Annotated in this window: 167 protein-coding genes and 2 tRNA genes (1 of these 169 running past the window's edge); 76 read left to right on the top strand and 93 right to left on the bottom strand. The window is 48.3% G+C overall.

Features of this window, described 5'->3' with window-relative positions; genetic code table 11:
• Positions 1–4,048 (bottom strand): choice-of-anchor L domain-containing protein (locus HC229_RS07790; protein WP_191019898.1); only part of this gene is annotated, 4,048 nt, incomplete at its 3' end.
• 146 nt (positions 4,049–4,194) lie between these two features.
• On the opposite strand from HC229_RS07790, the gene HC229_RS07785 reads away from it, so the two are divergent.
• Positions 4,195–5,088 (top strand): NifU family protein, encoded by an 894-nt coding sequence (locus HC229_RS07785; protein ID WP_191019897.1) that lies wholly within the window; start codon positions 4,195–4,197, stop codon positions 5,086–5,088.
• Between the two features lie 208 nt (positions 5,089–5,296).
• Here the strand turns inward: HC229_RS07785 and HC229_RS07780 are convergent, their stop codons facing one another.
• Positions 5,297–5,509 carry a hypothetical protein gene (locus tag HC229_RS07780; protein WP_191019896.1) on the bottom strand — a complete coding sequence of 71 codons (213 nt, stop codon included), beginning with the start codon at positions 5,507–5,509 and terminating at the stop codon, positions 5,297–5,299.
• Positions 5,506–5,706 (bottom strand): nuclear transport factor 2 family protein, encoded by a 201-nt coding sequence (locus HC229_RS07775; RefSeq protein WP_191019895.1) that lies wholly within the window; start codon positions 5,704–5,706, stop codon positions 5,506–5,508. Before HC229_RS07775 ends, HC229_RS07780 begins: the two co-directional genes overlap by 4 nt.
• Before the next feature lie 158 nt (positions 5,707–5,864).
• Between HC229_RS07775 and HC229_RS07770 the strand changes: the two genes are divergently transcribed.
• Genes HC229_RS07770 through HC229_RS07760 form a run of 3 tightly spaced genes read left to right on the top strand, consistent with a single transcriptional unit; the run spans position 5,865 to position 9,143 of the window.
• Positions 5,865–7,919, top strand: a complete 2,055-nt coding sequence (locus HC229_RS07770; RefSeq protein ID WP_223845553.1) for a thioredoxin domain-containing protein — start codon at positions 5,865–5,867, stop codon at positions 7,917–7,919.
• Between the two features lie 52 nt (positions 7,920–7,971).
• Positions 7,972–8,232: a hypothetical protein gene (locus HC229_RS07765; RefSeq protein WP_191019894.1), complete on the top strand. Its 261-nt coding sequence runs from the start codon at positions 7,972–7,974 to the stop codon at positions 8,230–8,232.
• A 56-nt stretch (positions 8,233–8,288) separates the two neighbouring features.
• Positions 8,289–9,143 carry a mechanosensitive ion channel family protein gene (locus HC229_RS07760; RefSeq protein WP_191019893.1) on the top strand — a complete coding sequence of 285 codons (855 nt, stop codon included), beginning with the start codon at positions 8,289–8,291 and terminating at the stop codon, positions 9,141–9,143.
• Here the strand turns inward: HC229_RS07760 and tsaB are convergent, their stop codons facing one another.
• The 7 genes from tsaB to HC229_RS07725 all read right to left on the bottom strand — a co-directional run bounded on the left by tsaB (position 9,144) and on the right by HC229_RS07725 (position 17,096).
• Positions 9,144–9,806 (bottom strand): tRNA (adenosine(37)-N6)-threonylcarbamoyltransferase complex dimerization subunit type 1 TsaB, encoded by a 663-nt coding sequence (gene tsaB, locus HC229_RS07755; protein WP_191019892.1) that lies wholly within the window; start codon positions 9,804–9,806, stop codon positions 9,144–9,146.
• Positions 9,806–11,107 (bottom strand): efflux RND transporter periplasmic adaptor subunit, encoded by a 1,302-nt coding sequence (locus tag HC229_RS07750; protein WP_191019891.1) that lies wholly within the window; start codon positions 11,105–11,107, stop codon positions 9,806–9,808. Before HC229_RS07750 ends, tsaB begins: the two co-directional genes overlap by 1 nt.
• Positions 11,108–11,109: 2 nt before the next feature.
• Entirely contained in the window at positions 11,110–12,549 is a 1,440-nt protein-coding gene (locus HC229_RS07745; RefSeq protein WP_191019890.1) for a TolC family protein, read from the bottom strand.
• A gap of 74 nt (positions 12,550–12,623) precedes the next feature.
• The gene (locus HC229_RS07740) at positions 12,624–13,739 is read right to left on the bottom strand and encodes an efflux RND transporter periplasmic adaptor subunit (protein WP_191019889.1); all 1,116 of its coding nucleotides are present in this window, start codon (positions 13,737–13,739) and stop codon (positions 12,624–12,626) included.
• Between the two features lie 151 nt (positions 13,740–13,890).
• The gene (locus HC229_RS07735; RefSeq protein ID WP_191019888.1) at positions 13,891–15,156 is read right to left on the bottom strand and encodes an ABC transporter permease; all 1,266 of its coding nucleotides are present in this window, start codon (positions 15,154–15,156) and stop codon (positions 13,891–13,893) included.
• Position 15,157: 1 nt separating this feature from the next.
• Entirely contained in the window at positions 15,158–16,402 is a 1,245-nt protein-coding gene (locus tag HC229_RS07730) for an ABC transporter permease (protein ID WP_191019887.1), read from the bottom strand.
• Entirely contained in the window at positions 16,395–17,096 is a 702-nt protein-coding gene (locus tag HC229_RS07725; RefSeq protein WP_191019886.1) for an ABC transporter ATP-binding protein, read from the bottom strand. Before HC229_RS07725 ends, HC229_RS07730 begins: the two co-directional genes overlap by 8 nt.
• A 158-nt stretch (positions 17,097–17,254) precedes the next feature.
• Between HC229_RS07725 and HC229_RS07720 the strand changes: the two genes are divergently transcribed.
• Positions 17,255–18,649 carry a DUF4403 family protein gene (locus HC229_RS07720; RefSeq protein ID WP_191019885.1) on the top strand — a complete coding sequence of 465 codons (1,395 nt, stop codon included), beginning with the start codon at positions 17,255–17,257 and terminating at the stop codon, positions 18,647–18,649.
• Positions 18,646–19,098, top strand: a complete 453-nt coding sequence (locus HC229_RS07715) for a hypothetical protein (RefSeq protein WP_191019884.1) — start codon at positions 18,646–18,648, stop codon at positions 19,096–19,098. The genes HC229_RS07720 and HC229_RS07715 overlap by 4 nt, the downstream gene beginning before the upstream one ends.
• On the opposite strand, the gene HC229_RS07710 is transcribed toward HC229_RS07715, so the two are convergent.
• From HC229_RS07710 to HC229_RS07620, 19 genes are all read right to left on the bottom strand, one after another.
• Positions 19,095–19,325 (bottom strand): hypothetical protein, encoded by a 231-nt coding sequence (locus tag HC229_RS07710; protein ID WP_191019883.1) that lies wholly within the window; start codon positions 19,323–19,325, stop codon positions 19,095–19,097. The genes HC229_RS07715 and HC229_RS07710 overlap by 4 nt on opposite strands.
• Positions 19,318–19,908: a DUF420 domain-containing protein gene (locus HC229_RS07705; protein WP_191019882.1), complete on the bottom strand. Its 591-nt coding sequence runs from the start codon at positions 19,906–19,908 to the stop codon at positions 19,318–19,320. Before HC229_RS07705 ends, HC229_RS07710 begins: the two co-directional genes overlap by 8 nt.
• On the bottom strand, positions 19,905–20,594 hold the full coding sequence (locus HC229_RS07700; protein WP_223845557.1) for an SCO family protein: 690 nt from the start codon (positions 20,592–20,594) through the stop codon (positions 19,905–19,907). The genes HC229_RS07705 and HC229_RS07700 overlap by 4 nt, the downstream gene beginning before the upstream one ends.
• The gene (locus tag HC229_RS07695) at positions 20,591–21,235 is read right to left on the bottom strand and encodes a hypothetical protein (protein WP_191019880.1); all 645 of its coding nucleotides are present in this window, start codon (positions 21,233–21,235) and stop codon (positions 20,591–20,593) included. The genes HC229_RS07700 and HC229_RS07695 overlap by 4 nt, the downstream gene beginning before the upstream one ends.
• Before the next feature lie 88 nt (positions 21,236–21,323).
• Positions 21,324–21,683 (bottom strand): cytochrome C oxidase subunit IV family protein, encoded by a 360-nt coding sequence (locus tag HC229_RS07690; protein WP_191019879.1) that lies wholly within the window; start codon positions 21,681–21,683, stop codon positions 21,324–21,326.
• 51 nt (positions 21,684–21,734) lie between these two features.
• Positions 21,735–22,757, bottom strand: coding sequence for a cytochrome c oxidase subunit 3 (locus HC229_RS07685; protein ID WP_191019878.1), 1,023 nt, complete (start codon positions 22,755–22,757; stop codon positions 21,735–21,737).
• Positions 22,758–22,801: 44 nt separating this feature from the next.
• A complete protein-coding gene (locus HC229_RS07680) occupies positions 22,802–23,392 on the bottom strand; it encodes a cytochrome c oxidase subunit 3 (RefSeq protein WP_191019917.1) in 591 nt (196 codons plus the stop codon).
• On the bottom strand, positions 23,392–24,294 hold the full coding sequence (cyoE, locus tag HC229_RS07675; RefSeq protein ID WP_191019916.1) for a heme o synthase: 903 nt from the start codon (positions 24,292–24,294) through the stop codon (positions 23,392–23,394). Before cyoE ends, HC229_RS07680 begins: the two co-directional genes overlap by 1 nt.
• 647 nt (positions 24,295–24,941) lie before the next feature.
• On the bottom strand, positions 24,942–27,059 hold the full coding sequence (locus tag HC229_RS07670) for a gliding motility protein RemB (RefSeq protein ID WP_191019877.1): 2,118 nt from the start codon (positions 27,057–27,059) through the stop codon (positions 24,942–24,944).
• A 10-nt stretch (positions 27,060–27,069) separates the two neighbouring features.
• Positions 27,070–27,813: a deoxyribose-phosphate aldolase gene (gene deoC, locus HC229_RS07665; protein ID WP_191019876.1), complete on the bottom strand. Its 744-nt coding sequence runs from the start codon at positions 27,811–27,813 to the stop codon at positions 27,070–27,072.
• A gap of 30 nt (positions 27,814–27,843) precedes the next feature.
• Positions 27,844–28,230, bottom strand: coding sequence for a VanZ family protein (locus HC229_RS07660; protein ID WP_191019875.1), 387 nt, complete (start codon positions 28,228–28,230; stop codon positions 27,844–27,846).
• Entirely contained in the window at positions 28,223–28,603 is a 381-nt protein-coding gene (gcvH, locus tag HC229_RS07655) for a glycine cleavage system protein GcvH (protein ID WP_191019874.1), read from the bottom strand. The genes HC229_RS07660 and gcvH overlap by 8 nt, the downstream gene beginning before the upstream one ends.
• A gap of 71 nt (positions 28,604–28,674) precedes the next feature.
• Entirely contained in the window at positions 28,675–36,006 is a 7,332-nt protein-coding gene (gene sov / locus HC229_RS07650; RefSeq protein WP_223845552.1) for a T9SS outer membrane translocon Sov/SprA, read from the bottom strand.
• Positions 36,007–36,010: 4 nt separating this feature from the next.
• A complete protein-coding gene (ruvA, locus tag HC229_RS07645) occupies positions 36,011–36,592 on the bottom strand; it encodes a Holliday junction branch migration protein RuvA (RefSeq protein ID WP_191019873.1) in 582 nt (193 codons plus the stop codon).
• A 65-nt stretch (positions 36,593–36,657) separates the two neighbouring features.
• On the bottom strand, positions 36,658–38,955 hold the full coding sequence (locus HC229_RS07640) for an NADP-dependent malic enzyme (RefSeq protein WP_191019872.1): 2,298 nt from the start codon (positions 38,953–38,955) through the stop codon (positions 36,658–36,660).
• A 163-nt stretch (positions 38,956–39,118) separates the two neighbouring features.
• A complete protein-coding gene (locus HC229_RS07635; protein WP_191019871.1) occupies positions 39,119–40,633 on the bottom strand; it encodes a T9SS type A sorting domain-containing protein in 1,515 nt (504 codons plus the stop codon).
• A complete protein-coding gene (locus tag HC229_RS07630; protein WP_191019870.1) occupies positions 40,630–40,806 on the bottom strand; it encodes a hypothetical protein in 177 nt (58 codons plus the stop codon). Before HC229_RS07630 ends, HC229_RS07635 begins: the two co-directional genes overlap by 4 nt.
• Positions 40,807–40,900: 94 nt before the next feature.
• Positions 40,901–41,584 (bottom strand): response regulator transcription factor, encoded by a 684-nt coding sequence (locus tag HC229_RS07625; RefSeq protein WP_191019869.1) that lies wholly within the window; start codon positions 41,582–41,584, stop codon positions 40,901–40,903.
• On the bottom strand, positions 41,581–43,023 hold the full coding sequence (locus HC229_RS07620; protein ID WP_191019868.1) for a sensor histidine kinase: 1,443 nt from the start codon (positions 43,021–43,023) through the stop codon (positions 41,581–41,583). Before HC229_RS07620 ends, HC229_RS07625 begins: the two co-directional genes overlap by 4 nt.
• A gap of 122 nt (positions 43,024–43,145) precedes the next feature.
• On the opposite strand from HC229_RS07620, the gene HC229_RS07615 reads away from it, so the two are divergent.
• Positions 43,146–43,748: a hypothetical protein gene (locus HC229_RS07615; protein WP_191019867.1), complete on the top strand. Its 603-nt coding sequence runs from the start codon at positions 43,146–43,148 to the stop codon at positions 43,746–43,748.
• A gap of 1 nt (position 43,749) precedes the next feature.
• Here the strand turns inward: HC229_RS07615 and queG are convergent, their stop codons facing one another.
• From queG to HC229_RS07555, 12 genes are all read right to left on the bottom strand, one after another.
• The gene (gene queG, locus HC229_RS07610) at positions 43,750–44,670 is read right to left on the bottom strand and encodes a tRNA epoxyqueuosine(34) reductase QueG (RefSeq protein WP_191019866.1); all 921 of its coding nucleotides are present in this window, start codon (positions 44,668–44,670) and stop codon (positions 43,750–43,752) included.
• Between the two features lie 151 nt (positions 44,671–44,821).
• Positions 44,822–45,844 (bottom strand): Holliday junction branch migration DNA helicase RuvB, encoded by a 1,023-nt coding sequence (gene ruvB, locus HC229_RS07605; protein ID WP_191019865.1) that lies wholly within the window; start codon positions 45,842–45,844, stop codon positions 44,822–44,824.
• Between the two features lie 30 nt (positions 45,845–45,874).
• Complete coding sequence (locus HC229_RS07600; RefSeq protein ID WP_191019864.1) at positions 45,875–46,162, bottom strand: GNAT family N-acetyltransferase; 288 nt, start codon at positions 46,160–46,162, stop codon at positions 45,875–45,877.
• On the bottom strand, positions 46,162–46,461 hold the full coding sequence (locus tag HC229_RS07595) for a GNAT family N-acetyltransferase (protein WP_191019863.1): 300 nt from the start codon (positions 46,459–46,461) through the stop codon (positions 46,162–46,164). Before HC229_RS07595 ends, HC229_RS07600 begins: the two co-directional genes overlap by 1 nt.
• An 88-nt stretch (positions 46,462–46,549) precedes the next feature.
• The gene (locus HC229_RS07590; RefSeq protein ID WP_191019862.1) at positions 46,550–48,361 is read right to left on the bottom strand and encodes a cytochrome c oxidase subunit I; all 1,812 of its coding nucleotides are present in this window, start codon (positions 48,359–48,361) and stop codon (positions 46,550–46,552) included.
• A 26-nt stretch (positions 48,362–48,387) separates the two neighbouring features.
• A complete protein-coding gene (locus tag HC229_RS07585; protein ID WP_191019861.1) occupies positions 48,388–49,605 on the bottom strand; it encodes a cytochrome c oxidase subunit II in 1,218 nt (405 codons plus the stop codon).
• 18 nt (positions 49,606–49,623) lie between these two features.
• On the bottom strand, positions 49,624–51,216 hold the full coding sequence (locus HC229_RS07580; protein WP_191019860.1) for a quinol:cytochrome C oxidoreductase: 1,593 nt from the start codon (positions 51,214–51,216) through the stop codon (positions 49,624–49,626).
• A gap of 23 nt (positions 51,217–51,239) precedes the next feature.
• Entirely contained in the window at positions 51,240–51,791 is a 552-nt protein-coding gene (locus tag HC229_RS07575; protein WP_191019859.1) for a c-type cytochrome, read from the bottom strand.
• A gap of 8 nt (positions 51,792–51,799) precedes the next feature.
• The gene (locus tag HC229_RS07570) at positions 51,800–52,330 is read right to left on the bottom strand and encodes a DUF3341 domain-containing protein (protein ID WP_191019858.1); all 531 of its coding nucleotides are present in this window, start codon (positions 52,328–52,330) and stop codon (positions 51,800–51,802) included.
• Positions 52,317–53,723, bottom strand: a complete 1,407-nt coding sequence (gene nrfD, locus HC229_RS07565; RefSeq protein ID WP_191019857.1) for an NrfD/PsrC family molybdoenzyme membrane anchor subunit — start codon at positions 53,721–53,723, stop codon at positions 52,317–52,319. Before nrfD ends, HC229_RS07570 begins: the two co-directional genes overlap by 14 nt.
• Positions 53,724–53,756: 33 nt before the next feature.
• Positions 53,757–56,807: a TAT-variant-translocated molybdopterin oxidoreductase gene (locus HC229_RS07560; RefSeq protein ID WP_191019856.1), complete on the bottom strand. Its 3,051-nt coding sequence runs from the start codon at positions 56,805–56,807 to the stop codon at positions 53,757–53,759.
• A 30-nt stretch (positions 56,808–56,837) separates the two neighbouring features.
• The gene (locus HC229_RS07555; protein WP_191019855.1) at positions 56,838–58,175 is read right to left on the bottom strand and encodes a c-type cytochrome; all 1,338 of its coding nucleotides are present in this window, start codon (positions 58,173–58,175) and stop codon (positions 56,838–56,840) included.
• Between the two features lie 218 nt (positions 58,176–58,393).
• Here HC229_RS07555 and HC229_RS07550 point away from each other — a divergent pair, with 218 nt between their 5' ends.
• Complete coding sequence (locus HC229_RS07550) at positions 58,394–58,783, top strand: SPOR domain-containing protein (RefSeq protein ID WP_191019854.1); 390 nt, start codon at positions 58,394–58,396, stop codon at positions 58,781–58,783.
• A 331-nt stretch (positions 58,784–59,114) separates the two neighbouring features.
• On the opposite strand, the gene infB is transcribed toward HC229_RS07550, so the two are convergent.
• Genes infB through rimP form a run of 3 tightly spaced genes read right to left on the bottom strand, consistent with a single transcriptional unit; the run spans position 59,115 to position 63,687 of the window.
• Positions 59,115–61,916, bottom strand: a complete 2,802-nt coding sequence (infB, locus tag HC229_RS07545; RefSeq protein WP_191019853.1) for a translation initiation factor IF-2 — start codon at positions 61,914–61,916, stop codon at positions 59,115–59,117.
• A gap of 50 nt (positions 61,917–61,966) precedes the next feature.
• Complete coding sequence (nusA, locus tag HC229_RS07540; protein WP_191019852.1) at positions 61,967–63,211, bottom strand: transcription termination factor NusA; 1,245 nt, start codon at positions 63,209–63,211, stop codon at positions 61,967–61,969.
• An 11-nt stretch (positions 63,212–63,222) separates the two neighbouring features.
• Positions 63,223–63,687 (bottom strand): ribosome assembly cofactor RimP, encoded by a 465-nt coding sequence (gene rimP / locus HC229_RS07535; RefSeq protein ID WP_191019851.1) that lies wholly within the window; start codon positions 63,685–63,687, stop codon positions 63,223–63,225.
• A gap of 169 nt (positions 63,688–63,856) precedes the next feature.
• Here rimP and HC229_RS07530 point away from each other — a divergent pair, with 169 nt between their 5' ends.
• A complete protein-coding gene (locus HC229_RS07530; protein WP_191019850.1) occupies positions 63,857–64,681 on the top strand; it encodes a universal stress protein in 825 nt (274 codons plus the stop codon).
• 262 nt (positions 64,682–64,943) lie between these two features.
• Here the strand turns inward: HC229_RS07530 and HC229_RS07525 are convergent.
• Positions 64,944–65,014, bottom strand: a tRNA-Gln gene (locus HC229_RS07525).
• A gap of 214 nt (positions 65,015–65,228) precedes the next feature.
• Here HC229_RS07525 and HC229_RS07520 point away from each other — a divergent pair.
• Positions 65,229–68,450 carry a protein O-mannosyl-transferase family gene (locus HC229_RS07520; RefSeq protein WP_191019849.1) on the top strand — a complete coding sequence of 1,074 codons (3,222 nt, stop codon included), beginning with the start codon at positions 65,229–65,231 and terminating at the stop codon, positions 68,448–68,450.
• A gap of 42 nt (positions 68,451–68,492) precedes the next feature.
• Positions 68,493–69,131 carry a polysaccharide deacetylase family protein gene (locus tag HC229_RS07515; RefSeq protein ID WP_191019848.1) on the top strand — a complete coding sequence of 213 codons (639 nt, stop codon included), beginning with the start codon at positions 68,493–68,495 and terminating at the stop codon, positions 69,129–69,131.
• Here HC229_RS07515 and HC229_RS07510 read toward each other — a convergent pair.
• Both HC229_RS07510 and HC229_RS07505 read right to left on the bottom strand, forming a co-directional pair.
• Positions 69,128–69,424 (bottom strand): thioredoxin family protein, encoded by a 297-nt coding sequence (locus tag HC229_RS07510; protein WP_191019847.1) that lies wholly within the window; start codon positions 69,422–69,424, stop codon positions 69,128–69,130. The genes HC229_RS07515 and HC229_RS07510 overlap by 4 nt on opposite strands.
• 49 nt (positions 69,425–69,473) lie before the next feature.
• Complete coding sequence (locus HC229_RS07505) at positions 69,474–70,703, bottom strand: metallophosphoesterase (RefSeq protein WP_191019846.1); 1,230 nt, start codon at positions 70,701–70,703, stop codon at positions 69,474–69,476.
• Positions 70,704–70,937: 234 nt separating this feature from the next.
• Between HC229_RS07505 and polA the strand changes: the two genes are divergently transcribed.
• A complete protein-coding gene (gene polA / locus HC229_RS07500) occupies positions 70,938–73,769 on the top strand; it encodes a DNA polymerase I (protein ID WP_191019845.1) in 2,832 nt (943 codons plus the stop codon).
• A 68-nt stretch (positions 73,770–73,837) separates the two neighbouring features.
• The gene (locus HC229_RS07495; protein ID WP_191019844.1) at positions 73,838–74,485 is read left to right on the top strand and encodes a DUF1579 domain-containing protein; all 648 of its coding nucleotides are present in this window, start codon (positions 73,838–73,840) and stop codon (positions 74,483–74,485) included.
• A 50-nt stretch (positions 74,486–74,535) separates the two neighbouring features.
• Here the strand turns inward: HC229_RS07495 and HC229_RS07490 are convergent, their stop codons facing one another.
• Entirely contained in the window at positions 74,536–75,303 is a 768-nt protein-coding gene (locus HC229_RS07490; RefSeq protein WP_191019843.1) for a DOMON domain-containing protein, read from the bottom strand.
• The gene (locus HC229_RS07485; protein WP_191019842.1) at positions 75,300–75,830 is read right to left on the bottom strand and encodes an ankyrin repeat domain-containing protein; all 531 of its coding nucleotides are present in this window, start codon (positions 75,828–75,830) and stop codon (positions 75,300–75,302) included. The genes HC229_RS07490 and HC229_RS07485 overlap by 4 nt, the downstream gene beginning before the upstream one ends.
• Before the next feature lie 171 nt (positions 75,831–76,001).
• Between HC229_RS07485 and HC229_RS07480 the strand changes: the two genes are divergently transcribed.
• The gene (locus HC229_RS07480; RefSeq protein ID WP_191019841.1) at positions 76,002–77,312 is read left to right on the top strand and encodes a serine hydrolase domain-containing protein; all 1,311 of its coding nucleotides are present in this window, start codon (positions 76,002–76,004) and stop codon (positions 77,310–77,312) included.
• Between the two features lie 40 nt (positions 77,313–77,352).
• Here HC229_RS07480 and HC229_RS07475 read toward each other — a convergent pair whose 3' ends face one another.
• On the bottom strand, positions 77,353–78,378 hold the full coding sequence (locus HC229_RS07475) for a LacI family DNA-binding transcriptional regulator (RefSeq protein ID WP_191019840.1): 1,026 nt from the start codon (positions 78,376–78,378) through the stop codon (positions 77,353–77,355).
• Between the two features lie 210 nt (positions 78,379–78,588).
• Between HC229_RS07475 and HC229_RS07470 the strand changes: the two genes are divergently transcribed.
• The 8 genes from HC229_RS07470 to HC229_RS07435 all read left to right on the top strand — a co-directional run bounded on the left by HC229_RS07470 (position 78,589) and on the right by HC229_RS07435 (position 88,175).
• Positions 78,589–79,326 (top strand): ferritin-like domain-containing protein, encoded by a 738-nt coding sequence (locus tag HC229_RS07470; protein ID WP_191019839.1) that lies wholly within the window; start codon positions 78,589–78,591, stop codon positions 79,324–79,326.
• A 17-nt stretch (positions 79,327–79,343) separates the two neighbouring features.
• Entirely contained in the window at positions 79,344–80,123 is a 780-nt protein-coding gene (locus tag HC229_RS07465; protein ID WP_191019838.1) for a ferritin-like domain-containing protein, read from the top strand.
• A gap of 290 nt (positions 80,124–80,413) precedes the next feature.
• Positions 80,414–80,869, top strand: coding sequence for a 50S ribosomal protein L13 (gene rplM / locus HC229_RS07460; protein WP_191019837.1), 456 nt, complete (start codon positions 80,414–80,416; stop codon positions 80,867–80,869).
• Positions 80,869–81,255 carry a 30S ribosomal protein S9 gene (rpsI, locus tag HC229_RS07455; protein ID WP_191019836.1) on the top strand — a complete coding sequence of 129 codons (387 nt, stop codon included), beginning with the start codon at positions 80,869–80,871 and terminating at the stop codon, positions 81,253–81,255. Before rplM ends, rpsI begins: the two co-directional genes overlap by 1 nt.
• Positions 81,256–81,422: 167 nt before the next feature.
• Positions 81,423–82,274 (top strand): 30S ribosomal protein S2, encoded by an 852-nt coding sequence (gene rpsB, locus HC229_RS07450; protein ID WP_191019835.1) that lies wholly within the window; start codon positions 81,423–81,425, stop codon positions 82,272–82,274.
• A 122-nt stretch (positions 82,275–82,396) separates the two neighbouring features.
• On the top strand, positions 82,397–83,221 hold the full coding sequence (gene tsf / locus HC229_RS07445; protein ID WP_191019834.1) for a translation elongation factor Ts: 825 nt from the start codon (positions 82,397–82,399) through the stop codon (positions 83,219–83,221).
• A gap of 478 nt (positions 83,222–83,699) precedes the next feature.
• Positions 83,700–87,380 (top strand): TraB/GumN family protein, encoded by a 3,681-nt coding sequence (locus HC229_RS07440; protein ID WP_191019833.1) that lies wholly within the window; start codon positions 83,700–83,702, stop codon positions 87,378–87,380.
• Between the two features lie 141 nt (positions 87,381–87,521).
• Positions 87,522–88,175, top strand: coding sequence for a queuosine precursor transporter (locus HC229_RS07435; protein WP_191019832.1), 654 nt, complete (start codon positions 87,522–87,524; stop codon positions 88,173–88,175).
• Between the two features lie 194 nt (positions 88,176–88,369).
• Here HC229_RS07435 and aat read toward each other — a convergent pair whose 3' ends face one another.
• From aat to HC229_RS07415, 4 genes are all read right to left on the bottom strand, one after another.
• On the bottom strand, positions 88,370–89,005 hold the full coding sequence (gene aat, locus HC229_RS07430; RefSeq protein WP_191019831.1) for a leucyl/phenylalanyl-tRNA--protein transferase: 636 nt from the start codon (positions 89,003–89,005) through the stop codon (positions 88,370–88,372).
• A gap of 221 nt (positions 89,006–89,226) precedes the next feature.
• Positions 89,227–89,646, bottom strand: coding sequence for a DUF3127 domain-containing protein (locus HC229_RS07425; RefSeq protein WP_191019830.1), 420 nt, complete (start codon positions 89,644–89,646; stop codon positions 89,227–89,229).
• A gap of 19 nt (positions 89,647–89,665) precedes the next feature.
• Positions 89,666–90,544, bottom strand: coding sequence for a flavin reductase family protein (locus HC229_RS07420; protein WP_191019829.1), 879 nt, complete (start codon positions 90,542–90,544; stop codon positions 89,666–89,668).
• 229 nt (positions 90,545–90,773) lie between these two features.
• Entirely contained in the window at positions 90,774–91,211 is a 438-nt protein-coding gene (locus tag HC229_RS07415; RefSeq protein ID WP_191019828.1) for an SRPBCC domain-containing protein, read from the bottom strand.
• Between the two features lie 382 nt (positions 91,212–91,593).
• Between HC229_RS07415 and HC229_RS07410 the strand changes: the two genes are divergently transcribed.
• The 6 genes from HC229_RS07410 (at position 91,594) to HC229_RS07385 (ending at position 100,241) form a co-directional block, all read left to right on the top strand.
• Positions 91,594–92,571, top strand: a complete 978-nt coding sequence (locus HC229_RS07410) for a ribonucleotide-diphosphate reductase subunit beta (RefSeq protein WP_191019827.1) — start codon at positions 91,594–91,596, stop codon at positions 92,569–92,571.
• A 155-nt stretch (positions 92,572–92,726) separates the two neighbouring features.
• Positions 92,727–95,135 (top strand): ribonucleoside-diphosphate reductase subunit alpha, encoded by a 2,409-nt coding sequence (locus HC229_RS07405; protein WP_191019826.1) that lies wholly within the window; start codon positions 92,727–92,729, stop codon positions 95,133–95,135.
• A gap of 72 nt (positions 95,136–95,207) precedes the next feature.
• Positions 95,208–95,705, top strand: a complete 498-nt coding sequence (locus HC229_RS07400; RefSeq protein ID WP_191019825.1) for an RDD family protein — start codon at positions 95,208–95,210, stop codon at positions 95,703–95,705.
• Positions 95,706–95,707: 2 nt separating this feature from the next.
• Positions 95,708–95,932, top strand: coding sequence for a hypothetical protein (locus tag HC229_RS07395; RefSeq protein ID WP_191019824.1), 225 nt, complete (start codon positions 95,708–95,710; stop codon positions 95,930–95,932).
• Positions 95,933–96,180: 248 nt separating this feature from the next.
• Entirely contained in the window at positions 96,181–97,515 is a 1,335-nt protein-coding gene (gene dgt, locus HC229_RS07390; protein ID WP_191019914.1) for a dGTP triphosphohydrolase, read from the top strand.
• An 86-nt stretch (positions 97,516–97,601) separates the two neighbouring features.
• Positions 97,602–100,241, top strand: coding sequence for a T9SS-dependent M36 family metallopeptidase (locus tag HC229_RS07385; RefSeq protein WP_191019823.1), 2,640 nt, complete (start codon positions 97,602–97,604; stop codon positions 100,239–100,241).
• Between the two features lie 48 nt (positions 100,242–100,289).
• Here HC229_RS07385 and HC229_RS07380 read toward each other — a convergent pair whose 3' ends face one another.
• Entirely contained in the window at positions 100,290–101,237 is a 948-nt protein-coding gene (locus HC229_RS07380; protein WP_191019822.1) for a DUF3078 domain-containing protein, read from the bottom strand.
• A gap of 39 nt (positions 101,238–101,276) precedes the next feature.
• Positions 101,277–103,043 (bottom strand): 1-deoxy-D-xylulose-5-phosphate synthase, encoded by a 1,767-nt coding sequence (locus HC229_RS07375; protein ID WP_191019821.1) that lies wholly within the window; start codon positions 103,041–103,043, stop codon positions 101,277–101,279.
• Between the two features lie 236 nt (positions 103,044–103,279).
• Between HC229_RS07375 and HC229_RS07370 the strand changes: the two genes are divergently transcribed.
• Positions 103,280–103,723, top strand: coding sequence for a nucleoside deaminase (locus HC229_RS07370; RefSeq protein WP_191019820.1), 444 nt, complete (start codon positions 103,280–103,282; stop codon positions 103,721–103,723).
• 131 nt (positions 103,724–103,854) lie between these two features.
• Positions 103,855–109,407, top strand: a complete 5,553-nt coding sequence (locus HC229_RS07365; RefSeq protein ID WP_191019819.1) for an alpha-2-macroglobulin family protein — start codon at positions 103,855–103,857, stop codon at positions 109,405–109,407.
• Here HC229_RS07365 and HC229_RS07360 read toward each other — a convergent pair.
• Entirely contained in the window at positions 109,404–109,712 is a 309-nt protein-coding gene (locus HC229_RS07360) for a hypothetical protein (protein ID WP_191019818.1), read from the bottom strand. The two genes, HC229_RS07365 and HC229_RS07360, sit on opposite strands and share 4 nt — an antisense overlap.
• A 260-nt stretch (positions 109,713–109,972) precedes the next feature.
• Here HC229_RS07360 and pbpC point away from each other — a divergent pair, with 260 nt between their 5' ends.
• Complete coding sequence (pbpC, locus tag HC229_RS07355; RefSeq protein ID WP_191019817.1) at positions 109,973–112,357, top strand: penicillin-binding protein 1C; 2,385 nt, start codon at positions 109,973–109,975, stop codon at positions 112,355–112,357.
• Positions 112,358–112,388: 31 nt separating this feature from the next.
• Positions 112,389–114,968, top strand: coding sequence for a T9SS type A sorting domain-containing protein (locus HC229_RS07350; protein WP_191019816.1), 2,580 nt, complete (start codon positions 112,389–112,391; stop codon positions 114,966–114,968).
• A gap of 484 nt (positions 114,969–115,452) precedes the next feature.
• Here HC229_RS07350 and HC229_RS07345 read toward each other — a convergent pair whose 3' ends face one another.
• A complete protein-coding gene (locus tag HC229_RS07345; RefSeq protein ID WP_191019815.1) occupies positions 115,453–116,994 on the bottom strand; it encodes an Rne/Rng family ribonuclease in 1,542 nt (513 codons plus the stop codon).
• 415 nt (positions 116,995–117,409) lie between these two features.
• Positions 117,410–117,700 carry an HU family DNA-binding protein gene (locus HC229_RS07340; RefSeq protein WP_091143810.1) on the bottom strand — a complete coding sequence of 97 codons (291 nt, stop codon included), beginning with the start codon at positions 117,698–117,700 and terminating at the stop codon, positions 117,410–117,412.
• 132 nt (positions 117,701–117,832) lie between these two features.
• Between HC229_RS07340 and mutY the strand changes: the two genes are divergently transcribed.
• The 5 genes from mutY to HC229_RS07315 all read left to right on the top strand — a co-directional run bounded on the left by mutY (position 117,833) and on the right by HC229_RS07315 (position 122,004).
• Entirely contained in the window at positions 117,833–118,888 is a 1,056-nt protein-coding gene (gene mutY, locus HC229_RS07335; RefSeq protein WP_191019814.1) for an A/G-specific adenine glycosylase, read from the top strand.
• Positions 118,889–119,202: 314 nt separating this feature from the next.
• On the top strand, positions 119,203–119,634 hold the full coding sequence (locus HC229_RS07330) for a single-stranded DNA-binding protein (protein ID WP_191019813.1): 432 nt from the start codon (positions 119,203–119,205) through the stop codon (positions 119,632–119,634).
• A gap of 21 nt (positions 119,635–119,655) precedes the next feature.
• Positions 119,656–120,951, top strand: a complete 1,296-nt coding sequence (locus tag HC229_RS07325) for a gliding motility-associated protein GldE (protein ID WP_191019812.1) — start codon at positions 119,656–119,658, stop codon at positions 120,949–120,951.
• Complete coding sequence (gene gldD / locus HC229_RS07320; RefSeq protein WP_191019811.1) at positions 120,944–121,510, top strand: gliding motility lipoprotein GldD; 567 nt, start codon at positions 120,944–120,946, stop codon at positions 121,508–121,510. The genes HC229_RS07325 and gldD overlap by 8 nt, the downstream gene beginning before the upstream one ends.
• 20 nt (positions 121,511–121,530) lie before the next feature.
• A complete protein-coding gene (locus HC229_RS07315; protein WP_191019810.1) occupies positions 121,531–122,004 on the top strand; it encodes a hypothetical protein in 474 nt (157 codons plus the stop codon).
• Positions 122,005–122,061: 57 nt separating this feature from the next.
• Here the strand turns inward: HC229_RS07315 and HC229_RS07310 are convergent, their stop codons facing one another.
• Entirely contained in the window at positions 122,062–122,592 is a 531-nt protein-coding gene (locus tag HC229_RS07310; RefSeq protein ID WP_191019809.1) for a heavy-metal-associated domain-containing protein, read from the bottom strand.
• Positions 122,593–122,709: 117 nt separating this feature from the next.
• Here HC229_RS07310 and HC229_RS07305 point away from each other — a divergent pair, with 117 nt between their 5' ends.
• Positions 122,710–123,600, top strand: coding sequence for a DMT family transporter (locus tag HC229_RS07305; RefSeq protein WP_191019808.1), 891 nt, complete (start codon positions 122,710–122,712; stop codon positions 123,598–123,600).
• Positions 123,601–123,667: 67 nt separating this feature from the next.
• On the opposite strand, the gene HC229_RS07300 is transcribed toward HC229_RS07305, so the two are convergent.
• Positions 123,668–125,665 carry an insulinase family protein gene (locus tag HC229_RS07300; RefSeq protein ID WP_191019807.1) on the bottom strand — a complete coding sequence of 666 codons (1,998 nt, stop codon included), beginning with the start codon at positions 125,663–125,665 and terminating at the stop codon, positions 123,668–123,670.
• 62 nt (positions 125,666–125,727) lie between these two features.
• Positions 125,728–127,050 carry a M16 family metallopeptidase gene (locus HC229_RS07295; protein WP_191019806.1) on the bottom strand — a complete coding sequence of 441 codons (1,323 nt, stop codon included), beginning with the start codon at positions 127,048–127,050 and terminating at the stop codon, positions 125,728–125,730.
• 780 nt (positions 127,051–127,830) lie between these two features.
• On the opposite strand from HC229_RS07295, the gene rplU reads away from it, so the two are divergent.
• Both rplU and rpmA read left to right on the top strand, forming a co-directional pair.
• Entirely contained in the window at positions 127,831–128,205 is a 375-nt protein-coding gene (gene rplU / locus HC229_RS07290; protein ID WP_191019805.1) for a 50S ribosomal protein L21, read from the top strand.
• A 22-nt stretch (positions 128,206–128,227) separates the two neighbouring features.
• Positions 128,228–128,488 (top strand): 50S ribosomal protein L27, encoded by a 261-nt coding sequence (rpmA, locus tag HC229_RS07285; protein WP_191019804.1) that lies wholly within the window; start codon positions 128,228–128,230, stop codon positions 128,486–128,488.
• Between the two features lie 315 nt (positions 128,489–128,803).
• Here rpmA and HC229_RS07280 read toward each other — a convergent pair whose 3' ends face one another.
• The 4 genes from HC229_RS07280 to ahcY form a co-directional block, all read right to left on the bottom strand.
• Positions 128,804–129,412, bottom strand: coding sequence for a hypothetical protein (locus HC229_RS07280; RefSeq protein ID WP_191019803.1), 609 nt, complete (start codon positions 129,410–129,412; stop codon positions 128,804–128,806).
• 56 nt (positions 129,413–129,468) lie between these two features.
• Entirely contained in the window at positions 129,469–130,563 is a 1,095-nt protein-coding gene (locus HC229_RS07275; protein ID WP_191019802.1) for a hypothetical protein, read from the bottom strand.
• Between the two features lie 72 nt (positions 130,564–130,635).
• A complete protein-coding gene (locus HC229_RS07270) occupies positions 130,636–131,169 on the bottom strand; it encodes a hypothetical protein (protein WP_191019801.1) in 534 nt (177 codons plus the stop codon).
• A gap of 173 nt (positions 131,170–131,342) precedes the next feature.
• Positions 131,343–132,659 carry an adenosylhomocysteinase gene (ahcY, locus tag HC229_RS07265; RefSeq protein WP_191019800.1) on the bottom strand — a complete coding sequence of 439 codons (1,317 nt, stop codon included), beginning with the start codon at positions 132,657–132,659 and terminating at the stop codon, positions 131,343–131,345.
• Positions 132,660–133,178: 519 nt separating this feature from the next.
• Here ahcY and HC229_RS07260 point away from each other — a divergent pair.
• From HC229_RS07260 to HC229_RS07225, 8 genes are all read left to right on the top strand, one after another.
• Positions 133,179–133,829 (top strand): 4'-phosphopantetheinyl transferase family protein, encoded by a 651-nt coding sequence (locus tag HC229_RS07260; protein ID WP_191019799.1) that lies wholly within the window; start codon positions 133,179–133,181, stop codon positions 133,827–133,829.
• The gene (locus HC229_RS07255) at positions 133,813–134,526 is read left to right on the top strand and encodes a phosphoglycerol geranylgeranyltransferase (RefSeq protein ID WP_191019798.1); all 714 of its coding nucleotides are present in this window, start codon (positions 133,813–133,815) and stop codon (positions 134,524–134,526) included. The genes HC229_RS07260 and HC229_RS07255 overlap by 17 nt, the downstream gene beginning before the upstream one ends.
• Positions 134,519–135,154, top strand: a complete 636-nt coding sequence (pnuC, locus tag HC229_RS07250) for a nicotinamide riboside transporter PnuC (protein ID WP_191019797.1) — start codon at positions 134,519–134,521, stop codon at positions 135,152–135,154. The genes HC229_RS07255 and pnuC overlap by 8 nt, the downstream gene beginning before the upstream one ends.
• Complete coding sequence (locus tag HC229_RS07245; RefSeq protein WP_191019796.1) at positions 135,112–136,743, top strand: DUF4301 family protein; 1,632 nt, start codon at positions 135,112–135,114, stop codon at positions 136,741–136,743. The genes pnuC and HC229_RS07245 overlap by 43 nt, the downstream gene beginning before the upstream one ends.
• Positions 136,730–137,128, top strand: coding sequence for an alternative ribosome rescue aminoacyl-tRNA hydrolase ArfB (arfB, locus tag HC229_RS07240; RefSeq protein ID WP_191019795.1), 399 nt, complete (start codon positions 136,730–136,732; stop codon positions 137,126–137,128). The genes HC229_RS07245 and arfB overlap by 14 nt, the downstream gene beginning before the upstream one ends.
• Positions 137,129–137,501: 373 nt before the next feature.
• Entirely contained in the window at positions 137,502–139,844 is a 2,343-nt protein-coding gene (locus HC229_RS07235; protein ID WP_191019794.1) for a TonB-dependent receptor, read from the top strand.
• Between the two features lie 279 nt (positions 139,845–140,123).
• Positions 140,124–142,406, top strand: coding sequence for a GH92 family glycosyl hydrolase (locus tag HC229_RS07230; protein WP_191019793.1), 2,283 nt, complete (start codon positions 140,124–140,126; stop codon positions 142,404–142,406).
• Positions 142,403–144,679 (top strand): GH92 family glycosyl hydrolase, encoded by a 2,277-nt coding sequence (locus HC229_RS07225; RefSeq protein ID WP_191019792.1) that lies wholly within the window; start codon positions 142,403–142,405, stop codon positions 144,677–144,679. The genes HC229_RS07230 and HC229_RS07225 overlap by 4 nt, the downstream gene beginning before the upstream one ends.
• Here HC229_RS07225 and HC229_RS07220 read toward each other — a convergent pair.
• A complete protein-coding gene (locus HC229_RS07220) occupies positions 144,676–145,092 on the bottom strand; it encodes a Rieske (2Fe-2S) protein (RefSeq protein WP_191019791.1) in 417 nt (138 codons plus the stop codon). The genes HC229_RS07225 and HC229_RS07220 overlap by 4 nt on opposite strands.
• Positions 145,093–145,306: 214 nt before the next feature.
• On the opposite strand from HC229_RS07220, the gene greA reads away from it, so the two are divergent.
• The 3 genes from greA to HC229_RS07205 all read left to right on the top strand — a co-directional run bounded on the left by greA (position 145,307) and on the right by HC229_RS07205 (position 148,057).
• Positions 145,307–145,783 (top strand): transcription elongation factor GreA, encoded by a 477-nt coding sequence (gene greA, locus HC229_RS07215; protein WP_191019790.1) that lies wholly within the window; start codon positions 145,307–145,309, stop codon positions 145,781–145,783.
• A 150-nt stretch (positions 145,784–145,933) separates the two neighbouring features.
• On the top strand, positions 145,934–146,329 hold the full coding sequence (locus HC229_RS07210; protein ID WP_191019789.1) for an HIT family protein: 396 nt from the start codon (positions 145,934–145,936) through the stop codon (positions 146,327–146,329).
• Positions 146,330–146,497: 168 nt separating this feature from the next.
• Entirely contained in the window at positions 146,498–148,057 is a 1,560-nt protein-coding gene (locus HC229_RS07205; RefSeq protein WP_191019788.1) for a T9SS-dependent choice-of-anchor J family protein, read from the top strand.
• Between the two features lie 62 nt (positions 148,058–148,119).
• Here HC229_RS07205 and HC229_RS07200 read toward each other — a convergent pair whose 3' ends face one another.
• Both HC229_RS07200 and HC229_RS07195 read right to left on the bottom strand, forming a co-directional pair.
• Positions 148,120–149,271, bottom strand: coding sequence for a sensor histidine kinase (locus HC229_RS07200; protein ID WP_191019787.1), 1,152 nt, complete (start codon positions 149,269–149,271; stop codon positions 148,120–148,122).
• Positions 149,272–149,359: 88 nt separating this feature from the next.
• Positions 149,360–149,947, bottom strand: coding sequence for a DUF3109 family protein (locus HC229_RS07195; RefSeq protein WP_191019786.1), 588 nt, complete (start codon positions 149,945–149,947; stop codon positions 149,360–149,362).
• A 132-nt stretch (positions 149,948–150,079) separates the two neighbouring features.
• Here HC229_RS07195 and HC229_RS07190 point away from each other — a divergent pair, with 132 nt between their 5' ends.
• From HC229_RS07190 to HC229_RS07180, 3 genes are read left to right on the top strand one after another with little or no spacing between them, the layout of a single operon-like run.
• On the top strand, positions 150,080–150,655 hold the full coding sequence (locus HC229_RS07190; RefSeq protein ID WP_191019785.1) for a MarC family protein: 576 nt from the start codon (positions 150,080–150,082) through the stop codon (positions 150,653–150,655).
• A gap of 49 nt (positions 150,656–150,704) precedes the next feature.
• Positions 150,705–150,905, top strand: coding sequence for a hypothetical protein (locus HC229_RS07185; protein ID WP_191019784.1), 201 nt, complete (start codon positions 150,705–150,707; stop codon positions 150,903–150,905).
• Between the two features lies 1 nt (position 150,906).
• Positions 150,907–151,515: an FAD-dependent oxidoreductase gene (locus HC229_RS07180; protein WP_191019783.1), complete on the top strand. Its 609-nt coding sequence runs from the start codon at positions 150,907–150,909 to the stop codon at positions 151,513–151,515.
• 81 nt (positions 151,516–151,596) lie between these two features.
• On the opposite strand, the gene HC229_RS07175 is transcribed toward HC229_RS07180, so the two are convergent.
• The 3 genes from HC229_RS07175 to HC229_RS07165 are packed head-to-tail and all read right to left on the bottom strand — an operon-like array spanning position 151,597 to position 154,199.
• The gene (locus tag HC229_RS07175) at positions 151,597–153,177 is read right to left on the bottom strand and encodes a S41 family peptidase (protein WP_191019782.1); all 1,581 of its coding nucleotides are present in this window, start codon (positions 153,175–153,177) and stop codon (positions 151,597–151,599) included.
• A complete protein-coding gene (locus tag HC229_RS07170) occupies positions 153,174–153,605 on the bottom strand; it encodes a deoxycytidylate deaminase (RefSeq protein ID WP_191019781.1) in 432 nt (143 codons plus the stop codon). The genes HC229_RS07175 and HC229_RS07170 overlap by 4 nt, the downstream gene beginning before the upstream one ends.
• Before the next feature lie 3 nt (positions 153,606–153,608).
• Positions 153,609–154,199: a HupE/UreJ family protein gene (locus HC229_RS07165; protein ID WP_191019780.1), complete on the bottom strand. Its 591-nt coding sequence runs from the start codon at positions 154,197–154,199 to the stop codon at positions 153,609–153,611.
• Between the two features lie 208 nt (positions 154,200–154,407).
• Between HC229_RS07165 and HC229_RS07160 the strand changes: the two genes are divergently transcribed.
• A complete protein-coding gene (locus tag HC229_RS07160) occupies positions 154,408–154,839 on the top strand; it encodes a tellurite resistance TerB family protein (RefSeq protein ID WP_191019779.1) in 432 nt (143 codons plus the stop codon).
• Between the two features lie 96 nt (positions 154,840–154,935).
• On the opposite strand, the gene fbp is transcribed toward HC229_RS07160, so the two are convergent.
• The 5 genes from fbp to HC229_RS07135 all read right to left on the bottom strand — a co-directional run bounded on the left by fbp (position 154,936) and on the right by HC229_RS07135 (position 159,073).
• A complete protein-coding gene (gene fbp / locus HC229_RS07155; protein WP_191019913.1) occupies positions 154,936–155,952 on the bottom strand; it encodes a class 1 fructose-bisphosphatase in 1,017 nt (338 codons plus the stop codon).
• An 84-nt stretch (positions 155,953–156,036) separates the two neighbouring features.
• Entirely contained in the window at positions 156,037–156,453 is a 417-nt protein-coding gene (locus HC229_RS07150) for an arsenate reductase ArsC (protein WP_191019778.1), read from the bottom strand.
• Positions 156,454–156,573: 120 nt separating this feature from the next.
• The gene (locus HC229_RS07145) at positions 156,574–157,026 is read right to left on the bottom strand and encodes a DUF6428 family protein (RefSeq protein ID WP_191019777.1); all 453 of its coding nucleotides are present in this window, start codon (positions 157,024–157,026) and stop codon (positions 156,574–156,576) included.
• 10 nt (positions 157,027–157,036) lie between these two features.
• A complete protein-coding gene (locus HC229_RS07140) occupies positions 157,037–157,369 on the bottom strand; it encodes an ArsR/SmtB family transcription factor (RefSeq protein ID WP_191019776.1) in 333 nt (110 codons plus the stop codon).
• A 117-nt stretch (positions 157,370–157,486) separates the two neighbouring features.
• The gene (locus HC229_RS07135; protein ID WP_191019775.1) at positions 157,487–159,073 is read right to left on the bottom strand and encodes an ELWxxDGT repeat protein; all 1,587 of its coding nucleotides are present in this window, start codon (positions 159,071–159,073) and stop codon (positions 157,487–157,489) included.
• Between the two features lie 237 nt (positions 159,074–159,310).
• Between HC229_RS07135 and HC229_RS07130 the strand changes: the two genes are divergently transcribed.
• From HC229_RS07130 to HC229_RS07110, 5 genes are all read left to right on the top strand, one after another.
• The gene (locus tag HC229_RS07130; RefSeq protein WP_191019774.1) at positions 159,311–159,805 is read left to right on the top strand and encodes a GNAT family N-acetyltransferase; all 495 of its coding nucleotides are present in this window, start codon (positions 159,311–159,313) and stop codon (positions 159,803–159,805) included.
• A complete protein-coding gene (locus HC229_RS07125) occupies positions 159,802–161,085 on the top strand; it encodes an aspartate kinase (protein WP_191019773.1) in 1,284 nt (427 codons plus the stop codon). The genes HC229_RS07130 and HC229_RS07125 overlap by 4 nt, the downstream gene beginning before the upstream one ends.
• 51 nt (positions 161,086–161,136) lie before the next feature.
• Positions 161,137–161,319: an ORF6N domain-containing protein gene (locus HC229_RS07120; RefSeq protein ID WP_191019772.1), complete on the top strand. Its 183-nt coding sequence runs from the start codon at positions 161,137–161,139 to the stop codon at positions 161,317–161,319.
• Positions 161,320–161,411: 92 nt separating this feature from the next.
• Positions 161,412–164,834, top strand: a complete 3,423-nt coding sequence (locus tag HC229_RS07115) for a hypothetical protein (protein WP_191019771.1) — start codon at positions 161,412–161,414, stop codon at positions 164,832–164,834.
• A gap of 63 nt (positions 164,835–164,897) precedes the next feature.
• Positions 164,898–165,545, top strand: a complete 648-nt coding sequence (locus HC229_RS07110; RefSeq protein WP_191019770.1) for a hypothetical protein — start codon at positions 164,898–164,900, stop codon at positions 165,543–165,545.
• 327 nt (positions 165,546–165,872) lie between these two features.
• On the opposite strand, the gene HC229_RS07105 is transcribed toward HC229_RS07110, so the two are convergent.
• From HC229_RS07105 to HC229_RS07095, 3 genes are read right to left on the bottom strand one after another with little or no spacing between them, the layout of a single operon-like run.
• Positions 165,873–166,946 (bottom strand): efflux RND transporter periplasmic adaptor subunit, encoded by a 1,074-nt coding sequence (locus HC229_RS07105; protein ID WP_191019769.1) that lies wholly within the window; start codon positions 166,944–166,946, stop codon positions 165,873–165,875.
• The gene (locus tag HC229_RS07100) at positions 166,936–170,172 is read right to left on the bottom strand and encodes an efflux RND transporter permease subunit (protein ID WP_191019768.1); all 3,237 of its coding nucleotides are present in this window, start codon (positions 170,170–170,172) and stop codon (positions 166,936–166,938) included. Before HC229_RS07100 ends, HC229_RS07105 begins: the two co-directional genes overlap by 11 nt.
• A gap of 1 nt (position 170,173) precedes the next feature.
• Positions 170,174–171,562 (bottom strand): TolC family protein, encoded by a 1,389-nt coding sequence (locus HC229_RS07095; protein ID WP_191019767.1) that lies wholly within the window; start codon positions 171,560–171,562, stop codon positions 170,174–170,176.
• A gap of 148 nt (positions 171,563–171,710) precedes the next feature.
• Between HC229_RS07095 and HC229_RS07090 the strand changes: the two genes are divergently transcribed.
• Both HC229_RS07090 and HC229_RS07085 read left to right on the top strand, forming a co-directional pair.
• Positions 171,711–172,766, top strand: coding sequence for a sensor histidine kinase (locus HC229_RS07090; protein ID WP_191019766.1), 1,056 nt, complete (start codon positions 171,711–171,713; stop codon positions 172,764–172,766).
• Positions 172,742–173,434: a LytR/AlgR family response regulator transcription factor gene (locus HC229_RS07085; RefSeq protein ID WP_191019765.1), complete on the top strand. Its 693-nt coding sequence runs from the start codon at positions 172,742–172,744 to the stop codon at positions 173,432–173,434. The genes HC229_RS07090 and HC229_RS07085 overlap by 25 nt, the downstream gene beginning before the upstream one ends.
• Positions 173,435–173,716: 282 nt before the next feature.
• Here HC229_RS07085 and HC229_RS07080 read toward each other — a convergent pair whose 3' ends face one another.
• Positions 173,717–174,205 carry a PPC domain-containing DNA-binding protein gene (locus HC229_RS07080; RefSeq protein WP_191019764.1) on the bottom strand — a complete coding sequence of 163 codons (489 nt, stop codon included), beginning with the start codon at positions 174,203–174,205 and terminating at the stop codon, positions 173,717–173,719.
• 454 nt (positions 174,206–174,659) lie between these two features.
• Between HC229_RS07080 and HC229_RS07075 the strand changes: the two genes are divergently transcribed.
• Positions 174,660–175,157 (top strand): YybH family protein, encoded by a 498-nt coding sequence (locus HC229_RS07075; protein WP_191019763.1) that lies wholly within the window; start codon positions 174,660–174,662, stop codon positions 175,155–175,157.
• An 87-nt stretch (positions 175,158–175,244) separates the two neighbouring features.
• Positions 175,245–175,727 (top strand): YybH family protein, encoded by a 483-nt coding sequence (locus tag HC229_RS07070; RefSeq protein ID WP_191019762.1) that lies wholly within the window; start codon positions 175,245–175,247, stop codon positions 175,725–175,727.
• 195 nt (positions 175,728–175,922) lie between these two features.
• Here HC229_RS07070 and HC229_RS07065 read toward each other — a convergent pair whose 3' ends face one another.
• On the bottom strand, positions 175,923–176,720 hold the full coding sequence (locus tag HC229_RS07065) for a ThuA domain-containing protein (RefSeq protein ID WP_191019761.1): 798 nt from the start codon (positions 176,718–176,720) through the stop codon (positions 175,923–175,925).
• Between the two features lie 98 nt (positions 176,721–176,818).
• Between HC229_RS07065 and HC229_RS07060 the strand changes: the two genes are divergently transcribed.
• The 4 genes from HC229_RS07060 to HC229_RS07045 all read left to right on the top strand — a co-directional run bounded on the left by HC229_RS07060 (position 176,819) and on the right by HC229_RS07045 (position 182,343).
• Complete coding sequence (locus HC229_RS07060) at positions 176,819–177,172, top strand: hypothetical protein (protein ID WP_191019760.1); 354 nt, start codon at positions 176,819–176,821, stop codon at positions 177,170–177,172.
• 471 nt (positions 177,173–177,643) lie between these two features.
• Positions 177,644–179,131, top strand: coding sequence for a Na+/H+ antiporter (locus HC229_RS07055; protein WP_332871636.1), 1,488 nt, complete (start codon positions 177,644–177,646; stop codon positions 179,129–179,131).
• A 100-nt stretch (positions 179,132–179,231) separates the two neighbouring features.
• Positions 179,232–180,842: a helix-turn-helix domain-containing protein gene (locus HC229_RS07050; protein WP_191019759.1), complete on the top strand. Its 1,611-nt coding sequence runs from the start codon at positions 179,232–179,234 to the stop codon at positions 180,840–180,842.
• A 109-nt stretch (positions 180,843–180,951) separates the two neighbouring features.
• Positions 180,952–182,343, top strand: coding sequence for a T9SS type A sorting domain-containing protein (locus tag HC229_RS07045; protein ID WP_191019758.1), 1,392 nt, complete (start codon positions 180,952–180,954; stop codon positions 182,341–182,343).
• Positions 182,344–182,686: 343 nt separating this feature from the next.
• Here the strand turns inward: HC229_RS07045 and HC229_RS07040 are convergent, their stop codons facing one another.
• From HC229_RS07040 to HC229_RS07025, 4 genes are read right to left on the bottom strand one after another with little or no spacing between them, the layout of a single operon-like run.
• A complete protein-coding gene (locus HC229_RS07040) occupies positions 182,687–183,325 on the bottom strand; it encodes an alpha-ketoglutarate-dependent dioxygenase AlkB family protein (protein ID WP_332871635.1) in 639 nt (212 codons plus the stop codon).
• Between the two features lie 4 nt (positions 183,326–183,329).
• Positions 183,330–186,533 (bottom strand): error-prone DNA polymerase, encoded by a 3,204-nt coding sequence (locus tag HC229_RS07035; protein ID WP_191019757.1) that lies wholly within the window; start codon positions 186,531–186,533, stop codon positions 183,330–183,332.
• Positions 186,534–186,535: 2 nt separating this feature from the next.
• Positions 186,536–188,023 carry a Y-family DNA polymerase gene (locus HC229_RS07030; RefSeq protein WP_191019756.1) on the bottom strand — a complete coding sequence of 496 codons (1,488 nt, stop codon included), beginning with the start codon at positions 188,021–188,023 and terminating at the stop codon, positions 186,536–186,538.
• Entirely contained in the window at positions 188,024–188,758 is a 735-nt protein-coding gene (locus HC229_RS07025) for an ImuA family protein (protein WP_191019755.1), read from the bottom strand.
• A 67-nt stretch (positions 188,759–188,825) separates the two neighbouring features.
• Here HC229_RS07025 and HC229_RS07020 point away from each other — a divergent pair, with 67 nt between their 5' ends.
• The gene (locus HC229_RS07020; protein WP_191019754.1) at positions 188,826–189,620 is read left to right on the top strand and encodes an XRE family transcriptional regulator; all 795 of its coding nucleotides are present in this window, start codon (positions 188,826–188,828) and stop codon (positions 189,618–189,620) included.
• A gap of 207 nt (positions 189,621–189,827) precedes the next feature.
• Here HC229_RS07020 and HC229_RS07015 read toward each other — a convergent pair whose 3' ends face one another.
• Positions 189,828–192,482, bottom strand: a complete 2,655-nt coding sequence (locus HC229_RS07015) for a UvrD-helicase domain-containing protein (protein WP_191019753.1) — start codon at positions 192,480–192,482, stop codon at positions 189,828–189,830.
• A gap of 273 nt (positions 192,483–192,755) precedes the next feature.
• Positions 192,756–192,832: transfer RNA gene (locus tag HC229_RS07010), tRNA-Ala, on the bottom strand.
• Positions 192,833–192,915: 83 nt separating this feature from the next.
• Here HC229_RS07010 and HC229_RS07005 point away from each other — a divergent pair.
• From HC229_RS07005 to HC229_RS06990, 4 genes are all read left to right on the top strand, one after another.
• Entirely contained in the window at positions 192,916–193,677 is a 762-nt protein-coding gene (locus HC229_RS07005; RefSeq protein WP_191019752.1) for an enoyl-CoA hydratase/isomerase family protein, read from the top strand.
• 449 nt (positions 193,678–194,126) lie between these two features.
• Positions 194,127–194,579, top strand: a complete 453-nt coding sequence (locus tag HC229_RS07000) for a 6-pyruvoyl trahydropterin synthase family protein (RefSeq protein WP_191019911.1) — start codon at positions 194,127–194,129, stop codon at positions 194,577–194,579.
• 1 nt (position 194,580) lies between these two features.
• The gene (locus HC229_RS06995; RefSeq protein ID WP_191019751.1) at positions 194,581–195,339 is read left to right on the top strand and encodes a UDP-2,3-diacylglucosamine diphosphatase; all 759 of its coding nucleotides are present in this window, start codon (positions 194,581–194,583) and stop codon (positions 195,337–195,339) included.
• 15 nt (positions 195,340–195,354) lie between these two features.
• On the top strand, positions 195,355–195,831 hold the full coding sequence (locus HC229_RS06990) for a hypothetical protein (protein WP_191019750.1): 477 nt from the start codon (positions 195,355–195,357) through the stop codon (positions 195,829–195,831).
• Here the strand turns inward: HC229_RS06990 and HC229_RS06985 are convergent.
• The 3 genes from HC229_RS06985 to HC229_RS06975 form a co-directional block, all read right to left on the bottom strand.
• On the bottom strand, positions 195,828–196,181 hold the full coding sequence (locus HC229_RS06985; protein WP_191019749.1) for a hypothetical protein: 354 nt from the start codon (positions 196,179–196,181) through the stop codon (positions 195,828–195,830). The genes HC229_RS06990 and HC229_RS06985 overlap by 4 nt on opposite strands.
• A 117-nt stretch (positions 196,182–196,298) precedes the next feature.
• Positions 196,299–198,005, bottom strand: coding sequence for a single-stranded-DNA-specific exonuclease RecJ (gene recJ, locus HC229_RS06980; RefSeq protein ID WP_191019748.1), 1,707 nt, complete (start codon positions 198,003–198,005; stop codon positions 196,299–196,301).
• A gap of 406 nt (positions 198,006–198,411) precedes the next feature.
• Positions 198,412–198,915, bottom strand: a complete 504-nt coding sequence (locus HC229_RS06975) for an SRPBCC family protein (RefSeq protein WP_191019747.1) — start codon at positions 198,913–198,915, stop codon at positions 198,412–198,414.
• 159 nt (positions 198,916–199,074) lie between these two features.
• On the opposite strand from HC229_RS06975, the gene ade reads away from it, so the two are divergent.
• Positions 199,075–200,700 carry an adenine deaminase gene (gene ade / locus HC229_RS06970; protein ID WP_191019746.1) on the top strand — a complete coding sequence of 542 codons (1,626 nt, stop codon included), beginning with the start codon at positions 199,075–199,077 and terminating at the stop codon, positions 200,698–200,700.
• 17 nt (positions 200,701–200,717) lie between these two features.
• Here ade and rsmI read toward each other — a convergent pair whose 3' ends face one another.
• Positions 200,718–201,395 (bottom strand): 16S rRNA (cytidine(1402)-2'-O)-methyltransferase, encoded by a 678-nt coding sequence (gene rsmI / locus HC229_RS06965; RefSeq protein ID WP_191019745.1) that lies wholly within the window; start codon positions 201,393–201,395, stop codon positions 200,718–200,720.
• Positions 201,396–202,631: a hypothetical protein gene (locus HC229_RS06960; RefSeq protein ID WP_191019744.1), complete on the bottom strand. Its 1,236-nt coding sequence runs from the start codon at positions 202,629–202,631 to the stop codon at positions 201,396–201,398.
• A gap of 186 nt (positions 202,632–202,817) precedes the next feature.
• Here HC229_RS06960 and HC229_RS06955 point away from each other — a divergent pair, with 186 nt between their 5' ends.
• Both HC229_RS06955 and HC229_RS06950 read left to right on the top strand, forming a co-directional pair.
• Positions 202,818–203,453 (top strand): thymidine kinase, encoded by a 636-nt coding sequence (locus HC229_RS06955; protein ID WP_191019743.1) that lies wholly within the window; start codon positions 202,818–202,820, stop codon positions 203,451–203,453.
• On the top strand, positions 203,450–205,509 hold the 5' portion of the coding sequence (locus HC229_RS06950) for a bifunctional UDP-N-acetylmuramoyl-tripeptide:D-alanyl-D-alanine ligase/alanine racemase (RefSeq protein ID WP_191019742.1). 385 nt of this gene lie beyond the right edge of the window; the window shows 2,060 of its 2,445 coding nt (coding positions 1–2,060); the start codon lies at positions 203,450–203,452; its stop codon lies beyond the right edge, outside the window. The genes HC229_RS06955 and HC229_RS06950 overlap by 4 nt, the downstream gene beginning before the upstream one ends.

Genomic DNA, 205,509 nt, shown 5'->3' with positions numbered 1-205,509 from the left:
TCACCTGCGTGGCCGTGATGGCCGTGTTCGGTGCGATGGTCGCGCCCGAGCCGTCGGCGGCCGTATTGTAGTACTGGCCCGTTGGAAGCGCCGGAAGCGTGTAGCTATCGCAGGCCGTCACGTCGGCAACCGTTGGAGCGGCTGGCAGCGCTATCAAATGAAGCGTAAAAAACGTTGTCTCAAATATAGTAGGATCGGTAACGGTTTCCATGCGAACGAAAACCTGTTGCCCGTCTGTGCCTGACAGTAAAACGGAAGGGTCTATTGCGCCCGTATCACCATCGGCATCAGCCTGTGAAAGGTGAACGGTAATCGTGTAATCTGCGGCATCGTTAGCGCCCAAAGCAATTGTCGGAACATCGGAAATATCAAAATCTTCGACACCGTCACTATCGATATCGCACAAGTACATATCGTCCGGAGTGACAGGATCGCCGCATGGATAGGTTTGGATCACAAAAGACCTCACGCCGCGGCATCCGGTACCTTCGTTTTCTTCCACTCCAGCGAAAATCGTTTCGCCGTTCACCGCCGTATAGCTCGTCGGGTTATCGATAGGCTGCCAGTTGTCAAGCGCATCCTGCTGAGAGTGGAAATAATCCACAAAATGATCCATAGGGCTCAATCCGTTAAGGATTTCGGCGTTCATCAACGTCAAATTCGCAGGCTGACCTTCGCAAACCAAAAACTCGGTCGGGTTGCCCAAAGCCATGTCCGGTTTGAATTCGACGGTAATACTATCAGTTTGCTGGCAACTTCCGCCTACGGTAACGATTACGGAGTAGATTCCCGCTTCGGTAACATCCAATGCGTAATTGGTAGCAGTCGGAATCAACAAATCATTCAAATACCAAGCATAGGTAGCTCCCGCGATGGCAGAAGACCCAGCCTGCAAATGGAAAACATCTCCGGGACATCCTGCAGCATCTCCGACAAGATCAGGGAACGTGGAATTGTTAGGATCGAAAACATTGGTTTGCCCAACGTTGAAACTTCCGCCTTCGAGGAAAACCGCTGAATTCACTCCGTTATCCCTAAAATCACCTATGACCAATTTTATGCGATATGGCGTATTCGGAACGACTGTCGCCGAGGCGATCATCGGCTTTAACTGTCCTCTGACATTGATTGCGGAAAGAGCCGGATTGGCAGAATTGTGCATGCCATACCAGTTAGCGTTAACCGAAGGGCAATTGCTGTTATACGCGTTATCGCGAACCGTCGTAACCGAAACCGCAGTTGGTGGCGTGACATCCGGAACCAAAGCGATGTTCAACGGTGGCGGATATGGCGCCGGCCCACTGATGTCGGTAAGCAAGAACGCAAAGACATCACCATAATCGCATTGGAAAACTTCATATTCTTCCGATGCGAACAAAAATTTGAAGCTGAACGTATCGGTAAGTGGCGTAAAATCAAATTCTATAAATGCCGCATCAAATATCGGGTCGTTAGGGCCCGGATTCGCATCACTGATAACCTGGAGTTGGTTATCTGTCATGTTGCTTCCCGGCGTGTTGTTTCCGAAATTGTATTGGCCCTGGAATCCCAATGCCGATGCGGTTCCGATAATCACACCGTCCTTAATGGGGAAATTTGAATTGTTCTTATGGAAGTAAGCGATACTGGTTCCGGGACTTCCTTCAGAAAATCCTTGCATGTTGATGTTGCTTACCGTTGCGCAATCGGAATGTATCAAGACGTCATTGACGAGTTCTTCCTCGTCATACGTTGTATAATTGACAGTAACCCATCTGTTCCGTTTTTGGTTGGTATCGGTACAAGTAGGGCAAGCCGGTGTAGGATCAGGCGTTTCGCTGTTCATGAAGAACGTGTTGACAAGCGTCTGGTGCGTGAGATCGTAATTCAGCGGTACGAAAATCGTTACCTGATACGTTACCACTTGTCCTACGGCCAAATTTGGGATTACATTCTGAAGCGGACCCGTGCCCGAAGCGCCATTTCCAGTCCAACTCATTTGTGTGATCTGGTCTGGGAACGGATCGGAAACCTGAACGTTTACCGCGTCACTTGGCCCCAGATTCGTGATGGTAATACTATAAGTAAGTTCTTCGTTTGTCAGATAATCGGCCCGGCTGTCTGACTTGCTGCCGACCAAATCTGCAAATGGTGCGGGAGTGTCCGTATCGACACAGGCGGCGCAATCAGGATTCGGATCGGGCGTTGCGGACGTCACTTCAACTGTGTTGACGAGATTCGTCTCCTGGTCGAAGCCCGAAGGAATTCCGACATTGACTACATAAGTCAACGTCTGTCCGACCGCCAAAGTCGGGAAATTTTCGTTGATTGCTCCCGTTCCTGTTCCGTTAGGCCCCGTCCAGGTGACGTTCCCAGCCGGGATCCCCGCAGGGACCGCATCGGAAACGTTTACATTCGTCGCGGCATCCGGACCATTGTTGGTAATCATAATGGTGTAAGAGGTCGTCGTTCCCGGCGTGAACATCATGCTGGCATCCGAATTTGTTACGACAATGTCTGCACCGGCGGTTGCCTGGGTGTCGGTATCGCTACAGCCCGGACAACCGGGATTCGGGTCTGGCGTAGGTGTCGTGAAGTTCGCCACACTTGTAAGCGGTCCTGTAAAACCAGCCGGAATCGAAAGCGTGATCGTATACGTGACCGTCGTTCCTGCGGCTAGCGTCGCGATCGTGTTGTCCAACGCGACGTTGGTGCCGTTCGATCCGTTGGTTCCGGTCCACGAAAAGTTAGTGATGCCGGCAGGAATAGGGTTCGTTACGTGCACATTCGTCGCGTCAAGCGGACCATTATTGGTTACTGTTACGATATAAGTATTGGTAGAACCAGGAACATAGGTGACGTTATTGTCGGTATTGACCAATACAACGTCGGCACCGAACGTATTGGTGTCAGTATCGATACATTGCGTGCATGCAGGTGTCGGATCTACCGATGTGCTCGTCACGACCGTCTCACTCGTCAGCGGAGCGGTAAGCCCGGCAGGAATGTCAACTGTGATGGTATAAACGACACTCTGCCCAGGGTTTAATGTCGGAATCAGATCGCTTAGCGCAGCACCCGTACCACTTGAAGCATTCGAGCCTACCCAAGAAAAGTTAGCCGCCGGAATTCCCGCGGGAACCGCGTTGTTTACCTGAACGCCGGTTGCGACGCCAGGCCCGTTGTTCAAGACGGTCACGGTGTAAATATTGGTCGTGCCGGAAACATAAGTCGTCTGGCCGTCCGTGTTCGTAATCTCAAGATCGGCCCCGAACCCTTGGGTATCGGTATCCGAACATTGCGGACATCCCGGAACCGGATCAACGGTAGGAGACGTGGCGTTGGCGGTGCTCGTAAGATTCCCGGTGTAACCGGCAGGAACTTGAACGGTTATCGTATAGACTTCCGACTCTCCCGATTCCAGCGACGGAATCGTGTTGTTCAACGCAGCCCCGGTACCCGAAGCGCCGTTTCCGCTCCACGAAAAGTTGGCCGCGGGAATCCCGGCGGGAACCGGATTGGTAACCAATACACTGGCTGCCGTCAACGGGCCGTTGTTGCTTACGGTCAACGTGTACGTCACAGTCGTGCCGGGAACATATTGGGTTTGGTTGTTCGTATTGACCACTTGCACATCCGCGCCGGCAGCCCTGATGTTCGTGTCCGTACACTGTGCGCAGGCAGGATTCGGATCTGGCGTAGAAGAGGTTACCACCGTTTGGCTCACCAACTGCCCAATCAAGGACGCCGGTATTTCGACGAGGATGGTGAACGTTACGGTTTGTCCGACAGCAAGCGTAGGGATTGTACTGTTCAATGGGTCGTTGACACCTGAAGTGTTGTTACTTCCCCACCAGGAAAAGTATTCGATTCCTGTCGGGATGGCGTTCGTCACAACAACGTTCGTCGCCGGGTTCGGCCCCAAATTGGTCACTGTCACGGTATACGTGGTCGTGGTGCCCGGAATGTAGTAATTGGTAAAATCCGAGTTCGTGACAACGATGTCAGCCTGTGAAAAAGCGCTTACGGACAGAAAGAAAAAAAACAGCAGAAGTAATTTTTTTTTCATAGAAATACGGGAATGGAAATAGTTTTAAGAAGAAAAATTCAGAAAACTTTAAGTTGTGTTAATTTTTTTTTAATCTCCAAATATAGAAAAACGCCATTCATATGTTTGTTAAATTTGCAGTGAAATTTAGTAAACAAGCATTTTCAATGAGAATTAACATAAAGCCCACCCAGAATCCCGCGATCGTCAAATTTGAATTCCCTGAATTCATCAGTAGGAGCGGAAATTACGAGTTCAAGAACATCGACGAAACCAAGAACTCTCCCCTAGCCAAGCAGCTCTTTTTCCTTCCGTTCGTCAAGACGGTTTACATATCGGGAAACTTTATCGCCGTCGAGCGATACAGCATCGTAGAATGGTCAGACGTCCAGGAAGAGGTAGCTGAACAAATCCAAAATTATGTTAACAGTGGCCAGCCTGTTCTTTTGGAAGAAGAGCAGCCAAAAAAACAGCCGATCACGGTCTATGGGGAGATCACGCCCAATCCATCCGCGTTGAAGTTCGTCGTAAGCCGCATGCTCACCAAGACCGCCGCAGAGTTCAAGAACATCGACCAGGCGGGTCCATCCCCACTTGCCAAAGAACTGTTCACGTTCCCTTATGTAAAAGAAGTTTTTATCGACGAGAATTACGTTTCGGTGACCAAATACGAAAGCTATTCCTGGGAGGAGGTCACGCTCGAACTGCGCACGTTCATCAAACAATACATTGAAAATGGAGGCACTGCGATCGATGAGACACTTATCGCACAAAGTCCGGAACAGGAAAAACAAAAGATCTCGAATTTTGACAACCTCGATACCACGTCCCAACAAATCATCAACATTCTCGAAGAATATGTAAAGCCGGCAGTCCAGGCAGATGGCGGAAATATTCTCTTCGACTCATTCGATCCCGAAGAAAAACGCGTGAAGGTCGTGCTCCAGGGCGCGTGCAACGGCTGTCCATCGTCCACATTCACGCTCAAAAGCGGCATTGAGAACATGCTCAAGGACATGCTCAAAGACGAGAACATCAAGGTCGAGGCCATCAACGGTTAAAAGTAAAAGCGTCTGTTATAAGCGCTTTTTTTTGCAGCCAATCCAGCTGTCCGCTGCTAGTCCTCGCGCCAGGGCCGCATTTTTTAAGGTTGTCCGGCCGGCTTCCTCCGGTCGCCGCCGGTCGCCCAAAAAATGGGCCCTGCCACTGCGGGCTATCCGCTGCCATCTGGGCTGTGGTCGCCTCGAACCGACATCCGGTAAAAAAACACTACAAGAGCCCGTTTTGGCGCATCAACGCTTCCTGGTCGACCTCGCTTATGTACATCATTATTTTTGGGTTTTCCCCGGCCATATTTAGAACATAATGGATATCGAATGCTATTTCGGTATCAGCCTTTTTTGCGTAGCGGGCCGCCCAACTTACCGTAACCTGGACGAAGTTCGCGCCCACAGGATTTGTTTCGATGTGTTTGACTTTCATTTCGAGCAAACCGTTTTGTGGTTGAATTCGTGCACCTGCTTGAGCCAATCCAGGAACGCATCGTTATTTGCGAACGCTAAGGTTTCGTCTGTAGTGGCAGACACGAAATGTTGGGCATAGAAAGATGAAAGTCGCTTTGCATCGCCCTCTGTCGACGCGATCGAATATTGCTCAAAAAAAGACGCTACGTTCTTCATAATTATGCTATTTGCTGGACAACAAGAAGATACGTCAATTTTTTTGATCCTTGAAAAAACAACGCGATAAAAACGCCTTAACAAAATTGGCAGAAAAACTGTAAGCTTATAGCGCCTCGGCTTCGTATTTTTGCACAGATATAACATATCTTGGAGATATGTTATATCTAGGCCTCAACCGCCAAAATCCCACACCCATGAACGAGCTTTCCCAAGAAACCAGCCCTTACCTCCTCCAACACGCCAACAATCCCGTTCACTGGAAAGCCTGGAACGACAACGCGCTTAGGTCCGCAACTACCCAAAACAAACTCCTCATTATTTCGGTGGGTTATTCCGCCTGTCACTGGTGCCACGTAATGGAGCACGAAACCTTCGAAAACGAGGAGGCGGCTGCGGTTATGAATACGCATTTCGTCAACATTAAAGTTGATCGTGAAGAGCGCCCGGACGTCGACGCAGTTTACATGAAGGCCGTCCAGTTGATGACCCAACGCGGCGGATGGCCCATGAACGTCGTGGCGTTACCGGATGGTCGTCCGGTTTGGGGCGGCACCTATTTTCGAAAAGACGATTGGATGCAGACGCTCGAACACCTGGCCGCGATGTGGCAAAAAGAGCCCGAACGCATGGTCGACTACGCCGAAAAACTACACGCGGGGCTGCAAGCACTCAACATCCTTCCGAACGAAAATCCGGAAAACGCCTTTCCTCCCCAATCCAAACTTGAGACACTGCTCGGCAACTGGTCCAAAAGCTTCGACTGGGAATTCGGAGGCTATCAGAAAGCACCAAAATTCATGCTGCCCAACAACTTCAGGTTTTTGATGCGCTACGGCTTCCAGACCGAAAACCCAGATTTGCTCGACTTCGTCAACCTGACGCTGACCAAAATGGCGATCGGTGGAATTTTCGATACCGTCGGCGGTGGATTTTCACGTTATTCGGTAGATTTCAAATGGCATGTCCCGCATTTCGAAAAGATGCTCTACGACAACGGACAGCTCGTTTCGCTTTACGCCGATGCTTACAAGCTGACAGGAAATCCGCTCTATTCGGAAACGATAGAAAAAACGTTGGCATTCGTCAACCGCGAACTTTCCGGAAGCGACGGCAACTTTTACTCCGCTCTCGACGCCGACAGTAAAAATGCCGACGGAAAATCCAAAGAAGGCGCGTTCTACGTCTGGACGAAATCCGAACTTGAACGCCTGATAGGTGAAGATTTCGCTCTCTTTTCCAAAGTGTTCAACATCGATGACTTTGGGCATTGGGAACACGGGAATTATGTCCTGATACAAAAAAACACCGTCGCGGAACTGTCTGAGATCCACAAAATCCCATTGTCCGAATTGGAATCCAAAAAGAAAAATTGGGAAAACATACTGTTCCTGGAACGCGAAAAAAGAAGCCGCCCGGGTCTCGACGACAAAACGCTGACGTCGTGGAATGCGATAATGCTCAAAGGTTTCGTCGACGCTTATAAAGCCATCGGAGAAAAATCTTATCTGGAAACTGCTCTCAAAACCGCAGAATTTATCCAAACCAAATGTTGGTCGACTCAAGGCAATTTGTGGCATAGTTACAAAGATGGCAAAAGTTCGATCAACGGCTACCTCGAAGATTACGCGTTTACGATCGATGCATTCATTGCGTTGTACGAAGTAACGCTTGAAACCAAATTCCTCTCCCAGGCCAAGCAGCTTTGCGATTACTGTTTTGACCATTTTTACGATGCAGAACAAGGATTTTTCCTGTTCACATCCAATCTTGATACGGCTTTGGTCGCGAGTCATTACGAAATGGAAGACAACGTGATTCCGGCATCGAATTCCGTTATGTGCGAAAACCTTTACCGCCTTTCGATCTACTTCGGCAACCAGCATTACGCGACAAAATGCGAAAATATGTTGGCCCACATCGTGCCCGTGATCGATTACCCGTCGGCATTTTCAAACTGGCTCAACGTGTTTTTGAACTTTTCGGATAAACAGCGCGAACTCGCCATCTGTTCGGAAAGCGCTTTGGCGGACGTCCCCGAAATCAATTCCCGTTACCTGCCGCACGTCACGATCGCCGGGACTTCGGTTCCGTCGAATCTGCCGTTTATGGAAAATCGGTTTTCACCCGGACGAAATTTGTACTACATCTGCCGCAACCAAAGTTGCCAATTGCCTGAAACCGACTTGGAATCCCTGCTAAAAAATTTGTAATCAAGGGCTTGTAATTTCGTAACTTCGTCTACAACCACTAAAATTAAAGACGATGGGACTAGGAAATTTTTTCAGGAAATTATTTGGCGGGAGCCCGGAAAACGAAAATGAACCGCCACCGATAGCATCCGCCCCGGACGCCGTCAAGGACGCTTCGGATTATTATGCACCACAACCGGAAATCCTGTCGGAAACCAGCGAGCCTATCGTCGAAAAGACAAGCGCTTTCGCCCATGATACCGATGACGGGATCGAAGACATCCGCAAAAGCGACCGGGAAAGCGACATTCGATTCGAAGAAGCGGCAGATTAACGTCAAACATGCCATAAATTGACCTCTCGATACGGGAGGTTTTTTATTTTTGTGGCATGGAAAACATCGTAACCGCCGAAGAAAAGGAAATCACCTCTGAACTTTACTCGTTGGGCGACTATGCCCACCAGCTCGTCACCTGGATCATCGAATACACGCCGCGGCTGATATCAGCCCTGATCATCCTGTTTATCGGGCTTTGGGTAGTCCGGCTGCTGAATCGCCTGATCAAACGCATCATGATCAAGCGCGAACTCGACCCAACGTTGTCGAAATTTCTCGCCGACATCTTGCTTTGGGCGATGCGCATTCTTTTGGGTGTGACCGTAATTTCGCGCCTTGGCATCGAGACCTCTTCTTTCGTGGCGATTTTGGGCGCAATGGGATTGGCCGTCGGACTTTCGCTCCAAGGCTCGCTTTCGAATTTTGCCGGCGGCATGCTCATCATCATGTTCAAGCCGTTCCGCGTCGGGGATTCGATCGAGGCGCAGGGCGTTTCCGGCACGGTTTCCGAAATCCAGATTTTCGTCACCAAACTTATTACCGGAAATAACCAAACGATTTTTGTTCCGAACGGCGCCTTGTCCAACGGCACGATCATCAATTACTCTATGGAAGGATTGAGGCGAGGCGACCTTACGTTCACGGTTTCCTACGACACGAACATCAAGCAGGTTCGTGAAATCCTGTTGGAAGTCCTCAGAAAAAACAAAAAAGTGTTGCAACAGCCGGAACCTGCCATTGTGGTTCGCGACCTCACGGATCACGCCATTAACATAGCGGTGCGTCCGTGGGCGATGAACGCCGACTTTGGCGACATGGTTGCTGAAGTGCTTGAAGAAGGCAAGGAAGCGTTTGAAATGGAGGGAATTTCGATACAGCCGTTCATGAAGGAACGATCGGTTCAATAATTACTTCCCGCCTACCATGAAGTCCTTTAGGTAAAATGGCTCAAAGTAGGCTACATCTTCAAACTCCGATTTTTCGAATTTTGAGTAGCTCAACGCCGACATTGCATTCGCGGACGGATACATAATGTCGTCCAAAAAAATGAAATTCCCTGAAGTGAGAAACGGCTTGCATTTTTCATTTGAATCGCCTACGAAATAGGCCTTTTCCGAAATATCCGAGAAGGAATTTTCGTCGATTATCTGGGCTTCCGTCTTTCTTATTTCGGACAGGTCGGAAGAAAAGACAGCGCTGTAAACTTCCATTCTTCTCGCATCGATCATCGGAATGATGACGCCGTCTGAAACCATCGCCTGAGCCGCGAGAACTTTAAGCGTGTCAACCGAAACCAACGGAATTCCCAACGCGAAACACAATCCTTTCGCCGCCGAAACACCGATGCGCAAACCTGTGTAAGAACCTGGGCCGCGGCTTACGGCAATCGCGTCGAGCTGCTTGTAAGAGTGTTGCGTTTCAGAAAGTATCCCGTCGATAAATACGTGCAGTTTCTCGGCATGGGCGTAACCTTCTCCCGCAATTTCCCTGCACAATAACGTTTTTCCGTTTTCCGATAAGGCCACCGAACAGTTCCTGGTCGCCGTTTCAATATTCAGAATCAACGCCATTAACTTTTCTTCTTTTTTGCGTCAGGATCGTTGGTTTTCACCTTGTCTCCGGTCACAAGATCTTTCGTTACGACATTATACGGGCCGGTGATGACGATGTCGCCTTTCTTAAGCCCTGACAACACTTCTATATTGGTGTCGTCCTGAATTCCGGTTTTGATCACGCGCAATTTCGCCTTGTCGCCGTCTTTGACGAACACGCATTCAAATTTCTTTTCCGTTTTGGCTTTTTTGAGAGCCTCATCGGTATTCTTTTCCTCGACCTTGAACGTTTTTTTGGCGGTAGTGTCGGTTTTCACGACGACGGAACTGATCGGAACGGCATTGACGCCCACGCGCTTTTTCGTAATGATGTCGACCGTCGCCGTCATTCCAGGTCGGAACGGTGAATAGTTCGATGGTTTTCCCTCTATCAAATCCTGATACGATTCTTTCACAATGCGGACTTTCACCTTGAAATTTGTTACCTGATCGGCGGTTGTCGTGGCGCTTGCGGAGTTCGAAATACTTGTCACGACGCCTTTGAATTGCTTTTTCAGATAAGCATCTACTTCCACGTTGGCCGAATCGCCTACGCTGATCTTGACGATGTCGTTCTCGTTCACATCGACTTCCACCTCCATATTGTTCAGGTTGGCTACGCGAAGCAATTCGGTTCCCGTCATTTGTTGGGTTCCGAGGACGCGCTCACCAAGCTCCACACCGAGAACCGAAATCGTCCCGTCGGCAGGCGAATAGATGTTCGTACGACCCAAATTGTCGCGTGCTTCGTTTACGGTAGCGGCCGCACTCTGCACATTAAAATATGCCGATTGCTTGTTGGCTTTGGCAACCGCGAACGCAGAAATCGCCTTATCCCAATCGGACTTTGAAATGATGCCTTTGTCGAAAAGCGTTTTGTTTCGGTCGTAATTGGCTTTGGCTTCGGCAAATTGAGCATCCGCCTGGCTCAGTCCGGCTTTGGTACCGGAAAGGTTCGAAACGGTCCTGTTCAATCCGGAAGTATACAAATCTGGATTGATCTTGACCAGAAGCTGGCCTTTCTTTACGATTTGGCCTTCTTTTATCGGAAGTTCGATAATCTCGCCCGAGACTTCGGACGAAATCTTGACCTCGACTTCCGGCTGGACTTTTCCGGTTGCCGAAACAGTCTCGACGATGGTCATTTCTTCGACTTTGGCGGTTTCTACTTCTGTCCCTTCATTTTTGTCGCCAATAGCGCCCGATTTGGAAAGGGCTATCAAGATAATGATCAGGATTACGACTCCACCGAGGAGAAAATACATCGTTTTTTTAGACATGGCTATTCAGTTATGTTGATTGGGATCCCGAAGTAGAATTCTACCACTTTGACCCTGAAAATGTAATCGAATTTTGCACGGACCGCATCAGACTGCGAATTCACGTATAATGTTTGCGCCTGGTTCAAATCGAAGGAATTCATCATGCCCACGTTGTAACGCTCCTGTGCATAATTGAACGCCAATTCGCGAGCCTCGACCGCCACCAAAGCGGCTTCATAAGCCTGAAGCGCATTTTTGGCATCGACGAAAGCCTGATAAACGTTTCGCTCGAGGTCAAGTTCCGCTTGGGAAAATGCAATTTTGGAACGCTCAAGCGCTACTTTGGAACGCTCTACGTTATTCCTCGCCGCAAATCCGTTTAGGATCGGGATACTGAGTTGCAGTCCGAAATTGTGCCCTTTGTTTTCGCTGAACTGGTCAAAGATCGGCTCATATTTCCCTAAAACAGGAATAAAATTTTGCTGGACGACGTTTTGCCCTGTTCCTTCCACCGTACCGATCACACTCGTCGGATTATCGGGATCTTGGATGCCACCGATCACGCGGTCGGTATAAGCAGCACGCGTACTGAAACTGTAATATCCTTGCAGGTTCGGTTGCAACGCACCTTGGGAAATTTTGACGTCACGCTCGGCGACGAGCAAATTCGTGCGCGCGATCTTGATCTCGTTGCGGGCTTCTTTGGCCTTATCGAAAATCGCTTCCGGCGTTTGCAGCATCACTGGGCTTTCCGACACTTCGTAGTCGTTGTCGGCAACGTCAAAATCCTTAAAATCGTCGAGTTGGAGCAATTGCGCAAGGCTCAACTTCGAAATCATCAAAAGGTTTTCCGCATCCACGACCGCTTTTTGGCTGGTAGCGACAGTGGCACGCATATCGGCCAGATCGCCTCTCGGCACAGATCCCGCGTTGACCATTTCCTGGGTGCGCGTCATCAAGCGTTCGTTATTGGCAAGTTGCTGCTTTTGTACTTTGAGGTTTTCCTTGTTGAATAGGATCTGGAGAAACGCATTGGCAACGTTAAGCGAAATATCGTCCCTCATTTTGTCAAGCCTGTATTGGGACGCGATGATCGACAATTTGGAACGCCTCAACTGGTTTTGGTTCTGCAACCCTTTGTAGATATCGATCCCGGCATTGATGCCCGCCGAGGTAAACTGAGTCGTTTGATTTTCGAGCAAACCCGTGGTGATGTTCTGGTTCAAACCGATGTTCCAGCTGTGGTTGGCGTTGGCGTTTAGCGAAGGAAGGAATGCACCTATCGCATCTTTTTTATCGATGGCGGAAAGTTGCAGGTCGAGTTCGCTCTGCTTGATCTGGATATTGTTCTTGAGCGCATATTCCACACACTCCTTCAACGTCCATTTCTTTCCCTGCTGTGCAAAGGAGACGCTTACCGAAACCAGCAAAAGCGCAACGATTAAATTTATTTTTCTCATGGCTAGGAAATGAAGCACAGCTTTGGGCTGCACAAATTTATGATTTTTTGATTAATGATTGACCCTAGATTTGATTACTGTTGGCCGGGAGCCTTTTCAAGGCCTTGATTCCACACCTTGATTTTGTCGTCTTTGGTGATCCCGCTTTTTACCTGGACATAAATTCCGTCGCTTACGCCGAGTTCTACATTGCGTTTTTCGAATTTCTGGGCGGAAGTTTCGACTTCGACAAACGATTTTTTCGTCTTTTCGTCAAATTGAACCAGCGACTCCTTGATGGCGAGCGAATTCTCCGCTTTGTCGAGGATGATCGACGCATTTGCCGAAAGCCCGGCGCGGATAAAGGTGGTATCGCGGTTCTTCAACGCTCCTTTGATCTCGAACTGGATCGCCCCGTTTTCGGTTTTTCCCTTAGGCGCGATATAGTTGAGCACGGCGTCGAATTTCTTGTTTTCGATGGCGCCAACCGTAATTTCTATCGGAAGGTTTTCTTTTACCTTTCCAACTTCGGATTCATCGAGTTTCCCTACGAAAATCATCCGATCGGTATCGGCCAAAGTCGCAATTGTCGTTCCTTCGTTGAAATTGTTCGCTTCGATGACCTGGTTCCCGACCTTTACCGGAACGTCGAGAATCTTTCCGTTCACCGTCGAGCGGATCATCGTGTTGGCATAACTTCCCAAACCGGAAGTAGTTCCCGTCTTCACGATATCAAGCCCTTGCTTCGCAGCTCCGTAAGTTTGCTTGGCCTGCATCCACGCGGTTTCGACAAGTTGGAATTCGTTTGCGGAAATGACGCCTTTGTCAAAGAGCACTTTTTGTCGTTTGTAAATCCTTTCCTGGTTGTCGAGCTCGATTTTAGCGGCCACGACCTGGTTCTGCGAACTGCTGAGGCTCGAAACATTAGCGACAACCCGGATCTGAGCGATAGGATCGCCGGCCTTGATATTGTCCCCGGCTTTGATGAATACTTTTTCGATGATGCCCGAAATGTTCGGCTTGATGAGGACTTCCTCGTCCGGCACGATATTTCCGGTCGCTATCGTCGTTTTAGTGATGGTCTTGATTTCCGGCTTTTCTGTCTGGAATACGACCGGAGATTCCTGGTTTTTGGCGTACAGATAATACAATGCCCCGACGAACACGATGGCGATGAACACTAAAATGGCAACGGTTACTCCTTTTCTCATTGTCTGTTTATGATTGGTGATTTGTTCCTTTTTTGATTTGTTTATTTGAATCTGATTTGACAACAGCTGATTTCCCAAACGACAAACCCTAATTATCTAATCATCTAATTTTCTAATTCGCTAATTCGCTAATTCGCTAATTCGCTAATTATCATTCCGTCCGTAACGCGTCAACCGGTTTTACGCTTATCGCGATCTGTGCCGGGATAAAGCCCGCGAGCAGCCCGGATCCTATCAGGACCATAAGCGCGAAAAACACCACGAGCAGATCGACGCTTGGATTGGCGAACATCATATCGTCAGATGGCATCGATTCCAGAATGGCGTTCAATCCCGCGAGAATACCCGTCGCTACCGCAATTCCCGCCATGCCGGCAATAATTGTAAGAAAAATGGATTCCGACAGGATTTGCCTGCGGATAGTTCCCGGCGTCGCGCCAAGTGCCCGCCTGATCCCGATCTCTTTCGTGCGTTCCTTGACGACGATCAGCATGATGTTCGAGATTCCGATGACGCCCGAAAGCAATACCAGCGTTCCGACGAAATAGGCGATAAACCTCAGGATCAGAAACAATCCGTTGACTTTGCTGTACTCCTCGAAAAGATCGAAATTCCCAATCGAGCGCTCATCGTCCGGATGTACCGAATGACGTGCCTTTAGGAAATTGATGATGTCTTTTTTCATTTCGGTTATCGACGCTCCGTCTTTTGCGGTGATCGCCATCCATCCGACGACATCGCCGTAATTGAACGCCTGCTGAAACGTCGTGAACGGAATGAAGATGTTTTTCTGCGCTTCTTCCACTCCACCTCCGTCGTTGCTTCGCGACTTATAAACGCCAACCACCATAAAACTGATGCCGTTGATCTTGAGATAGCTTCCAATGACTTCTTCTCCTGGCTTGTACATCAGGTTGATCACGCCTTGCCCTATCACCGCTACTTTTCGCTTGGCGTCGATGTCGCCGTGGTTGACGAAACGCCCTTTGATGATATCCATCGATTCCTGTTGGGTAAGCTCGGGATAATCGCCATAAACGCCGAAAGCTCCGGTTTTATCGCCTCGGATCACATTGTTGCCGCCTTGGTATCCGCCAAGCTGGTTTCTCGGCGAGACGTAAAGCAAGTCAGGAAAGTTGGCTTTGAGTGCCGGGACGTCGTCGTTCTTGAAGTTGAACTGGCGCCCGATTGGCAAGCCTTTATAGGGTTTGGACGTGACTTGCGTCCACATGAACATCGTATTGGTAGCGATTCCGGAAAAACCTTTCTTGACACCGTTTTCCAGACCTTTTCCGGCGGCAAGCAGGATTACGAGAATAAAAATTCCCCAAAATACGCCAAATGCGGTAAGCGCCGTGCGAACCGGATTTGCCGAAAGTGCCTGTAGGATTTCTCCCCATTTGTCTCTGTCAAACATATTATTCGTCTCGTAAAGCGATTATCGGTCGGATCTTGGCTGCTCGGTAAGCCGGAAAAAATCCCGCTGCGGCGCCGGCGATTATCAACAACACCAAAGTGGTCATGGCTACGTTGAAATCGACTTGCGGATTCTGGAAAAACTCACTCGTAATCATAGGTCCTGCGAACTCAAGCAGCGCAAGGCTCGCGAGCAACCCGACAAAACCCGCAATCGTGGTAATAAAAATCGACTCGTGCAAAATCATGACGACAATTGAAAACGGTGTGGCACCAAGTGCTTTCCTGATCCCGATCTCTTTAGTGCGCTCTCTTACGATAATGAGCATGATGTTGCTTACGCCGACGACTCCTGCGACGATCGTACAAATTCCGACCCACCAGAAAAACAGGCGGATATATAAATTCAAATCGTAGAATTGTTTCGCATTTTCAACCGAGCTGAATGCCTGTATCGCGCCGTCATCGTCCGGGGCGACGGTGTTTTTTGCCTTGAGCAGCGATTTGAGGTCATTGGTGAATTTGTTGGATTCGGCCAAAGCCTGTTCGTAAGTATCGGCCTTTTTGAGCGTGTAAAACAAATTGTTGACGTTTTGGCCAAGTCCGAACACATTTTGCGTTGTCGTAAACGGTAAAAAGGCGCGCGATTCCTCGCGTTCGCCTCCCGGATCGGTAAAAACGCCGACGACCTTGAACGGAATCGTATTGATCGTGATGATTTTTCCGACAGGATCTTCGTCCTTGAACAACATCAGCTTGAGCTTGTTCCCGATAACGGCTACTTTTTCGCGATTTGCCAAATCGTTGGCATTGACCCAGCGACCGTTGATCATCGTCGCGTTTTCGATCAATTGCATATCGGCATTCGCGCCGCGAACCTGATAACTCCCGGTTTCTTTTTTATACGCGAACTGTGTTTGCCAAACACTGACGCCGGCCGATTTCTTGTCTACTTTGTCGCCGAGTTTGTTGTTCACGATTTCATAGTCGGAGTTGCGCATCTGGACAAAACGCCCCGGATTCAGTCCCTTGTATTCTTTCGTGGTGATTCCGGACCAAACCTCGACAATTCCTTCGGCATCACGTTCGAATTGTTTCTCGATACCATTCTGCAAACCTTTTCCGGCTCCGAGCAAGATCACGAGGATAAAAATTCCCGACGCTACCGAAATTCCCGTGAGAAAGGTCCGTAACTTATTTTTTGAAATGGCCTGGAAGATTTCCTGCCAACGTTCGATATTAAACATATGCGTTCGCCCTTTGCTGTGTAACGGTGATATCGTCAATGATAAGCCCGTCTTTGAGGACTACGTTTCGCTTGCACATGGCGGCAATGTCGGGTTCATGCGTGACGATGAGGATGGTCTTGCCTTCGTCGTTTATTCCCTGGATGAGTTCCATAACCTCATAGGACGTTTTGGTGTCGAGCGCCCCGGTCGGTTCGTCGGCAAGCAACACTTTCGGATGAGAGGCAAGTGCACGCGCAATTGCGACCCGCTGTTTCTGGCCTCCCGACATTTCATTGGGCAAGTGATGGGCATGGGAAGCCAATCCGACCTTTTCGAGGTAACTCATCGCAATCTCGTTGCGTTCCTTGCGTTTTATACCCTGATAATACAAAGGCATCGCAACATTGTCAAGTGCCGATTTGTAATTGATCAGGTTGAACGACTGGAAAACGAAACCGAGGAATTGGTTGCGGTAGCGCGATGCGATGGTTTCGTTGAGTTTCTTGATTGGAACATTGTCTAGCGTGTAACTTCCGGAATCGGCTTCGTCGAGGATCCCGAGAATGTTGAGCAACGTGGATTTGCCCGAACCGGACGAACCCATTATGGCCACGAGTTCCCCTTCTTTGACGTTAAAATTGATTCCCTTCAAAACATGAAGGTTCGTATTCCCCGTCTTGTAAGATTTGTGGAGATCTTTAATTTCGATCATGGCAGTCTGTTTGGTGATGCAATTCTATCGAATTCGTTGATTGATGATGATGACGATAACAGAATTTTAAGAATCCCGTCACAAAATATAAGACTTCGCGACGCCTGAAATGTTACAGCCAAAAATGCTATTTGTTACATTTGTCAAAAAGATACGAAATGACTTCCAAAAACATTGTCCTGGCTTCCATCGGCGCGCTTTTGCTAAGCAGCTGTTCGTCAACACAAAAAATAGACGCGTTGCGACCCGATCCGGACAATGCGACGCCGCTTATGTACGAAACGGCGCCTTCATTTATCGATTTACCCGTAAAGATAAAACTAAAAGACATTGAAAATCAGACCAATAAATATTTAACAGGTCTGATTTACGAGGACAAGAATATCGAAGATGATGATTTGCAGATGCAGGTGTGGAAACAAGGCCCGATCGCACTCTCGAATGAAAACGGTCGCATCAAAACCGTACTTCCGCTGAAGGTCAATGTCAAATACCGCATCGGGACAAAATCGTTGGGCGTCGACCTGACATCCGTAAGGGAATTCAACCTGAACGGAAGAGTCACGCTGTTGAGCAATGTCGGGCTCACGAACTGGAAACTGGCCACGAAGACCGAACTCAAAAGCATCGACTGGAGCGAAAGCCCGACCACGACGGTCATGGGAAAACAGGTTCCGATTACCTACGTCGTAAATCCTGCGATAAAACTCTACGGATACAAGATGGAAAAGGCAATCGACGACGCCATCGAAAAATCAATGGATTTCAAGCCGCAGGTTTTAGATGCGTTGGAAAAACTCTCAGCACCGATACAGATGAGTGAAGCCTACGAAAGCTGGTTGCGAACGGTTCCGACCGAAATTTACTCAACCGAGGCCAAACTCCAAAAAGATGTCATCGAATTGGAAATGGGGCTCAAATGCACAATGGAAACCTTCGTCGGGAAAAAGCCGGAAGCAAAGTTCGACCGCAACAAGATCGTGCTCAAACCGGTTTCCAAAATGCCCGATCACTTCACGGCCAACATCGCCGCCGTTTCGACATATGCCGATGCCTCGCGTATCATGTCGCAAAACTTCGCAGGCCAGGAATACGGAGACGGGAGCAAGAAGGTCAAGGTCAATAAGGTCAACATCTGGCACAAGTCCGGGAAGATGATCATCGCCCTCGACATGACCGGAAGCCTCAACGGAACGATTTACCTCGCCGGTTTTCCCCAATACAATTCCAAAACACAGGAAATTTATTTTGACCAACTCGATTACGTTCTCGACACAAAAAGCAAATTGATGCGCACCGCCAATTGGCTTATGAACGGATACATCCTCAAAAAAATGCAGGAAAGCTGTCGTTATTCTATCAAACCGAATCTCGAGGAAGGCCGCAAAAACATGATGCCTTACCTGAGTAATTATTCCCCTATGCCAGGCGTTTTCGTAAACGGATCGGTGGGTGACATCAACTTTGGGAAGATACAGCTAACGAATCAGGCCATCATCGCCTTCGTTACGGTAAACGGAAAATTAGACGTAAAAATCGACGGGCTTAAATGAAGTTGCAGCACAAGATAAAAACCTATTTCAAAACGCGTGACTTCCATTTGTGGAAAGACTTGCGGTTCGACCAAGGGTTGAGTTTCGTGCATCCGACAGAAGAAATCCTGATTGAAATCGCATCGTATCTTGTCGATATGGAACCATGTGACCCATTGGAAGACAAACGCTTCCGAATGAAAGAAACAACTGCCGTGGCATTCGACAACGTAGACGAAATGATGCCGTGGCTATCCCGCATCGTCAGATCGGACTTCGAGGAAACATCGCAGGAAAGCAAAATTTTCGATTGGAAATTCCGCTACCAACTCAAGCCGTATACAACGAGTGTCGGCTCCCATTGCCTTTCGAATGCGCTGACATCGCTCAAAAAGGAAAACTCCCACTGCATTTACGCATTGGTTTCCATCCGAAAATTTTCAGGAAAATACTACTGCTGGACGTTTTAAGCCGTGCGTTTGCGGTACAGTCGGTAAACGAAAAAACCGAGCACGCCAACGAGCACGTACGGGATGGCCATTAGATATATGATGCCATTGTTGACCGCTTCTGCCTGTTCGGATTCATCGGAATTCTGTAGCACGGCGCGGCACATCGCACATTGGGCTTCTGCCAAAGCCGGCATCAGCAATAAGGCGAAGACGAAAACCGAGGCGATAAAGGTGGACTTACGCATAATAAGGCGAAATCATTAAATATACTACAACTCCCGTAACGGCGACGTACAACCAGATCGGGTACGTGATCCTACCCAGTTTGCGATGCTTGTCAAACCTTTCGGAAAGCGCTCTCACATACGTAAAAAGCACCATCGGAATGATCGCGATCGACAGCAAAATATGCGTTACGAGGATAAAAAAGTACACGAGCCGCATTTTCCCGACGGACGCGATTTCTTCAACACTGAGCTGTCCGTCGTGATCGACGTCGCCAAAACGCGTGCTTTCGGAGGTCATGTGGTAGGCGACGTACATCACCAGGAACGACAACGACAATCCGATCGCGAATTTCATCAGCCGTTCGTGCAGCTTGCGATTCCCGCGCCTGACGGCCATTACCGCGACGACGAGCACCACGGCGGTCAATCCGTTTATCGTGGCATAAATCGGCGGAAGAAAGGTGAGCGGCTTTACGTCAAACCCGAAATCCCTGAGTTTTACAAAAAAAAGTGCCGCGACGACAACCGGTATCACGATTGAGACGGCAATAATGAGTTTGCTCATACGCTTTTCCAGCGAAACTGAATTTTCTTCGATCATTTTTCTTTTAGTAAGATCTGGATGTCCTGCATAATGGCTTCAACGCCTTCTTTTTCGATGCCGTCGTAATAGGCTGTCGGGTTTCCGTAAGCGTCCATCCTGCACCGGATATTGCCTTTCTTGTCAATCAACGCGAACATTCCCGAGTGTTCAAAACCACCGTCAGCGTTCGCATTTTTACCCGCATACAAGTTATAACCTTTGTTGGCGATATCGAAAATATAATTACGGTCGCCCGTAAGCATGTGCCAATTCGACGACGTGACGCCCAAAGCATCGGCATGCTCCTTTAAGACCTTCGGCGTGTCGTGTTCCGGATTGATCGTTATCGAAGCGAGCCCGAAGTTCGGGTTACCGTAAAATTTCTTCTGGAGCTCGAGCATGTTCTGGTTCATCTTCGGGCAAATCGTTGGGCAGGTGGAAAAAAAGAATTCGAGCACGTACACTTTGCCGTCGTAATCTTTATTGCTGATTTTTTTTCCATCTTGGTTGGTCAGCTCGAATTGCGGCGCTTTGGCCAACGTATACAACTCCCCTTCTCCGGTCACGTTGTTGCTCACTTTGTCGAGATCGCGCCCGCGGACAACGTCGCCTCTTTTTACCCTTTCGACGATATTTGGAATAAAGATGATCCCAAAGACCAGGACCACGAGCGCGACCCAGATATACGTTTTGTTTTTCATCAGATTTGTCTTTTCGTGGCGTTGTTGTTGCGCTTGAACGCCGATTTGTATTCGTAAAGCAACACCTTGAAATCGTCGAGGAATTTATTGCTGATTTCAGACGGATGGAAGGTGTCGTAACCGTCGATGAATTCTTCCCCGTCGTTGCGTCCGCGCAGTTGGCGTTTTTTGTCGATCAGGTAAACGTCAGACGTGCCAAAGTCTTTGTTGAGTCCGGACTTTACTTTCAATCCCGAGTGAAATGCCATGATATCCTCCGGTTTGGCAAAAACGAACTTCCAGGTCGACATGTCGGTAATTTCGGCACATTTGTCATAGATCGCCTGGACTTCTTTTTCGGTTCCCATCGGACACACGTAAACGAATTGCAGATCTTCAAACCCGTGATAACGCTCGAAAACCTTCTGGTTGAGATTGAAAATATTGCCGCGGTTTTTTACGATGTCGAATCCGCCGAAGCCTAAAACTGTAATCCTGCCCTCGAGTTTTACTTCCTTTTTATCAAGCGACTCCCATGCCCCGAATTCGGGAACCTGAGGCGTAATTACAGGCAAACTCGTGAAACTGTGAACACCCGATGCGAAGAAGAGATAAGCGACAATGGGAACGACGAAAAGCAGTAGTAGGACAATCGTTTTTTTCATCGTATATCGCATGTATTAGCGGGTACAAAAATAAAAAAAGGCGGTCTAAAAACCGCCCTTTTCCATGAATTAATATTTTAGCCTTCTGTTAAAAATTCCACTTGATCGTAGAATTCGCGAAAACGCCATAAATATAATCGCCTTCTACAAGAAGAATGAAAACCAGGTACAAAACAAGGAATGCCACCGAAGAGACAACCGCCCAACGAAGGCTGGCTTTTTCGTGTTCCATGTGCATGAACGCCCAAACGATGTAGTACGCTTTGACGATCGTAAGGATAATGAAGATCCAGTTGAGGATGTTCATTCCCAAAATGGTATTCGAGTGGAGAACGTCCGGCTTAATGATACCCAAAGCCACCTCGACGATCGTGATGACGGACATGTAAGCGAATACAGACCAGATCCTTTTTATGTTTGCTGAATTATCGTGTGCGTCGTGTGCCATGATGCTTTTTTTAACTTTAAACCTTAAACTTTAAACCTTTCAACTTCAAGATCAAACAAGGTAGAAGAAGGTGAATACGAATACCCAAACCAAATCCACAAAGTGCCAGTACAAACCGACTTTCTCTACCATCTCATACGAACGTCTTCTTTCGTAAGTTCCCAAAAGGACGTTGAAGAAAATAATGATGTTGATGATGACTCCCGAGAATACGTGGAAACCGTGGAATCCCGTAATGAAGAAGAAGAAATCAGCGAATAACTTGCTACCGTACTCGTTTCTGTAAAGGTTGGCTCCCTCAACGACGATATGCGAATTGTCGATCATTTTTTGCGAAGCCTCGCGGTTGAGGACTTCTTTGTGTTTTTTCTTGTTCAGGCCTTGTTCGAGACGGGCATCTTTGCGATCGGCCTCGGTGTCCTGATAGATTCTCTCGGTGCGTACGCGAAGTTCCGGATGTGCCTTGAACGCTGCCTGGACTTCCGCAACGGAATACGTCGCCGGTGTTTGGGCCTCGCTCTGGAACCAAGTCGCGTTGCTGCGCTTGAGCACTTCTCTTTCCTCAGGAAGCTGAACAACGAAATCGTCGAGCTTGACGCGCTCTCCTTTGTCGTTCACGAACTGAAGCAAGCTACCGCCTTTGGTTTCGATCGCCCCGTATTCGCCTTTGATGAAGTTTTTCCACTCCCATGCCTGGGATCCGACGAAGATCAAACCTCCGATAATCGTCAGGAGCATGTAAAACGCTACTTTTCTTTGCTTCATCTGATGTCCCGCATCCACAGCCAATACCATGGTTACAGACGAAAAGATGAGGATAAAGGTCATCAACGCCACGTAATACATCGGAGCCGTGACACCGTGCATGAACGGAAAGTGCGTAAACACTTCATCCGGCAATGGCCAGGTCTCGATGAATTTGAATCGTGAAAAACCGTAAGCGGCAAGGAATCCCGAAAACGTCAAGGCATCGGACACGATGAAAAACCACATCATGAGCTTTCCGTAACTGGCGCCCATCGGCTCATTTCCGCCGCCCCAGACCTTAGTTTCAGTAGTAGCAGTTGCTCCCATATTAAATTTTATCCGTTAAAAAGTTCCCAAATTTAAGCATTTTTTTATTTGAAGAAAGTCAAAAATAAAAACAAATAAATCCACAGGAAATCGAGAAAATGCCAATATGTCGCACCTAGTTCAATTCCAAGGGTTTGAGAAGCGTTGTATTTTTGTTTAAAATGCTTATAAATAATGACCAAAAGCGAAATAATGCCTCCGGCGAGGTGCGCCATGTGCGTCATGGCTACGACATAGAGAAACGTCGTGGTCACGTTGCTCGCGCTTCCTGTAAAGAAATAGCCTTGGGAAACCACTTGCCCGAATCCTTCGAACTGCAGCCAAACGAACGCAATTCCCAACAGCAAAGTCGCCACTAAAAATCCCATTGTAGCCCCATGTTTATCTTGTTTAATTGACTTTTTGGCGAACCACATCATCAGGCTGCACATCAGGATAACCACGGTAGAAGCCAGAAACGCACTCGGCATTTCAAAATCCTGAAGCCAGTCTTTTCGGCTTTTGCTTACCACGAACGCGCTCGTCAGTCCGGCGAACATCATCGTCATGCTGATCATGGCGAACCAAAGGATCAATTTATACGAACGGTCGGTGCGGGCTTTATGCTCCTCGGCCGACATGATTTCTTTTGTCATCATCTCAAGAATTTATCTGCAATGTAAACGATCTGCAACAGGGAAATATAGGAAACGCTCGCAAGCATCAAGGCTTTCGCCGATTTTGCCGTGCGCAACCGGTAGAGCTTCGCGGCGTAAAACAGCATCCACAGTCCCAATAACAAAACTATTCCGGCCGATACAGGCGTAATGTAAAATTGCCCTGTGTATCCCAACGCCGGCAGGAGCGACGCCACGATAAGCCATATCGTGTACAATATCGTCTGGGTTGCGGTAGATTGGTCGCGTTTTCCGTTGGGAAGCATGTAAAATCCGCCTTTTTCATAATCTTCGAACAAAAACCATCCAATCGACCAAAAGTGAGGAAACTGCCAGAAAAACTGTATCAAAAACAACGTTCCGGCCTCTATCCCGAATTCTCCCGTAGCAGCGACCCATCCCAACATGAACGGAATCGCACCGGGAAAAGCCCCGACAAAAACCGACAAAGGCGTGACCGGCTTCAACGGCGTGTAGACACAAGTGTAAAGAAATATCGAAATCGCGCCGAACATAGCGGTTTTCGCATTGATCATGTACAGCAAAACTAATCCGATGGCGGTAAGCGTAAAAGCGATCGTCAAAGCCACTCCCACCGACATCCTGCCCGACGGAACCGGGCGATTCTTGGTGCGATCCATCAAAGCGTCGAGGTCTTTCTCGATCACCTGGTTGAACGCGTTCGACGCCCCGACCATGCAATATCCGCCTATCATCAGCATCGCCAAAACGCCCCAACTGAACGGATGCGTATCGCTAAAACCCAAAAGATAGCCAGCGATTGAAGAAAAAAGCACGCTGATCGCCAAACCGGCTTTCGTGATAGCCTTAAAGTCGACAAAAACAGATTTTAGCGAAAAAGTAGTCGAATGAGCGTCCAATGCGGTTTCGTTTGCAGAATCGCGGCAAAGGTACGCCACGCAAAACGAATGGACAAAAAAGCGATTATAAATTTGGACATATTTTAGGAGCATTTTCCCGCTGTTCGCTCCAAGCTTCGCCAAAACACAAAATTTTGCACCGTTTTGCGCGAGCTTCTTCGGTCGCTGCGCAAAACGGGCAAAATTAATTGTGTTTTTGGCAAAGGCTTTCCGCTTCCATCGGGGCTAGGGTTTTGTCGAAAATGGAAATTGCTTTTAAGATGTTGCAACTGGATGGTTTAACAATTTCTACAGATTTCCTGTAGCTGCGTAGTGCGAAGAAGTGATAAATTTACCACGGGTGGGCCGGGGAAAGGCCGTCGTTACTGAAACGGCGTTAAATGCCCCGCTCGCAGCCAAGAAACAGGTTTAACAATTTCTACAGATTTCCTGTAGCTGCGTAGTGCGAAGAAGTGATAAATTTACCACGGGTGGGGCCGGGGAAAGGCCGTCGTTACTGAAACGGCGTTGAATGCCCCGCTCGCAGCGAAGAGACAGGTTTAACAATTTCTACAGATTTCCTGTAGCTACCGAGTAAGAAGAAGTGATATATTTACCACGGGTGGGGCCGGGGAAAAGCCATCCGTCAAAAAACGCCTGGCTGATTATCAATAATCGAAATACCAGTTAAAGACATCGCTCCTCAACCCTACCGTAAACCACGTCGTCGAATCTTTTGAGAAATTGGCGGTGTTGGCCATAGGATCGAAATTGCGGTAGATGAAATTGGCGAACAACCGCAAATTTGTCGACGGATTGACGAGATATCCAGCCTGGATGTCAGCAATAAAGACGTTGGTTTTGTTTCCTTGGCCTATCTTTACACCTTCCTCTAGCGGACGGTTTTCGTCATAGCTAAGGTAGATGTTGCTTCCGTAATTCCCGATATTTTCCGAAGCGTTAAAATCAAGCCCGCGAACGCCAACCGTAACTTTGGCATCGGCATACAAACGCCCTTTGCTATAACGCCCGATCGCGAGGAACTCCTGAAAATTCCCGCCCCATTGGTGGCCCAAACTCTGGTTGTTATGGCCGTAATTCGTAATGGCTTCACTATGCGCGTAAACATAGGGACGAACATGGTTGTACTCGACCTGCAAGATCAGGTTGTCGATGTTCAACGCATTGAAATATTTCAACCCTAGTTGATAACCGAATTTGTTTTTCCAGCTTTGCTTGCCTTCTTTCATGTCCTCAAGCGAGAATTCGTCGAGCAGATATTGGGCGTAAAACGTAAACTGGTTGTTGAACTTATACTTGGTTGTCGCGGCGAGCATTGCATTTCCGCTTCTTGAAGACGAGGCGAACTCCACCGATCGGTAAAAGATGATCGGGTTTACGAAACTCATGTCGAAACCTCTGTTGTTCTGTTTCGACCAGATCACCGATTCGAAAAGCCCGAGATTCCATCGCTTGGTCAAGTTGATGCTCAAATAGTGGCTTGCGGCGAATTTCGTAGCGTAGGTGCCGTCTTCAACTACATCGGGGCGCACATCTTTGAGCCAGGTATACACGTTCGTGTACTTTATCTTCCAGAACGTTGTATTCATTTTGAAATACGGATACGGGCTCGCCCCATCGCCGAGTAACAGCGATCGGTAACCGTCTCCAATGAAGTTGCGGCCGTAACCCAAATTGAGGTTCAGGAATTTGGATGGCGTAAAGGCAAGATTGGCTTCGGCCATCGGGAAATCGTATGAATCGGTTTTGAAGGCCTTGGCGATCCCGATTCCCGGAATGATCGCAGGATTTCCACCGTCGGGACGCAAAGATTCGGCATATTGGTTGAAATAATCCGCGAAACGGCCCTGGCTTTCGTAAATCGTAGTCGTGAAATTGATGGTTTTGCCCAGACCGCCTTCGAGACGCAAACCGCGGGTGTTGATATATGTATAATCCACGTTATCGCCGCTGCTTTTCCCAAGTTGCAAATCGAATATCGGATTCAGTGTAAACCAATAATCCTGACCCTGGATCTGAACCGTATTCTCGTTCCACAATTTGCGTCCCCACCAACCGGATTTATTCTTTTTGATTTTGTCGTAAGCCTGTTGTAAATCGTGATAACGGTTCACATCCGCGTAAGCGTAAGGCTTGGAAGCCGTGTGATTGTTCGAGCCGACCTGGTTGAGTTCGGCGTCAAACTGGGAATAATAGCTGTGCGACAACGGAATGTTGAGATGGCTCCTGAACTGAGGATTGTCAAATGTCTTCGTGTAACCTTTAGCGACACTGTCGAACTCGGTAAGTTCCTTATTGCGATCCTGCTTGATCTTTTCCTTATCGGAATTGATCTTGACTTGCGCGTTTAACGTCGGCCGAACGGCCACCTCACCCGGCTTCAACAGTGGAATCGCAATGTCGATCGTATATTTGGCATAGGTCGGGTTCCCGTTGTGGGTTGCGGGCGAAATCTTTGGCATTGAGGCGAAAACACGTCTGGCTTCCTCGTTGAGTTGCCCTTTGTCGGCATCGACGAAAATCACCTTGAATTGCCCTTCGGGGCTAACTTCGAACAACACGAACACATTGCCGGAATAATCAGATGGCAAATCGGCAGGAACCTTAAAATTTGCGTAGACGAATTCCTGGACCTTGTTGTAAAAACAAGCTTCGAGTTCCGGTTCGCTTTTGCCTTCGCAACCCGCCATCACAGGGAAAACGTCAGATTGGGAAAATACCTTGGCGCCAATCAGCAACAATAGCAACGTCAAAATTCGTATCATGTATCGCATATCAATAGTCCGTATCTGAGGCTCCGCCTTCGGCTATGGCTTTGGCAGCCGAAGTCCCGATGCGTTTCACACCTAATTGTATCATTTGTTCGGCTTCTTCAAATGTCCGGACGCCACCGGCAGCCTTTACCGGAAGTGGGCAAGCGTTCTCAAGCATGATGACGACCACTTCTTTTGTGGCTCCGTTTGGAATTCCCTCGGGCGTTTCGTAGAATCCTGTAGACGATTTGACGAACACGCTCTGATAGTGTTCTTCCTTGAAATTCGAAAAGACAACGTTCTTTATCAACGCCGATAGTTGGGCAATCTGCAAATCATTCAACGCCGCGACCTCGATGATCCATTTTACGGTTTTGTGCGATTTGAGTCCCAACGCGGTCGCTTCGGCCACTTCGTGTTTTACCGAGGCCACATCGCCTTTTTTGAAAGCTTCGTAGTTGATGACGAAGTCGAGATCGTCGGCCCCGTCTGCAATCGCTTTGCGGGCTTCCGAGAGTTTGGCTTCGAGAGGAGCGCTTCCGAAAGGAAAATCGATCACCGTTCCAATCAATAAGGTCGAATTGGCCATTTCAACCATCTTTCTGGCCATGGCAACGTATTCCGGCCGGATCATCGCGAGCTTGAACTTCAGGTCGATTGCTTCCTGGACCGTTTGCGAAACGATAGCGGTGTTCCTGGCATCGGAAATGCCTGCCTGTTCGGCCGTTTTGAGATAAGTTGAATCGAGGTATTGCCTGACGTCCATGCGGTAAATGTATAAAAAACCTTTGGGTTCCTATCGCCTGCCCGTTTGGGCTGCCATTTTTTTGTAAATCATGACACAAACGGCCGCCAATAAAGCACCCGCTATGTTCGCCAACGCATCGTTGACATCCGCCTGACGGGTTGCCGTGAGCGCACCTTGGGCAAATTCGATCGCGATGCCGAACACTGCCGACGCCGCCACGACTTTAAACAATATTTGCGCAGTGCCGGCCATCGAGCCTTCAGTGCGCAAATAGAGATACCACAACAGGGTAAACAGGAAGTGGAAACTGCCGTGAACGTATTTGTCGACGTTGCCGACGCTCACTTTGGGCAAATCATTAAAACTTACCAGGCACATCAAGGCGATGAAAACCGTCCATCCACAAGCGCAGGCAAGCCAGAATTTTTTAAGCACCCACGAGATTTTTGTAATCTTCGGCAGACAAAAGCGAATCGAAATCGGCTACGTCAGATACCCTTATCTTGATCATCCAGCCTTGTCCGTAAGGGTCGCCATTGACGGCCTCGGGATTGCTCTCGAGTTCCTCGTTGAATTCCACGATTTCTCCCGCCAACGGGAGAAACAAATCCGAAACGGTCTTCACCGCTTCAACGGTCCCGAAAACTTCGTCTTTGTCGAGCGTTTGGTCAAGCGTATCGACTTCGACGTAAACGATATCTCCCAATTCTTTCTGGGCAAAATCGGTAATGCCGACAGTCGCGATTTCGCCTTCAAGACGGATCCACTCGTGCTCTTTGGTGTATTTCAAATCGGCTGGGATATTCATGGTGTTGTATTTTTTTGGTTTGTTACCGCAAATGTAAAATTTAGGCGCGGGATTTAAAATGATTCGTCTTGTTAATTACCGAAATTATATCGCAACGTGAATCCTCCGCGAATGTTCGTCATCGGATACGAAGTCGAAATCACCGCTTTGGAGAATTGATGATCGTAGTAGAAAATCAGCGTCAGGTTTTTACTGAACGAGTAATCGGCAGTCAGTTTCGCCGACCAAATGTTCTGGCCGCCTCCTAACTGGTTGTTGTCGTAGTCAAGGTTCCTGACGATCGTTTTGTTGTTTCGGTACGAACCGTCGACCTTGATGTTGATATCGCTTTTGATGACGCCTTGCGGATTGTCGGCCAGTCGCGTCGAGAAAATCACGTCCTTGAATCGATATCCGACGCCGACCACATATTCCTGGCCCAAAACCTCCGTCATGAGATTGTTGTCGAAACTCATCGAAAGCGCCCGGTCCTTTTTGACTTCCGCCAGGAACTTGAAGGCGTTCTTCATTTCGAAATCAACGCGCATCAGCGGATTGAACTGCTCGACGAGGTTCACGTTCGAAATGATCGTCTTGTTCTGGAAATTGCCCGCCAAATCGGTCGGATTGCCAACCGGGTCGTACTCAAAATTCGATCGGAACGAGTTGATCGTATACGACGCGCGGTAAGCGGACTGCAACGAGAAGCGCTTGAACCTGTCCTTGAAATATTTGTAGCGCATCAATCCGTTGTATTTGATCGTCCAGTTCGGGATCGGGATGTCGCGGAAGGCTCCGAGCGAAATGTCTTTTGCCGATTCCCCGTATCCGCTTTTCGTAATTCCGAAGCCGGTATAGGCCGCCAGGAAAGACGGAAGCAAAACGGCTTGGCTGTTCTTTCCGAATCCTACCGGATAACCGTCGGCTCCGACCGGAAAACTTGTCGTCCCATAGAACGAGGTCGCCAAACGGTTCGCGATGATGATGCGGTTGTCCCGGAAATCCTGGAAAGCCGATGAAAAATTCTCGTCGCTTTTCTTGAACGACGTCTTGAGCATCACCGTCGAAATCGAGAAGTTACCGAAATTGTAAGGCGAACGCGAGTTGTACTCATATTGACCGCCGGCTTCGGACACATCATATTGCTCGGAATAATTGTCGGCATACGTCCTGTTGGCTACCAGATCGATCTTGAGGTCTGGGAACAAATCGACGTTCGCCGTAAAATCGAGCGTTTTATTGGTCACTTCCGTATAATTCTGGTTGAATTCCGGGAATAACGTCAGCCAACCGCGTCTCGCCGCTTCGTAACGCACGTCTTCCTGCGCCCCGAACGTAAAGCCAAGTGTCGGTTTGGACGTTCCGAAAAAGCCCAGTCCGGGAAGATAACCCGGCAATACCGTGCCTCGATTGTCTACGTAATTGACCTGGATGTTCTTGACGCTCGTCGCAACGCCTATCAAACCATCGAGGAAAAGCCCGCGGCCTTCCTGGGCCGGAACCGCCGCATTCGTGATTTTTTCGCCTGGTTTCGGTGGTCCCGACGGACGTGCAGGCGCTTTTGGTGTCTTTTTGCCCAATCCGATGAATTTGTAGAACAAATCCATGTTGAGCGCCGTGTTAAGTTTGTGGGAAGCCGCGTTCTGTATCGTATTTCCGAGCGCGTAACCTTCCACTTCCTGCATCGCCAATGAGGCACGCTGCCAGCTGTAATCGCCCGTATAGGAATATGTCGACTTAATGAAAGCAAGGGCCGGAATCTTATTGATCGGCAAATCGTAGTTCACGACGAGCTGTTGGGAGTGTTGATTCGGCAAACCGACACTAAAGAAATCATCCCAAACCGTGATCGTATTGTCGACGTTCCCTTCCTGGTCCATGTAATTCCGGACGATATTGCTCGAAGTCGCATTGTAGTTGATCTTCAGCGACTTAGTAAGCGGGAAGTTGAAGCCGTACTGGTAATTGAACAAGTAATTGCGTTGGTAAAGCGCGTCGATCGGAATACCGGCAACGTCCACCTGGCGGAATTGCTGCTTGTTGTACTGTCGGATGATATTCGTGTTGAACGTCAGGTTCGCCGGCAAATAATTGAAATTGAAGTCGCTGAGCATTTTCCAGTAATCCGACTTTTTGAAGAACTTGTTCTTTTTGAACGGCTCTACTGGTTTTGGCTGAAAACTATAAGCGTAATCGGCAGTGGTGCTCACTTGCTGGTCGATGAAACTCTCGATTTCGTAGTTGTGGCGGTTGACCTCGTTATATGAATAGGAAAGCGTCAGGTTTTCTGGATCGTAAATCCTCGCTTTTTTCTCAGGCGCTCTTTCCTTTCGGACGCCGATAAAGTTGATGCTCGTACGCTTCGTATAATCGACGGCGCGACCCTCGACGTTTTCGCGTTCGGCTGCATCGGGCGTATTGTCGAGCAACTGGTCCAGTTTGATATCCTGGTAAAACGGATCGTACTGTGGCGTGATGATCTCCTCGCCTACCGCATAGTTGAACGGAAGGTTGACGCCCCATTTCTTCGGAAGCAATTTGCCCACGTTCACGTTCGTCACGACATTATATTGCGTCTGGTCTTCACGGCTGCGTTCGTTAGGACCTTGCTCGAGCGATCCGAAACCAATCGTACTCATGCGTCCGACGGCGGAAATCGTAGCGAAATCGGCGATGTTGGAATCGACGTTGATCACACCGGCCCAGCCGCCCTGGTTGTCCATATCGGCCATACGCAATTCGTTGAACCATACTTCGCCCCGCAGCGCCCGGTTTGTGTTCGGCGCCTCTGCAGCAGGGATCAGCGGGTTATTCGTATTGTTCTTGATACCGATCATGAGCGTGCGCACCAAACCAAAGTTCGGGTTACCCTTTATACCGATGCGGAGTTCGTTCTCGCGTCCGGCCAATGAAGCGTTCAGGTCGCCTTCGTTAATGTAGATCACGCCGTTTTCGTCAGGCGCAGGCGCGATCCCGTTGAGCACCATTACCTTGAGTTTTGTCAGCAATTCGAGCGAAAGATCCATTTCGTTGGCTTCCGGCCATACGATGTCTTCTGCGATCGGGTTGCACGTTCCGCCTCCTGGCGTATAGACGTAAGGCGTTACCTTCAACGGAATTTGGATCTCGTAATAGTTTTGCGTAAAGTCGTTACCGAATCGGATGAACGCAACCATTTCGTTGTCCCTCAATTTCTCGGATTCCGTATCGGATGCAAGCGATTCCGCGTGCAGGAACATCTTAAGTTTCTTGAACTGACGCATGTCGACGCTGACGTTCTTGAAAACCGCACGTGCATCACCCTGGGTCAATCCCGGCTCGAGTCCGCCTTGTCCGTCGACGCGCAAGGCAAGCGACTGCTCGTTCTGGTTGATCACGGTTTGATTCTGATACAATTGTTCGCGCGCCACTCCCGGAGGCGAAACGTAATTCACCGGGCAACGCGTCGTATTTTCCTGGATGTTGAGCGCCTGTACGTCGAAATTGGTGGCGTCGTCCTCGACGTTCGGATCGTTGAAATCAAGTGAACTTGTATACCTTCTCCATTCGCCTCTTACCAAATCAAGCGCACCAAAACGTAGTGTGACTTGCTCGTTGAAGTCCGTAAGGAACATACGCATGAACTGAATCGTCTTGAAATCGGCCAAGCCGCCAATGTTGTTTTCGAATTGGTCGACCGGAATCTTGAACAACAACCAACGGGCAGAAGTACTGTTGGCTCCCGCCGGCAGCTGTGTAGCGTCCGTAGTGCGGATATCGACAAGGAAAGGATCCTGCCCGATTTCCATGCCGGCGCGCAACGGAATGCGATATTCGTAGTACGCGTTGATCTCGTTCATCGTGTTGTCGCGATTGATATCGTCTATGTCCGGCAAAGTCGTGGAGCCGCGGTTCGTATCGGATACGTCGACCGGGGAGTTCCCCTGTGTGCCGTTGTAATCTCGGTAGCGCTCCAAAAGCGTGCCCTGAGTGTTCAGGTAATATTGGTAATTGTCGCCGGAAGGATCGGGAAAACCTGCAAACGCCGGAAACTTCGCGGCTTCTTCGGCATCGTTGAGACCGTCCAGACCGATATCCTGAGCGCCACGATTCGATCCGTCGGCATTATAGGCGTAGATAAGCGATTGGGATCCCGGCACGTTGCCGTAAGCGGTAGGAACCAAGACCTGGCCAGGCCCGAGACCGTTTTCGAACTGCTTGCGCCCGTCTTTGAGGATGTCTTCCGAAATCGAACCAAGGTTGATGTAAAGCGAGCCGTTGTTGGTATTTGAGGCGGCGGCGGCAGGGTTGCCCGGATCGAAATATGGATCGAGCATCCAAAATTGGATGTACTCTACGTTTCCTTGCTCGAAGTTCGTCGAGTTGAGGGCGCGCATGATGCCTCCGAAATTCTCCCTTGGATCCGGAAGAATACCTGCTGCCGCAGCGGCGGGATTGAAGTTGTAAGGACCGCGCTCCTGCGGATAATACGTCATGTCAAGCGTGTTCACCACAGTGCTCTGGCCCACGGCTATGTCCACGTTCGGATACAATTCTTCGCTGTAAATACGGCGCGTGGAGTTGTAACTCACATCCTGCACGCTGATGCCTCCCGGACGTTGGGCATAAAATATCGGATCGATCGAATACCACGAGAGTTTCGCTCTTCGGTAACCGGATTCCACACTGGTATTGGCCACCGCCTGGAAAAAGTCGTAATCGCTTTCGGCATTTCGGGCAGGCGTCGAGGAAAGGAACCACGAAAGTGCGCCCCTGAGATCGATAGTGGTTTGGGAACCTTCGAAATCGTCTACGTAAATCGTCGATTCACCTTGGAAACGGTCGGCTTTTGGGGTGTCCGGCTTGAGGAAGGCGACTTCACCGCGAACGGAGATATTCGACGGGACATCGGTATCGATATTCGGCAATTTGTTGACCCAACGCGTCAGGAATGGCAGCTCGGAAGCATATTGGCCGCCGACTCCAAAAATCGTGTTGTTAACCGACTCCTGTCCGTAATTCGACTTTTGCGTAAACGGCCTTTCGGTCATGCGCAACATCGTCGCGTTAAGCTGGATCTTATCCGAAAATTTATGCTCCACGTTGAAGCCCCAGAAACGTCGTGTTTGTTGTCCGAACACGGAATTGTTCTCTACGGAAACTTCAACCGGCGTATTTTGAAGTGACGGATCGAGGATTTGCACACGCCCCAACTGGTAATTCACGGAATAATCGACGCCTTCGACGAGCACGCGACCTCCGGCCGTGACCACGACCGAACCTTGTGGGACGTTGTAAGCGCCGATCGGAATACCGTCCGCACCCGTAGACTTGAAACGCCCTTTGAGCTGGAACTTGTTCTTGTCCGATTCCTGCAATGCCTGGGCCTGCGTATCCTTATAGAGTCGCTTGAAAACGTATTTGCGCTGGTTGTCGTTATAATCGGCGAGCGAGGTTTGATTTCCTTCGTAGTTCTGCGTCGCTTGCGTCCGAAGTTTTTCGAAAAGCAATTCCCCGAACGGCTCGACTGTCGTAAAAATGATGCGGCCATATTGAGGATCGACCGTCAATCCCGGATAGTAATCGAAGAATCCGTCACCGCCAACCTGAGGATCGTTGTTGTAGTTGAGGCGATCGAGGTTAAAGACTTTCAAAAGCGGCGTCTCGGCCACAGGCGGGTTCGTAGGGAAAGGCGTGCCCGCAACCGGCGTGATGTAATTGATCGGAGACGGATCGGTATACAAGATGTTGAATCGGAAATCTTCCTGCTCGAGCTGGAACGCGCCCGGAATCTGGTAAATGTTCTTCATCATCAAATCCCAAACCGGAAGGTTGACGTTCGTAAGGCTGCTTCGGAGCATTTTAAGCACCAAACTCTGGGTCGAGACCGAGGAAACGTCTCCCGTTACAGGATCGTTCGTGACGGTCGTGCCTTCGACGCCATCCGTACCGAATTCCCCTACCTGGTACACTTCGCTACCCATCGTATACTGATACGCCACGGCGAGCACTTCGTCGTTCGTAAGTTTTTGCTGAAGCGAGATATAACCGAGTTGCGGATGGAACGTAAATTCCGTAGAGGTCAATTTTCTGGCATTCTCCAATTTGGAATAATCGCGCCCTTCGCTAACCGGAGTAGGGTTGTTGAAACCGACCGAAGCCGTCACGATTTCGCGTATGTTCGGATTGAGCAAGCCACCGCTGGTCGTGATCAACGCCGGGTTGTAATCGTTGTTCTCGTTATCGGGAGGCAAATCCGTATCGGTTACCGGGTTTCCTGGCAATGTCGGATTGGGCAAAGTGTTGAAGAAACCGCCCGGAACAGGGTTGATCGCCACGACTTCGGCATCGGCTTCACCCGACAAACGGGATTCACCCAAATCCTGTAATGCGACAATGTTGCGCATGTTGTTATTGGCGTTGTTGAGACGGTTTTGCCTATTCGTTACCCAAACCTCGATGCGCGTGATCTGGACGCGGGAGTTGATGTTCGGATAGTTTGACAATGACTCGTCATAGCGGTCGCGGAAATATTGCGAAAGGAAATAGTGTCGGTCGTTGTCGTAATCGAGCGCGAACAATTCAAAATCCTGGATCGTGCCTCCGCCTTGGGCCGAAACTGTCCTTGTCTGGGATTTCTGCTCGGAAAACACGCCCGTGAACGTCGTCTTTCCAAACTGCAATTGCGTCTTAACGCCAAAAAGACTTTGCGCACCGCGAATCAACGTGCTGTTGAGCGGCATACTCACGTTACCGACTTCGATTTTTTGGATGATGTCGTCCTCGGTTGGCGTGTACTCGAGTTTTATGAGATTCTGGAATGCAAACGTCGATTCCGTGTCGTAATTAGCCGTTACGTTGAGACGCGTCCCGACCTTTCCCATCAAACTCATGCTGATGCGCTGGTCAAAGTCGAATGTAGTGCTGGCGCGGTTTCGGGGCGAAAGCGACGGATTGTCGGTTTTGGTATAGCGAACGCCGAGATCCATTTCTACGGAACCCGTCGGTTTTACGTCTATCGTATTACTTCCGAATATCGTTTCGAAAAAGCCGGAATTCACGTAATAACGCGGCAAAAGGTCCTTTTTCCCTTCTTCGTTTTTCCCGTCGATAGCGTCCGATTTTTCGTTGAAATACTTGCGGACGGCCTCGCGCTGCACCAATTCCTGGTATTCCTCCGGCGTTAAAATGATCGGATAATTGATGTTGAAATCGTCAACCTTGCTCGTGTAAACATAGCGATTGGTGACAGGATCATAAGTGTAGGCGTCCACTATACTCGTCGGGTTGGGCAATTGCATGCTTCCTTGGTTGTAACCGACGGTGTCTTTTGGTGTGTCATCTTCCTCATCAATCTGCGCCTGAGCGGAAAAACCGGCCAGCGACAGGCAGAAAAATAAGATTTGGGCAAACGATATCTTGGTTAGATTGTAATCTGTTTTCAAACTTCTATAAGTTTTTTAGCGCTGATTTGATGATGGCCTCCACCGAAGCTCCTGGGTTTTCCTTTGCGACTTTATCAACGGCTTTTTCAGCTAATTTTTTGTTAAAGCCAAGAACTTCCAATGCAGATAACGCCTCATCCCGATTTGTATTGTTTGCCGAAACTGAAACTTCATCCAAATCATAAACTTTTAACACTTTGTCCCTGAGGTCCAATATCGCGCGCTGTGCGGTCTTGCCACCGATTCCCTTGATGGATTGTATCGTACCGACGTCTCCGCTGGCCAACGCATGAATGATTTGTTTCGGTTCGAGAGAAGATAACATCGTACGCGCTATTCCCGCGCCAATGCCGGAAACCGAGAGTAATAGCTTGAAGATTTCGCGCTCGGATTTTTCCATGAACCCAAACAACGTATGGCCGTCTTCCTTGATCTGTAAATAGGTATACAGCCTGATGTTTTCGGATGCCGGAAGCAGCGAATACGTGTGTAGTGAAATGTTAATTTGGTAACCGACTCCGTTGCAGTCTATGACCACTTCGGTAGGCGTTTTTTCGACCAATCTGCCCTGGATGTGCGCAATCATGAAACGTTAAGTAATTGCCAAATATATGAAAAAACTTTGAACGCCCTGACGCCGCGGGATATCCACTAATTTTTAACGATTAGGTTCTTGAGGCGCTTTTGTTTCTCCTGGGCATCGACTACCGCCACCGCGGCCATATTGACCATTTCCTCTACACTTGCGCCCAGCTGGAAAATGTGTACGGGTTTGTCGAGTCCTAGCATGATCGGCCCGACGGAATCCGATTTCACAAGCTCCTTGAGCAGCTTATAGGTAATGTTCGCCGAGGCGAGATCAGGGAAAATCAGCGTATTGACTTTTTGACCGGCAAGTTTTGAAAACGGGAATTTCTTTTGAAGCATTTCCTGGTTGAGCGCAAAATCGGCTTGCACCTCCCCGTCCACGATAAGTTCCGGATAATATTGGTGCAGATACTTTACGGCCTCGCTCACTTTTTTGGCCGCCGGATCGGATGAGGACCCGAAATTCGAAAACGAAATCATCGCAATCACCGGTTCCATCCCGAACAAGCGCACGGTTTTGGCCGTCATCAACGCGATTTTCGCCAGTTCCTCCGCCGTCGGGTCAGGATTGATTGCCGTGTCGGACAAAAACATAGGCCCGCGACTGGTCATCATCATGTTCGTCGTTGCGACGATCGAGATGCCCGGAGCGCGGTCGATCAGTTGCAAAATCGGCTTGACCGTCGCCGGATAACTTCTTGAATAACCCGTCACCAAAGCATCCGCCTCGCCTTCGTTGACCATCATGGCGGCGAAATAATTGCGTTCGCGCATCCATTTTTGGGCATCGAGATGGTTGACGCCTTTGCGCTGGCGGGCTTTCCAGAATATCTCGGCATAACGCAGGCGGCGTTTGTCCTCTTCTTTTGTTTTCGGGTCGAAAATAGGAACGTCGGCATCAAAACCGATTTCTTCCTTAAGCTCGATGATGGTTTCCATGTTTCCGAGCAATATCGGGAAACCGATTCCCTCTTCGTGCACGATTTGGGCCGCCTTGAGCACGTCGAGCTGGTCGGCTTCGGCGAAAACTACGCGTTTAGGATCTGTCTTGGCGCGGTTGGTGAGCAGGCGCACCATTTTGTTGTCCGATCCCAAACGGTCGAGCAATTCTTCTTCGTATTTCTCCCAATCGTAAATTGGATGCGTCGCCACGCCCGAATCCATAGCGGCTTTTGCGACTGCCGGAGCGACATGCGTGATCAATCGAGGATCGAACGGTTTTGGGATGATATAATCGCGCCCGAAGTTCAGTTTGGTTTCTCCATAAGCTATGTTTACCTGCTCCGGAACCGATTCTTTGGCCAATGCCGCAAGTGATTGAACCGCGGCCATTTTCATTTCCTCGTTGATCACAGTGGCCCGGACGTCAAGCGCCCCTCGGAAAATGTACGGAAAGCCAAGCACATTGTTCACTTGGTTAGGATGATCCGAACGGCCGGTCGCCATAATGATATCTTCCCGCGTCCTGATTGCCAGGTCGTATTCAATTTCCGGCTCTGGGTTCGCCATTGCGAAAACGATCGGATTTGGCGCCATTTCCAGCAGCATTTCCGCCGAAAGGATATTCCCCGCGGAAAGGCCGAGAAAAACATCCGCACCTTTTAAAGCCTCGGCCAAACTGATATTTTGTATGTCCTTGGCGTAGATTTTTTGGAGGTCGGACATGTCGTCGCGACTTGTAGTGAGTACGCCGTTCACATCGAACATGACAATATTTTCGACTTTGACGCCAAGCAACAGATACAGATTCGCACAGGCCAAAGCCGCCGAACCCGCACCCGAAACGACGATTTTTACGTCTTCAATGCGTTTGTCGGCAAGTTCAAGAGCGTTCAGCAATGCCGCAGACGAAATGATCGCAGTGCCGTGCTGGTCGTCGTGCATGACCGGAATGTCAAGTTCTTCCTTGAGACGTCTTTCGATTTCAAAAGATTCAGGCGCTTTGATGTCCTCGAGGTTGATTCCGCCAAACGTCGGGGAAATACGCTTGACCGTCTCCACGAAAGCATCCACGTTTTTCTCATTGATTTCGATGTCGAAAACGTCAATGTCCGCAAAAATCTTGAACAGCAAACCTTTACCTTCCATGACCGGTTTTGAGGCTTCCGGGCCAATGTCGCCCAAGCCCAGGACCGCAGTCCCGTTTGTGATGACTGCCACGAGATTCCCTTTCGCCGTGTATTTGTAGACGTTCTTGACATCCTTGGCGATTTCGAGGCAAGGCTCGGCGACGCCTGGCGAATAAGCCAGCGAAAGATCGCGTTGCGTGGCGTATTTTTTGGTCGGTACAACTTTGATTTTGCCCGGTTGCGGCTTAGCGTGGTAAAGAAGTGCTTCTCGGCGTTTGCTGTATTTGTTCATAAGGCGTTGCTGTAGCCGGCAAAGGTAAAGCTATTGCGACAAAATCGGAAAGAATAACGCGCAACAAATGCACGAACTACCCACAAACCGTTGATTTACAAATATTTGTAAAAGATTTGGCTTTTGTACGGGCTTGAACGCGGACGGCTTCCAGACGAGACCGTCAGAATTTCGCGATCTTGAAGATTGAAAGCTTTCCGAACGAATCCTCCAACTTCAGATAGTACATGCCGTTGGGCCATCCGTAAAGCACGATTGAATTTGCCTTCGGATCGATAGTTCCGTCGCTGATGACACGGCCCGAAGCGTCGATGACTTTAAACGCCGTCACAGCGCGAAGCCCGTCAACGGTTACATTGTCGCGCGTCGGGTTCGGATAGACCTTGCAACCCGCAAACGCCTGCTCGTCTACCGACAACGGAACGTACAGCATCCGACCGAGAAAAAGATTGTAGTTCGTACCACTATCCTTGAGCAACGGTATCGAACCGAAGTTCAGTTGATTTTCCGTAAAGGTTCCGGCGAGATAAAATTCATTTTCGCTGACCATCGCGAACGCACTCGTGTTGTAGTTCTCGATTTTTCCCACTTTTTGTACCCAGACAGCCGTTCCGTCAGGATCGAACTTGACGATGTAGGCCGAGCCGCCTTGGGGCGTCGTCAAGGTAACGCCGTTGCCGAACATCTCCGTCGTCGATCCCGTATTGCCACTCAAATAGATGTTGGAACCGGCGTCGGTCTTTACATTGCGCATATGGTTGGCCTCTATCGTCCCGAAAACAGACCGCGCCCAAAGAATCACGCCGTTCGTATCGCATTTGAGGATGTAAGGTGTCGATCCGCTGCTGGCGCTAAGCGAAACTCCGTCCCAGGCGATGGTATTGGCAAAGGTTCCGGTAGCGATCACGTTTTGTTGGGCGTCGATCGCTACGTCGTAACCCATGGTCGTATTTTCGAAATTGGTACCGGCGTGTTTTCCCCAAACGACGTTTCCGTTGCTGTCATACTTGACGAGGTACATATTGTAATTCCACATCGAGGGAACCGCTTTGGTCATCGTCACTTGGCCGAAAGACAAAACAGGAACGCTGAACGATCCGGTTGCATAAACATTCCCTGCCGAATCCACGGCGACTCCGTTGGCAAACGTCGAGCCGGTGTTTGCGCTCGCCCTGCCAGCAGTTTTGGCCCAAACCGTCTCTCCAGCCGGATCCATCTTGACCAAAAACGGAACTGCCGCATTCATACCACCTGAAACAAAATTGGCGTACGATAGCTCTATATTCCCAAAACGCAACGTTTCCGAATTGTAAACGCCGGAAAAATAAACATTTTCATCCGAATCCACGGCAATTCCACCCGCATTCCAACCATGGCTTTGCCCGATATTGGACTTGGCCCAGATCACGTCTCCGTTCGCATCGAGTTTGGATACGAACGCGCTCGGAGACGATGTCGTCAGCGTCGTATCGCCAAGTGAGATGGAGACTTGATAGGTGCCCAGGAGATATAAGTTGCCCGAATCGTCGGTCGTGATCGAAATCAAGGAATCATTGTTTTCGCTCCCGTAGTTGCGCGCCCAAATCAAATTGCCTTCTGCGTCATATTTCGCCACATAAATATCCCAAAGGCCAAAATTCGTCTCATGGTTGTGAAGCGTCACGTTGCCGATCGTCATCGTGGTTTGCCGAAAGTTCCTGCGACATAGGCATTTCCGGATTCATCGGCCGCAACGTAGGTTTTCCCGGAATTGCTGTCGAGAATATGGGTTTTGGCCCACGTCCATTGAGGTGTTTGCGAAAAAGTCAGGAATGGGATCAGCGTGAGCAGCAAAAGTAGAGATCGCATCATAAAGAGGTTTTTACAAAATAAGGAAAAGTCGTTCAGAAAAAACAGCCCGTTGCTCATTCAGGCGCGTTCTCCGCTCATTCGAAGCAGCATGCGATCATCCGATAAGCTTATATCCGAATCCCCGAAGGTTTACGATTTCGACTGATGCATCGGCAGCGAGTTTCTTCCTGAGTTTGGTAATGTAGACGTCCATGCTTCTTGCGGTAAAAAAGTTGTCGTCTCCCCAAAGTTGCAGCAATGCTGACTTTCGATCGAGCATCCCGTCCCGGTTTTGAAGCAGCAACAACAGCAATTCGCACTCCCGATGCGACAGTTTGACGATGTTTCCGCTTGGTGCGACAAGCCGCAACTTCCTGTGGTCGAACAACAAATTCCCGACTTTGAATTCTCCGGGAAGCATTCCCAAATCCCGTCGTTTCAACAATTCGGACACTCTCAAAAACAACTCATCGAGGCTGAACGGCTTGCGCAGGTAATCGTTGCCGCCACTCGCGTAGCCATTTTTGAGATCCTCGATTCCGCCCCGCGCCGTGAGGAATAAGATCGGGACGGCAGCATCGTTCAACCTGATTCTGGACGCCAAGGCAAATCCGTCGAGTTGGGGAAGCATCACGTCGAGAATGCAAATGTCGAATTTTGACGGGGCAAAGTTTTGCAGCGCACTGTTTCCGTCCTGAAGCCACGTTACGGCAAAACCTTGCTTCTCGAGGCTTTCACTGATGACTTTACCCAGGAAAGGCTCGTCTTCTACAAATAAAACGGCAACTTTTTTTATCATAGCGCGATCGCGATCCTAAATGTCGTTCCCTTGTTTTCGTTATCGTGTACGGATATTTTTCCGTTGTGCTTTCGAACGACCTCTTTTACAAAATACAAACCGAGGCCATATCCTTTCACATCGTGTCGATTTCCGGTCCCGATTCGATAGAACGCGTCGAAAATTTGGGTTTTCTCAGCTTCAGGAATTCCGGGGCCGTTGTCTGACACTTCCAACAATAGTTTTTTCCCGGATACATCGGCTTTTACGAGCAATGGCGCGCCGGGACCAGGATTGTATTTCAGCCCGTTGTCGATCAGATTGGTCAGCATCCGAAAAAGCGAATTCGCATCACCCGAAATCTCGAGGTCACCGACGTTGTCCTCAACGGCGACAGCATCGCAAGGGAAAGCCGCCATTGCTTTTTTCAACAGATCCGAGACGACAATCGTTTGCTTTTCACGATTCCCGACCTTTCCCGCGCGCGCCGTTTCGAGAATCTCGGCAGTCAGCGCGCCCAAACGCTGGGCCTGCAACAGGATGATGTCGAGATACGTTTCGCGTGCGGTCGCGTCATGCTGGAACTTTCGCAGTGATTCGGCCGTGACGGTAAGCGACGCCAGAGGTGTGTGCAATTCGTGGGTCATATTGTGGATAAAATCGTCTTTGACAGCGGAGAGCTTTTGCTGGGAAAGCATCACTTTAAGCGTGTAGCCAAAACAGACGACCGCGACCGACATCAGCACGAAACTCCCGGCGAGAATCCACTTGATCCTTTCGAAAACCACTGCATCAGGATCTGGGAAAACGGCGTAGAGCAACTTGGGCGCTGCATTCGTCTTGAGCGACAAATCGATTGGTTTCGTCTTAAAGCCGTCATTAGGGGCGACCGCGGCAAACCGGAATCGCGTCGGCAAACCGGCCTTACCTAGCCCGTTTCGAAAGCGTTCGCCGATCATGGCGGTATCGATTGGCACTTCATATTTTGCTTTGGACAAGCTGTCGCCCAATTTTTGGGTATAATAGAACACATAACCGTTCTTGAGGTCGTTTCGCGCATTTTTCACGATATGGTCGATAAAGGCCTGGCGCGCTTTTGGCGTGATCGGCTCGACTTTTTCGGGAAAGGTTTCGATGCTCAGGCTGAGTTGCGTTTGGCCTTTGAACGGCGGCTGCAATTCTTTCATCGTAAAAACGGTAGTGCCGTAGACCGGATTGACGCGGGAGGTGATTTCGATAAAGGTCGGGTCTGACACCAATTGGCGCAGATCGTCGAGAATCGCTTCGTCCCGATCGTTCCTGACCGCTTCAAAAGCCGACGCAAATGCCTCATTAACCTGCTTTTCGAGCAAGTTTCGCTCTGCCTGGAAACTGCTGTAGGCGAAAGCGAGCTGCAATGACAATATGCCGCAGACGCAAACGGACATCAGCGCAACCGCCAACTGAATTTTTCGTGCCATTCGGCAAATGTAAAACACGCGCGTCCAAAAAATCGGAATCCGTTAACACTAATTAAGGAAGCTTGGCTTCGGTTAACCGAATTTGCGCTTTCCGAAATCTAGCTTTGTCGAAAATTCAACTCATGAAGACTTACTTTTTTACTTTAGCGACAATCGCCTTGTTTGGAATCCCGATGGCGTCGAACGCGCAAACCGCCATTACGATGACTACAAAAGGGTCGTTCGACAACAAGGAAATGCGTCATTTACTGCAATTCCACAACATGGATTTTTACGACGTCAAGATCGCGGGAATGTTAAATGGCAGCAACTTCACACTCGTTTCAAAAGAAATCTGGAACGGAAAAATCAGGAAAACCGATACCCTTTTTGATTCGCGCCAACACGAAATTTTCAGGATCAAATCCGACACGTTAAAATTTACGACAATCGCAGGAAAGACCGATGAACGAAATTTGCGTGTACTGTTCAGCTTTGACCGGTTTTCGATCGTACGGAACTACAAAAGCACGAAATCGAACGCGTACAGCTTGCGCGATTTCGGCACACGATTGCCAATCGCATTAGGAAAACCGTTTTATGCTTTTGCATACATCCTACCAACCGAACACGTCGATGGCAGCAGTTCTTGGTGCGAAGTGGAAGCCGCGGGAGACGACATTGAAAATTGGGGAAAGAAATTCGGTATCGAACACTATTTGTTGTTCGAGATGAAATTCGACTGAACTAGCCGAGAAAGTCGATGTTGCGCTTGAGGCCAGAAAATTTGGCTCGCTTCACGGCGGAATCCTTGAAGACTTTCCGGAAAGTGTCTTCGGTAATTTCCTGCCAGTCTTTCCTCGACATCGAAAGCAGCTCGGGATTCGGGTCGAACAGCGGTTCGTTATGCGGTTTGGAGAAACGGTTCCACGGGCAAACATCCTGGCAAATGTCGCATCCGAACATCCAATCGTCGAATTTGCCTTTCATTTCAGATGGCAGGTTTTCCTTGAGTTCGATCGTGAAATACGAAATGCATTTCGACCCGTCGACTACATAAGGCGATACTATGGCCTGGGTGGGACAAGCGTCGAGACAAGCCGTGCAGGAACCGCAGTGATCTGTGGTGGCGTGATCGTATTCGAGGTCGAGGTCAATGATGAGTTCGGCGATAAAAAAAAACGAACCGACCTGTTTGCTCAACAAATTGGAGTTCTTGCCGATCCAGCCCAGACCGCTTTTCGCCGCCCAGGCCTTGTCGAGAACGGGAGCGGAATCGACAAAGGCGCGGCCTTCTACCTGCCCGATTTCCGTTTGGATCGAAGCCAGGAGTTCGCGCAATTTTTCTTTGATCACGAAATGGTAATCCTGGCCGTAGGCGTATTTTGAAATCTTGAACGAATCAGGGTTTTGGGTTTGGGACGGAAAGTAGTTGAGCAACAATGAGATCACGCTTTTCGAGCCTTCGACGAGTTTGGTCGGGTCGAGGCGCTTGTCGAAGTGGTTTTCCATATAGGCCATTTCCCCGTTCCTGTTGGCGTTTAGCCAGGCTTCGAGACGGGGCGCTTCTTCCTCTAGAAATCCCGCTTTTGAAATGCCGCAAGAGAGGAACCCAAGGCGTTTTGCTTCGGATTTGATGAAGGTTGTATTTTTCGACTTCTGATTCATTTGGAACGTGGTCCCGCGTTAGGGATTGAAGTGGAAATCCTTTATGTTTTGCGGTTCCGCTTCGCGGAACCGCAAAACATAAAGATTGAAACGGAAAGCCCGACGGCCGCATGGCAAATGCGATCAGCTTTTGCCTTGCGGCCGGAACGCCCTAGAACAATCCGCCCTGGATATTGGTTCTAATGCGTCCCAAATGATGATATGCTTTTTCTGTGGCTTCCCGACCGCGAGGCGTGCGCACCAGGAAACCCTCTTTGATCAAGAACGGTTCGTACACTTCTTCAATCGTTTCGGAACTTTCGGAAACGCCTGTCGCTAACGTAGAAAGCCCGACTGGGCCGCCTTTGAACTTATCGATTATGGTCGTCAGTATCTTGTTGTCCATTTCGTCAAGACCGTGGGCGTCGACGTTGAGCGCCTTGAGCGCATATTTCGCGATTTCGATGTCGATCTTGCCGTTTCCTTTGATCTGGGCGAAATCACGCACACGTCTCAGCAACGCGTTCGCGATACGAGGTGTTCCCCGGCTGCGTCCGGCAATCTCGATGGCGGCTTCCATAGAGATTGGCATCTTGAGGATGGCCGAACTGCGTTGCACGATCGTCGTGAGCAATTCCGTGTTGTAATATTCGAGGCGGGACGAGATTCCGAAACGGGCGCGCATCGGAGCCGTCAAAAGCCCGGAACGCGTCGTCGCGCCGACCAAGGTAAACGGATTCAGGTTGATTTGGACGGTTCTCGCATTCGGACCCGACTCGATCATGATGTCGATCTTGAAATCTTCCATAGCCGAATACAGGTATTCTTCGACAACGGGACTCAAACGGTGGATTTCGTCAATAAAAAGTACGTCCCTTTCTTCAAGGTTCGTGAGCAATCCGGCCAAATCCCCGGGTTTGTCGAGAACGGGCCCTGAAGTGATCTTGATGCCGACACCGAGTTCATTGGCAAGAATGTTCGCCAGTGTCGTTTTTCCCAAACCTGGCGGCCCGTGAAACAGCGAGTGATCGAGCGCTTCGTTGCGCTGGTTGGCCGCTTCGACGAAAACTTTTAGGTTGTCCAGGACGTGATCCTGACCGGCGAAATCGTCAAAGCTCAGCGGCCTTAACTTTTTCTCGACGTCAAGTTCTTCCGGATTGTAATTCACGTTCGTAGGATCGAGGTGCTCGTTCATTCGGCAAAGATAGCGAAATGTTCGCGCTACTTACATTTGATAGCCTTCTGAAAGCAGCGGATGCCATTCGGAATGGTTGTCTACGTACTTGGACACGAAACTGCAAAGCGGAACCAACGTTTTACCTTGTTGTTTAATTTCAGATAGCGTGCGCTCGACGAGTTGTTGGGCAATTCCCTGGCCGCGGTGCGATTGCGGAACCTCGGTATGCGTGAGATAAATCTTGTCGTCCTTGTCGGCATATTCTACAAATGCGACAGCATCATCTTTGAGATGCAATTCAAACTGGCTTTGGGCTTCGTTCTTATAAAACTCCATTACCCGATGTGATAGCCGTTGGCCAGGATTTCTTTCCATTCGGTGTGACGCTTGAGGTACGCGGCTACGAACGGGCAAAGTGGCGCCAATTTGTAATCGTGGTCTTTGATATAATTCAACGCACCTTCGACGATCTTTTTTCCGACTCCTTTGCCTTCGAGGGCGACGGGCACTTCGGTATGCGTCAGGTACATTACGTTTTCATTCGTGAGGATACTTTCGATGATGGCGGTATGCCCTTCCACTTCAAGTTCAAATCGCTTTTTTTCAGGGTTGAACCTGATATCGGTGTCAGTCATAATTTTAGTCTTAATTGGAATTATTTTGAGTGGCTTAAAGATAAAAAGAAAAAGCCTCCGGATGTGGAGGCTTTCATTTTTCTTATGATTAGTGGTGCAATTGCTCTTCACCTGGTTTCATCGGGACGGTTTGCGGAACAAAATCCACATCGTGGCCCGGTTTGTTGTAATCGTATGGCCAACGGTGTACATGCGGAATCTCTCCAGGCCAGTTGCCGTGCATATGCTCGACCGGAGTCGTCCACTCGAGCGTAGTCGAATTCCATGGGTTCTGCGGAGCGCGTTTTCCGAAGAAGATGCTCGCGAAAAAGTTGTAAAGGAAGACCAACTGGAACGCGCCTCCAACAAGGGCGAACAAAGTGATCAATACGTTTACGTTCTGCAAATCGTCAAACAGCGGGAAGTTCGTGTTCGTGTAATAACGACGCGGCAATCCGGCAAGACCGATAAAGTGCATCGGGAAGAACACACCGTAAGCACAGATCGTCGTGATCCAGAAGTGTACGTAACCCATGTTCTTGTTGAGCATGCGTCCGAACATTTTCGGATACCAGTGGTAAATACCGGCAAACATTCCGTATAGCGCTGAGATACCCATTACCAAGTGGAAGTGGGCCACGACGAAATACGTATCGTGAACGTTGATGTCAAGTGTGGAGTCACCCAGGATAATTCCCGTAAGACCTCCTGTAATGAATGTCGATACGAATCCCATGGAGAACAACATCGCAGGGTTCATCTGCAGGTTTCCTTTCCAAAGCGTCGTGATCCAGTTAAAGGCTTTTACCGCCGACGGAATCGCGATCAACAACGTCGTAAAGGTAAACACCGAACCGAGGAACGGGTTCATACCGGACATAAACATATGGTGGCCCCAAACGATCGTCGAAAGGAATGCGATCGCAAGGATAGACATGATCATCGCACGGTAACCGAAGATCGGCTTGCGGGCGTTGGTAGCCATGATTTCCGATACCAATCCCATCGCAGGAAGGATAACGATGTATACTTCAGGGTGTCCGAGGAACCAGAACAAGTGCTCGAACAATACCGGTGAACCGCCTTGGTAGTGCAATACTTCTCCGGCGATATAGATGTCTGAAAGGAAGAACGAGGTTCCAAAGCTTCTGTCCATCAAAAGCAACAACGCCGCAGACAAAAGAACAGGGAACGAAATGATACCGATGATGGCCGTGATAAAGAAGGCCCAGATCGTAAGCGGAAGGCGCGTCATCGACATGCCTTTAGTACGGAGGTTGATAACGGTCACGACGTAGTTCAAAGATCCCATCAAAGACGAGGCGATGAAGACTGCCATTGACGTCAACCAAAGCGTCATACCTGCTCCTGAACCTCCGATAGCTTGCGGAAGTGCACTTAGCGGCGGATAGATCGTCCAACCTGCGGAAGCCGGTCCCGCTTCTACGAATAGAGAGGAAACCATGATGACAGACGAAAGGAAAAACAACCAATACGAAATCATGTTGAGGAAGCCTGACGCCATATCGCGGGCTCCGATTTGTAGCGGGATAAGCAGGTTACTGAAGGTTCCGCTCAAACCGGCCGTCAATACGAAGAAAACCATGATGGTTCCGTGAATCGTGACCAACGCGAGATACATGTCGTTTTTCATGACACCGTCCGGAGCGTGATCGCCGAGAAACCAGCTGAACACTTTAAAAGACTCTTCCGGCCAGGCAAGCTGCATGCGGAAAAGCAAGGACATTCCGATACCGATGATTCCCATTACGATACCGGTGATCAGGTATTGTTTGGCGATCATTTTGTGATCGATACTGAAGATGTATTTCGTGATAAAAGTATCCTTATGGTGGTGCTCGTGATCGTGAGCGTGATCATGATCGTGACTGTGGTCGTGTGCGTGAGCTACTGCTGACATATATGCTTACTTTTAATTTCTTAAAATTACTTTGCTGGTTTTGTTTGTGGCTTGGCCTTGGCTGTAGAGTCTGCGGCCGCACCTGAAGGGGCTGTTGAAACCAATGTCGTAGGTTTTACCGTATCGGCATCGACCGTTACCGATCCCTCGGCCTCGTTATCGGCAGGTTTTGCCTTTGACGCTTTCACAGCAGCCGACAACGTTTCTTTGCCTTCCAGCCATGCCTTGAAATCTTCCGGCTCGTCGACTACGACTTTCATTTGCATGTTGTAGTGGGACGCTCCGCAAATTTTGTTACAAAGCAAAAGGTAATCAAACGTGTAAGGATCGAGACCTGGTTGTCCTTTTGCGATCAGCTCTGCACTTTTCTTGGCGCGAAGCTCGTTGATGTTGTGGACTTTTTCCTTCATAAAATCCATGTCGCGCATTTCGGCTGTCGTGTAGATCGGCTCAAATGCGAACTGGGTAACCATTCCCGGCACGGCGTTCATCTGGGCGCGGAAATGCGGCAAATAAACCGAGTGCAAAACATCCTGGGAACGTATCTTGAACAATACTTTCTTTCCTTTCGGCAAGTGAAGTTCGTTTACCACTTTATCGTCTTGTGCATGCGGATCGGCCATATCGACACCCAAAGTGTTCACTCCTTCGATGTAGCGTACGTTTGCTTTTCCAAGAACGTTATCCTCTCCGGCGTAACGCGCTTCCCAGCTAAACTGCTTTCCGTAAATTTCAACTACAAGAACATCTTCGTCTTCGTCGACAAACATGATGTTCGTCCAAGCGTACAATCCGTAAAGGATAAGACCAGCCAAAACGATCGCCGGAATCACCGACCATACGAACTCCAATTTGTCGTTATCGGCAAAATAAAGTGCCTTTTGCCCTTCTCTACCGCGGTATTTAAACGCGAACCAATGTAGCAATCCCTGTGTGACGGTCTGCACGAAAAAGATCAGCACCCACGTGATGTTCATGAGGTTGTCGACCTGTCCTCCGTGAGCGGAAGCCGGCGTGTGCAGTACCAAGTGGCCCCATTTCCACAACCCGTAGATCGTAAAAAGGTAGATGAAGGCAAGAAATATGAACATCAAGTAACCCTGAAGGTTGTTGTCCTTATCGGTAGCTACCTGAGAAGTACCGTCGGAAACCCTTCCGGCTTGTGTTAAGTCGAATATTTTAGTCAATTGCCATAACGCAACGGATAAAAGGACTAAAATTACAATTACCAACAAAGTCGTCATCTGTGATGTCTTTAAATATTAATAATGAAAATGCTTGCTTTCTTCGATGAATGGGTTGCGCTTCGGCAATAGCGGCGCCTTGGTCAAAGCGGAGAACACCACGAGCAGGAACAATCCCAGGAAGAACAGTACCGATCCGATTTCCGGAATACCGATAAACCATTGCGTACCTACCGTAGCCGGCATAATCATGTTGAAGAAGTCAATGTAGTGTCCGGCAAGGATAACGATTCCTGCCATAACCAAAATCCAGGTAATGCGTTTGAAATCTGTGTTGACCAAGATGAGGATCGGGAAGACAAAGTTCATCACGACCGCGCCCCAGAATGGCAACGTGTAATCGTTGATACGCTGGATGAAATACGTTACCTCTTCAGGAATGTTCGCATACCAGATCAACATGAATTGAGAGAACCAAAGGTAGGTCCAGAACACCGAGATACCGAACATGAACTTGGCCAAATCGTGAATGTGGCTCGTGTTCACGTATTCCAAAAGTCCTTTTGATTTGAGGTAAAGCGTCACCAGGCAGATCGTCGTGATACCGCTTACGAAGAAGCTCGCGAAAACATACCATCCGAACAAAGTCGAGAACCAGTGTGGATCAAGCGACATGATCCAGTCCCATGACATGATCGATTCCGATACGATAAAGAATACCAGGAAACCGGCAGATGCCTTGAATACTTTTTTGTAGTTGCTGTCGTCGTTGGCTTCATCCTGGGCAGCAAACGTCTTACGGGCGTAGAAACGGTAGATGTTCCATCCGGTAAGGAAGATAGCGGCGCGGATTAACCAGAAAGGTACGTTCAAGTAACCTGATTTTCCTGCGATAAGCGCGTCGTAATGTTCGCTTTTCGGATCGGTTACGCCGTCTGCCATCCAAACGAACAAGTGGTTCCAATGGAAAGCACACGTGAGCAAGAAGATAAAGAACAGGATGGATCCTATCGGCAAATAAGCCGTAATTCCCTCCATCACCCGGAACAATACCGGCGACCAACCAGCCTGGGCAACCTGTTGGATGGCGTAGAAAGCCAAAACTCCCATCGATATCAGCAAGAAAAAGATACAAGCTACATAAAGCGCAGCCCAAGGCTTGTTTTGCAATTGGTGAAAAACGTGCTCCAGATGTTCCTGATGCTCCGCGTGCTCGTCTACGTGAGCTTCGTGTTTGTTAACCACAGGATTATTTCCCATCTCAACCTTGTCAACCGACTCAGGGTTCGTCTGTGTGGAGAACGCCTTATCTTTTGCAGAAGCGGAATCAACTGATGCAGTAGCAGTATCGTGTGAAGCGGCGGCATCGCCCGTAGCCGATTTTTCGTCGTGGCCCGCATCGGCAACACCTGCGTCGTGACCTGCCGAATCAGCTGTCGCGTGAGCCTCAGGAGCTGCATGCCCCTCAGTGTGCGTTTCGGTTGCGTGAGCGGGAGCCGCTTCGTGAGCTTCGCCATGTCCGCCTCCGTGACCATGACTTTCGGCAGCCAGGATCGCTTCCACTTCCTTGATGTCTTTTGGTGCAGTTAAAAACCCGTATCCGATCCCGAGAAGGCCAAGGACCATCAGGACTATCGAAAATGTTTTTAATTTACTTGAAATGGTATACATATCTATTACGATCAGTTATTCGATTATTTCAATTCGCTTTTGAGCTTCATTACGTAGGCGGCAACCATCCAACGCTCTTCTTGGCTAAGCTGGTTGGCATAAGAACCCATTGAGTTCAATCCGTAAGTTTGTACGTGGTATACGCTTCCGATGCTGAACTGTCTGTCCTTATAGCTCGGAACACCAAGGAACTTCTCTTGTTTGACCAATTTTCCTTTTCCGTCACCGGTCGTTCCGTGGCAAATCCCGCAGTAGATATCAAAGAGACCTTTTGCTTTGTCCATGTCTACGTCGGTAGAATCCAAAGGAGAGGTCATCACCAATTTCGAAGCGTTGTAACCCTCGGTAGTGTTCGGGATCTCGTACGGAGTAAAACCTCGCTTAATGGTTCCCGGAGCAGGCAATTGCGCCTCAACGCCACCTCTCTTGAAAGCCGGCGATTCCGAATAGGTTTCATAAGCTGTTGACTCATACATGTTTGGCATGTACTGGTAGTTCGGCTCTCTTTTGTTGGAACAAGAGAGAACAGAAATTGCCATTCCGGCCAATACCGTTATCTTGAATACTGTCTTCATAACTACAGTTAGTGCTTTTCGATTAACTTAACTTCGACCGCTCCCGTTCTCTGAAAGAAAGAAACCAGTTCGCTCTCGTCTCCTTTTACGGAAACTTCCATGAGAAAATGGTCATCCGTCGTGCGGACGTCCGGGTTTTCGGCTGCTTTGAACGGCCACAACCTACTTCTCATGTAAAAAGTGATCACCATAAGGTGGGCAGCGAAAAATACGGTCATCTCGAACATTACCGGAACGAAAGCCGGCATGTTCTGCAAATAGCTGAAACTTGGCTTACCGCCGATATCCTGCGGCCAATCCTGGATCATGATGTTGTTCATCATCCACGTAGCGACCGACAAACCGATACATCCGTAGATGAAGGCGCAGATCGCCAATCGCGTCGGGGCGATTCCCATAGCCTTGTCGAGTCCGTGGACAGGGAAAGGCGTAAATACATCCTCTATGTGATAATGGGCCGCACGCGTTTTCTTCACGGCATCCATCAGGACGTCGTCGTCGTTGTAAATGGCGTGTAGTACTTTATTAGTGGTGCTCATGATGTGAAGGATTTTCGTCTCTGCGTTTTTTGAAATATTCGCCTGATGTCTTCAGGATGGTCTTAACCTCGGCCTGTGCGATTACAGGGAAAGTTCGTGAGTAAAGTAGGAACAATACGAAGAAGAATCCGATGGTTCCGATAAAGATGCCGATGTCGATGAACGTCGGCGAGAACATCGTCCAGGAAGACGGAAGGTAATCGCGGTGCAACGACGTCACGATGATCACGAAACGCTCGAACCACATCCCGATGTTTACGACGATCGAAATGATGAATGAGAACATGATCGACGTACGCAATTTCTTGAACCACATGAACTGAGGCGAGAAAACGTTACACGTCATCATCGACCAGTATGCCCACCAGTAAGGTCCTGTCGCACGGTTAAGGAAAGCGTATTGTTCGTATTCTACTCCTGAATACCAGGCCACGAACAACTCGGTGATATAGGCCACACCGACGATTGAACCCGTGATCATGATAACGATGTTCATCAATTCGATGTGCTGCAACGTGATGTAAGCTTCCAGATGACACACTTTTCTCATGATGATCAAAAGCGTGTTTACCATCGCGAATCCTGAGAATACCGCACCCGCAACGAAGTAAGGCGGGAAAATGGTCGTGTGCCATCCCGGGATTACCGAGGTAGCAAAGTCAAAGGATACGATCGTGTGTACCGAAAGTACGAGTGGCGTCGCCAAACCGGCCAAAACGAGGGAAACTTCCTCAAAACGCTGCCAGTCTTTGACGCGTCCGCTCCATCCGAATGAAAGTATGCTGTAAATTCTTTTTGTGAAAGGTGTCACGGCTCTGTCGCGAAGCATCGCAAAGTCAGGAAGAAGTCCTGTCCACCAGAATACGAGTGAAACCGAAAGGTAAGTCGATATCGCAAATACGTCCCAAAGAAGTGGCGAGTTGAAGTTGACCCAAAGCGACCCGAATTGGTTCGGAATAGGCAAAACCCAATATCCTAACCAAGGGCGACCCATGTGGATTACCGGGAACAAACCGGCCTGGACTACAGAGAAGATGGTCATCGCTTCCGCAGAACGGTTGATCGCCATTCTCCAACGCTGGCGGAACAACAAGAGTACGGCCGAGATCAGCGTACCGGCGTGACCGATACCTACCCACCAAACGAAGTTGGTGATATCCCAGGCCCAACCTACTGTCTTGTTGAGGCCCCACGAACCGATACCGGTCGCGATCGTATATGTTATACAGCCTACTCCCCAAAGGAAAGCGATTAATGCGATTGAAAATACAGTCCACCATTGTTTGTTGGCGCGTCCTTCAACAGGGAAGGCAACATCAACAGTCACATCGTGATACGTCTTATCACCTAAAACTAAGGGTTTTCTGATGGGTGCTTCGTAGTGCGATGACATACTTTATCGTGTTTTCTTAATTAATTTATTTGATTAGGTATTTCTCACTTTTACATGATAAAATACGTTCGGCTTGGTTCCGACATGCTCCAAAAGGTGGTACATGCGATCATCCGCAGCCAATCTGGCGATGTCGTCTTCCGCGTGATTCACATCCCCGAAAACGATCGATCCTGAAGAACAAGCAGCCGAACAAGCCGTCTCGAATTCGTTCACATCCACCGGACGTCCCTCTCTCTTGGCGTTCAAGATCGTCGCCTGCGTCATTTGCACGCAGAACGAACATTTTTCCATTACACCTCGCGAACGAACGTTTACGTCAGGATTCAAGACCATACGGCCCAAATCGTCGTTCATATGGAATGGGAATTCCTCGTTGTTGTTGTACAGGAACCAGTTGAAACGACGCACTTTATACGGACAGTTGTTCGCGCAGTAACGTGTTCCGACGCAACGGTTGTACGCCATGTGGTTGTGTCCCTGGCGGGAGTGTGATGTAGCGGCAACCGGACAAACCGTTTCACACGGAGCGTGGTTACAATGCTGACACATTACCGGCTGGAACGCCACTTGTGGATTATCTGCCGGCTCTTCCATCTGGCCGAATCCGCCAAGGGATCCGTTGTCGCCAAACAGTCCGTCGAAATTCTCTTTTTTCTCGTCGTCTTTTGCGAAACTTTCTTCCGAAGAATAGTAACGGTCGATGCGCAACCAGTGCATATCGCGGCTTCTTCTCACTTCCGACTTACCGACTACCGGAACGTTGTTCTCGGCGTGGCAGGCAATGACGCAAGCTCCGCAACCCGTACAGGCGTTAAGGTCGATCGACATATTGAAATGGTGACCCGTGCTTCTGTCGAAAGACTCCCAAAGATCGACTTTGGTAACAGGCGTTTCTTTATGATCAAGGGAAACGACCGGCATCGGATTCCAGACCTTTGCTTCTTCTTTGTTGAAGATGTCAAGCGTGGTTTCCTTGATGATGTCGCCTCGGCCCATCAATGTTTTTTGAGATTGTACGCAAGCGAACTCATGCTCTCCGGATTCCGCAACGATATCGGCACCCTGGACGCTATTGAAAGCATTGTAGAATGAATAAGCGTTCAAACCGACTTGCATTTCTTTCTGCATGGCGGCTTTGCGACCGTATCCGACGGCCATTCCGATCGTACCGACGGCCTGACCCGGCTGAACGATTACCGGAACGTTTTCCATTTTCTTACCTCCGACAGTGATCGTAGCATAACTGCCATTCAAACCGCCATTGGCAACGATTTTATTTTCAAGCCCGAGCTTTTCGGCATCGGCTTTAGAAACGGTAACATAATTATCCCAGGAAACGCGGGTGATAGGATCAGGGAATTCCTGAAGCCATGGATTGTTAGCCTGTTGGCCGTCTCCCATTCCGGTTTTGGTGTAAAGCGTAAGTTCGAATTTACCGGCTGGCTTGGCGGCTGCCAATGCACTTGCAGATGAGCCGAAGCTTCCTGCTCCTCCGGAAACGCCCTGGATCGCATTTACGACAACTCCGTCGTGAACGGCTTTATTCCAGGAAGATCCGACGAGATAAGCAGCCGAATTGGCGCGCAGGTAATCGTAGTAAGATGACTGGCTTCCGTTCAGCGCAAGCAACGCCTCTTCGAACTGTCTTGTGTTGAACAAAGGACGAATCGTCGGCTGGGTAAGCGAATATGTACCTTTCGTGATTTCGACATCTCCCCATGATTCGAGGAAACTCGGTGCGGCAGCTGCAATTTTCGCAACTTGTGCCGTCTCGTCCTCGCGAACCGTAAACGAAACCGAAAGCGGTAATTTTTTCACCGCATCGGCGAAAGCTTTTCCGTCAGGCAACGTATAAACCGGATTTACTCCGCTCATGATAAGCGATGCGATTTTTCCGGAAGTAAGATCAGAAAGGAATGTCTGCATTTTCGCATCTGAACCTTTGCGGATCTGACGGATAGGCGCACCTACGAACGCTTGGGACGCCAAAGCCTGGTTGATTCCAAGAACCACCAATTGCGCGTCTTTGCTATCGATACCGGAAACCACGACGGCGCGCGATCCCGCTTGTTTGATTTGTTGGGCCACTTTCACGACTTCCGCTTTTAGCTTCGCATCGAGAGAAGTAGCATCTCCGGCTCCGGTCACGATATTGTGGATAAGAGCCAAGGCCTGTTTTTGCTGAGTCGGCGTCATCGGGATGCGACGGTCTGCATTCGACCCGGACAACGTCATATTGGCCTCGAACTGGATGTGACGCGACATTTTCCCTTTGCTCGGAATACGTCCTCCGACGTAACCTTGGTCATATCCGCCACCTTGCCAGTCGCCAAGGAAGTCGGCGCCAACAGAAACGATAAGGTCTGCTTTTCCGAAGTCGTAATCGACCAAACCTCTTTCCGCATAAACCTGCTCGAACGCGTCGAGTGCGCTGGAAGATGAAACAGCGTCGTATTGGATATGCTCGGCACCTGGATGCTGAGCCAAAAATTCATTGATTAGTTTTTGTGTAGTCGGGCTCGCGATCGTTCCGGTAAGGACAACCGTTTTACCGCCTTTGGCCAATCCAGCTTTGATTGCCGAATTGACTTCGTCCCAAGATGCGTCTTTACCACCGATTTTAGGCTGCTTCAAACGCATACTGTCGTACATCGACAAGATAGAAGCATGGACACGGGCGTTAGCCGGGAAACGGGCACCCGCAATTTTGTTGTTCTCGATTTTGATCGGACGGCCTTCGCGCGTTTTGATCAAAAGATTGGCGAAATCGAAGCCATCGAAATAAGTCGTGGCATACATGTCCCAAACTCCGGGAACGATTTGCTCAGGCTGGACAACGTAAGGTATGGATTTGTGCACCGGACCTTCGCAAGCCGCCAAAGAAGCCGCAGCCGTGCTGAATCCGACGTATTTCAAGAAGTCGCGTCGCGAAGTCGATGAAGAAGCCAACGCCTCTTTATCGCCCAGGAATTCCTCAACCGGAATTGACTCAACGAACTCGTTACTTTTAAGCGTCTCAACAATAGAACTGTTTTCGTTTAGTTCCTCAACACTTTTCCAGTATTTTTTGTTTGATGACATCGTATATAAAATTTGCTTCTTAGTAATTGATTAATAGTGGCACTTACCGCACTCCAGACCTCCCATTTGAGCGGCCGTCAGCTTGTCGACGCCATATTTCTTGGCCAGCTGCTCGTGGATTTTGGTGTAGTACTCGTTGCCTTCCATTTTCACATTGGTTTCCCGGTGACAGTTGACACACCATCCCATCGTAAGAGGCGAGAACTGCTTCATGAGCTCGAATGTTTGAACCGGACCGTGGCAGGTTTGACATTCAATACCGGCGACAGTAACGTGTTGGGAGTGATTGAAGTAAACGAAATCCGGAAGGTTGTGGATACGGACCCACTTCACAGGACGGGTCTTGCCTGTGTATTTCTGAGCTGTCTTATCCCATCCGACAGCGTCGTAAAGTTTTTGGATCTCTCCGTCGTAGAACGCTTTTGAATGCTCTGCAGTCGCCGTCTTATCGGAAACTTCAGCAATATTCTTGTGGCAATTCATACAGACATTCAGCGAAGGAATTCCGGCATTTTTACTCGTACGCGCCGCAGAGTGGCAATATTTACAATCAATGCCGTTGCTTCCGGCGTGGATCCTGTGCGAGTAGTGGATTGGCTGGATCGGCTCGTATTCCTGGTCGACACCTACCTGCATCGTCCATCCGTAAAAGAAATAACCGGCGGCAAGCAAAAGGAAAATCGAAGTGACAAGCACAAGGAACTGATTGCGCGCAAACGCTACCCAAATTGGCAATGTTTTTTCTCTGACCGCAGGCTCGATACCGTTCTTGGCGGCGATTTTAGTCAAAACGCGGTTCGCCATAACAAGGGCCGCGACCAAAATCAACAACACCACAACAAGAGCACCCAAAATTACGTTATTGGAAATACCGCTGTCAACTCCAGCTGTTCCCGGAGGACCTACGGTACCTGCAGCAGACGGAGTTTCGGCTTTTGGCTGAGAAGTATACGCGATGATGTCGTCGATGTCTTTGTTTGAAAGCTGCGGAAACGGCGTCATCACCTGTCTGTTGTTCTCCTCGAAAAGCTTCACAGCGACAGGATCGCCGGCCTTTATCATAGCAGAACTGTTGTGAATCCAGTCGTACAACCACGTCATGGAATGCTTGTCCCCTACACCGCGAAGCGCAGGACCGGTCGACTTGGCATCCATTTTATGACAAGCCGCACAGTTGGTATTGAACAACGCTTTTCCATTTACCGGATCCCCAGCCCCAGCAGGAGCGGCGGCAGCCTCAGCAGGAGCGGCAGTAGCAGCAGCCGGCGCGGCATCTTGCCCCAAAACAACCGAGGAAGATGTGAGAATCAGCGCTAAACTAAGGAACAAAGTTTTTAGAATCGAATTATGGTTACCCACTTTTTTCATATTGTTAATGATTATCGACTTGAAGTTTTGGCACGCTTTTTACAGCTCGAACCCGCTGTAAAATGGGCACTTCTTTAAAAATTTGAGCAAAAATACGACATATACGGTAGTCTGAAAACCTTAAAATAGTCTTAATAACCAATTTATAATTATTCTAAATAATTTTCCTGAGACCGCTTCAACATTAAGAATTACATTTGTATAAAAATCACGCATTTATGAAAATTGAACTCGCCAAACACCTATTTTTCTCAGTATTCGCCAGTTGTCTTTTGAGCATTTCCACCCAGGCTCAAAACGGTTCGGTAACGGTCTCCCAAGATCCGAAATTCGAACAATTGCTCAACGAAAAACGCCGCATAAATGCTTCGATCACCGTCAACGATAAGTACAAGGTACAGATTTACAACGGCGACAGTGAAAACTCGAAGAAAATACTAGCGGATTTCCGCAAAGATTTCAAGCAACTCGACGCCACCGTTGTATTCAGTACACCGGCTTACAAAGTCTGGGTAGGGAACTTCAAATCGCGAATCGAAGCGGAACGAAATCTTGTCGAGCTTCGAAAAAAATACCCGAATGCGATTATTGTTAAGCCGAATAAATAAGACAATGTCAAGTTGAGGAGCTCCGTAAACCGGGGCTTTTTTTTTGCGATGAAGTCGTGGTGATTAGTTTGGCAAATTATCCACTTAGCAGGTCTTATAGACCTAACAGGTTTAAGACCTAACAGGTTTAAGACCCAACAAATATAGACCTAACAGGCCTGAACCTAGCAGATCAAAAAAACGCTAAAAAGGTTCGCGGACTTCTTCCTCACTACACGTCTCATTAACAACTATGCGCGTGGCGGCTCTCGTGCCCTCCGATGAAACGATCAAAGTGTTACCAACAAAAAAAGCCCGTATGACCGGGCTTTTTTTTTAACTATAAAATTGATTATTTCAACTTCTTCTTAACGGCAACTTCCTGATACGCCTCGATCAAATCGTTGAGTTCAATATCATTGTAGCCTTTGATCTGGATACCGCAATCGTACCCTTTCGAAACTTCTTTGACGTCGTCTTTGAAACGCTTCAAGGCCGTCAGTTCCCCGTCGTGTACCACCACGCCTTCGCGGACGATACGCACTTTCGACGAGCGGAAGATCTTTCCGTCGGTGACCATACATCCGGCGATCGTTCCCACTTTCGAAATCTTGAACAATTCGCGTATTTCGGCGGTTCCTGTGACTTCTTCCTTGATTTCCGGAGAAAGCATCCCTTCCATCGCATCTTTCAAATCATCGATCGCATCATAGATGATCGAGTAGTTTCGGATGTCGATTTCTTCCTTGTCTGCCAATTGCTTGGCTGAAGCGGACGGACGAACGTTAAACCCGATGATGATCGCATCTGAAGCAGAAGCAAGGTTGACGTCAGTTTCCGTAATCGCGCCGACTCCTTTGTGGATGATATTCACCTGGATTTCTTCGGTAGACAATTTCGAGAACGAATCAGAAAGGGCCTCGACCGAACCATCCACGTCACCTTTGATGATGATATTGAGTTCCTTGAACTGACCGAGTGCGATACGACGACCGATCTCGGCAAGCGTAATGTGGCGTTGCGTACGTACTGACTGCTCGCGTTGCAATTGCGTGCGTTTTACGGCAATCTGCTTGGCTTCGCGCTCGTCTTCGAATACGGTGAACTTATCACCTGCTGTCGGCGCCCCGTCGAGTCCGAGAACCGATACCGGCGTCGACGGACCTGCCTCTTTCAGGTTGTGTCCGCGTTCGTCATGCATCGCACGGATTTTACCGTGGTTTTTACCGGCAAGCATGTAATCGCCAATTTTCAATGTTCCGTTTTGGACAAGAATCGTCGCAACGTATCCTTTTCCTTTGTCGAGCTGGGCTTCCACAACGGTTCCGGTAGCCGGGCGATCCGGATTCGCTTTCAGGTCAAGGATTTCAGCTTCGAGCAATACTTTCTCAAGCAATTCCTTGACGCCAAGACCCGTTTTCGCAGAAATATCGTGGGATTGGATTTTTCCTCCCCAATCTTCTACAAGTAAATTCATTCCCGCAAGGCGTTCCTTGATTTTGTCAGGGTTCGCAGTCGGCTTGTCGACCTTGTTGATCGCAAATATGATAGGAACTCCCGCGGCTTGTGCGTGAGAGATCGCTTCTTTTGTTTGTGGCATGATGTCGTCGTCGGCCGCGATCACGATGATGGCGATATCGGTAACCTGGGCACCACGCGCACGCATCGCGGTAAACGCTTCGTGACCTGGTGTATCGAGGAAAGCGATTTTTTGTCCGCCTTCAAGCGTAACGCCGTAAGCTCCGATATGCTGGGTGATTCCACCGGACTCTCCCGCAATCACATTTTCCTTACGGATATAATCGAGCAAAGACGTTTTACCGTGATCGACGTGTCCCATTACGGTCACGATAGGCGCACGGAATACGCGATCTTCTTCGCGATCTTCATCTATCTGGAGGTTTTCTTCGAGATCGGTCGTGATAAATTCCACCTCGTAACCGAATTCGTCGGCAACAATAGTAAGCGTTTCAGCATCAAGACGTTGGTTCATCGTCACCATGATACCGAGTGACATACAGGTTCCGATGACTTTCGTGATCGGTACGTCCATCATGGTTGCAACTTCCCCTACCGTAACGAATTCCGTCACTTTGAGTGTCTTGCTTCCTTCCTCGATCGCTCTTTGCTCGTCGTCTGACTTCTGACGGTGCGTATCTCGCTTGTCGCGACGGTATTTTGCCGCCTTGGACTTCCCGCCTTTACCCTGAAGTTTTTCGAGGGTTTCACGGATTTGGTTTTTAACTTCCTCTTCCGTCGGCTCGACTTTGTTTACGACAGCAGGACGCCCTTTTTGGAATCCGCCGCCAGGACGGTTTTGTCCAGGACCACCCGGACGATTCTGGCCGCCAGGACCGCCACCAGGAGGTCGCTGCCCGCCCGGACCGCCTTGCCCCGCAGGCTTGACGATGCGCTTGCGTTGGCCTTTTGCGTTATTGTTATTGTTCTGACCGGCAGGCGTTTCCTTCTTCTTGCGCTCAAACTGCGTCAAATCGATGGTTTGGCCCGAAAGAACAGGTCCGGAAAGCTTTTGGTATTGCGTCTTGAACGTATCATCTCCCGGCGCCGCTGCGGCAGGCTTCTCCGGAGTTGCCGGAGTTGCTGGAGCCGATGGCGTAGCTGGCGTTGCCGGAACAGCAGGCGCAGCTGCCTCGACCTCCGACTTTTCCGGAGCGACAGGAGCAACCGGAGCTTTTGGCTCGACTGCTGACGGCTCGGAAACAGACGGCTCCACGCTCGGCTTGGCTTCCGCGGCTTTTGGTTCTTCGGCGACGACTGGGGCAGGCTTCTTTTCGAGATCGATGTTACCGACAGTTTTTGGCCCTGTAACCGTTGCTTTCGCACGTATTACCTCCTGCTGTTTGGCGCGCTCTTCGTCAAATTTGCGCTTGTCCTCGATTTCCTTTTCCCTTTCGATGCGAAGCGCTTCTTTCTCCTTGCGTTTCTCCTCTCCTACTTCCTGTGAAGCCACCTTGTTCCCACGGTCACCCGCGAACTGGTTCATCAACAGGCTGTATTCATTCTCGGAAATCTTCGCGTTCGGATTCGAGTCAATGGCAATCCCCTTTTCCTTAAGGTGATCCACTGCGCGGTCCAGAGAAATGTTCAGCTCCCGTAAAACCTTGTTAATTCTTATTGTTCTTTCGTCAGACATAAAATCTTATTAGTTATTAACTGTAGTCGTGTTGTTGTAGTTGTTTGCAGTTAGCTTTCGAACTCGGACTTGAGGATGCGCATCACGTCGAGGATGGTTTCTTCTTCAAGGTCGGTTCTTCTCACCAAGTCCGCTACATCCTGCTTCAACACACTCTTAGCAGTGTCGAGTCCGATCTTAGCGAATTCGTCTATTACCCATGCTTCGATTTCATCTGAGAATTCCGTCAATTCGACATCGTCCTCTTCGTCGGCGACGTTTCCTTCGCGAATCACGTCAAGCTCATAGCCCGTCAGCAACCCGGCCAGCTTGATATTGTGGCCTCCGCGCCCGATGGCTTTGGAAACTTCGTCCAATTTCAGGTAAACCTCCGCTCTTTTTTGCTCTTCATTGATTTTAATCGACGATACTTTAGCCGGGCTCAACGCACGGGTGATGAACAGCTGGATATTGTTCGTATAATTGATTACATCTATGTTCTCGTTGCCCAATTCCCGGACGATTCCGTGGATACGCGACCCTTTCATACCGACGCATGCCCCAACCGGATCGATGCGGTCGTCGTAAGAATCTACGGCAACTTTCGCCTTTTCTCCCGGGATACGGACGACGTTCTTCACCATGATCAAACCGTCGAAAACCTCAGGAATTTCCTGCTCGAACAGCTTCTCAAGAAACTTCTCGCTCGTACGTGACATCACGATTTGCGGTTTGTTTCCTTTGAGTTCGACATTTTCGATGATGCCGCGAACGTTGTCGCCTTTGCGGAAAAAGTCAGATGGGATCTGTTTCTCCTTCGGAAGTACGATCTCATTGCCTTCGTCATCTACCAAAATTACGACTCTTGGACGGACGTGGTGTACTTCGGCAGTATAAATTTCCCCAATCAGGTCTTTAAACTGCTTGTAAAGGTTCGTATTGTCGTGTTCGTGAATCTTCGAGATCAGGTTCTGGCGCAAAGCCAAAATCGCGCGGCGCCCTAAATCGATGAGTTTCACTTCTTCTGAAACTTCCTCACCGATCTCAAAATCCGGCTCTATCTTGCGCGCTTCGGTAAGCGTGATTTCTTCATTTTCGAAATCCAGGTCTTCGTCGGCAACGATGACGCGACGTCTCCATATCTCCATATCGCCTTTGTCAGGGTTGATGATGATGTCAAAATTATCGTCAGATCCGAATTTCTTCTTCAAGGCATTTCTGAACACATCTTCAAGGATGGCCATGAGGGTAACACGGTCAATGAGTTTATCATCCTTAAACTCTGAAAACGAGTCGATTAATGCGAGATTTTCCATACTGTCGTATATTAAAATTTTATTGTAACGGTTGCTTCTTTGATTTCTGAATAATTGATTTCCTGTTTCTTTTGAACAGTCTCTTTTCCTTTTCCGACTTTTTTTGGCTCCCGGGCTTCCCATTCGAGCGTGATGAAATCTTCATTCGCGCCGGTAATTTCGGCTTCGATGGTTTCGGTTGCGGTCTTGACCTTGAGCGTGCGCCCGATGTTCTTTTTGAACTGTCGCACAAGCTTCAGCGGAGACGTAGCCCCGGCCGACGCCACTTCAAGGGCGAAATCCTGCTCTTCCCTGTCGAGGTTGTGTTCAATCGCACGGCTCACGTCAATGCAATCCTGGAGCGTAACGCCATTGTCCCCGTCAAGAGTCACGATAATTTTACCGCTGTCCTGAACGTTTAGATCGATAAGAAAAATCGAAGGTCTTTCTTGAAGTGCCGCATCCAAAAGCTCGGCTACTTTTTCTTTAAATGCCATATAGTTATGAAAAGAGGGGACTCTCGTCCCCTCATTATTTAGTTTTCAATAAATAACGGTGCAAATATAGTTATTTTTTTGTAAATCAAAAATCTGCCTTAACAGTTAAATATTTGTAATTTTATTCTCAGAACAAACAATCATTCCACAATTTTCACACTTTTTCCACATGAAAAAAATTCTCGTGCCTACCGATTTTTCCGATCAGGCGGAATATGCCCTCAAGGTGGCCGCTCAAATCGCCAAAAAACAAAATAGCGAAATCCTGTTGTTGCACATGCTCGAACTGCCGCACGAAGGGAGCGATGCCGCTGTTTCGGGAGCCGACATTCCCGAGATCATTTTCTTTAAGAACCAGGCTATGAGCAAATTCGAGGACTTGCTCGACGCCCCATACCTTGCCGGATTGACGGTCACCGAAACGACACGGTTCGGCAAAGTCTTCGAAGGAATCAATAGCGTAGCTAAAAAAGAAAACGCCGATTTTATCGTCATGGGTTCACACGGCGCCAGCGGTTTCCACGAAATGTTCATCGGCTCGAATGCCGAGAAAGTCGTGAGAAGTTCGGACGTTCCGGTTCTCGTGATCAAAAATGAAATGCCGGAATTCAAGGCCGATAATTTTGTTTTCGCGTCCGACTTTTCCGACGAGATCAAAAAGCCGTTCAAACAGCTGCTCGAACTTGCCGAGCATTTCGGGTCCCACCTGAGCCTGGTTATGATCAACACGCCTAACAGTTTCAAACCGACTCAGGTTGCAGAGAACATCATGAACGACTTCTTGCGCGATGTCCAATACACTAACTATTCGCTTCACATTTACAACGACGTAAACGTTGAGAAAGGGATTTTGAATTTCGCCAATTCCGTCAAGGCGGATTTAATCGGGATGAGTACGCACGGTCGCACCGGTTTTGCGCATTTCTTTAACGGAAGTATCAGCGAAGACTTGGTAAATCACGCGATCCGCCCGGTGGTCACGTTTAAGATCTGATCCGAAATTTTTAAGATTATAAGAAAGCCTTTTGGGAAACCGGGGGCTTTTGCTTTTTAATTCAAAATTGGACAATAGCGAAACCTACAAAATGGCAGAATTAACAATTTCGGCAGTTTTTCTGTACGGGACTATTGAGGGAAAGCGGTAGGTTTACCACGGGTGGGGCCGGGGAAAGGACGTCGCGCCCAATGCAAAAATTACTGCCGAACCAAAATCCATAAAACAAAAAAACCTCCCGATTAAGGGAGGTTTCTTGAAGTTGGTCCACTAGGACTCGAACCTAGAAAGACGGCACCAAAAACCGTAGTGTTACCATTACACCATGGACCAGCTTTGCTATTGCGAGGGCAAATTTACAACAAAAATCAATTTGCGCAAATTTTTTTGATTTTTTTCTACTCAACTGTGACAAGGTTTCCAGAAGGGTGTCTTTTACAGCAAATTAGCGCTTGCGGGCCGTTCGCATTCCGCAGAATTTTTTGTTAAGTGCCCAATCTGTTGGCAAAAAAACAGTTTCTTTGTATCACATTCTAACTTCTGCAAAATGACAGATTTCAACTTCCGCAAGTGGAATACGATCTCCGGATGGATCGCGTTTTCAATTGCTCTATTAGTTTACGTTCTTACGGTTGAACCGACAATGAGCTTCTGGGATTGCGGCGAATACATTGCCACTTCTGCCAATCTCGAAGTTGGCCACCCGCCCGGAGCGCCACTTTTCCAGATGTTGGGCGCTTTTTTCGCGATGTTCGCTCCGGGAGATGAGTACGTAGCGCTGATGGTCAATATGATTTCTGTTTTTTCGAGCGCGTTTACGATCTTGCTTATGTTTTGGTCGTCCTCGATCATACTGCGCAAATTGATCAGCCAATTTTCAGAATGGAATAAAAACAACGCCATCATGGTGCTTTGCGCGTCAATGGTAGGCGCCCTCACTTTTACTTTTACCGACAGTTTCTGGTTTAATGCCGTCGAAGCGGAAGTTTATGCCGCCGCGACCTTCCTTATCGCCCTTTTGCTTTGGCTCGGACTGCGTTGGGAAGAGGACATGCACAATCCGCGTGGCAACAGATGGTTGCTTATCATCTCTCTTGTCGTCGGATTGTCGTTCGGCGTTCACTTCATGGCGATTCTGACGATCCCGTCGATCGGATACCTCTACTATTTCAAAAACTACAAAACGATTACAATCAAGAATTTTATCATCGCGAATATCGTCGTAATTGGTGTTTTGCTTTTCATTTTCCAGCTTTTGCTGCCTTGGTCGCTTGCCTTTTTCGGGAAAACCGAAATCTTTATGGTCAACAGTCTTGGACTGCCGTTCAACTCGGGAACTATTTTCGCCGCGTTGGTGATGATCGCCTTCTTTTACTTCGGACTCACGTACACACGCAAAAAAGGGCTGGCATTCTACAACACTATTGTTTTGTGCCTGCTTTTCATCTTCCTCGGATTTTCAACCTGGATGATGCTTCCGATACGCGCCAACGCCAACACCGTCATCAACGAAAACAAACCGTCCGATGCGGCCGAGCTCCTTGCCTATTTCAACCGCGAACAATATGGAGCGAATCCATTGTTCTACGGCCCGCAATACACGGATATGTTCGCACCGCTTGACGCAGATGAGCCGTATCTCGACAAAAAACCGAATTACGAGCGCGACTACAAATCGGGCAAATACGTAATCACCAACAATTATAAAAACGCCGAGCAGAACAGCGACGACAACCACAAAGCGATACTTCCGCGTCTCTGGAGCACGGATCACGTCGAGAATTACATCAACTTCACCAATCCGCCGGAATTCAAGATTCGTCCGGACATCGACCAATATATAGAAGAAGAGCAAAAACAGGAATTGGTGAGCATCGTGTCCGAATTTCGCCGCGCTCACGCCTCGGGCCAGATCGACGGAGAGGGTTACGTCAAATTCCTCAAGCATTACGGAGAATTCCTTGCGATAGAAAAACCATCGACGGTCGATAACATCGGATTCATGTTCGAATACCAATTCGGATATATGTATTGGAGATACCTGATGTGGAACTTTACCGGTCGCCAAAACGACATTCAAGGGAAATACGACATTCTCGATGGCAACTGGCTCAGCGGAATCTCGTTTGTCGACGAAATGCACATCGGCCCTCAAGACAACTTGACTGACGACGCCAAAAACAACAAAGGACGCAACGTCTATTTTTTCCTGCCGTTCATTTTAGGAATAATCGGGTTGGTTTACCACGCCAACAAGGATCTCAAAAGTTTCTACGTGATGCTGGCCCTGTTCCTGTTTACCGGTTTGGCACTCAAGATCTATCTCAACGAGCGTCCGTTTGAACCTCGCGAGCGTGATTATGCGCTTGTCGGATCGTTCTACGTCTTCGCGATTTGGGTCGGATTCGGCACATATGCGATTTACGAGTGGGCCACGAAAAAACTGGCCGCAAAAATCGCAGTTCCTTTGGTTACTGCGGTTTGCTTGCTGGCTTCGCCTGTTCTCATGGCTTCCCAAAACTGGGACGACCACGACCGATCGAACCGCTACACCGCGATCGCGATGGCCAAAAACTACCTGAATTCGTGTGATAAAAACGCGATTTTGTTCACGATTGGTGACAACGACACGTTTCCGCTTTGGTACGCCCAGGAAATCGAAGGCATCAGACGCGACATCAAGATCATCAACACCAGCCTTTTCATGACCGATTGGTACATCGACCAGTCGAAGATGAAGACGTGGGATTCCGAAGGCGCCCCGATATCGTTTACTCACGATCAATACGTAGGCGATAAATTGGACTATGCCGTTTTCCGTCAGACGACAAAAGAATCGATCGACCTCAAGAGCTTCCTTGACTTCCTCAAACTCGACGATCCGCGTGCGCTTTACGAATTTGAGAACGGTCAGAAATACCACTTCTATCCGACAAACAAAGTCCGTATTCCGGTCGACAAAAATGCCGTCATCGCAAACAATGTCGTGGCTGCGAAATACCACGATTCCATTGTTCCGTTCATCGATATCGAAATCAAAGGCCAGGCCATCTACAAGAATCGAATCATGATGCTCGACATCTTGCAGAACAACAACTGGAAACGTCCGATCTATTTCACGGGAGGCAGCTTTGGCGACGACGATTATCTCTGGATGAAAGATTACCTCCAACTCGACGGCGTCGTTTACAAACTGGTCCCGATGAAAACTTCTCTCGAAAAAGCGCCGAGCATGCTCGATATGGGAAGCATCGACAGCGAAAAAATGTTCAACATCGTGACCAAATGGGATTGGGGCAATGGCGAAAGCACGAGCATTTACCACGATCCTGAGACTCGTAAGAACAGCATTACGTATCGCACCAATATGGCGCGTCTGATGGAACAACTCATCAACGAAGGCAAGAATGCACAGGCCAAGACGATCATTGACCTTGCGCTTGCCAAGATGCCGATGGATTACTACGGCTATTACACCATGGTCGAACCGTTTGCGGGCGGCCTCTACGCGATTGGTGAAAAAGAAAGGGCACGCGAACTTTTGCAGCGCCTTATCGTCAAATACCAACAGGAGCTCACCTTCTACAAAGGTTTGAGAAACGCCGAACAAGGCTTGATTGCCGTCGATATCGTAAGTGCCATAGAACGCTATCGCAGCTTGCTCATCGTGATGAAAGATCGCGGCGACGTCGAGCTATACGAGAAGAACAAAGGCGTCTTTAACCAATACAACGAGAAGTTCAAGCTTTTCGGACGAGATCCTGAATAATAAAATGCGGCTTTCGGGCCGCTTTTTTTATATCTTATTCCCATGAAATTTTACTGGATAAAGACCAACCGTTTCATCAAAATGTTGTTTCCGAACTTCATCTGGAGCATCCCATCTGGAAGCAAAAAAGTCTATTTGACCTTTGACGACGGGCCCATCCCGGAAATCACGGATTTTGTGCTCGATCAATTATCTGGATTCAACGCGAAAGCGACATTTTTCTGCATTGGCGACAACATCCGCAAGAATCCGGATATCTTCAGGAAAATCCTGGATCAGGGCCATGCATTCGGCAACCACACGTTCCATCATCTGAACGGATGGAGAACACCGCTGCCGGAATACCTCGATAACATCCGGTTATGCCAGGACGAGATCGACGCTCTTGCAACCGATACTGCGCGACTCATGCGTCCGCCTTACGCAAAGGTTTCCGCTTCCCAATCGAGAAAAATCCGGGAAATGGGCTATAAAATTGTGATGTGGGATGTGCTGAGCGCCGATTTCGACTTACGCATAACACCCGAAAAGTGTCTTGAAAACGTGTTGAAAAACGTCAGGCCGGGAAGCATCGTGATTTTTCACGACAGCCAAAAAGCATTCGGAAACCTGAAATACGCGCTTCCGGAAACTTTGAAATATTTGAAGAAAAATGGGTACGAATGCGACGCGATACGTTAGATCTGGTCTTGCACCAATCCAATGATCGTGTTGGCATCGAGCTCTCCCGACTGCCTCCAGACCATTTGCCCGCTTTTGTAGATCATCAGCGTCGGCAAGCCTTTGATGCGCAATGCGTCGGCAAGCTCCTGGTTTTTGTCGACATCGATCTTGATGACTTTTGCCTTGTCGCCCAAAGCAGCGGCGACATCCCGTATGACAGGGTGCATCGAAACGGACTGCTCGTTCCATTCTGTATAGAAGTCGATCAGGACCGGAACAGGCGCGTTAATCAGTTCGCCAAATTTTGACATAGTCTTAGAATTTTAACCATTCCTCTACAAATATAGGACTTTTAACAAATTACGCTAATTTTGGCCCCTTTTTTAGTTCAATGACCGTAATTTCTGGCCAAATGCCTACCCGGCCGGGATAAGCGTGGAACCCGAAGCCGCGGTTGACGTAAATATAGCGCTCGAGATGCTCATACAAGCCCGCCCATTGCTTGTACACATATTCCACAGGGCTCCACTTTATGAAACCCGGAATTTCGATACCGAACTGCAGGCCATGCGTATGACCAGAAAGCGTAAGGTGGAAATTTTTAGGATGATTCTTGACTTCCAGATCCCAGTGCGACGGATCGTGCGACATCAGGATTTTGAAATCGTCTTTCGTCAACCCTTGCGATGCCTTGTTGAGATCGCCCGCCTGCTTGAAGCCGCGTCCCCAATTCTCCACACCTACGAGCGCGAGCCGCTGTCCGTCTTTTTCGATGAATTTATGTTCGTTGAGCATCAGGTCGAAATCGATTTGTCCGTAAAGGTTTTTAATCGCTTCGAAATTATCGGATTTTGCCTTTTCACTGTCCCAATCGATGTATTCGCCATAATCGTGATTGCCCAAAACCGAATATTTCCCGTAGCGGTACGGTTTGATTCTCCTGAACGTGTCGATCCACGGAAACATTTCCTTGGCGTGAGTGTTGACGATGTCGCCTGTGAACAAGCACATATCGGATTCCTGTTCGTTGATCAGGTCGATGGCGTAGCTGATTTTCTCAGGATCGTCGAAGCTCCCGCTGTGCACGTCCGATATCTGCGTAATCTTAAAACCGTCGAAGGCATCGGGCAAATCCGGGAAGAAAATGCGTTGGCGAATCACCTTAAAGTTGTATTTGCCCCAAGTCATGCCGTACGCGAGCGACAAAAACGGGATGGCGGCGATCCCGAGCGCGATCGTACTGACGAACTTTCTCCTGTCTGGTAAAAAATCTCCTTCACGGCTTTTGGTAGCCATGTTGAGCAGTCCGGCCGAAAGCCTGTAAACATCCTCGCCGAACATAAAAACCGTCAGTAATATCTTGGGAATGTAGACAATCAGCAGCAATCCGAAAGTAAACAGCGTGAGACGCGTTTGCCCGACGGCCCTGTCGAATTGTGTGAACTGATACACGATGTAAATGATCGCGAACAGTGAAATCAACTGATAGCCGACTAAAATCCACCTGACTTTTGTAACCGTCTTAAGGGCTTGATAAGCGTAGGTTTCGACAATAATCACAAAAATGGCGAAGAAAATCCAGCGAAGCATTGAAAAAATTTTCCGCAAATTACTACAGTGCGGGTTCCGATATGGCAATCGTTTAAGAAAAATTAACGTATGACCTTAAATTCCCGGTTTCGCGCTTCCTGGCTTCTCTGGCGTAACTCCTGTCTACAGATTCCTACCTGAGCGGCTAAGACGTGATTACACATCAATCCCTAACTTCTTTTCCGTCGATATTAACCGCGATTTCGTACTTTTGAAATCCTTCAAAACAACAATATGTCAGCACAAAAACGCCTTTTCCTCCTCGACGCTTACGCCTTGATTTTCCGTGGATATTACGCCCTTATCAAGAATCCCCGCGTCAATTCGAAGGGAATGGACACCTCGGCCATACTAGGATTCATGAATTCACTTCTCGATGTGATCAAGCGCGAAAAACCGGACCATCTCGCCGTCGCTTTCGACAAGGAGGGAAGCACCGTCCGAACCGAGATGTTCGCCAATTACAAAGCACACCGGGACGAAACGCCGGAAGCGATCAAGATTGCCGTGCCGTGGATCCAGAAAATCCTCAAGGCAATGCACATTCCCAGCATAGAATTGGCAGGTTGCGAAGCCGACGACCTCATCGGGACACTGGCGAAACAGGCCGAGAAGCAAGGCTATCAGGTATTCATGGTCACGCCCGATAAAGATTATGCACAATTGGTGTCCGAAAACGTGTTCATGTACCGACCGGCCCGCCTCGGCAACGGCATCGAAATTTGGGGCGTACCTGAAGTGCTCGAGCGATTCGGCATCGAAAGGACGGAGCAGGTTATCGATTTTCTTGGCATGATGGGCGACGCCGTAGACAATATCCCGGGATTGCCCGGAGTTGGGGAAGTTACGGCCAAAAAACTGCTCGCGGAATTCGGCACTATGGAAAACCTGTTGGCCAACACCGACAAGCTGAAAGGCAAAATGAAGGAAAAGATCGAGGAAAACAAAGAACTCGGCATGCTTTCCAAACAGTTGGCAACGATCATTTGCGATTGCGACGTGCAGTTCAACGAAGAAGATTTCGAACTCACGAAACCTGACAGCGACAAAGTGCAGGAATTGTTTCAGGAGCTCGAGTTCAGGCGAATGGCCGAACAGTTCAACGCATTGTTTTTTAACAAGAACGAATCGTATTCAAGCGTCGAGTCTCAAGGTATCGCACCGACCAAAACGATTGTCAGAAACGAAACCCAGTTTGATTTGTTTGCCGAAATTCACGGAGAAAGCGAGGGCATTTCGACAAATCCTTACAGCACGCTCGACAATACCGAACATTTCTACCAATCGGTGGAAGGTGATTTCGCCATAAAACTGCTCGTCAACAATTTGCTAAAGCAGGCTTCTGTAAGTTTTGACACCGAAACGACGAGTATCGATCCGATTACGGCAGAGCTCGTCGGACTTTCCTTTTCATGGGAAAAAGGAAAGGGTTTTTACGTTCCCGTGCCCGAAGATCAAACCGCAACGCAAGCGATCGTGGACAAGTTCAAGCCGTTTTTCGAGAACGAAGCCATCGAAAAGATCGGACAGAATGTCAAGTACGATTTAAAAGTGCTATCGAATTACGGCGTTGTGATAAAAGGCCAAATTTTCGACACGATGCTCGCCCATTATCTAATTAATCCCGACATGCGCCACAATATGGATGTATTGTCTGAAACTTATCTGAAATATTCACCCAAGTCAATTGAAGAACTCATCGGGAAGAAAGGCAAAGGGCAAAAGACGATGCGCGACGTTCCTCTCGACGACGTAAAGGAATATGCCGCCGAAGATGCAGATGTGACGCTTCAGCTGAAGCAACATTTCGCCCCGATTCTCGAGCAAACGGCTACAAGAAAATTGTTTGACGAAATCGAGGTGCCGCTTGTGCAGGTTTTGGCCGATATGGAAATGGAAGGCGTGCGTCTCGATACGGGTTTTCTCGCAAAATTGTCTGCAGAACTTGCAGAGGATATTACCAAACTCGAACGACAGATTTACGAAGCAGCAGGCGAAAGTTTCAACCTTGGATCGCCAAAACAGTTAGGGGAAGTGTTGTTCGACAAGATGAAGATCGGAGGCGGGAAAATAAAGAAAACCAAGACCGGACAATATGCAACCGGAGAAGAAATCCTTTCCAACCTTGCTCTTTCAAGTCCGTTCGTCCAGGATATTTTAGATTGGAGACAACTCGTGAAGCTGCAAAGCACATATGTGACGGCGCTCCCGACCCAGGTTTGCGGGAAAACGGGCCGCGTCCATACCGATTATATGCAGGCTGTCGCGGCTACCGGACGCTTGAGCTCCAACAATCCTAACCTGCAAAACATTCCGATTCGAACCGAACGCGGACGTCAGATTCGCAAAGCGTTTATCCCGAGAGATGAAAATTACACGTTGCTTTCCGCGGATTATTCCCAAATCGAACTTCGCATCATAGCGGCGCTCAGCGGGGAAGAGAACATGATCAATTCGTTCCGGAACGGAGAGGACATTCACAAATCGACGGCCGCAAAGGTGTTTAACGTCGCGCTTGAGGAAGTGACGCGCGAACAGCGAAGCCACGCCAAAACGGTCAATTTTGGTATCATCTATGGAGTTTCTGCATTCGGGTTGAGCAACCAAACTTCACTTACCCGAAGCGAAAGTGCCGCTTTGATCGATGCGTACTACAAATCTTACCCAAGGTTGCGCAACTACATCAGCGAGCAGATCGAAATTGCGCGCGAGCAAGGATTCGTTTCGACGATTTCAGGCCGCCGCCGCTATTTGAAGGATATCAATTCGGCGAATCAGGTAGTCCGTGGCGCCGCCGAACGAAACGCGGTCAACGCCCCTATACAGGGAAGCGCCGCCGACATCATCAAGATTGCGATGATCAACATCCACCAAAAACTGACCTCGGAAAACTGGAAAAGCAAAATGCTGCTTCAGGTTCATGATGAATTGGTGTTTGACGTCTACAAAGAGGAACTCGAAAGAATCAAGCCGATGATCAAGCACGAAATGGAAAACGCTTTTGAATTGGCGGTTCCGTTGGAAGTCGATATGGGCGTGGGCAACGACTGGCTCGAAGCGCATTGACGAACAAGGCGGTAATCCATCTGCTGATTTTCCTTACCTTTAGTCAACCAATTCAAAAACAACATATTATGAAGAAACTAATTTTTAGCGCAGCTGTGCTTTCCCTATGTCTGACAAGTTGTAAAAAGGCAGAAGACAAAGCAGTCGACGCCGGACCCGCGGCAGACACTACGGCAGCTCCTGCTCCCGAAACCGCCGACGCCGAGGCCCCGGTCGATTCCGCGGCTATGGAAAAAGCTTGGATGGAATATGCGACGCCCGGTGAAATGCACAAATTGCTTGCTTCCGACGTTGGCTCGTGGAACGCGAAAATGACGTTCTACATGGGCGGAAAACCATCAACGGAAAATGCCACGGCAGAAGTCAAACCTATTTTGAGAGGCCGTTACTTCGAACAGAAATACAAGGGCAAGATGATGGGACAGGATTTCGAAGGAGTCGGAACTATGGGCTACAACAACGCTTCCGGCAAGATGTTTTCAACGTGGTTCGACAATATGGGAACCGGCATCATGTATATTTCTGGCGATTACGACAGCGCGAGCAAATCGGCGACCATGACAGGAACAATGATCGATCCCATGACGAAGAAAGACGCAAAATTCAGGGAAGTTTACACCTGGGTCGATGCCGATACCCGAAAGATGGAGATGTTTGACACCAAATCATCGGGAGAAGAGGTGAAATCGATGGAAATCATCCTTACCAGAAAATAGAAAAAGGCCGGACATCATAGCCGGCCTTTCCGATTAAAGTCGCTTGTTGATTATTCGATTACCAGTGTTTTCGTAACGTTTCCGTAATCGGTACGGATCACGGCCATATAAGCGCCTATCGGCAAGCCTGACGTCGTGACTTTCGGTCGTGCCGAAGTGATCTTGTCGGCCTTTGCCAGTCGGCCTTGAGCGTCGTATAATTTGATCTCGCCGGTATTTACAAACTCAGGCAACTCGAAATTGACCTCGACGCGGGCCGGATTCGGATACATCTTTACCTGTTTTTCAGAAAATTCCTCGTTAGACAATGCCAACGCTGCAACTCTCGAACCGCAACTGTTGGAACCGTGATACCCTATCGTCTGGCTTCCGGAACGCCGGGCATAAACCAAAGTCAACGCTCCTGCCCCGGCGGTAAAAACGTAGTCGTTCGCATCTCCCGTATTGAGCGCCCGTGTGGCGACAAGGGTCCTAATGCCCGCGTTTACGGCATTGGAGACAATGTTCCAGTCCTGGCTGGCATCGGCGGGAGGTGTCACGCCTACTCCGTTAAAACTCCTGTCGGTAAGGTTAGCGCCGTCGAAAATGACGACGTCCGCACCCACATCACCCATTCCGGTTGCACCGAATCCAATTCCGAGCCAATCGGCAGAAGCGCCGGTAAGCGTCAACGTAACCTGGGTGTCGACGTCGATTTTCGCGGTCATGCCGAGCGAAGTATCCCCAAATGAACTCAGCGCGAGTTGACCTGTACTGAACTGAGCAAATCCGGTTGCAGCAGCCATGATGGCTATGGCCGATAATGTAATTTTTTTCATAGCTTTTTGCTTTTTAAGATTTCAATGAACTTGTCATCGTTGGCGACAACGGCGTAATCAATGGCCGACTGGCCGTGGTTGTCCTTGTGCCCGGTATTGGCTCCGGCGTTTACCAAAAGTGACGCGATCTCGTGCTTTTTGAACATAACCGCGTAAAGCAAAGCCGTGGTTCCGTTTTGGTCGGCCAGGTTCGGGTTGGCCTTTTTCTCCAAAAGGTAGCGCACCATTTCCTGGTTTCCCTTCACGACAGCGGCCATAAGCGCAGTTCCCATTCCGCTCAACGCGTCAATGTCGGCGCCTTTTTCGAGGAGGTATTTCGCGACCTCGTTGTTTGAGCGATAGCACGCCAGGATCAAAGGGGAATAACCCTCGGCATTTACAGCGTTTACGAGTTTCGGATCGGACGCGACCATCTTTCGGGCGTCCTCTACCGAACCCGTTCGCGCGACGTCAAAAACACTTTCGGACTGAGCGCGAACGAATCCTCCTACGCAAATGAACGCAACAAGCAATATACATTTTTTCATAGCTGAATTTTCACATAAAGTAATGAAAACCCGAATGATACATTTTGTCGTAACCACTATTCGATAGGTTTCATCGAGCATAGAAATCACGTATATGAGAATTCGCCGGTCCGAATCCCGAATTAGCACAGAAGAAAAATCTCTCCTATATTTACGACAAACCAAAAACGCATGAAAAAATCTTACATTATCCCGTTATTGTTTCTTGCCGCAACCGCGTTTGCCCAAGCGGACGCAAAATTCGCCAGGATCGACAGCCTCTTGACCTCGTTTAACAAACACAACAAATTCATGGGCTCGATTGCGTTGAGAGAAGGCGATAAGATTGTTTTTGCCAAAGCGTACGGATTTTCAGACATAGCCTCAAGAAAATTAGCTGATACGAATACCAAATACAAAGTCGGGTCGATCACCAAACCTTTTACCGCAGTCCTAATATTGCAATTGGTCGACGAGAACAAGATCAAACTCGAGGATAAACTCTCGAAATTTTTCCCGAAAATGCGCAACGCGGAAAAAATCACAGTTGAAATGTTATTGCGCCACCGCACCGGAATCCACGAGATACTGGCCGATCCCGTGACCACTCAAAATATCACGCGGTCCCATACTAGGCAGGAAATCGTAGACCGCATTTCCGGCTATGCGTCCGATTTCGAGCCTGGCGACAAATATCAGTATAGCAATTCCAACTACATATTGCTCGGTTATATTATCGAAGACGTCACCAAAAAATCGTACGCGGAAAACATACAGAAGCGCATCGCATCCAAACTCAAATTGACGAACACATCGATGCCCGACAAGATCGATTTCTCAGGGAATGATGCGATTTCCGCTACGTTCGACGCCAACTGGCACGTTACGCCGGAATGGTCGAACACACTAGCCTACTCGGCTGGGGCTTTGGTTTCGACGCCATCCGACCTGACCATTTTTATAAAAGCCCTGTTCGACGGAAAGCTCGTAAGCGCCGCATCGCTCGAAAAAATGAAGACGATTCAGGAAGGCTACGGGCTCGGCCTGATCACGCTACCATTCGATTCTAAAACGTTTTACGGACACACCGGAGGCATAGAGAATTTTCGTTCGGTTGTCGGATACGATCCCGTTTCCAAATTTGGCGCCTCGCTAAGTATGAACGGCGACAACTATGACCGCAACCTGATCATGCAGGGCGTGCTTGCGATTTATTACGGGAAGGAATACAAATTCCCGGACCTTACCGAATTTACCGTGAGCGAAGACATCCTCAAGAAATATGTCGGCACTTACGCTTCCGCAGATTTTCCGCTCAAAATAACCGTCACGACACAAGGTGGCAAACTCATCACGCAAGCGACAGGGCAATCGGCATTCGCGGTCGAAGCTAAAAGCGAAAACCGATTTGAATACCGTCCGGCGGGAATCGTGCTTGAGTTTTCTGACGGGAAAATGAATCTCAAGCAATCAGGACTCGATATCAATTTTATAAGAGAATAAAAAAAGCGGCTTTCGGGCCGCTTCTTCGTTTGTGTATTGATCAGGTTTTTTTTGTCGATTCGCGTTGGCGAAGTTCCGTTTCGATGACTTCGGTTCGGAACTTTTGCTCTTCTTCTGTATTGCTTTCCAGTCGTTCGATAAGCAATTTCGCGGCGGCTTCCCCAATTTCGGGCCCGTGCTGGCTAACGGTCGACATGCTCGGCGTAAGACGCTTCGACCAGACGCCATCGGCAAAACCGATGATCGAAAGCTCTTCCGGGATTTTGTACCCTTTTTTGATCGCCGCTTTCATGGCAGAGACCGAAGCGTGCTCGTCCAGTGCGAAGACGCCATCGATTTTGGTATCGGCAAACAATTTGGAAAGTTTTGTGTCAAAGTCTTCCGTCGAATCGGTAAGGATGACGAGGTTTTCATCGACTTTGGCGCCTCTCTTTTCCAATCCTGCATAAAATCCTTTGGCGCGCAGTTTCCCGACGCTGAGATTGTCGATCGAAGAAAGCAAGGCAATCCTTTTGCAACCGGTTTTGATCATGTGCTGTACGGCATTTACCGCCGATTCGTAATCGTCTACGATCACTTTGTCGCAATCGACGTCTTCAGAAATACGATCGAACATCACGATAGGCGTGCCTTCGTTTATGATTTGCTTGAAATGATTGAATTCGCCGAGTTTTTGGGCCTCTTCTGATATCGACAATATAAAGCCGTCTATCGTTCCGTTGCTGAGGATGTCCAGCGCATGCACCTCTTTTTCCAAAGATTCGTTGGAAATACAGGTAATGATATTGTATCCTTTTTCGTCGGCTACCTTTTCGATTCCCGTAAAAACCTTGGCAAAAAACGGATTCAGAATGTTCGGTATGATCACGCCAATGGTCTTCGTCTTGCGGTTCTTGAGGTTAAGCCCGATAATATTCGGCTTGTAATTCTTGAGTTTTGCGTACTCCTGTACCTTCGCTTTGGTTTGTTCGCTTATTTCCGGGCTATCATTGAGCGCCTTCGATACGGTCGAAACGGAAACGTGTAGGTCTTTTGCGATTTGCTTCAGCGTAGCTTTGGATTTCATAATCAGTTAATTTCTTCCTAATATATGGAAATTATATAATTTATAAACAGAATCTTGTAAACCTGGAAAAAAACTTACAAAAAAGTTAAATAATACGTCTAAAAACCCAAATTCTGCAAAACCGTATGTGAATTCTCAACGTAGGTTTATCTGATGTGCAAATATAACCATTAGCGCTCACAACCAATATTAATTCTTAAAATGTGAATTATGGAAAACACGCTTAACACCAAGGAAGAGAATCCAGCATACGCCAGCAGGAGAAACTTCCTAAAGATCAGCGGCCTCACTTTGGCCGGGACAGGCTTGCTGCTCGCAGGCTGTAACAATGATGACGACGGAGGCAGCGGACCTTCGAACAACCAACTTCCTGGCATTCGAAACGGCGTCTTCGATTTGGGAGGAGGCGATTTTGGCGTATTGACTTATGCCTATGCGCTCGAACAATTGGAGGCCGATTTTTACACGAGGGTCGTCACAAACGCCAGCTTTGCGTCGTTCAGCGAAGAAGCAAAGGATATCCTGTCGGATTTGCATAAGCACGAAGTCATCCACAGGGAATTCTTCAAAGCTGCTTTGACCGACGCGCTTCCAAACCCGACCGCCCAACTTTTGCCTCCACTCGCCTTTACCTACGGCAACCTCAATTTCGGAAACCAGGCCGCCGTGATCGATACCGCGATCGCGCTTGAAGACACAGGCGTCGCGGCTTACAATGGAGCCGGACGATTGATCACCAACCCGGACTATCTCGTGATCGCCGGGCAAATCGTATCGGTCGAAGCGCGACACGCGGCAGCCGTACGCGACCTGCGCAATCCGGGCTCAACGGACTTCGCCAACACTGCAGATGCAAACGGACTCGATCCGGCAAAAAAACCGTCCGAGATCGCGACCGTAGCACAGCAGTTCATTACGACACAATTCACCGCTACGTTTTTACCATAACCTAAATCTGAGACATCATGAATCTGATAAAATTTCTAGAATCCTTTACGGATGACAAATTGTACGCAGCGGGAGCCTCGAGAAGAGACAGTTTTTCGCAATTCGGCACGATCGGCAAAGGTTTGGCCCTGGCCTCTATCCCGTTCGGGCTTTCCGCGTTGGGAAATAAAACATATGCTGCCGACATCCAGCCGACTCCGGCAACGGCCGCGGGTGCTCTGCAACTTGCCTTGACGCTCGAATATCTCGAAAGCGCGTTTTATGCGATGGCTGTCGATACGGCTAACTTGATTCCGGCCGAAGACCAGGCTGCCATCACGTTGATCCGCGATCACGAAGCCGACCACGTATCCTTCCTTACCTCGGCGATGACAGCTGCGGGAATTGCAATTCCAGCCGTTCCGCAATTCGATTGGTCTGGAGGCATCGGGCTTTCGCCATTTACCAATTACGACCAATTCCTTGCCGTCGCCCAAGCGTTCGAAGACACTGGCGTTCGTGCATATAAAGGACAAGCCGGATTCCTGATGGGCACCGATTATTTGCAGCCTGCGTTACAGATCCACTCGGTCGAGGCGCGACATGCTTCGCAAATCCGTCGCATGCGCGGACAAAAAGGATGGATCACAGGCCAGGACAGCGGCGGTTTGCCACCGGAAGTCCAAGCAGTTTACGCCGGAGAACAGAGCACCGCTTTGGGTGCAGGGCAATTCGACGCGGCAGCCCAGTCTCAGGCGTATGACGAAGTAATCAATACGCAAACGGCGGTGAATATCGCCAACCTGTTTATCGCGTAATTAGTTATTGTTGGAGGTTTTTTATTGATGGAAGCCACTTTGCGGATGCAGGGTGGCTTTTTGTATTAGATAATGAGATAACTAAAAAATGAGATAATGGTTTAATAGAGGATCGATCGGCATGAAAGGGAGATATCCGGATTAGGGAATTCCCGTAAAATTTTAAAGACGCGACTGCTTGATTATCGGTCTTAAAAGAATCTTTTATAGCGGTTTGCATTTATAATAATTAATTGTACTTTTGCAGCCCCTTATACTGGGGACGGAATGTTTAATTAAAATAATTTATTGTGAACACATTAAGCTACAAGACGGTATCAGCCAACAAGGCCACTGTTACTAAAGAGTGGGTTGTTGTCGATGCTGAAGGTCACAACTTGGGACGTCTTGCGAGTAAGGTCGCTATGATCTTGCGCGGCAAGTACAAACCAAGCTACACACCGCACGTTGACTGTGGCGATAACGTGATCGTTATCAATGCAGAGAAGATCAACCTAACCGGTAACAAACTCGACGACAAGACTTACATTCGTCACACGGGTTACCCAGGTGGTCAAAGATCCCTTACTGCCAAAGTGCTACAGCAGAAAAACCCTGCTGCTTTGGTTGAGAAAGCCGTAAAAGGAATGTTGCCTAAGAACAAATTGGGTGCAGAACTTTTCCGCAACCTGAGTGTTAATGTAGGAACTGAGCACAAACATGCTGCACAGCAACCTAAAACCGTTAATCTAAACGACATTAAGTAATGGCTACAATTCACAAAATCGGCAGAAGAAAAACTGCTGTAGCCCGTGTTTACCTGACTGAAGGTTCTGGTAAAATCACGGTGAACAAAAAAGAATTCGCTACTTACTTCCCAACTGCGACGCTTCAGTACAAAGTTATGCAGCCACTTGCGATGACGCAAAATGCTGAGAACTTCGACGTGAAAGTCAACGTTTACGGAGGTGGTACAAACGGCCAGGCAGAAGCTGTTCGTATGGCTATCGCTCGCGCAATGTGCGAAGTGGAAGCTGAGAACCGTCTGATCCTGAAGCCAGAAGGATTGCTTACCCGCGACCCACGTATGGTTGAGCGTAAGAAATTCGGTCAGAAGAAAGCACGTAAGAGATTCCAGTTCTCCAAACGTTAATCTGAACCATCGATTAGTAAAAATTTTAAAACTAGTTATTGTTGTTATCAGACTGAGGTCTGACATTAGTTTAGCATCAAAATGAAGCCTTGCTAAAGTGCACATGGGTTAATACCTAAAGCCAAAGGGAACATTGCTAATTCAACAGAACGTAAACTATTTACAAAATGGCAAACAAAGTAGAAGTTAAAGACTTACTGGAAGCAGGTGTTCACTTCGGACACATGACCAGAAAATGGGACCCGAACATGGCCCCTTACATCTACATGGAGCGTAATGGAATCCACATTATCAACCTGTACAAAACCGCAGCCAAGATCGAAGAGGCCAATGAGGCCATGAAGAAGATCGCTGCATCAGGACGCAAGATCCTTTTCGTTGCGACCAAAAAACAAGCAAAAGACATCGTAGCCGAGAAAGCCGCAGCTGCCAACATGCCGTACATCACTGAAAGATGGCCTGGTGGAATGCTGACTAACTTCGTCACTATCCGTAAAGCGGTCAAGAAAATGACCTCTATCGATAAGATGAAGAAAGACGGAACTTTCGACACTCTTTCAAAAAAGGAGAAACTGCAAATCGACCGTCTTCGTGCAAAACTAGAGAAGAACCTTGGTTCTATCGCTGATATGTCCCGTTTGCCAGCTGCGCTTTTCGTAGTTGACATTAAAGCTGAACACATCGCAGTAAAAGAAGCTCGCAAATTAAACATTCCGGTTTTCGCTATGGTTGACACCAACTCCGATCCACGCGAAGTTGATTACGTTATCCCAGCAAATGACGATGCTTCTAAATCTATCGACAAAATCCTTTCTTTGGTATCCCAGGCAGTTATCGAAGGCTTGAGCAACAGAAATTCTGATGCCGCTTTCGACGAATCTGACGAAGAGAACACAACAGCAGAAGCAACTCCTAAGGCAGAAACGCCAAAAGCAGAAGCAGCTCCGGCAGTTGAGGCTCCGGCCGTTGAAGAAGCTCCAGCAGTTGAAGCTGAGACTGAAACAAAGACTGAAGAATAAATTCTTTAAAATTCCGGCGATCAAATTCCAGGCACCGATATAACGTAATGTTGACATTGGGCTTTGGAATTTGAAAGTCGGGATTTTTTACTTTTAATTATAAACTTACAACTTAAAGAGATATGTCAACTATCACTGCTGCAGACGTAAACAAACTACGCACCGCTACCGGAGCTGGTATGATGGACTGCAAAAAAGCCCTTGTTGAAGCCGAAGGAGATTTCGACAAAGCGATCGAGATCCTGCGCAAAAAAGGACAAAAAGTTGCCGCCAACCGTTCAGACCGCGAGTCTACCGAAGGTGCTGCAATCGCTGTCGTCAATGCCGACAAGACCGAAGGCGTTGTCATCACGTTGAACTGCGAGACTGACTTCGTAGGTAAAAACGAAGGATTCGTGAAATTGGCTACAGATTTGGCCAACCTTGCAATCAACTTCGATTCTAAAGATGCTTTCCTTGCCGCTGACTTCAACGGAATTACGGTTTCTGAGAAATTGATCGAGCAGACAGGTGTTATAGGCGAAAAGATCGAGATCGGTTCTTTTGAGAAACTTTCCGGAGCTTTCGTAGGATCTTACATCCACGCCGGTAACAAGATCGCCACTTTGGTTTCATTGTCCGCCAACGTAGAAGGAGCTGAAGAAGCTGCCCGTAACGTAGCGATGCAAGCTGCCGCCATGAACCCGATTTCGCTTGACGAATCTGGCGTTGATGCTGACACCGTAGCCAAAGAAATCGAAATCGCGAAAGACCAATTGCGCCAGGAAGGTAAGCCAGAGGCTATGCTCGACAACATCGCAAAAGGGAAATTGCAGCGTTTCTTCAAAGACAACACTTTGGTGAACCAGGATTATATCAAAGATTCTTCTTTGAACGTTTCCTCTTACGTAAAATCAGTAGATTCAAACCTTACTGTGACTGGCTTCAAAAGAGCCGCACTTGGTTAATTATATTCACCTATTGATAGAAAAACCTCGCTTTACGGCGAGGTTTTTTGTTTTTATGGCGCAACGGCGGCGTTTCAAAACAAAGTCGCATTCGCATACGCGTTACCATCTCATGCGAACTGACAGGAGCCGCCGTCGGGCGTCGCTGCGCGAGGTATCTTCGTCAAAAGCGTTGCTTTCTTCTCGATAATGCTGTATCTTTCGCCAAACCTCAAAGGTTTTTGAAACCGTTGAGGTTTCCAGCAAAAGGATGCCGCTTCCATCCCTTGCGCGACGCGTACAACACCAACCTACATTTAACAATTACTACAGAAAACACCCACCAAAACTTCGTTCGAAACGCTTATTTTTATAAGACCTAACAGATTTTAAAAATCTGTTAGGTCTAGACCTGCCAACCGCCCGCGACCACGCCAACCCGACTCCCAATCATCATCGTCTTTTCGCTATATTTACGGTACTAAATTGCGTTTGAAATTTGAAAAAGCTTTTATTCCTATTTTTCCTCGTCGCGCTATCGGCAAACGCCCAACCCAAAAAGTACCAAAGCCTTCTTTGGGAAATTTCCGGCAACGGACTGTCCAAAAAATCGTATCTCTACGGCTCGATGCATGTGAGCGACAAAATTTCGTATCATCTTTCGGACGCCTTCTTCAAGCATCTCCTGGCCTCCGATTACGTGGCCACTGAAAGCGATCCGTCAACGTGGATAAAACTCTACGACGTGCTGTCTTCGAACCAGTTCGCCAACGCAAACCAACCGTTCTATTCGCGTTTTTACCAAAAACCCGCACGACGCGAAGACCTTTATCCTTTGTTCGTGAACGACAACAACATCATCAACAACCTCTTGTCGCGCACTACGGAAAATCAGAAGGATTTCCAGGAAGACACCTACCTCGACATGTTCATTTACCAAACCGGGCGCAAGTACAAAAAGAAAGTGATTGGTCTTGAGAATGCCAAAACCTCGATGATATCGGTGCTCAATTCGGAAGCTGCCGCCGAGGAACCGCTCGATGAAAACAGCCAGGCCATCGTAAAAGTACTCAAGGAACGATCGTTCAATCAGGCCATGCTGGACTTTTACCGCGAGAAAAACCTCGACATGCTGGACTCGCTCTATGTATTGATGACACCTCCGTCTTATCACAAAGCGCTCATAACCGACCGAAACAACGTTATGCTGAAAAGCATCGACTCGATCGCGCGAAAAGGCAGTTTGTTCGCGGCAGTCGGAGCGGCACATCTTCCCGGCAAAAAAGGTCTCATCGAAATGCTGAGGGAAAAGGGCTACACCGTAAAACCTGTCGTCGACGCTTACACGAACAACGGGCAGAAAACCAAGAAAACCATCGACGCTTACTTTTCCAAACCGCAATTCCATCCGATGCGAACGCCAGACGGGATGATTTCGGCACCAATGCTGCAAGGTCCTATTTACAATCGCAACGACATCGGAACGCCGGACTTGTCCAACGGCGCGATGGTCAATCTCAAACGCGTTTCCCTGCGCAATTATCTGAAAAAGAACTCGGATTTCAATCCTGCAACGCTCGACAGTTTGTTTTACGAAAACATTCCGGGCAACATCCTGCAAAAGCGCACTTTCATCGACGATAACGCTACGGTCTTCGATATCACAAGCCGAACCAAGACGGGTAACGCACAACGCTACCGTTATTACGTGACGCCGCTCGAAATCATCTGTGTAAGCATGAACGGCAACGGTTCATATGTGAGAATGTACGAAAACGAGGTCTTTCCTAATATTAAGCTCAAGAAATACAATACCGCTTGGGAAACCGTAATGCCTGAAAAAGGTGGGTTTTCGGTGACGCTCCCATCCTATTACACCATGTACGGAAATCGGGCATCCGCGACTCCCGAAAACATAGAGCTGCAAGCGTTCGACGCTTCGGAAAATGCCTACTATTTCCTGTCGGAACGCAGCGTCAACGACAATCAGACGCTCGAAGAAACCGCATTCGAGCTCAAACGCATACAGGACGAATTCTATGCTCAACTGGATATTATCCCGACTTCCGGAAGCGATGTAGCGTTCGATACCAGCTACGAATCGAAGGGAACGGCTGCGGGCCGAAATTACACCCTTAAAACCATCGTTCGCGGCCAAAAATACTATTTGCTTGGCACGGTCGACGCATCCCAGGACAATATCAAGCGCTATTTTCAGTCTTTTGCTTTCTCCGATTTCCGAAAGGATCAGGTTGCAGAAAATTATGTAGATTCTGTCGGACATTTTTCGATTGCGCTTCCCAAGAACGAAAATGAACGGCTTTTCTGGAAAATAAAAGACCAGAATGCCCGCCTCGCACAGGGTCGCAAAAACGTTTTTAAGACCAACGACAAACAATATTCACTGTTTTCCGCTTCGGGCAAAATGGCCGATCTCTTTGCGTGGACATATCATCGGTATGATTTCGTGCACAACCTCGACACCCTGAAAGCCAGCATACGCCGCAACATCCTCGAAGATTACAACAAATTTACCACCGAAGACGACGCGGCCGCCTTGCAAGCTTTTCAAATCGAACAGTCGCACGAAGGTTACGAAACTTCGGGAAATTTGCCCTCTTCTTCGTGGAACCGCCATCTAAGCGCGAGCCAAAAAAAGCGACATTCACAACGGCTCGCGGTAATTTCCGACGTCAGCGAGCAGATCGACGACGACCGAAAACTGCTGCGCATGAACTTGACGGTTACGCGTCCGGAAAGTGCGCAAGCCATAAAATACATCGCGTATTTCCAGGATGGATACATATGGTATTTGCGATCGCTTGTAGACAAAAACCAAAAACAGGACGATTTCCTCGACGCGCTTGCTGATTCCTTTTCTCCGATCACGCAACCGCCGGCCTATTCCCTTTTCCGGAAAAAAACCGCTGTCTTCTTAGAGGATGCAAAAAGTGAGAACGACAGCATTCGCTATTCCGCATTCGAGTCGTCCGATATGCTCCAGATAGACAAAAGCGACCTTCCGCAATTGAAAGAATTTCTGACTTCGTTCGAATTTCGCCCCGAAGAAACCGCAGCTGTCGGCTCTATATTGGAAAGAATCGGCAAAATCGACGCGCCCGAAATGGTGCCCTTTCTCGAAAGTTGTTACAAAAAAGAAGGTGTGAATGCGATGTTGCAGCTGGCCATCATACGTGCCCTGACGAAGCAAAAATCAGAGTTTGCTTACAAGAAAATTGCCGACTTGCTTGAATACGATTTGCCGCTGTCCGACAACGAGTCGGAAATTTCGTCCCTTTTCCTATCGTTTGCCGAAGATACCGACCACAGTAAACTACTTTATCCGTCGATTTTCCAATATTACAGCGTTTCGGAGTATCACGATCCGATAGCGCGATTTGTGACGCAGCTCATACGAGAGAACAAGGCCAATCCAAAAAAGCTCAAGCCATACCGCAAAATGTTGCTTGCCGATGCCCGTCTGGAGGCCAAACGCGTTCAGGTCTGGAAAGCGAAAAAAGACGCGGACGAGGCAGATTTCGACTATCCGTCGCCTGTGGAAAACCTGAAAAATTATGCGAACATGCTTTACGGATTTAAAAACGATAAATCGATCGCATTATGGTTTGAGAAGTTGGGCAAACTAGATCTTCGCGAGGTAGATTTCGAGATCGTCTCACTCGACCTGGCCAACAAATCGAAACGGGACGATCGAAAGATTGCAGCGCTGATCGCAAATCCCGCGACGAGTTTTGCGACCTATCGCCTGTTGCATGATGAAAAACACGAAGTTCCCGAATGGTCCGATGAACAGATTGCAAAGGCTCTTGTGCTTTCATACACAAATACGGATGAAGGGTCCAAGACAGAGCTTCTGTCAAAGCGCCGTATTGCAATTGGCGATAAAGAAGCTGTCGTGTTTTTTTTCAAAAATACATCAAGCCTTAAGAACGCCGGGTTCAGTGCGACTACAAAGCTCGAAGCCGTTGCGTTTCTTAGCGATAAAGATGGGATTGATCCGAAATCATGGAAATTGCTTCCTTCGACGCCAGTTTTCGATGTATCCGATATCGAAGCCGCTTGCGAAATTGCCATCGACCGCCTACTCAATTCTGACCGGCCGCGCGTTACTTTCGGGAAACTGAAGGACAGTCAATACGATCCCGAATACGAATTTTGATTGGAAAATATTCGTCGCATTTCGTGCGGAATCCAAGCCGGTTTGAGCTGGATCACGGTATTGCGCGAACGAGAAAATTTCAGGAAGCAGGCCCGGAATGGCCGATCATTTCGATGCTTGCTTCAGAAAAAATAAAGCCTGATGTTCAAGACCAAAAACGATACGCTTTACGTCATACTCGCGGGAATTTTCATCACCAACGCCGTCGTGGCCGAACTCATCGGCGGCAAATTGATTTACGTGGGCGACACCGTGATGAGCATAGGGATTTTGCCGTGGCCGATCGTATTCCTGACTACCGATTTGATCAACGAATATTTCGGGCAAAAAGGTGTCAGGCGTTTGTCGTTTATTACCGCTGGACTCATCGCCTACTGCTTCCTCGTATTGTTGCTCGCGTTGCAAATTCCGTCGGCAGCGCTAGACGGGAACGTCACCGATTCCCAGTTCACGGCAGTTTTCGGGCAAAGCATGTGGATCATAGTTGGCTCTATCATCGCGTTTTTGGCAGGCCAGTTGATCGACGTCACGATTTTTCATTTCGTAAAAAAGCGCACCGGACAAAAAATGATTTGGCTTCGCACCACGGGTTCTACGGTAATCTCCCAATTTTTCGACAGTTTTATCGTACTCGGCATCGCATTTTACATGACCGGGAAAATCGATTTCGATACGTTCTTAAAGTCAGGCCTGACGGGTTACACCGTAAAACTGGTAATTGCCGTCCTGCTCACGCCATTGATCTATTTGGCACACTGGATCATCGACAAATACGTTCGGCCCGAAACGGAATAATGCGTTCCCGGACGGAATTAGCCCGGACGGAAGCGGCTAGCCCACAGGACGGACGCCTTGATTTTTGCAGATTCGCGCGGCGACCTCAGGAAGCCGGAGCCGAATATCGCAAAAAACAGGCTTGCGGCCGAGGACTAATAGCGGACGGCCGGATGAGCTTCTAATTATTCGTCCAAACATTCGATAGCCTGAACTTACAATTTCAATGCGGCAATGAACAGCGATCTCGGAATTTCGGAACAACCGAGGCTTTCCAGATGATCGTTGTGGACTTGGCAATCGATTAGCCGGTAATTTTCAGATTGGAGCCGCTTTGCCAATGTAATGAAGGCTGCTTTGGAAGCATTCGACATCTTTGAAAACATGCTTTCGCCGCAAAAGATGTGACCGAGGTCGATGCCGTACAGCCCTCCGACCAGCTCTCCGTTGTGCCACGTCTCAACCGACTTTGCGAGGCCGCGTCGGTGTAATTCGATGTAGGCGGCTTTCATTTCATCGGTAAGCCAGGTGCCGTTTTGGCCGTGGCGTTCGACCGATTGACAATTGGAAATGACGCCCTCGAAGTCTTTGTTGAACGTGATCTCGAAAATGTTTTTTCGCAAAATTTGTCTCATGCTTTTGGACACAACGAGGTTGTCGAACAACAGCACCATGCGCGGATCCGGCGACCACCACAATATCGGTTCATCCTGATTGAACCATGGGAAAATCCCGTTTTGATAAGCCAGCAGCAGACGTTCAGCGGACAAATCACCGCCCACCGCGAGCAGACCGTCATAGTCGGCTTCGTCCACATCTGGAAAAACGAGTTCTTTGGATAAAAAATACATATGGCAAACCGCAAACTACGACGCAACGTCGCTTACAATCTAGATTCAAACTTTAAACTTCAAACCCTAAACTTCAAACCTTAAACTTCAAACCTTAAACGTCAAACCTTAAACTTCAAACCTTAAACTTCAAACCTTAAACTTTAAACCTTAAACTTCAAACCTTAAACTAAAAAACCCGGCTGTCGCAAAACGCCGGGTTTTCATCAATCGTTATACTACTAGAACGGCAAATCGTCGTGTTCTTCCTCATTGAAGTTCGGTGCAGGGGCAAACGGCTGGCTCGGAGCCTGTGGTGCTTGCTGCTGGAACTGAGGCGGCTGTTGCGGATATTGCGGTTGTTGCTGATATTGCTGAGGCGCATCGGCTTGGACCCGTTCGATTCTCCAGCCCTGGATCGTGTTGAAATAACGGGTTTCGCCTTGAGGGCTTACCCATTCGCGACCGCGCAGGTTGATGGATACTTTCACGTCTTCGCCCGGACGGTATGAGTCGAGCATGTCCGTTTTGTCCTGGGTGAATTCTACCATGATGTGTTGCGGATATTGCTCGTCTGTAGTCACAACCAATTCTCTTTTCTTGAACGAGGCACTCACCTGTTGGGTCGGATTGATTACCCTGATTTTTCCTGTTACTTCCATTTTTTCTCTTTCTTTAATTTTAAACTTTTTTGGCTAATAAGACTTTCCAGGCGGAAAGCACCTCATTTTTATCGATGTATTCTTTGGCAAGTTGATGTTGCTTGAGCTCGTCATCTGAGCTTAGCACGCCTTTTACTTCAAAGTCCTCTTTTACAAAGATAGCGACTTCTTCTTCGGTCGGCAAGGCTTCGACATTTCCGAGTATACCGAAATCATTTCCGTTGAAAACCGGGCTTTTCAATACCTTTTCAGGAATCGCATCCACTCCAATTCCCAATGTGGTAAGCGGTTTAGGGACTTCAAACAACCCTTCGCTGGAACGCGAATACCAGTTGGCGCCAAGCCTGGACACCAAATCGATTTTGTGTTGGTCGATGTTTCCGTTTTCGTCGAGGATTGCTTCGGAAATATGCATTTTGAGCACTTCACAGATGATCAGGTTGCCTGCTCCTCCTTCTGTTCCAAGACTGATGATCTCGTTGACTTTACACTCGAACTGCACGGGCGATTCGGCCACGCGGAACGGTTTTACGATATCCGAAGCGATGGCAGTCAAACCCGCTTTGACGAATTCGTTGACGCCTTCCGGATATTCCGTGCTCGAAAGAGAAGCTTGCTGCACAATGCCGTAATTGACGACGTTGATGACGACTTCACGCGTCGCATCGGCGTTGATCAAGGTGTGTTTTATGGTATTGTCGCGCACGCGCCTCGAGGGCGAAAAAATCAGGATCGGCGGATTGGAGCTGAACAGGTTGAAAAAACTGAACGGCGACAAATTCGGGTTTCCGTCTTTGTCTACTGTACTTGCGAATGCGATGGGACGAGGCCCGACGGCAGCTTGCAGGTAACCGTGCAATTTCTGGGTGGTCATTTCGCCCGGAACGATACTGATCATGCTTCAATTAGTTTGTGGCAAAAGTAAGAATCGCGGGTAGAATGGCCTTTTGAAAAAGGTACGAGTTATTAACCAATTTGAATCGGGCAGCGCCAGGCCTCGTCCTGATTGCGATCATTCAAATCACGACGCGAACTCCGACCTAAATCGCATTGACGGCACTACGTGCCCACCCAACCGCAATTTACGACCCGAAACCCATCCGCAGCTACAGTTTTCCCGTACAAAATCACAAAAAATCGCTCATCGCTTCAAGCTCCTTTTCCAACCTGTCGAAATTTTCCTCATTCTTTTCAGGTGCGAACTTCAGGATCGTGTCATACAATTTTTTGTCGGTGAAACGCATCCGAAACGAGAAACCCGTCCTGTCGTGGTCCAGTTTTTCGAATTCCACGGCCATATAAAATTTAGGATTTGAAACCCTGTCCCATTCGATCCGCATTTCAGGCTCGACGATCCGGAACACCGCCTCGTTCTCATAATGCCCTTTCTCAGGCCCGTGCATCGTATAGCGCCATTTGCCGCCCGGACGCAAATCGAATTCGTGGAACGTGTTGGTAAATCCTTCCGGTCCCCACCAATTTTTCAGGAGAACCGGATTCGTCATCGCTTCGTATACTTTAGAGACGGGAAAATCGAGTTCGCGCCGGCTGTAAATTTCCATCATTCTGTACGTTTTGGTCGGATGCAAAATACGAAGATCGACTCGCATCTCCCAACTTCGGGTCCGTTCGATTTCAAACGTTCCCCTTTCGTCTTTTTGTGTAAACTCCTACCGTTTCAGAAGACGGATTTTTTCGCGAAACGAGTTTCGTAGGTTTTAAAGAACGTCTGATTTTACAGGCGCTTACAAAATTTAACGTTTTGCAAACCTTTGTTTTACAGGCATTTGCGTTTAATATTTTTATCCTGTTTTACTAGTCGGTTTGTTAAAAACTACGCCCGATTGTTTAAAAGTTTGACTTTTTTAAACCGTCCTTATTGGCAATCTTTGTAATCACGATAAAAACAAAATTTTTTGTTAAAATCCCCAAAGCAAAAGAGCACTAATGGCAGCGATAGAACCGATACTCCAAGAAAATAAAAACCGCTTCGTAATTTTCCCGATCAAGCACCACGATATCTGGGAATGGTACAAGAAAATGGAAGCTAGTTTCTGGACGGCCGAAGAAATCGATCTCCACCAGGATCTCAACGACTGGAACAACAAGCTCAACGCCGACGAAAAATATTTCATCAAGCACATCCTGGCATTTTTCGCCGCTTCGGACGGGATCGTAAACGAAAATCTCGCGGAAAACTTCGTCAACGAAGTGCAATATGCCGAAGCCAAGTTTTTTTATGGTTTCCAGATCATGATGGAAAACATTCACAGCGAGACCTATTCGCTGCTGATCGACACTTACGTGAAGGACGAAGTCGAAAAAAACCAGCTTTTTACCGCCTTGGACGTGTTTCCCGCGATCAAGAAAAAAGCCGATTGGGCCTTACGCTGGATCGAATCTGATTCGTTTGCCGAAAGGCTGATCGCGTTCGCCGCCGTAGAAGGCATTTTCTTCTCGGGCGCGTTCTGCTCGATCTTTTGGCTCAAAAAACGCGGATTGATGCCGGGACTTACGTTCTCCAACGAATTGATTTCGCGTGACGAAGGCGTCCATTGCGACTTTGCGGTCCATTTGCACAACCATCATTTGGTGAACAAGGTTCCGAAAAACCGCATCAAGGACATTATCGTCGACGCGTTGAACATCGAACGTGAATTTATCACGGAGTCGCTTCCGGTAAGCCTTATCGGAATGAACGCGAACCTGATGACGCAATATCTCGAATTCGTAACAGATCGCCTGCTCGTCGAATTGGGCTGCGACCGCGTATTCAACGTAACCAATCCGTTCGATTTCATGGATATGATCTCGCTTCAGGGCAAGACGAACTTCTTCGAGAAGCGCGTGTCCGAATACCAGAAAGCAGGCGTCATGAACAATGATACCGATTCCGGAAAAATCAGCTTCGACGCCGATTTCTAGCGGATTTTCGATCGCGGAAACCTTCGGCCGAAACCTTGGCCCGGAATGTTCCGTAAAAAACTGACCGATTGTCCGGATGCGCTCCGGAATAGTTACGATTTCCCGGATAATATCCGCAACAAAACCATTTTCATTAATCTCTAAAGAGTGACCTTATGTTTGTAGTAAAAAGAGACGGCAAGAAAGAGCCGGTAATGTTCGACAAGATCACCGACAGAATCAAGATTTTGTGCTACGGGCTTAACGACCTCGTAGACCCGGTAAAAGTGGCCATGCGCGTAATCGAAGGCCTTTACGACGGCGTGACCACATCCGAACTCGATAACCTTGCCGCCGAAACCGCGGCATCAATGACCGTCACTCATCCTGATTTTGCCCAACTCGCGGCCCGTATCGCGATTTCCAACCTACACAAGAACACCAAAAAGTCGTTTTCTGAGACGATGAGCGACATGTATCACTACGTGAATCCGCGCACGGGTCAGGAAGCGCCTCTTTTGAGTGACGAGGTTTACACGGCGATTATGGAAAACGCCGAAAAGTTGGACTCGGCTATCATTTACAACCGCGATTTCAATTACGATTACTTCGGATTCAAGACATTGGAGCGCTCGTATTTGTTGAAGATAAACGGGAAGATCGTCGAGCGTCCGCAGCATATGTTGATGCGCGTTTCGGTCGGGATCCACATGAACGATATCGATTCGGCCATCGAAACCTATGAGCTGATGTCGAAGAAATTCTTCACACACGCAACACCGACGCTTTTCAACGCCGGAACGCCGAAACCGCAAATGTCGTCTTGCTTCCTTTTGTCGATGAAGGACGATTCGATCGACGGCATTTACGACACCTTGAAAAACACGGCCAAGATTTCCCAGTCGGCTGGAGGAATCGGGCTTTCTATCCACAACGTTCGCGCTACGGGATCGTATATCCGCGGCACGAACGGTACTTCCAACGGAATCGTCCCGATGCTGCGCGTTTACAACGACACGGCGCGTTACGTAGATCAAGGCGGCGGCAAGCGAAAAGGTTCGTTCGCCGTTTACATCGAGCCTTGGCATGCTGATATTTTCGACTTCCTCGATTTGAGAAAAAACCACGGAAAAGAAGAGATGCGTACGCGCGATTTGTTCCTCGGCATGTGGATTCCGGACTTGTTCATGAAACGCGTACAGGACGATGCAACCTGGACTTTGATGTGCCCTAACGAATGCCCGGGATTGTACGACGTCCACAGCGAGGAGTTCGACGCTTTGTACCTCAAATACGAATCGGAAAACCGCGGACGCAAAACGATCAAGGCGCGTGATATCTGGGAGAAAATCCTCGAGTCGCAAATCGAGACCGGTTTGCCGTATATGTTGTACAAAGATGCCGCGAACCGCAAATCGAACCAGAAGAATTTGGGAACGATCCGTTCGTCTAACTTGTGTACCGAGATCATCGAATACACGTCTGCAGATGAGATCGCGGTGTGTAACCTTGCGTCGATTTCGCTTCCGATGTTCGTCGAAAACGGCAAATTCGACCACGACAAATTATACGATGTGACGATGCGCGTGACACGAAACCTCAACAAGGTGATCGACCGCAACTATTATCCTTTGATCGAAGCTGAGAACTCGAATATGCGTCACCGTCCTGTCGGATTGGGCGTACAAGGACTTGCCGACGCCTTCATCAAGATGCGCATGCCGTTTACCAGTGACGAAGCCAAACAAGCCAACCAGGAAATCTTCGAAACGCTTTATTTCGCTGCCGTTACGGCGTCAGTAGAGTTGGCAAAAGAAGAAGGCCCGTACTCGTCTTACGAAGGATCGCCTATCTCACAAGGCGAATTCCAATACAACCTTTGGGGCTTGAAAGACAGCGACCTTTCCGGACGTTGGGATTGGGCAGCATTAAGGGCAGAAGTTTTGAAGCACGGCGTTCGCAACTCGCTTTTGGTCGCACCTATGCCAACGGCTTCCACTTCGCAAATCCTCGGAAACAACGAGGCGTTCGAGCCGTATACTTCGAATATCTACACGAGAAGGACGCTTTCCGGCGAATTCATCGTCGTGAACAAGCACTTGCTCGAAGACTTGGTAGACCTTGGAATCTGGAACGAGACGTTGAAACAGGAAATCATGCGCCACAACGGATCGGTACAAAACATCAAAGGCATCCCGGACGAAATCAAGGAATTGTACAAAACGGTTTGGGAAATGTCGATGAAGGACATTCTCGACATGTCGCGCCAGCGTGGTTATTTCATCGACCAATCCCAATCGCTGAACCTGTTCATGGAAGGTGCCACTTATGCGAAATTGACCTCGATGCACTTCTATGCATGGCAGTCAGGTTTGAAGACGGGAATGTACTATTTGAGAACCAAGAGCGCGGTGGATGCGATCAAGTTCACGCTCAACAACGACAAAATAGCCGAGCCTATAGCCGAACCGGTCGCCGTCGAAGTACAGGCCGAAGGAGAAGCGCTTTCCGCTGAAGAATTCCGCGCGATGGTAGAGCGTTCGCGCAACGCCGAACCGGACGATTGCGAAATGTGCGGTTCCTGAATCAATAAATAATGTGTAAAAAGGAAGTTTCGGCTTCCTTTTTATATTTATATTCCAACCAAAATAGCACCCATGAAAACAAATTATTTTAGATTGACCAATGACATGCGAGCTTCGAAAGGACAGCGGTTCGCCAATTATATCATCGACCTGTTCGCCGTTTACGGCCTTTTTTTCCTGTTTGCGTTCGTTTGGGGATTCGTGCGTGTCGCAATGGGCGATTCTGCCGAAGCGTTTGGGACCGACGAGCAGTACAAATTCACGCTGCTGTTCATTTTGCTGTACTTTATTTACTACACCGCTTTTGAATCTTACGGAGGGCGTACGATAGGCAAAATGATAACCGGAACGATGGTCGTCACAAACGAGGGCGAAAAACCGGAAGCGGCAAACATCGCAGGACGGACGTTGTGCCGCCTGATTCCGTTCGACAACTTCAGTTTCCTTGGCGAACGCGGCTGGCACGACAGCATCTCGAAAACCGATGTCGTCAAAAAACACATTTATTTATCACGTCGCAACGAAGTCATAGAAATGGACGAGATTGGCGAAAAAAGCGAAATCATATAACCATGGCAAAAGACAAAGGCATATTCGTAGGCTTGATCGAAAAGGACGACAAAGGAAATTATTTTTCCGGACCGTATTTACTTGATTACCAATACACCGAAACGAACAAATTCAAGGTGGGCGACAAAATCAGCATCAAGAGCGCGGTTGCCAATCCGAGCAGCGCCAGCAACGAAAAGTATCCGAAAAAATCGCGAAATTTCTTTTTGTACTCCGACGCGAAATAGGGTGATTTAGATCCGGATTTGATGCGGAGACAACGCGTGAGGGATGGAAGCGGCATCCTTTTTTAGGTCGCGCAGCGCAGCGGAGCGACCTAAAAAAGATACAGCGGACAGCCCGACCCGCAGGGACACGCCCAAATATCCAGTCCGACACCCAGCAATTAACCTACTCCATCGCTTCGCCCGTTCGGCAAAAGCCCCGGGTCGCTAATTGACCAATTATCTAATTGACTAATCATCTAATTGAAATGATGCACTGGGAACAACTCCTTTCCCTAAAAAAGCAAGGAGACAAAAACAAGCGTTTGCGCAAAGAGGAAGCCGATACGCGTCTTGGCTTTGAAGTCGATTACGATCGTATCATATTCTCGTCGGCGTTCCGAAGCCTGCAGGACAAGACGCAGGTCATCCCGCTTTCGAAAACGGATTTCGTGCACACGCGCTTGACACATTCGCTTGAAGTTTCGGTCGTTGGACGCTCGCTCGGGCGTTTGGCGGGCAAACAAATCATCGAGAAATATCCGCATTTGTCAGATTCTTATGGCTTTCACATGAACGATTTCGGGGCAATCGTCGCGGCGGCTGCTTTGGCGCATGATATCGGGAATCCGCCGTTCGGGCATTCGGGCGAAAAAGCCATTGGCGAATATTTCAAAAGCGGGAAAGGCGCGCAATTCAAGGATCAGCTTTCTGACAAACAATGGCAGGACCTCATCGATTTTGAGGGAAATGCCAACGGGTTTTCGGTTCTTGCGGGTTCACGTCCCGGAAATGAAGGCGGCTTGCGCATTTCGTATGCGACACTTGGTGCGTTCATGAAATATCCGAAGGAAAGCCTTCCGAAAAAGCCGACATCGAATATTTCCGACAAAAAATACGGGTTTTTCCAGGCCGACAAAGATTTTTTCAAGGACGTGGCTTCGGAATTGGGTCTGATTCCGAACAAATCCGGAGACGACATAGGTTACGAACGCCATCCGCTTGCATTTTTGGTCGAGGCCGCCGACGATATCTGCTACACGATCATCGATTTCGAGGATGGCATCAACCTCGGATTGATCTCGGAAGATTACGCTTTGGAATATCTGATAAAACTCGTCAAAGACAGCATCAACCTCAATAAGTACAACGAGCAATCTACGAAGGAAGACCGCTTGAGTTATTTGCGCGCGCTGGCCATCGGCAGCCTGATCAGCGACGCGGTGCGTGTTTTCATGGAAAATGAGGACGCGATCCTCGAAGGCAAGTTCCATCACGCGCTTATGGACAAAAGCAAATACAAGGCACAGATGGACGATATCATCAAGCTTTCGGTAAAAAATATCTACCAAAGCCGCGAGGTCATCGAAAAGGAACTTACGGGTTATCAGATCATCAATAACCTGCTCGATCGCTTCATTACCGCTTACAACAACACTTACGACGGAAAAGCTACCAACTATGACAGCCTTTTGCTCAAAGTATTACCCGAAAGGCATTTGGTCGAAAAAGAGACGTTGTACGAACGATTGCTGCACATTTGTCATTTCGTATCGATGCTGACCGACGGCAAGGCACTTATCTACAACCGCATCGTGAGTTCCTGAGCGACAGCAGTTTCTTTTGCCAAACGGGTTAATAGTTTTCGGAAAAATAAAGTTATGTTTGCGTTAACTAATCCACCTTTTGACCCATGAAAAAAATTACTTCTGCGTTGTTTTTTCTTGTTCCGTTGTTGGGAATGTCCCAAAACGCCGAACAGAAAATCCAGGCATATCTAAACGCTAACCTCGCCAAGTCGGGACTTACGGCCCAGGACGTTTCCGATTGGGTTGTGGAAAGCAAACTCAACTCGAAGGCGACAGGCATCGACAACTATTTCGTCAAACAGCGGTTCAGCGGTACCGAAGTGTTCAGTTCCGTATCGAATTTCTGGTTAAAAAACGGCCAGGTGATTCACGTCGCCGGCGAAAATTTCGTTCAAAACGTTTCCCAAAAAATCAATACGACGACACCTTCGCTTAATGCGGTACAGGCGTTAAATTCCGCAATGCCGGGCTTAGGGCTTGCTGGCGGACGACATGAGATCGTCGAAACCATTTCCGCAAAAGAATTCAAGATAAGCAATGGCGATCTACATCCTATTTCGGCCGAACTTGTATTTCAGGATATACCTGACGGAAACCTGCGCCTTGCGTGGGATTTTACGATAGAGACAAAAGGTCACGAACACATGTGGAGTATCCGCGTCGATGCGGTTTCAGGCGAAACGCTCGCCAAAAACAACATGGTCATCTCGTGTAATTTCGATGCGCCTCTGCACAAACCGCTTTTGGACAACCAGGACGCCTATGCGTTCTCAAAGAATTTTTTCAAACCACAATCTGCCCTTGAAATACAATCAGGATCGTACCGTGTGTATCCGCTAGGTACTGAAAGCCCCGCTTTCGGACCGCGACAGCTCGTTTCAACTCCACACAATGCTACGGCTTCCCCTTTCGGATGGCATGATACCAATGGCGCTGCCGGAAATGAATTTACGACGACGCGAGGAAACAACGTCGCCGCTGCCGACGACAGGGATGGAGACAACAGTACCGCAGGCGTTTTCCCTAATGGAGGCGCGGGTTTGCTGTTCGATTTTCCTTACGGAGGAACGGGCGCGCAAAACGACACGTACACAGCGGCAGCCACGACGAATTTGTTCTATATGAACAATATCATGCACGATGTGTGGTACCAGTACGGTTTTAATGAAATCAATGGAAACTTTCAGAAGAACAACTACGGGAAAGGCGGCGCTTCTTCATTTTTGGGAGACGCCGTAAATGCGGATTCACAGGATTCCGCCGCTCAGACGCCATCGGCAACGAACCGCAACAATGCAAACTTCGCTACGCCAAACGACGGCATCGCTCCAAGGATGCAAATGTATGTATGGACGGTGGCACCTCGCTTTTTCTTCGTAACGTCCCCTTCTTCTCTAATCGGCGCTTACCAGGCCGCCCAGAACGCGTTTGATCCCGGTAATGTTGCGATTCCCGTCGAGCCGAATGCGCTACAGACCGATCTTGTACTTTACCAAGATGCCGGCGCGAGCACGAACGAAGCTTGCGGAGCCGCCTCGAATGCCGCGCAAATGGCCGGAAAAATCGTGCTGATCAGACGCGGCAATTGCGATTTCGTCGTGAAAGTCATGAATGCGCAGAATGCAGGCGCTGTTGCCGTAATCATTACGGACAATCTTCCGATGCAATTGGTGAACATGTCCGGGGCCGACGCCAATATCACCATTCCTGCCATCTTCATCACAAAAGAATTGGGCGACGCATTGATCGCTGCCATGCAGACATCCCCTGTCAACGTAAAACTTTCCTCTCCGCCAACGGATTTTGTCAGCGCAGACGGTGATTTCGACAACGGAATCATCGCCCACGAATACGGCCACGGTATCTCCACTCGCCTTACGGGCGGTCCTGCGAACTCAAACTGTCTGTTCAATGACGAAGCCATGGGCGAGGGCTGGTCGGACTGGTTTGCTCTAATGATGCAACTCAAGGCGGGTGACGTCGGTTCAACTCCAAAGGGAATCGCTGCTTTCGCGTCGAGCCAGCCTGCTGAAGGTGGAGGCGGCATCCGCACGCTTCCGTATTCTACCGACATGGCCATCAACGGTAAAACCTTTGGCGATTCCAACACGACTTCTCCAAACTACCGCTACGACGTAGGTGAAGTTTGGGCATCTATGCTTTGGGACCTTACTTGGGCCTACATCGAAAAATACGGTTTCGACCCTAACATTTACACCGGAACCGGCGGAAACAACAAAGTCATGCAACTGGTACTGGACGGTTTGAAATTACAACCGTGCAATCCCGGCTTCGTGTCGGCCAGAAACGCCATCATCGCCGCAGACCAGGCCACAACAGGCGGAGCGGACTTTTGCATGATCTGGGAAGTGTTTGCCAGACGCGGACTTGGCGTCAATGCGTCGTCAGGATCTACCGCGAATGCAAACGATCAGGTAGAGAACTTTTTGGAACCTGCTCCGGGGGCGAATTGTACGCTTGGCGTGGATTATTTCCACAACGAGGACGACATCCGAGTGTATCCGAACCCATCGAACGGAATGGTCAGCATCAGGGTAAACAATTATACGGGGAAGATCAACCTCCAGGTCGTCGATGTCAACGGGCGCGTGGTGTTCCGGAAGCGTTCCGCAGATTTCAACATAGAGGCTACATTGAATCTGTCACATCTGCAAAAAGGAATGTATATCGTGAAAGTCGATGCCGAAAACCTCAACTTTTCGAAAAAACTGATCCTCAATTAAAAAACAGCAAAATAAAAAAGCCCGTATCGATGATGCGGGCTTTTTTGTTTATTTAAAGTTGTAAACCACTCCGATTCCCAGAATTTGCTTGAGCTGTATTTTCGGCCCGACGGTAACCTGTTCTCCCGCCCGCTCCTCTTTGGCCTTGATGTCGTCGTCATAAACCAATTGGGTTCCTATGCTCGCCTTGACATACTCGTTGACGACGAAATCCATCTGCATTTGCCAGTCGATATCGATGTTGCCGAATTTGTTCAGGTAATCGGTATAAAGACTGATGCGGTCCTCAAGGGTTATGTTCTTCCAAAGCTCGTGTTTGTGATGACCGGTCACGAGGATACCTACTTCCGTGCGCGACTGTTTTCCTTTTTTGAGGATTTCGCCCGTGACATCGTCATAAACCGCTTTGGTCACACCAAAAGCGCCTTGGTTGGCCAGTCGCTGGTCGAGCACAAGCGTGTTCTTCATCGTAAGCGGCGACAGGTAAAAATTGACTTTCGCCGGCTTGTTCGAATATTCGGCACCGACACCCAGAAAAGTATATGCCGGAGCGAACAGCCTCGAAATCGGTTTCTGGGTATTCGGATAATTGTAACCGTTGCTGAATTGGGTGTTGAAGGTCAGCTTAGCCGAGTAGTACCAATGCGAAACCGTGTCATTGCGATATCCGAAAGTGGAATTGAACTGGAGCGCGTCATCGGTCTTGCGCCATTCAGTTCCATCTTGCTTGTTCATGCCGTAGCGCAGGATTAGCTCGTTGCTCCACTTGGTCTGGTCGTGTTCGTACTTGCGGAAGAAAACTCCCTTTGCCAAACCGGAAATCGAACTCGTTCCGCCGGGGCTCCAATTGACGAATGCGATCTCGCTAAGATCGAAACTCAAGGTGTTTTTCTTTTCCCAGTGAGAACTCGAGTCGATCTCAATGGGTTTGATGTCCTGCGAATAGCCCGCGACGCCCATCAAAAGCAACAGGCCGACCGTTCGGAATAATTTCATTTTGCCGTCGTTTTTTTGAAGTTGCAAAAATCCGCAATTTCAATAGTTTGCGAAAGTAAATTCCAAACTTTTAACGTCGAGGCCTGCGAATTGTTGCAGTTGTGCCACCGTTCCGTGCTCGACAAAGGCGTCGGGAAGGCCAAGCAGCCTAATATCCATCTTGTACGAATGCCGGGCAGCAAATTCCGCGACAGCGCTTCCAAACCCTCCGGAAACCACGCCTTCTTCAACGGTCGTCACACTTTCGTAACCCGCAAATATTGCGTGCAGCAAAGCCTCGTCAAGCGGTTTGACAAAGCTGAAATCATAATGTGAGAACATTTCCGGATTGCCGATATTCCGAAGCGCCTGGATCACGTTATTCCCGATAAACCCGTTGGAAAGAACGGCGTGCCTGGTCCCTTTTTTAATACATTCTGCTTTCCCTACCTCTATTTTCTCGAAAGGTTGTTGCCAGTCGACGATCACGCCTCTTCCTCTTGGGTAACGAATGGCGATCGGATGTTCCAATCCTGTTTGGGCGGTAAACATCATGTTGCGCAGCGCGATCTCGTTCAAAGGCGAAAAAAGGATCATGTTGGGCACACAACGCAAATACGCGATATCGAAAACGCCGTGATGCGTCGCACCATCTTCGCCGACGAGCCCTGCGCGATCGAGGCAAAAAATCACGGGAAGATTTTGTAAAGCTACGTCGTGAATGACCTGATCGTAAGCGCGCTGTAAAAATGTCGAATAGATGTTGCAAAAAACCGACATGCCTTGCGTTGCCATTCCGGCCGCGAGGGTAACGGCATGTTGTTCCGCAATTCCCACATCTATGGCGCGTTCCGGCATTTCGTCCATCATGAACTTCAACGAACTTCCGGACGGCATTGCAGGCGTGATCCCAATTATTTTCGGATTGCTTTTGGCCAGTTCAAGAATGGTAAGCCCGAACACATCCTGGAATTTGGGTGGCAAATGCGCCTCTGATTTCGGATGGATCAAACCCGTAGCTTTGTCGAATTTCCCCGGAGCGTGGTATTTTACCTGATGCTCTTCGGCCAACGCCATTCCTTTGCCTTTTGTCGTAATGACGTGAAGAAACTTCGGGCCTTTCGTGTGTTTGAGTCGCTTGAGTTCGGAGATAAGCGTACCCAGATCGTGTCCGTCTACCGGGCCCGAATAATCGAAATTCAGGGACTTGATCATATTGTTCTGACGCGGATTCCGTCCTTGCTTGACAGCCGTCAGATAATTTTTGAGCGCACCGACGCTGGGATCGATTCCGATAGCGTTGTCGTTGAGAATCACGAGCAGATTCGCATCCGAAACGCCCGCGTGGTTGAGACCTTCGAATGCCATACCCGATGCTATCGAAGCATCACCTATGACGGCAATGTGATTTTTTTCGTGATTGCCGTGGAGTTTGGAAGCCATCGCCATTCCAAGCGCCGCAGAAATTGACGTGGAGGAATGGCCGGTCCCGAACGTATCATAACTACTTTCGCTGCGTTTCGGAAATCCCGAGATCCCGTTCAATTGGCGATTCGTGTGGAACACAGCTTTGCGCCCGGTGAGGATTTTGTGGCCGTACGCCTGGTGGCCGACATCCCAAACGAGCAGGTCATCGGGCGTGTCAAAAACGTAATGCAACGCGATCGTCAATTCCACGACGCCGAGGCTCGCTCCCAAATGGCCTTCGTTTCTGGACACCACATCTACGATAAAATCGCGCAACTCTTCGGCGAGTTTAGGCAGCTCTCCGGGTAAAAGCTTCCGAAGGTCGGATGGAGAGTCGATATGTTCCAAAAGGTGATGCATGACGGGCAAAGTTACGATTTTGGGCGGAAGTCTCTCGACAAAACGCGGTTCGCGCGCGTATAGACATAACAGATTTTAAATAAATCTGTTATGTCTGAAAAAATAAGCGTCCAAGCCAAAACAGCGCTACAGTTTTTCTGCCTATTTTGTTAAAGTTTCATTTTCGGAAATTGCCTGGCCATTCGCCTCATGGATTTTCCATATGTCACTTACCTCACAAATCGTATTTTTGCCTAATGGAAAACATCTTCACCGACGATTATTTTATGAAAAAAGCCTATCAGGAGGCGCAGGTGGCGTTTGAAAAAGGCGAAATTCCCGTCGGTGCGGTAATCGTGGTGAACGACCGCGTGATCGCGCGCACGCACAACCTGACCGAAATGCTCGTCGATGTTACGGCTCATGCCGAAATGCAGGCAATTACGTCCGCGGCAAATTTTCTGGGAGGCAAATACCTGAAGGATTGCACGCTTTACGTGACGCTGGAGCCTTGCCAGATGTGCGCCGGAGCTTTGTATTGGAGCCAAATTACCAAGATAGTCTTCGGAGCGAGGGACGAACAGCGCGGATTTATCGCAATGGGCACGAAACTGCATCCAAAAACTCAAGTCGTGCAAGGCGTAATGGAAAACGAATGCGCCGATTTGATGTTGCGCTTTTTCCAGGAACGCCGTAAATAGGGCGTTGTAAAACTTTTCTTTCGGCGCGCGAAAAATATCCGTAATTTTTCATACTAAAATGGATCTGTTACGTGTTATGGCGTTAGTTGCCGACATCGTTCCTTTCCAATAACCTAACCACCTCGAACAACATGAAAACCGGAAAAGTCCTCGGTTTGCTGTGCGCCTTGCTCATCGCGTGCTCCTGCTCCAAAAATGACCAGAAAAATTTCAATTCGGATCCCGAACTTTTCAAGGAGTTCATCTCAGGATATACCTCGGGCATAATTTCAGTAGGTTCCGACTTTCGTCTACAGCTCGCCTTTTCCAAAACAGAATGGCATGCCGGTGACGAACTGGATTCCGGGCTTTTCGACATTTCACCATCCGTGAACGGAAAGGTAAAGGCGCTCTCCAACAACACGATTGCGTTCATCCCTGAAAAAAAACTGGATGCCAATACGGTCTACCAAATCCGGTTCAAGCTGGACGAAATCGTCAAAACGCCAAAAGATTTGACGGAATTCCGCTTTACTGTCAAAACGATAAAGCAAGATTTCGTAGTCAATACGGATGACCTTCAATCGTACGGAAAAGCGTTCCAATATCTGAATGCCACGCTCAAAACCGCCGACGGACTGTCGTTTGACGACGCAAAAAAACTTGTCGTGGCCCAACAGGACGGCAAACCGCTGAAAGTCAAGTTCGATAAAAATAAAAGCACTTCTACGGAATTCAAGTTCGTCATTGACAGCATCGCGAGGCCTGAAGACGATGGCGAAATCGAAATCGCATGGGACGGCGACCCTATCGACATTGAGCGAAAAGGCAAACTCAAATTTCCGATATCGGGCAAAAACAACTTCAAGGTCCTGCAAATCGAAATGGGTGACGAAAACAACCAGACTTTGCTCATCAATTTTTCCGATCCGTTGGAAAAAGACCAGGATTTCTCAGGGTTGGTCGCCATCGAAAACGCCGAAAATCTCAGGTTCGCGACACAAGGAAATGTGCTCAAGGTATTTTTCGACAACATCCAGGCAACGGCGACGGCATCGGCTTATGACGATTACGGCCGGCCCCTGGAGACCAGTTCCGAGAAACTTGTAGAGGTTTTCCAGGGCATCCGCAACAGCGACGGATTGAAAATGAAAAAGAGTTATGCTCAAAAAATGCCGTTTGAACAGATAAAGCCAGGCGTCCGACTCGTAAAAAGCGGGACGTTGTTGCCAAGCTCGAGCAATCTCAAACTCAATTTCGAAGCCGCGAGTCTCAAACAGGTTGATGTCAAGGTCTACAAAATCTACCAGAACAACATCATGCAATTCCTTCAGGACAACAAGCTCAACGGCAGCCGTAACCTGAAGCAAGTTGCCCAACCGATCGCCAAGAAGACAATTTCGCTCAAGCAAAACAACATCCTGAATTACTCAAAATGGAACACTTACGCGCTCGACCTGTCCAAAATCATCAAGGTCGAGCCGGGCGCGATCTACCGCGTCGAGTTTAGCATCAAACGCAAATATTCGCTTTTCAAATGTGCGGCTTCCGAATCGGAAAACGAGTATGAGGAAGACGAAGAAAACGAAGACGACGTGAATTACAGCGGAAATTCGTACGACGATTATTACTATTATGAAGACGAGGAATACGATTGGAGGGGCGATGCCGATCCTTGCAGCGATTATTACTTCAACAGGAGTCGCGTAGCCACGAACTTGCTGGCTTCGGATATCGGCGTCATTGCCAAACGCGGTACCGACAAATCCTATCTGATCGCGGTCAATGACATTTTGACGACGGAGCCCGTGCAGGGCGCAATGGTCGAGCTTTACAGTTTCCAGCAGCAAAAGATTGCCTCGGGAGCCACCGGAACCGACGGAACCGTGACGTTCAAGCCTAACAAATACGCCTATTTTGCCATCGTCACCAAGAATAAGCAAACGACTTATTTAAAACTTGACGACGAGTTGTCGCTTTCGATAGCCAATTTCGACGTGTCGGGCGAAACATTGCAAAAAGGGCTTAAAGGCTATATTTACGGCGAACGTGGCGTTTGGCGTCCCGGCGACGACATCTTCCTGTCGTTTGTCCTGAACGACAATGCGAACAAATTGCCCGAACGTCATCCGATCAAACTGCGTGTGACCGATGCGCGCGGAAAAGTCGCCCATCAATCGGTGCAAAGCGTCAATGCGATGAACCACTATAAATTTGTGGTGCCCACTTCGGCCGACGCTCCAACCGGAAGTTGGGAAGCCGTCGTAAATGTCGGCGGTGCGCGTTTTTACAAAAACATCAAGGTCGAAACGATAAAGCCGAACCGACTCAAGATCAAAAACAGTTTTAACGGGACATTTCTTTCTGCTTCGCGCGAAAATTCGAATACGATCCAGGTTACGTGGTTGCACGGCGCAGTCGCAAAAGACTTGAAAACCGAAGTCCAGATGAAGGTTTCCCAACAGCCGACATCGTTCAAATCATATAAGGATTTTGTTTTCGACGATCCGACGCGTCGCTTTTACGAAGAGGAAATCAACCTGTTTTCGGGCAAAGTCAACCAGAATGGCGCGGCTTCCTATTCGATAAACCCGACGGTTTCCGCCCAAGCGCCCGGAATGCTCAAGGCGGCGTTCATCACCAAAGTTTACGAAGCCGGAGGTGATGTGAGTACCGACGTGAGCGCCGTCGATTATTCGCCTTACCAGACTTACGTCGGTATCAAAAAACCGGAACCGAACCGCTACGGAATGCTGGAAACAGGCGCAAATAACCGATTCGAAATCGCATCGGTAAACGAAAAAGGAATTCCGGCGGCAAATACCACCGTCGACGTGAAGGTCTACCGCATGGAATCGCGTTGGTGGTGGGACGCTTCCGCGGACAATTTATCGCGATACAGCTCGGGAACTTCCATCACGCCTTACAAAGCGTTCAAGGCGGTGACCAATGCGTCCGGGAAAGCCAGCGTCTCGCTAAACGTTCCCGAAGATGACTGGGGACGTTACCTGATTCGCGTTTCGGATGTTTATGGCGGACACGCTGCGGCAGAAACCGTGTTCCTCGATTGGCCGTCTTGGTCAGGGAAAACGCGCAAAACCGATGGTGACGCCGCCACGATATTGATGTTTTCCACCGACAAGAAAAAGTATGAAGTGGGCGAAAAAGCCAAAATCTTCTTCCCATCGAGTGAAGGCGGACGCGCTTTGATATCGGTAGAAAACGGGACGAAAGTCCTCAAAACGCTTTGGGCGAAGACAAAGAAAGGCGAAACCGTCGTCGAATTGCCGATCGACGGCACGATGGCGCCGAACGTCTACATCAACATCACGCTGTTGCAGCCGCATGCCAATACAATTAACGATTCGCCTATTCGCTTGTACGGCGTGGTTCCGATAGAGGTCGTCGATAAAAACACCATCCTGGAACCGCAACTTTCGATGCCGTCGGAATTAAAACCGGCCCAAACCACGACATTGAAAGTCAGCGAGAAAAACGGGCGCGCGATGACTTACACGATCGCCATCGTCGACGAAGGTTTGCTAGACCTAACGCGTTTCAAGACACCAAATGCCTGGGATTCGTTTTACGTAAAAGAAGCGTTAGGCGTGCGCACTTGGGACGTTTATGACGACGTGATTGGCGCTTATGGCGGAAAAATCAACCAGGTTTTCGGGATTGGCGGAGACGCCGCCCTTGGAGGAGCCAAGGCCAAAAAAGCGAACCGGTTCAAGCCGGTCGTGATTTACCTCGGCCCGTTCAAACTCGAATCGGGCCAGACCAAATCGCACCAAGTGACGCTGCCGCGCTATATCGGATCGGTGCGGACGATGGTAGTCGCGGCCAACTCGAATTCGAGCGCTTACGGATCTGTAGAAAAAACCACGCCGGTACGCAGCCCGCTTATGGTTTTGGCTTCGCTACCGCGTAAGATCACGCCTTCTGAAAAAGTCACGCTTCCGGTAACGGTTTTTGCGATGAAGGAAAATATCAAGCATGTCGGGATCGAGATCAAGACATCGAACAACATCCGGGTAGTTGGCAGTGCCAATCAAGACATATATTTTAGTCGTCCGGATGAAAAAATGGCGTATTTCAATCTCGCGGTAAATTCGGCGACCGGGATTGGAAAAGTACAGGTAGTCGCCACTTCCGGCAAGGAAAAATCGACGTATGAAGTCGAAATTGATGTGATGAACCCGAATCCCGTAACGAATACGTATTCCGACATCATCCTCGAGCCGAACGCCACCAAAACGATCACTTGGGAAGGGTTCGGCGAACGCTCGAGCATAAAGGCGGCCTTGGAAGTTTCGTCCGTTCCTATAATCGATTTGAACCGACGCATGAAATACCTGATGGACTATCCGCATGGTTGTGTGGAGCAGACGACATCTGCTGTATTCCCTCAATTGTATCTCGCCGATATCATGGACATTACCGAGGCCCGCAAGCAAAGCATACAGCGCAACGTAGAGGCGGGAATAAGCCGACTTAACGCCTTCCAGCTCGCTAGCGGCGGAATCGTCTATTGGCCCGGCAATTCTTACGCGGATGATTGGGGAACTTCCTATGCGGGACATTTCATGCTCGAAGCCGAGAAAAAAGGCTATGCGCTTCCAATCGGATTCAAGCAAAAATGGCTGGCACATCAACAACGGACAGCGAAACAATGGCGTTATGAACCTCAATACGGCAACGATCTGGCCCAATCCTACCGCCTTTACACATTGGCTTTGGCCGGCTCGGCAGACCTTGCCTCGATGAACCGACTCCGCGAAACCGCCGGCATTTCCAACGAAAGCAAACTGCGACTTGCCGCGACTTATGCATTGGCTAAGCAAAATGCCGCGGGAATGTCTTTGATGGCGAAATCCAAAATCGACGAATATGACGGGCGATATTTCTATTACGGATCGGAAGATCGCAACCGTGCGATGGCGTTGGAAACCTTGATTTTGCTCGGTCAGAAAAAACAGGCGTTTGTGATGGCCGGCAAATTGGCAAAACAGATGTCTTCGAGTCAATGGATGAGCACGCAGACGACTGCTTACGCGCTTTACGCCATGACCCAGTTCGCCAGGATGAACGGTGGCAGCGGTTTGGACGTGAGTTTTTCAGATAATGGAAAAGCAGTTTCGATAAAAACAGCCAAAACGCTTGGCGGACGCGATTTGTCTGCGAAGGCGGGAAGAAATTCCGTTACGTTGAAGAACAACAAAGCCAACACGGTTTATGTCAGGGTGCTCAACAGCGGGATTTTGCCTGTCGGAAAAGAATTGGCGGAACAGCGAAACCTAAAAGTGGCAACCGTTTACAAGGATCGCAAAGGAAATGTGGTCGATGTTTCGAAAATCAAACAGGGAACGGAATTTATCGCCGAAATCTGGGTGACCAATCTCAGGAACGAATACGTGAGCAACGTGGCATTGACGCAAATCCTGCCGAGTGGTTTTGAGATTGTCAACACCCGCTATACCGATTACGGGAATGCAACCCAAAATACGGCGGATTACATCGACATTCGCGACGATCGCGCCAATTACTACTTTGGCCTCAAAGCCGGGGAAAGCAAGAAGTTCAGTATGCTGGTGAATGCCTCGTATTTGGGTATCTATTATCTGCCTGGGTTGCAATGCGAGGCGATGTACGACCATGATTTTCTCGCTCGCAACAAAGGGCAATGGATTGAGGTGGTACGTTAATTAACTTTTTTGGAAGAAAAACTGTAATTGGAAATAAAATTTTTGAAGTTGCTTTGTACAGACATAACAGATTTTAAAAAATCTGTTATGTCTACAATTTCCCAACCCACGTACACGCCAAACAAAAATTCACCGCCATGAAAAAAGAACCGTTTTTGCCCAATCACTTCTATCTCATCCAAAACTCCAGCAACAACTTCGAGACGCTTTTTCGCGAGGAACGAAACTATTCCTACTTTTTGAGGCTTTGCAAAAAACATATCGGGGCGATAGGATTTATTTGTTCGTTCCGATTTCTCCCGCATAGTTTTGAGCTACTTATCTATATTGCCGATTTCGACAAAATACCCGGAAAATATCAAAATCGCCTCCATCAACCGTTTGCGAACTTATTTCAAGCTTATTGCAAAGGGTTCAATAAGGCCTACGGGCGGTCGGGCAGCATTTTCCGCGAACATTTCAAAAGGTTGCCCATAGTCGATGAGCGAGTTCCTGAAATTATCACCTCGATGGAGCAAGCCCCGTTCACATCAAAAAATCTGACTTCATATCATTTGTTGAATCAATGGCGCTCCGAACAACCATAAAAGACACGCCGGGAAAAATCTGGAGGGTCGTGAAACGCAACCGGATCAAGTCGTGTCTCATCCTAGCCGTTTTAATCGCTTACTATTTTTCGCTTCCGCGGACATTGTTCTCCGAGCCGTTTTCTACCGTGATCGAAAGCCACGATGGACAACTTTTAGGCGCAAAAATTGCCGACGACGGCCAATGGCGTTTTCCGGCCTCCGATAGCGTGCCCGAAAAATTCCAGCAATGCATCGTATATTTCGAAGACGAGAATTTTTACCACCATCCGGGATTTAATCCGGTTTCGATGTGGAAAGCATTTTCGGAAAATCGCAAGGCGGGAAAGGTTCGTCGCGGCGGAAGCACGATCACCCAACAAGTCATCCGTCTTTCGCGCAGAAACAAAACCCGGACGTACACTGAAAAAATGTTCGAGCTCATTCTGGCCACGCGACTCGAATGTCGGCATCCGAAACAAAAAATTCTGGAACTATATGCCGCCCACGCACCTTTCGGCGGAAATGTAGTCGGTTTGGAAATGGCATCTTGGCGGTATTTCGGGATTCCCGCCAGCCGGCTATCATGGTCGGAAAGTGCTACGCTGGCCGTCCTTCCGAATGCGCCCGGTTTGATCTATCCGGGAAAAAACCAGGAAAAACTGAGACGAAAACGCGATGGACTGCTGCTAAAACTGCATAAAAATCACGTCATAGACAGAATGACCTACGAGTTGGCGCTTTCCGAACCGCTACCGCAAAAGCCCTACGATTTGCCTCAGACGGCACCTCATTTACTCGAGCGTATCGCCAAGAAAAACAAGGGAAAACGGTTAAAAACTACCATCGACGTATCGCTACAGGAGCGCGTCAACCATATCGCCAAAGCGTACTACGCGCAATATCGCCAAAATGAGATTCACAACATGGCGATCATGGTGGTCGACATAAAAACGCGAAACGTCATTTCGTATGTCGGAAATGCACCAACCGACGCCGACCACGACAGGGATGTAGACATCATCCCGGCGCCGCGGAGCACGGGAAGCATCCTGAAGCCATTGCTTTTTGCAAGCATGCTCGACGAAGGTGAAATCCTGCCCAACACTCTGGTCGCGGACGTTCCCGTCCAAATTTCCGGTTTTGCGCCCCAAAATTTCGACATGACCTACGATGGAGCCGTTCCCGCCCAAAAAGCGTTGGCGCGATCGCTCAATATTCCAGCGGTGCTGATGTTGCAGGAACACGGTGTTAACAAGTTTTACGAGACGCTACGGAATTATCGGCTGGACGATATTAGCCGACGTCCCGATCATTACGGCTTGTCGCTGATTCTTGGCGGTGCGGAATCCAACCTTTGGGATTTGTGCCGGACGTATGCGAATCTTTCTTCTACGTTGAACTATTTCAACTCCCATCAGGCGAGATACAGGACTAATGAATTTGCGGAGCTCAATCTGTACGACAATTCCGCTCCGGACTTTGGAAAAGACACGTTCGCCAAGACACAAATTGGTGCCGGAGCGATTTATCTGACTTATAATGCGATGAAAGAAGTCAACCGTCCGGAAGGAGACGAAGCCTGGAAATTTTACGACTCCTCTCTCGAAATCGCCTGGAAAACCGGGACGAGTTTTGGCAATCGCGATGCCTGGGCCATAGGTACGAATTCGGATTATGTCGTTGGGATTTGGGTAGGAAATGCCTCCGGCGAGGGGCGTCCGGAATTGACCGGAGTGAATTACGCAGCGCCGGTTTTGTTCGACGTTTTCAATCTTTTGCCGAAGAAAAAATGGTTCGCCAAACCGCTTAACGATCTTGAAGAAGCACAGATTTGCAGCAGAAGCGGTTATCTCGCACAAGACGACTGCCCAAAGACGACGCAACTTATTCCGATCAGGGGCAAAAACACCAAAACCTGTCCGTATCATAAGTTGGTGCATCTCGATAAATCCGAGAAATTTCGGATAAACAGCAGTTGTGAGGAAATATCGAATATCGTCACTAAAAATTGGTTCGTTTTGCCGCCGGTGATGGAGTGGTATTACAAAGGCCATCATATCGACTATGCCGCGCTCCCGCCATTTCGCGACGACTGCGCCGATCAGGAAAAAGGCGTCATGGATTTTATCTATCCGAAAAATTACAGCTCCAAAATCTATCTGACGAAAAACTTCAACGGCAATTTCCAACCGGTTATCCTTAAGATGGCACATTCTGATCCTAACGCGACACTATTTTGGTATGTCGATGACGTTTTTAAGGGAAAAACCCAGCATTTTCATGAAATTCAGCTCGACGCGTCGACCGGAAGCCATTTTGTTACCGTTACGGATTCTCACGGAAACGAAGCGAATCGTAAATTAGAGATCGTACGTGACTGACAATTGCATACATTTAGTTAAAACTCTGTGTATGAAATTAAAACTACTCTTGCTTTTTATCGGACTTATGGTTTCGACCGCTTCCTTTGCACAGGCGACGGCTTATCCTGTTCCTGATTTATCTCAGTGCGGAAATCAGATTTTTGATCTTACAGTCACCGAAACCGTTACTCTGGGCAACCAGTTTTCAGCAAATTTCATCGTAACGTGGCACAATTCGCTCACAGATGCCGTGAATGCGACAAATCCCATCAGTGAACCAAACGGTTATTTCGGAATGAACGGTGAATTTGTTTTTTTACGCGTGACAAATGTAACTGACGAAACTTACGATACGACGTCATTCGAGCTAATTATCTTGAATACCATTTTACCAAACTTCCCGGACGTCACCGCGTGTAACTCGTATACGTTGCCAGGCCTGGAAATTGGAAACTATTACACTGCGGCATACGGACAAGGAACATTGCTTCCTCCAGGCACCACGTTGACGACTTCAATGGAAGTTTATGTGTATTTCGATGGAGATCAGTGTAGCAATGAAACTTCATTTACGGTTATACTAAATGCAATCCCGCCGGATTTACAACTCGAAAATGTCGTTTCCTGCGCCAACTATGTGTTGCCAGCTCTGCCCGCAGGTTACGTTTACAATTCAGGAATAGCAGGAACGGGTACGGTTATCTATGCCGGACAGGTAATCACAGAGAGCATGACGATTTACGTAGTTGGCGGCTCGGGCTTCTGCTCTTCCGAATCCTCCTTTACTGTAACGATCCAAACACCGGACGAACTTGATTTAGAAGACGTCACCTCATGTACGCCTTACGCCTTGCCAAATCTGATTGACGGTCAAAGCTATCACTTCGTTCCCGGCGGACTGGAAATTGAAGCAGGGACGATGGTATATCACACGCAAACGGTATTCGTCACGACTGAAAATGGCAATTGTGGCGAAATGGGAAGTTTTTCCATAGCGATTGGAGACGTCGCTTACGTTGCTGAAATGATTTCCGTGTGCGGATTAACTGCGAACGGAACATTTGATTTCACTTCAATTTACGCCGATGTCGCAGCAATCAATCCTGACGCTGTTGCGACGCTCTATCACAACATGGCCGACGCAACCACCCAGTCTAATCAATTGCTTCCGACCTATACAAGTACCACAGCGACAGAGACGGTTTACCTCAGGATCGACAATCCGGAAACGGACTGTTTTTCGATACAACCGTTGGTTTTGCAAATACTTCCGTGCACGGATTCCTCTGTTTCAGGTCTCGTAAATGTCGATGACGACAACGATGGCTGCGATTCGGCAGATGGCGGGCTGGAAGGCGTACAGGTCGCGTGCGCCAACGGGAATCACGTTGTATACGCTTATACGAACGCTCAAGGCGAATTTACGTTCCAGGACGTCTGGACGGGTGAGAATGTGCTGTATGTCGTAGCATCGACGTTACCACAAGGAACGGTTATGGCAAACGATACGCCTCAAATTGTAAATATTACCGGCAACGGGCAATCGCTGAATGCCGAATTCTGCGTGACCGATGAGACGAATATCAAGGACGCGGGCATTTTGTTTTTCCCGCAAACCGGAGCCGTTCCCGGGTTCGTCTCCACCTATGTGATCCAAATTCGCAATCACGGTGGGTCCGCGATGTCGGGAAGTACGACGTTGACTTTTGATGAGACGCGACTCGATTTCGTTAGCAGTTCGACAGCACCAAGTTCAACTGGCAACGGAACCCTTACAATCGATTTTGCAGATGTTGAAGCCTTCGGAATGACGTATATCTGGGTCAATTTTACCGTGGCCATTCCTCCTACCGCTAACTCCGGTGACGTTTTGCCGTTTACCGCTGTGGTCGCCATCGCCGAAGATACCAACCCAGCCAACAATACGAGCACGTTTAATCAGACGGTTGTCAATTCGTATGACCCGAACGACATAACATGTCACGAAGGCGACTCCATAACGCCAGAGCAAGCGACCCAACCACTTCATTATACGATCAGGTTCCAGAACACGGGAACAGCTCCGGCGGTAAATGTGCGATTGGAAAACGAGCTTTCCGAGTTGCTCGACTGGGGCACGTTCCGACCGATTGGCGCCAGCCATAACTATTTGGCCAATCGCACAGGCAACCAGGTCACTTTTTCGTTTCCCGACATCGACCTTCCGGCCGAGCAGGATGACGAAGCCGGGAGCAACGGATTCGTGACTTACGAAATCAAACCGAGAACGACCGTTGTGCTAGGAGACGTGATTGACAACACCGCCGAAATTTATTTCGATTTCAATCAGGCGATAGTAACCAATACGGCAAGCACTACGATCGCCCAACTTTCGACACCGGAAAACGATAAAGGCAATTTTGTCTTATATCCGAACCCGGCAAACGGACAATTCGCGATACGTTCGTCTAATGTGGAACGGCTCTTCGTCGAAATAACCGACGTGAGGGGCGTAAAAGTCTTGTCGACAGCGCTTTCTATGAACCAAAATGACACATTTGTCGACGCTTCAGGTCTCATGGCTGGAATCTATTTTGTGAAGATCGGTTCAGGGAAATCCTCGGTCGTGAAGAAATTGGTGATTAAGTAGTTGTTTTGAAATATAACGAGGTTCCCGGCATTTGTCGGGAATTTTTTTTGTTGTCGATGGTTGCTGATTTGACGAAACGGGTTTATTGTACGATGCCTAGCCCCGATCGCAGCGGCTAGCCTTTCGCAACAAAATGCCGCAATTGCGCGGTTCGGGCAGCGACCGAAGGAAGCTCGCCCGAACCGCCTGCAAGTGCCGCATTTTGGAAGTAAGCTAAAAGCGGAGAGCGGGATGAGCTTCAAAAATTGGATGCGCATCGGAAGGAAAATTTTCGGAGGCTTTCCCAGATATAACATATTTTAAAAATATGTTATATCTAAGGGCGAAAACGCGCGAAAAAGTCAAGTACAGATTTTCTGTACTTTTTCACAATTAACACCAAACATCTCCAATTCCTAAAATAGATGCCATAAAAAAACCGCCACTCGAGGACGCTAGCGGCCGAACTGGCTGAAAGCAATCTTTAGAAAGGCGGTTTAATTTTTTACTCTACTTCCTTTCCTTCGATATCGAAGAAATGGTATTCGAGGAACGTGTAAGCGTCACGCGGTATGATCTTCACCCATTTTTTGTGCTCAAAGAACCACTTCGAGCGCACTGATGGAAAACCTTTACTGAGGTAAGCAGCCACAAACGGGTGCGTATTGAGCACGAGTTTTTTGTGGGTTTTGGTCAATCTTTCCAAATCGGAAGCGATCTTGTCGACAATGAGGATTGGTGCTCCAATTTCGCCATTGCTGTTGTTGGGATCTTCTTCGTTGGTTTTGATGTTTACCTCCGGCCTAACTCTTTGTCGGGTTATCTGAACGAGTCCGAACTTACTAGGCGGCAGGATTTTGTGTTTCGCTTTATCGTCTGACATTTCCTGACGGAGATGGTCGAACAGCACTTTGCGATTGTCTGGGTTGGTCATGTCGATAAAATCGATGACGATGATGCCACCCATGTCGCGCAACCTAAGTTGACGGGCGATTTCGGTAGCGGCTATCATATTGACTTCGAGTGCCGTGGCTTCCTGGTTGGTCGCCTTGTTCGAGCGGTTGCCGGAGTTCACGTCGATAACGTGAAGGGCTTCCGTGTGCTCGATGATAAGATACGCTCCTCTGCTCATCGAAACGGTTTTCCCGAAAGACGTTTTGATTTGTCTCTCGATGTGATACCGTTCGAAAATAGGCGTATCCCTTGACTGGTAAAGCTTTACGATATTTTGTTTCGTGGGAGCTATCTCACTCAGATACTCCTTGATGTTGTAAAACAACTCCTCTTCATCAACTACGATACCCGTAAACGTATCGTTGAACACGTCCCTCAATATCGAAGAGGCCCTGTTGAGCTCTCCCAATACTTTCGACGGATGATGGGCAGTTGGTATTTTTTTGCACATTGCAGCCCAACGCGTAAGCAGGTTCTGCAAGTCTTTGTCGATTTCGGCGACTTTTTGCCCTTCGGCAACCGTTCTGACGATAATGCCAAATCCTTTCGGTCGAATGCTTTGGACGAGGCGCTTTAGCCTGTCCTTCTCTTCTTTGGATTCTATCTTTTGCGAGATAGAAACACGGTCAGAGAACGGAACGAGCACAATGAATCGGCCGGCAAGCGATAGTTCTGAACTTATCCTTGGGCCTTTCGTACTGATGGGTTCCTTGACGACTTGAACTAACAGGGATTGGTTGGATCCCAAAACGTCTGTAATGACGCCGTTCTTATCTATCTCTTTTTCGAACTGAAAGTTTTTGAGTGAAGAATCTTTTAATTTACCTGCGCTTACAAGCTTTAGGAATTTCAACTGGGAAGAGAGGTTCGGCCCGAGGTCGTGATAGTGCAAAAACGCATCTTTTTCGAAACCTACGTTGACGAACGCGGCATTGAGTCCGGCGACGGGTTTGCGTATCTTCGCTATGAAAATATCGCCAACCTGGAAGTCGCTTTTCTCTTCTTCCCTGTGCAATTCAATTAGTTTTCCATCTTTGGTTAAGGCAAAATCTACGGCTTCAGAACTTGATCTGATGATTAATTCTTTATTCACCACTGTAAATTTATATCCGATACAGGAAGTTTTGAGTTTAAGGTTTAAAGTTTTGAAACCTTAAACCTCAAACCGCTAACCTTTCGGTAGGGGATGGATTAAACAATAAACAGGTATAAATTACCCGGTGGATTTACGCTGCCGAAGCAACTATGGTGCAAGTCCCGACGATTGAGACGGTGCCTGCGTTTTGTCTCTTGCTTCTTTGGCCCAAATCCAATTTCAATGAACGTTTTGGAACTTTCTTACCAAAAAATGGAAGTAGTTCTAAAAAGAAAAAGTAGTTAAAGAACTACTTTTTCTTCTTGTGACGGTTAGCTCTTGCACGTTTTTTTCTTTTGTGCGTCGCTACCTTATGTCTTTTTCTCTTTTTACCACTTGGCATAATGCGATTGTTTGTGAATTAATGATAGGTTTATTTTGCTTCGTTGTTGGTCTTTACACCTTCAACAAACACCTTTGCAGGTTTGAATGCCGGGATGTTGTGAGCAGGGATCTTGATCGTGGTGTTTTTAGAGATGTTCCTTCCGGTTTTTTCGGCTCTTGTCTTGATGATGAAGCTTCCGAAACCTCTCAAATAAACGTTGTCTCCTGTTTCGAGAGAAGTCTTGACCTCATCCATGAATGATTCTACAGTCGCCTGTACATCGCCTTTTTCAAGACCTAACTTCTCAGAAATTTTCGCTACGATATCTGCTTTCGTCATTTTCTTGCGTATTAATTATTGTGTGATATTTTTTGAGGTGCAAATATAAGAATTAAAAAACCAATAATTCAACCATAATTAATTAAAATTTAATAACATATCCTTTACTTTTGACCGCTTTGCCGCGCTATCATGGACTTCGCTAAACGCCTTATTTCTTGGTATTTACAAAACAAACGGGATTTGCCTTGGCGCCAAACTCAGGATCCGTATAAAATTTGGCTATCCGAAATCATGCTGCAGCAAACCCGCGTCGCGCAAGGCATGCCCTACTATTTTGCGTTTGAAGAGGCGTTTCCGACCGTATTCGACCTCGCTCAGGCCGATGAACAACAAGTGCTTAAACTCTGGCAAGGACTGGGCTACTATTCGCGGGCGCGCAACCTCCACGCTACAGCCAAAACGATTGCCGCCGATCTCAACGGAATTTTCCCGAAGACACACCGCGAATTACTGAGCCTCAAAGGCATAGGCGACTACACGGCGGCTGCGATCGCTTCTTTTTCTTATGACGAGGCCGTTCCGGTGGTAGACGGGAACGTGTTCCGTGTCCTGGCGCGCTATTTCGATATTGAGTCGGACATTTCGCTGCCGAAAACCAAAAAAGAGTTCGCGTCCATCGCATTCGAATTGATGCCCAAAGATAACCCGGGGATGTTCAACCAAGCCATCATGGAATTCGGGGCGTTGCAATGCGTCCCCAAGAATCCGGATTGCGGGATTTGCGTCATGAACGATTCCTGTCTCGCACTTAAGCAAAACAAGGTCGGGAAACTACCAGTCAAACTTAAGAAAACGAAAGTCGTCAACCGCTATTTCAATTACCTCGTTTATTTGGATTCTGAAGGAAATACGGTGCTCCAAAAACGGCACGGCAAAGGAATCTGGCAGAACTTATACGAGTTTCCGTTGGTTGAAACCCAGGCCGAGGCTGATCTTGCGATGGTGTCCGATTCAATCGAAAACGAAGTCCTTTCTGTTTCGCGCATCAATTCAATGGCGATCGTGCACAAGCTGTCGCACCAACATTTGCATGTCACGTTTTGGAAAGTCGATGTGGCGGGAACGCTTCCCGAGGCAGTTTCGATTGGGGAACTTGCTCAATTTCCCGTTCCGGTCGTGATCCACAACTTCATCGAGCGTTATTTTGGCAACCAGGATTTGCTTCTTGGATCGGGGCCGCGTTAAGGATGGAAGTGGAAATCCCGCAGCGATCCCGAAGGCTTCCGGAGGGATTGCGAGGAATTGGAACGCACAGCCTGGCGCCGGCAGGAATTCGGATTGGAAGAGTGGCGCGATCCGGCGCAACGCCAATGAAAAATTAGACGATTAGATAATTAGACGATTAGATGATGGAGATGATTTCGATATTTTGAGTTATCGACACCCAAATTCCAATTATCTATTTTTTTAATTATCTCATCGACTCGTTCGCTAATTCGCTAATTACCTCATTCGCTAATTATCTAATTGACTATATTTACACATCTAAACCATCCAACATGAGCGGAACACTTAACAAAGTCATGCTGATAGGCCATCTGGGCGATGAAGTGAAAATGCATTATTTCGACGGAGGCAACTGCATCGGAAGATTTCCGCTGGCTACGAACGAGACCTACATCAACAAATCGACGAACGAAAAAATCACGTCTACGGAGTGGCACAACCTCGTGGTGCGCAACAAAGCGGCCGAGATTTGCGAAAAATACCTCTCGAAAGGCGACAAAATTTACGTGGAAGGGCGCATCAAGTCACGTCAGTGGCAAGCTGAAGACGGCACGACCAAGTTTACTACGGAAATCCAGGTCACTGAATTCACGTTCCTCAACGTCAAAAAAGACCTAGACGCAAACAGGCAACCGTCTGGAAACGTGCCTAAGGGAACCAGTTACGAACGGGGCGACCTCCCTGAAAACGACCTTCCGTTCTAAGTTTAACCAATCATTCCAAATTTGGACCCTGATCCCGAATTTCTTGCTACTCAAGCTGGCATTGCCATAGGTTTTGCGGTAATTTTGTTGTTGCTCGTCTGTTCGGCCTTGGTTTCTGCTGCCGAGGTGGCGCTGTTCTCTCTTTCCGCCCATGATCTCGACGCATCTGCGAAGGCGCACCCGAAAAAATCGAAAGTGCTCTCCGGCTTGCTGAAACGTCCTAAAAAATTGCTTGCGACGATCCTTGTGACCAACAGTTTTGTGAACATGTGCGTAATCGTGCTGTTTTTTACGATCGGGACTTCCCTGTTCGGATTCATCGAAAACACCAGGCTGAAGTTCGCCGTCGAGATCGTGTTGGTCACGTTTCTCATTTTGCTTTTCGGAGACGTGTTACCGAAGATTTACGCCAACAGGAATAGCCTGAGATTTGCGCTGTTTATCGCTTCTCCGCTGTCATTCCTTGACACGTTGCTTACGCCGATAAGTATTCCGCTGCGATCGCTGACGAATTTCCTCAACGACAAGCTCGGGGCCAAACAAAAATCCAATATTTCGGTAGATCAATTGTCGCAGGCACTTGAGTTGACTTCATCTGATGAAACCACCCGTCAGGAACAAAAAATCCTCGAAGGAATCGTCTCTTTCGGCAATACCGAAGTGCGACAGGTGATGAGCCCGCGCATCGATATTTTCGCTTTGGACATCACCGATACTTACGCCGAAATCATGCCCGAGATCATCGACAAGGGTTACTCGAGGATTCCGGTTTACGAAAACGACATCGATCATATCGTGGGCGTTTTGTTCGTGAAAGACTTGATTCCGCACATCGGCAAGACCGAATTTGACTGGCAGGCGTTGATACGCGAACCGTTTTTTGTCCCTGAAAACAAAAAGCTCGACAACCTGCTCAAGGACTTTCAGGGCATGAAAAACCACTTGGCCGTGGTCGTGGACGAATACGGAGGAACGTCGGGCATCGTTTCGCTTGAAGACGTAATCGAGGAAATCGTAGGCGATATTTCAGACGAGTTCGACGATGACAACATTTCGTACTCCCAAATCGACGACAAGACGTTTTTGTTCGAAGGCAAGATCAACCTCAGGGATTTCTACCGAATCATCGCGCTTGACGAATCGGAATTTGAAAAAGCAAAAGGCGAAGCCGAGACGCTTGCTGGTTTTTTGCTTGAGGTTTTGGGCAATTTCCCAAGGAAAGGACAGAAAATAAATTTCGGGAACATCCGTTTTACAATAGAATCGGTAGACCGCAAACGCATCAAACAAATTAAAGCCGCCATCGAAAATGATTAAAAAACTTACGCCTTACCTCGTCGTCACCGCCATGTTGTTTTCTATTTTCGGATGCAAGGACGAAGTATTGCCCAAACCGGCCGGCAAATTGCGCCTCGACTACCCTATCGCGCGATATGGCACTTTTGAGAGCGACTGTCCCTACGGATTTTATGTCAATGGAGACGCAACGATCAAGAAGAAAGGCTGCAATTTCGAGATCAATTATCCGAAGATGAAGGCCACGGTCTACATCACCTACAAACCGATTCACGACGCGTTGGAACGTACGAAATTGTTGAGGGACGCGCAAAATCTGACTTACAAACACGTCATCAAGGCAGACGAAATCGTCGAGCAGCCGTTCATGAATCCTGAGAAGAACGTCTACGGCATGTTTTACAGCGTGGGCGGGAATGCGGCGACGAACTCCCAGTTTTACCTTACCGACAGCACGCGCCATTTTGTTACCGGCTCGCTTTATTTCTACGCGAAACCCAATTACGACTCCATTTTTCCGGCTGTCGACTATATCAAAAACGACTTGCAGACCATGATGGAATCGATGTATTGGAAGTAATCTAAAGACAAATCGCGGGAATGATCAACAAAATGAATTTGATTATCGGATTGTCGGTTTTTGCGGCAGGCCTTGTGCTCATAGCGATTATCGTAAGCTTGGCAAGTGAAGGCATCATTTCCAACGAACTTACTGAAGTGATGATTCCAATTACGATTGCCGGATGCGTCATTACGACCTGGATCTTGACCGCAAAATATGAGCGTTCCAAAAAATTTCGCCCTCATATCGAACATTTGTTGCGTGAAAAAGGCTACGTTCTTATCAGCGAAAGGCCATTAAATTTCGCAGAGATCAGCAATACACTCGAATTTCGCCCGACGCTTTTAATCAACGGAATGCCGCTTGAGACGTACACATATAAATCCAGAAATGAGCGAATATTACGCTTGGAAGATGGAAACGGGACACAATCGTTTTGGTTCGCTATCATCATTAAGACCTTAAAGAACGAATACACGCTGGAACTGAGAAAACCTCCGCTAACGGACTAATGCGCAATAAAAAAGGGACTCTTTCGAATCCCTTTCTTCTTACTTTATCAGATATGATTATGCCGAGTGCGCATTTTTCTTGGCGCAGCATCCTGCTTTGGCTTCTTTCGACTCGCTGCAACCTTCTTTTTTTTCAGATTTTCCAGCAGCGGCTTTTTTGTCTTTTTTCGACTTCTTTTTGTCTTTCTCTTTTTCTTTTTCGTGGCTTACAAATACCGCAGCGTGGTTTCCGGACGCCTTGAGATCAGAAACCTTATATGTCTTTCCGTCCCCGACTTTCTCTACGGTTTCGACCAGTTGCTCCGGCGTTTGCTTAGCTGCATCAAATTCGACGGTAGCTTCCTTTTTATCGTAGTCTACACTTACTTTCGTAACGCCGTCAAGCGACGCAAGTTTTTTCTCGATCGTCTTGGCGCATCCGACGGCGCAAACCATTCCGTCGATTTTAAAGCTTGCCGTTTCCGGCTCGGCAGCAACCGAAGCCGTCTCAGCCTTCGCGTCAGCCGAAGCGGCGCTGTCATTCTGCTTGCAAGCGGTCAAAAAGAGAACCGGCAAAGCAGCCATCAGAAGTGATTTCTTAAGATTCATGTACGTAACTTTTTGTTGGGTTAAAGCGTTCGATTGGAACAGCTTACAAAAATAGCAAAATTGCATGCTGCAAGTCATAAATTTATTACAATTTTGGACTGTTAATTAACAACTCCCATGAAAACCGCCCACAATCGATTATTGTTTATTTTCCTGCTCGCATTGATCTGGGGAAGCTCGTTTATCCTGATTAAGCGCGGGCTTGCTGGCTTGTCACCTTACGAATTGGGTTCGTTGCGGATGATCTTCGCGGCCCTTTTCTTTTTGGTTGTCGGTTTTCGTTCGCTGGCGCAAATACCGCGCGAAAAATGGAAATTCATCGGCTTGACGGCTCTGTTCGGAAGCTTTATGCCCGCCTTTTTGTTTGCATTGGCACAAACCCACATCAGCAGTACGGTAAGCGGGATCATGAACGCTTTTACGCCGCTGAATACCTTATGGGTAGGTATCGTGCTTTTTGCGCTCGATTACAGGCGCAAGCAAATCCTTGGCGTTGTCGTCGGCCTCGCAGGTTGCTTGCTGCTGATCCTCGGCGGCGAATCATCTGCGGGCGGGAACTCGAACAATTGGTATGCGTTATTGGCGTTTGCCGGCGCACTTTCGTACGGCATCAACATCAACCTCGTCAAAAAATATGTGTCGGACTTGCCGCCCATGGCGATCGCGACCGGAAATCTCGCCGTGCTTTTGCTTCCCGCCTTGTGCATCCTTGGAATGTCGGGTTTTTTCAGCCACTGGCAAGAGGTCGATGTCCAACACGCCGCCGGTTTCGTAGCGATCTTGGGAATCGTGGGCACGGGAATCGCCAATTTACTGTTCTACCGCCTGATTAAAATTTCAACTCCGGTTTTTGCATCGTCGGTTACCTATTTGATTCCAATCGTAGCTTTCTTTTGGGGATTGTCGGACGGAGAAACGCTAACGCCCTGGCAGCTTTTGGGAGCCTTGATCGTACTTGTCGGTGTTTGGCTCAGCAGCCGACGCGAGGCGCCGCCGATACCGAAATAAAACAAGAAGGCCACCTGTTACGGCGGCCTTAAGGCTATTTTTGCGGACGAATTGCCCGGAGAATCAATTATTGAAAGTCCGCATCGGTGACACCTTCGTTTACTTTGACGTCGGTGGCCGTGAATTCGATCTCCATCTGAGGCTGGACCACGGTCATCTTGTGCGGAAATTTGACGCCTTTGACCTCTTTGTAGTCGCCGAAGTTCATGGTTTGCACGCCTTGATCCGATGCTTTGGATTCGGCTACCTTCAATCCCGTCTTCGTGTCGAAATATACCGTCGATTTCCCGGACTTGATCGCATAAGCGTCGGTTCCGTTGATGGTTTCAATTCCGGCAAGCGTAACATCTGACTTCTTGATCCATTGCAATTCCTTGAAAGGACGAGCGGATTCTTTCCTGTCAGCCAATTCCTCTCCTGTAAAATCTTTACGCTGGCCTTGTTGCTCCATATACGCGCCTTTGTCGTTCGTGACTTGCTTCATCACCGTCATGCCCATCGCATTCATGTTTACCGACGATTTGCCCGTCGAAGCGTTTTTCATCGTCAATACAAGCGGTGTTCCCTGAACGTTGCCTTCAAACGTAGCCGAAGTCGTTTTTATTCCCGCAATGGCCTTTTCGCCGCCGATCGCTTTTACGTAATTCTCGAGAACCGATTTTGCGGTAACGCCAGTGGCAACCGTTTTCTTAGCTTCCGGCTTGGCGACCTGGTTTCCGAATTTGTCAAAGAACACGATCGGGATTTTCGTGGTCGCGCTGAATTTTTCGAGCGACGGCAACACATCCGATCCTTTGCCCACGATGATGATACGCTGGTTTTCGGCAAGGAAGTATTTGTTGGCCACGCGCTGTATGTCTTCCGGCGTAACGGCTTCGATGCTTTTGATGTAATTTTTGTAGAAATCGGCAGGAAGGCCTTCTGTTTCGATGTTCAAAGCGTAACGAGCGATCGTCTGAGGTTTGTCGACCTGCATGACGAAACGACCGATGTAGCCTGCTTTCACGGCATCCAAAACTTCTTTGGAAACTTTTTCAGTGCGGATGCGCTTGATTTCTTTCATGAATTCCACGACGGCGCTGTCGGTAACGGCATTGCGCACCTGTGATGAGGCCGAGAATGTCGTAACGTAACGGCTTCCGCTGATTCCCGAACGGGCGCCATACGTCCAGCCGTGGGCTTCGCGAAGGTTCATGTTCAGGTAGCTGTTGAAATCACCACCCAAGACCTGGTTGGCCAGGATAGCCGGGAAAAAGTCCGGATCTTTCATCTCGAGACGCACGGTATTGATCAACGAAATTTCAGACTGTACCGCATTCGGCATGTCGACGAAGTTGATTTGGGTGTACTGGACGTTTTTAGGATCGGTGTAGGAAACGTTAGGCGCTTTCTGGGACTTCCAGTTTCCGAAGAGTTTGGTTACTTGCTTTTTGACATCGGCAGGCTTCACATCTCCGATAACTACGAGGTAAGCATTTCCCGGAACAAAATAAGTGTAATAATTCTGCTTGACGTCCTGGAGCGTCACATTGTTGATGGTTTCCTCGGTAAGATATTCTCCTGACGGATGCGTCTTTCCGTAAGCCAAAACTCCGCGAACGCGACCGGCAACGGCAGGAACACTTTTCTCCTGGGTTTTGAGACCTTCGATCAATTGGGTTTTCTCCTTGTCGAATTCCTCTTGGGTGAAATTAGGGCTCAAGGCGCCTTCGGCCATCAACTCCAGAACGCGGTTTCCATATTTCGACAACGAGCTCGCATAAGCGCCGTTTGCCGAGAAACTGATGTCGGCACCAAGGAAGTCGACTTCTTCGTTAAAAGCGTCTTTTGTGATTTTCCTGCTTCCTTTTCCGATGAGTTCGCTTGTAAGATCGGCAACTCCCTTTTTATTGCCTTCGGCGTAAGGAGCGTTGTCGAGCGTAAGATTGTACGAAACACGCGGAAGCTTGTGGTTTTCCACGACAAGCACTTTCAAACCGTTTGGCAGCTTGAACGTTTCAGGCGCTTTCACGTTTATTACCGGAGCCGGACCCGGTTTTGGTTGCGGTCTGTCTTGTGCTTGCATAGTAAGTGTTAAAAACAAACCTGTGGCGGCTATGATTATTTTCTTCATGATCTGATTCTCTCTTAGTTTTGTTTGTCTTTAGATGGAACGTAGTCAAGCAGCAGGCGCTGGTTGGAATTGAGGTATTTCTTGGCCACATCTCTGATTTCTTCCCGGGTGATCGAACGGTAAATGTCGATCTCGGTGTTGATCAGGTTCACGTCTCCGTACAACAAATAGTAAGAAGCTAGGTTTTCTGCGATTCCCTCGACGCTTGCATTGCTGTTCACGTATTGGTTCTCGAATTTATTTTTGAGTTTTTGAAGGTCCTTGTCTGAAATCAGCTCCGTCTGCAACTTCACGATCTCATCGTCACATTCTTTAAGGATAGCCGTCGTTTCGGTCGCGCCGAGCGGCATTCCGTAAATGATGTACATACCGTAATCTTCCTGCGAGAAAGAGAACGCGCCCACTTGAAGTGCCATTTTTTTCTCGTCTACGATTTTCTTGTAGAGCTTCGAGCTTTTTCCATCGGTCAAATATGTCGAAATCATATCCAATACACGAGCATCACGCGTTTTCATGGACGGTGTGCGATAAGCCGCAACGACCATTGGAACTTGGATGTTAGGATCGGTATATGTTGCCTTCAATGTGGATGTGATCGGATCTTCGGTAAACGTTTGGCGCGTAATGGCCGGGCCTTTCGGGATAGGTCCGAAATATTTCTTGATCCACTCTTTGGCCTGGGCGTTGTCGAATTGTCCGGCAATCACCAAGACCGCGTTGTTCGGAACGTAATACTTTTTGTTGAATGCCTGGAATTCCTCAAGTTTCGCAGCATCAAGGTGATCCATCGAACCGATCGTCGCCCAACGGTAAGGGTGCTTTTTGAACATATTCTTCTTGACCTCGGCCAACAAATTCCCGTAAGGTTGGTTGTCTACGCGAAGGCGTTTTTCCTCTTTGACGACTTCGTTCTGCGTATCGACGCCGATCTGGTTGATCACCGGATGCATCAAACGCTCGGACTCCATCCACAAACCAAGCTCGAGATTGTTGGACGGGAAAACTTCAAAATAATAGGTACGGTCGTCAGAAGTGTTGGCGTTGTTAGTTCCGCCGTTAGACGTTACGATTTTGAACCATTCGCCTCGTTGGATATTCTTAGTCCCTTCGAACAAAAGATGCTCGAAAAAGTGGGCGAAACCTGTGCGATCCGGCTGCTCATCTTTAGCGCCGACGTGGTACATCACCGAGGTAATCACTACCGGAGCCGAGTTATCGTTGTGCAAAATTACGTGCATGCCGTTGTCGAGGTCAAACTCCTCGAACGCCACCTTTTGGGCAGTGACGGTTCCCGATAGCAGTAGTGCAGAACCCAAAGCCATTATTGTGTTTTTCATAAAGGTAATTGATTAATAATTGCGTGTTTGTATGTATTGGGAATTGTTTGTTACGCCAAAAGTATGTTTTTTAGGTGGAAATGAGACGGTTTTTAAAATTTTTAGGGCGCGCCGGCAGCCGTCGCTACAACGCCAAATCAAGATAAATCGACCGCGCCGTTTCAACACTTAAATTCGCGAAAGCTGCCGTCGGGCTGTTCGCTATATCTCTTGGCTTGCTGCGGGGGCGCAACCCAAGAGGATGCCGCTTCCATCCCTCGCGCGAATCCCGTTCATTGAAGCGGGAATTGCCCAAGTTGAGCGAACGACGGTTGGGCGCCTTAATGCAGGATAGAAAAATCGATACAATAAAAGCCGCGGGTTTGTCTGTAAGACATAACAGATTTTTAAAAATCTGTTATGTCTACAAAGTTCGGCCATGGCACGCAACAACAGATACAGATTTTCTGCCTTTTTTGTTAAAGCCACTTATTTTCGTTGCCACTCAATTTGCGCGAAGGATGGAAGCGGCATCCTTTTAGTTTGGGGCCGGCCGGGGCCGGCCCCAAACTAAAAGATACAGCGCACAGCCTGACGGCGGCCTCACACCAATCTATTTTACCAATTGTTTGAAGCCGCCGTCGCGCCCAAAAATAGAACCGTTACTATTTTGCGCTGAGGTGTCATGCGACATCGCCGTTTTTGCCTTAAAACATTAGACTTTTTTTGCCCAACTTCTTGCACCGTTGTTTATTAATCGTATATTTGCACCCATTTTTAATCAATTTCAAACATATTGTTATGTACGCAATCGTAGAGATAGCAGGGCAACAATTTAAAGTAAGCAAAGACCTTAAGGTTTATGTTCACCGTTTGGCAGGCAATGAAGGCGACGCGATTTCTTTCGCGAAAGTGCTTTTGCTTGACGACAACGGAACTGTGACTTTGGGCGCCCCGGCTGTAGATGGAGCTTCAGTAGAAGCTACCGTAATCAAACACCTTCAAGGTGAAAAAGTAATCGTTTTCAAGAAAAAACGCAGAAAAGGTTACAAAAAGAAAAACGGTCACCGTCAGGCGTTGACCCAAATCCAAATTTCAGGAATCACTTTGCCTGGAGCCGCTCCGAAAAAGAAGGCTGCTGCAAAGAAGACTGAAGAGACTGCAACAGAAGAATAATTAATTTTAAAAGATATACGTCATGGCTCACAAGAAAGGTGTCGGTAGTTCCAAGAACGGACGCGAATCAGAATCGAAACGTCTAGGCGTTAAGATTTACGGAGGTCAGGCTGCCATCGCTGGTAACATTATCGTTCGTCAGCGCGGTTCCAAGCACAACCCAGGAGAAAATGTTTACATGGGTAAAGATCATACGCTACACGCTCGTGTCGACGGATTGGTTAAATTCCAGAAAAAAGCAAACAATAAGTCTTACGTTTCAATCGAGCCTTTCCAGGCTTAATCAAAACCGACTTGAAAATAAAAAACCCGTTCTTTTGGACGGGTTTTTTTATATATGGGATTTCGCGCGACGGCTTCCAAATTAACTGTTAAGCAAATCGTTAAGTGTTTTCACGAATTTTCAGTTCCAAAAAAACATCTCATCCGCATAGCCGTTTTCATAATTCTGATAGTTTTCCAGGCAATTCCGACGCGCAACCTGGCCGTAACAGCTTTTCAGATAATTCGAATCTTTTTCGGATGAAAGGAAATTATGAAAAAGGCGCGCTACGTTAGTTCGAACAGGCGATCAATCAATATGAGCCATGCGAGAGGGTTAGTCGATAGGCCAAATTGCAAGTTCCATCTTTAAGGTAGCTAAAAAGCCGCTTGGCCTTTTCCATTCATTTTCGCGATCTTTGAAAAAAGACACTTCGGTTCGTGTCTCCCAAAAGTCTAAAATAAGAGGGATTTTGCCGTTGTATTCTATAATTTCAAATCCAAAAAATAATCGATTCCGCGACTCTAGATTCAAAGCTCGCAGATCTAATTCAACTTTGTTTTTATTTCCAGATTTAATTTTGAATCGTAAATCAGTATCTGAAATTGCGTTTCCGGGAGAACCGTTTTTACCAACTTCTAGTATTAAAAGCCTCAGTTCGTATTCTACATCATCATAATCCCGAAATTCCGGATTTTTGAAATATAACACCAAAGAAGAGATTTCTCCTTTCGGAATTCCCTCAACCAGTGAAACAAATTGAAATTTCTCATTTTGAAAACCGCGTGTTTCGCCACGCCTTCCTTTTGTCTTGATGACGACTTCTTCATGTCTTGACACAGAAACCTCATCCAGATACATTATTGAATCATTCGTAATCTTTTGAGCTGACACTAAATTGACAGTGATGCATGTGAAAAGTGTGTAAACCGACAGAGTTCTCATATCACTTTTCTAAATTTTCACAATTGATTGCAGCACGTTATCGTCCGACAAATAAATCACGGACAACTCTCCGGCATTCCGTCAATCCATTGCTTGATCAACAAAACCGCTTCATCATCGACGATGGTACGACCGAGGTTCGGCATCATTTGCGACTGGTCGTTTGTGCTCATCCGAAACGGCATCAGTGAATTCGCGAAATCACGTCCGGCAACGATATAAGGCAATCCCGACCCGCCGTCCTGTGGCGCGACACAAAATCCGTAGTTTGTGGCGTCTGCCGTGGCGGAAAATGCCAAATCCATAGGCGTGTAATCGCAAGGCCCGCCTGGCGAATGGCAATGCGCGCAGTTGATATCGAGGTAGGAACGCGCGCGCAAATCGAGTGATTTCGCCTGATCCTTCCAATCTACCGACGCCACGACCGATGACGGTGCATTCTGCAAAAAGCCATGCTGCGTCCATTTGGCCAATTGGTTCATGGAGCCGTCCGGATATGCGTAATTCTTGAACAGGTTTTGCGGCTTAGGCCCGATCGCCGTTGGGGCACCGTCCTTTCGATGACAGGCGATACACTGCGAAGGCGAAGGAATCTGGTAGTTGATGTCGTACTGCTGGCCGTTTTGGGTGAATTGAACATTTTTTTGGACGGGAACTTCATTGAGAACGGCCTCGGTTTGCGCGTCATTCCAAATATAGCTCGCGAAAACCCATCCGTCCTGCTTCATGATCATCAAACGGGTTTCGATGATTTTTGGCGTGTTGTCCGGGGCGTGCTGCTCGTAATAAAAGTTTTTGATAAGACAGGTTCCGACTGGAAAATCCAGAGATTCCGTATCTGAAACATAATTGGCTTTCACGCCGTCCGGCATCCAGACAAAGCGTTTTTTGGAAGCATAATCGGTAAACAGACCGCTGTTGAGATCGTACGGAAGCACGCCGTCTGCGGGAGAAAGTTCTTTTAAAGTGTTCTTGAAAAACGTGTATTCGGACAACGTCGCATACGGAACTGCGTCAAGATTCACCGTCGGATAAACCGGCACATACGGTTCGTCGTCGCTGAGATTGCCGTCCGGACGATCGTCAGAATCAGAACATCCGGCAACGGTCATTGTCAAAACAACAGCGAAAAACCCAATAATTTTTTTCATCCTCACTTTTTTTGCACAATATATAAATTCCGCACAAAACATTTGGGTTTGTCATTACCGCCAATCCTATTTTTAACTATTCGGCAAATCGGACAACTGCTTTACGAATTTCCCGTTTTCAAAGAAAAACAGGCCGCCGTAATTGTCTTCATCATAAGCGGCACCGGACAATTCGCGTCGGAACATTCTCGAATATTTTGCCCTGTAAACGGTTGGATACGCCTTGGAATTGATCGCATACAAAGGACTTTCAAACGAATTTCGCTGCGCCAGCGTCTCGCCAAGCATGCCGTAACCATTCATCACTAAAAACAGTTTATAACCATTGGCTCGGGCGAACCTTTCATATACGATCATGGGTTTGCAATGATCGGAAGTGCAGCCGTTCGTGAATTCGTAAACCAGTACTTTGTCGTGTTTCGCGATCTCCGAAAGCAGTTGTGCTCCAGTAATCTTGTAAATCTTATCGATTTGCGGGTTTTGGAAATCCGCGTCGGCGACCCTGCTTTTTTGCGCATCATCGAGTTTCTTGTAGTCGTCGGTCAGCCCGTGAATGGCACAGGATTGCAGTAAAAGCATTGCTGGAATAAGCATTAGTTTTTTCATATCTGAGCGTTCATGATATATCCGGTAAGTAGATTGATTCCTAAATCGGATGCATTTCCCAAACCTAATATTTTTTGCACATTTATCAAACCTGAACTTCTTAAACCCATAAAAAAACCCTCACATTACTGTAAGGGTTTCCATTTGTAAACCTGAAGATCTTAATCCGTATATTAATAACGATAGTACTCCGGCTTGAACGGCCCTTGGACCTCAACTCCGATGTAAGCTGCTTGCTCGTCGTTCAGCGTCTCGAGTTCGACACCCAATTTTGCCAGGTGCAAAGCCGCAACTTTCTCGTCAAGGTGTTTCGGCAACATATAAACTTCGTTTTCGTAAGCCGCGCTGTTTTTCCACAACTCGATTTGGGCCAAAGTCTGGTTCGTGAACGAGTTAGACATCACAAAACTAGGGTGACCGGTCGCACAGCCAAGGTTTACCAAACGACCTTCGGCCAAAACGATGATGTCTTTTCCTGCAATCGTGTATTTGTCAACTTGTGGTTTGATTTCGATTTTCGATGCTCCGTGGTTCTTGTTGAGCCAAGCCATGTCGATCTCGTTGTCGAAGTGTCCGATGTTCGAAACGATAGCTTTGTCTTTCATCGCCTCGAAGTGTCTTCCGACTACGATATCCTTGTTACCGGTTGTCGTGATGATGATATCGGCGTTTCCGATGACGGTGTCCAATTTCTTCACTTCGAATCCATCCATTGCCGCCTGAAGCGCGCAGATTGGATCGATTTCGGTAACCGTAACGATAGAACCTGCCCCGCGGAAAGAAGCCGCAGTTCCTTTGCCGACATCGCCGTATCCGCAAACGACAACGCGTTTCCCGGCCAACATGACGTCCGTAGCGCGACGGATCGCATCCACTGCAGATTCCTTGCATCCGTATTTATTGTCGAATTTCGACTTGGTAACTGAGTCGTTCACGTTGATAGCAGGCATCGGAAGCGTCCCGTTTTTCACACGCTCATACAATCTGTGGACACCCGTAGTCGTCTCTTCTGACAAACCTTTGATATCGGCGACCAACTCAGGATAGCGATCGAGCACCATATTTGTCAAATCGCCTCCATCGTCCAAAATCATGTTCAATGGCTTGCGGTCTTCACCAAAGAAAAGCGTTTGCTCGATACACCAGTCGAAATCTTCCTCGTTCAAACCTTTCCAGGCGTAAACCTGTATGCCTGCGTCTGCTATTGCGGCAGCGGCGTGATCCTGAGTGGAAAAAATATTACAAGAAGACCAGGTTACCTCGGCTCCAAGCGCTTTCAAAGTCTCGATCAAAACCGCAGTTTGGATCGTCATGTGCAAGCATCCGGCGATGCGCGCGCCTTTCAAGGGCTGCTCGGCTCCGAATTCCTCGCGAAGTGACATCAATCCCGGCATTTCGGCCTCGGCCAATTCAATTTCTTTACGTCCCCAGGCCGCAAGGGAAATATCTTTCACTTTGTACGCCACATAAGGCATTGTCGTAGTACTCATATCTAAGTTTTGATTAAAGTCTGTAAATCGCCGCAAAAGTACGGATTAACTTTCGGAACAAAAAACCTAAAATCGCTTTATGTCAAGTGTTCCATTTGCTTAATATTTGGTTTGTAGTTGATTCCGATTTTTCTATGCCGGCCGATCCTGGATATTGTTCGCAACACAACCAGAAGATCGATATCCTGCTTCCCGCCGCGGCGCCAATACAAGCGAAGGATTTCCAAATTGACCGATCTTACCAAAGCCATTTATCGGAACTTTAAGAAAATATACAGGAAAACTGTAGCTGCATGCGAACATTTTTGCCTTTCTTAGACATAACATATTTTGGGAAATATGTTATGTCTTCGCGCACGCGAAAAACCAACGCGAACCGTGACCAACACCCAACGAAATTCGCCAATCTGTCCTGCCCCAAAAGCGAACTCCGAAAAACTTTGCTTAAATTCGCTGTCTAACCAGTCTGCTGTCATCCGCGATCTTTCGTTCGACTTTCGACTTTTGACTTTCGATTCCATGCCACTCCACCTCCAGCAAAATATAGGGCCCAAAACCAAACTTTACGTATGGCGCATTGAAGAAGCCTTCGAGGATCTTTTCGACGAAATCCACCTAACAGATTGGAACGTCGTGCGCGTAATGTCGATGAAATCGGAACAACATCAACGCGGTTTCCTGTCGGTTAGGAAACTTTTCGAAGCGGCCGGCTATACCGATTTTGACGTGACCTATGACAAAACGGGAAAACCGCATCTCAGCGACGGCCACCACATTTCGATTTCACATTCCCATGGGTTTTCGGCCGTGATCGTTTCAGACGTTACCGTGGGAATCGATCTCGAACTGATGCGCGACAAAATCGTTCGCATAGCCGACAAATTCACATCCGAAGATGAAGAAGCCTATCTCGAACCCAATTCCAATGAGTACGTGTCCCAACTTACGGTAATCTGGGGCGTGAAAGAGGCGATTTTCAAAATCCGAAACGAAATCGGCATCAGTTTTAAGGACCACATCACTACTTTTGCATTCGATATCAATTCCGGACAAGCCACGGCCCGACTCGATTTCGAGAGCGTGCACCGCCATTTCGACGTAAAATTCCAATATGTCGAAGACCATATGCTTGTCTACGCGTTCGAAACCACCGATGCAACAGCTTTATAACGACATACTCTCGGCCAAAAGCCAACACCGAAAATTGCTCGCCATCCTGCTCGATCCGGACAAAATCGATTGGGAAAACCTGAACCTGCTGATCGGGAAACTTTGCGATTCTCCCGCAACCCACATTTTCATTGGCGGAAGTCTCGTGTTTACCGACCGGATCGACGAACTCATTGTCGAAATAAAAGACCGATGCCATTTGCCGATCCTCTTGTTCCCTGGAAATCCTTCCCAAATTTCACATGAAGCCGACGGCATCCTTTTTCTTTCGTTGCTTTCGGGCAGAAATCCTGATTTTTTGATCGGTCATCATGTCAAAGCCGCATCAGTCCTACGAAACTCGAACCTGGAAATCATTCCGACGGGCTACTTGCTGATCGCCTCGGGAAGCCAGACGGCGGTGGCCAAAGTATCGGGCACGGAACCGTTGTCTGACAAAGAGGAAATCGTCTCCACGGCGATTGCGGGCCAAATGCTCGGAACGAAATTGATCTATCTCGAAGCCGGAAGCGGCGCGAAAAACCCGGTGGCGACCGATGTTATCTCGTCCGTTTCGGAGAATCTGGAAATACCGTTGATCGTCGGAGGCGGTATCCGAAGCAAGTCAGGAATTCAAATGGCGTTCGATGCCGGGGCAGATCTTGTCGTCATCGGTACGGCATTTGAAAACGACCTCAATTTTTTCGAGCATGACTGATTTTTACGATTTTTTCCTGGCTTCTTATCGGAATACGCCAAACGTAGTAATTGCCATTGAGGCGATCGTTTTCGTCTTCGGGATCGCCAGTGTCTGGTTTGCGCGCAAAGAAAACATTCTCGTATATCCGACCGGCCTCATCGCCACGACGCTGACCGTTTACTTGCTTTTCCGGGCCGACTACATTGGGGACATGCTCATAAATGTTTATTACTCCATCATGAGCATCTTCGGATGGTACAATTGGGCAAAGAAAGGTCCGGACGATAATCCGATTCCGATTTCGCGAACCGATACGACCCAAAAATTAACAGGAATAGCGATGTTTTTGGTCACTATTGTGGTTATTTTCGCAATTTACAAAGCCACCGCAACCGAAATTCGAACAGAGAATTACCTCGATATTTTTATCTCCGGTCTTTTCTTTACCGGCATGTGGTACATGGCTTTGAAGAAGATTGAAAACTGGACGCTCTGGATCATCGGCGATTTGATCGCTATTCCTATTTACGCCTATCGCGGTCTCGGAATCCTGGCGCTCCAATACGTAATATTCACCGTCTTGGCCATTATGGCGTATTTGGAATGGAGAAAAACACTGAACAGCTCCCAAGCGGGAACCCTATAATTGCCCAGGAAGTCCGTTTGCGAAAGATCGGGTTTTCGACTTCCGATTTTGAACAAATCAGAAATCACGGCCTGAGCCTGGACACCATCGAAAAAGAACTCGAGATTTTCCGGCAGGGCATTCCAAAAACCTGGCTCGAGCGGCCTGCGACGTTAAAAGACGGTATCCTCGCTTTTTCCGAATCGGATTTTAGGGAAGCGGCGGCATTCTTCGATTCGAATAAAGAACGGTTCAAGCTCAAGAAGTTCGTTCCAGCCTCGGGCGCGGCCAGTCGCATGTTTAAATTCCTGTCGACATTCCTGAACGAATTCGACAGCACGAAAGACACGATCAACGCCTACATCAACCGCACCAATATGACGTCCTTGTCTATTTTCCTTGCCGGAAAAGACAATCTTCCTTTTTACAAAGACCTGGTTGCAAAAGTCGACTTCAATAAAAAGGATGGCGAACTTCGCGAATCCGACCGGCGCAATTACGATCTTATCAAGACGTTGCTCGCGCCCGACCAATTCGATTATTGCAACAAACCAAAGGGCGTGCTTCCGTTTCACAAATACAGCGACCACGTCGCCACTCCAATAGAAGAACATTTGCGAGAAGGCGCGCGCTATGCCAGTTCCAATGGCATATCTTATGTTCATTTTACGGTCTCGAAAGAACATCAGGGCGAATTCGAATCTGTGATAGCAGCTACAAAGCCAACGATCGAGGCCGAAACTGGAATGGATATCCGCGTGAGTTTCTCGTATCAGGACAAACAGACCGACACAATAGGCGTCGACCTCAAAAACGATCCGTTCCGCGACGACAACGGGCATCTCGTTTTTCGCCCTGGCGGACACGGCGCACTGATCAACAACCTCAATGCAATCGACGCCGACATCGTCTTTATCAAAAATATCGACAACGTCATCCAAAACCATATCGAGGTCATTACACTTTACAAAAAGGCGCTCGGAGGCATCCTGATGGCGACACAGCAAAAGATTTTCGACTATCTCAGGCAAATTGAAAGCGACTATGTCGAACCCGGAGATATAGACGAGATGATCGATTTCCTCAAAAAAGAACTCAACGTTTTCATATACAGCGACTTCCACAAGTTTACCAACGAAAACAAGATTGCTTTTATCAGACAAAAACTGAACAGGCCGCTTCGCATTTGCGGCATGGTAAAAAACGAAGGCGAACCCGGAGGCGGCCCGTTTTGGGTGCGCGGCCAACAAGGCAACATCTCGCTTCAGATCGTCGAGACATCACAGGTGGAGCTCAATAATCCGCAGCAAGTGGCCATTATCGACGGCTCGACGCATTTTAATCCGGTAGACATCGTCTGTTCGATCAAAGACTTCAAAGGCGAAAAATTCGACCTAACCGAATTTATCGATCACGAACGCGGCTTCATCGTAAACAAAGCCAAAAACGGCCGTGAACTCAAAGCCTACGAACTCCCCGGTCTCTGGAACGGCGCCATGGCAAAATGGAATACCATTTTCGTCGAAGTACCGCTCGTGACGTTCAATCCGGTCAAGACGGTCAACGACCTGCTCAAACCCGCTCATCAACCGCAAAATGGACAAGGATAAAATTCAGTCGGAATTGCAGTACAAAGCCGTACGTTCCAGCGGTGCCGGCGGACAAAACGTCAACAAGGTCGCGTCAAAGGTAGAATTGACGTTCGATCTCGAAAACTCCTGTTGTTTTTCCGAAGAAGAAAAGGCGCGTCTGCGCGAAAAATTAGTTACACGACTCAACAAATCGGGTCAGCTCATCCTCAAATCCGACGAAGACAGAAGCCAGCTCAAGAACAAGGAAATCGTGACCAAACGTTTCTTCGAACTCGTCGCAAAGGCACTTCATGTTCCCAAAATCCGCAAGGCCACGAAAATCCCACGTTCGATAGTAGAAAAGCGATTGAAGACAAAGCGAAATGCATCCGAGATCAAGAAATTGCGAAAGAGGCCGCTTTAAAGTTAGGTTTCGCTTTTTTTGCGCGCGATGTTTTGATTTGCTTTTGCATCTCTAGACCTAACAAATCTCCAAGATTTGTTAGGTCTGCAAAGTTCAGATTTAAAAAATCAAACCTTATACAGTTTTTCTGCCTTTATTGTTAAAATAAAAATCGTCGTTCTCAAAATATCAAATTCCAAAGTCAGAATTTAGGAATTTTAAACTACTTTTGCCCCGTCTCAAAGGGGTGCTCGCAAGGGCTGAGATTATACCCATAGAACCTCGAACAGGTAATGCTGTTTAGGAATTCACCGACGACGTAGCGTGCACCTACGCGTCAAACCGTTTTTTTATAACCTGAATAATTGCCCCTTTTATTCGTAATCATTTACGAATGAAAACTTTATTCCATTTTTTGCTGAAAAGCAACTATTCGGCACGATCGTATGGGCGTGCCGGCGGCCTTGACGAGCCGGAAACCAACAAAACATTTGGCCGCCGTCGGGCTTTACATTGCAATCTTTCGGCGGCTCCACTGCGCTCCGCCGCCAAAAGGATTTACATTTCAATCCCTCACGCGACACTCGTTCCCGCAACCCTCCTATTAACCGGATTCGCATCTTTTGCCCAAACGACCCAGGATACGACCAAAGTCGAAAAGCTCGACGACGTGATCGTACAGTCGATCCGCGCGACATCGAAAACGCCGGTTACCTATTCCAACCTCAAAAAAGAGGAATTCGAAAAGCGCAACCTCGGCCAGGACATCCCGCAATTGCTCAATTTTTTGCCGTCCGTTGTCACGACTTCAGACGCAGGTAATGCCATTGGCTATTCCGGGATTCGGGTAAGAGGAACCGACGCCACGCGCGTCAACGTCACCATCAACGGCGTTCCCTATAATGATGCGGAATCCATGGGGACGTTTTGGGTCAATATGCCGGACTTTGCTTCTTCTACAGAGAATCTCCAATTGCAGCGCGGCGTCGGGACATCCACGAACGGTTCGGGTGCATTCGGCGCAAGCCTCAACGTCCTCACCGATTCCTATTCCGAAAAAGCCTCGGGCGAAATCGCGAATTCGTTCGGAAGTTTCAACACGCGAAAACACACGGTCAAGTTTTCGTCAGGATTGCTTGGCGAGCGCTTCGAAATGGCCGGTCGATTGTCCAATATCGAATCGGATGGTTATATCGATCGCGCTTTCTCAAGCCTCAAATCGTATTTTCTGCAAGGAACTTATGTCAACAAAGGAACGCTCATCAAAGCGCTCGTTTTCGGAGGCAAAGAAAAGACCTATCAATCGTGGAACGGCCTCGAAGATCCCGAAAAGTTGCGCAATGACCGCACTTACAATACCGCCGGCGAATATGTCGATGACGATGGCGTGACACGTTTTTACGACAACCAAACCGATAACTACGACCAGGACCACTACCAATTGCACTGGACGCAAAGATGGAACGACGCCTGGAGTTCGACGGCGGCTTTGCACTACACGATCGGGAAAGGCTACTACGAAAATTACCGCACAGGCGAAACCCTGTCCGATTACGGTATCGATTCCCAAGTTATCGATGGAGGCCTCGTCGAAGAAAGCGACCTCGTCGATCAAAAATGGCTCGATAATGACTTTTACGGCGGAACGTTTTCGGTCAATTACCGCAAAAACAAACTCGATGCGATCTTAGGCGGCGGCTGGAATGAATACGACGGCGATCACTTCGGCAAAGTGCTTTGGACAAGAAGTGTCGTGCTTCCGGTTTACGGTCAACGCTATTACAACGATCGCGGCGTAAAAAAGGACGGCAATATCTTCGCGAAAGCCAACTATCAGGTTCTGGAAAAACTCAACCTATTTGCTGATTTGCAATACCGACGTGTTTCCTACAGCGCCAATGGCCTCGACACCGGTTTCGTACAAGACCGCTTCAACTTTTTCAATCCGAAAGCCGGAGCAACATATTCGATAAACGAACGTCAAAACCTGTATGCCTCTTACGCCCGCGCCAACCGCGAACCCAACCGCACCGATTACGAAAGCGGCAATCCGCGTCCGGAGCAATTGGACGATTTTGAGCTTGGTTGGAGATATGCATCTGCGAAAGCGAGAATCAATGTGAACGCTTATTACATGAAATACAACGACCAGTTGGTCTTGACAGGCGAGTTGAACGACGTGGGCGCGCCGATACGCGAAAACAGCGGCAAGAGCTACCGCCTGGGACTTGAAGTCGAAGCGGCTTTGGCCATCACAGACAAATGGTCGATTCGCCCTAACGTGACGGTCAGCACGAACAAAAACCAGGATTTCGTCTTCCAACGCGATGGCTCGCTGACCAATCTGGGCGATACCAACATTGCGTTTTCACCTAATGTCGTGGCGGCCAATGCGATTACTTTCGCACCTGCGACTGGCTTTCAGGTTACCTTGTTGTCGAAGTTCGTCGGGGAACAATATATGGGCAACATCGACTCGGAAACTTCCAAACTGGACAGTTACGCGACTTCCGATTTGAGTATTTCGTATGAATGGAAAAACGTCGGTTTTTTCAGGTCGGTCGCAATCTCTGGATTGGTCAATAATATTTTCGATTACGAGTATGAGTCGAACGGGTATTTTTACACCTACGATGACGATTTTTCGACGCCGGGAACCGTCACGACCGTTGAGGGCGCCGGTTTCTATCCACAGGCCGGAATCAATTTCCTGGCGGGACTTACACTGAAATTTTAATTACTTAAGTTGGTTATGGATCCCGATCGGTTTTGGCTGGTCGGGATTTTTTTTGAGGTAGTTTTGGGCTGCGGACGGAGAATTCTGCGGCTTTTTTATCGCGCGCGCAAGACCTAACAAATCTTAAAGATTTGTTAGGTCTGGAAAGTTCGACGTTATCGCGCAGAATCCAAAACAGGAAATCTGTACTTTTTGTTAAATCGCACCACTCATCCGAGCTGAATTTCCGATCCTGAACATCAATCCTTTTGCTACCTTTAGCCCTCCAACGCAACCATTATGAAAAAAATCCTGACGATAGCGTCGTTTTTCGTTCTCTCCATTTCCTTTTGCCAACCAAAACATACTTACATCCGACCGCTTATCGGGACTGCCAAAATGGGACACACTTTTCCCGGCGCAACCGTTCCGTTCGGTTCCGTGCAATTGAGTCCGGAAACCGATACGATCGCCTACGAAAAAGATCGCAAATACAACGGGAAGGTCTATGAATACTGCGCGGGCTATCAATATGCCGATAAAACGATCGTCGGTTTTTCGCACACCCATTTTAACGGGACGGGCCATTCCGACTTGGGCGATTTCCTGGTCATGCCAACCGTCGGGAAACTGCAACTGAATCCGGGAACGGCTAATCATCCTGAAAACGGCTACCGTTCCAAATTCTCCCACGCAAACGAAATTTCCCAGGCGAATTACTACAAGGTGAAGCTCGACGACAATAATATCCTTGCGGAAATGACGACTTCCCAACGCGTCGGATTTCATCAATATACCTTTCCGAAATCTGACCAGGCGCATATTATCTTGGATTTGATGGCCAACATTTACAATCACGAGGAAAAGAATGTCTGGACGTTCATCCGCGTGGAGAACGACACTTTGGTAACTGGTTTTCGCCAGACTAACGGATGGGCGAGAACGCGTACGGTTTATTTTGCCATGAGTTTTTCCAAACCGATCAAAAACTACGGTTTCAAAAATTACGATACCGAGAATATTTACAATGGCTTTTGGCGCAAGTTTGACCAATCGAAGAATTTTCCCGAGGCTGCCGGTCCAAAACTCAAGGCATATTTCGACTTCGCCACGTCCGAAAGTGAAAAAATCAAGATAAAATTCGCGCTTTCACCCGTTTCCTCAGCCGGAGCATTGGCTAATATGAAAGCTGAAATTCCGCATTGGGATTTTGAAAAAGCAAAGTCGGACGGACAGCATTTGTGGGAAAAAGAACTCGACAAGATCACCGTCGAAACCTTGAGTGAGAACGACAAGGTCAATTTTTATACGGCGATGTACCACGCTTTCATCAATCCGACGGTTTATATGGATGTCGACGGAAGCTACAAAGGCCTTGACCAAAACGTCCACAAAGCCGACAATTTCACGAACTACACGACATTTTCGCTTTGGGACACGTATCGGGCGCTGCATCCGCTTTTCAATCTGGTGCAGCCAAAACGCAACTCAGACATGATCAAATCGATGCTCGCGCATTACGACCAATCGGTTCATCGCGCTTTGCCCGTCTGGTCGCACTATGCCAACGAAAATTGGTGCATGATCGGCTATCATTCGGTGTCGGTAATTGCCGATGCGATAGCGAAAGGAAACGATAATTTCGACACCAAAAAAGCGTTGGACGCCGTCGTATCGTCTTCGAATATGTCGTATAACGACGGAATTGGCGATTACGTGAAAATGGGTTATGTCCCCGAAGATCGCAGCGGCGCATCGGTTTCCAAAACGCTCGAATATGCTTATGACGATTGGGCGATCGCGCAAATGGCAAAGAAACTGGGTCGGGATGACGTTTATGCGACCTATTCCAAACGCGCACAAAACTTCAACAATGTGTTCGACAAAAAGTCCGGTTTTATGCGTCCGAAGCTGGCCGACGGAACTTTTAAAAAGGAATTCGATCCGCTTGACACGCACGGCCAGGGCTTCATCGAAGGAAACGCCTGGAATTATAGCCTGTACGTTCCGCATGACGTGGCAAAACTTACGGAGTTAAATGGCGGGAAAGAAAAATTTTCCCAACATCTCGATTCGCTTTTCACGATGCAGTTGCCCGATAAATATTTCGAAAATACGGAAGACATCACACGCGACGGCATCATTGGGAATTACGTTCACGGCAACGAACCTTCGCATCACGTTGCGTACTTGTACGATTATCTCGGACAACCGTGGAAAACACAGGAACGCGTCAGGATGATTCTACGCAAAATGTTTCATTCGGGGCCAGATGGTTTGGGCGGAAACGACGACACCGGCCAAATGAGCGCCTGGTATATTTTCTCATCGTTAGGATTTTATCCCGTCGCGCCTGGCTCGGATGAGTATGCATTCGGAAGCCCGCTTGTAAAAAAGGCGACGTTGAAATTCGAAAACGGGAAAACGCTTGTGATTTCGGCTAAAAACCAATCTGAAAAGAATGTTTATGTGAGTAAAATCGAGCTCAACGGAAAAGAAATCCCTCGCGATTTCGTCAAACACTCCCAGCTTGTCGGCGGAGGCGAACTCACTTTTTACATGTCAAACAAACCCAAAAAATGAAAAAATTCTTATATCTGTTCTTGATCGGATTTTCGGCTTCGGGCCAAATCGTCAACGAAATTTCCGATTATGTCGAATGGGTCAATCCGCTTATCGGAACCCAATCGACGCCGGGCTTTTCAAACGGAAATACGTATCCCGCGATCGCAATGCCGTGGGGCATGAACTTCTGGTCGCCTCAAACCGGGAAAATGGGTCACGGCTGGATGTACGGCTACAACGACATGAAAATCCGCGGTTTCAAGCAGACGCACCAACCTTCGCCCTGGATGAACGATTACGGACAATTTTCGATCATGCCGACCGTCGGAAAAATAAAGGTCAAAGAAGACGATCGCGCCAGTTTTTTCTCGCATAAAGCCGAAATTTCCCGACCACATTGCTACAGTGTTTACCTTGCAGATTACGACATGACGACCGAAATCACGCCTACCGAACGCGCGGCCGTCTTTAAATTTTCGTTCAAGAAAACCGATTCGGCAAACGTCATCATCGACGCGTTCGACAAAGGTTCGTACGTAAAGATCATTTCGTCAGAAAATAAAATCATCGGTTATACGACCAAGAATTCTGGAGGCGTTCCGTCTAATTTCAAGAATTATTTCGTGATTCAATTCGATAGGAATTTTTCGTATTCGGGTACGTTCTCGGGAGATAATTTTTCGATCGGAACGCTTGAAAAACAAGACAACCACGTCGGGGCGGTTTTGGGATTCAAATCTGATGGCAAACCGATTACCGCCAAAGTCGCTTCGTCTTTCATCAGCTACGAACAAGCCGAATTGAATCTCAACGAAGTGCGTAACAAAGATTTTGAAACCGTAAAATCAGAAGGTAAAAGCCGATGGAACGAAGTGCTCGGAAAAGTCAAGGTTTCGGGCGGAACCGTCGATCAGATGCGTACTTTTTACTCGTGTTTGTATCGAAGTGTGTTGTTCCCACGAGCGTTTTACGAATTCGACGCCAGCGGCAAACCGATCCATTACAGCCCTTACAACGGGGAAGTTTTACCGGGTTACATGTTTACCGATACCGGTTTTTGGGACACGTTCCGCGCGCTGTTCCCATTCGTAAACCTCGTGTATCCTCAAATGGGCGCCAAAATGCAGGAAGGCCTCGTCAACGCTTACAAGGAAGGCGGCTGGCTACCGGAATGGGCGAGCCCGGGTTATCGCAACATCATGGTAGGGAACAATTCCGCGTCTATCGTTTCGGAAGCCTATCTGAAAGGCTTGCGCGGATACGACATCGAAACGTTGTACGAAGCGGCTTTAAAAGGTGCGAACGCCCAAGGCCCGATGGAAGCCGTCGGGCGCGCCGGAGCGGACTATTACAAAACGCTGGGATATGTCCCATATGATGTCAAGATCAATGAGAATGCGGCGCGAACGATCGAATACGCGTACGATGATTTTGCGATCTACCAATTGGCCAAACTGCTCAAAAAGCCAAAAAGCGAAGTCGAGTTATACAAAAACCGAAGCCTCAATTACAAAAAATTGTTCGATAAAAAATCAGGGTTGATGCGCGGCAAGAACAAAGACGGGAAATTCCAGTCGCCTTTCAATCCCTTCAAATGGGGCGATGCATTTACAGAGGGCAATTCATGGCATTACACCTGGTGCGTTTTTCACGACATCAAAGGCTTGTCCGATTTGATGGGCGGAAAGGAAAAATTCGCGATGAAACTCGATTCGGTATTTTCGCTTGCGCCGATATTTGACGATACCTACTATGGAGGCACGATTCACGAGATCCGCGAAATGCAAGTGGCCAACATGGGGCAATATGCACACGGCAACCAACCGATCCAACACATGCCTTATTTGTATAATTATGCTGGAAAACCTTGGAAGACGCAATATTGGGTGCGCGAAATCATGAACCGCATGTATTTACCGACGCCCGACGGTTATTGCGGAGATGAAGACAACGGCCAGACTTCGGCTTGGTATGTGTTTTCCGCTCTCGGATTTTATCCGGTGACGCCGGCCAGCAACGAATATGTTTTGGGTGCGCCTCTGTTCAAAAAAGCAGAAATTTCACTAGATGGTGCGAAAAAAATCGTCATATCCGCCCAAGCGAACTCCGCTGGGAACCGCTATATCGACTCGGCTACGAAAGACGGAAAGTCATTTACGGAAAACTTTATCAGACACGACGAGATCATCCGCGGAACAGAAATCGACTTTAAAATGTCCGACCAACCGAACACAAAAAAGGGCACATCCGAAAAAGACGCGCCCTATTCCCTGTCGTCCGACAAAGATTAATTGTAAACCCTGATCACGCCGTTGGCCACCTGGACGCGATACGGCTTCATGCGATAGCGTTGCCCTTCGGCAAGACCGCTGTAAAAACTGTATTCGGCATCGTCGCATGGGCAAATGGCGCTGATTCCCTGTTCCACCATCGTGGAGCAAGACGAAAGTTCCTGGTTCGGGCACGCGGCGTCAAACGCGTTGTAATTTCCGGGACTTATGCAGAACACGTAAATTCCCCTTGCGCCATAACCGGGAACGTAGGCCGCATTGCCGGGAAAATTGAGATCGTTGTAAGAGGGAAGGCTCAAATTGATATCGACGGTAAACCTTTGGTTCGGAATATACGGATTGTGATTGTTGAAGCCTTCGTCGTCGCAAGCAAAGAGGATCGGCATGAGCAGTAGTATTAAAAAACGTTTCATTTTAAATTTTTATAAAAAACGATGCCCACAAATTTAATTTATTTAAATTTGGGATGTGCCCGGTTAACATTTAATTATCCGTCGGCCCAAAAACACATAACGACAATTGTGCTATCTTTGTATAAAGAATCCCGCCTGAGTGGGATTTTTTCTGTTTTTATAAGCGTTGGAGTCGTGACAAAAACACGACATGATTGAATTTAATTCACAAATTATGAGTACTGTATCCTATTATACCGCAGACGGATTGAAGAAGCTGCGCGAAGAACTTGACCACCTGAAAAACGTGATGCGCCCAAAAGCGTCACAAGATATAGCGGACGCCCGCGACAAAGGCGATCTTTCTGAAAACGCCGAATATGATGCCGCCAAAGAAGCTCAGGGCTTGCTTGAAATGCGCATCGCGAAGCTCGAGGAATTACACGCCAACGCCCGACTCATAGACGAGTCCCAACTCGATACTTCAAAAGCCTTGGTGTTGTCTAAAGTAAAGATTCGCAACCAGGCCAACAAAATGGAAATGACCTACACGCTCGTAGCCGAAAGCGAAGCGGATCTCAAAGCCGGGAAAATTTCGGTAACGTCGCCAATCGGCAAAGGCCTGCTTGGGAAATCTGTCGGAGACATAGCCGAAATCACGGTTCCAAACGGCAAACTGAACTTTGAGGTCCTCGAAATCTCGAGAGATTGATCTGATTAGTTCCCGACAAGCGGACACAAACTCCCGGCAACCTATTCGCAACCGCCTAAATCTTTCACTATCTCACAATTACTCAATAATTCAGCAATTCGCTAATTCAGCAATTCGCTAATTCGCTAATTATCTAATCATCCAATTGACATGTCCATTTTCACCAAAGTAATCGAAGGCGAACTGCCAGCGTATAGAATTACCGAAGACGAGCATTATCTTGCTTTTCTCGACATCAACCCGAATGCGAAAGGTCATACGTTGTGCATTCCGAAAAAGGAAACCGACAAGATTTTCGACCTCGAGGCGGATGAATACATCGGTTTGATGAAATTCTCGCGTCGCGTCGCCAGGGCGTTGGAAAAAGCAGTTCCCTGCAAACGCGTCGGAATGGCGGTCATCGGCCTTGAAGTGCCACACGCCCACGTCCACCTGATTCCGCTTAACCACATGGACGAGATGCGTTTCGAACAAAAAGTAAAACTGGAACACGACGATTTTGAAAAGATCGTACACGACATTCGCGAAGAGCTTCTGAAACATTAATAACGTGCTTCCTACCGCAATAAAGCCGCCTTTTCGGGCGGTTTTTTTTATTCCCAAAACTCACCGAATCCTCCGCTACGGGAATTTTCCAAAAGTCATCACCGAAATTTAACGTGGCCAAACCGTGCCTTTGCGTACATTTGCACACTTTTAAAACCAACAACTTACATGCTAAAAATTTTACTCTGTTTGATGATCCTTGCGTCGGCTGCTCAGGCCAATGCTCAGTTCCAGGAAAATTTCGACGCCGGGAACGCGATTCCGTCAGGATGGTCGACGATTAACCTTGGTGGCGCCAATGGCTGGACCGTCACATCATCTGTGGCCAACGGTGGCGCGCATAGCGGAACCCGGGCCGCCGTAATCAGTTTTGAAAATGCGGCCCACAACGATTTCCTGATCACGCCTCAAATCGAGGTAACACAAGGTCAATCCGATCGATTTTCATTTTGGGTGCGCTCGCGCGATGCCGATTATCTCGAGCCTTACGAAGTCGTGCTTTCTACGACCAACAATACAAACGCGGACGCCTTCACCGAAGTGTTGCAATCCGAAGAAATCGCAGCGGTAACTTGGGTTAAAAAGGAATTCGACCTCAGCGATTACGAAGGCGAAACGGTCTACATCGCCATTCGCGCCACGGGACAAAATTTATATGCGCTTTATGTAGACGACGCGAAAAACGATGCGTTGACGACGTGTCCGGCTGTAACTGGTTTCGGATTCGCAAATGCGCAAACTAACGCCGTGACCCTGAACTGGGACAACGTAAGTGCTGCTTATCAATATGCGATCGGACCGGTTTCGGAAACTAACCCAAATGCTTTGACAGCTTTCGACGTTGCGACGAATTCAGCGACTCCGGATCTTGAACCGGGAACGACTTACAAAGCTTGGGTACGCACGAATTGTTCGGGTTCTTTTGGCGATTGGACGGAACCTATCACGTTTACGACACTTTGCGCCCCAATCCCTGCCACTGCTTTGCCATGGACAGAAGGTTTTGAAAATCTGCAAACCGTCGGCACAGACACTTTCCCGAATTGCTGGACGGAACAAGGCGGTCAATGGAGGACAACGTTGTCATCTTCGTTCGTTTTCGACACGAATGCGCGTACCGGCGAAAAGTTCCTGTCGATCTACCGGCTTGCACTTAACGACCACATCTGGTCGCCCGCTTTCTCGCTTCAAGGTGGCGTTTCTTACGACTTCAGCTTCTACGCGGCAGGTTACGATCAGCAGGACACCTGGGACGCCCAAGTCTTCGTCAACACTTCTGCCAATGCTGCGAATGCGTCTGCGCTTGGCGATCCATTTTACACAGTTGGTGAAATTGCCTCAAGTTCGTATCAACTGATCAAACGCACGTTCACGCCACCGGCAGATGGTGTTTATCATTTTTCCATTCGTGTAAATGAATATACGCAGGAACCGACGTATTTGAGTTTTGACGATTTTTTACTAGAGGAATCAGCGCTTTCGACTCCTGATCACGGAGATGGAAGTTTCAGGTTTTTCCCGAATCCGGTAACCGATGTCTTGGTGCTTTCTGGTGAAACCGAAATCAAGTCAGCCGAAATCTTCAACATGCTTGGCCAACGCTTATTTTCCCAAGTGATCAACGCGACGCAAGCCCGTCTCGACCTTTCAGCCTTACAGCCCGGAACGTATGTTGTCAAAACAGCGACAGCACATGGAACCAAGACAATCAAAATCGCGAAGCAATAAGTTTTAACTCAAGAATAAAAAAGGCTGTCCGGATGTGGCAGCCTTTTTATTTGGTTGGATTTTTATTTTATCTTCGGAAGGCTGACCTGCATGATCGTTCCCCGATTGATTTCTGAATTCAGCACTTTAATGCGGCCCTTGTGGTAATCCTCGACGATGCGCTTTGTCAACGAAAGCCCGAGTCCCCAACCGCGTTTTTTGGTGGTGAACCCAGGTTCGAATACTTTCTTGAACTGGCTTTTGGAAATACCTTTCCCCGAATCACAAACCTGTATCTTGACAAACTTCTGGTCTTCGGAAATCCTGACCTCGAGCTTGCCGCGGCCTCTCATCGCATCTATGGCGTTCTTGACAAGATTTTCGATCGTCCAGCTGTGAAGGATCGGATTGAACGAAACCGGAATGGCTTTATCGGGAGCTTTGAACGTAAACGAAATGTTTGAAAACCGCGATTGCAGGTAATCGTAAGAGCTTTTGGTTTCGGCTACGATATCGCGCACTTCGAGCACGGGCTCCGATCCAATCTTCGAGAAACGGTCGGCGATCGTTTGCAGCCTTACGACGTCTTTTTCGATTTCGGTAACCGTCGTTTCGTCTACATTGTCGGCTTTCATGATTTCGATCCATCCGATAAGCGACGATAGCGGCGTACCGATCTGATGCGCCGTTTCCTTTGCCATACCGGCCCAAAGCTTGTTCTGGGTGGCCATCTTCGTGCTTCGGTAAAAGTTATAGACCACAAGCCCGAACAAGAAAATGATCGTCAATAACGCTATCGGATAGTATTTAAGCTGGTTCAACAGCTTGGAGTTCCCGTAATACAAATATTGGAACGTGCCGCTTCCGATTTCCATTTTGATGGATTCATTCTCCTTTTTGAACGTCTGAAGGTATGCGTCAAGCGTTTCGATGCTGGGTTCCGAGAGGGAATCGCCAATATTGAGATGGCCGACGATGGAGTCGTTTTGAACCAGGATGATCGGGATGGTTTGGTTCTCCTGAATGATCTTGCTGGGCAAACTGATGTCCTGGGTTTCGAGGTCAGCGTTGTTTATCGTGCGTTGGCTATCGGCCCAAAGTTCCATTTTAGCACGCTCCTCGGCCTTGAAAATGTTGAAGAACACATACGTCTGCCAAATGATTGCGACAACGATGACGAATGAAATGCCTATAATGACCCATCGGTTGACGTTTCGCTTTTCGGTAAACTGCATATACTGGTTTTTAATTTCCTACCGTTTGGCCAAAAAGCCGCGGCTCGTAAAGATAACGAAAACCTCGGTCGGATATTTCACGCTACGGTCAGTGCCTGCGCGGATTCGGATTGTTTTTGTGTTCCAGGGCGATCTTTTCCAGTTCCATATACCAATCTTCCCCGAATCGCCTGATGAGCGCCTCTTTCACGAATTTGTACACGGGAACTTCCAGCTCCTTCCCGAGTGCGCACGCCGGGTCGCAAATGTCCCATTCGTCATAATTAACGGCGGCGAATTCCGAAAAATCCTTGACGCGTATCGGATACAAATGGCAGGAAACCGGTTTTTTCCAATCGACAAGACCTTGATTGTAGGCCTGCTCGATCCCGCAAAGGGCGGTTTTCCCGTCAAAGATCACGTAAGCGCAGTCTTGGTCGTCGATAAGCGGTGTTTCCAATGTTCCATCGGTGCCGATTATCCACTTGCCTTGTTCTTCGATGGCCTTGACGCCTTCGGGACGCAAAAACGGCTTGACTTTGTCGTAAATTTCGTCCATGATACGCGTTTCCTCCTCGAGCAATGGAGCGCCGGCATCGCCTCCTACACAGCAAGCGCCGTGACAAGCGGAAAGGTTGCAAACGAACTCATTTTCGAGGATTGCTTCGGAGACTATGGTTTTGCCAAGTTGGAACATCTGATAAATAAAAAGTGAGCAAAGATAACCCGCAAATGAGGCGCTTTTTCAACCGGACAGAAAATTAACGTTCCGTTAAGCCCGGAACGCGTATTATCGGAGTACTTTTGCACGCTCAAAATCAACAAGCAAATGGAACTCGATTTCAAACAAATAGCTACCGTATCTATGGTTTTGTTCGCCGTGATCGACGTCGTCGGAAGCATCCCGATCATCGTCGACCTGCGTTCGCGCCTCGGCCACATACAGTCTGAAAAAGCCACGATTGTCGCCGCGATTATCATGATCGCCTTCCTTTTTGTTGGCGAAGGCATGCTCAAGCTTATCGGAATCGACGCCAATTCATTTGCAGTCGCCGGTGCGTTCGTATTGTTTTTCATGGCCCTTGAAATGATTTTGGGCATCCGATTGTATAAGGATGAAAATCCGAGCACGGCCTCCATCGTCCCGATCGCTTTCCCACTGATAGCCGGTGCCGGAACCATGACGACGATACTGTCGCTGCGTTCGGCATACGACAAGATCAACATCATCATCGCGATCCTCATCAACGTGATCATCGTCTACGGCGTGCTCAAATCATCGGGCAAAATCGAGAAGTGGCTGGGCGTGAACGGCATCGGGATCATCCGGAAAATCTTTGGTGTAATCCTGTTGGCAATCGCTGTTAAATTGTTTGCCGCAAACGTTAAAGGCCTTTTCCTGTAGGGCGATTTTCACTAATTTCACCACCTGAAATCTTCATAACACCCACGAAATGAAAATTTTCACTTCCATATTGGTCGTAGTTGCTATTGCTCTTATCATCTTCAATATCACGCTTTTAGACTTCAATAATCTTTTCGAAGGAGACAGCCTTGTCGGGCTTATCGGCATTGTCGCTTCTTTTTGCGCGGTATGCATCCTGCTGATTTTCAGGATGTCGAGAATGATCGAGGAAAAAACGAAAAACCATTAGCATGTACGACGTATTGATCGTTGGCGGAGGCGTTGCAGGCGTATCCTGTGCCTTGATTCTGGGCTCCGCTAAAAACAAACTTTTCATGGCCGGCAAAAAAATCGGCATACTTACCCACCAAAAGACATCGAATTTACAAGAAGCGATTTTCAACAATGCCTATGGGATCGCTCCCGGAACGCTTGGCGTGGATTTGCTCGACTCGACGTTGCGCAATCTTAGGGAAACTTATCCGCATATCGACCAGATCGCGTCCGAAAAAGTAATGAAAATCGAAGGTGAATTTCCTGAATTTACGGTGACGACGAACAAAAATACCTATCAGGCGAAAAAACTCGTCATGGCGGTCGGATACTCGAATACGTTCATGATCGAAGGCTTGATGGAATATGTGGAACCTCACCAAAAATCGCTTGTGGAAAAGAAACGTATCCAATTGCGCAACATCGACCATAAAATTGCAGACGGGCTTTATGTCGCGGGCACATTAGCCGGTTGGAGAAGCCAGTTGTCGATTGCCGCGGGAAGCGGTGCGTCGGTCGCAACCGATATTCTGACGGCGTTCAATGGCGGTATCGATGCGCAAAGCCACGACAAACGACAGTTATAAACTCACACATTTAGCCGCGGATTCGCGAATTGTTTATCCCAATTCGCGAATCCGCGGCTTAAAAATTAATGGTATTTTGGGTTATTCGATTGTCGATTCGAGAACCGCTTTGATCATCGCATCTCCCGGCAAAACAATGTCGAAATATTTGTCCTCCCCATATACTTGTCGCGCGAACTCGGCGGCGAGATAACGCTTGACGAGCGCACGGTTTTTGTCGATTTTGAGATCGAGCCCGTTCCTTAGCAAATATTTCCTGAAATTGGAATAGTACACCTCGTCCTTGTCCATTTTTTCGCGAAATTGACCGAAAGTCAACCCTTTGAAATCACTGCGGTGGATGTCGAGTTGCTCAAAGACGAAATAACTCACAGCCCCGGATTGCATCAGGTAAGCCACGCCCTCGTCTCCGTGCTCGACTTCAAGCCCGACGAAGATATCGGGAACGATGCCACCGCCTCCGTAAACGATTTTGCCTTTGGGCGTCTTGAATTTCAGCGTATCCGAAATATGTATGCTGTCCTTTTCGTACAATTCCCCGCTTTCAAAACGCTTGTCGAAATCCTTGAAATAGTCGTCTTTGCCTTTATCGTATGCTTTTTGGATCGAACGGCCCGTAGGCGTGTAATAGCGTGCGATCGTCAGGCGAACTGCCGATCCGTCTTCGAAGTCCATTTCGCGCTGCACCAATCCTTTTCCGAAGGAACGGCGCCCAATGATGAGCCCACGGTCATTGTCCTGGATGGCTCCGGCGAGAATTTCGCTGGCCGAGGCCGAGTTTTCATTGATCAGGATGTAAACCTTCCCATTTTCGAAGCTACCGCCGCTTGTCGCATAAGTTTTGTCGGTACGCCCTTTCTTGTTCTTGGTGAAGACGATGAGTTTCTTGTCAGACAGGAAGTCGTCAGCAATTTCGACGGCCTTTTCGAGGTAACCGCCACCGTTGTCGCGCACATCGATCACTAATTCTTTCGCACCACGTTTCCTTAGTTTTTGCAGGCCGGCCTCGAATTCGTCATAGGTCGTTTCTGCGAAGCGGTTGATCCGGATATATCCGACCTCCGAATTGATCATCGTGGCCACATCGACACTTTTTATCGGCACGATGTCGCGGGTTACTTTCGCCTTAAAGGTCTTATTCGTGCTTTTCCGGTATACGGTAAGCTCGATAGACGAACCTTCGGCACCTTTGAGTTTCGTAAAAAGGCTGTCGGTTGGCAATTTCCGGCCGAAAAGCTTGTTCTTGCCGGCGTACAAAATCCGGTCGCCCGGTTGGATGCCCGCCTTTTCCGACGGCCCGCCTTCAACCGGCATGATCACCGCAACGGTATCCTTGTACATATAAAAATTCACGCCAATCCCGACAAAATCGCCTTTCATGCTCTGAGCGACTTCTTCCTGTTCATCGGGCGAGATGTAAACCGAATGAGGATCGAGTTGCTCCAGGATATTATTGACGGTAAGATCTACGATGGAATCAGTGTTGACCTTGTCTACGTATTCATTGTCGATAAAGTCGATGAGCCTGTCGAGCTTGTTCTTGTGCATGCTGGCCTTTGGAGTGAGGGCGCGCGTCGGAAAGTTGAGCATGCCGCCAATGAGTATGCCTAGTGCGAGCACACCGAACAACAAGATCGGCAAATATTTCAGGTTGTTTTTCATTGGTCAAGATCGGCGATGTGTTCGGTCTCCACGCCCGCCTTTTGCAAAAACAGTATGCCCGAATTGTCTTTGTATGCTTCCTGGTAAACCACGCGTTTGATTCCCGCCTGATGCACGAGTTTGCTGCATTCGCGACAAGGAGACAGCGTGATGTAAAGCGTCGCGCCTTCGCAGGATTGGGTAGAACCGGCCACTTTGAGTATGGCGTTTGCCTCCGCATGCAGTACATACCAGTGCGTAAGGCCGTCTTGGTCTTCACAATTGTTTTCGAAGTTGGATGGCGTACCGTTGTAACCATCGGAAATGATCATACGATCTTTGACGATGATCGCCCCGACCTGTTTGCGTTTGCAGTATGACAATTGGCCCCATTCGCGCGCGATCCTAAGATAGGCTTTGTCGTACTTATTCAATTTTATTTCTTCCATGAATCAATTCCAAATCTCGCTCGCGATAATCATCGGAACCACAACTCCGATCACGAAAGCCGAAACGACCAACGCGTAATCGCGCTTGTTGAACCTGAAAAACGTCTGGACGATATACGAAACGACCAGGGCCACCAGGACGACAATAAGTTGTGCGATCTCGATACCGAGGGCGAACTCGAGCAAAGGTACTAGCTTTTCAGATGGGTTACCTGGTAAAATTGACTTAAAATAATTGGAAAATCCGAGGCCGTGGATCAGTCCGAAAAAAAGTGTTATAAAGCCTAGGACGCTTATATTTTCAGACTTTGCCGTCTTTCCGGCGGTAAAAAGGTGGAACGCGGCAGTAATCAGTATCGTGATTGGGATCAGGAATTCGACGAGGCTCGCCTGGATCATCACGATGCCAAAAACCGAAAGCAGCAGCGCCAAGGTATGGCCAATTGTAAAAATCGAAACCAAAAGCAGCAATCGCTTCCAGTCTTTGAACGCGTAAGGAACAGTGAGCGCGATCAGGAAAAGAACGTGGTCGTACGCATTTATGTCAAGTACATGATGCAGACCTGTCTGAAAATAGATTTGGAATTCTGACATAATAAGGTTTGTGGCGATGGATTCGGGAAAATCCGGTTGTCTGGTTTGGTAAACATACGATTTTTTCCTTCATCCTTATTTTAAGTAGGTTCGTACAGCAAACGGAATACGTCCCCGAAATGTTGGGCCAATGCCGTGATTTTTCATAAATCGGCATGTTAAAATTTGAAATACGGCTTATATTTGCAGCTGTTTTAAAACACACACTATGTCATTCTCCGATTTATTCGACAGCGGTTTCAAGGACAGGAACAAGGGCCATTTTGCCTCTATCGTACGCGTCGCCTTAGAAAACGGCCATCTCAGCGATGAAGAGCGCCTCTTTTTGGACAAGCTCGCACGACAGCTTGAAATTTCCGAAGAGGAATATGCCGAAATCCTTGAAAACCCACGAAAATACCCTATCAACCCGCCTTACCTGCACACGCAGCGTCTTGAGCGCCTCTACGATTTGTCGCGCATGGTCTATGCCGATCACGTCCTGGGCCCGAAACAAAAAGACATCCTTACGCGCTTTTCGCTTGCTCTGGGCTTTACGCCGGGCAACGTAAACTATATCGTAGACAAAGCGTTGTCGCTTTTGGTAATGAATGTCGATTCGGACACGTTTGTCTACGAAATGACGCACATGAACAAATAAACGCTGGATTTCAGCAATACGAAAAAGTCGGATCAAATCAATCCGACTTTTTTATGTTCTAACTTCACCAAGGCACTCGCCTTCAATTTCCGTTTTTTACTTCAGGCCTTCTGCGCTCCTCATAAACTCCTCCGCTTTTTCCACCATTTTCCTGCTTCCGCAAAAGAACGGGACGCGTTGGTGTAATTCGGTCGGTTTAAGTTCCATGATGCGTTTGAAACCGTCAGACGCGCGCCCACCGGCTTGTTCGGTGAGAAACGCCATCGGGTTGCATTCGTACATCAGGCGCAGTTTCCCGTTCGGGGCTTTCGCGCTTGTCGGATAAATGTAGATTCCGCCTTTGATCATGTTGCGGTGAATGTCCGAAACCAAACTTCCGATGTATCGCGACGTATACGGCCGGTTGCCTTCTTCCATTTGGCAATATTTGATGTAATCTTTGACGCCTTGCGGAAAATGGACGTAGTTACCTTCGTTTATCGAATAAATCGTACCGTCTTCCTTGAATTTCATGTTTGGATGCGAGAGGTAAAACGTACCGATGGCCGGGTTTAGCGTAAAACCGTTGACGCCGTGACCTGTAGTGTAAACCAGCATTGTCGAAGTGCCGTAAATCACATAGCCGGCGGCGACTTGCTGGGTGCCCGGTTGCAAAAAATCCTCGAGCGTGACTGGCGTGCCTACGGGTGTGACGCGTCGGAATACCGAAAAAATCGTCCCTACGGAAACGTTCACGTCGATATTCGACGAACCGTCAAGCGGATCCATCAAAACGACATATTTGTTGCTATGGGAATTATCGGAACCACAAACCGTGATGAAATCGTCGCTTTCTTCGGATGCGATTCCACATACGATTTCGCGGTTGATCAATGTCTGTATAAAAACCTCGTTAGCGTAAACGTCGAGCTTTTGCTGGTCTTCACCTTGGATGTTGACTTCGCCCGCCGCACCGACAATGTCGACGAGCCCGGCTTTGTTCACTTTGTAGTTGACGACTTTCGCCGCTAGTCTGATCGAGTTGATGATGCGGGACAATTCTCCGGTTGAATACCTGAATTCCTCCTGTTTTTCGATGATGAACTCACCGAGGGTTTTGTTGCGTTCTTCCATTCCGAAATCGATATAGTGGTGCAAATATCGTTTTTTGACAGACGATTTCAAACCAATAATTGCGATTCTTTTTGTCAGATGCGATTACGCCACATGGTCTTCGATGAATTCGCGTGAAAACGCTTTGATACTGTCGCGGACACTTTCGAATTCGGCCATTATTTCCTCGTCTGAACCTTTGGCTTTCGCCGGATCGGGGAAATTCCGATGGAAGCGTTGGGCGTTGCCGGGAAAAAAAGGGCAGTTTTTGTTGGCATTGTCGCAAACCGTGACCACGTAATCGAACGCAATGTCGCTATACTCATCGATATTGTTCGACGTATGGCTTGAAATATCGATTCCATCCCGTTTCATGATTTCGACCGCCTTCGGATTCACGCCGTGGGTTTCGATACCGGCGCTGAAAATGTGCGCTTTCCCATTGGCAAAAAAACGTAGATAACCTTCGGCGATTTGGCTACGGCAACTGTTTCCCGTGCACAGCACCAATATTTTTTTCATACAAGTAACCAAATTAAATTGATGATGCAGAATTTCGGATCCCAACCGAAGATCAATTGAAGTACGACGACCGACGTCGTGATTACGACTGGCTTTTTGTACTTGCGCCAAAAACTTATTTTAGCAGCAGTTTCCATCGGGCGCACAACAGCTTTGTATTTTATCGACCGACCCGTTATCGGAAACGCCGCAATTTTCCTCTGCCAGGCATGCCGTCTTCTTGGAGCGCAACACAAAGTCGCTTCCGTCAAAATCCAAATCGTATCTTCCTATCGTTTCCGACTGATACTCGACCTCCACTTCGAGATCAGGCATGCCCAGAATTCGCTCAGACAGCGAAATGATGTTACGCAGTTTGCCCGGCTTTAGCCGATGTTCGTGATCGTTCGCGTCCCAAAGTTGGAAATTGGCGACCTTTTCGTTGCGGACCTGGCCGCCGCAATCGATGAAATGCTTGGTGACGATTCCCACTTCTGTCACATGGAAATGCTCGGGAACGAAAGAGCCGTCTTCGAGTTTGAAAACGATATTCTCCAGATCGCCCAACGCTGTTTTTACCTCGGATAACTTCATGATATTGGATTTAGCAACATTTGTTTCGCTGTTTTTCAAGATTCGATGACATTCCGGCAAAATAAAGCTGGAGCACTTCCAACGCGTTTTCGTCTATACAATAACAGACGGCGGTGCCCTCGACATTCCCTTTTATGAGTCCGGCATTCTTTAACTCCTTTAGATGTTGGGAAACCGTTGGCTGTGCGAGCGGCAATTCCGCTACGATATCACCGCAGATGCAACTGTCCGATTTCATCAAAAACTCCATGATGGCAATGCGGGCGGGATGCCCAAGGGCTTTCATCATGATCGCGATCTGATTTTGGTTTTCGGTAAAATGCTCGGTCTTCGTAACGCCCATCGTTATATCTTTATATTGCAATATTACGATATAACTCTTAAGACGCCAAACTTGTTCGTGTTTTTTTCGATACATCAGGAAAGGCCGCCTTCACAGCGACCTTTCCCAGGCTGCTCGCTATATTTTGTTGACTTTAAAAACCGAAGACGTCCCGTCGAAGCCGGTAACCCGCATCAGGTAAAGTCCTGCCGATAAACCTAAAACGTCGATTTTACCGGAATCAGATCGCGCTATTTCCTGTCCTGTCGTCGCAAAAACGACTATTTCCTTAACGCTGTTGCCCGATGCTGCGTCAACACTGACAATCGTACTTGCAGGATTCGGATACACCCTAAAATTGTCTTTTCGCACACCTGCCGACGCTAAATTCGCCGGCGTGAATTTGTGAAGTTCCGCGCCGGTGTTTCCATATTCGGCCTTGAAGTATAAGCGATTGACGTAGATGACATAAAAGGGAATAAAGTACATCGGGCTTACACCTTCTACATCGGAAAGCAGTTTTTGGGTTCCCGCGACCGTGCCGTCCGTGACCCAGAATTCCCGTCCGTTGGTGCCGTCCTCGGCCACGAAATATAGCAACCCGTTAAAGACGATGAATTCATTCGGAGCGGAATAATTCGTGGGATGAATGTCCTTGAGCATGAAAGTTTCTGACGAAGTTTCATCGGAAACCCAAAGCTCTGTATTGGCTGCGCTGCCATCGGTAGCCTGAAAATACAATTTCCCTTCATACGCAGTCAATTCGCCCGGAAAAGAGTCGCCGCCGGGCCAAATGTCCTTCACCATAACGGTTCCTTCTGCCGTTCCGTCTGTTTTCCAGAGCTCGAACCCTTCAGTTGCCGTTCGCGCCCGGAAGAACAATTGCCCGTTCGCTTCGGTAAACTCGCCTATGCTCGACCCATCGCCTTGAGCAGGATTGATGTCCTTGACCCTGTACGTACCATTCGAGGTACCGTCGGTGACCCAAAGTTCGTCTCCGTTTTCATCATCGGCACGGAAAAAAAGCAATCCGTTGAATTCGTGAAAAAGCCTCGGATCGCCATTCCCGTCAGCAAAAATATCTTTGAGCAGCATCGTCCCTGCTTCCGTTCCATCGCTTATCCAAAGCTCATTTCCCGTTTCAAAAGTGTAAGCCGAAAATATAAGCTTACCGTCGTAAGCCGTTAACTGAGACGGGTACGAATCGCCCGACGGATTAATGTTTTTTACCATGAACGTGCCATTTGCCGTGCCGTCGGTGGCCCAAAGTTCGTAGCCGCCGGGGCCATCGATCGCCTGAAAAAATGCCTGGTTGCCGATTACGGTAAACCCGGATGGAATGGAACCAGCCGAACCAGGTTGAATGTCCATGACCATCGACGTCCCGGCCGCTGTCCCGTCGGAGCTCCATAATTCATAGCCATTGGCATCGGCCGCCAAGAAAACAATTCTGCCGTTCAACACGGTAATTTCCCCGACTTCGCTGTTGCCTTCTGGATTGATGTCTTTTACCAGTTGTGTTCCGGTTTCTGTACCGTCAGAAGACCAAAGTTCGCCTCCGTGAACGCCGTCGTCCGCATAAAAATAAAGTTTGCCGTTAAATACGACGGGTTGCATGATTCCCGATCCCTCCGCGCCGGGAAAAATGTCTTTGACGAGATCGATCGATTGAGAAAACGCAAATGAGAGGAAAAACAGCACGCCAAAAGTAAATAATTGCTTCATTTGTTATGTGTTTAAGGTTATCGTATAGTGTTGAAGTTCGTTTACCGTTTTAATTTGCAACCAGCACGAAACCAATAATTTACCGATAGGATTACGGTTCGTGTCGGTGTCGAAAAACAAATTTACTATCGACTTTCGAATACCGGTTACAGATTTTCTGCCATTTTTGTTAATTCCGATTTTTACCGTCTCACCGAAAACCGCCGCATTCGTATATTTGCCAACCAACACGACACCATGACTATTCGCCCCGGAACCAAACAAGACATGCCGGACGTATTGCGTCTGATTACCGAACTGGCCATTTTCGAGCGCGAGCCAAAGGCGGTTGTTGTCACCGTTGCCGATTTGGAACGCGACGGGTTCGGGGATGACCCGCTGTTTCACACCTTCATTGCCGAACAGGAAGGCAAAATCGTCGGAATGGCGCTCTATTATTACCGCTATTCCACATGGAAAGGACGGACGATCCACCTTGAAGACCTCATCGTAACCGAACAAGCCCGGGGCACCGGCGTTGGATCTGCTTTGTACTTAAAAATTATCGAACAGGGCAAATTGGACAATGTGAGGCGCATCGAATGGAACGTGCTCGACTGGAACGAACCGGCGGTAACGTTTTATGAAAAATCGGGTGCGAGAATCTTGCCTGACTGGCGTGTCGTCCACATGGATGAAGCCGGCATCGACGCCTTTATTACTTTACGACCTCAAGACTTACGACAGATATGAAAATCTTCAAATTCGGTGGCGCTTCCGTGAAAGACGCGGCGGGAATCCGCAATGTTTACGATGTTTTGCAGATCGCGGGCCACGACGATGTGCTGCTTGTAGTATCGGCAATGGGCAAAACGACGAATGCGCTTGAGACCGTCGTAAAAAATTACAGGGATAAATCGAAAGAGCTCAAGGAATCGCTTCAGGATGTCAAAAAGTACCACAATGAAATTCTGCTCGACCTTTTTGAGGACGAATCCCATAAGGTGTTTGCCGATGTCAGCGGGCATTTTTCCGACATGGAATACTTCCTGGGCCACAACAAATCGCCAAATTACAACTTTGTCTACGACCAGATCGTAAGCTATGGTGAACTGATTTCTACGGTGATCCTGTCGCATTACATGAATTACCGGGCGATCCCGACCAATTGGATCGACGTGCGCAATTTCATCAAGACCGACAGCACATACCGCGATGCGAATGTCGATTGGGAGCAAACCCAAAAAAACATCTCAAAAAACGTAAAGCGCAAACAACTCAATATTACACAAGGCTTTTTGGGTTCCGACGAAAACGGGTTCACGACGACGCTGGGGCGCGAAGGTTCCGATTATACGGCTGCGATCTTTGCCTATTGCCTCAATGCCGAAAGCGTGACGATCTGGAAGGACGTTCCCGGCGTAATGAATGCCGATCCTCGTTATTTTGAGAATGCGATGCTGTTGCACCAGATTTCATACCGCGAAGCGATCGAATTGGCGTTTTACGGCGCGACGGTGATCCATCCAAAGACGCTTCAGCCGTTGCAGGGAAAGGAAATTCCGCTATATGTCAAATCGTTCGTGAATCCCGAACTGGCAGGGACAAGTGTGTCTAAAGGCGCCGATCTCGACCCGCAATTATCGTGTTTTATCGTAAAGAAAAACCAGTTGCTGATCTCGCTTTCATCAATTGACTTCTCTTTTATCATGGAGGAGAATATCTCTGAAATTTTCGCCTTGCTGCACAAATTCAAGATGAAAGTGTCACTGATCCAGAATTCGGCTATCAGTTTTTCGGTTTGCGTCGATGATAAGTTCGGGAACTTTGCCGACCTCAAATCTATTCTTTCCAAGAAATTCAAGGTTTCTTATAACGACAACGTTTCGCTTTACACGATTCGTCATTTCGATGAAAAATCGTCTGAAATGGTCGAAAAGGACAAAACCGTTCTTGTCAAGCAGATCAGCCGCGAAACGTTGCAGCTCGTGACGCTGGAATCCAGTTTAACAAAAACTACAGAAAAACTGTAAAATAGTTTAAGAAAGGTTTCCTAATTTTCGGCGATTTCTCCAACTTACCTTATGTCTGTTCCTGATGACCCAGAGGATCTGCTACTCGTCAAGATTCAAGTGATACGCGACCAAAAAGTGATGCTCGACCGCGATTTGGCCTCGCTATACGGCGTCGAAAAACTAAAACATAAGGTGAATGCTCAATCACAGAATATCGAACTCATCTTCCAGTACATAGACGAACTTTCATAAAAGGTCGAAGCTCCAATCCGCAAACGCATCGGATTCAAAACCTGAACTTCGTGCGAATACACTACTTTTGACCTTAAGGCGTTATTACTGCTATGCTGAGAAAATTGCTTTGGGTGTTGTTGCTTTGTTGTTCTTGCGCACTTTGGTCGCAGGAAGAGGGCACGCCTTACCAAAACCGCAAATTTTTTGTTGCCAAAGACAGCATAAAACTTGACAGCGTCAGCATCAATCCGGAATTCTTCAAGCTTACAGATCGCCTCGACCAACCGATTGACACGGCATTCTACAAAGTCGACTTCGCAAAATCGCTATTGGTTTTCGACGCCGATTCTCCTTTCGCCAACGACACGGTCAATGTTCGGTTCCTTAAACTGCCGAATTACCTGACAAAAGAATACAGTATTTACGACAAGGATCGCATCGTGTCGAACGAGGCAGGAAACCTCTACAAAGTCGATAAATCTACACGAAAAGCTTTTGTGCCGTTTGAGGGACTGAACACGACGGGCTCAATCACACGCGGGATTACCGTCGGCAACAATCAGAACGCCGTGACGAATTCGTCGCTCGACTTACAGATTACCGGCAAAATCTCAGACAAAGTCAGCCTTCGCGCGTCAATACAAGATTCGAACGTACCGTTGCAAGAAGGCGGTTATTCCCAAAAACTCGACGAATTCGACCAGATTTTCATTGAATTGTATTCCGATAAGTGGAACATCCGCGCAGGCGACCTCTTCCTTGAAAACCGCAAATCACGCTTTTTGAACTTCAGCAAAAAAGTCCAGGGAATTTCAGGCCAGGTCACATTCGGGAAACCGGAAAGCCAAACGACGATTTTTGCATCGGCGGCCTTGGTTCGCGGGCAATATGCCAAAAGCACATTCGTAGGCCAGGAAGGCAATCAGGGACCTTATAAATTGAGAGGTCCGAACAACGAACTTTATATTCTGGTAATTTCAGGTTCGGAACGCGTATATGTCAACGGTATTTTGCTCAGGCGAGGCGAAAATGCCGATTACGTCATCGATTACAACGCCGGCGAGATCACTTTCACCTCGCTATTTCCGATCACGTCCGAAATGCGCATCAATATCGAATACCAATATTCCGACCGGAATTACACGCGTTTCGTCGCCTACGGAGGTGCGCTTCACGAACGCAAAACGTGGAGTTTGGGCGGATACGTCTATTCCGAAAGCGATGTGAAAAACCAGCCGCTACAACAAAATTTATCTGAAGAACAAGCCCAGGTTCTCGTAGATGCCGGCGACAACCAAGGCTTGATGACTTCGCCTTCGGCTTACCTCGACACGTTTTCCGAAAACAAGATTTTGTACCGAAAAATTATCGTAGGCGCAACCGAAATATTTGAATTTTCGAACAATCCCGACGACGAGCTTTATAACGTGCGCTTTTCACTCGTGGGGAACAATCAGGGCAATTATATCCTGACGAACAGCAACGCCGTGGGACGCATTTATCAATATGTACCTCCCGTCGAAGGCGTGCTCCAGGGGAATTACGAACCCATCATCCGATTGGTCGCGCCGAGCAAAATCCAAATCGTGACCTTGATGGGAAAAGTAAATCCGAGCGAGAAGACCAACGTCGATTTCGAAGTCGGATTCAGCAATAACGACCTCAATCTCTTTTCGGATCTTGACGACGGCAATAACCAAGGCGTCGCGGGTCGCGTCAACGGAAAACAACGGATTTTCACGCGTGATAAATCGACGGTCGACGCTTTTGCCAACTTTCAATTCGTCCAGAAGGAATTCCGAACCATCGAACGCCTTTTTTCCATCGAATTCGACCGCGACTGGAACCTCACCAATACGAACAACACCAATGGCGTGAACGATCAAAGCTATCTGCAATCCGGTTTGGAATACAACCATCCCGAGCGGGGCTTTGCGCGCTACAAATTTGAAAAGCTCGATTTCTCAGGGGCTTTTTCGGGCAGTCGCCATGTGGTGGAAGCTCAAATAAAACTCAACAAATTCACGGTTCGAAACCAGGGAAGCTTCCTGAATAGCCAGGGCGAGTATGCCGAATCCCGGTTTTCGCGAAACAATCTGCAGGTCAAATATCATTTCGGCAAAAATTGGGTCGGGGCCAGCCAGCGCTTCGAAGACAATAACGAAAGAATCAAATCGACAGGGCAGCTTTCGCCATTGAGCCAGCGTTTTTCAGAATATGGAGCGTTCATCGGACGGGGCGACAGCACAAAAGTCTTTGTCGAACTCGGCTATCTGGGACGCGTCAACGACAGTTTACAAGGCGGGATACTCGAGCGCGTGAACCGTTCCAATTCGTTCTACCTGAGATCACAACTCATCAAAAATGAGCGCACGAACCTTTCCGTATTCGTGAATTATCGCCGCCTCCAGTTTGAGGATGACGCCCTCGGGAGCGAGCCGTCGCTGAATTCACGCTTTCTTTACAGCGATCGATATTTCGGCCAATTGCTGGCGCTGACGTCGGCTTACGAAACGTCGTCCGGAACCATTCCGCAACAGGAATTTACGTATATCGAAGTCGAGCCAGGCCAAGGAATTTACACTTGGAACGACTATAACGGCAACGGCATCCAGGAACTTCAGGAATTTGAGATCGCGCCGTTTCCCGACCAGGCAAAATATGTGAGAGTTTTCCTTCCGAACCAGGTTTTCCTCAAAACGCACCAAAATAAGTTTTCGGTCGCATTGACGTTTAACCCGGCCCAATGGCAGAATAAGAAGGGTTTCCTGAAATTTCTTTCGCTTTTTTACGACCAGATTTCCTACCTGAGCGAGCGCAAAATCAAAAGAGAGGGTGACAATTTCGATTTGAATCCGTTCAGTTGGTCGGATGAAAATATGCTCGGCCTCAATTCGAGTTTCCGAAACAGTTTGTACTACAACCGCGGAAAGCAGGATCATTCGGTTACCTATACGACACTTTTCGGGCAATCCAAAAGTTTGCTCAACGTCGGATCCCAGGAAAACCGCAACTTTTCACATCAGCTGCAATATGCGCATTTGGTGCAAAAAACCTGGCTTTTCAATATGAGCTTGCAGACGATATCCACCGAGTCCGAATCTGAAAACTACGAAACCAAGAATTTCGAGATCGACGGTTACAAGATTCAGCCTAAGGTTTCCTATCTGTTCAACAAAAATGCAAGCTGGGATATTTTTTACGAAAGGCAGCAAAAGGACAATCAAATCAAAGCGCGCGAGGTCTTGTCGCAGGATAGGTTCGGCACTTCATTTACATACGCCAGCGAAAAAAAATTCACGGCAAACGGCGAATTCTCACTTTACAAAAACGCTTTCGAAGGCGACCCGCTGTCGCCCGTGGCCTACACCATGCTCGAAGGCCTTCAGCCCGGACAAAACCTGACGTGGCGATTGCTGCTGCAAAAGAACCTTACCCAATATCTCGACGTGAACGTAAACTATCAGGGTCGGAAAAGCGAAACCAGCAAATCGATACATACGGGAAGCGTCCAGTTGCGAGCGTTTTTTTAACAACGTCCGATGCCGCCAATCGGGCCCAATCTGTTATATTTGAAATCCTTAATACAAACAGACATGACAATCAAATCGTCCATATTTACCGCCTTGGTTTTGGCTTTGGCGACGACCTCTTGCAAAAAAGAGCTTGAGCCACAGGAAAGTTCGGTAGCCGCTGCCGAAACCGCCGCCGCGACTCCGGCTACTCCACTCGCTGCCACGGCCGCAACGCCTCAACAACCGATGCAGGTCCAGCCGCAACAAACCCAGGTCCAGATGCAACAACCACAGGCACAAGCCACCGCACCGGGCATGAACCCGCCCCACGGACAACCGGGCCATCGTTGCGATATTGCCGTTGGAGCTCCGCTGAACCAACCCGTAAAATCGGCAAGTGCGCCCGCCCCGACGTCGCCAACGACCATCACAAAAATAACGCCTTCGACACCGGTGCCAACCTCGAACAAAACCGCCCCAGGCATGAACCCGCCTCACGGACAGCAAGGACACCGATGCGATATTGCCGTGGGAACACCATTGAGCCAACCGGTAAAGACAACGTCAGTGCAAACAGCGAATTCAGCCAACGGCCAACCGATTACCGTGACGCCTGGCGTAATCTCATCTGACGGCAAAGTCACTCCGGGATCGGGTGTGAAGGTCACCACGACGAACGCTCCTGTTTTGCTCCAGGATCCGAATAACAAACCAGCCGAATCGAAATAAACCGTTCGGGATAAATTAAAAAAGGCACCATCAGTACGATTGGTGCCTTTTTGCTTTGTTTGGGTTAATAAGTTTTTGATTTGATGTTCGACATTGAAGCCTCCATCCTATAGTGATCATCAATCCGCACTGTTTATCAGCGTTGGCTAAGTCGCCGGACGGATTTTTGTCGAGAGTAGACATTTAACAAAATGTACAGAAAATCTGTACGGAAGTCTTCCGGAAAACACCGAACTTTGGCAAGACATAACAGATTTTCGAAAGTCTGTTATGTCTGGGGGCAACACGCATGACAACCGGTGTCACGAAAACCGATTCTCCTAAAAATCACTTTACAGGAGTTCCGTCCTTAATTTCTTCCGACCCGATCCTGACAACCTGTCCCTTTTCGGGCAAATCCCCGAAAATTTCTACTCGTTCTTCCAGTTCACGTCCTTTTGTAACGGGTACGCGCTTCGTTTTTCCATTCTCGACAATCAGAACGTAAATACCTTCGCTCGACGTAACCACCGCAGATTTTGGAACGACTACCGTGCTATCGGGAGCGTTCAACGGAAGCAACACTTCTGCAATCATTCCGGGTTTCAGTTTTTTGGAGTTGTTGTTTACATCCATTTCGACGCGTTCCGAGCGAAGCCTTGCGTCAAGAGCGCCCGACATCCGTGAAATTTTCGCGTCGAATTCTTGTCCCGGAAGCGATTTTACATTGAACGTCAGCGCGCTCCCCGTTTTGAGATACCCTGAATACTGTTCAGGAACGAAGACCGAAAGGCGCAGTTTATCCTGTTGCTGTATCGAAAGCAACGGCAGGCTTCCGCTTGACGGCCCGACGTAAGCGCCCAAATTCACATTTCTTGCCGATACGACGCCGTCGAAAGGTGCCCGAATCTGAAGATATCCGCGAATATTGGTCACTTCCGAATATGACGCTTTCGCCGCCTGGTAATTGGCAAAATCAGCATTCTTGCGGGCTTCGGCAATTTCAAGGTCGTTTTTGGCGATCGTGCCTTCCACTTTACTTGTTTCCAATAATCTGTTGTAAGTGGCTTTGCTCGATAAATAAACCGCTTCCTGGGATTTCAGGCGGGATTCTGCGGCCGATAACTGGGACGAAATTTCGGGCGCTTCGAGCGATACCAAAAGTTGCCCTTGCTTTACTTCAGAACCGATATCGACCTTCAATTCCTTTACGAAACTTGTCACTTTGGCAAACAAATCGACCTGCTTCATCCCGGTCAGCTCCGCAGGGATACGCATTTCGGTAGACATTTTTTCTTTTGCGAGACTGACGGTTTCCAAAACGGGAGCAGCGTCAGGTGCCGCTTTTTTCTCTTCTTCCTTAGTGCCGCAACCGATGGCGAAACCAAGTAGCAGGATAGATACGATTCGATTATTTTTCATTGTCGGATGTTTTTGGTGCAACATAAAATTTACTTTCTTCGTCTTCCGGATCAAGCGAAACAGACTGGGTCGTGGCATTGCCCTGTACCCAAGCGAAAATCATCGGAAGGATAACCAACACGGCAAACGTCGAGAACAACAAGCCTCCGATTACGGCCCGTCCGAGGGGAGAAACCTGATCGCCTCCTTCACCGTGGCCTATCGCCATTGGCAGCATTCCCGCGATCATCGCAATACTCGTCATGATGATCGGACGCAGACGCAAGCCGGCCGCCTCCCGTGCCGATTGCAGTGCATTTCCGTTGATGCGTCTCAAATGTTCGGCATTCGTAACCAAAAGTACGGCGTTGGCGATCGATACGCCTACGGACATGATGATGCCCATATACGATTGCAGGTTCAACGTAGAGCCCGTCAGCAATAGCAGGATCAGCGAGCCCAACACTACCGCCGGGACCGTCGTCAATACGACAAACGATACTTTGAACGATTGGAAGTTGGCGGCAAGCATCAGGAAAATAACCACGATAGCGATCAAAAGCCCTGATTGCAGGCTGCTCATCGTTTCTTCGAGCACGGTTCCCATCCCGACGGGTTCCACGAAAAGTCCACGCGGCAGTTCCCCAAGCGATTCAACATGTTTTCGAACATCTTTCACTGCTGTTCCCAAATCTTTATCGTGAATGTTGGCAGTGACGGAAACGTACGGAATCGCGCCGAGATTATCGTTTTCCCCATGAGTGAATGTCGGGGAAATCGTGGCGATGTCGCCCAAAACGGGACGCGATTGGTTGCGCAATAACGGAATTTCCTTAATGTCGTTTTCCGATTGCATTTTGTCTAACGGAACCTGGACTTGTACCGAATACGACAATCCCGTCTTCTCGTCGATCCAGTTGTTTTTCTCGGTATAGCGGGAGGACGAAGTAGAGGCGACAAGCGATCGCGAAACGTCACTCATATCTACGCCCAATTGAGCGGCGCGAACGCGGTCGATGTCGATGTTCAACGACGGATATTTGACCGGTTGCGCAATTTGGATGTCGCGCAAATAAGGCGTCTCCTTTAATTTGTCAACGAGTTTTTGCGCATATTCTTCGTTGAGTTTCTTGACTTTTCCCGATACCCGGATTTCAACAGGTGTCGTTGCGCCCTGGCTCAGTACTTTGTCGGTAAGTTCGATCGGTTCGAATGAGAGTTTTACATCCGGCAGCTTTTTGGCCAGGCTGTTGCGAAGGTCGTCCTTGAACGCGTCGAGATTGAGTTCGTTGTCTTTGAACCCGATTTGGAAAACCGCCTCGTGAGGACCGGCCGTGAACAAATAAATCGGGTTGATCGAGAAGAGCGATGGGTGTTGCCCGACGTAAACGGACGTCACGCTCACATGATCTTCTCCTGCCAAACGCTTGATTTCAGACAACACCTGATTGGCCTTTTCCTCGGTGCGTTCCACACGGGTTCCCGCCGGAGCGCGCATCCTGAGCTGGAATTGGCTCGAATTTACTTTCGGGAAAACGTCTTGTCCGATAAAATTCAGGGCCAGGACAGCGAGAGCCGTGATTCCAAGCAAATAAGCAATCGAAACCAACTTGCGCGCCGGAAACAGTCGGTCGATCAATTTCATGAAACCATTCCGGAAACGCTCAAAACGGCTGATTTTTCCGTCGTCGTTGAAATCATCGCGTTGCACCAGAATGCCGTGTGAATCGAAAGTTTCGTGAGAATGCGCCGGAAACTCCTTTTGCTTGTGATGCGGTTTCATAAGCCAGTTGGCCATTACGGGAACAAACGTCTGGGAAAGCAAAAACGACGTGATCATCGAGAATCCGATGGCCAACGCAAGCGGCAAAAACAGCGATCCGGGAATTCCGCCCATCGTAAATGCAGGTGCGAAAACGGCCAGGATACACAAAAGGATCAGAAATTTCGGAAGCGCGATTTCCTTACACGCGTCCCAAATGGCGAGCGCTTTCGGCTTGCCCATATCGAAATGCTGGTGGATGTTTTCTATCGTGACCGTACTTTCGTCTACAAGGATGCCAATGGCAAGCGCCAATCCCGAAAGCGTCATCAGGTTGATCGTAAATCCGAAAAGTTGCAAAAAAAGCACGCCCGAAATCACCGAAATCGGAATGGTCAGGATCACGATAAGCGCCGCTCTTTTGTCGCCAAGGAAAAGCAATACCATCAAACCGGTCAAAACGGCTCCGATGATCCCTTCCGTAACCAAGCTTTTGACGGAATTCATCACGTAAACCGATTGGTCAAATTCGTACGAAAGTTCCACATCTTCCGGAAGCGTACTTTTGATTTTCGGAAGCGTTGCCTTAAGGTTTTTCACGACGTCCCAAGTCGAGGCGTCGGCAGATTTTGCAATGCTCATATACACCGACCGCTTGCCGTTGACCAATGCATAACCGGCGACGACATCGGCACCGTCTCGAACTTTTGCCACGTCTCCCAAATAGAGGTTTTGGACATTGTTCTTGAACAACGGAATTTTCTCGAAATCGCCAATGTCGCGTATCGTAAAATTCGTAGGCGTAAGGTAATTCTTATCTCCGATGCGCACGTTTCCCGGCGGAGCGGTCTGGTTGTTCACGCGAATCGCTTCGACGACCTGGTCGGGCGTCAGGTTGTGGGCGCGAAGCAAATACGGGTCGGCTTCGATGAGAATCGTCCTTGGGCTTCCGCCGAAAGGGGCCGGTGCAAGCAAACCCGGAATCTGCGTAAAGCTCGCACGGACGTAGATGTTCGCCAAATCCTGAAGTTCGTTGTTGGAGCGCGTCGGCGAACTCAAAACCAATTGTCCGACAGGCAAAGACGAAGCGTCGAAGCGAATGATGAACGGCGGCTGGGAACCCGGAGGGAAAATGGCCTGGATCCGATTCGACAAAGCCGACAACTCAGACGCGGCCTGAGCCATATTGGTTCCAGGATAATACGTGAGTTTCATCAGCATCAACCCTTGAATATTCTTGGTTTCAATCGACTTGATACCGTTGGCGAAAAGCAGGATGTTGATGTAATTTTTGGCGTAGTAAGCCTCCATTTGGTCGGGCGTATAACCGCCAAACGGGTGCGCAATGTAAATCACCGGAAGGTTCATCTTCGGTAAAATATCGACTTTGATGTCGCGCACGGCTCCTATCCCGAAGAAGAACAGTCCGGCTACGAGCACAAGTATGGAAATGGGTTTGCGTAAAGCGAAACGAATGAGGTTCATATTACTGGAATTCGGTTAGGAAAAGATTGAAATCGCCAGTGGCGGCTGCCTTTAATAAAAGCGACTGCCAAACGTTGGTATAAATGACGTCGCGATCGGTTTCGGCCCGGTTGAGGACATAAAGCGCCTGGGTGACGTCGGTCAACGTGGTCAATCCGTTTTTGTACAGCGTAGTGCGTTGCAGATAGGCCTGTTTTGCCGCATCGACCTGTTTGGGCGCTTCGTTGAAATTGTCCATCGCATACCGGATCTTGGCATCGGCTGCATCCGCTTGAGTCCTGAGCTGGACATCGATGACTTCATATTCGTTTTTTAGCCCTTCGGAAATGAACTTTTGTGAGGCAACCTGCTTGCTTGCGCGGAAGATATTCGTAAGATTCCAGGTCACGCCGACACCAACGAGGTAGTTCTGGCGATCCGGCGAAATCCCGTCGATATAATCATGGGAGAAAGCGGTCTGATCTTGTGCATAAGCCGAGTCGAAACCCGACGCTCTCGTTTGGAAAACGCCAAACAAACTGAACGACGGATAGTAATTCTTTCGCCACAATCTGACTTGGCGATCGCTGAAATCGATGCGGCTTTTATAGAATTTCCGGATAGGATTTACGGTGTCCGAAGGCGACTCAAGCGTCAGTATATTCTTAGGAATTTTCGCAACGAGCGAAGTGTCGAGCTGGAACTCCCGGACGTCGGATCCCATCAAAAAAGCGAGGCGGTTGTTTTGTTCCTTTACGAGATCGAATGTGCGGTTGAGTTCGATGCGGGCGCGCGACACTTCAGCCGCAGCCAAAGTTGAATCAACGCCGGGATTGAGACCGTTCTTTACGCGGGCGCCCGAAGTGGTCAGGAAAACCTGCGCCCGGTCGAGATTTTTTTGTTGGGAACGGACCAACCGTTGGCTCGCAAGCAAATTGAGATAAGCTGCCGCAACGCGAACCTGGTGTTGGAAAAGCTCCTGGTTGTAATCGGCTTGGTTTCGGGCGACATCGGCCTTGGCCAAATTGATGCGCTCGCGATAGCGTCCGAACGTAAAAAACTCCCAATTGATGTTGGCCAGATAAAGCGCCCCGAACGCAGCGTTCCAGTTTTGGTGGTCGAGCGGAAGTCCCGAAGAAGCGACACCATAACCACCGAATCCGTAAGCAGGGCCATTTTGTCCGTTGATCGTTCCATACGATTGCTGGGCGGAAAGCACCAGGTTCGGCAAATATTCGCGCCGGGTCTGCTTTAGCGTTTCCCCGGCCGCCTTGGTGTAATTTTGTTTGGCTTTGACCATTCCGTATTGGTTGGTCGCGGTTGCAATGGCCTCGGGCAGGGAAAGCGTTTGTGCCGCAACCTTAACCGACAGCAAAATCAGCACGATCAAAATTTTGTAGCGTTTAAACATAAAGTATGAATTTCTAGAGGTGGCACAAAATTATGTCGGTTTTGGAATATGGCGGTTTGAAACGACCGTTTAAATGATGAGTTGCATTCGTCATTTGAAAATTGGCTGTTTGGCAAAAAAGGTGACCTTTGCACAAGATCGTCAGACAATGAACACCCGTATCAATTCTATTCTGGATTCCAAATGGTGGCAGGAAATCGCAATTTTCGGTTTTATGCTCACGATACATTTGCTCAAGAACGATTGGATAGAATATGCATCCGGGGAATCGGTTTTGGCAGCTTTGTCCTACTTTGGGATGTTGTACGTCCATGCGCAAATCAACCGGTTTTTCCTGCTTCCGATATTGCTGAAACAGCACAAACCGCTCGCCTATATCGGCTTTAGCCTCGCGCTGATCGGCGTTTTCACGATCGTCATTTATGAAGTTGCCGAGAATTTTTTGCCGCGGCTCGACAATTACCCTTGTTATCAACGAGGTTTCATCTACCAAATGGCTTCCTTGTCCGGAACGCTAATTTTGTATCTCGGCCCTACTGTGATGCTTAAATTATATCGCGAGCAAAAACGCCAGCAGGACGCCGAACTTTTGTTCAACCAAATGCAGTTGAAGGCGTTGCGGTCTCAACTCAATCCTCACTTTCTGTTCAACACGTTCAACACGCTTTACGGCATCAGCCTGCAATATCCCGAGCGCACGAGTGACCTCATCATGAAAATGTCGCAACTGTTGCGTTACCAGATCGAGAGCGACCAGCGCCAATATGTGACGTTGGAAGAAGAGATCGAGTTCGTTTCAAGCTATATTGAGCTGGAACGCGAACGATTGGGATATCGCTGTAATATTCAATTCGATTACCGAACCGACAGTGAAAACGGTTATAAGATCTCTCCGATGCTGCTCATCAATTTTATAGAAAACGCGTTCAAACACGGTACGGGAACCATCGGAAGCTGTTTCGTTAACCTGTCTGTCACCGTCAAGGAAGGCCTGATGGATTTCAGGCTTGAGAACTCGATTCCGGAGAAAAAATCGACGGTCGTCTCGACAAAAATCGGGATAAAGAATACCACCGAACGTCTCAAACTACTCTATCACGACAAACACGATCTGACGATCGAAGAACCAGGCGACAAATTCGTCGTTTCCCTGAAACTCCGCTTAAAAAAAATTGCCTCATGTCTGCCCAGCGACTGTGTTTGATCGTCGATGACGAGCCTGCAGCGCATTACGTGCTGGCGAACTATATCGGGCAAAACCCGAAATTGAAGTTGGTGCACCAATGTTTCAACGGTTTTGAAGCCGCGGAATACTTGCGTGAAAATCCCGTCGATTTAATGTTTCTGGACATCGACATGCCAGAAATGACAGGATTGGAATTGCTCAAACAACTCGACAATCCGCCAAAGACGATATTGACCACGGCCTATTCGGAATTTGCGTTGGAGAGCTACGACTTCGGCGTGATCGACTATCTGCTCAAGCCGATTTACCATCCGAGATTTGAAAAAGCCATCGCGCGTTTGTTCGACATGTATCCGAAAAACGACCCCGTATCGGACAATCGAAGCCACATTTCGGTAAAAGTCGACAGCCATTTCGTCGATATTGCGTTCGATGATTTCCTTTATGCCCAGAGTTACGGCAATTACGTCAAGATTTTCACGCCCCAGAAAACATGGCTCGCGACAATCACGACGAACGAACTGGAACACAACTTACCTTCGGACAGGTTCCTTCGCGTACACAAATCCTATATCGTTTCGCTCGGCAATATCGAAAGCCGCGACCGGGAAACGGTGACCATCAGAGGCGAAAAAATTCCGGTCGGGATCACATATCGACGGGAGTTGAGCGAGCGCCTTAGATGATTCGGATCGTCGATTGAGGATTGTTGTAAACCAGTAGGCATTGAAAATTAATCTGTTCCCCGAGCTGGGAATTAACACTCGTGTGTGTGTCGAGAACGACAAAGTCCGATACGAAGTTGTGACAACTTTTTTGCGAAAATATTTTTGTCACCAATTCTGTGACATTTTTTTTCCGAAGCGCTTTTTGTCACAGTTTTGAAAATCGACGACGGCAATGTTGTCAAAAGTCAGCCACGCAAATATTTTCCGGGTTGCCGATTTCAATTTAACCGAAGCGGCGGGTTATTTTGGACAGTTTTCCAGACACAAAATGTTATACCCGCGTTTCTCGTCTTTCACGCGCTCAAATTTTTTATCATGTACGAAAATCATGATTTCGAGCGTTCCTTTTCCCACCTTCCCATCTAGAATATGTCCTCCGTAAGCCTGGAATGTCCGATCGGTAACGACACCGTGCGCATGGATCGACACTTTGTCTTTTTGCAATCCGATCGTACCTTGCATGGCGGCCAATTCGACATCGTCAAACTGTTTGGGCTCGTATTCTTTTGTATCGTAATTGAAAAATCCGAACTTCATGTTGACGAATCCCATACCCGTAAAATTCGCAGATGGGATTTTCTCGGCGATAGCGAATGCTTCGAGTTTGCTGAGGATATCGTCCCCTTGCTCGAGAACCATCAGATAGCCTTCCGGGACTTTCACATACTGTTTTTGGGCATAAGCCGATATGCAAAATACTGTAGCGATTGCACAAATAAGATATTTCATACGAGCTGATTTTTTATGATTTGGTACAGAAAATCTGTAATTCGAATCTTGGGAATTGACCTAATTTTACCAAACATAACATATCTTGGCAGATATGTTATGTTTAAGCAAATGCCGCCATTTCTATTTAAGATACACTGCAACTTCTATTTGAGATATACCGGCAATTCGATTTAAGCAAAATACCGCCATTTCGATTTAAACAAATACCGCCAATTTGATTTAAGGAAATACCGCCACTTCGCCCTCCTTAGCTGCTTCACGACTCCATGATAACAACTTTAACCGAGACCGAACAGGAATTTTTCGACAGTTCCACCTCCTGCTAAGCTAACCCGATCACAAACTAACTTCGTTACGCAAAAAGCCACACACTTTACAAAATCGTGCGAAAATGCTATAAAGGATTTAGGTTACGCAGTCGGTAATTTTATTCCCAACCAAAACCATTCTTATGAAGGCCAACATCACATCACTATTGCTCGCCGCGTTTCTTATAGCTTCGTGCTCAAAACCTGGGGAGCGCTCGGAGATTTCGTCGGCGGAAACGGACGAAATACGCAGCGAGATCCAGGAACTCGAAAACGCCTACGCCAAAGCGGTAAACGACAATAATACCGGCGAGATCATGAAATACTATGCCGAGGACGCCATCAGTTACAATTCAGACGGGCCGCCGTTAAAAGGCAAAGACGCCATCAGGACAGACATCCGACGTCTTTCGACAGACTTTCCTGAAACGGCGAAAATTTCGTTCACGGTTCAAGAAGTGCTGCCCTCTGCAGATAAATTCCAGGTCGTCGAAATTGGTCGCTACGAGATCAAGGACAACGCAGGTATCGCATTCGGAAGCGGAAACTACTTTTCCCTGTTCGAGAAACGCGGTGGAAAGTATGTCTGTATACGCGATATGCAAACGCCCGACACTCCGAAAACAAAGAAGAAACTGTAACTGTTGATATGTTTGTTAAAAACACACTTGAGCGCCTGAAATTCAGGCGTTTTTTGTTGTCGTAACTTTGCAGAAACAAAACTGCAGATGAAACTCAAAACTTTACCATTCCTGGCTTTGGCATTTGGTGTCGCCAATTGCGAGAAACCGGTAGAGCGCGTCACTCTCGATGCAAACGAGCTTACCGAAATAAAATTGGAAATCCAGGCCATTGAAGATCGATACGCGAAAGCGGTAAATTCAAAAAATATCGACTCGATCATGGAATATTACGCCGACGACGCCGTGAGTTTCGACAGCAATTCCAAACCGTTGCATGGCAAGGACGAGATTCGCGAAAGCATGCAGGATCTCAGCAAAGGTTTCCCCAAGCGTGCCGGAATCAAGTATACTGTCATGGAAGTGTTTCCCTCAGGAGACGGAACTCAGGTGGTCGAAATCGGGCATTATAGAATTTCGGACCCGAAAGGCATAAATTACGGAACCGGCAACTACTTTTCGGTTTTCGAGAAGCGAAACGGAAAGTACGTCTGCATTCGCGATATCCAGACGCCTGACGACGCCAAGTAATTACCGGATTCCGGTTCTGATTCACTAATCGACAGCGGCTTTTACCGTTGTCTACCCATTTGTTACCCAATAAGGGTTTCGGGACCCCTCCCGAAAGAAATTGTTTGAACAATCTCTATTTCAAATGTAAAAAGTTCAGTTACGGCGCGGGTATCCAATTGAGCAAACTGCCGTTCCGAATGAGCATTGAGCGAATTATCGCACACCGAGCCACATAATCGTGTTTCGTATCAGGACGTTTTGGTTGACATTGCCGAACGTGCGCGAAAGCCCGGCGTTGGTTCCTCCTTCATAATCCATATCGTTGTGCCCCATATTGCAATAGGCCATCCGATACTTTTTGTTGGTCCAAAAAACCGGGTAATAACCCTCGCTCCATATTTCGTGCGGTTTCGGGCCGGTTCCCAGCGGAAAGCTTTTGGGATCGATAGACAGCAAAATTTCAATATCGGGATTCAACCGAAGGTCTTTTTCCCATTTGTACCATTCGTTAGGCTGAGAATTGAAAACCGACGGTACGTTTTTTAATGTCGGATGATCTTTGCGTTCCACCTTCAAAACTGCCGACGTCGGACGCCAGGTGTTGCCGGCATATTGTCCGCAACCCAAAAAATCAGTGTTATACCACGGCCAATTGTTAGGGAATTCGGATCCGTCGAGCGCAAATGCCGAGAAATGGAATCCGAGGAAACCGCCTCCTGCTTTCATATATTCTTCGAACGCCACACGCTGCTCAGGCAATTCCGGACGCGTATCGAGAAACAGCACGACTTTATAATTTTTCAGATTTTCGGTACTGAGCTTTGTCCAGTCGGATGTAGCCTCATACGAAAACTGGTTTTCTTTAGCAATCTGGGAAAACCACTTGTTCGCCTCTTCCACAAAACTCACATGAGCGAGATCGTTTTTGGCGGTATAAAAAGCAATTGCCTTGAATTTAGGCTGCGCAAACGCGGATAAAGTCAACAATAATAGCAACAGCGATTTTTTCATATAGACGATTTTCCTTAAAGATAAAATAAAATGCCCACTGCCTAAACTAGTTTTGGGTAACTTTAAACCTTAAACCTTAAACTTTAAACCTTAAAACAATGAAACACTTAATAATGGGAATCGCGCTGATGTTCGCCTTCAGCCTTTCCGCTCAGGAAACCAAGACTGAAAAAGCCAAACAGGATGTGAACCAGGCCGCCGAAAAAACCGAAACCGGCATCAAGAAGGCCGCAAACGCTACCGAAAAAGGCGTGAAAAAAGGCGCAAAAGCTACGAAGCGTGGCGTCGAAAAAGGTTATGACGCCACAGAAAAAGCAGTCAAAAAAGGCGCGAAAGCAACGGAAAAAGGCGTAGAAAAAGGTTACGACGCGACCAAGAAAGGCGTAAAAAAAGGTGCGAAAGCCACCGCACGGGCTGTTGACAACACCGCAGATAAAATCAAAACAGATTAAAAGTAAAAAGCCGGATCGCTCCGGCTTTTTTATTGTTCCAAAACGTGGCCCTTGGGATTTTTGCAAGCCGCCCCCGGCCGCCGGCACACGTAGGGATGTAATCGGACAACGACGCCCGATCGCATCGATGTACGGGCAAAAATAAGGCTCGGTTTTGAAAAGTTGTGTTAAATACCTTACAACCTTACACAAGAATGTCAATAATGACGGGACTTCCCGCAATTTTAAACTGTAACGTATTGAATTTCAGAATACACACCCATTTATCCATTTCTTGCCTTTTTCAATTCTTTTCTGCTCGACTACGCATATCGGAATTTCAAGACCGTTCCGCGATTATCCAGAAAACAGTATTTTTAAAAAACCGAAACGCATTGTAACCATGCTCGATCACTTCCCGCTTTACCTTGCCTTGATCCTCGCCATCGCCTTGTTGGTCATGCTGGCTAAAAAATCAGGGTCGCTTATCCGGTGCTGCTCGTATTGGCGGGTTTGGGTTTGAGTTTCGTCCCGGGAATTCCGGCAGTTGTGATAGATCCCGAGCTCATCTTCGTGGTGTTCCTGCCACCTCTGCTGTACGAGGCTGCATGGTCGACTTCGTGGAAGGAATTATGGCGTTGGCGGCGCATCATCGGGAGTTTTGCATTTGTAGTCGTGTTTTTCAGCGCGTTGGTCGTGGCGTTGATCGCCAACCAATTCATCCCGGGATTTTCGCTTGCGCTCGGCTTTTTGCTGGGCGGGATCGTATCGCCTCCGGATGCGGTAAGCGTCGGAAGCATCATGAAATTCGTCAAACTGCCCAAGCGGTTCTCCTCCATTCTCGAAGGCGAGAGCTTGCTCAACGACGCCTCATCACTCATCATATTTCGGTTTGCGCTGATTGCCGTGGCGACGGGCCAATTCATATGGTCGGAAGCAATACTGACCTTCGGATGGATGGTCGCCGGCGGCATTCTCATCGGGTTGGCGGTCGCCTTCCTGTTCAAAAAACTGCATAAATATCTTCCTACGGACGCCAACATCGACGTCGTGCTCGGAATTTTGGGCCCTTACGTCATGTACATTGCGGCAGAAGAAGTCCATAGTTCGGGCGTGCTCGCGGTGGTCGGCGGTGGGCTGTTCCTCTCCCATCACCGCCATTCCTACCTCACGAGTACGTCGCGGTTGCGCGGTCTCAACGTTTGGGAAATCCTGAGTTTTGTGCTCAACGGTTTGGTTTTTACTCTTATCGGATTGGAACTTCCGGAAATTATAAGAGGATTGTCGGCACAAGGAATTGCGCTTGCAACCGCTATCGGGTACGGACTTTTGGTCACACTAGTGTTGGTTATCGGACGCATGATTTCTGCCTACATGGCTGTCATCGTGACGCTAGTTGCCCGAAACTTCATTGCGGTCGCGGACAGTCGGAATCCCGGTTTCAAAACACCGCTTCTGTTAGGATGGTGCGGCATGAGAGGCGTTGTCTCGCTTGCGGCGGCATTGTCGATCCCGGTTCAGCTGCAAGACGGCACGCCATTTCCGCATCGCGACTTGATTCTGTTCATTACGTTCGTCGTCATCTTGATTACGTTGGTGGGCCAGGGTTTGACGTTGCCGATGCTCATCAAAAAAATCGACATGCCGGATCCCGACCATTCCCTTACCGAAGAAGAGGAGGATTTGCGCATACGACGCCAGCTTGCCACGCACACGCTTTCGTACCTAGAGCGAAACTTTTCCGAAGAAACTTTGCGCAATCCTGCCATCCAGGAATTGTCCAACCGAATGAGGTCCAAGAATATCGACGGATCCGAATTTATGTCTGCAGAATGCATATCGGTATACAACAAAATTATTGATGAACAACGCAAATGGTTGATCTCCAAAAATGCCCAGGAAAAATTGCTCGACGAAGACATTGTGCGAAAACACTTGTTACGCCTTGATCTTGAAGAGGAAAAACTGCGGTATTTGTAACCTGAAATGTCTTTTGTGTCTGCGATAAGCCAAATTAACAATCCGATTGCACTGCATTCCTGAAAATTTAACCAACTTTAGGTCGAATTTATCCTTGTTGATGCGCACCCTTTTTTTCGTAGCGAACTATCTCGTGATCACGGCTGTGTTTGTTCAGTCGGCAGATAGTTTTGCCCAGACGGCATCGGCTCGAAAACTGGACAGCTTACAAAGCGTGTTGCTGTCGATCGATAGAAAAGAAGTGGCCAAAATCGTCAAACTCGGGCAATATATCGCCAATCATTCCGAATCGCACAAACAGCAATTTGAAGTTTATTCGCGTATTTCGGAAGCGTACTTCGGTCAGAACAACATCGACAAAGCTATTTTTTACCTGTTCAAGGCAAAGGCCGCGGCCGAAGACAGCAACCAGGCGGGACTCATGGCGCAGGCTTACGGCTCGATCGCCAACCAGTATTCCTATCTCAACCTTACCGAGAAGGCGCGCCATTACCTCAACCTTGCCAAATCGCAAATGGAAAGGCTGCCGGAGAGTTCCTACAAGCATCGGCTCAAGGCGTTGAGTTTTCTCGAGCTCGGCAATCTTGATTTCAACGAGCGAGCGTTCAAAAAAGCAAACGAAAATTACAGGAAGTCGCTTGCCGAATTAGACCAAATCGGCGACAAATCCCAGTTGAACCCGTATCATTACAGGCGTTCGCTATATAATATCGGGAATTCGTATTACTATCTCGAAATTGCCGATTCGGCCGAGACTTATCTCAATCGCGCATTATCGGTCAGGGATCCGAACAATCAAAGCCTCGATTATTACATCAAGGCAACTTTGGGCGAGGTATACGCCAAAAAGAAAGATTATCCGCGGGCCATCGACACGCTCCAGGCAATCGTGCGCGACCCGGCTTTTCACAACAACTCACTTAAAACCGAGATCTACCTCAACCTTTCCCTGAACTACAAAAATCTAGGCGACGACGCGAATTATTCGATCTATAACGAGAAATACCTGGGGCTCAAAAGCGCTGTGGATTCACAGGACCTAAAAGCGATCAACACGGTTTTCGACGTCGAACAACACGATCTGAGATCCAAGATCCAAGATTCCGACAAGCAATTCAAATGGCTGTTGCTGCTGTTGCTTGGGATTGTCGTTGCTAGCGCCGCTTCGTTTTTTTACCTGAATCGGAAAAAGCGCAGGGAAAAACAAATCTACCAGTCGTTGATTGCCAGGTTGCAAAATGAGGTAGCGTCGTTTTCACGGAAACCGGACGTTGACCAGGACGCGCCTATCTCCGATGAAGAGGAACCGCGCTACGCCATTTCGGCGGCTGTCGAACAGGCGATTTTGGAAGGCCTGGAAAAATTCGAGTCGGAACAGGAGTTCCGCAACCCGGACATCACGCTTCCGAACCTTGCGACCCAACTCAAGACAAATCCGGCTTACGTCTCGGCCGTGATCAAGGCGAATAAAAACAACAATTTCAACGGCTACATTAACGAGCTGCGCATCCGCTACATTTGCGCAAAGCTTTACGGGCATCCGGAATACCTGAATTACAAGATCAGCTATCTCGCAGAAGACTCCGGATTTGTTTCCCACAGCGCCTTTTCGACCATTTTCAAGAAAGTTACCGGCATTTCTCCGTCGTCTTTCATCCGACAGGCAGGCAAGGCCCATTCGCCCAAACAGGATTCTATACCAGCATCTTAGCCGGTTCCCGCCTGATTTTTACTTTTGAAATTCAATATTTCAAAAGAGGTTCGCCTCCATTAGGAGCTGGTTAACCCTACTTTTGCGTTTCAACAAAAAACAGCACAACATGAAAAGAAAATTATTTGGAATTTTAGCCCTCATGGGCGTATTGTCGTTCGGATACGGACAGGAAGCCTGCAACATGGGGACGACTTCCGACAACTATGGCATGGGTGAAAACGTTTCTACCGGCGGCATGTTCGAATATGCGGGCGCGGTCGATTTTTCGGTGCCGTTCGGGTCTGTGTTTACCGCCGATCAGATAACCGTGAATTTATTGAAAGGCCAGGCCGACCTCGAATACATAAACGTGTCGTTTTTGGAGGAAGATGCCGGAATGCCCGGAGCCGTCATAGCAGCATTTGAGGAACTTATCCCGACAGCCTCGGAACTGGTTTACAATGTCGAAGGCGAAAGCTTCAGCGTTTACAAATTGACGATCGACCTTCCTGAAAATGTCGTCTTCGGGAAAGGGAAATATTTCTTGCAGATATCGGCCAGCCCGGGTGACGAAAACGGAGCTTGGTGGGAAAGAACAGCAAACGAGCAAACGTATGGCGCATTTGATTTTTTCAAGTTTTTGGACGAGCCGTGGGGAGGCACGGGTTACTACAACAAAGTGTTCCAGGTAATCGGGACTTGCGCAGATTCGGGAGAAGTCCAGCCGGAAATGGGCGAAGCTTGCTCTCAGGGAAATAGCACGGAATTCCCGGCGGACGGCGTTCCATTTATCGCAAATTCAGAAATCATCTCTGTAGCCGATGACTTTATCGTACCGGAAAACACCACATTCCACCTCACGCATTTTACGATGAACGCATGGCTTTTGGGCGGCGGATTCCACAACGCGACAATCAACATCAGAAGCTCAGAAAACGGAGCGCCGGGCGCCATCCTGCATTCGTTCGAAAACAAGGGGCCCGAATACGAACAATTCAACGATTACTGGCCGGTTCCCGGGCAAGCGTTCGACGCCGCATCGATCATCATCGACTTCTCTTTCGAATTCGCTCCTGTCGAACTTGCCGCAGGTACTTATTTTATCGATGTAAGGCCTACGCCAAATGCTTCGGAATTATTGACTTGGGAAGCCACTCCGTCGCCCGGGATCGGAAGTTCATCTTACGTGTCCCAGGATCAGGGCAATTCCTGGATTCCCGTTGAAGGAATCAATCAAGTCTTTACTGTAACTGGGTTTTGTGAAGAATCGTTGGGCACTGATAATCCGGTTGCAAACCAAATTGGTATCTACCCGAATCCTGCCAAAGATATCCTCCACATCGATTCGGCCCAGCCTGTAGAAAGCATTGCACTTTTCGATGTCAACGGACGCAAGATCCGCGACTACCAAAATCCGTCAGAAACCATCAGTGTTTCCGGGCTTTCCAACGGTTTGTATTTCGCCAGGATCACGCTTTTCAATGGAACCGCATCAAGCCTAAAAATCGTGAAAGAGTAATTTTCATTTAAATATCATTTTTGCTTAAGAGATCGCTGCGGCGGTCTTTTTTGTTATATGGAGATTGCTTAAATCCTGGATCAGTTTCATGCTTAGCGTCTCTGATTTTCGAGCACACCGGATGAGAATCCGATACTGTCGTCTCTAACACAAAGCTCGAGGTTACCGCTATTGAGCTAAAGGTTTGGCGGGCAAGCAACGTGCGCAACCTTTGATCGATCCTAAACTTTCTATAATCACGAGCACGATTATTACCGACAACAAAATACCAATCGGCTGATAGATTATCGTTGTTGCGTTTTCTGGAATTTTTGAACGCAGCATTGATTTAAGCTGACCGCGGTCATCCGATATCGGGAACCCGCTTGGCGACCCTGAACGTAAGGTTTATACGTGGCAGTACTTTTCTCGCGGTTTTTGGAACTTCGTGTTGCCAAAAACTGTTCGTCGTGCCGGCCATTAGCAATAATGAGCCGTGATGCAGCGGGATTTCGGCTTGTCGGACATCTTTGATAAATTTGTGCCTCAGGCGGAACATGCGCGTCTCTCCAAACGTTACCGAAGCGATCGTAGGATCTTTGCCGATCGTGTGTTCGCGGTCGGAATGCCACGATACGCCGTCTTTTCCGCTTCTGTACAAATTAATCAGGACGCTGTTGAAACGGGTGCCCGTATACTGTTCCACCCGTTTGCGTATTTCGAGCAATTCAGGCGTCCAGTCAAGCCCTTGCTGTTCGGCCCCGATATTGGTTTTGTCCTCGTACCAGGCAATCATACGCGGGACTTTGACCGTTTTGTCGTACATCTCCATTTCAAATTCGCGCCACGGCGTTTCATTCAAAAGTATAGTGTAATAGCGATCGGATTCTTCTTTGCTGAAAAAAGCGTCGTGAAGCGTCACATCGGCATTGGGAAGGTCGAAATCGGTGCGTCCGCTGGTGCCGCACGAAAATAGGTCGGTATCGTCAAAAAGTGTCATCATTAGGTCATCTGAAATTGCGTCCTTTGTAAAAAATTTCTTCTGTGTTTTTTTCATCCGATCGCGACAATGTCGACAAAACCGCGTCCGGATTCTTGTTCGCTCCCATTCCACGCAAAAGAGACGAGAGATTGTAGCATTTGTGGGCAATGACGTAAATGACTTGTCCTTCTATCTGCAGTTTTCCTTCGATCATGAGCAGACGCGCCTGGATGATGTCGCGCCTGTGTTTTTCAAAAACCTTTTCCCAAACGACTACATTCGCAAAGCCGCCTTCATCCTCGATCGTCACGAACAATACGCCTTTGGCCGTTCCGGGTCGTTGCCTGACGGTGATGAGGCCTGCGACTTTTATCGCATCTCCATTTTTCATTTTTCCGAGATCTCCCGATGGCGTAATGCCAAGACTGCCCAATTGTTGGCGTACGAAACTTACGGGATGTGCTTTGAGCGATAATCCGGTGGTCGCGTAATCTTCGACGACATGGGCGGCGTCCGTCATCAGCGGCAATTCGAGTTGAGGCTCACCCGTACTCGCGGAAGGTTGTCCTTCGAACAATCCGACAGGACTGTCCGACAAAGCTGAAACTTCCCACAACGCCCTTCTCCTGTCAAGCCCGATCGACCGGAAAGCATCGGCATCGGCAAGTTTTTCGAGAGCCGCCATCGGAACGCCCGCATCGAGTAGCGAATGCACGTATTGGAATGGCTGTGTCCTGGCCTGCGTAAGCTTTTGCATATCTTCAACAGACAATCCCTTAACTTGCCTGAAACCCAATCGCAAGGCGAAATATTTACCTGATTTTTCTTCCAGCGTATTGTCCCATTGCGAAAGGTTGACATCTACGGGACGTACTTCCACATTGTGCTTTCGCGCATCGATCACGATTTGGGCCGGTTGGTAAAATCCCATGGGCATGCTGTTGAGCAAAGCCGCGGCAAATACATCGGGATAAAAACACTTTATATAGGACGACACATAGACGAGCAAGGCAAAACTTGCGGCATGGCTTTCAGGGAAACCGTACGATCCGAAGCCTTCGAGCTGGCGGAACACTCGTTTGGCGAACTCTTCCTTATAGCCTTTTTTGATCATGCCTTCAACAAGTTTCTTTTCCCAGTCGCTGACTTTTCCCTTGGCTTTGAAAGTCGCCATGCTTCGACGCAAACCATCGGCTTCGGCAGGAGTGAAATCGGCGGCTACGATTGCAATTTCCATCGCCTGTTCCTGGAAAAGCGGCACGCCAAAGGTGCGTCCCAGGATATTTTTCAATTCTTCCGAAGGATATTCCACCGCTTCTTTCCCGTCACGTCTCCTCAAATACGGATGTACCATGTCGCCCTGTATCGGCCCCGGCCTTACAATCGCGACCTCAATCACCAAATCGTAAAATTTACGTGGTTTAAGACGCGGCAACATCGACATTTGGGCGCGGCTTTCAATCTGGAAAACACCGAGCGTATCGGCATTGCAAATCATGTCGTACACTGCTGTTATATCCTGCGGAATGTTCGCCAGGGTATAATCGATGCCGTAGTGCTTTTTGCACAAATCGAACGCCTTTCGGATACATGTAAGCATGCCAAGGGCGAGTACGTCTACTTTGAGGAATCCAAGGGCTTCAATGTCGTCCTTGTTCCATTCGATGTTCGTACGGTCTTCCATGCGCGCGTTCATCACCGGACATAAGTCCGAAAGCTTGCCCTGCGTGATAATAAAACCGCCTGTATGTTGCCCCAGTTGCCTCGGAAATCCTACATATTGTCGGGTCAATTCGAGGACTTTCATCAGATGTGGGTCGGAAGCGTCGAATCCTTCAGACGAAACGCGATCCCCGTCGAGCCATTCGTCGGTAAATTCCCAGATCGAACCTGCAAGCCTGTTGACTGCATCGGCGGAAAGCCCCATTGCCTTGGCGACGTCCCGAATCGCGCCTTTTTGATGTACTTGTGTGACGGTAGCGACGATGGCAGCCCGGTCGCGCCCGTACTTTTCATATATGTATTGGATGACTTCCTCCCGCCTTTCATGCTCGAAATCCACGTCAATATCAGGTGGTTCCTTTCGCGCATCGGACATGAACCGCGCAAACAGCAATTTCGTCTTTGAAGGATCTACCGATGTTATTCCCAGACAAAAACACACTACGGAATTCGCAGCCGAACCGCGGCCCTGGCAAAGGATGTTGCGATCCCTTGCAAACCTTACAAAATCGTGGACCGTCAAAAAATACGAAGCATAATCGTTCTTTGCTATGAAATGGAGCTCATACTCGATTTGTTTGCAGATACCATCTGGAATCGCATCTTTAAATTGGCGGTTCGCACCTTCCCATGTAAGCCGTTCCAACTCTTGCTGAGGCGTGTTTCCTTCAGGTGTAATTTCCTCGGGATAAACATATTTCAATTCACTCAGGCAAAATTGGCAGGCCGCGACAATTTCCTGTGTCGCCTCGATTGCGTCGGGATAATCGCGGAACAGCCGCTGCATTTCATCAATCGTTTTTAAGTGGCGTTCGGCATTTTGGTGCAGGCGGAAACCCGCGTTATAAATGGTGCATTTCTCGCGCACGCATGTCAGTACTTCCTGTAATTGGCGACGCTCTGGCGCGTGGTAGTATACATCGTTGGTAGCGACGAGGCGAATGTTCATTTCGCGCGACAGTTGGGCAAGGCGAAACAGCCGCTTGCTGTCATTGGACTGATAAGAACGCGTCGCGGCCAGATAAAGCGATTTTCCAAACCGTTTCCTGTATTCCGTCAACGCCAACTTGAAATCCCGGTCAAAATCAAAATCCTCATTCAATTTTAATGGCGCAATGGCGATGAACTTCAAACCATCGGCATATTGGTAGACATCGGATATGTACAAATCACACCGCCCTTTTTCCGTCCTGCGATTTCCGACAGACAACAAAGCCGACAGGTTCGCATAGGCGTTGATGTCGGTCGGATAAGCCAACAACGGCGGCCCGTCGAGCAATTCAAGGTGACATCCTACAAGGACGCGGATCGTTTGGGCTGCTTCGTTTTCACTGGCGATCTTTTTTGCATGGGCATAAGCGCGTACAATCCCGGCCAATGTATTCCTATCGGCGATTGCAATATGCCCGTAGCCCAAATCCCTGGCGTGCTCGACAAGTTCTTCCGGATGGGAACCGCCGCGCAAAAAGCTGAAATTCGATGTGGCCTGTAACTCCGCGTAACTCATAATCAAGCAAAAAAACCGTGTAAAAACCATTTGGGATTCTCATCATAAGGCCCAAGCCGGAACAACCAAAAACGCGATCCGTGAGCATCTTCGACACTGTAATAATCGCGAAACTTTCCTTCTTCGATCCACCATTCCTGTTCGATGCGTTCGGGTCCGTCGGCGTTCACCACCTCGTGTTTTTCACCTTTGTGCAGGAAAAAAATCGGCGGGTAATCGGGCAATACGAACGCTACCTCAATGATTTCGGGCTTCATCAGCAAATGCACCGGACGCGCAATATCAGTTCGCCACGAAGTGACCGGCTTATCGCCAAGAGAAATCGCTTCTTGTACCGAGCGCTCGGGCCAATAATGTTCGGCGGGCAAATAGCGCCTGATGCAATCCGGACGCATTTTAGCAGCCAGCCGGTCCAACAGCTCGGCTACCTTCACATCATTTTCGGCTGAGGCATTCCACATGGCACCTTGCTCATTCGATACCTGATCGACTTTGGATGCTTCAAGCACGAACAACTCAAATCCCAATTCGGGCTCAAATGTGCCGATCTTATGTTCGAACAATCTGAACAAATGGCTGACGTTGCAAGACGCCAACTTAGTACCGATCTCAATTTTCTGTACGTCCCCGTCAATGCGATAAGCTTTAAAAATCCCAGACCGCAATCCGACGCCTTCGCTTTCGAAGCGCTTACACAACTGTTGCAACAATTCCTGCAATGCGATGGCGATACCGTCCGCGCTGCAAACCGGCTCAAGACTTGGAAGCCTTTGCTGATAGGGCTCGACGGGCCTTACCGGCTGAATCATTTCAACTTCGGAACCTAATGCCTGACGGATGCGATGCGGTAAAGCCGGGCCGAAACGCCTTCTCAAAGCGGAATCGGGCATATCGAAAAAACTTGAGATGGTAAGCAATCCAAGCTTTTTAAGACGCCCCAATACATTCTCTTCAAGTCGCAGCGCCGATGGTGGCAGCCCTGACAACGCCTGTCGTTCCCTCCCGGATTTTACGACAGGCTCACATCCGAAACGCGCCATCGCCCAAGCCGTTCCTATGGTGTCGGCTATTGCGGTGCGGACGTCATACCCGTAAGCATTCAATCGCGCACTTATGTTTTCGAGATAGCGCTGCTCTCCGCCCCATAAATGTGTGCAACCCGAGGTGTCGAGAATCAAACCGTCTGGCAAATCCAGCGCAACGAATGGCGTATACCCTATACACCACTCTGCTAGTGCCGTGAGCAATTTCTTTGTGCGTTGCGGATCGGTTTTTAAAACGATCAGATCCGGAAAGATCGCTTTGCAATCTGCTACGACCATTCCAGGAAAAATGCCTTTTTTGTTAGCGGGCGGACTCACAGCTTTTACGATCATCCGACCGCGCTCCGAAACAGCCATGACGAATGCCTGCCCTCGGTATTCCGATTGTTTGCGCGACACGTAATCTGTAAGCAGATACGGGAAATATAGCGATGCGTACCGTGCCATTTATCCGACTTGAAGTTCTTCGAGAGTATCCGGCAGACGACGATCGTCCACGGTCATAAATCTGTTACCGATCCAACCGATGCGCCATGAGCCGGGCTTTCCGTTGCGCACTTTAAGCAATTCGACATCCCAGACCGCATGGCCTATCCCGGGTAATCCGCCGGGTGTAAAACTCATTCCTGGCGTCACCCTCCATCGTGTCGTACAAGCCGAGCTGCCTTTGGCCTTTGGCTTGTGGCAATGAATAAAGCCCGTGACGCCGCTTTTCTCGACGGCAAGTTGCAAACGTCTTGATTCGGTAAATCCCAAATCTCTTATTTCCCCAACAACGCTGGTAAGGGCGTCGCATTTGAGCGCTTCTTCAATTGCCCAGAGCAGGTCGTTCTGTTTGTGCAGGTCGACGAAAATCACATTGCTTGGCGTAATCCCGAAATGCTTGAGCCCGGGCGGAAATACCTTTCTGTTTCGGCCGATCCACAAACAAATGCCATCCTTATTAAGGAACGTAGAGGCGAGCCCGGCAATGAATCCGTTCGTGCAGGCGGCGTGCGAACTCTCATCACTCAGGAATTCATGCACGGTCCCGACGGGAAAAATGCGGTCAGGAAACGCCGACTCGAACGGAGCGAATCCCGTACGAGAAATGACGTCCGCGGGCCGGCCAAGACCTTGAAGCGCATCGACCTTCGCCTGGAGCCGCTTCACAATTTCCCGTTTTTCTGTCGTTGTCTGCATTTTTTCGTCCGCATTGTAATACACAGCAAAAATAACTATATTTGTTGTCGCAACTTACAACATTAACATGTCCATTTTTTCAGATAACATCAGGTTCCTGAGGCTTAGCCGCTCCGAAACGCAACAGGAAACGGCAGAAAAGCTTGAAATAAAACGCAGTCGGTTTGAACCTTACGAAAGTGGAAAAATCGAGCCTCCTTATGAAATCCTGCGAAAAATCTCACGCCATTTTGGTGTCAGCATTGACCTGCTGCTCACGATCGATCTTCGGAAATACCAAATCGACGAGCTGCTCAAACTGGACGACAATCGCATCGTACTGCCGATAACCGTCGATCACGATGGGCGAAACCTGATAGAAATCGTTCCTCACAAAGCGCGTATGGGATATACAACCGGGTATGCCGATCCGGAATTCATAGAAAGTTTGCAGACGATATCATTGCCGTTTTTGCGTAACGGAAGATTCCGGGCATTTCCCGGAAGTGGCGATTCGATGCCGCCTCATACCGACAATTCCTATATCGTGGGGAAATATTTGGACAATCTTGCCGAAGTTAAAAACGGGAAAACCTATATCCTGGTCACAAAAAACGACGGAATCGTATACAAGCGGCTCAACCGTAGCGGGGAAACTTCCTTTACGGTCAGTTCAGATAATGCCTTTTATCTTCCGTATGAAGTAAAACACTCGGAAATACTGGAAGTTTGGGAATTTGTGTGCAGCATCGAAACCGAAGCTTTTGATCCCGATGACGCCTTGCCCGAGACCGTGAAAGGCATGTTTATGGAAATCAAGAAGGAAATACAGGCGCTCAAACAGGATCAGGAAACGTACCGTCACTCAAATGTGGGGAAATAAAATTCCTCTATTTCAGCATTTTCAGCCAACTTGATTTTTTTGAAAGGCAACTTCTTATTGGCAGTAAATCATTCGACCACGAAAAAACCTATAAACTTTATCGCGAAAATTCCATTTTCATGAAGTTATACTCGTTTTGGCACCGAATTTTTTCCAACCCAAAAACCAATCTTTATGACTCAATTACATTTTGCACTGTACGCCACATCATAATTTCTTTCCGTTAAAATTCGTCCAATTCGTCTTATTGTAATCACATCCATAGCTATAGTTCGAGCAGCCTACGAATTCATATAGATTTCCGTTTTTCGCCCTACCTGTTTTCCTCACGACCAAATCTGCAGTCTTACATGCCGGGCATTTCTTTTTCGTTGACTGACCAGTCTTGACTTCCAGTTCCGCTATGAATTTTGACTTGTTGTGAGCGTCGGTGACGAAGTAGACCTGTTCGCGCGCGCGGGTCATGGCGACGTAAAAGAGTCGGCGTTCTTCCCCGTTTTCGAATTGGTCGGCTTCGCTGAGGAGCATGTTGAGGACCGGATCGTCGGACATTTCGGCGGGAAAGCCGAACCGGCCGGCATTGCAGTTCAGGATGATGACAATTTCGGCTTCGAGGCCTTTGGATTTGTGGACGGTCATGAATTTTGCCGCAATCTTGATTCTGTTGCCTTCGGGTGTGTTCGTAATGTAAATAATGTCATCTGTATTCGGGTCGATGCTGAAGGTATTGTCTTCATTTTTTATGCGACGGATATCGAAGCTATACCTGCCGAGGATCAAAATTTCCTTTGTCGTAATCGCCGGGTCGGTGGCTACCAGATTGTCGAGAATCTGCTTGATGTTGTAGGTGTCGTCGAGGTCTTCGGATTCTGAATAATGTATGTTATAATTCGTGCATTTGTCATTTGAACGGCTGCGCAGTGTTTTTTTAGTCTGGTTGGGATTCCGGAGTATGAAGTCACTTGATAGCGTCATCAGCGGATTGTGGAACCTGTACGTCGTTTCGATCTTCGATTTGGCGGTGTGTCCGAAGTAATTTTCGAAGTCTTTGAACAATGCGATGTCGCTACCGGTGAAGCGGTAAATGGACTGCCAATCGTCTCCGACGGAAAAGAGTTTGCAGTCAGGATTGGCTTCTTTGATTGCTTTCACTAGTTTGTACCTTCCGATGGATATGTCCTGGAACTCGTCTATGATCACGTATTTCAACTTGCGGCTGTAGTCACCGCTTGCCACCAGGCCGGACGCTTTGTTGATCATGTCGCTGAAGTCGATTTCCCGTCGCTCAGCCAGGTTGCGTTCGTAGCTTTCGTAGATTGGGCTCAGCAATTCGAGGAACGCCGTGTTTCGTTTGCGAATAAAATCATCCTTGATCGCATTCGTTTTGTCAGCGAGATCGCGAACCGTAAAGTTGTTCGATTTCATCAACGCGATGAAGGTCGAAAAAAGCTCTATGAACGCCTTGACTTCTTCTTTTGCCGCCTCCCCAATTATTCTCCATATTTCTTCGTGTGATTTCGGTTGGGCGATAATACCCAACTTAGCCAGGTTTTTGGTGAGGTTATCGAACAAAATGTCTTCCTGCATCTCATAACTGAACGTTTCCACGAGTGTCGTCTCTTTTTCGGCGTGCATCTGACGTGCCCAATCTATCTTTTGCCAGTAGCGCTGCTTTGCGTCTTCGTAAGTCTCATCTTCTTTCGCAAAAAACGGAGGAACATCACCAGTACGCAACACACCATAATGTTCGAGATAGATTTTTCGCCCATTGTGCTTTATCGTAAAATCAGGTTTGTATTGACCGTACTCGAGCGTGGCGGTGTCGTGCTCATATGGGTATTCGTAGTCGTATTCGATGTTATTGAACAAAAGAAAATTGGCGATTTTACATTCCTCGATGCTTTTCACCACTTCCATCTTATAGGTCACCTTGTCTCCTCTTTGCAGGGCAATCGTTTTGTAGGATCGGAAGTTCTGGTCTTTGATGTACTGTATGTATGCGCCACGATCCTCAAAATCGAACTGCGACTTATACGGCTTCAGGAAATCGGCGAAATAATCGGTGACCTTAGCCATATATTCCCTGTTACCGCATAGCTGATTGAAGCTCCGCGTCAGCACCGGGCCAAATTGGTTGGAGTCGAATATGCTGGGCTTCTTGTTTTCGAATTGGGTTATGATATCCTTCCCGAATTTATGGAAGGTCTTGGCCTCTATTCCGGGAATACCGATTCGCTTGACGAGGTCTCCCGCGGATTTCCTGGTAAACGAAATCAACAATATCTCCTCGGGTTTAACGTCGTACCGATGCAAAACATAATTTACTTTCGCGACGATCGTCGTAGTTTTGCCCGAACCAGCACCCGCGATGACGATATTATTGTCTTCATCAGTTACGACGGCCGTGCGCTGCTGCATATCGAGCTTTCGCCCTTCGACGCTGTCAAAGAAAGTTCCGTAGTTCTCGATTTCCTGAGCCAAAAATCGTTTGTTGAAATCGCTCCTGACCTTTTCTCCATTGGTGACGTAATTCCTGAAATCGCCTATCGTCTTGACATCATCAGCCGGTAAACCGACCGATTCAAAATCATTTTCGCTTATCTCATCGAACAGCCGATTGTTTTTCTGTTTCCATACGGAAAGCCGGTAATTGGTAAAGTATCCCGCATTTACCTGAAGGTAATCGGAAAACACTTTACTTGCCAAGGCTATTTCCGGAAGTTTGGATTTGTAGAACGCAAAGAGCCGTTGTCGCGTCTCCTCCTTTTCTTTTGCAATCTTTTCTTTAAGTTCTTTCCTTTTTCGTTCCCTTTCCCTATAGCCGCGCAACCACCAAAAACCGGTGACGAAAAGTAGTGCCATTAGCAAAAAGTTTCCGGCGTCTTTCATATCTCAGATGTCAAATGTAATCGAATTGGTGTTACCACGCTAAGCTAAGGAATTAAGCTAACTGCTCATACAAAGGAGGTTAACAACGCATATTTATTTGCAAGGCGCAATCACGTTGTTGTTGCCCTGCTTCCGGAGGTAGAAAAAGGACAATGATGTTGGCTTCCATGCGATCTTGGAAGTGTTTCCAAACAAAAAACCCTCTAAATCATCCGATTTAAAGGGCTTGAATATTTGATAAATCTTTGGTGGAGAAGATGGGGCTCGAACCCACGACCTTTTGGCTGCCAGCCAAACGCTCTAGCCAACTGAGCTACATCCCCAAAGCGAGGGCAAAGATACTCTTTTCGGGAAAATCACAAAACAGTTTTTCCAAAAACCGTAATTTTAGGCAAAAATAAAAAACATGACCACGCCAGGAACGCTAACCGTCGACCGCTACAACAGCATTGCAACGATCACTTTCGGGCATCCTTCGGGAAATTCGTTTCCCGCCGGGCTGCTCCAGGAATTGACCGAAACCCTTGAAAACCTTGGTTCGGACGATAGCGTCGCACTCATCGTTCTCAAAAGTGAGGGCGACGGACCGTTTTGCGCCGGAGCCTCATTCGACGAGCTGCTCGCAGTTTCAAACCTCGAACAAGGCACGCTTTTTTTCTCCGGATTTGCCAACGTGATCAATGCGATGCGACGCTGTCCGAAACTTATCATAGGAAGAATCCAGGGCAAAACCGTAGGTGGAGGCGTCGGCCTTGCAGCAGCCTGCGATTATGCGTTCGCCACCGAACAGGCCATGATCAAATTATCCGAACTGGCCATCGGGATCGGGCCGTTCGTGATCGCCCCTGCCGTCGAGCGCAAGATCGGGCTGGCCGCGTTTTCCGAGCTCACGCTTTGCGCTACCGACTGGAAAACCGCGTTTTGGGCAAAGGAAAAAGGCTTGTACCAAAACGTGCTCAAAAACATTGAGATGCTTGACGACGCCCTGGCCGAATTCACCCAAAGGCTTGTTACTTACAATCCGGAAGCGCTCTCGCAAATGAAAAAAGCGCTGTGGCAAAACACCGACCATTGGGGCACGCTATTGTACGAACGAGCAGCTATTTCAGGCAATTTGGTGTTGTCCGACTTTACGAAAAACGCGCTTGACCAGTTTAAAAAGAAGTAATTCAAGGAGCTTATCCCGCTGCCGCTGCTAGCTTTCGCCCTCAACTTGTTTTTTGCAGCCACGCCTCAGGCTTCCGTTGGTCGCCCTCGGCGGGTCGTAAAAAATCGCGTTGCGTCCAAAAGGCTATTCGCTCGCATCGGGGCTAGGATCGCGTCCGTAAGACAGCCTTTGGTATGGAATCCGCGACCCAGCCCAGATGGAAGCGGTTAGCCTTTTGAAGAAAAAGCCATGTTGAGCCGGCGGTTGCGGGCGACCGAAGGAAGCCCGCAAAACGCCGCGCGAAACCGGCTTTTTCGAGAAAGCTGGAAGCGTACAGCTGGAAAAGCTGCATATCCATTCGCTAATTGCTTCGGCCAATTCGGCTACGCCTCGGGTCGCTAATTGACTCATTCGCTAATTCGCTAATTAACTAATTCGCTAATTAACTACCTTTGCCCAAAATCATCAAAATGGCGAATATCCGCATCACCAAGCGATTCAGTTTCGAAACCGGCCATGCGCTTTACGGCTACGACGGCAAGTGTAAAAATGTGCACGGCCATAGCTATAAATTGTCGGTGACGGTAATCGGCCAGCCCAATGCGGACCAAAGCCATGTAAAATTTGGTATGGTCATCGATTTCACGGACCTGAAGCAAATCGTGCGCGAGGAAATCGTCGATTTGTTCGACCATGCCACGGTGTTCAACGGCAACACGCCCCATGTCGAACTCGCCGACGAGCTCAAACAGCGCGGTCACCACGTCATTCTCGTGGATTATCAGCCGACGAGCGAAAATATGGTAATCGATTTCGCTTCGAAAATAAAGTCACGACTGCCTCAAAATATTAAATTGCACTCGCTGCGCCTTCAGGAAACGGAAACTTCGTACGCCGAATGGTTCGCCAGCGATAACGAATAGCATGCAGATTCCCGGGAACAAAAAGATTTATTTCGCCTCCGACCAGCATTTGGGCGCTCCGACAATGGAAGCGAGCCTGCCACGCGAAAAGAAATTCGTGACCTGGCTCGACGAGGTCAAGCACGATGCGGCGGCCATTTTCATTTTAGGCGACCTGTTTGATTTTTGGTTTGAATACAAAACGGTGGTCCCGAAAGGTTTTGTACGCGTTCTGGGCAAACTCGCCGAAATCAGGGATTCGGGAATACCGATTTACTTTTTTGTCGGCAACCACGATTTGTGGATGAATGACTATTTTGAGACCGAGCTCAACATCCCGGTTTATCACGACAACGTCGGATTTACGTTCAACGGAAAGCAATTCCTGATTGGCCACGGCGACGGCAAGGGCCCGGGCGATATGGGTTACAAGCGTATGAAAAAGGTTTTTACCAATCCGTTTTCGAAGTGGTTGTTCCGTTGGGTGCATCCAGATTTGGGTGTACGACTTGCTCAATATCTTTCGGTCAAAAACAAGCTCATTTCAGGCGATGCCGACGTGACGTTTTTGGGAGAAGACAAAGAATGGTTGATCCAATATTCCAAACGCAAATTGAAATCGAAACATTATGATTACCTGATCTTTGGACATCGTCATTTGCCGATGGTGGTAAAAGTAGGGGAACATTCTTCATACGTAAACCTGGGCGATTGGATCACGTATTTTACTTACGGTGTTTTCGACGGGAATTCGTTTGAACTATTGAAATACGAACAATAAAAATAAGCAACTAAGATGTCTATCGAACCTATTGAAAATAAGCTTCCCGTATCGCTACTCGAAAAAAGCATCCAAAGCGGCAGCGAATACGGTTGGCGACAGGAGGATTTCCTTGAGGTGATCGAAGCCGCGCGAAAACTCCAGATTGGGATAGAAGGCGGTTTGGTCCAGTATGTTTTTGAGGAAGGAACCTGCGAATTGTATTGGCTGCATTACTTTACCGACGAGATCAAAAAAGGGGAAAACTGGGTTAATTATTGCAATCGGACAGCCAAGGAAGCATCTGATAAATTCAAAAAAATCATCTCGGATAAAAATATCAAAAAAGAGGCGATGGAAAGTTTTGAATTGGTTCGGACGAAAGCATTGGAAACTACAGACGTCGATCAATACAAGGTTTTCATCATTTCATTTGAAGAAAAACACGATCCGAAGCCGGCAGCTCAACCGAAACCTGCACCGGCAGAGAAGCGCAATCATTCACGACGTTAGTTCCGTCCGATCCCGAAAACGAATTTCTGTAACCGCATCCTGAACAACGTTCCCTGAACCAAGTCTTTTATTTCGGCCAATTCATAAGGCGAAACTGCGAGATCGACCTGGGAAACCGGCGTTTTTAGCAAGAATTTCATACAGTGATGGCGCATGCCGCAACCGTCGCATGTATTCTTTCGACATGTTTCGTCGATGAGCTTGGCGAAAGTTTCAAGTTCGATTTCGTTAAAATGAAATCCCGTTTCCTTAAAAACTACCTGGACTTTATCCATAAGGATCTCACCGTCTTTTTTCCAGTAAAATGCTGTGCCGAAATCATTGAAATATAGAGGAGCGATTTGTCTCATGTGATGTTACATTGTCATTTGACGCAAATATAACATTATTTAAATCCGTTCTAAATAACTCTTCTGTTAAAACTTCAGGCGTCATTTTCAACGCTTCAAAAGATTACCGGAACGTGCTCAGCCTGGAATTTCACTGGGCCGTATGTCCTTGAACCTCAGTTGTAAACTTACCTCGCCGTTCCATTCGTTCTCCTCAATACAATACAGCCCTTCAAAGGCGGATTGGTTTCTAACGGTATCAATCTTCGGCCCGAGTCCGAAACCAACCGCGCCAATACCGCCCGAATCGCCCTGTCGGACGTAAAGCTTCAGGTGCTTTTTATCCTCACCGATCTGACGGGCAAAACCAGTGTCGAAAAGGTTGTCTGTGAGAAAAACCGGTGTCATATTCTGCGGCCCGAAAGGCTCGAATTGCTTGAGAATCCTGAAAAATTTAGGCGTAATGTCGGTAAGATCGATTTTCGCATCGACAGATTGCTCCGGCGTTTTCAGGTCCGGATGCAGCGTCTCCGAAACCACTTTCTCGAAAGCTTGCTTGAAACAAGGGTAGTTTTCCTCTCTTAAGGTCAATCCCGCGGCATACATGTGTCCGCCAAACTGTTCAAGATGTTCGGCACAGGCTTCCAGGGCATTGTACACGTCAAAACCGCGAACCGAACGAGCCGAGGCCGCGAGCTTTTCGCCTGATTTGGTAAATACCAATGTCGGCCTGTAATAAGTTTCGATGAGCCGCGAGGCCACAATCCCGATAACGCCTTTGTGCCAATCCTTCTGAAAGACAATTGTCGCCGCGTGCTCGTGTTCGTCGTTGGCTTCGATCTGATAAAGGGCTTCCCTCGTGATTTGCTTGTCTAACGTCTTGCGGTCGATATTGTAAGTCTCAATCTCCGAAGCATATCTTTCGGCAAGCAGGAAATCGGTTTCGGTCAAAAGGTCTACCGCATGATGACCGTGACGTATTCGCCCGGCAGCATTTATACGAGGTGCGAGCAAAAAGACGACATCGGTAATGTCGAGCTTTGACTTTCGCGCGTTCGCAATAAGCGCTTTGATTCCGGGGCGAGGGTTTTCATTTATGACCTCAAGCCCGAATTTAGCCAATATCCTGTTTTCACCTGTCATGGGAACGATGTCGGCGGCAATAGCCGTTGCGACAAGATCCAGGTATGGTTTCAGGTCGTCTGTCGTTTGGCCCTTTTTGCTTCCGAAGGCCTGTATCAACTTGAATCCTACGCCACAACCGCAAAGTTCGTCATAAGGATAAGCGCAGTCGGCCCGCTTGGGATCGAGCACGGCGACCGCATCGGGTAGTTCGTTCCCGGGACGATGGTGGTCGCAAATAATGAAATCGATTCCCTTCTGTCTGGCATACGCGACGTGGTCTATCGATTTAATCCCGCAATCGAGCGCGATTATCAAGGTGCAGCCGTTGTCGTCCGCATAGTCGATGCCTTGGTACGAAATACCGTAACCTTCGGCATAACGATCTGGAATGTAGGTGGCAACGTGCGGATAATGGCTTCTCAAGTAAGTCGCCATCATCGAGACCGACGTTGTGCCGTCTACATCATAATCGCCAAAAACCAAGATATTTTCGCCACTTTCAATCGCATTTTCTATCCTTGCCACGGCTTTGTCCATGTCCTTCATCAGGAAAGGGTCGTGCAGATCTGAAAGAGTGGGTCGAAAAAAAAGTCGGGCCTCGTCAAACGTCGAAATGCCCCTTTGCACGAGAAGTTGCGCAACGAGCGGTTCCACGCTTAGCGATCGGGAAAGTTCAGCAACAGTTTGGGGATTGACAGAGGGAGGAAAAGTCCAGCGCATATATTTCTATTTGAATGGTGTCGATGGCGTAAATGTAGTGATATTTTGGAATACGCGCACAGAAAAAATAAGCGAAATCAGGTGTGTAAAAATCGGAAAATGTGGGTGTTGTAAAAAAATTAGGACATATCAGGACGCGAAGACCTCAAGATTGTAAAAACCTTTGACGTCTTAAGAATACGCCATCCAATTTTAAGAAAAAAGGCATAAAAACTGTAATCGACTCCCGGCAAAAAAAGCGAACTTTCCGGAGACCTAACAGATTTTAAAAATCTGTTAGGTCTGGGCCCCAGAACGCCTCAATTAACATCCGTTTCCTCCAAACTTTCCTCTCAAATCTTTTTTACGAAAAATCCGTTCTCGAGTCTACATCTAGAGCAATTCCTCTCACTTCAGATTACTCTTGTCAGGCATCTTTCTTCTCCAGTAACTCGTCCAAGTTCGACAATCCCATAGTAAAGCCTTCCTGGAAACCCATCTCGAGGGTTTGCTCCAAATCGCCCAATTTATCGAATTCCAACACGATTTCGACTAAGGTTGATTTTCCTTTATCTGAAAAATCCACATGCCACACCGTACGCGGCAAATCTCCGTTTATATTTCCTTCTTCATCACAAAAAGCATCGTAAGCAGCAAAACTGCTCAAAGGGTTGATGGCCCGGTAATCCACGCGGGCCCAATGCCTGTCGCCTTCCGGCCCGAGCATGTAGTACAACCAAAATCCACCGACGGTAAAATCCATGCTTTCCGTTATCGCTTTATAAGGTTTTGGCGCCCACCACTTATCGAGCGCATCGCTAGTGGTCCACGCCTTCCAAACCATTTCCCGGCGCGATCCAAATTCCCTTTTCACTACAATCTTCTTATTGGCTTTTTCCACATTGAAGGACATAAAATACTGGCTTTCCATATCGGTTTTATTAAGTTAATAATCAGAGAATTACATTATTTCACCCATTAAGTTAGGCAACACAATCCGAATAGGGTCGCGATTTAATAAAATTTTGACTCGAATATCGCGTTGCGTGAGGCGAAAAATTACAACTTTGCCATTCTAAAACTTTTAAAGATGCGCATTCAGGGAAAGATAGTGGACATTGAAAACAGGAGAATTTTCAAAGGCGAGATTGACCTAGCCGATGGCAAAATTATCGCTATTGCGGAAGTCGACCACAATGTTGACCAATTCATACTTCCGGGATTTATCGACGCCCATATCCATATCGAAAGCTCGATGCTGGTTCCGTCTGAATTCGCTAAAATCGCGGTAACGCACGGCACCGTCGCCACGGTTTCCGATCCTCATGAAATAGCGAATGTCCTCGGTGCCGACGGCGTCGCTTTTATGATCGATAACGGCAAAAAAACACCGTTCAAGTTTCACTTTGGAGCGCCATCCTGCGTACCCGCTACTACTTTCGAAACTGCGGGTGCGACTATTGATTCCGAAGGCGTACGCAAACTGCTTTCCTCTCCCGACATTTACTATTTGGCCGAGATGATGAACTATCCGGGCGTAATTTTCGACGACCGGGAAGTGCACAAAAAGCTTGAATGGGCGCGACATTTCGGCAAACCGATAGACGGGCATGCTCCCGGACTGGTGGGCGATGACCTAAAAAAATACGTTTCAGCCGGAATTACTACAGATCACGAGTGTTTTACATATGCCGAAGCCGCCGAAAAACTTGAACTCGGCATGAAAGTGATCGTACGCGAAGGAAGTGCGGCCAAAAATTTCGACGCTTTGATCGACCTTTTGGACGAGAATTTCGGCAACATGATGTTCTGTTCGGATGACAAACACCCTGACGATCTGCTGCTCGGTCACATCAACCGACTCTGCGCAAGAGCTGTCGCGAAAGGAATCGATGTTTTCAAGGTCCTGCAAGTCGCCTGCCTGAATCCGGTTTCCCACTACGGAATGAACGTTGGTGGTCTCACGGTCGGCGCTTCCGCGGATTTTATCGTCGTCGGGGACCTCATCGATTTTAACGTACTCGAAACCTACATCGACGGGAAACTCGTCGCTAAAAACGGAAAGTCGTTCATTGAGAGCGTTCAGTTCGACAAGCCGAATAATTTTGCTATCGGCCCTAAAAAAATCGCAGACTTCGAAGTAGACGCCACATCGCCGAAAATCCGGGTAATCGAAGCCCTTGACGGCCAGCTCATCACGAATGAACTACATCTGGCGCCAAAGGTAACTGACGGAAGGCTTGTCTCTGACATCGGGAACGATATACTGAAAATCGTCGTCGTCAATCGCTATCGTGAAGTCAAGCCTGCCGTGGCGTTCATCAAAAATTTCGGCTTGAAAAAAGGGGCGATCGCAGGTTCGGTCGCACACGATTCGCACAACATTATTGCCATTGGCGTGTCTGACGACGAAATCTGCGCGGCGGTAAACCTCATCATCGAAAATAAAGGCGGCGTCTGCGCGGTAGATGGCACAAATAAAAAAGTACTGCCGTTGCCGATCGCCGGCATTATCAGCGACAAGGATTGCGTCGAAACCGGGCGTTTGTATCAGGAGATTGACGCCATGGCCAAGGATTTCGGAAGCACGTTGAAGGCGCCGTTCATGACGTTGTCGTTTATGGCTTTGCTGGTAATCCCAGATTTAAAGCTAAGTGATTTGGGTTTGTTCAGCGGAAAAAAGTTCGGGTTTCAAAATTTGAACTGCGCACCGTAACATACCACGTTTGTGCATTATTTACCCGTTTTTCCCGCTACGACCGCCACGATTTCGCCTTTGACGGTGCCGTTCTCAAAGTGCTTCAACACTTCCGACGCCGTTCCACGAGCGGTTTCTTCATGCAATTTTGAAAGTTCGCGAGAAACGGAAACTTGTCGGTCTTCCCCGAAATATTGCGCGAATTCGCCTAATGTCTTGAGAAGTTTGTGAGGCGACACGTAGAAAATCATCGTACGCGTTTCTTCGGCCAACGCCAAATATCGCGTTTGTCGGCCTTTCTTTTCCGGCAAAAAACCTTCGAATACAAACTTGTCGTTCGGCAAACCGGAATTTACGAGAGCCGGCACAAAAGCCGTTGCTCCGGGCAGACATTCCACTTCGACTCCATTTTCGACGCACGCGCGTGTGAGCAAAAATCCGGGATCTGAAATGGCAGGCGTTCCCGCATCTGAAATCAGCGCGAAAGTTTCCCCTGATTTCATGCGCGCGACGAGTTGCTCGACGGTTTTGTGTTCGTTGTGCATGTGATGCGAAATCATATGCGTCCCGATGTCAAAATGCTTTAAAAGTTTCCCTGAATTGCGCGTGTCTTCGGCCAGGATCAGATCGGCTTCCTTGAGCACCCGGATCGCGCGAAAGGTCATGTCCTCGAGATTGCCGATGGGCGTCGGGACAAGAAATAACTTGCCCATTTATTGAAAGCGCTTTTCGACGATTTCCAGGAAACGTTGCTCGTATTCCTCTTTCCCGGCCCAATTGTCGTAATCCGGCTTGACCATTGTGTCGATGAAATCCTTGGCGTCGGTGTAATTGTCGAATGTGATCAGTTGCGAAAGCACGCGGTTGTAATCTTCGCTGGAATTGTTGAACAATTGTTTCATGAACGCGATGCGGTCGTTGAGCCCAATCGTAATCCCTTTTGAAAGCTTGTCGTTAAGCGTCACGCCTCTTTCGTCTTTGTTCAGCGGAATGACGTTGGATTTGTCGAACGAGCGCGTGATGGGAATAACCTCGCTGTTTGCATCCGATGCCGGATCCTGGGCATCCAACAATTTTTGCGTCTCTATCGATTTTTCAAGCTCTTCCGGCTTCACGAATACAGGATCGGCATAATCTTTTCCGAGCAGGTCGTCGAACGTGAAAGTCGGAGCCGGTGTATCTTCACTCGGCTTTTCGTCAGACTTGTCGTCGAAACTCAATTCGAATTTCGGCAGGAACACATCGTCCTGGCTGGAATTGGCCGGAACTTCCGTATTGATATCTTCGGCTGCGACGGTTTGTGACCCACTTTCGCTTTTGTCCCAAAACATTTCACTGGCGCGGTTGGCTTCTTCGGCAAATTTGATTTCTTCCGAAACTTCAGGCTGGACGAATTCCTTGCCTTCTTCAAGTGTTGGCGATTCTACTGTTTCGTCAGATTCTTCAGATCCGGCTTGTGGTGTTTCATCCGATGTTCTTTCGTGAGATGCTTCACTGGTTTCCGCCTCCGGAGCCACTTCTAATTCTTCACCTGACGGTACTTCTGCTTCCATTTCGGACGCATTGCCGGCTTTTTCATCTGCGTTTTCGTCCGGATTTTTTTCTGATTCGAACGGCTCGTCTGATACTGATTTTGAAGCCGCCAGATTCCCGACGAGTTCGGACACTTTTTCCGCACCCGGTTCCTCTTCGAGTTCCTCTTCTGACGGAATTTCCCCAATCACCACCTTTTTGTCATAATCGAAAGACTGCTCGAGCTTCTCCTCGACTTCGGCCTGACCGATCGTAGGCCTGGCTTCGGCAAAATTCTCGTCCACGAAGCGCAACACAGACAATTTCTCGTATAATTTTCGCGCCTCTTCCTGCAAAACCGCGATGTCTTGTTTATTCTTGAGCTGTAAAATTCGGTGTGCAAGGCTGATAAGTTCGGCTTCGAGCTTTTTTTTCATGACTGGGAGATTATGATGTGGTAAGACGTAATCTTAACTTGGATTTTTTGGGCGCGCAAGCATTCCTACGCAAAATTTTTCTACTTTTGAAAACGACGCCTAATGCGTTAAACAGACAATTTCACGACGGTTTCCGCTCCCGCAAATTAAAGAAAACCGTTTCATTTACACTGCGAAAATTACGAAATGTTTCTCGAAAATACAGTTAACCACAAAGAACAATTCGGCTGGATAGAAGTCATTTGCGGTTCGATGTTTTCGGGCAAGACCGAAGAATTGATCCGACGTTTGAGACGCGCCCAGTTCGCCAAACAAAAAGTCGAGATTTTCAAGCCGGCCATCGACACACGTTACCACGAAGAAATGGTTGTTTCCCACGACTCTAATGAAATCAGGTCGACGCCGGTTCCCGCTGCGGCCAATATTGCGATTTTGGCCATGGGTTGCGATGTTGTCGGAATAGACGAGGCCCAGTTTTTCGACGATGAGATCGTGCGCGTTTGCAACGATTTGGCCAACCAGGGAATCCGGGTTATCGTTGCCGGGCTCGACATGGATTTCAAAGGCAATCCATTTGGGCCGATGCCGGCTTTGATGGCGACTGCCGAATACGTGACGAAAGTGCACGCCGTTTGTACGAGAACCGGAAACCTCGCCAATTATTCGTTCCGTAAATCAGATTCCGAGCGCCTGGTCTTGCTAGGGGAAACCGAAGAATACGAACCGTTGAGCCGAGCGGCTTTTTTTTCGGCCATGTGGAAGAACAACGAACATCCGGACACTTCACCTGAGGATCCGCATCGAAAAGAACCCAACCGTTGATCGTGACTTTAAAAAATATCATTCCCGTCATTGGCGCCAAATGGGTCGGGGAATTCGACGCTGCCGACATTTCCCACATTTCCATTGACAGCAGGTCGCTGCAAAACGGCTCGGAGACTTTGTTTTTCGCGCTTTCCGGCCCAAACAACGACGCCCACAATTACATAGGCGAACTCATCGACATCGGAGTCGTGAATTTCGTAGTTTCCTACATTCCGGACGACGTTAAGAACCAGGCCAATTTTCTCGTCGTACCCAACACGCTCGCAGCTTTGCAGCAATTCGCGACCTGGTATCGCAACCATTTCAAATTTCCGGTCATCGGAATCACGGGAAGCAATGGCAAGACCATCATCAAAGAATGGCTTAACTTTTTGCTCGGCCCCGACTTCAACATCATCAGGAGCCCGAAAAGTTACAATTCCCAGGTAGGCGTACCGCTTTCGGTCATTTCGATAAACGAAAAACACAATATCGGCATATTCGAGGCGGGAATTTCCACGGTTTCCGAAATGGAAAAACTCGAGCCCATCATTGCGCCTACGATCGGAATCCTGACGAACATCGGGTCGGCCCACGACGAAGGTTTCTCGAACATCGCCCAAAAAATCAAGGAAAAACTCAAGCTGTTCAAGCATTCGGATTTGCTGATTTACAATCTAAACAAGACGATCGAAGCGTTCATTCCGTCCGTTACGAAACGATTTTCGTGGAGTTTCAAAGATGAAACCGCCGATGTTTACCTCGAGAGAAGAATTTCGGGCGAACACACTTCCATTCTCGTGACCTGGAACGAGCGCGCCTTCGAGGTCGTGATTCCGTTCCGCGACGACGCATCGGTAGAAAACGCGGTGCATTGCCTCATGGTTTTGCTGCATCTGGGATACGAAAACGATGTGATCAAGAGTCGTATTTCGATGCTTTTTCCTGTAGAAATGCGGCTTAAAGTCAAAAACGGAATCTACAATTCGACCGTGATCGACGACAGTTACAGTTCCGATTTCCAGTCGCTGAAAATTGCCTTGGACTTTCTCGAGACCCAAAAGCAGCACAAGAAAAAAACACTGATCTTATCGGACATTTTCCAATCCGGATTGACCAACGAAGAACTGTATTCGCGGGTTTCACAACTCGTGATTTCCAATAAGATCAACCGCGTGATCGGAATCGGGGAAACCATTTCGGCATTCAAAAACAAGTTCGTTAACTGCATCACGTTCGATACCACAAATGAATTCCTGGCCGCGTTCGACACGTTGAATTTCGGAAATGAGACGATCCTCGTCAAAGGCGCGCGACAGTTCCGGTTTGAGAAAGTGGTTGCCTTATTGGAAGAAAAAACACACGAAACCGTTCTCGAAATCAACCTCAACGCGATTTCGCACAATCTTAATTTTTTCCGATCGAAATTAGATCCCGGAACCAAAATGATGGTGATGGTCAAAGCGTTCGGATATGGAAACGGCGGTATCGAGATCGCGCGTCTGCTCGAGCATCACAAGGTCGATTATCTCGGTGTGGCTTTCGCCGATGAGGGCATCGCGCTCAAAACCCAGGGCATCTCACTTCCGATAATGGTGATGAATCCCGAATCGACAAGTTTTGCCTCTATCATCCAACACGGGCTCGAGCCCGAAATTTACAGTTTAAAAGGTCTTGATGCTTTTCTCAAAATTGCGAACGACAAAAAACTGGAGCACTATCCGATCCATATCAAACTCGACACGGGCATGCACCGTTTGGGTTTCCAGGAACCGCAATTGGCCGAGTTGATTGCGATACTCAGGCATCACAAATCGGTAAAGGTCAAAAGCATTTTGTCGCATATGGCCACGAGCGACGACTTACGGCATCACGAATTCGCGCTATCGCAAATCGCATTGTTTGAGAAAATGTCGTCTTTGATGATGGACCAACTCGAAATCGATCCGATACGCCATATCCTGAACACCTCCGGAATCAGCAATTATGGAGAGGCGCAATTCGACATGGTGCGTTTGGGAATCGGGCTTTACGGCATTTCAAACGATGCATCGGAACAGAAATATCTCGAAAA

The organism is Flavobacterium selenitireducens (assembly GCF_014748335.1).
Taxonomy (GTDB): domain Bacteria; phylum Bacteroidota; class Bacteroidia; order Flavobacteriales; family Flavobacteriaceae; genus Flavobacterium; species Flavobacterium selenitireducens.
The sequence above is the reverse complement of the archived record's forward strand: the minus strand, read 5'-3'. Positions and strand labels throughout refer to the sequence as shown.

Bases quoted from the DNA above. Each gene is read 5' to 3' on its own strand.
- HC229_RS07465 (WP_191019838.1), top strand. From the start codon at position 79,344: ATGAATCTGATAAAATTTCTAGAATCCTTTACGGATGACAAATTGTAC.
- recJ (WP_191019748.1), bottom strand. From the start codon at position 198,005: ATGCGCTGGACTTTTCCTCCCTCTGTCAATCCCCAAACTGTTGCTGAA.
- HC229_RS07380 (WP_191019822.1), bottom strand. From the start codon at position 101,237: ATGAAATTATTCCGAACGGTCGGCCTGTTGCTTTTGATGGGCGTCGCG.
- HC229_RS07685 (WP_191019878.1), bottom strand. From the start codon at position 22,757: ATGGGAGCAACTGCTACTACTGAAACTAAGGTCTGGGGCGGCGGAAAT.
- HC229_RS06990 (WP_191019750.1), top strand. From the start codon at position 195,355: ATGTCTATCGAACCTATTGAAAATAAGCTTCCCGTATCGCTACTCGAA.
- HC229_RS07620 (WP_191019868.1), bottom strand. From the start codon at position 43,023: ATGGCACGAAAAATTCAGTTGGCGGTTGCGCTGATGTCCGTTTGCGTC.
- HC229_RS07585 (WP_191019861.1), bottom strand. From the start codon at position 49,605: ATGACGACTTTGTTGGTAATTGTAATTTTAGTCCTTTTATCCGTTGCG.
- HC229_RS07770 (WP_223845553.1), top strand. From the start codon at position 5,865: ATGTTATATCTAGGCCTCAACCGCCAAAATCCCACACCCATGAACGAG.
- HC229_RS06995 (WP_191019751.1), top strand. From the start codon at position 194,581: ATGCAGATTCCCGGGAACAAAAAGATTTATTTCGCCTCCGACCAGCAT.
- HC229_RS07175 (WP_191019782.1), bottom strand. From the start codon at position 153,177: ATGAAAAACAACCTGAAATATTTGCCGATCTTGTTGTTCGGTGTGCTC.
- HC229_RS07575 (WP_191019859.1), bottom strand. From the start codon at position 51,791: ATGAAGACAGTATTCAAGATAACGGTATTGGCCGGAATGGCAATTTCT.
- HC229_RS07400 (WP_191019825.1), top strand. From the start codon at position 95,208: ATGAAAACAAATTATTTTAGATTGACCAATGACATGCGAGCTTCGAAA.
- HC229_RS07760 (WP_191019893.1), top strand. From the start codon at position 8,289: ATGGAAAACATCGTAACCGCCGAAGAAAAGGAAATCACCTCTGAACTT.
- HC229_RS07310 (WP_191019809.1), bottom strand. From the start codon at position 122,592: ATGAATCTTAAGAAATCACTTCTGATGGCTGCTTTGCCGGTTCTCTTT.
- aat (WP_191019831.1), bottom strand. From the start codon at position 89,005: ATGTATTTTTTATCCAAAGAACTCGTTTTTCCAGATGTGGACGAAGCC.
- HC229_RS07125 (WP_191019773.1), top strand. From the start codon at position 159,802: ATGAAAATCTTCAAATTCGGTGGCGCTTCCGTGAAAGACGCGGCGGGA.
- HC229_RS07140 (WP_191019776.1), bottom strand. From the start codon at position 157,369: ATGGGCGTTACGAAGACCGAGCATTTTACCGAAAACCAAAATCAGATC.
- HC229_RS07405 (WP_191019826.1), top strand. From the start codon at position 92,727: ATGTTTGTAGTAAAAAGAGACGGCAAGAAAGAGCCGGTAATGTTCGAC.
- rpsB (WP_191019835.1), top strand. From the start codon at position 81,423: ATGGCAAACAAAGTAGAAGTTAAAGACTTACTGGAAGCAGGTGTTCAC.
- HC229_RS07305 (WP_191019808.1), top strand. From the start codon at position 122,710: ATGAAAACCGCCCACAATCGATTATTGTTTATTTTCCTGCTCGCATTG.
- HC229_RS07245 (WP_191019796.1), top strand. From the start codon at position 135,112: ATGGAGAAAAACACTGAACAGCTCCCAAGCGGGAACCCTATAATTGCC.
- HC229_RS07775 (WP_191019895.1), bottom strand. From the start codon at position 5,706: ATGAAGAACGTAGCGTCTTTTTTTGAGCAATATTCGATCGCGTCGACA.
- nrfD (WP_191019857.1), bottom strand. From the start codon at position 53,723: ATGTCATCGCACTACGAAGCACCCATCAGAAAACCCTTAGTTTTAGGT.
- HC229_RS07680 (WP_191019917.1), bottom strand. From the start codon at position 23,392: ATGACAAAAGAAATCATGTCGGCCGAGGAGCATAAAGCCCGCACCGAC.
- HC229_RS07750 (WP_191019891.1), bottom strand. From the start codon at position 11,107: ATGTCTAAAAAAACGATGTATTTTCTCCTCGGTGGAGTCGTAATCCTG.
- HC229_RS07580 (WP_191019860.1), bottom strand. From the start codon at position 51,216: ATGTATACCATTTCAAGTAAATTAAAAACATTTTCGATAGTCCTGATG.
- HC229_RS07530 (WP_191019850.1), top strand. From the start codon at position 63,857: ATGAAAAAAATTCTCGTGCCTACCGATTTTTCCGATCAGGCGGAATAT.
- HC229_RS07630 (WP_191019870.1), bottom strand. From the start codon at position 40,806: ATGATGCGATCTCTACTTTTGCTGCTCACGCTGATCCCATTCCTGACT.
- rpmA (WP_191019804.1), top strand. From the start codon at position 128,228: ATGGCTCACAAGAAAGGTGTCGGTAGTTCCAAGAACGGACGCGAATCA.
- HC229_RS07075 (WP_191019763.1), top strand. From the start codon at position 174,660: ATGAAGGCCAACATCACATCACTATTGCTCGCCGCGTTTCTTATAGCT.
- HC229_RS07045 (WP_191019758.1), top strand. From the start codon at position 180,952: ATGAAAAGAAAATTATTTGGAATTTTAGCCCTCATGGGCGTATTGTCG.
- HC229_RS07145 (WP_191019777.1), bottom strand. From the start codon at position 157,026: ATGAAGTTATCCGAGGTAAAAACAGCGTTGGGCGATCTGGAGAATATC.
- HC229_RS07095 (WP_191019767.1), bottom strand. From the start codon at position 171,562: ATGTTTAAACGCTACAAAATTTTGATCGTGCTGATTTTGCTGTCGGTT.
- gcvH (WP_191019874.1), bottom strand. From the start codon at position 28,603: ATGAATATCCCAGCCGATTTGAAATACACCAAAGAGCACGAGTGGATC.
- dgt (WP_191019914.1), top strand. From the start codon at position 96,181: ATGCACTGGGAACAACTCCTTTCCCTAAAAAAGCAAGGAGACAAAAAC.
- HC229_RS07600 (WP_191019864.1), bottom strand. From the start codon at position 46,162: ATGGAGTTTTATAAGAACGAAGCCCAAAGCCAGTTTGAATTGCATCTC.
- infB (WP_191019853.1), bottom strand. From the start codon at position 61,916: ATGTCTGACGAAAGAACAATAAGAATTAACAAGGTTTTACGGGAGCTG.
- HC229_RS07150 (WP_191019778.1), bottom strand. From the start codon at position 156,453: ATGAAAAAAATATTGGTGCTGTGCACGGGAAACAGTTGCCGTAGCCAA.
- ade (WP_191019746.1), top strand. From the start codon at position 199,075: ATGCGCATTCAGGGAAAGATAGTGGACATTGAAAACAGGAGAATTTTC.
- deoC (WP_191019876.1), bottom strand. From the start codon at position 27,813: ATGGACGTCAGGCAATACCTCGATTCAACTTATCTCAAAACGGCCGAA.
- fbp (WP_191019913.1), bottom strand. From the start codon at position 155,952: ATGGAAGAACGCAACAAAACCCTCGGTGAGTTCATCATCGAAAAACAG.
- HC229_RS07375 (WP_191019821.1), bottom strand. From the start codon at position 103,043: ATGCATCACCTTTTGGAACATATCGACTCTCCATCCGACCTTCGGAAG.
- HC229_RS07595 (WP_191019863.1), bottom strand. From the start codon at position 46,461: ATGACTGACACCGATATCAGGTTCAACCCTGAAAAAAAGCGATTTGAA.
- HC229_RS07420 (WP_191019829.1), bottom strand. From the start codon at position 90,544: ATGATCAGTATCGTTCCGGGCGAAATGACCACCCAGAAATTGCACGGT.
- ahcY (WP_191019800.1), bottom strand. From the start codon at position 132,659: ATGAGTACTACGACAATGCCTTATGTGGCGTACAAAGTGAAAGATATT.
- HC229_RS07235 (WP_191019794.1), top strand. From the start codon at position 137,502: ATGAAAACTTTATTCCATTTTTTGCTGAAAAGCAACTATTCGGCACGA.
- HC229_RS07030 (WP_191019756.1), bottom strand. From the start codon at position 188,023: ATGGCACGGTACGCATCGCTATATTTCCCGTATCTGCTTACAGATTAC.
- HC229_RS07785 (WP_191019897.1), top strand. From the start codon at position 4,195: ATGAGAATTAACATAAAGCCCACCCAGAATCCCGCGATCGTCAAATTT.
- HC229_RS06985 (WP_191019749.1), bottom strand. From the start codon at position 196,181: ATGAGACAAATCGCTCCTCTATATTTCAATGATTTCGGCACAGCATTT.
- HC229_RS07100 (WP_191019768.1), bottom strand. From the start codon at position 170,172: ATGAACCTCATTCGTTTCGCTTTACGCAAACCCATTTCCATACTTGTG.
- HC229_RS07050 (WP_191019759.1), top strand. From the start codon at position 179,232: ATGCGCACCCTTTTTTTCGTAGCGAACTATCTCGTGATCACGGCTGTG.
- HC229_RS07480 (WP_191019841.1), top strand. From the start codon at position 76,002: ATGAAAAAATCTTACATTATCCCGTTATTGTTTCTTGCCGCAACCGCG.
- HC229_RS07160 (WP_191019779.1), top strand. From the start codon at position 154,408: ATGTCATTCTCCGATTTATTCGACAGCGGTTTCAAGGACAGGAACAAG.
- HC229_RS07135 (WP_191019775.1), bottom strand. From the start codon at position 159,073: ATGAAGCAATTATTTACTTTTGGCGTGCTGTTTTTCCTCTCATTTGCG.
- HC229_RS07590 (WP_191019862.1), bottom strand. From the start codon at position 48,361: ATGTCAGCAGTAGCTCACGCACACGACCACAGTCACGATCATGATCAC.
- HC229_RS07710 (WP_191019883.1), bottom strand. From the start codon at position 19,325: ATGCGTAAGTCCACCTTTATCGCCTCGGTTTTCGTCTTCGCCTTATTG.
- HC229_RS07085 (WP_191019765.1), top strand. From the start codon at position 172,742: ATGTCTGCCCAGCGACTGTGTTTGATCGTCGATGACGAGCCTGCAGCG.
- HC229_RS07510 (WP_191019847.1), bottom strand. From the start codon at position 69,424: ATGTCAAAATTTGGCGAACTGATTAACGCGCCTGTTCCGGTCCTGATC.
- HC229_RS07730 (WP_191019887.1), bottom strand. From the start codon at position 16,402: ATGTTTAATATCGAACGTTGGCAGGAAATCTTCCAGGCCATTTCAAAA.
- HC229_RS07105 (WP_191019769.1), bottom strand. From the start codon at position 166,946: ATGAAAAATAATCGAATCGTATCTATCCTGCTACTTGGTTTCGCCATC.
- HC229_RS07740 (WP_191019889.1), bottom strand. From the start codon at position 13,739: ATGAGAAAAGGAGTAACCGTTGCCATTTTAGTGTTCATCGCCATCGTG.
- HC229_RS07745 (WP_191019890.1), bottom strand. From the start codon at position 12,549: ATGAGAAAAATAAATTTAATCGTTGCGCTTTTGCTGGTTTCGGTAAGC.
- ruvA (WP_191019873.1), bottom strand. From the start codon at position 36,592: ATGATTGCGCACATCCAGGGCAGATTGGTCGAAAAAACGCCTACCGAA.
- nusA (WP_191019852.1), bottom strand. From the start codon at position 63,211: ATGGAAAATCTCGCATTAATCGACTCGTTTTCAGAGTTTAAGGATGAT.
- HC229_RS07715 (WP_191019884.1), top strand. From the start codon at position 18,646: ATGAAGTTGCAGCACAAGATAAAAACCTATTTCAAAACGCGTGACTTC.
- HC229_RS07410 (WP_191019827.1), top strand. From the start codon at position 91,594: ATGGCAGCGATAGAACCGATACTCCAAGAAAATAAAAACCGCTTCGTA.
- rpsI (WP_191019836.1), top strand. From the start codon at position 80,869: ATGGCTACAATTCACAAAATCGGCAGAAGAAAAACTGCTGTAGCCCGT.
- HC229_RS07520 (WP_191019849.1), top strand. From the start codon at position 65,229: ATGACAGATTTCAACTTCCGCAAGTGGAATACGATCTCCGGATGGATC.
- HC229_RS07015 (WP_191019753.1), bottom strand. From the start codon at position 192,482: ATGGCACTACTTTTCGTCACCGGTTTTTGGTGGTTGCGCGGCTATAGG.
- HC229_RS07505 (WP_191019846.1), bottom strand. From the start codon at position 70,703: ATGCTTCGCTGGATTTTCTTCGCCATTTTTGTGATTATTGTCGAAACC.
- HC229_RS07180 (WP_191019783.1), top strand. From the start codon at position 150,907: ATGTACGACGTATTGATCGTTGGCGGAGGCGTTGCAGGCGTATCCTGT.
- HC229_RS07735 (WP_191019888.1), bottom strand. From the start codon at position 15,156: ATGTTTGACAGAGACAAATGGGGAGAAATCCTACAGGCACTTTCGGCA.
- polA (WP_191019845.1), top strand. From the start codon at position 70,938: ATGTCAGCACAAAAACGCCTTTTCCTCCTCGACGCTTACGCCTTGATT.
- rimP (WP_191019851.1), bottom strand. From the start codon at position 63,687: ATGGCATTTAAAGAAAAAGTAGCCGAGCTTTTGGATGCGGCACTTCAA.
- HC229_RS07625 (WP_191019869.1), bottom strand. From the start codon at position 41,584: ATGATAAAAAAAGTTGCCGTTTTATTTGTAGAAGACGAGCCTTTCCTG.
- HC229_RS07780 (WP_191019896.1), bottom strand. From the start codon at position 5,509: ATGAAAGTCAAACACATCGAAACAAATCCTGTGGGCGCGAACTTCGTC.
- HC229_RS07365 (WP_191019819.1), top strand. From the start codon at position 103,855: ATGAAAACCGGAAAAGTCCTCGGTTTGCTGTGCGCCTTGCTCATCGCG.
- HC229_RS07220 (WP_191019791.1), bottom strand. From the start codon at position 145,092: ATGAAACGTTTTTTAATACTACTGCTCATGCCGATCCTCTTTGCTTGC.
- HC229_RS07330 (WP_191019813.1), top strand. From the start codon at position 119,203: ATGAGCGGAACACTTAACAAAGTCATGCTGATAGGCCATCTGGGCGAT.
- HC229_RS07640 (WP_191019872.1), bottom strand. From the start codon at position 38,955: ATGAACAAATACAGCAAACGCCGAGAAGCACTTCTTTACCACGCTAAG.
- HC229_RS07385 (WP_191019823.1), top strand. From the start codon at position 97,602: ATGAAAAAAATTACTTCTGCGTTGTTTTTTCTTGTTCCGTTGTTGGGA.
- HC229_RS07035 (WP_191019757.1), bottom strand. From the start codon at position 186,533: ATGAGTTACGCGGAGTTACAGGCCACATCGAATTTCAGCTTTTTGCGC.
- HC229_RS07130 (WP_191019774.1), top strand. From the start codon at position 159,311: ATGACTATTCGCCCCGGAACCAAACAAGACATGCCGGACGTATTGCGT.
- HC229_RS07280 (WP_191019803.1), bottom strand. From the start codon at position 129,412: ATGAGAACTCTGTCGGTTTACACACTTTTCACATGCATCACTGTCAAT.
- HC229_RS07200 (WP_191019787.1), bottom strand. From the start codon at position 149,271: ATGCAGTTTACCGAAAAGCGAAACGTCAACCGATGGGTCATTATAGGC.
- HC229_RS07110 (WP_191019770.1), top strand. From the start codon at position 164,898: ATGACAATCAAATCGTCCATATTTACCGCCTTGGTTTTGGCTTTGGCG.
- HC229_RS07720 (WP_191019885.1), top strand. From the start codon at position 17,255: ATGACTTCCAAAAACATTGTCCTGGCTTCCATCGGCGCGCTTTTGCTA.
- HC229_RS07315 (WP_191019810.1), top strand. From the start codon at position 121,531: ATGATCAACAAAATGAATTTGATTATCGGATTGTCGGTTTTTGCGGCA.
- HC229_RS07270 (WP_191019801.1), bottom strand. From the start codon at position 131,169: ATGAAAAAACTAATGCTTATTCCAGCAATGCTTTTACTGCAATCCTGT.
- HC229_RS07190 (WP_191019785.1), top strand. From the start codon at position 150,080: ATGGAACTCGATTTCAAACAAATAGCTACCGTATCTATGGTTTTGTTC.
- HC229_RS07695 (WP_191019880.1), bottom strand. From the start codon at position 21,235: ATGAAAAAAACGATTGTCCTACTACTGCTTTTCGTCGTTCCCATTGTC.
- HC229_RS07210 (WP_191019789.1), top strand. From the start codon at position 145,934: ATGTCCATTTTCACCAAAGTAATCGAAGGCGAACTGCCAGCGTATAGA.
- HC229_RS07615 (WP_191019867.1), top strand. From the start codon at position 43,146: ATGAAGACTTACTTTTTTACTTTAGCGACAATCGCCTTGTTTGGAATC.
- HC229_RS07025 (WP_191019755.1), bottom strand. From the start codon at position 188,758: ATGCAGACAACGACAGAAAAACGGGAAATTGTGAAGCGGCTCCAGGCG.
- HC229_RS07000 (WP_191019911.1), top strand. From the start codon at position 194,127: ATGGCGAATATCCGCATCACCAAGCGATTCAGTTTCGAAACCGGCCAT.
- HC229_RS07705 (WP_191019882.1), bottom strand. From the start codon at position 19,908: ATGATCGAAGAAAATTCAGTTTCGCTGGAAAAGCGTATGAGCAAACTC.
- HC229_RS07230 (WP_191019793.1), top strand. From the start codon at position 140,124: ATGAAAAAAATCCTGACGATAGCGTCGTTTTTCGTTCTCTCCATTTCC.
- HC229_RS07195 (WP_191019786.1), bottom strand. From the start codon at position 149,947: ATGTTCCAACTTGGCAAAACCATAGTCTCCGAAGCAATCCTCGAAAAT.
- rplU (WP_191019805.1), top strand. From the start codon at position 127,831: ATGTACGCAATCGTAGAGATAGCAGGGCAACAATTTAAAGTAAGCAAA.
- HC229_RS07725 (WP_191019886.1), bottom strand. From the start codon at position 17,096: ATGATCGAAATTAAAGATCTCCACAAATCTTACAAGACGGGGAATACG.
- HC229_RS07470 (WP_191019839.1), top strand. From the start codon at position 78,589: ATGGAAAACACGCTTAACACCAAGGAAGAGAATCCAGCATACGCCAGC.
- greA (WP_191019790.1), top strand. From the start codon at position 145,307: ATGAGTACTGTATCCTATTATACCGCAGACGGATTGAAGAAGCTGCGC.
- mutY (WP_191019814.1), top strand. From the start codon at position 117,833: ATGGACTTCGCTAAACGCCTTATTTCTTGGTATTTACAAAACAAACGG.
- HC229_RS07275 (WP_191019802.1), bottom strand. From the start codon at position 130,563: ATGAAAAAAATTATTGGGTTTTTCGCTGTTGTTTTGACAATGACCGTT.
- HC229_RS07475 (WP_191019840.1), bottom strand. From the start codon at position 78,378: ATGAAATCCAAAGCTACGCTGAAGCAAATCGCAAAAGACCTACACGTT.
- HC229_RS07670 (WP_191019877.1), bottom strand. From the start codon at position 27,059: ATGATACGAATTTTGACGTTGCTATTGTTGCTGATTGGCGCCAAGGTA.
- HC229_RS07185 (WP_191019784.1), top strand. From the start codon at position 150,705: ATGAAAATTTTCACTTCCATATTGGTCGTAGTTGCTATTGCTCTTATC.
- HC229_RS07065 (WP_191019761.1), bottom strand. From the start codon at position 176,720: ATGAAAAAATCGCTGTTGCTATTATTGTTGACTTTATCCGCGTTTGCG.
- HC229_RS06955 (WP_191019743.1), top strand. From the start codon at position 202,818: ATGTTTCTCGAAAATACAGTTAACCACAAAGAACAATTCGGCTGGATA.
- HC229_RS07560 (WP_191019856.1), bottom strand. From the start codon at position 56,807: ATGTCATCAAACAAAAAATACTGGAAAAGTGTTGAGGAACTAAACGAA.
- HC229_RS07165 (WP_191019780.1), bottom strand. From the start codon at position 154,199: ATGTCAGAATTCCAAATCTATTTTCAGACAGGTCTGCATCATGTACTT.
- HC229_RS07425 (WP_191019830.1), bottom strand. From the start codon at position 89,646: ATGGAAGTAACAGGAAAAATCAGGGTAATCAATCCGACCCAACAGGTG.
- ruvB (WP_191019865.1), bottom strand. From the start codon at position 45,844: ATGAACGAGCACCTCGATCCTACGAACGTGAATTACAATCCGGAAGAA.
- HC229_RS07690 (WP_191019879.1), bottom strand. From the start codon at position 21,683: ATGGCACACGACGCACACGATAATTCAGCAAACATAAAAAGGATCTGG.
- HC229_RS07090 (WP_191019766.1), top strand. From the start codon at position 171,711: ATGAACACCCGTATCAATTCTATTCTGGATTCCAAATGGTGGCAGGAA.
- HC229_RS07225 (WP_191019792.1), top strand. From the start codon at position 142,403: ATGAAAAAATTCTTATATCTGTTCTTGATCGGATTTTCGGCTTCGGGC.
- HC229_RS07350 (WP_191019816.1), top strand. From the start codon at position 112,389: ATGAAATTAAAACTACTCTTGCTTTTTATCGGACTTATGGTTTCGACC.
- HC229_RS07550 (WP_191019854.1), top strand. From the start codon at position 58,394: ATGAAAATTGAACTCGCCAAACACCTATTTTTCTCAGTATTCGCCAGT.
- pbpC (WP_191019817.1), top strand. From the start codon at position 109,973: ATGGCGCTCCGAACAACCATAAAAGACACGCCGGGAAAAATCTGGAGG.
- HC229_RS07490 (WP_191019843.1), bottom strand. From the start codon at position 75,303: ATGAAAAAAATTACATTATCGGCCATAGCCATCATGGCTGCTGCAACC.
- HC229_RS07635 (WP_191019871.1), bottom strand. From the start codon at position 40,633: ATGACGATCGGCAACGTGACGCTTCACAACCATGAGACGAATTTTGGC.
- HC229_RS07395 (WP_191019824.1), top strand. From the start codon at position 95,708: ATGGCAAAAGACAAAGGCATATTCGTAGGCTTGATCGAAAAGGACGAC.
- HC229_RS07340 (WP_091143810.1), bottom strand. From the start codon at position 117,700: ATGACGAAAGCAGATATCGTAGCGAAAATTTCTGAGAAGTTAGGTCTT.
- HC229_RS07555 (WP_191019855.1), bottom strand. From the start codon at position 58,175: ATGAAAAAAGTGGGTAACCATAATTCGATTCTAAAAACTTTGTTCCTT.
- HC229_RS07120 (WP_191019772.1), top strand. From the start codon at position 161,137: ATGTCTGTTCCTGATGACCCAGAGGATCTGCTACTCGTCAAGATTCAA.
- queG (WP_191019866.1), bottom strand. From the start codon at position 44,670: ATGAATCAGAAGTCGAAAAATACAACCTTCATCAAATCCGAAGCAAAA.
- HC229_RS07170 (WP_191019781.1), bottom strand. From the start codon at position 153,605: ATGGAAGAAATAAAATTGAATAAGTACGACAAAGCCTATCTTAGGATC.
- HC229_RS07360 (WP_191019818.1), bottom strand. From the start codon at position 109,712: ATGCGGGAGAAATCGGAACGAACAAATAAATCCTATCGCCCCGATATG.
- pnuC (WP_191019797.1), top strand. From the start codon at position 134,519: ATGACTGATTTTTACGATTTTTTCCTGGCTTCTTATCGGAATACGCCA.
- HC229_RS07370 (WP_191019820.1), top strand. From the start codon at position 103,280: ATGGAAAACATCTTCACCGACGATTATTTTATGAAAAAAGCCTATCAG.
- HC229_RS07255 (WP_191019798.1), top strand. From the start codon at position 133,813: ATGCAACAGCTTTATAACGACATACTCTCGGCCAAAAGCCAACACCGA.
- HC229_RS07295 (WP_191019806.1), bottom strand. From the start codon at position 127,050: ATGAAAAACACAATAATGGCTTTGGGTTCTGCACTACTGCTATCGGGA.
- HC229_RS07080 (WP_191019764.1), bottom strand. From the start codon at position 174,205: ATGAAATATCTTATTTGTGCAATCGCTACAGTATTTTGCATATCGGCT.
- HC229_RS07765 (WP_191019894.1), top strand. From the start codon at position 7,972: ATGGGACTAGGAAATTTTTTCAGGAAATTATTTGGCGGGAGCCCGGAA.
- HC229_RS07260 (WP_191019799.1), top strand. From the start codon at position 133,179: ATGCCACTCCACCTCCAGCAAAATATAGGGCCCAAAACCAAACTTTAC.
- HC229_RS07020 (WP_191019754.1), top strand. From the start codon at position 188,826: ATGTCCATTTTTTCAGATAACATCAGGTTCCTGAGGCTTAGCCGCTCC.
- HC229_RS07040 (WP_332871635.1), bottom strand. From the start codon at position 183,325: ATGATGACACTTTTTGACGATACCGACCTATTTTCGTGCGGCACCAGC.
- HC229_RS07115 (WP_191019771.1), top strand. From the start codon at position 161,412: ATGCTGAGAAAATTGCTTTGGGTGTTGTTGCTTTGTTGTTCTTGCGCA.
- HC229_RS07570 (WP_191019858.1), bottom strand. From the start codon at position 52,330: ATGAGCACCACTAATAAAGTACTACACGCCATTTACAACGACGACGAC.
- HC229_RS06975 (WP_191019747.1), bottom strand. From the start codon at position 198,915: ATGGAAAGCCAGTATTTTATGTCCTTCAATGTGGAAAAAGCCAATAAG.
- HC229_RS06960 (WP_191019744.1), bottom strand. From the start codon at position 202,631: ATGAAAAAAAAGCTCGAAGCCGAACTTATCAGCCTTGCACACCGAATT.
- HC229_RS07070 (WP_191019762.1), top strand. From the start codon at position 175,245: ATGAAACTCAAAACTTTACCATTCCTGGCTTTGGCATTTGGTGTCGCC.
- HC229_RS07205 (WP_191019788.1), top strand. From the start codon at position 146,498: ATGCTAAAAATTTTACTCTGTTTGATGATCCTTGCGTCGGCTGCTCAG.
- tsf (WP_191019834.1), top strand. From the start codon at position 82,397: ATGTCAACTATCACTGCTGCAGACGTAAACAAACTACGCACCGCTACC.
- rsmI (WP_191019745.1), bottom strand. From the start codon at position 201,395: ATGGGCAAGTTATTTCTTGTCCCGACGCCCATCGGCAATCTCGAGGAC.
- arfB (WP_191019795.1), top strand. From the start codon at position 136,730: ATGGACAAGGATAAAATTCAGTCGGAATTGCAGTACAAAGCCGTACGT.
- HC229_RS07515 (WP_191019848.1), top strand. From the start codon at position 68,493: ATGAAATTTTACTGGATAAAGACCAACCGTTTCATCAAAATGTTGTTT.
- HC229_RS07435 (WP_191019832.1), top strand. From the start codon at position 87,522: ATGTTCAAGACCAAAAACGATACGCTTTACGTCATACTCGCGGGAATT.
- HC229_RS07005 (WP_191019752.1), top strand. From the start codon at position 192,916: ATGACCACGCCAGGAACGCTAACCGTCGACCGCTACAACAGCATTGCA.
- HC229_RS07485 (WP_191019842.1), bottom strand. From the start codon at position 75,830: ATGAAAAAATGTATATTGCTTGTTGCGTTCATTTGCGTAGGAGGATTC.
- HC229_RS07060 (WP_191019760.1), top strand. From the start codon at position 176,819: ATGAAACACTTAATAATGGGAATCGCGCTGATGTTCGCCTTCAGCCTT.
- HC229_RS07300 (WP_191019807.1), bottom strand. From the start codon at position 125,665: ATGCAAGCACAAGACAGACCGCAACCAAAACCGGGTCCGGCTCCGGTA.
- gldD (WP_191019811.1), top strand. From the start codon at position 120,944: ATGATTAAAAAACTTACGCCTTACCTCGTCGTCACCGCCATGTTGTTT.
- HC229_RS07495 (WP_191019844.1), top strand. From the start codon at position 73,838: ATGAAGAAACTAATTTTTAGCGCAGCTGTGCTTTCCCTATGTCTGACA.
- tsaB (WP_191019892.1), bottom strand. From the start codon at position 9,806: ATGGCGTTGATTCTGAATATTGAAACGGCGACCAGGAACTGTTCGGTG.
- HC229_RS07415 (WP_191019828.1), bottom strand. From the start codon at position 91,211: ATGATGGAAATTTACAGCCGGCGCGAACTCGATTTTCCCGTCTCTAAA.